238 protein-coding genes, 3 tRNA genes and 2 pseudogenes (1 of these 243 only partly in view) are annotated in these 208854 nt (G+C 64.2%); 59 read left to right on the forward strand and 184 right to left on the reverse strand.

Annotated elements, in window-relative coordinates:
- The 42 genes from A3E1_RS0136845 to A3E1_RS0137070 form a co-directional block, all read right to left on the reverse strand.
- A protein-coding gene (locus A3E1_RS0136845; RefSeq protein WP_020525851.1) for a DUF6221 family protein crosses the window boundary here: on the reverse strand, positions 1-80 show its 5' end (the start). Its footprint begins 250 nt before the window's first position; the window shows 80 of its 330 coding nt (coding positions 1-80); it begins with the start codon at positions 78-80; its stop codon lies beyond the left edge, outside the window.
- On the reverse strand, positions 77-295 hold the full coding sequence (locus A3E1_RS0136850; protein WP_157631971.1) for a hypothetical protein: 219 nt from the start codon (positions 293-295) through the stop codon (positions 77-79). The genes A3E1_RS0136845 and A3E1_RS0136850 overlap by 4 nt, the downstream gene beginning before the upstream one ends.
- Before the next feature lie 19 nt (positions 296-314).
- Positions 315-713, reverse strand: coding sequence for a hypothetical protein (locus A3E1_RS0136855; RefSeq protein ID WP_020525853.1), 399 nt, complete (start codon positions 711-713; stop codon positions 315-317).
- Complete coding sequence (locus A3E1_RS0136860) at positions 713-1408, reverse strand: hypothetical protein (RefSeq protein ID WP_157631972.1); 696 nt, start codon at positions 1406-1408, stop codon at positions 713-715. Before A3E1_RS0136860 ends, A3E1_RS0136855 begins: the two co-directional genes overlap by 1 nt.
- Positions 1405-1755 carry a hypothetical protein gene (locus tag A3E1_RS47600; protein WP_020525855.1) on the reverse strand — a complete coding sequence of 117 codons (351 nt, stop codon included), beginning with the start codon at positions 1753-1755 and terminating at the stop codon, positions 1405-1407. Before A3E1_RS47600 ends, A3E1_RS0136860 begins: the two co-directional genes overlap by 4 nt.
- Entirely contained in the window at positions 1755-2021 is a 267-nt protein-coding gene (locus A3E1_RS0136870; RefSeq protein WP_020525856.1) for a hypothetical protein, read from the reverse strand. The genes A3E1_RS47600 and A3E1_RS0136870 overlap by 1 nt, the downstream gene beginning before the upstream one ends.
- Entirely contained in the window at positions 2018-2200 is a 183-nt protein-coding gene (locus tag A3E1_RS0136875) for a hypothetical protein (protein ID WP_020525857.1), read from the reverse strand. The genes A3E1_RS0136870 and A3E1_RS0136875 overlap by 4 nt, the downstream gene beginning before the upstream one ends.
- Complete coding sequence (locus A3E1_RS0136880) at positions 2197-2571, reverse strand: hypothetical protein (protein ID WP_020525858.1); 375 nt, start codon at positions 2569-2571, stop codon at positions 2197-2199. The genes A3E1_RS0136875 and A3E1_RS0136880 overlap by 4 nt, the downstream gene beginning before the upstream one ends.
- On the reverse strand, positions 2568-2759 hold the full coding sequence (locus tag A3E1_RS0136885; protein WP_020525859.1) for a hypothetical protein: 192 nt from the start codon (positions 2757-2759) through the stop codon (positions 2568-2570). The genes A3E1_RS0136880 and A3E1_RS0136885 overlap by 4 nt, the downstream gene beginning before the upstream one ends.
- On the reverse strand, positions 2756-2977 hold the full coding sequence (locus tag A3E1_RS0136890; RefSeq protein ID WP_020525860.1) for a hypothetical protein: 222 nt from the start codon (positions 2975-2977) through the stop codon (positions 2756-2758). Before A3E1_RS0136890 ends, A3E1_RS0136885 begins: the two co-directional genes overlap by 4 nt.
- Complete coding sequence (locus A3E1_RS0136895; protein ID WP_020525861.1) at positions 2974-3180, reverse strand: hypothetical protein; 207 nt, start codon at positions 3178-3180, stop codon at positions 2974-2976. The genes A3E1_RS0136890 and A3E1_RS0136895 overlap by 4 nt, the downstream gene beginning before the upstream one ends.
- The gene (locus A3E1_RS0136900) at positions 3177-3503 is read right to left on the reverse strand and encodes a hypothetical protein (RefSeq protein ID WP_020525862.1); all 327 of its coding nucleotides are present in this window, start codon (positions 3501-3503) and stop codon (positions 3177-3179) included. The genes A3E1_RS0136895 and A3E1_RS0136900 overlap by 4 nt, the downstream gene beginning before the upstream one ends.
- Entirely contained in the window at positions 3500-3895 is a 396-nt protein-coding gene (locus A3E1_RS0136905) for a hypothetical protein (protein ID WP_020525863.1), read from the reverse strand. Before A3E1_RS0136905 ends, A3E1_RS0136900 begins: the two co-directional genes overlap by 4 nt.
- A 64-nt stretch (positions 3896-3959) precedes the next feature.
- A complete protein-coding gene (locus A3E1_RS0136910; protein ID WP_020525864.1) occupies positions 3960-4718 on the reverse strand; it encodes a M50 family metallopeptidase in 759 nt (252 codons plus the stop codon).
- On the reverse strand, positions 4718-4870 hold the full coding sequence (locus tag A3E1_RS47605) for a hypothetical protein (RefSeq protein ID WP_020525865.1): 153 nt from the start codon (positions 4868-4870) through the stop codon (positions 4718-4720). Before A3E1_RS47605 ends, A3E1_RS0136910 begins: the two co-directional genes overlap by 1 nt.
- A complete protein-coding gene (locus A3E1_RS45490; protein WP_051105260.1) occupies positions 4867-6459 on the reverse strand; it encodes an AAA family ATPase in 1593 nt (530 codons plus the stop codon). The genes A3E1_RS47605 and A3E1_RS45490 overlap by 4 nt, the downstream gene beginning before the upstream one ends.
- The gene (locus tag A3E1_RS45495) at positions 6459-7121 is read right to left on the reverse strand and encodes a hypothetical protein (RefSeq protein WP_157631973.1); all 663 of its coding nucleotides are present in this window, start codon (positions 7119-7121) and stop codon (positions 6459-6461) included. The genes A3E1_RS45490 and A3E1_RS45495 overlap by 1 nt, the downstream gene beginning before the upstream one ends.
- Before the next feature lie 80 nt (positions 7122-7201).
- Positions 7202-7735 carry a PDDEXK family nuclease gene (locus A3E1_RS0136935; RefSeq protein WP_157631974.1) on the reverse strand — a complete coding sequence of 178 codons (534 nt, stop codon included), beginning with the start codon at positions 7733-7735 and terminating at the stop codon, positions 7202-7204.
- A gap of 67 nt (positions 7736-7802) precedes the next feature.
- A complete protein-coding gene (locus A3E1_RS0136940; protein ID WP_020525868.1) occupies positions 7803-8048 on the reverse strand; it encodes a hypothetical protein in 246 nt (81 codons plus the stop codon).
- Between the two features lie 52 nt (positions 8049-8100).
- Positions 8101-8571, reverse strand: coding sequence for a hypothetical protein (locus A3E1_RS44050; protein ID WP_020525869.1), 471 nt, complete (start codon positions 8569-8571; stop codon positions 8101-8103).
- A 28-nt stretch (positions 8572-8599) separates the two neighbouring features.
- Positions 8600-8791 (reverse strand): hypothetical protein, encoded by a 192-nt coding sequence (locus A3E1_RS0136950; protein WP_020525870.1) that lies wholly within the window; start codon positions 8789-8791, stop codon positions 8600-8602.
- A complete protein-coding gene (locus tag A3E1_RS0136955) occupies positions 8788-9084 on the reverse strand; it encodes an SPFH domain-containing protein (protein WP_020525871.1) in 297 nt (98 codons plus the stop codon). Before A3E1_RS0136955 ends, A3E1_RS0136950 begins: the two co-directional genes overlap by 4 nt.
- A complete protein-coding gene (locus A3E1_RS0136960; RefSeq protein WP_020525872.1) occupies positions 9077-9259 on the reverse strand; it encodes a hypothetical protein in 183 nt (60 codons plus the stop codon). The genes A3E1_RS0136955 and A3E1_RS0136960 overlap by 8 nt, the downstream gene beginning before the upstream one ends.
- A gap of 202 nt (positions 9260-9461) precedes the next feature.
- Positions 9462-10115, reverse strand: a complete 654-nt coding sequence (locus A3E1_RS0136970) for a hypothetical protein (protein ID WP_020525874.1) — start codon at positions 10113-10115, stop codon at positions 9462-9464.
- 43 nt (positions 10116-10158) lie between these two features.
- On the reverse strand, positions 10159-10812 hold the full coding sequence (locus A3E1_RS0136975) for a DNA cytosine methyltransferase (RefSeq protein ID WP_020525875.1): 654 nt from the start codon (positions 10810-10812) through the stop codon (positions 10159-10161).
- A complete protein-coding gene (locus A3E1_RS0136980; protein WP_020525876.1) occupies positions 10809-11144 on the reverse strand; it encodes a hypothetical protein in 336 nt (111 codons plus the stop codon). The genes A3E1_RS0136975 and A3E1_RS0136980 overlap by 4 nt, the downstream gene beginning before the upstream one ends.
- The gene (locus A3E1_RS0136985; protein ID WP_020525877.1) at positions 11144-11503 is read right to left on the reverse strand and encodes a hypothetical protein; all 360 of its coding nucleotides are present in this window, start codon (positions 11501-11503) and stop codon (positions 11144-11146) included. The genes A3E1_RS0136980 and A3E1_RS0136985 overlap by 1 nt, the downstream gene beginning before the upstream one ends.
- Complete coding sequence (locus A3E1_RS45500; RefSeq protein ID WP_020525878.1) at positions 11500-11832, reverse strand: helix-turn-helix domain-containing protein; 333 nt, start codon at positions 11830-11832, stop codon at positions 11500-11502. Before A3E1_RS45500 ends, A3E1_RS0136985 begins: the two co-directional genes overlap by 4 nt.
- The gene (locus A3E1_RS0136995) at positions 11829-12110 is read right to left on the reverse strand and encodes a hypothetical protein (protein WP_020525879.1); all 282 of its coding nucleotides are present in this window, start codon (positions 12108-12110) and stop codon (positions 11829-11831) included. Before A3E1_RS0136995 ends, A3E1_RS45500 begins: the two co-directional genes overlap by 4 nt.
- A complete protein-coding gene (locus A3E1_RS0137000; RefSeq protein WP_020525880.1) occupies positions 12110-12331 on the reverse strand; it encodes a hypothetical protein in 222 nt (73 codons plus the stop codon). Before A3E1_RS0137000 ends, A3E1_RS0136995 begins: the two co-directional genes overlap by 1 nt.
- Positions 12328-12783: an HNH endonuclease gene (locus A3E1_RS44060; protein ID WP_157631975.1), complete on the reverse strand. Its 456-nt coding sequence runs from the start codon at positions 12781-12783 to the stop codon at positions 12328-12330. The genes A3E1_RS0137000 and A3E1_RS44060 overlap by 4 nt, the downstream gene beginning before the upstream one ends.
- Positions 12780-13274 (reverse strand): DUF2493 domain-containing protein, encoded by a 495-nt coding sequence (locus A3E1_RS45505; RefSeq protein ID WP_020525882.1) that lies wholly within the window; start codon positions 13272-13274, stop codon positions 12780-12782. Before A3E1_RS45505 ends, A3E1_RS44060 begins: the two co-directional genes overlap by 4 nt.
- Complete coding sequence (locus A3E1_RS0137015) at positions 13271-14032, reverse strand: hypothetical protein (protein WP_245571550.1); 762 nt, start codon at positions 14030-14032, stop codon at positions 13271-13273. Before A3E1_RS0137015 ends, A3E1_RS45505 begins: the two co-directional genes overlap by 4 nt.
- Entirely contained in the window at positions 14017-14271 is a 255-nt protein-coding gene (locus A3E1_RS0137020; RefSeq protein ID WP_020525884.1) for a hypothetical protein, read from the reverse strand. The genes A3E1_RS0137015 and A3E1_RS0137020 overlap by 16 nt, the downstream gene beginning before the upstream one ends.
- Positions 14268-14591 carry a hypothetical protein gene (locus A3E1_RS0137025; RefSeq protein ID WP_020525885.1) on the reverse strand — a complete coding sequence of 108 codons (324 nt, stop codon included), beginning with the start codon at positions 14589-14591 and terminating at the stop codon, positions 14268-14270. Before A3E1_RS0137025 ends, A3E1_RS0137020 begins: the two co-directional genes overlap by 4 nt.
- Positions 14588-14974 (reverse strand): DUF7736 domain-containing protein, encoded by a 387-nt coding sequence (locus A3E1_RS0137030; RefSeq protein WP_020525886.1) that lies wholly within the window; start codon positions 14972-14974, stop codon positions 14588-14590. The genes A3E1_RS0137025 and A3E1_RS0137030 overlap by 4 nt, the downstream gene beginning before the upstream one ends.
- Positions 14971-15108 carry a hypothetical protein gene (locus A3E1_RS47610; protein WP_020525887.1) on the reverse strand — a complete coding sequence of 46 codons (138 nt, stop codon included), beginning with the start codon at positions 15106-15108 and terminating at the stop codon, positions 14971-14973. Before A3E1_RS47610 ends, A3E1_RS0137030 begins: the two co-directional genes overlap by 4 nt.
- Complete coding sequence (locus A3E1_RS0137040; protein WP_020525888.1) at positions 15108-15593, reverse strand: hypothetical protein; 486 nt, start codon at positions 15591-15593, stop codon at positions 15108-15110. The genes A3E1_RS47610 and A3E1_RS0137040 overlap by 1 nt, the downstream gene beginning before the upstream one ends.
- A 103-nt stretch (positions 15594-15696) precedes the next feature.
- Positions 15697-15879 (reverse strand): hypothetical protein, encoded by a 183-nt coding sequence (locus A3E1_RS0137050; protein ID WP_020525890.1) that lies wholly within the window; start codon positions 15877-15879, stop codon positions 15697-15699.
- Positions 15876-16550, reverse strand: a complete 675-nt coding sequence (locus A3E1_RS44070; protein ID WP_020525891.1) for a sigma-70 family RNA polymerase sigma factor — start codon at positions 16548-16550, stop codon at positions 15876-15878. Before A3E1_RS44070 ends, A3E1_RS0137050 begins: the two co-directional genes overlap by 4 nt.
- Complete coding sequence (locus tag A3E1_RS0137060) at positions 16547-16933, reverse strand: hypothetical protein (protein WP_157631976.1); 387 nt, start codon at positions 16931-16933, stop codon at positions 16547-16549. Before A3E1_RS0137060 ends, A3E1_RS44070 begins: the two co-directional genes overlap by 4 nt.
- Positions 16934-17340: 407 nt before the next feature.
- Positions 17341-17583 (reverse strand): helix-turn-helix domain-containing protein, encoded by a 243-nt coding sequence (locus A3E1_RS0137070; RefSeq protein WP_020525894.1) that lies wholly within the window; start codon positions 17581-17583, stop codon positions 17341-17343.
- Between the two features lie 97 nt (positions 17584-17680).
- Between A3E1_RS0137070 and A3E1_RS0137075 the strand changes: the two genes are divergently transcribed.
- From A3E1_RS0137075 to A3E1_RS0137085, 3 genes are read left to right on the forward strand one after another with little or no spacing between them, the layout of a single operon-like run.
- Positions 17681-17968, forward strand: a complete 288-nt coding sequence (locus tag A3E1_RS0137075; RefSeq protein ID WP_020525895.1) for a helix-turn-helix domain-containing protein — start codon at positions 17681-17683, stop codon at positions 17966-17968.
- Between the two features lie 44 nt (positions 17969-18012).
- Complete coding sequence (locus tag A3E1_RS0137080) at positions 18013-18987, forward strand: acyl-CoA desaturase (protein WP_020525896.1); 975 nt, start codon at positions 18013-18015, stop codon at positions 18985-18987.
- Complete coding sequence (locus A3E1_RS0137085; RefSeq protein WP_020525897.1) at positions 18977-19624, forward strand: TetR/AcrR family transcriptional regulator; 648 nt, start codon at positions 18977-18979, stop codon at positions 19622-19624. Before A3E1_RS0137080 ends, A3E1_RS0137085 begins: the two co-directional genes overlap by 11 nt.
- A gap of 3 nt (positions 19625-19627) precedes the next feature.
- On the opposite strand, the gene A3E1_RS44075 is transcribed toward A3E1_RS0137085, so the two are convergent.
- The 6 genes from A3E1_RS44075 to A3E1_RS0137115 are packed head-to-tail and all read right to left on the reverse strand — an operon-like array spanning position 19628 to position 25810.
- Positions 19628-20155 (reverse strand): DUF4383 domain-containing protein, encoded by a 528-nt coding sequence (locus A3E1_RS44075; RefSeq protein ID WP_157631977.1) that lies wholly within the window; start codon positions 20153-20155, stop codon positions 19628-19630.
- Between the two features lie 24 nt (positions 20156-20179).
- Entirely contained in the window at positions 20180-20602 is a 423-nt protein-coding gene (locus tag A3E1_RS44080; RefSeq protein ID WP_020525899.1) for a DUF4383 domain-containing protein, read from the reverse strand.
- A gap of 43 nt (positions 20603-20645) precedes the next feature.
- Positions 20646-22409 carry an ABC-F family ATP-binding cassette domain-containing protein gene (locus A3E1_RS0137100; protein WP_026209203.1) on the reverse strand — a complete coding sequence of 588 codons (1764 nt, stop codon included), beginning with the start codon at positions 22407-22409 and terminating at the stop codon, positions 20646-20648.
- A complete protein-coding gene (locus A3E1_RS0137105; protein ID WP_020525901.1) occupies positions 22402-23340 on the reverse strand; it encodes a 4-(cytidine 5'-diphospho)-2-C-methyl-D-erythritol kinase in 939 nt (312 codons plus the stop codon). The genes A3E1_RS0137100 and A3E1_RS0137105 overlap by 8 nt, the downstream gene beginning before the upstream one ends.
- 55 nt (positions 23341-23395) lie before the next feature.
- Positions 23396-24241 (reverse strand): 16S rRNA (adenine(1518)-N(6)/adenine(1519)-N(6))-dimethyltransferase RsmA, encoded by an 846-nt coding sequence (gene rsmA / locus A3E1_RS0137110; RefSeq protein ID WP_020525902.1) that lies wholly within the window; start codon positions 24239-24241, stop codon positions 23396-23398.
- A gap of 15 nt (positions 24242-24256) precedes the next feature.
- Positions 24257-25810 carry a dolichyl-phosphate-mannose--protein mannosyltransferase gene (locus A3E1_RS0137115; RefSeq protein WP_083929793.1) on the reverse strand — a complete coding sequence of 518 codons (1554 nt, stop codon included), beginning with the start codon at positions 25808-25810 and terminating at the stop codon, positions 24257-24259.
- A gap of 16 nt (positions 25811-25826) precedes the next feature.
- Between A3E1_RS0137115 and rsmI the strand changes: the two genes are divergently transcribed.
- Positions 25827-26648 (forward strand): 16S rRNA (cytidine(1402)-2'-O)-methyltransferase, encoded by an 822-nt coding sequence (gene rsmI, locus A3E1_RS0137120; RefSeq protein ID WP_020525904.1) that lies wholly within the window; start codon positions 25827-25829, stop codon positions 26646-26648.
- 170 nt (positions 26649-26818) lie between these two features.
- Here rsmI and A3E1_RS44085 read toward each other — a convergent pair whose 3' ends face one another.
- Together A3E1_RS44085 and A3E1_RS0137130 are read right to left on the reverse strand one after the other, a co-directional pair.
- A complete protein-coding gene (locus A3E1_RS44085; RefSeq protein WP_020525905.1) occupies positions 26819-27460 on the reverse strand; it encodes a hypothetical protein in 642 nt (213 codons plus the stop codon).
- A gap of 51 nt (positions 27461-27511) precedes the next feature.
- A complete protein-coding gene (locus A3E1_RS0137130) occupies positions 27512-28354 on the reverse strand; it encodes a TatD family hydrolase (protein WP_020525906.1) in 843 nt (280 codons plus the stop codon).
- A gap of 62 nt (positions 28355-28416) precedes the next feature.
- Here A3E1_RS0137130 and A3E1_RS0137135 point away from each other — a divergent pair, with 62 nt between their 5' ends.
- Entirely contained in the window at positions 28417-29613 is a 1197-nt protein-coding gene (locus A3E1_RS0137135; protein ID WP_020525907.1) for a hypothetical protein, read from the forward strand.
- On the opposite strand, the gene metG is transcribed toward A3E1_RS0137135, so the two are convergent.
- Genes metG through A3E1_RS0137155 form a run of 4 tightly spaced genes read right to left on the reverse strand, consistent with a single transcriptional unit; the run spans position 29597 to position 33709 of the window.
- Positions 29597-31351: a methionine--tRNA ligase gene (gene metG, locus A3E1_RS0137140; RefSeq protein ID WP_020525908.1), complete on the reverse strand. Its 1755-nt coding sequence runs from the start codon at positions 31349-31351 to the stop codon at positions 29597-29599. The two genes, A3E1_RS0137135 and metG, sit on opposite strands and share 17 nt — an antisense overlap.
- A gap of 6 nt (positions 31352-31357) precedes the next feature.
- The gene (locus A3E1_RS46765) at positions 31358-32197 is read right to left on the reverse strand and encodes an NAD(P)H-binding protein (protein WP_020525909.1); all 840 of its coding nucleotides are present in this window, start codon (positions 32195-32197) and stop codon (positions 31358-31360) included.
- Positions 32198-32236: 39 nt separating this feature from the next.
- Positions 32237-33157 carry a helix-turn-helix domain-containing protein gene (locus tag A3E1_RS0137150; protein WP_020525910.1) on the reverse strand — a complete coding sequence of 307 codons (921 nt, stop codon included), beginning with the start codon at positions 33155-33157 and terminating at the stop codon, positions 32237-32239.
- A gap of 48 nt (positions 33158-33205) precedes the next feature.
- Positions 33206-33709, reverse strand: a complete 504-nt coding sequence (locus A3E1_RS0137155) for a hypothetical protein (RefSeq protein WP_020525911.1) — start codon at positions 33707-33709, stop codon at positions 33206-33208.
- A gap of 188 nt (positions 33710-33897) precedes the next feature.
- Here A3E1_RS0137155 and A3E1_RS0137160 point away from each other — a divergent pair, with 188 nt between their 5' ends.
- Positions 33898-35157, forward strand: coding sequence for an RICIN domain-containing protein (locus A3E1_RS0137160; RefSeq protein WP_026209204.1), 1260 nt, complete (start codon positions 33898-33900; stop codon positions 35155-35157).
- A gap of 42 nt (positions 35158-35199) precedes the next feature.
- Here A3E1_RS0137160 and A3E1_RS0137165 read toward each other — a convergent pair whose 3' ends face one another.
- From A3E1_RS0137165 to A3E1_RS44090, 3 genes are read right to left on the reverse strand one after another with little or no spacing between them, the layout of a single operon-like run.
- A complete protein-coding gene (locus A3E1_RS0137165; RefSeq protein WP_051105261.1) occupies positions 35200-35967 on the reverse strand; it encodes a hypothetical protein in 768 nt (255 codons plus the stop codon).
- Positions 35954-36226 (reverse strand): hypothetical protein, encoded by a 273-nt coding sequence (locus tag A3E1_RS0137170; RefSeq protein WP_157631978.1) that lies wholly within the window; start codon positions 36224-36226, stop codon positions 35954-35956. Before A3E1_RS0137170 ends, A3E1_RS0137165 begins: the two co-directional genes overlap by 14 nt.
- A 30-nt stretch (positions 36227-36256) precedes the next feature.
- Positions 36257-36613, reverse strand: a complete 357-nt coding sequence (locus A3E1_RS44090; protein ID WP_020525915.1) for a DUF7919 family protein — start codon at positions 36611-36613, stop codon at positions 36257-36259.
- 141 nt (positions 36614-36754) lie between these two features.
- Here A3E1_RS44090 and A3E1_RS0137180 point away from each other — a divergent pair, with 141 nt between their 5' ends.
- Positions 36755-37183 (forward strand): hypothetical protein, encoded by a 429-nt coding sequence (locus A3E1_RS0137180; RefSeq protein WP_157631979.1) that lies wholly within the window; start codon positions 36755-36757, stop codon positions 37181-37183.
- A 141-nt stretch (positions 37184-37324) separates the two neighbouring features.
- Positions 37325-37522, forward strand: a complete 198-nt coding sequence (locus tag A3E1_RS44095; RefSeq protein WP_020525917.1) for a hypothetical protein — start codon at positions 37325-37327, stop codon at positions 37520-37522.
- A 221-nt stretch (positions 37523-37743) separates the two neighbouring features.
- Here A3E1_RS44095 and A3E1_RS0137190 read toward each other — a convergent pair.
- From A3E1_RS0137190 to A3E1_RS44100, 6 genes are all read right to left on the reverse strand, one after another.
- A tRNA-Ala gene (locus tag A3E1_RS0137190) sits at positions 37744-37817 on the reverse strand.
- 29 nt (positions 37818-37846) lie between these two features.
- Entirely contained in the window at positions 37847-38554 is a 708-nt protein-coding gene (gene sepX, locus A3E1_RS0137195) for a divisome protein SepX/GlpR (protein WP_020525918.1), read from the reverse strand.
- Between the two features lie 47 nt (positions 38555-38601).
- The gene (locus A3E1_RS0137200) at positions 38602-39216 is read right to left on the reverse strand and encodes a GNAT family N-acetyltransferase (protein ID WP_020525919.1); all 615 of its coding nucleotides are present in this window, start codon (positions 39214-39216) and stop codon (positions 38602-38604) included.
- The gene (locus A3E1_RS0137205) at positions 39213-40469 is read right to left on the reverse strand and encodes a molybdopterin molybdotransferase MoeA (RefSeq protein ID WP_085952281.1); all 1257 of its coding nucleotides are present in this window, start codon (positions 40467-40469) and stop codon (positions 39213-39215) included. The genes A3E1_RS0137200 and A3E1_RS0137205 overlap by 4 nt, the downstream gene beginning before the upstream one ends.
- Before the next feature lie 48 nt (positions 40470-40517).
- A complete protein-coding gene (locus A3E1_RS0137210) occupies positions 40518-41417 on the reverse strand; it encodes a UTP--glucose-1-phosphate uridylyltransferase (RefSeq protein ID WP_020525921.1) in 900 nt (299 codons plus the stop codon).
- A 9-nt stretch (positions 41418-41426) separates the two neighbouring features.
- The gene (locus A3E1_RS44100; RefSeq protein ID WP_040393036.1) at positions 41427-43469 is read right to left on the reverse strand and encodes a GGDEF domain-containing protein; all 2043 of its coding nucleotides are present in this window, start codon (positions 43467-43469) and stop codon (positions 41427-41429) included.
- A 44-nt stretch (positions 43470-43513) separates the two neighbouring features.
- On the opposite strand from A3E1_RS44100, the gene A3E1_RS0137220 reads away from it, so the two are divergent.
- From A3E1_RS0137220 to mscL, 3 genes are all read left to right on the forward strand, one after another.
- Positions 43514-44026, forward strand: coding sequence for a 5-formyltetrahydrofolate cyclo-ligase (locus A3E1_RS0137220; RefSeq protein ID WP_026209205.1), 513 nt, complete (start codon positions 43514-43516; stop codon positions 44024-44026).
- A gap of 63 nt (positions 44027-44089) precedes the next feature.
- The gene (locus tag A3E1_RS0137225) at positions 44090-44368 is read left to right on the forward strand and encodes an FmdB family zinc ribbon protein (protein WP_020525924.1); all 279 of its coding nucleotides are present in this window, start codon (positions 44090-44092) and stop codon (positions 44366-44368) included.
- Positions 44369-44403: 35 nt separating this feature from the next.
- The gene (mscL, locus tag A3E1_RS0137230) at positions 44404-44784 is read left to right on the forward strand and encodes a large conductance mechanosensitive channel protein MscL (protein ID WP_020525925.1); all 381 of its coding nucleotides are present in this window, start codon (positions 44404-44406) and stop codon (positions 44782-44784) included.
- On the opposite strand, the gene A3E1_RS44105 is transcribed toward mscL, so the two are convergent.
- On the reverse strand, positions 44785-44937 hold the full coding sequence (locus A3E1_RS44105) for a hypothetical protein (protein ID WP_020525926.1): 153 nt from the start codon (positions 44935-44937) through the stop codon (positions 44785-44787). It lies immediately after the preceding gene.
- Between the two features lie 13 nt (positions 44938-44950).
- Between A3E1_RS44105 and A3E1_RS44110 the strand changes: the two genes are divergently transcribed.
- Positions 44951-45217, forward strand: coding sequence for a hypothetical protein (locus tag A3E1_RS44110; protein WP_020525927.1), 267 nt, complete (start codon positions 44951-44953; stop codon positions 45215-45217).
- On the opposite strand, the gene A3E1_RS0137245 is transcribed toward A3E1_RS44110, so the two are convergent.
- Positions 45214-45693 (reverse strand): hypothetical protein, encoded by a 480-nt coding sequence (locus A3E1_RS0137245; protein WP_020525928.1) that lies wholly within the window; start codon positions 45691-45693, stop codon positions 45214-45216. The genes A3E1_RS44110 and A3E1_RS0137245 overlap by 4 nt on opposite strands.
- A 140-nt stretch (positions 45694-45833) precedes the next feature.
- Between A3E1_RS0137245 and A3E1_RS0137250 the strand changes: the two genes are divergently transcribed.
- Entirely contained in the window at positions 45834-46265 is a 432-nt protein-coding gene (locus A3E1_RS0137250) for a Fur family transcriptional regulator (protein WP_020525929.1), read from the forward strand.
- Here the strand turns inward: A3E1_RS0137250 and A3E1_RS0137255 are convergent.
- From A3E1_RS0137255 to A3E1_RS44120, 9 genes are all read right to left on the reverse strand, one after another.
- Positions 46217-47116 (reverse strand): RecB family exonuclease, encoded by a 900-nt coding sequence (locus A3E1_RS0137255; protein ID WP_020525930.1) that lies wholly within the window; start codon positions 47114-47116, stop codon positions 46217-46219. The two genes, A3E1_RS0137250 and A3E1_RS0137255, sit on opposite strands and share 49 nt — an antisense overlap.
- 89 nt (positions 47117-47205) lie before the next feature.
- Positions 47206-47820 carry a MarC family protein gene (locus A3E1_RS0137260; protein WP_020525931.1) on the reverse strand — a complete coding sequence of 205 codons (615 nt, stop codon included), beginning with the start codon at positions 47818-47820 and terminating at the stop codon, positions 47206-47208.
- 18 nt (positions 47821-47838) lie between these two features.
- Positions 47839-49035, reverse strand: coding sequence for a hypothetical protein (locus A3E1_RS0137265; protein WP_020525932.1), 1197 nt, complete (start codon positions 49033-49035; stop codon positions 47839-47841).
- Positions 49032-49685, reverse strand: coding sequence for a SigE family RNA polymerase sigma factor (locus A3E1_RS44115; protein ID WP_020525933.1), 654 nt, complete (start codon positions 49683-49685; stop codon positions 49032-49034). Before A3E1_RS44115 ends, A3E1_RS0137265 begins: the two co-directional genes overlap by 4 nt.
- A gap of 115 nt (positions 49686-49800) precedes the next feature.
- A complete protein-coding gene (locus tag A3E1_RS0137275; protein WP_020525934.1) occupies positions 49801-50646 on the reverse strand; it encodes a PH domain-containing protein in 846 nt (281 codons plus the stop codon).
- Complete coding sequence (locus A3E1_RS47830) at positions 50643-50810, reverse strand: hypothetical protein (protein ID WP_020525935.1); 168 nt, start codon at positions 50808-50810, stop codon at positions 50643-50645. Before A3E1_RS47830 ends, A3E1_RS0137275 begins: the two co-directional genes overlap by 4 nt.
- Before the next feature lie 120 nt (positions 50811-50930).
- On the reverse strand, positions 50931-51587 hold the full coding sequence (locus A3E1_RS0137285; protein ID WP_020525936.1) for a DUF6758 family protein: 657 nt from the start codon (positions 51585-51587) through the stop codon (positions 50931-50933).
- A gap of 31 nt (positions 51588-51618) precedes the next feature.
- On the reverse strand, positions 51619-52335 hold the full coding sequence (locus A3E1_RS0137290; RefSeq protein WP_020525937.1) for a TrmH family RNA methyltransferase: 717 nt from the start codon (positions 52333-52335) through the stop codon (positions 51619-51621).
- A 14-nt stretch (positions 52336-52349) separates the two neighbouring features.
- Positions 52350-52871, reverse strand: coding sequence for a hypothetical protein (locus tag A3E1_RS44120; RefSeq protein ID WP_020525938.1), 522 nt, complete (start codon positions 52869-52871; stop codon positions 52350-52352).
- Between the two features lie 167 nt (positions 52872-53038).
- Here A3E1_RS44120 and A3E1_RS0137300 point away from each other — a divergent pair, with 167 nt between their 5' ends.
- Positions 53039-53503 carry a MaoC family dehydratase gene (locus A3E1_RS0137300; RefSeq protein WP_020525939.1) on the forward strand — a complete coding sequence of 155 codons (465 nt, stop codon included), beginning with the start codon at positions 53039-53041 and terminating at the stop codon, positions 53501-53503.
- Between the two features lie 93 nt (positions 53504-53596).
- Entirely contained in the window at positions 53597-53959 is a 363-nt protein-coding gene (locus tag A3E1_RS0137305) for a thioredoxin family protein (RefSeq protein ID WP_020525940.1), read from the forward strand.
- Here the strand turns inward: A3E1_RS0137305 and A3E1_RS0137310 are convergent, their stop codons facing one another.
- The 4 genes from A3E1_RS0137310 to A3E1_RS0137325 are packed head-to-tail and all read right to left on the reverse strand — an operon-like array spanning position 53960 to position 56549.
- Positions 53960-54667, reverse strand: coding sequence for a class I SAM-dependent methyltransferase (locus A3E1_RS0137310; protein ID WP_020525941.1), 708 nt, complete (start codon positions 54665-54667; stop codon positions 53960-53962).
- Positions 54668-54676: 9 nt separating this feature from the next.
- Complete coding sequence (locus tag A3E1_RS0137315; RefSeq protein ID WP_020525942.1) at positions 54677-55000, reverse strand: DUF3817 domain-containing protein; 324 nt, start codon at positions 54998-55000, stop codon at positions 54677-54679.
- Positions 55000-55344: a hypothetical protein gene (locus A3E1_RS0137320; protein ID WP_020525943.1), complete on the reverse strand. Its 345-nt coding sequence runs from the start codon at positions 55342-55344 to the stop codon at positions 55000-55002. Before A3E1_RS0137320 ends, A3E1_RS0137315 begins: the two co-directional genes overlap by 1 nt.
- Positions 55345-55349: 5 nt before the next feature.
- Positions 55350-56549, reverse strand: a complete 1200-nt coding sequence (locus tag A3E1_RS0137325) for an acyl-CoA dehydrogenase family protein (RefSeq protein ID WP_020525944.1) — start codon at positions 56547-56549, stop codon at positions 55350-55352.
- A 121-nt stretch (positions 56550-56670) separates the two neighbouring features.
- Here A3E1_RS0137325 and A3E1_RS45510 point away from each other — a divergent pair, with 121 nt between their 5' ends.
- Positions 56671-57213: a DUF4190 domain-containing protein gene (locus tag A3E1_RS45510; protein WP_020525945.1), complete on the forward strand. Its 543-nt coding sequence runs from the start codon at positions 56671-56673 to the stop codon at positions 57211-57213.
- Between the two features lie 6 nt (positions 57214-57219).
- On the opposite strand, the gene A3E1_RS0137335 is transcribed toward A3E1_RS45510, so the two are convergent.
- Positions 57220-57987: an SDR family NAD(P)-dependent oxidoreductase gene (locus tag A3E1_RS0137335; protein WP_020525946.1), complete on the reverse strand. Its 768-nt coding sequence runs from the start codon at positions 57985-57987 to the stop codon at positions 57220-57222.
- Positions 57988-58030: 43 nt separating this feature from the next.
- Between A3E1_RS0137335 and A3E1_RS0137340 the strand changes: the two genes are divergently transcribed.
- Positions 58031-58984, forward strand: coding sequence for an HpcH/HpaI aldolase/citrate lyase family protein (locus tag A3E1_RS0137340; protein ID WP_040393042.1), 954 nt, complete (start codon positions 58031-58033; stop codon positions 58982-58984).
- On the opposite strand, the gene A3E1_RS0137345 is transcribed toward A3E1_RS0137340, so the two are convergent.
- Genes A3E1_RS0137345 through A3E1_RS0137355 form a run of 3 tightly spaced genes read right to left on the reverse strand, consistent with a single transcriptional unit; the run spans position 58965 to position 60372 of the window.
- Entirely contained in the window at positions 58965-59867 is a 903-nt protein-coding gene (locus A3E1_RS0137345) for a hypothetical protein (protein ID WP_020525948.1), read from the reverse strand. The two genes, A3E1_RS0137340 and A3E1_RS0137345, sit on opposite strands and share 20 nt — an antisense overlap.
- Positions 59860-60078: a heavy-metal-associated domain-containing protein gene (locus tag A3E1_RS0137350; RefSeq protein WP_020525949.1), complete on the reverse strand. Its 219-nt coding sequence runs from the start codon at positions 60076-60078 to the stop codon at positions 59860-59862. The genes A3E1_RS0137345 and A3E1_RS0137350 overlap by 8 nt, the downstream gene beginning before the upstream one ends.
- Before the next feature lie 9 nt (positions 60079-60087).
- The gene (locus tag A3E1_RS0137355) at positions 60088-60372 is read right to left on the reverse strand and encodes a metal-sensitive transcriptional regulator (protein WP_020525950.1); all 285 of its coding nucleotides are present in this window, start codon (positions 60370-60372) and stop codon (positions 60088-60090) included.
- A 97-nt stretch (positions 60373-60469) separates the two neighbouring features.
- Between A3E1_RS0137355 and A3E1_RS0137360 the strand changes: the two genes are divergently transcribed.
- The gene (locus tag A3E1_RS0137360; protein ID WP_020525951.1) at positions 60470-60931 is read left to right on the forward strand and encodes a hypothetical protein; all 462 of its coding nucleotides are present in this window, start codon (positions 60470-60472) and stop codon (positions 60929-60931) included.
- Here the strand turns inward: A3E1_RS0137360 and A3E1_RS0137365 are convergent.
- Positions 60928-61977: a coiled-coil domain-containing protein gene (locus A3E1_RS0137365; RefSeq protein ID WP_245571555.1), complete on the reverse strand. Its 1050-nt coding sequence runs from the start codon at positions 61975-61977 to the stop codon at positions 60928-60930. The two genes, A3E1_RS0137360 and A3E1_RS0137365, sit on opposite strands and share 4 nt — an antisense overlap.
- Before the next feature lie 23 nt (positions 61978-62000).
- The gene (locus A3E1_RS0137370) at positions 62001-62801 is read right to left on the reverse strand and encodes an inositol monophosphatase family protein (protein ID WP_020525953.1); all 801 of its coding nucleotides are present in this window, start codon (positions 62799-62801) and stop codon (positions 62001-62003) included.
- A gap of 41 nt (positions 62802-62842) precedes the next feature.
- Between A3E1_RS0137370 and A3E1_RS0137375 the strand changes: the two genes are divergently transcribed.
- On the forward strand, positions 62843-63478 hold the full coding sequence (locus A3E1_RS0137375; RefSeq protein WP_051105262.1) for a Pr6Pr family membrane protein: 636 nt from the start codon (positions 62843-62845) through the stop codon (positions 63476-63478).
- A gap of 10 nt (positions 63479-63488) precedes the next feature.
- Positions 63489-63920 (forward strand): hypothetical protein, encoded by a 432-nt coding sequence (locus tag A3E1_RS0137380; protein WP_020525955.1) that lies wholly within the window; start codon positions 63489-63491, stop codon positions 63918-63920.
- Positions 63921-63926: 6 nt separating this feature from the next.
- Here the strand turns inward: A3E1_RS0137380 and A3E1_RS44130 are convergent, their stop codons facing one another.
- From A3E1_RS44130 to A3E1_RS0137405, 5 genes are read right to left on the reverse strand one after another with little or no spacing between them, the layout of a single operon-like run.
- A complete protein-coding gene (locus A3E1_RS44130; RefSeq protein WP_020525956.1) occupies positions 63927-64418 on the reverse strand; it encodes a GNAT family N-acetyltransferase in 492 nt (163 codons plus the stop codon).
- On the reverse strand, positions 64415-64852 hold the full coding sequence (locus A3E1_RS0137390; protein ID WP_020525957.1) for an NUDIX hydrolase: 438 nt from the start codon (positions 64850-64852) through the stop codon (positions 64415-64417). Before A3E1_RS0137390 ends, A3E1_RS44130 begins: the two co-directional genes overlap by 4 nt.
- Positions 64852-65010, reverse strand: a complete 159-nt coding sequence (locus A3E1_RS47615; RefSeq protein ID WP_020525958.1) for a hypothetical protein — start codon at positions 65008-65010, stop codon at positions 64852-64854. The genes A3E1_RS0137390 and A3E1_RS47615 overlap by 1 nt, the downstream gene beginning before the upstream one ends.
- A 15-nt stretch (positions 65011-65025) precedes the next feature.
- On the reverse strand, positions 65026-65364 hold the full coding sequence (locus A3E1_RS0137400) for an Imm51 family immunity protein (RefSeq protein ID WP_020525959.1): 339 nt from the start codon (positions 65362-65364) through the stop codon (positions 65026-65028).
- A complete protein-coding gene (locus A3E1_RS0137405) occupies positions 65361-65921 on the reverse strand; it encodes a hypothetical protein (protein ID WP_020525960.1) in 561 nt (186 codons plus the stop codon). The genes A3E1_RS0137400 and A3E1_RS0137405 overlap by 4 nt, the downstream gene beginning before the upstream one ends.
- Positions 65922-65954: 33 nt before the next feature.
- On the opposite strand from A3E1_RS0137405, the gene A3E1_RS0137410 reads away from it, so the two are divergent.
- The gene (locus tag A3E1_RS0137410; protein ID WP_020525961.1) at positions 65955-66374 is read left to right on the forward strand and encodes a hypothetical protein; all 420 of its coding nucleotides are present in this window, start codon (positions 65955-65957) and stop codon (positions 66372-66374) included.
- 30 nt (positions 66375-66404) lie between these two features.
- On the opposite strand, the gene A3E1_RS0137415 is transcribed toward A3E1_RS0137410, so the two are convergent.
- Positions 66405-66968 (reverse strand): hypothetical protein, encoded by a 564-nt coding sequence (locus tag A3E1_RS0137415; RefSeq protein WP_020525962.1) that lies wholly within the window; start codon positions 66966-66968, stop codon positions 66405-66407.
- A gap of 117 nt (positions 66969-67085) precedes the next feature.
- Positions 67086-67784 (reverse strand): GbsR/MarR family transcriptional regulator, encoded by a 699-nt coding sequence (locus tag A3E1_RS49275; protein ID WP_020525963.1) that lies wholly within the window; start codon positions 67782-67784, stop codon positions 67086-67088.
- 162 nt (positions 67785-67946) lie between these two features.
- Between A3E1_RS49275 and A3E1_RS0137425 the strand changes: the two genes are divergently transcribed.
- Entirely contained in the window at positions 67947-68912 is a 966-nt protein-coding gene (locus tag A3E1_RS0137425) for a hypothetical protein (protein WP_026209213.1), read from the forward strand.
- A gap of 75 nt (positions 68913-68987) precedes the next feature.
- Here the strand turns inward: A3E1_RS0137425 and A3E1_RS0137430 are convergent, their stop codons facing one another.
- Positions 68988-69347 carry a hypothetical protein gene (locus A3E1_RS0137430; RefSeq protein ID WP_157631980.1) on the reverse strand — a complete coding sequence of 120 codons (360 nt, stop codon included), beginning with the start codon at positions 69345-69347 and terminating at the stop codon, positions 68988-68990.
- Between the two features lie 464 nt (positions 69348-69811).
- On the opposite strand from A3E1_RS0137430, the gene A3E1_RS45515 reads away from it, so the two are divergent.
- Both A3E1_RS45515 and A3E1_RS0137440 read left to right on the forward strand, forming a co-directional pair.
- Positions 69812-70399, forward strand: coding sequence for a DUF1345 domain-containing protein (locus A3E1_RS45515; RefSeq protein WP_157631981.1), 588 nt, complete (start codon positions 69812-69814; stop codon positions 70397-70399).
- A gap of 44 nt (positions 70400-70443) precedes the next feature.
- Positions 70444-70929 (forward strand): HAD domain-containing protein, encoded by a 486-nt coding sequence (locus A3E1_RS0137440; protein WP_020525967.1) that lies wholly within the window; start codon positions 70444-70446, stop codon positions 70927-70929.
- Positions 70930-70993: 64 nt separating this feature from the next.
- Here the strand turns inward: A3E1_RS0137440 and A3E1_RS0137445 are convergent.
- The 5 genes from A3E1_RS0137445 to A3E1_RS0137465 all read right to left on the reverse strand — a co-directional run bounded on the left by A3E1_RS0137445 (position 70994) and on the right by A3E1_RS0137465 (position 75586).
- Positions 70994-71069 (reverse strand) — tRNA-Arg (locus A3E1_RS0137445).
- Positions 71070-71135: 66 nt separating this feature from the next.
- Complete coding sequence (locus tag A3E1_RS0137450) at positions 71136-71564, reverse strand: DUF4442 domain-containing protein (RefSeq protein WP_026209215.1); 429 nt, start codon at positions 71562-71564, stop codon at positions 71136-71138.
- A gap of 28 nt (positions 71565-71592) precedes the next feature.
- Positions 71593-72894 carry an ABC transporter ATP-binding protein gene (locus A3E1_RS0137455; RefSeq protein ID WP_026209216.1) on the reverse strand — a complete coding sequence of 434 codons (1302 nt, stop codon included), beginning with the start codon at positions 72892-72894 and terminating at the stop codon, positions 71593-71595.
- Between the two features lie 74 nt (positions 72895-72968).
- The gene (locus tag A3E1_RS0137460) at positions 72969-73649 is read right to left on the reverse strand and encodes a phosphocholine cytidylyltransferase family protein (RefSeq protein WP_020525970.1); all 681 of its coding nucleotides are present in this window, start codon (positions 73647-73649) and stop codon (positions 72969-72971) included.
- Positions 73646-75586 (reverse strand): bifunctional glycosyltransferase/CDP-glycerol:glycerophosphate glycerophosphotransferase, encoded by a 1941-nt coding sequence (locus tag A3E1_RS0137465; RefSeq protein ID WP_020525971.1) that lies wholly within the window; start codon positions 75584-75586, stop codon positions 73646-73648. Before A3E1_RS0137465 ends, A3E1_RS0137460 begins: the two co-directional genes overlap by 4 nt.
- A gap of 64 nt (positions 75587-75650) precedes the next feature.
- Between A3E1_RS0137465 and A3E1_RS44140 the strand changes: the two genes are divergently transcribed.
- Complete coding sequence (locus tag A3E1_RS44140) at positions 75651-76457, forward strand: SAM-dependent methyltransferase (protein ID WP_040393156.1); 807 nt, start codon at positions 75651-75653, stop codon at positions 76455-76457.
- A gap of 273 nt (positions 76458-76730) precedes the next feature.
- Here A3E1_RS44140 and A3E1_RS45520 read toward each other — a convergent pair whose 3' ends face one another.
- Genes A3E1_RS45520 through A3E1_RS0137495 form a run of 5 tightly spaced genes read right to left on the reverse strand, consistent with a single transcriptional unit; the run spans position 76731 to position 81682 of the window.
- A complete protein-coding gene (locus A3E1_RS45520; RefSeq protein WP_020525973.1) occupies positions 76731-78083 on the reverse strand; it encodes a glycosyltransferase family 39 protein in 1353 nt (450 codons plus the stop codon).
- Positions 78080-78817, reverse strand: a complete 738-nt coding sequence (locus tag A3E1_RS0137480) for an ABC transporter ATP-binding protein (protein ID WP_020525974.1) — start codon at positions 78815-78817, stop codon at positions 78080-78082. The genes A3E1_RS45520 and A3E1_RS0137480 overlap by 4 nt, the downstream gene beginning before the upstream one ends.
- Positions 78817-79623: an ABC transporter permease gene (locus A3E1_RS0137485; RefSeq protein WP_026209218.1), complete on the reverse strand. Its 807-nt coding sequence runs from the start codon at positions 79621-79623 to the stop codon at positions 78817-78819. Before A3E1_RS0137485 ends, A3E1_RS0137480 begins: the two co-directional genes overlap by 1 nt.
- A gap of 21 nt (positions 79624-79644) precedes the next feature.
- Entirely contained in the window at positions 79645-80967 is a 1323-nt protein-coding gene (locus A3E1_RS0137490) for an L-serine ammonia-lyase (protein ID WP_020525976.1), read from the reverse strand.
- A 10-nt stretch (positions 80968-80977) separates the two neighbouring features.
- Positions 80978-81682, reverse strand: a complete 705-nt coding sequence (locus tag A3E1_RS0137495; protein WP_020525977.1) for a DUF4230 domain-containing protein — start codon at positions 81680-81682, stop codon at positions 80978-80980.
- Positions 81683-81712: 30 nt separating this feature from the next.
- Between A3E1_RS0137495 and A3E1_RS0137500 the strand changes: the two genes are divergently transcribed.
- Positions 81713-82885, forward strand: coding sequence for an acyl-CoA dehydrogenase family protein (locus A3E1_RS0137500; RefSeq protein WP_020525978.1), 1173 nt, complete (start codon positions 81713-81715; stop codon positions 82883-82885).
- Here A3E1_RS0137500 and A3E1_RS0137505 read toward each other — a convergent pair.
- From A3E1_RS0137505 to pdxH, 4 genes are read right to left on the reverse strand one after another with little or no spacing between them, the layout of a single operon-like run.
- Complete coding sequence (locus A3E1_RS0137505; RefSeq protein WP_020525979.1) at positions 82878-83171, reverse strand: type II toxin-antitoxin system VapB family antitoxin; 294 nt, start codon at positions 83169-83171, stop codon at positions 82878-82880. The two genes, A3E1_RS0137500 and A3E1_RS0137505, sit on opposite strands and share 8 nt — an antisense overlap.
- Before the next feature lie 35 nt (positions 83172-83206).
- Complete coding sequence (locus A3E1_RS0137510; protein ID WP_026209219.1) at positions 83207-83803, reverse strand: nitroreductase family protein; 597 nt, start codon at positions 83801-83803, stop codon at positions 83207-83209.
- Entirely contained in the window at positions 83790-84701 is a 912-nt protein-coding gene (locus tag A3E1_RS0137515; RefSeq protein ID WP_020525981.1) for an aldose 1-epimerase family protein, read from the reverse strand. The genes A3E1_RS0137510 and A3E1_RS0137515 overlap by 14 nt, the downstream gene beginning before the upstream one ends.
- A 24-nt stretch (positions 84702-84725) precedes the next feature.
- Positions 84726-85370, reverse strand: coding sequence for a pyridoxamine 5'-phosphate oxidase (pdxH, locus tag A3E1_RS0137520; protein ID WP_020525982.1), 645 nt, complete (start codon positions 85368-85370; stop codon positions 84726-84728).
- Between the two features lie 171 nt (positions 85371-85541).
- Here pdxH and A3E1_RS0137525 point away from each other — a divergent pair, with 171 nt between their 5' ends.
- The 4 genes from A3E1_RS0137525 to A3E1_RS0137540 all read left to right on the forward strand — a co-directional run bounded on the left by A3E1_RS0137525 (position 85542) and on the right by A3E1_RS0137540 (position 90064).
- Positions 85542-86648: a citrate synthase 2 gene (locus A3E1_RS0137525; protein ID WP_026209221.1), complete on the forward strand. Its 1107-nt coding sequence runs from the start codon at positions 85542-85544 to the stop codon at positions 86646-86648.
- A gap of 136 nt (positions 86649-86784) precedes the next feature.
- Positions 86785-87885 carry a phosphoserine transaminase gene (gene serC / locus A3E1_RS0137530; protein ID WP_020525984.1) on the forward strand — a complete coding sequence of 367 codons (1101 nt, stop codon included), beginning with the start codon at positions 86785-86787 and terminating at the stop codon, positions 87883-87885.
- Between the two features lie 134 nt (positions 87886-88019).
- A complete protein-coding gene (sepH, locus tag A3E1_RS0137535; protein WP_020525985.1) occupies positions 88020-89021 on the forward strand; it encodes a septation protein SepH in 1002 nt (333 codons plus the stop codon).
- Between the two features lie 50 nt (positions 89022-89071).
- Complete coding sequence (locus tag A3E1_RS0137540) at positions 89072-90064, forward strand: aldo/keto reductase (protein WP_020525986.1); 993 nt, start codon at positions 89072-89074, stop codon at positions 90062-90064.
- Here the strand turns inward: A3E1_RS0137540 and thpR are convergent, their stop codons facing one another.
- From thpR to A3E1_RS0137570, 6 genes are all read right to left on the reverse strand, one after another.
- Entirely contained in the window at positions 90065-90574 is a 510-nt protein-coding gene (thpR, locus tag A3E1_RS44150; protein WP_020525987.1) for an RNA 2',3'-cyclic phosphodiesterase, read from the reverse strand.
- A 235-nt stretch (positions 90575-90809) separates the two neighbouring features.
- A complete protein-coding gene (locus A3E1_RS0137550; RefSeq protein ID WP_020525988.1) occupies positions 90810-91352 on the reverse strand; it encodes a hypothetical protein in 543 nt (180 codons plus the stop codon).
- Positions 91353-91409: 57 nt separating this feature from the next.
- The gene (locus A3E1_RS0137555; protein WP_020525989.1) at positions 91410-92141 is read right to left on the reverse strand and encodes a maleylpyruvate isomerase family mycothiol-dependent enzyme; all 732 of its coding nucleotides are present in this window, start codon (positions 92139-92141) and stop codon (positions 91410-91412) included.
- Positions 92142-92153: 12 nt separating this feature from the next.
- A complete protein-coding gene (locus A3E1_RS0137560) occupies positions 92154-93446 on the reverse strand; it encodes an MFS transporter (protein WP_026209223.1) in 1293 nt (430 codons plus the stop codon).
- Positions 93447-93472: 26 nt separating this feature from the next.
- A complete protein-coding gene (locus A3E1_RS0137565; RefSeq protein WP_040393165.1) occupies positions 93473-93916 on the reverse strand; it encodes a MarR family winged helix-turn-helix transcriptional regulator in 444 nt (147 codons plus the stop codon).
- Positions 93917-93958: 42 nt separating this feature from the next.
- Positions 93959-95404 (reverse strand): NCS2 family permease, encoded by a 1446-nt coding sequence (locus A3E1_RS0137570; RefSeq protein WP_051105263.1) that lies wholly within the window; start codon positions 95402-95404, stop codon positions 93959-93961.
- Between the two features lie 8 nt (positions 95405-95412).
- Here A3E1_RS0137570 and A3E1_RS0137575 point away from each other — a divergent pair, with 8 nt between their 5' ends.
- On the forward strand, positions 95413-96174 hold the full coding sequence (locus A3E1_RS0137575; RefSeq protein WP_020525993.1) for a DUF3027 domain-containing protein: 762 nt from the start codon (positions 95413-95415) through the stop codon (positions 96172-96174).
- Here A3E1_RS0137575 and A3E1_RS0137580 read toward each other — a convergent pair.
- The gene (locus tag A3E1_RS0137580; RefSeq protein ID WP_020525994.1) at positions 96171-96797 is read right to left on the reverse strand and encodes a futalosine hydrolase; all 627 of its coding nucleotides are present in this window, start codon (positions 96795-96797) and stop codon (positions 96171-96173) included. The two genes, A3E1_RS0137575 and A3E1_RS0137580, sit on opposite strands and share 4 nt — an antisense overlap.
- Before the next feature lie 11 nt (positions 96798-96808).
- The gene (locus tag A3E1_RS0137585; RefSeq protein ID WP_157631982.1) at positions 96809-97546 is read right to left on the reverse strand and encodes a hypothetical protein; all 738 of its coding nucleotides are present in this window, start codon (positions 97544-97546) and stop codon (positions 96809-96811) included.
- 15 nt (positions 97547-97561) lie between these two features.
- On the opposite strand from A3E1_RS0137585, the gene A3E1_RS0137590 reads away from it, so the two are divergent.
- A complete protein-coding gene (locus A3E1_RS0137590) occupies positions 97562-97777 on the forward strand; it encodes a DUF2530 domain-containing protein (protein WP_026209227.1) in 216 nt (71 codons plus the stop codon).
- Positions 97778-97853: 76 nt separating this feature from the next.
- Positions 97854-98648, forward strand: coding sequence for a 1,4-dihydroxy-6-naphthoate synthase (locus A3E1_RS0137595; protein ID WP_026209228.1), 795 nt, complete (start codon positions 97854-97856; stop codon positions 98646-98648).
- On the opposite strand, the gene A3E1_RS48965 is transcribed toward A3E1_RS0137595, so the two are convergent.
- Complete coding sequence (locus tag A3E1_RS48965; RefSeq protein WP_026209229.1) at positions 98623-99021, reverse strand: cold-shock protein; 399 nt, start codon at positions 99019-99021, stop codon at positions 98623-98625. The genes A3E1_RS0137595 and A3E1_RS48965 overlap by 26 nt on opposite strands.
- Positions 99022-99210: 189 nt before the next feature.
- Between A3E1_RS48965 and A3E1_RS48970 the strand changes: the two genes are divergently transcribed.
- From A3E1_RS48970 to A3E1_RS47620, 3 genes are read left to right on the forward strand one after another with little or no spacing between them, the layout of a single operon-like run.
- Complete coding sequence (locus A3E1_RS48970; protein ID WP_020525999.1) at positions 99211-101589, forward strand: glycosyl hydrolase family 18 protein; 2379 nt, start codon at positions 99211-99213, stop codon at positions 101587-101589.
- Positions 101590-101645: 56 nt separating this feature from the next.
- Positions 101646-103934, forward strand: coding sequence for a helicase-associated domain-containing protein (locus A3E1_RS0137610; RefSeq protein ID WP_020526000.1), 2289 nt, complete (start codon positions 101646-101648; stop codon positions 103932-103934).
- 24 nt (positions 103935-103958) lie between these two features.
- Positions 103959-104147: a hypothetical protein gene (locus A3E1_RS47620; RefSeq protein WP_040393050.1), complete on the forward strand. Its 189-nt coding sequence runs from the start codon at positions 103959-103961 to the stop codon at positions 104145-104147.
- Positions 104148-104229: 82 nt separating this feature from the next.
- Here the strand turns inward: A3E1_RS47620 and A3E1_RS0137620 are convergent, their stop codons facing one another.
- Entirely contained in the window at positions 104230-105021 is a 792-nt protein-coding gene (locus A3E1_RS0137620; RefSeq protein WP_020526002.1) for a L,D-transpeptidase, read from the reverse strand.
- A gap of 55 nt (positions 105022-105076) precedes the next feature.
- On the opposite strand from A3E1_RS0137620, the gene A3E1_RS0137625 reads away from it, so the two are divergent.
- The gene (locus A3E1_RS0137625) at positions 105077-106717 is read left to right on the forward strand and encodes a DNA repair helicase XPB (RefSeq protein WP_020526003.1); all 1641 of its coding nucleotides are present in this window, start codon (positions 105077-105079) and stop codon (positions 106715-106717) included.
- On the opposite strand, the gene ligD is transcribed toward A3E1_RS0137625, so the two are convergent.
- The 3 genes from ligD to ku form a co-directional block, all read right to left on the reverse strand.
- Positions 106710-107528, reverse strand: coding sequence for a non-homologous end-joining DNA ligase (ligD, locus tag A3E1_RS0137630; protein WP_020526004.1), 819 nt, complete (start codon positions 107526-107528; stop codon positions 106710-106712). The two genes, A3E1_RS0137625 and ligD, sit on opposite strands and share 8 nt — an antisense overlap.
- Positions 107518-108306, reverse strand: coding sequence for an ATP dependent DNA ligase (locus A3E1_RS0137635; RefSeq protein WP_020526005.1), 789 nt, complete (start codon positions 108304-108306; stop codon positions 107518-107520). Before A3E1_RS0137635 ends, ligD begins: the two co-directional genes overlap by 11 nt.
- A 129-nt stretch (positions 108307-108435) precedes the next feature.
- On the reverse strand, positions 108436-109518 hold the full coding sequence (gene ku / locus A3E1_RS0137640) for a non-homologous end joining protein Ku (RefSeq protein WP_020526006.1): 1083 nt from the start codon (positions 109516-109518) through the stop codon (positions 108436-108438).
- Between the two features lie 23 nt (positions 109519-109541).
- On the opposite strand from ku, the gene A3E1_RS0137645 reads away from it, so the two are divergent.
- Both A3E1_RS0137645 and A3E1_RS0137650 read left to right on the forward strand, forming a co-directional pair.
- On the forward strand, positions 109542-110039 hold the full coding sequence (locus tag A3E1_RS0137645) for an NUDIX domain-containing protein (protein ID WP_020526007.1): 498 nt from the start codon (positions 109542-109544) through the stop codon (positions 110037-110039).
- A gap of 11 nt (positions 110040-110050) precedes the next feature.
- A complete protein-coding gene (locus A3E1_RS0137650) occupies positions 110051-111328 on the forward strand; it encodes an MFS transporter (protein ID WP_020526008.1) in 1278 nt (425 codons plus the stop codon).
- Here A3E1_RS0137650 and A3E1_RS0137655 read toward each other — a convergent pair.
- A complete protein-coding gene (locus A3E1_RS0137655; protein ID WP_020526009.1) occupies positions 111325-112080 on the reverse strand; it encodes a hypothetical protein in 756 nt (251 codons plus the stop codon). The genes A3E1_RS0137650 and A3E1_RS0137655 overlap by 4 nt on opposite strands.
- A 264-nt stretch (positions 112081-112344) precedes the next feature.
- Here A3E1_RS0137655 and A3E1_RS0137660 point away from each other — a divergent pair, with 264 nt between their 5' ends.
- Positions 112345-112614, forward strand: coding sequence for a hypothetical protein (locus A3E1_RS0137660; protein ID WP_020526010.1), 270 nt, complete (start codon positions 112345-112347; stop codon positions 112612-112614).
- A 22-nt stretch (positions 112615-112636) separates the two neighbouring features.
- A complete protein-coding gene (locus tag A3E1_RS0137665; protein WP_020526011.1) occupies positions 112637-113533 on the forward strand; it encodes a threonine/serine dehydratase in 897 nt (298 codons plus the stop codon).
- A gap of 6 nt (positions 113534-113539) precedes the next feature.
- Here A3E1_RS0137665 and A3E1_RS0137670 read toward each other — a convergent pair.
- Positions 113540-113615 (reverse strand) — tRNA-Thr (locus A3E1_RS0137670).
- A gap of 115 nt (positions 113616-113730) precedes the next feature.
- On the opposite strand from A3E1_RS0137670, the gene A3E1_RS44165 reads away from it, so the two are divergent.
- Entirely contained in the window at positions 113731-115485 is a 1755-nt protein-coding gene (locus A3E1_RS44165) for a metallophosphoesterase family protein (protein ID WP_245571557.1), read from the forward strand.
- Here A3E1_RS44165 and A3E1_RS0137680 read toward each other — a convergent pair.
- Positions 115424-116293, reverse strand: a complete 870-nt coding sequence (locus tag A3E1_RS0137680) for a PSP1 domain-containing protein (protein ID WP_020526013.1) — start codon at positions 116291-116293, stop codon at positions 115424-115426. The two genes, A3E1_RS44165 and A3E1_RS0137680, sit on opposite strands and share 62 nt — an antisense overlap.
- Positions 116294-116374: 81 nt before the next feature.
- Between A3E1_RS0137680 and A3E1_RS0137685 the strand changes: the two genes are divergently transcribed.
- A complete protein-coding gene (locus A3E1_RS0137685) occupies positions 116375-117568 on the forward strand; it encodes a hypothetical protein (protein WP_026209232.1) in 1194 nt (397 codons plus the stop codon).
- On the opposite strand, the gene A3E1_RS0137690 is transcribed toward A3E1_RS0137685, so the two are convergent.
- From A3E1_RS0137690 to A3E1_RS0137735, 10 genes are all read right to left on the reverse strand, one after another.
- A complete protein-coding gene (locus A3E1_RS0137690) occupies positions 117565-118032 on the reverse strand; it encodes a hypothetical protein (protein WP_020526014.1) in 468 nt (155 codons plus the stop codon). The genes A3E1_RS0137685 and A3E1_RS0137690 overlap by 4 nt on opposite strands.
- Positions 118033-118052: 20 nt before the next feature.
- Positions 118053-118694 carry a hypothetical protein gene (locus A3E1_RS0137695; protein WP_020526015.1) on the reverse strand — a complete coding sequence of 214 codons (642 nt, stop codon included), beginning with the start codon at positions 118692-118694 and terminating at the stop codon, positions 118053-118055.
- A complete protein-coding gene (locus A3E1_RS0137700; RefSeq protein ID WP_020526016.1) occupies positions 118694-118936 on the reverse strand; it encodes a hypothetical protein in 243 nt (80 codons plus the stop codon). Before A3E1_RS0137700 ends, A3E1_RS0137695 begins: the two co-directional genes overlap by 1 nt.
- Position 118937: 1 nt before the next feature.
- Positions 118938-119261, reverse strand: coding sequence for a YbaB/EbfC family nucleoid-associated protein (locus A3E1_RS0137705; protein WP_020526017.1), 324 nt, complete (start codon positions 119259-119261; stop codon positions 118938-118940).
- Between the two features lie 68 nt (positions 119262-119329).
- A complete protein-coding gene (locus A3E1_RS0137710; protein WP_020526018.1) occupies positions 119330-120496 on the reverse strand; it encodes a DNA polymerase III subunit delta' in 1167 nt (388 codons plus the stop codon).
- Positions 120497-120506: 10 nt separating this feature from the next.
- Positions 120507-122450: a dTMP kinase gene (gene tmk / locus A3E1_RS44170; RefSeq protein WP_020526019.1), complete on the reverse strand. Its 1944-nt coding sequence runs from the start codon at positions 122448-122450 to the stop codon at positions 120507-120509.
- Positions 122451-122710: 260 nt separating this feature from the next.
- Positions 122711-123262, reverse strand: coding sequence for a TetR/AcrR family transcriptional regulator (locus tag A3E1_RS0137720; protein WP_063825198.1), 552 nt, complete (start codon positions 123260-123262; stop codon positions 122711-122713).
- A 121-nt stretch (positions 123263-123383) separates the two neighbouring features.
- On the reverse strand, positions 123384-126152 hold the full coding sequence (gene topA, locus A3E1_RS0137725; RefSeq protein ID WP_026209234.1) for a type I DNA topoisomerase: 2769 nt from the start codon (positions 126150-126152) through the stop codon (positions 123384-123386).
- Positions 126153-126254: 102 nt separating this feature from the next.
- Positions 126255-126638, reverse strand: coding sequence for a RidA family protein (locus tag A3E1_RS0137730; RefSeq protein ID WP_020526022.1), 384 nt, complete (start codon positions 126636-126638; stop codon positions 126255-126257).
- Positions 126622-127200 carry a helix-turn-helix domain-containing protein gene (locus tag A3E1_RS0137735; RefSeq protein ID WP_211216061.1) on the reverse strand — a complete coding sequence of 193 codons (579 nt, stop codon included), beginning with the start codon at positions 127198-127200 and terminating at the stop codon, positions 126622-126624. Before A3E1_RS0137735 ends, A3E1_RS0137730 begins: the two co-directional genes overlap by 17 nt.
- A gap of 186 nt (positions 127201-127386) precedes the next feature.
- Here A3E1_RS0137735 and A3E1_RS0137740 point away from each other — a divergent pair, with 186 nt between their 5' ends.
- Positions 127387-127608: a helix-turn-helix domain-containing protein gene (locus A3E1_RS0137740; protein WP_020526024.1), complete on the forward strand. Its 222-nt coding sequence runs from the start codon at positions 127387-127389 to the stop codon at positions 127606-127608.
- Complete coding sequence (locus tag A3E1_RS0137745; RefSeq protein ID WP_020526025.1) at positions 127605-128660, forward strand: helix-turn-helix transcriptional regulator; 1056 nt, start codon at positions 127605-127607, stop codon at positions 128658-128660. The genes A3E1_RS0137740 and A3E1_RS0137745 overlap by 4 nt, the downstream gene beginning before the upstream one ends.
- A gap of 372 nt (positions 128661-129032) precedes the next feature.
- Here A3E1_RS0137745 and A3E1_RS0137750 read toward each other — a convergent pair whose 3' ends face one another.
- The gene (locus A3E1_RS0137750) at positions 129033-132713 is read right to left on the reverse strand and encodes a S8 family peptidase (protein WP_040393054.1); all 3681 of its coding nucleotides are present in this window, start codon (positions 132711-132713) and stop codon (positions 129033-129035) included.
- A gap of 98 nt (positions 132714-132811) precedes the next feature.
- Between A3E1_RS0137750 and A3E1_RS0137755 the strand changes: the two genes are divergently transcribed.
- Positions 132812-133795, forward strand: a complete 984-nt coding sequence (locus A3E1_RS0137755) for a helix-turn-helix transcriptional regulator (protein WP_020526027.1) — start codon at positions 132812-132814, stop codon at positions 133793-133795.
- Here A3E1_RS0137755 and A3E1_RS0137760 read toward each other — a convergent pair.
- From A3E1_RS0137760 to A3E1_RS0137785, 6 genes are all read right to left on the reverse strand, one after another.
- Complete coding sequence (locus tag A3E1_RS0137760; RefSeq protein ID WP_020526028.1) at positions 133792-134199, reverse strand: RidA family protein; 408 nt, start codon at positions 134197-134199, stop codon at positions 133792-133794. The two genes, A3E1_RS0137755 and A3E1_RS0137760, sit on opposite strands and share 4 nt — an antisense overlap.
- Entirely contained in the window at positions 134186-134713 is a 528-nt protein-coding gene (locus A3E1_RS44175; RefSeq protein WP_020526029.1) for a hypothetical protein, read from the reverse strand. Before A3E1_RS44175 ends, A3E1_RS0137760 begins: the two co-directional genes overlap by 14 nt.
- The gene (locus A3E1_RS0137770) at positions 134704-135222 is read right to left on the reverse strand and encodes a hypothetical protein (RefSeq protein ID WP_026209236.1); all 519 of its coding nucleotides are present in this window, start codon (positions 135220-135222) and stop codon (positions 134704-134706) included. Before A3E1_RS0137770 ends, A3E1_RS44175 begins: the two co-directional genes overlap by 10 nt.
- A gap of 100 nt (positions 135223-135322) precedes the next feature.
- The gene (locus A3E1_RS0137775; protein ID WP_020526031.1) at positions 135323-137653 is read right to left on the reverse strand and encodes a sodium-translocating pyrophosphatase; all 2331 of its coding nucleotides are present in this window, start codon (positions 137651-137653) and stop codon (positions 135323-135325) included.
- Between the two features lie 142 nt (positions 137654-137795).
- Positions 137796-138200, reverse strand: coding sequence for an ATP-binding protein (locus A3E1_RS0137780; protein WP_020526032.1), 405 nt, complete (start codon positions 138198-138200; stop codon positions 137796-137798).
- 2 nt (positions 138201-138202) lie between these two features.
- Entirely contained in the window at positions 138203-138538 is a 336-nt protein-coding gene (locus A3E1_RS0137785; RefSeq protein ID WP_020526033.1) for an STAS domain-containing protein, read from the reverse strand.
- A gap of 23 nt (positions 138539-138561) precedes the next feature.
- Here A3E1_RS0137785 and A3E1_RS44180 point away from each other — a divergent pair, with 23 nt between their 5' ends.
- Positions 138562-141120 (forward strand): DEAD/DEAH box helicase, encoded by a 2559-nt coding sequence (locus tag A3E1_RS44180; RefSeq protein ID WP_020526034.1) that lies wholly within the window; start codon positions 138562-138564, stop codon positions 141118-141120.
- A 68-nt stretch (positions 141121-141188) separates the two neighbouring features.
- On the opposite strand, the gene A3E1_RS0137795 is transcribed toward A3E1_RS44180, so the two are convergent.
- The 6 genes from A3E1_RS0137795 to ssd all read right to left on the reverse strand — a co-directional run bounded on the left by A3E1_RS0137795 (position 141189) and on the right by ssd (position 145208).
- Positions 141189-141506 (reverse strand): Rv3654c family TadE-like protein, encoded by a 318-nt coding sequence (locus A3E1_RS0137795; RefSeq protein ID WP_020526035.1) that lies wholly within the window; start codon positions 141504-141506, stop codon positions 141189-141191.
- Positions 141503-141778, reverse strand: a complete 276-nt coding sequence (locus tag A3E1_RS0137800) for a TadE/TadG family type IV pilus assembly protein (protein ID WP_020526036.1) — start codon at positions 141776-141778, stop codon at positions 141503-141505. Before A3E1_RS0137800 ends, A3E1_RS0137795 begins: the two co-directional genes overlap by 4 nt.
- Complete coding sequence (locus A3E1_RS46770) at positions 141775-141903, reverse strand: DUF4244 domain-containing protein (RefSeq protein ID WP_085952287.1); 129 nt, start codon at positions 141901-141903, stop codon at positions 141775-141777. The genes A3E1_RS0137800 and A3E1_RS46770 overlap by 4 nt, the downstream gene beginning before the upstream one ends.
- A gap of 20 nt (positions 141904-141923) precedes the next feature.
- Complete coding sequence (locus A3E1_RS45530; RefSeq protein WP_020526038.1) at positions 141924-142997, reverse strand: type II secretion system F family protein; 1074 nt, start codon at positions 142995-142997, stop codon at positions 141924-141926.
- Positions 142998-143157: 160 nt separating this feature from the next.
- Positions 143158-144162, reverse strand: a complete 1005-nt coding sequence (locus A3E1_RS0137815) for a TadA family conjugal transfer-associated ATPase (RefSeq protein WP_020526039.1) — start codon at positions 144160-144162, stop codon at positions 143158-143160.
- Positions 144159-145208 (reverse strand): septum site-determining protein Ssd, encoded by a 1050-nt coding sequence (gene ssd / locus A3E1_RS0137820; protein WP_026209238.1) that lies wholly within the window; start codon positions 145206-145208, stop codon positions 144159-144161. The genes A3E1_RS0137815 and ssd overlap by 4 nt, the downstream gene beginning before the upstream one ends.
- Before the next feature lie 524 nt (positions 145209-145732).
- Here ssd and A3E1_RS0137825 point away from each other — a divergent pair.
- Positions 145733-146539: an HAD family hydrolase gene (locus A3E1_RS0137825; RefSeq protein ID WP_020526041.1), complete on the forward strand. Its 807-nt coding sequence runs from the start codon at positions 145733-145735 to the stop codon at positions 146537-146539.
- Positions 146540-147009: 470 nt separating this feature from the next.
- On the opposite strand, the gene A3E1_RS0137830 is transcribed toward A3E1_RS0137825, so the two are convergent.
- Positions 147010-147711, reverse strand: a complete 702-nt coding sequence (locus tag A3E1_RS0137830; protein ID WP_407637411.1) for a Fic family protein — start codon at positions 147709-147711, stop codon at positions 147010-147012.
- Between the two features lie 110 nt (positions 147712-147821).
- Between A3E1_RS0137830 and acs the strand changes: the two genes are divergently transcribed.
- On the forward strand, positions 147822-149756 hold the full coding sequence (gene acs, locus A3E1_RS0137835; protein ID WP_020526043.1) for an acetate--CoA ligase: 1935 nt from the start codon (positions 147822-147824) through the stop codon (positions 149754-149756).
- A 50-nt stretch (positions 149757-149806) separates the two neighbouring features.
- Here the strand turns inward: acs and A3E1_RS45535 are convergent, their stop codons facing one another.
- Positions 149807-150865 (reverse strand): C45 family autoproteolytic acyltransferase/hydolase, encoded by a 1059-nt coding sequence (locus A3E1_RS45535; protein ID WP_020526044.1) that lies wholly within the window; start codon positions 150863-150865, stop codon positions 149807-149809.
- A 34-nt stretch (positions 150866-150899) separates the two neighbouring features.
- On the opposite strand from A3E1_RS45535, the gene nhaA reads away from it, so the two are divergent.
- On the forward strand, positions 150900-152096 hold the full coding sequence (gene nhaA / locus A3E1_RS0137845; RefSeq protein ID WP_020526045.1) for a Na+/H+ antiporter NhaA: 1197 nt from the start codon (positions 150900-150902) through the stop codon (positions 152094-152096).
- 9 nt (positions 152097-152105) lie between these two features.
- Positions 152106-153032: an alpha/beta fold hydrolase gene (locus A3E1_RS0137850; RefSeq protein WP_026209240.1), complete on the forward strand. Its 927-nt coding sequence runs from the start codon at positions 152106-152108 to the stop codon at positions 153030-153032.
- Here A3E1_RS0137850 and A3E1_RS0137855 read toward each other — a convergent pair.
- On the reverse strand, positions 153029-153394 hold the full coding sequence (locus A3E1_RS0137855; protein WP_026209241.1) for a hypothetical protein: 366 nt from the start codon (positions 153392-153394) through the stop codon (positions 153029-153031). The two genes, A3E1_RS0137850 and A3E1_RS0137855, sit on opposite strands and share 4 nt — an antisense overlap.
- Positions 153391-155103 (reverse strand): SseB family protein, encoded by a 1713-nt coding sequence (locus A3E1_RS0137860; RefSeq protein ID WP_020526048.1) that lies wholly within the window; start codon positions 155101-155103, stop codon positions 153391-153393. Before A3E1_RS0137860 ends, A3E1_RS0137855 begins: the two co-directional genes overlap by 4 nt.
- Before the next feature lie 105 nt (positions 155104-155208).
- On the opposite strand from A3E1_RS0137860, the gene mycP reads away from it, so the two are divergent.
- Complete coding sequence (gene mycP / locus A3E1_RS0137865) at positions 155209-156399, forward strand: type VII secretion-associated serine protease mycosin (RefSeq protein WP_083929797.1); 1191 nt, start codon at positions 155209-155211, stop codon at positions 156397-156399.
- 88 nt (positions 156400-156487) lie between these two features.
- Here mycP and A3E1_RS0137870 read toward each other — a convergent pair whose 3' ends face one another.
- The 3 genes from A3E1_RS0137870 to eccB form a co-directional block, all read right to left on the reverse strand.
- Entirely contained in the window at positions 156488-156787 is a 300-nt protein-coding gene (locus tag A3E1_RS0137870) for a WXG100 family type VII secretion target (protein WP_020526050.1), read from the reverse strand.
- A gap of 21 nt (positions 156788-156808) precedes the next feature.
- Complete coding sequence (locus A3E1_RS0137875; protein ID WP_020526051.1) at positions 156809-157120, reverse strand: WXG100 family type VII secretion target; 312 nt, start codon at positions 157118-157120, stop codon at positions 156809-156811.
- 104 nt (positions 157121-157224) lie between these two features.
- On the reverse strand, positions 157225-158574 hold the full coding sequence (gene eccB / locus A3E1_RS0137880) for a type VII secretion protein EccB (RefSeq protein ID WP_020526052.1): 1350 nt from the start codon (positions 158572-158574) through the stop codon (positions 157225-157227).
- A gap of 71 nt (positions 158575-158645) precedes the next feature.
- Here eccB and A3E1_RS44195 point away from each other — a divergent pair, with 71 nt between their 5' ends.
- From A3E1_RS44195 to A3E1_RS44200, 5 genes are all read left to right on the forward strand, one after another.
- Positions 158646-160478 (forward strand): hypothetical protein, encoded by a 1833-nt coding sequence (locus A3E1_RS44195; RefSeq protein ID WP_020526053.1) that lies wholly within the window; start codon positions 158646-158648, stop codon positions 160476-160478.
- Positions 160479-160512: 34 nt separating this feature from the next.
- Positions 160513-160884 carry a phage holin family protein gene (locus tag A3E1_RS0137890; protein WP_020526054.1) on the forward strand — a complete coding sequence of 124 codons (372 nt, stop codon included), beginning with the start codon at positions 160513-160515 and terminating at the stop codon, positions 160882-160884.
- A 23-nt stretch (positions 160885-160907) separates the two neighbouring features.
- The gene (gene rarD, locus A3E1_RS0137895) at positions 160908-161828 is read left to right on the forward strand and encodes an EamA family transporter RarD (RefSeq protein WP_020526055.1); all 921 of its coding nucleotides are present in this window, start codon (positions 160908-160910) and stop codon (positions 161826-161828) included.
- A 232-nt stretch (positions 161829-162060) separates the two neighbouring features.
- Positions 162061-165501: a LamG domain-containing protein gene (locus A3E1_RS0137905; RefSeq protein WP_083929799.1), complete on the forward strand. Its 3441-nt coding sequence runs from the start codon at positions 162061-162063 to the stop codon at positions 165499-165501.
- Positions 165502-165697: 196 nt separating this feature from the next.
- Entirely contained in the window at positions 165698-172078 is a 6381-nt protein-coding gene (locus A3E1_RS44200) for an RHS repeat domain-containing protein (protein WP_020526058.1), read from the forward strand.
- Positions 172079-172140: 62 nt separating this feature from the next.
- Here A3E1_RS44200 and A3E1_RS0137915 read toward each other — a convergent pair whose 3' ends face one another.
- The 8 genes from A3E1_RS0137915 to A3E1_RS47625 form a co-directional block, all read right to left on the reverse strand.
- On the reverse strand, positions 172141-174402 hold the full coding sequence (locus tag A3E1_RS0137915) for an FtsX-like permease family protein (RefSeq protein WP_020526059.1): 2262 nt from the start codon (positions 174400-174402) through the stop codon (positions 172141-172143).
- Positions 174399-175070, reverse strand: coding sequence for an ABC transporter ATP-binding protein (locus A3E1_RS0137920; RefSeq protein ID WP_020526060.1), 672 nt, complete (start codon positions 175068-175070; stop codon positions 174399-174401). Before A3E1_RS0137920 ends, A3E1_RS0137915 begins: the two co-directional genes overlap by 4 nt.
- A 57-nt stretch (positions 175071-175127) precedes the next feature.
- Positions 175128-175535, reverse strand: a complete 408-nt coding sequence (locus tag A3E1_RS0137925) for a peptidase inhibitor family I36 protein (protein ID WP_020526061.1) — start codon at positions 175533-175535, stop codon at positions 175128-175130.
- Between the two features lie 28 nt (positions 175536-175563).
- A complete protein-coding gene (locus A3E1_RS0137930) occupies positions 175564-175965 on the reverse strand; it encodes a peptidase inhibitor family I36 protein (RefSeq protein WP_083929801.1) in 402 nt (133 codons plus the stop codon).
- Between the two features lie 95 nt (positions 175966-176060).
- A complete protein-coding gene (locus A3E1_RS0137935) occupies positions 176061-176546 on the reverse strand; it encodes a hypothetical protein (protein WP_020526063.1) in 486 nt (161 codons plus the stop codon).
- A 90-nt stretch (positions 176547-176636) separates the two neighbouring features.
- Positions 176637-177437: an AfsR/SARP family transcriptional regulator gene (locus A3E1_RS0137940; protein WP_040393191.1), complete on the reverse strand. Its 801-nt coding sequence runs from the start codon at positions 177435-177437 to the stop codon at positions 176637-176639.
- A 51-nt stretch (positions 177438-177488) separates the two neighbouring features.
- On the reverse strand, positions 177489-178142 hold the full coding sequence (locus A3E1_RS0137945; protein ID WP_020526065.1) for a hypothetical protein: 654 nt from the start codon (positions 178140-178142) through the stop codon (positions 177489-177491).
- 18 nt (positions 178143-178160) lie between these two features.
- A complete protein-coding gene (locus tag A3E1_RS47625; protein ID WP_157631985.1) occupies positions 178161-178424 on the reverse strand; it encodes a hypothetical protein in 264 nt (87 codons plus the stop codon).
- Positions 178425-178807: 383 nt separating this feature from the next.
- Here A3E1_RS47625 and A3E1_RS0137950 point away from each other — a divergent pair, with 383 nt between their 5' ends.
- Together A3E1_RS0137950 and A3E1_RS0137955 are read left to right on the forward strand one after the other, a co-directional pair.
- Positions 178808-179782 (forward strand): helix-turn-helix transcriptional regulator, encoded by a 975-nt coding sequence (locus A3E1_RS0137950; protein ID WP_020526066.1) that lies wholly within the window; start codon positions 178808-178810, stop codon positions 179780-179782.
- A gap of 78 nt (positions 179783-179860) precedes the next feature.
- Positions 179861-181945: a PhoX family protein gene (locus tag A3E1_RS0137955; protein ID WP_020526067.1), complete on the forward strand. Its 2085-nt coding sequence runs from the start codon at positions 179861-179863 to the stop codon at positions 181943-181945.
- Here the strand turns inward: A3E1_RS0137955 and A3E1_RS0137960 are convergent.
- The 24 genes and pseudogenes from A3E1_RS0137960 to A3E1_RS46585 form a co-directional block, all read right to left on the reverse strand.
- Positions 181942-182745 carry an IclR family transcriptional regulator gene (locus A3E1_RS0137960; protein WP_020526068.1) on the reverse strand — a complete coding sequence of 268 codons (804 nt, stop codon included), beginning with the start codon at positions 182743-182745 and terminating at the stop codon, positions 181942-181944. The genes A3E1_RS0137955 and A3E1_RS0137960 overlap by 4 nt on opposite strands.
- Positions 182746-182811: 66 nt before the next feature.
- On the reverse strand, positions 182812-183801 hold the full coding sequence (locus A3E1_RS0137965) for a polyprenyl synthetase family protein (RefSeq protein WP_245571561.1): 990 nt from the start codon (positions 183799-183801) through the stop codon (positions 182812-182814).
- A 31-nt stretch (positions 183802-183832) separates the two neighbouring features.
- Positions 183833-185371, reverse strand: a complete 1539-nt coding sequence (gene nuoN / locus A3E1_RS0137970) for an NADH-quinone oxidoreductase subunit NuoN (protein ID WP_020526070.1) — start codon at positions 185369-185371, stop codon at positions 183833-183835.
- Position 185372: 1 nt separating this feature from the next.
- Positions 185373-186881: an NADH-quinone oxidoreductase subunit M gene (locus A3E1_RS0137975; RefSeq protein WP_020526071.1), complete on the reverse strand. Its 1509-nt coding sequence runs from the start codon at positions 186879-186881 to the stop codon at positions 185373-185375.
- On the reverse strand, positions 186878-188755 hold the full coding sequence (gene nuoL, locus A3E1_RS0137980; protein ID WP_020526072.1) for an NADH-quinone oxidoreductase subunit L: 1878 nt from the start codon (positions 188753-188755) through the stop codon (positions 186878-186880). The genes A3E1_RS0137975 and nuoL overlap by 4 nt, the downstream gene beginning before the upstream one ends.
- Positions 188756-188762: 7 nt before the next feature.
- The gene (gene nuoK / locus A3E1_RS0137985; RefSeq protein ID WP_020526073.1) at positions 188763-189062 is read right to left on the reverse strand and encodes an NADH-quinone oxidoreductase subunit NuoK; all 300 of its coding nucleotides are present in this window, start codon (positions 189060-189062) and stop codon (positions 188763-188765) included.
- Positions 189063-189064: 2 nt separating this feature from the next.
- On the reverse strand, positions 189065-189817 hold the full coding sequence (locus A3E1_RS0137990) for an NADH-quinone oxidoreductase subunit J (protein WP_020526074.1): 753 nt from the start codon (positions 189815-189817) through the stop codon (positions 189065-189067).
- A complete protein-coding gene (gene nuoI, locus A3E1_RS0137995) occupies positions 189814-190344 on the reverse strand; it encodes an NADH-quinone oxidoreductase subunit NuoI (RefSeq protein ID WP_020526075.1) in 531 nt (176 codons plus the stop codon). The genes A3E1_RS0137990 and nuoI overlap by 4 nt, the downstream gene beginning before the upstream one ends.
- A 1-nt stretch (position 190345) precedes the next feature.
- Positions 190346-191644, reverse strand: a complete 1299-nt coding sequence (nuoH, locus tag A3E1_RS0138000; RefSeq protein ID WP_020526076.1) for an NADH-quinone oxidoreductase subunit NuoH — start codon at positions 191642-191644, stop codon at positions 190346-190348.
- Positions 191641-194052 carry an NADH-quinone oxidoreductase subunit G gene (locus tag A3E1_RS0138005; protein WP_020526077.1) on the reverse strand — a complete coding sequence of 804 codons (2412 nt, stop codon included), beginning with the start codon at positions 194050-194052 and terminating at the stop codon, positions 191641-191643. The genes nuoH and A3E1_RS0138005 overlap by 4 nt, the downstream gene beginning before the upstream one ends.
- The gene (gene nuoF, locus A3E1_RS0138010; protein ID WP_020526078.1) at positions 194052-195353 is read right to left on the reverse strand and encodes an NADH-quinone oxidoreductase subunit NuoF; all 1302 of its coding nucleotides are present in this window, start codon (positions 195351-195353) and stop codon (positions 194052-194054) included. The genes A3E1_RS0138005 and nuoF overlap by 1 nt, the downstream gene beginning before the upstream one ends.
- A gap of 105 nt (positions 195354-195458) precedes the next feature.
- Positions 195459-196130 (reverse strand): annotated as a pseudogene (nuoE, locus tag A3E1_RS0138015) (NADH-quinone oxidoreductase subunit NuoE); the annotation flags it as partial.
- Positions 196127-197443 (reverse strand): NADH-quinone oxidoreductase subunit D, encoded by a 1317-nt coding sequence (locus A3E1_RS0138020; RefSeq protein ID WP_020526080.1) that lies wholly within the window; start codon positions 197441-197443, stop codon positions 196127-196129. The gene A3E1_RS0138020 and the pseudogene nuoE, both read right to left, overlap by 4 nt.
- Complete coding sequence (locus tag A3E1_RS0138025) at positions 197440-198075, reverse strand: NADH-quinone oxidoreductase subunit C (RefSeq protein ID WP_020526081.1); 636 nt, start codon at positions 198073-198075, stop codon at positions 197440-197442. Before A3E1_RS0138025 ends, A3E1_RS0138020 begins: the two co-directional genes overlap by 4 nt.
- Positions 198072-198728 carry a NuoB/complex I 20 kDa subunit family protein gene (locus A3E1_RS0138030; protein WP_020526082.1) on the reverse strand — a complete coding sequence of 219 codons (657 nt, stop codon included), beginning with the start codon at positions 198726-198728 and terminating at the stop codon, positions 198072-198074. Before A3E1_RS0138030 ends, A3E1_RS0138025 begins: the two co-directional genes overlap by 4 nt.
- Before the next feature lie 3 nt (positions 198729-198731).
- The gene (locus A3E1_RS0138035) at positions 198732-199097 is read right to left on the reverse strand and encodes an NADH-quinone oxidoreductase subunit A (protein WP_020526083.1); all 366 of its coding nucleotides are present in this window, start codon (positions 199095-199097) and stop codon (positions 198732-198734) included.
- Between the two features lie 56 nt (positions 199098-199153).
- Positions 199154-200425: a geranylgeranyl reductase family protein gene (locus A3E1_RS0138040; RefSeq protein ID WP_026209243.1), complete on the reverse strand. Its 1272-nt coding sequence runs from the start codon at positions 200423-200425 to the stop codon at positions 199154-199156.
- A 111-nt stretch (positions 200426-200536) separates the two neighbouring features.
- Entirely contained in the window at positions 200537-201040 is a 504-nt protein-coding gene (locus A3E1_RS0138045) for a hypothetical protein (RefSeq protein ID WP_020526085.1), read from the reverse strand.
- A gap of 4 nt (positions 201041-201044) precedes the next feature.
- Positions 201045-202529: an Rv2578c family radical SAM protein gene (locus A3E1_RS0138050; RefSeq protein ID WP_157631986.1), complete on the reverse strand. Its 1485-nt coding sequence runs from the start codon at positions 202527-202529 to the stop codon at positions 201045-201047.
- Positions 202530-202601: 72 nt separating this feature from the next.
- Positions 202602-205562: a S8 family peptidase gene (locus A3E1_RS0138055; RefSeq protein ID WP_020526087.1), complete on the reverse strand. Its 2961-nt coding sequence runs from the start codon at positions 205560-205562 to the stop codon at positions 202602-202604.
- Positions 205563-205735: 173 nt separating this feature from the next.
- On the reverse strand, positions 205736-206431 hold the full coding sequence (locus tag A3E1_RS0138060; protein ID WP_020526088.1) for a demethylmenaquinone methyltransferase: 696 nt from the start codon (positions 206429-206431) through the stop codon (positions 205736-205738).
- Positions 206428-207597, reverse strand: a complete 1170-nt coding sequence (gene mqnC / locus A3E1_RS0138065) for a cyclic dehypoxanthinyl futalosine synthase (protein ID WP_020526089.1) — start codon at positions 207595-207597, stop codon at positions 206428-206430. Before mqnC ends, A3E1_RS0138060 begins: the two co-directional genes overlap by 4 nt.
- A 127-nt stretch (positions 207598-207724) precedes the next feature.
- A complete protein-coding gene (locus A3E1_RS0138070) occupies positions 207725-208291 on the reverse strand; it encodes a dihydrofolate reductase family protein (protein WP_020526090.1) in 567 nt (188 codons plus the stop codon).
- A gap of 65 nt (positions 208292-208356) precedes the next feature.
- A pseudogene (locus tag A3E1_RS46585) lies at positions 208357-208854 on the reverse strand (hypothetical protein); the annotation flags it as partial.

A 208854-nucleotide genomic window follows, 5' to 3' on the forward strand; every position in this document is an offset into this window, starting at 1 on the left:
TGTCCACTGAAGTTGATTCGTTCTGCGATCCGCTCGTCTTCGTCCAGAGCGGCATTCAGGCGATCGATGAGGTCAGTCACAGGTCGAACCCTTCGCTCATCGCGTGCGGGTGGGCGCGCCCGAAGACCTTGTCGGAGCACGACGGGTGAACCGGGACGTTCTTGCTGAACAAGCCCACTCCCTCGACCTCACCAGTGAGGTGGACCAGCTCCGTGCTGCCGGGTTCGCCGCAAACGCAGCACTTGTCGTCGCTGGCCAGGATCTCCGCCTTGGCCGCTTCCATCTTCTCGCGCATGTTCACGCTGCTCTCCCGTTCATGGTCCGGCCGGACATTTGGGCTCATCAACGATCCGGTCGTGGTAGGCCAGCATCGCGTAGCGGTCTGGCACGGGCATCGTGTTCAGCAGCGCCGCTAGCTCATCGCAGATCTGCCGTGTGTTGCGGCCGAGACCCTCAACGACTGCGGGCGCGAGCGGGTCCAGCTCAGCGATTGGCTCGCCTTGGTGGTAGAGGGCGTCAAGCTCCGCGTCAGTGAAGCAGTCGTAGTACGGCACGATCGTTTCGTGGTCGATGTTCCAGTCGTCCAAGACGGCATGCAGCGGCCCGCCAACCGAGTGGATCGCGTACAGCTCTTTGGTCAGCGCGAGCGCACGAGCGATGTCTGGTGTCCAGTTCAACGGTGATCCCGCGTTGTCCCAGCATTTGTTGCACATCAGGCAGCCCTTCCGTTCATGGTCCGGCCTAGTTTCGTCCATTGTGTGCTGTCCCAGCTGTGTGTTTCGTCAGCGTCGCAGGCGACCTCCGATGGCAGCAGGCTCGCCTCACGCCGCAGGAGCGCCCGTAGCGTCCCGGAACAGGCTTGCCCACCCTGAGACCCGGGACAGGGGCCGATCGCGATCACACGGGTGCCTGAGGCCTGCCGTAGCGTCCGTCCTTTCGCGACCAAGGCGTGCAGTTCCCCCGCACACTCCCCCGCTGCCGGATGCGCGGCGAGCCACTGGGCGTGTGAGGCGATGTAACGCCCGAGCTTTGGCGTGTAGTCGGCGGGCAACGTGATGCCACGCTCTTCTGCGATCAGCTGGCACCACGACACGAGCGTGTGGCGGATGGTGGCCCGGTGCTCAATGACGAGCGGGTTGAGGTTGAGCCCCGGCTGTGCTTGGCGTACCCGCACACCATCGGCCGCACCGGGCAGGCCCGCGAGCACGAGGGCGAGTTCGGCATACAGCTGTGGGGCTTCTGCTGCGTCGCGGGCGATGTGGTCGACGTCGCGCCAGCACAGCATCAGCCCGTCACCGGCCATGGCGGGCAGGCAGCCGCGGCACGGCTTTCCGGGTTCGGCTTTGCACGCGGGCCCGTGCCGTCCGGGTGGGCGGCAGTGTGGTGCGGCACAGAGGACAGGGGTCACCGGCTCACGCCCCGCCCGGCCTTCGTGCACGCGGGACAGATCTGTATGTGGACGCCACAGCGCATCGGTTCCGGGACGGAATCGGGTTTGCCGTAGTTGCGCAAGCCCTCATGGCCACCGTAGGGACGGTCGCACAGCACGCATGGCATCCAGTAGTAGCGGTGCTTGAGCGCGTACAAGCGGTGTGCTGCGCGGAGCCGGTAAGGCACCAGCATGGCGAACCACGGCTTCCACCACGGGCCTGACTCAAGTGCCGGCCAGTCCCACTTCGGGTGCGCGGTGGCCCTCCAGAGCCGAACCCACCATGGGGCACGGCGGAGGACGAGCGTGATTCTGTGAATAGTCATCAGTCACCGTCCGGCACGAAGGTGATCACGTCTCGGCGGAAGTACAGCGTTCCCTTGCCGCGTTTGTGCTCGAACAGCTCCTCGATCTCGGGCAGGGACATGCCACGGTCAAGCCTGATGATCTTTGTGCCGCATCCGCGACGGCACAGGTACTCGCTGTAGAGCCCAACGGTCCGGAAGGTGGTTACTTCGTCGAGTTCGCCGTGGCCTTCGCGAGCGCAGATGTCCTGAAGGAGTGCGAGGCGCTGTGTGTGGTCAATGCTCATGGCTGGATCACTCTTCCGTCTTCGATGAGGCAGGCGAACGCGGTCGGGCCGAGCTGTGCGATGTTGCCGCCCTGGCGATGGCACCAGTTGTGCGGGTCGGTGATGAGCGAGTGCAGCCACAGGAGCCCGATGCTGATGGCGGCAATGAAGGCGCATACGAGCGCACGGCGGAAGCTCATCGCAGCACCTGGCCCCACGACTCGCGCCAAGCCGTGACCCACCAATGCCATGCGCGGCGGATCCAGTGGTGGTCCTGGTGGTGCGCCTGCCGCTGCTCGCGGGTACGTCCGGCCAGGTTGGCCCCGCAGATGTCGCACGGCTTCGGGTAGCGCTCGCTAAGCCGGATGAACTCGCGGCGCACGGGCTCCATGGCCGCCTGCAGTGCTTTGCCGAAGTCGGCAAGGATGCGCTCGGCGTCGGCCTGGATCTGTGCCCGGTCTTGCGGGTTGATGCGGGGCACGATCAGTGGCGGTGTGTCGTCGCCTACCCGGACGATCCGGCCGGGTGTCACGGGGCCGCCAGTGGCGAAGGTGGGCTTGTCGTCGCTCACGTCTGCTCCTGTCCGATGTGGTCGTAGTCCCCAGCCTTGATCGCGTCGCGGAACGTGGTGAACGCCTCGACGGTGTCGACAGCCACGCCAAGCCAAGGGCTGCCAACGCCACCGCGGATGTGCACAGAGCCGCCAACGGTGTCCACGGTGAAGCAGGCGCTCGATTCGCACCGTGTCGGCTGGGTCACGACTGGCCTCCGTCCACTGTGGCCTCAGCCGGTTCGCGGATCAGCACGATCGCGACGATCTCGCTGACCTCGATCGTGTGGAGCTTGCGTTGCCAGCAGTCAACCGAGGTCCATTCCAGGCCGGTCAGCTCATTGGTGAGCCGGTTGCGGGTGGTGGTGAGGTCTTCGACTTCGGCTTCAATTTGGGCGCCTGAACGAAGTGTGATTTGGGCTTTCACGGGGTCTGCTCGCTTTCGGGTAGTGGCTGCCATTCGCCGTGGAACGTCTGTCTGGTGACGATGTGAGAGCCCCAGCCGTTATCGCGATAGACCCGGGCGATTACTTTCGCTTCCTCCAAGTCGCGCGGTTCGCTGTCAACCTCGTGAGGGCGTCCCCATTGGATGCCGTATTCGGTGGTCCACTGGCCTTTAGGGAAGGTCACCGCTGACCTGCCTTCGCGTTGATGGCGCGCACGAACGCGGCGAGCGGAGACTTCTGGAAAACCGCCACCTCGTCAGCCTTCGCAGTCCGCCAGAACAAGTTCATGCCGTCGAGCAGATCCGCGAGAAGCAGGGCGCTAGGTGGGTCGAGTAGGGCGATGTGCGTTGCGTCCGCTGCCTCATAGATCGTTTCGGCGACGGTGCCGTCATGGCCATGGATGATGTGGCTCCCCGGTGTTTCCTGGTGCCACGGGCCGGGCATGGCTTTGCCAGCCACGTCACGGAGGTGCTGTGCCGCCTGCTTGATCTCGTCAGCTGGCCTCATGGCGTCTCCTTGGGGTTGGTGTCGTGCCGGTCGCCCTCGTCGTCGTCGAAGTCGCAACCGGTCGGCACGCCGTTGCTCATGCCGCACGTGGTGTGCTGCGCCCAATAGGTCTCGAACCAGTCCCAGTCGAGGCCACAGGTTTCGTCGTTCCAGTACGCCCAGCCGCCGACGTGATGATCGGTGAGCATGATCTGTGCTTCGAACTCGTTGCGGCGCGACGGCTCTTGTGAGATCCAGTGCAGGGCGGCGCATGGCCCGCAGTTGATGACGCAACAGGCGCCCATGGGGTCGTTGTCGCCGTTGAGTGCCCATTCGGCTGGGTGCGGGAAGTGGCCGTTGATGACGCCCACCGCCATCCAGGCGAATGCTTTGTTCAGCGTGAGTTCGCCCATCAGTGATCTACCTCCGGAGTGGTGTTGTGCCGGTCAAGTCCCCCAACCGGAACAAGCAGCGTGATCACAGCGCGGCCGTCACGATCGCCCACAGGTCTGATGCGACCGCGCCAACGATCGACAGCAAGACCAGGCCGATACCGATGCCGCGATAGGCGGACATCACTCGCTTGGGCAGGCGCCCGGCAAGTGCGGCTTCGATGACGCGGCCGTTGTCCAATCCGAACAGGGGCAGCATGTTGAGCCATGCGACAGCGAACGAGATCAGCGCGACGAATGACGGAATGCCCGCTGCGGTGGCGGGCGCGATGTCGCCGAAGTCCGCGAAGCCCATACCGGTCTTGCCTTGAGTCCAAGACAGCACGAGCCCAGCCACAACGGAGGCGAGTGCAGGTATCGCGGCGAAGGGGATCACGTAGGCGGCGAGTTGGTGGCGACTGATCCAGACGCCGATGCCGAATCCAGCAGAGGCGAGCACGAGTGGCCAGTAGCCGTTGATGAGCCCGTGTGCGGCGACTGCGGCGAACCCGAGGAGCAGATTGGCCACGATGCCGGCGTTGAGGTACCAAGCACGCTGGCGGTAAGGCAGCTGGTCGAGGTATTCGGTGTCCTTTTTGGTGGCTGAGACGTATGCGCCGACGAGCCATGGGCTGAGGCTGAGTCGCCAGCCCCACCAGGTGTTGATGCGCAGGACGGGCGGGATGGGTAGCCCGATGCCTGCTTCTTCGATGTGGACGCCGAGTCTGCGCATGGCGAGCGCGTGCGCGGCCTCGTGGACTATCACGACGGTAAGCAGCGTCGCGACAATGATCAGAATGCTCATCAGTGGTCTCCTTCGCCTAGTCGGCGTTGTTCGGTGGCAGTCACATCGGCAGGAGTAGGGCAGTCTTCGCAGCCGCACTCCGGTTCGTCGGGGGTGATCCCGTGGCGCAGCAGGTAGTCGCGGCGCAACCAGACCTCGCAGTCGGTGATCACGTCTTGTCTCCCTTCTTGGCTGGCCGCGGTGCGTTCCACACCTGCCATGGGAAGTGGTTTGGTGGCCCGTACTCGAGGTGCTGGGGCCAGTTGCGTTCGTCGCGTGGCCCGCGCCAGGGCAGGACGTCGACGTGGCGGAAGTTGCCGCGCTCGTCTGGTTCGGCGAACGCGCCCGGTGCGAGGCCGTAGCCGAACTCGGGCCAGCGCAAAAGGAGGCTCGAGCCGGTTGGCCGCACGGACCGGGATTTGCCTGCCTCACCGTGCCCGGCGTGGGCTTCGGTGATCAGGGCGCAGTTGCTGACAGCGCGTGCGGCGTCGAGGACGGCGACGGTGCGGCGGGCGAACTGTTCGTCGTTCATGTTGCCGGCATGCAGGCGGTAGAACGGGCCGATGACGAGGATGTCGGGCCGGTGGGCGGTGACGCGCTCGAGGAGCCAGGCGGCGTCTTCGGGTGTGGTGAGGTCGAGTCCTTCGGGCCGGTGGATGAGTCGCATGTGGCCGGTGGGGACTTCGCTGTCCAGGTATTTGGTGACCATGGCGATGGGCCGCAGTTTGCGCCGGGATTGGACTTGGCTGTTTTCGCAGTCGATGAACAGGACGGTGCGGGCCGGGTAGCGGTTGCTGTAGCCGGTGTTGAACGGGTCGAGCCCGGCCGCCGCGGCGACGGCAAGCTGGCGGACGAGCATGGATTTTCCGAGCCCTTCGAAGCCGGTGAGGATGAGCCGGTCGCCGCGCTCGAGTAGGCCGGGGATGACCCAGTCGTGCGGTGCGTCGGCGGCGTCGAGGAACTGCCACAGGTCGGTGGCGAGTTCGGGTTTGGATGGTTGTTCGGATGTCCAGGTGATGAGCAGGTCGTCGAGGGTGTGCCCGGCGGTGAAGTGGTCGGTGGCGTCTTTGCCTGCCGCCGTTTCGGCGATGGTGATGGCCGCGGCGATTCCGGCGAGGGCGTCGCGGACTTGGCGTGCGTGTGCCTGTCCTGGTCTGTCGTTGTCGGCCCAGATGATGACGACCGCATCGCGGAGGAACTCGCTGTACTCGGGCAGCCATTTGCCCGCGCCGCCGGGGTTGCAGGTGGCGACGAGTCCTTGTGCCTCGAGGGTGTGGACGTCTTTCTCGCCCTCGACGATGTAGATCTCGCGGCATTCGGCGACGGCCTGGATCACCTTTGGCAGGCGGTAGATCACCTTGCGGATGTCGGACGTCTTCCAGATCCACTTGCCTGCTGCTGATGGGTCTGGCCGCCGCTGCCGGAAGTCTTTCTTGGCGGTGCGGCAGACCTGGAACAGCAGTTCGCCTTGCTCGTCGCGGTAGTCGTAGATGGCTACGGCTGGCCCAGCCGGTGTCCAGTCGTCGCTCGAGCGTTGTTCACGCGGCTTGCACAGGTCGGCCCAGGTGAGGCTGAGCGCGTCGAGAATGGACTTGGTGTCGCATCCTGCCTGGCATTTGAAGATGACTGGGTGTGAGGTGCCCGTGGATACGGACAGACTTGGTGCCCGGTCTTCGTGGGCGGGACAGCGTGCCATGAACCCGGCACCGGACTTCTTGACCCCTTCGAGTTTGGGGAGCACGAGCTCGCGGAGGACGTCCATCAGTTGTCCCACAGGGAGCGCCGGGCCGGTTGTTCAGGTTCGCCGTTCTCCCAGGGGCGCAGGTTGAACCAGGCTTCGCCGCCTTTGGTGAACTGTGGGTCTTTGCCGCGACGGTCGGCCGCGTAGGCGGTGGCGTGGGCGAGGATCTCTGCATGGGTGACGCCGCGTTTGATGGCTGCGTTGTAGGCGAGTTCGGTCTTGTGTCTCGAGTCGCCTCTTCGGCGCGGGAGGGCCGCCCAGATTTCAGCGAACCCCGCGTTATTGGAGTACGTAGTACTCCCTTCGGGTCGGGTCGGGTCTGGATTCGGAGTGCGATCGGACTTGCGATCGGTATCCGATCCCTTATCCGATCGGTCATCCGATGCTTGTTTCTCCTGGCAGAACTGGCATTCCGGGTTTTGCTTGCCCTTTTTCTTGTGCCAGCGAAGGTGATTTCCGAGCGCTCCACCGGAGGCTTTGCGATCGGCTATGCGATCGGCATCCGATGCCGTCGGATTTCGCTGGTCCCACTGGTGGAACCGGTACCCGCCCTTCGTCCGCTTCCACAGCCCGGCCGCCACTAACTCGCCCGCAAGCTCGCTCGCGCCGCGTGACATCTGGTTGACCGCCTGGTCGGAAACAAAGCCATCTTTTCGATGCTTGCCAGACCAGGAGCCCGCCAATGTCCATAGCCCGAGTGCCGCCAGGGACGCCTCTAGCGCTTTGGGGTGGGAGTGAAACGAGTCGTCTACCTTGAACCACATCAGGCGGCCCTCCGGTGCTGCCGCGGTGCCCGGTGGAACTCGAGATCCCCGTTTCGGAAGATGTCGCCCGGGTGGTTGAAGATTTGCTTGCCATCCATGTGGCAGAAGCGGCACTTCCAGGTGGCCGCGTAGTCCATGAACGCGAAGCGGTCGCAGTTGGCGCAGCGGATGACCACAATGTCTTGGGCGTAGGCAGTGCCCTCCCAGACGGCCATGCCGCCGCGTGATGGGCGCAGGATGACGACGAGTTGCTGTTCGAAGTCCCACTTGTGCGCGTCGGTGCGCTCGAGGAGTTTCTGGAACTCGATCGCCTTGCCAATGTTGTCGTCGCTGGGGCCTTTGACTTCCGCCCACACGCGCTGGTGTGGCAGGTGGAAGTCGGGCAGATATTTGATGCCGTCGTCCATGTTGAGGGCGAGTGGCTCGTATTCCCAGGCGATCTGGTAGTGGTCGAGCGTTGCGGCCCAGTCGGCTTCGAGGGTCGAGCGCATTTGCTCGCCCTTGTAGCGCATGGGGATCGCCTGGATTGTCACGCGTGCCTTGCCTTTCGTTGTCGTTGTTGTTGGCCCGCCCAGTCACCCAGGCGGGCCGGGGATGGGCCTAGACCTGCTGCTTGGCTTTCTCTTCGCGGTACCGCTGAGCCAGATCGAGAGCGACTGCCGGCCACATCGCCAGTCCGTGCCCGATATCGATCGCCAAATGGCAGGCCTCGTCGTGAAGGTGATCTGCGATGTGGCCGTCCTCGTTAAGGTCGTCCTCGGCGACGGACTCGATAGCGCTGTCGGCGAGGGCTACGGCATAGATCTCGATGGCCTGTCTTTCCTCGCGTGTTCGTTCGGTGGTCATGGTTCTCCTCGCTGTTGTTGTGTCTTGTCTGCCGCCCCCGAACAGCAAGGGGCTAGCCCCAGTAGCTCGCTAGAAGCCACTGCGGCTTGTCGGCGTCCGGTTTGATGCCAAGCACTTCAAGCGCCCAGGCGAGCCGCTCGTCGGCGTTGCCCGGCACGGCCAGATCGGCTGGTTCGGGATAGCCGCGAGAAGCTGACTGCGACTTGGCGGCGAGGATGAACATGGGGTATTCGCCGGAGCAGTGGCTGACGATTTCGACACCGAGCGCCTTCTTGGCTTCGTCCTCGCGGGCGTGGTATCCGTCCCCGGTGCGGGTTTCCCAGGTCTCGGTGAAGCCGTTAGCGGCGAGGAGGCGTGCCGTCGCGGCTTCCCCGAAGTCGTGCCAGCCGCTGTCCTCGTCTTCTGAGTCCTCCATGAGCCAGGCCGGTACGTCGTCATCGTGTAAGCCCCGGAAGTTCATGCCTTCGCCCGGCGTCTTGATGTCGTAGCCGTAGGCGAGGATTCCGTCAGTGCTGGTGCCCATTGGTGGTGCCTTCCTCTGGTGTGGACGGTTAGCTGGCCTGGTGTGGCATGGATTTCTGGCACCAGGCGCAGAAGTCGTGCTCGGGATTGCAGCACTGGTCGGCGATGGCTTCGTGGCCGCAGATCAGGCACGCGATCCGTGCGGCGGTGTCGCGGAGCCAGCCGGGCAGCCAGTCGGGTGTGCCGTCCCAAAGCCAGTGCATGAATCGTTTGCGGCTCACGGGTGGCCTCCTTGGGTATCTGGCTTCCCGGCAACAGACCCACGGGCAATCTCGGCGGCCCATTCCGCATGACCGCGAGCAGATAGCGCATCGGCGGGAAGGGTCGACGCGGCTCTGAGGATCTGCTGGGCGATCCGTTCGCGTTCGGCGGCGAGCAGGACCGGCGCGGCGGCGCGGTGGTAGGCCATGAGGATGCGGTCGTCGAGCACAGGAATGCCGAGCCGCTCGGCTTCAGCTCGAGCGGCGAGGATGGCGGACATCATCGTGTCGATAGCGCCGGATGCGTCAGCCATTGCTCCCCGCCTCCGCCTGTGCTGGCGCGGCAGGCTTTTGCCGCCGTTCGCGGCCCGGACAGCCGATCTGGTCGCAGTCCGTGACGCAGCAGAGGTCGCTGCCGTCGCCGGGGTACTCCTCGATGTCGTGCAGGCTCCACGAGTGGCCACAGCCGCAAAGGAATGCCGTTCCCATCACTGCGCCTCCGCCTGTGCTGACACCGAAGAGGCGCGGCGAACGCACGCAGAACAGCGATCTCTGCCGTCCACGCGATCCCATCCGCACCGCTTTGCGCGACGCCGGACATCGCCGGGCGTCTTGTCTGTGGTGACTTCGAACGGGAACATACTGAGGCACTCGTCGCCGTCGCAGAACAGGTCGTGAATGGTCGTGATGCTCATGACGGCATCACCGCCGCCTCGTCTGTCTGCTCCGGACCGTCCGCCGTGGACTCGGCCACAGTGAGGATGCCTGCATCCATCAGCGCCTTGACGCTCGCCGACGCGACGCACGCCCGGTCCTCCGGGTCAGAGCCGTCAACCGTGCCGGGACATTCGAGGTACTTGTAAAGCCCGTACAGCACCATGAACGCCGGATGCTGCTCCCAGACGGTCGGCTCGTCGTCGCCGGTGACAGCGTGGGCGACAGCCTCAGACACCACAGCCTGAGACGGCTGCTCCCAGCTTGCTCCCACTTTCTCCCAGTCCTGGGAGTTCGCGGTCGCATCGGGCTCGATGCCGTTGACGACACGCATGATCCGGCCAGCTTCAGACCTTGCCGCCTCAACTGCTGTCGTGGCGGTGATTAGCCGGTGGACCGCGTCGTAAAGCTTGTCGCGCTGCTGCTCGATCAGGTCGCGTTCAGCGCGGAGCCGGTTCCAGTCGTCTTTGCTGACGACATGCCGGGTCAGCCGCTCGTTCTCGTCGAGCAGCTTGGCCACAGCGAGCGCGACGGTATGAGCGCCAACGTCACCACCCTCTTCGCGGTGGCGTGAGCGGACACGCATTGCGATGTCGCGGAGATCCGCCGCTTCTTGTTCAGTCAAGCTCATCAGTTGTCCTTGTCTGGTTGGTGTTGAGTCCACAACGGACGGATCACGCGGGCACCGCCAAACGCGCGAGCAGCTGCCTGCCTATGTGCTCGGTGAAAGCTGGCGGGATCGCCTGGCACAGTTCGTTGCCGTCCATCCAGTCGATGCCCATCGCCTCGGGCCCGCAGTACGTGCCGACGTCGCCGGTGATGGAGATGTGCCAGCCCTCGGCCCACCGCTCACGTCGCTGCCTGGTGGCGGTGCGGGTGGTGTGCGGCAGGTGCGGTGGCGCGGTCAGGTTCAGGTGTGACTCGAAGCGGCGGTGCCGGTAGGTGCGCAGCCCGAACGTGTTCGCGCACAGGACGATCGAGTTCTCCTTGACCAGAGGTGCGGTCATGACGTTCTCGATGACCCACGGGATACCGCGGTTGAACAGGGCCTGGCGGACCGGTTCGATCAGCTCCGGGTAGGTCTTGTCCGGGTGCAGGGCGCCAAGGGGCGTCCAGGCCTGGCATGGCGGGCTGGCGTGGATGGCGTCGAACTGGCCAAGGAAGTCCCAGTCACGCAGCACGTCCATCGCGTTGGCCTGAATGAACCTGTGCGGGTTGCGGGGCATCGGGTTGATGTCCACGCCGGTCACGTCGAACCCGGCACGGGCGTAACCCTCACCGGCACCACCGGCACCGGCGAACAGGTCCAGGAGTTTGGGCTTACTCACGCCGCACTCTCCAAAGCGGACCGCCCGGCAGGCGTGAGCTCCACATGCGAGCCGACAACCCGGGCCCAGCCGCAGCGAATGAACTGCACGACCGACTTCGTGATCGTCGTGGACTGCTTCGACTTGTCGCTGTGCCACCGCCACGCGTTCGTGTACTGGCCCTGCCCGGCCTTGACTTCACCGTCGGCGATGGCTTGCAGGATCGACCGGCGGTAGGTCGTCACCTTCGGTGCCTCAGTGAGACGCTCAGGCCCCCGGTAGACGCCGAGGGCGGCGCCGTCGAACGGTGACTTCGCCTTGGCGCGCTTGCGGAGATGGGCTGGCAGAGACATCACACACCCGCCGCTTCGTCGTCTCGGCCCTGCCCGTAGCCCGCCACGTACACCGACGACAGCTCAACGGGCAGAATCCGTGACGCCGCGAGAACGTCCACGGCCTCACGCACCGACCGAACCCAACCCCTGAATCGGCAGCTGAAAACGACGCCATCCATCTCGGCATCGCCTTCCGGCTCAATGTCCACGCAGAACGTGACCCAGCCGTTGATGTGGGAATCGAGCTGCCAGCAGTAAAGGTCGTAGAGCCGGTCTTCGCTGTAGCGGTTCTGCGGCTTGTCGCGCCGCCAGCCGTTCTCCCGGGACCAGGCGAACACCTTGCGCAGCAGTCGCCGGTCCTGATCAGACAAGCTCATCCGTAGCACCCCCCAACACAGTCAGCGCTCCAGCAGAAGCTGCAAAAGTCGCTGTCGCGATCGTCCGGATCGGACTTGCCGAGGTCGTCATCGCACGGGCCCATGCCGATACAGCCCGCACAGCAGCAATGACCAGTCGCCTCAATATCGTTGAGCGGCTCAGCCTCAAGCAGGGCCATCACCTCAGCCCGGAACAGCCGCGTATGACCGCCCGGCGTCTTCACCGAGCCGATACGGCCATTGCGTGCCCAGCGGGACACCGTTCGGTGGTCCACTTTGAACAGACGGCCAACCTCGGTCGGAGTCATTAACTCGGGCGGGGTGGTCATCGCCTACCTACCTGATCGATCTCGCGCCACGCCTCGTTGTGCGGGTGGCACAGGCGCAGAGTTCCGGCACTGGACTTGCGGGAGTGGCGGGCCGAAAGTGGCGGCTCACCAACACCTTTCGCCTCGTGCAGGACGTTGACGCACTCGTCGCAGGCGACCCGCTTGACGGGCGCGTACTTGGCATAGGTGCCCCGGAAAGCACGGTGGCGCTCCAGCGAGCGCGACAGCTTCGGCTTGCCGGGCGCCTCGGGCTTGGGGAACAGCGGAACGTTGCTCATCAGTCCTCCCAGGAGTCGATCTCGATGCCCGCGACGCCGCGCGGGAAGACAACAGCGACGACCGAGCCCGCGCTGTTGCGCTCGACAATTACGCCCTCGCCGATCTCGTCCCGCTCCACGGGACAGCCAGGAACGCCGGTCTTAATGCGCAGGCATGCGTCACCGTCGGCGGGAAGGTTGAAGTCGACGATGGGTCCGAGGTGCGTAGCTCCGGGTGTCACGCCACACCGCCTTTGTTGTCGAGTAGGACATGGCCGTAAAGGCTGTGCGCCATCAACGTTTGCGCCGGGTCGTGTTCGCGGGAGACGATCCAGCCCGCCTCCATCGCCTTCGCTGGAGCGCCGTGGATGTTCGCGTGGCACCCGGCAGTCCCATGCCCACACACGGAGATCAGATTGGACAGACGGTTGTCACCGCCCTGCGACCGCAACTTGCGGTGATGCACCGAATAGTCGAACCCGCGGGTGCCGAGCAGTCCGCAGGCGCAGACGACGCACTGATAGCCGTCACGCTCCAGCACCGCGCTGACTGTGGCCGCATCCGGGTCGGTGTCCCGCGCCCGCTTCGCCGCGGGCTTACGGGACAGCAACGTCGAGGACGGGAATGCCACACCAGTAGCGGCCAAAGCTGCACGGCGCTTGGCAGACATCGCCGCCATAGGTGAACGCCTCATCGCTCACCTGCCACAGCGAACGGCAGCAGCGGATCGGCGTTCTCACGAAGAGCCTCAGCTGACGGCCGGTACGCCGGAAGGCGCACCTCAATGCCCCGGTAGTGGGCCTGCGTGATGCAGTTCCACGTGCCCGAGTTCTTGTACGGCGTGGCGATCCCAGGCTGCGGATAGCCGATCAGAAGATCGGCAGGTTTGCCGGCGGTGGTGTCCCATTCGGACTGGCCTTCAAGCATCTGCCGGTTGCGGTGCGGCCCTGCGGCCTTGCCGAGGTTGGTCCAGTCGGCGGCGTAGACGACCAGTGCGATGCCGTCCACGCCGTAGAGCCAGTCGCGGATGATGAGGTCGGCGCCGGTCGGGCAGTCGCCCACCCGGACGGTTACCGGAACCTCGCGGGTGCCTCGCAGGGCTTCGCGGGCAAGCCATCCGTCAATGTCGGCGCGGATGAACGGGGCGTCGTCCCATGCCCGCCAGCCAGTGAAAGCGACGATCATTCGGTCACCGCCGAAGCTTTCGCCTTGCCGCGGGTGACCTCAGCCAGCCGCTTACGCAGCGCCTTGATGAGCGTGTTCGCCTCCGCCTCCGCGAGGTCCGCTGTGGACTCCAGCCCCGAGATGCGCAGGATCTTCATCGCGATCGCCATGCGGGTGTCGTATTGGCTGTCGTCGGCGTAGCCGAGGTCTTTCCACAGCTGCGCGATCGTCTTCTGCTGCTCGTCGGTGATCGGGGTAGGTGTGAGCCCGGCACCGATCACGTCAGCCAGGTCGCCGTCCTCGCCCGCGCGGGGGTCGAACTTGGCGCCCCACAAGTCCAGGCCGACACCGAACCGCATAGCGGCGTTGCGGATCGCGTCACCGATGGCCTCTTTGATGGCGTCAGCGCCACGCTTACCGCCCGCATCGCCGTAGCCGAGCCGGGACACCCCTGCGACGGTGAGGCGGATCCACATGCCTCCCAGGCCGTCGACGAAGGGCTGGCCGTTGGCGTCGAACGACACCGGCTCCCACTGCCACTCGGGGTCGACCTGTAGCAGGCGGTCGGTGACCTCTGCGTGGCCCACGTAGTCCAAGTGCAGGTGCGCAGAGGTCATCTTGTTGCCGCACTTGCCGCAGACCTCAATCCTGTGGCGGTCGTCCTTGCATGCCCGGTCGCGGCAAGGCTTGCACCAGATGCGCGGCAGCTTGCCGATCTCGCTGTCCAAGAACGGCGCCCGCAACTGCGCGGCGACCGCCAGATTCATTTCGGTTGCCATCGCACGACTCCTGGCGGGGTGTCGTACAGCGGGCCGTGGTCCTGGAGCAGCAGCTCCCACTCCAGCTCGGCCGAATCGGTTACACCGTCAGCGGTCCAGATGCCCGTCTCCGGGTCGGCTGTCCACGGCTGGTCGGTTTCGTCCCACACCCGCGTGGTGCCGTAGGGCGGGTAGTCGAAGTTCCATTCGAGGTCGCCGCCGCCTTCGCGGTAGCGGGTAGCGCGGAAGCAGCCGGTCACAGGTACTCCCCCTTGGGCGTGGCAGTGACCTCGTCGTCGTCTTCGGTGTCGTCCTCGAACCCGAGGCCAAACGACGGACCGATCGCCTCACGCATCTGACTTGCCGAGGCGTCAGCCGGCAGCTCGTGTTCGAAGGTGCGCCACTGTGCGAACGGCGGCCGGATGCGGAACTTGGCCCTGCGCTTGGCGGCGTGGGCGTCTACGCGCTTCTCGCCACGATGACGCCGGTACGCCTTGCGGATCTCATCGACGCAGACGGCGATGACGAACGACATCGGCACCAGGATCACTGCGGCCACAGCGAAGTCGAGCGCGGTCACGGCGCCACCTCACCGTCGAGCACCACCGGAACGACCTCCACGCCAGGGAAGTTCATCGCGAACTCGGCCAGGGGGTCCACGCTTGTGTGGTCCTCGCGGCTAAGCGGCGAGACCTCACGCTCGGTGCCGTAGACCGCAGCGAGCGTGGCCAGGAATGCGGCACACTCCGCCCAGCTACTCAGCTCCGGAACGGTGACGTCAGCCAGATCGGGGTGCTGGCGCAGCAGCTCAGGCTTGGCCTCATTGGCGACACGGGTCAGCTGGTGTATCCACACCGGTTCACCTGCCATGAACTCGATCAGCTCATGCAGGTCGTCGAATGGGCACAGCATGATGTCCGTGGTGACGGTAAGCACCGCGCCGAGGGAGAACGTTTTGGTCACTTCGCCACCTCGTCTTCCTTGACGTTGCGGTCAAACACGAACGCCAAAATGTCCGGCGCGAAGATGTAGAGCGCGAGTCCGGCGGCGAACAGGCCAAAGCCAGGCCACGCCCAATCGCGGATGAAGTCAGCCATCAGAAGCTCCTTGTCACGCGGTAAGAAAGAGTCGGGTCGGCCAGAGCGCGCAGGCGTGCGGCGACATCAGCCGGAGTGGGAAACGCTGGGCGCTGCTTGAGCGGCCACGACCGCCGCGACGGATGAACCAGGCCGCGTGTGCGCGCTGGCAAGGGTGGGGCCAGCGTGGACGGCGGCAGGTTCAGCACCTCGCCCGGTTTCCAGTCAGGGGTTTGCTCGGCCGGTGCGAAGCGGGCGTCGATCCAGCGGGCCAGACGTGCCCACGCCGGGGGTTTGACCGTCTCGTGCAACGCGGTAGGCGTCATCAAAGCGTCAGCGCGAACCTGCGCGTACTCAGCCGTGGCGAGCATCTCGTCGGCCTGGTCCCGTACCGCTTGCGCGGTACGCAGTTTCCAGTCGGCGATCTCGATACGCCAGCCGACCGCCACCCACACCGCCAGGCCGCCAACGACGGCACCGGCGGCAAGGCAGGAAGCGACGGTCACCACGGGCTACCGCCCCAGATCGCCTGGATAGCGGCGTGCGCGTAGGCGTCAACCGGGTCCACCTTCGGGCGGCGGAACCAGGCGACAACACGGGCGAGCAGGATCATTGCGTACCTCCACTGACTCCGTTGCGGTACTTGACATCTGTGGCCTCGGCGTCGGCGGCGGTGTTGGTGCGCCTGTCCAGCACCCACTTCTCGCCAGCCGCCACCTGTGAGGTGCGCGCGGCAATGACCGCGCAGAAGATCAGGAAAGCGACGCCAAGGGCGACAAGGACCGGGGTCATGGGGTCACCGCCAAGTCAGCGGCGAACACGTCGCCTTCCACGGTCTTGCGCGGCCGCTTGCGCGCCTCATGGTCGGCACCCAGGCGCTCGGCGAGTGCGGTCGTGGCCCGGAACTGAAGCGCCTTAATCGAATCTGGCTTGTCGCCCATCAATGCGGCCGTCTCAGCGATTGACCGCTGGCACAGGAACCGCAACACGATCACCTCGCGCTGGCGCGGGTTCAGGCTCCGGATCGCCTCGTGAAGCTCGGCGTGGGCCAGTCTGTCCAATGCGGACTCCGGTTGCCGCCCGTGATAGTCGTCGGCCCGGTCTCCTGCTGCTTCCCGGATGTCGGCGGCAAGTAGCTCTTTGCGGGTGCGGTGCGACTTGAAGTAGTCGGTGATGTGGTTACGGGCGATCGTGATCAGCCAGGCGCCGATGTCGCGGCCCTGATCCTTGTAGGAATGAAGGCTGCGAAGGGCGTTGACCCATACCTCGGAGGCGAGGTCTTCGGCCAGCGCCTCGTTGAACGTCTTGGAGTAGGCGTAGCGCAGGATCGTGTCGCCGTAGCGGCCGTAAAGGTCTGCGATGGCGGCCTTGTCGCCGTTCTGGGCGCGTTCGACGGTGGCTGCGATTGCAGCCCTTAGTTCGGCGGTGGTGCGTTCGCGCATCCGCTGCTTGGGGAGGTTCATGGCAGCATCACCGCCGTGCGGCGCTGGGACATGACCTCAAGCGACGACAGGAGCGCTTCGCCAACCTCGCCCACCGAAGGGGCGTCTTCTTCGTAGCGCAGCCGCAAATGCCAGCCGTTCCAACCCTGCCACCGCGAGTAGACAACCGAACCGTCGGCATAGGTGTAGGTGTTGACGGCGGACTCGCCGAACTCCAGCGCCTCAGCCCACGCGTTCATGGCTGACATGGAGCCGAAGTCGATGGTGAAGCTGTCCTTGCCCTTACGGGCTGACATCGCTACTGGCTCGGGCAGGTGCTTCTCGTGGGCCAGGACGAGGAGGGTCGCCACCGACGCGGTGATGTGCATCGGTTCGGCGGGTGTAGCGTTAGTTTCAGTAGACATTGGCTTACCCCTCTGTCTCAGGGCTCCTGGCGGTCGCTCGCTGGAGCCCTACTTCTTTGTCTCGCTTGTGCTTGTGGGGCCGGGCCGGACATGTGTGATCAGAAAGGGGTTCGGATCCGCTTCGGCCCGGCCCTCCGGCACTTTGGGCCGGAGCTGTGTGGCTCCACCGGAGCGGGGGTTCACGGTGGAGCCGGCTTTCTCAGACGGGCGCGGATCTCGCCAGCAGAGGCTGGATAACGCACGCCCGCCCGGAGCTCTTATGTGGAGTTGTCACTTGGCGATCGCGATCAGTGCTGCGGCCAGAGCCGCTATCACGGGGATTGCGATGGTCAGACAGCCGCCGGATTTCTTGGTGGTCTTGGCTGGCCTCACCACTCGCACCGGCCTGTGAGGCCGACGCGGGAAGGTCACGCGGTATTCGCGGGCGCAGCGGGGAGGAACTTGGCCACCGGCACGTCGAGCGCCTCGGCAACGACGGCCAGTTCGGCCACATCGAACGCAGTTGCGCCAGTAAGCCGCCTACTGAGTGATTGCCGTGAACACCCGATCAGGCTCGCGAGCTTGTCCTGGGAGAGCTGCTTACGTGCAAGCTCCGCCCGGACCTCAGCTGCGACCGAGGCGATTACACTGGCCGACAAGTCGTTCGTCATGAGCTAAGGATGCACGCTGAGCGAACATCAGTCAACTCTCTGAACGACATTTACGAAACCCATTGCGTTTGCTCGCTGAGCGAGCAATGATGTCTGCATGGGTGAGCCAGCAACGCCACGCGAACAGACCTTGCGCGAAGGGGTCGCCGAAGAAATCCGCGCGCTGATGGGGCGCCGCAACGTCAGCCGTCAGACGATGGCCAGGGCGCTTGGGGTGTCACACACCACCGTCTGGCGGCGGTTGTCAGGAGATACGGCACTAGACCTCGACGAGCTTGAGCGCGTCGCACGTGTCCTCGGCGTAGAGGTCACGGACTTGTTTCCGCGTGAGGGACGCGTCGTAGTTTTCGCCGACGGCACCCGTAGGCAAACTACGGGACCGTAGGTTACGGTTGCGTAGGCCAGATTCCCCCTGCGCAATGAGGTGCCATGTCGACCACAACTCTCCCGTCCACCGACACGGGGCAGACCACTGAGCGGGGGCCAAAACCGCTCACCGAAGGCAAGCAGCCACTGGGCATTCTCATCGCTCTCTGGTCGTTTGTGGTGCTGCCGCTGATCGCGGTCGTGGTGGCCATTCCGGTCGCCTGGGGTGGCTGGCTCACGTGGACTGATGTCGCGCTGTTCCTCCCGTTGTACTTCGTGTCCGGGCTGGGGATCACCGTTGGTTTCCACCGCTACCTGACACACAGTTCGTTCAAGGCCACGCGCTGGCTGCGCGTGACGATGGCGGTCGCCGGGTCGCTCGCGATCCAGGGCAGCCCGACGCAGTGGGTGGCTGATCACCGGCGCCACCACCAATACTCCGACCTTGAGGGCGACCCACACTCGCCGTGGCGTTTCGGTGCCACGTTCTGGGGCCTGGCCAAGGGTCTGTTCCACGCTCACGTGGGCTGGCTGTTCCACCGTGAACTGTCCAATCGCGAGCGTTTCGCCCCCGACCTGATGGCGGACAAGGACATTCAGAAGGTCGACAAGCTTTTCCCGGTGCTGGTCGTGCTTTCCGCGCTTTCCCCGGCCATCATCGGTGGCCTGGTGACGATGTCGTGGAAGGGTGCGCTGACCGGGTTCTTCTGGGCTGGCCTCGTGCGCATTGGCCTGCTGCACCACGTCACGTGGTCCATCAACTCGATCTGCCACGTCTATGGTGAGCGCCCGTTTGAGATGCGCGAAGGCGACAAGGCCACCAATTTCTGGCCGCTGGCGATCCTGTCGTTTGGCGAAAGCTGGCACAACTTGCACCACTCCGACCCGACTTGCGCGCGACACGGCGTGATGCGCGGCCAGATCGATATGTCAGCCCGTCTGATCTGGATTTTTGAAAAGTTTGGCTGGGCATCGAACGTCAAGTGGCCCCGCCAGGAGCGGTTGCAGGCCAAACTGGTGAATCGTGATGGCCGATGAGGCAAGCCAGGTAAAAGCCAGCAGCCGGGTCCGGATGAGTTTCTCCCAGCGACGGGAGCAGCTCATCGCGGTTGGGCGGCAGCTATTTGCCGAACGGGGATTTGACGCGACATCGATTGAGGAGATCTCGGCGCGAGCCAAGGTCTCCAAACCCGTGGTGTATGAGCACTTCGGGGGCAAAGAAGGGCTCTACGCGGTCGTGGTCGACCGGGAAGTCACCGCTTTGCTCGACCGGATTACCAACGCTCTGACCGCGGGTCACCCTCGGGAACTTCTGGAACAGGCCGCGTTAGCCCTGCTCGATTACATCGAGCAAGAGACAAACGGCTTCCGCGTACTCGTTCGTGAGTCACCGGTCATGTCAGCCTCTGGCAACTTCTCGTCGGTCCTAAACGATGTGGCTCATCAGGTCGAGCATGTCCTGGGCAAGCAGTTCAAGACCCGGGGCTATGACCCGAAGCTCGCGGAGCTGTATTCACAGGCCCTTGTCGGCATGGTGGCGCTGACCGGGCGGTGGTGGCTTGAGGTGCGCAAGCCACGCAAGGAAGTCGTGGCCGCGCACCTGGTCAATCTCGCCTGGAATGGACTGTCTCACCTGGACCCCAAGCCAGAGCTCATCACCCGCAAGGTGAAATAGCCCCTATTCCTCGGGGTGGGCGACGCCGGGGTGGGCTGAGACAGTGTGCTCCGGCGTGGGAATCACGGCTGCCGCCCCGCGCCCACTGTGCCGGAAGATCTCTTCGTGCACGGCTTCCTCCGTGGTGCCCTTCTTGCCGTAGAGGCCGGATAGGAACAGCACGGTGCCGATGATGAACGAGACGATCGCGGTCGAAATGTTGAAGTTGAGGATGTTCGCCTCGGTCGACATGACGAGGAGGCCGATCAGTCCGGCCAGCCAGAAGATCACACCGCCCGCGAAATTGATGTAGTGGTCCCAGTTGCGCCCGATCAGCGCGCCCAGCAGGACAATCGCCCCGACGACGATGGACAGGATGGCGAAGGCCGGATTCGTGCGCAGGCCAAGGGCTTCGGTTGTGCTTCGCTCGAAAAAGTCCTGGCCCCTGGTCTTCGTCAGACCGACGATGCCGAAGGCCAGCAGATAGAGCCCAGCAAGCCCCGCCAGAAAACGGTAAAACCCGCCTAGCCGGTGATTAATCGGTAGATGCACTTCTTCAGTTTGGCGCACCCACGCCTAAGATCGCTGCACTTTGACATACATTCCGGCCGTTGCGAGCAGCGAGCCGATGACGAACGAAACGACACAGGTCACGATCGTGAAGTTCAGGTAGTTGGTCTTGGGGTCGTTCATGAGCAGCATCATGGCCAAGCCCACGATCAGGTGCCCGACGCCTATCCACAGGTAGGCGAACCGGTCCACATTGCGCCCGAGCAGCGTCGCCAGCGTGACGAGCACGCCGGTGCCGATGGAGGCGTAGGAGAAGGCCGGGTTCGTGCGCAGCCCGAGCGCGGTGGCGCCGCTGGCCTCGAAGAGCGGATCTCCCTGTGTGGCGAAGAAGCCCACGACACCCAGCACCAGCATCAGCAGCCCGGCGAAGAACGCCAGGCGGCGGTAGAGCGAGCGCAAGGGATGATTGACAGGCAGGTGCATGGCCATGGCTGAACTCCGTGGAACCGAGGGGTTGGGTGCCAGGAAGATATCAGGACAGCAGCTCAGCTAAAGCCAGCCATTCCTCTTCAAGGGCTGCCTTGTCCGCCATAAGCTCGCGCAACGAACTGTCCAGTTCGGCCACTTTGGCGTAGTCAGTGGCGTTGTCCGCCATCGCCGCGTGCAGTTTGTCCTCACGCTCAGCGAGCTTGGAAAGCTGCCGTTCGACCCGTGCGAAGTCCTTCTTGGCCTGACGCGGGTCTATTTTGGAGGTTTTCTCCACGCTATCGGTCACGGCCGCCGGTTCTGAGGCGATCAGCGAGAGGTAGGCGTCGACTCCACCGGGCAGGTGGCGCAACGTACCGTCCCCGGGCAGGGCATACATCTTGTCGCAGACCCGCTCGACCAGGTAGCGGTCGTGAGAGGCGACGACCATCGTGCCCGGCCACGTGTCCAGCAGGTCTTCCAGCGACGCCAGCGTGTCTGTGTCGAGGTCGTTGGTCGGTTCGTCGAGCAGCAGCACGTTGGGCTCAGCGGCCAGCAGGCGCAGCAGCTGGAGCCTTCGGCGCTCCCCACCGGACAGGTCGGCCACCGGTGTCCACACGCGACGATCCGTAAAGCCGAACACCTCGGCCAGTTGCGCGGCGGACAGCTCACGGTCGCCTAGCTTGACCCGGCGCGCGACCTGCTCGACGGCTTCCAGGAGCCGCAGCTCACCGGGCAGTTCGTGCAGCTCCTGGGACAGGAACGCTGGTTTGACCGTCTTGCCGGCCGTGAAACCGGCAGCGGAAGTCATGCCAGCGAGCAGTCTGAGCAAAGTGGACTTTCCGGCCCCGTTGGCGCCGAGCAGCGCGACGCGGTCGCCGGGTCCGACGTGCCACGTGACGTTGTTCAGAATCAGCTTCGGCCCAGCGTGCAACGTGACGTCGACTAGGTCGAAGACCTGCCGCCCGAGCCTCGCTGTGGCCAGTTTCGCCAAGGTCACTTGGTCCCGGGCCTCCGGTACATCAGCGATCAGGGCGTTGGCCGCATCGATGCGGAACTTGGGCTTGGACGTGCGGGCAGGCGGACCGCGGCGCAGCCACGCGATCTCCTTGCGCAGCAGGTTCTGACGTCTGGACTCGGTCACGGCTGCTACGCGCTCACGCTCGGCTCTGGCTAGTACCCACGCGGCGTAGCCACCTTCATAGGCGCGGACCTGCAGGTCGGCGACTTCCCAGATGTGATCGCAGACCGCGTCGAGAAACCAGCGATCGTGGGTGACCACGACCAGGGCGCCCTTCCACTTTTCACGCAGCCAGCTGGCCAGCCAGTTCACGCCTGCGATGTCGAGATGGTTGGTCGGCTCGTCGAGGATGAGCAGGTCAGCCTCGCGCACGAGCAGCGCAGCTAGGGCGATGCGGCGGCGTTCCCCACCCGACATCGGGCCGACCGGTGTGTCCAGCCCCAGCCCGGCCATGCCCAGGCCGTCGAGGATGCCACGGATCCCGGCGTCGCCAGCCCATTCGTGCTCGGCCCCGAAGGCGGCAGGCAGCCACGCCTCCCCGAGCACGACATCGCGCACGGTTGCGTCTTGGGCAAGGTTCAAACTTTGCGGGAGTACGGAAACACGCAGGTCACGACGTAACGTCACCCGGCCTGAGTCCGGCTCTTCCAGGCGTGCGAGCAGGCGCAGCAAAGTGGACTTGCCGGCGCCGTTGAGCCCCACGACCCCGACGCGGTCGGTGTCTTCGAGGCCGATGGACACGTCTGTCAGCAGTGGACCGGTCGGGCCGTAGCCCTTGGATGCCCGATCCAGGTTGATCAAGTTAGCCAACCCGTGCTCCCGGGACAGGGCCGTGCGCCAAGTGGACTCCACGCGCATGTGGACGGACCGCCTCAGCGATCTTCTCCCCGTGCACTTCATCGCTGGCCAGGAAAACGCAGGTCGGACCGCTCCCGGACACGAGCGAAGCATGTGCCCCAGCGGACCGTCCAGCCTCCAAAGTGGACTCCAGAGCGGGATGCAACGAGATCGCGGCGGCTTCCAGGTCGTTGCCGAGCGCGGCACCAAGCACCTCAGGGTCCTTCTGGCGCAACGCGGCGAGCAACGCATCGGTGCTGGTGAGTGGCGCGGGTGCCTGCCCGGCCTCGCGCAGCCGGTCGAGTTCGCGGAAGACCGCCGGAGTCGACAGCTCGCCCTCGGCGAAGGCGACCACCCAGTGCCACTTACTTGGCCTGGCCAGCACGGGGCTAACCGTCTCGCCCCGGCCGGTGCCGAGAGCGGTGCCGCCAAAGAGCAAGAACGGAACGTCTGAGCCCAGGGTTTCGGCGATCTTCGCTAGGTCAGCGCGGCTGAACTGGGTGCCCCACAACGCGTCGCAGGCGACCAGAGTCGCCGCGGCGTCAGCTGACCCTCCGGCCAGTCCAGCGGCCAATGGAATCGACTTACGCAAATGCAGGCGCGCCTTGGGTTCCACCTTCGCCGCCACGGCTAGCGCCTTGGCGGCACGGATCACGAGGTTGTCGTCACCGAGGTCGAGCTGACCGACCCCTTCGCCCTGCATCGTGAGCGTGAGCGCATCTCCAGTACGAGCGGTCACCTCATCGAAAAGCGAGATCGCGTGGTAGACCGTGTGCAGCTCGTGATAGCCATCACCGCGCAGCGGCCCGACCCCGAGATGTAAGTTGATCTTGGCGGGCACTTTGACACGCACCGGCCCCAGGGCCAGCTGCCCGTCGTTTTCGAGCGCCCATGCCTCGGTCACGCGCGCCAGCCTACTTGAGCGTCATGACCAGCCTCACGGCCACATCACCCGAGCGTCACGCCTGGTCCAGGGTGCGGCGGGTGGCGGCGAGGCGGGCGAAGGCGTGCACGTCGAGCTGTTCGCCACGGGTGGAGGGGTCAATGCCGGCCGCGCGCAGGAAACGTTCGGCCTCGGCGGGCGAGCCGGCCCAGCCGGCGAGGGCGGCCCGCAGCGTCTTGCGTCGCTGGGAGAAGGCCGCGTCGACAACGGCGAACACTTCTTTGCGGGACACATCGGTGCGCGGTGGGTCGCGGCGCTCGAAGTAGACCAGGCCCGAGTCGACGTTAGGCACGGGCCAGAACACGGCCGGAGAGATCTTGCCCGCTGGGCGGGAAGAGGCGTGCCAGGCGAGCTTCACACTTGGTACCCCATAAATGCGCGAACCCGGAGCGGCGGTGAGCCGGTCGGCGACCTCCTTCTGAACCATCACCAGGCCTTTGCGCAGCGATGGCAACGCGGCCAGAAAGTGAAGCAGCACCGGCACGGCGACGTTGTAGGGCAGGTTGGCCACAAAGGCGGTCGGCTCAGGGGAGAAGTCTTCCGCCGTAACGGTCAGCGCGTCCTTCAAGTGCACGGTCAGGTGCGCCGGAGCGTCCACTGTGGACGGTAAGGCGGCCGCCAGCACAGGATCGACCTCGACCACGTGCAGGTGGGACACGGCGGGCAGCAAACCGAGCGTCAGCGAACCCAAGCCCGGGCCGACTTCGACGGCAACGTCCAAAGGCGACAGATCCGCGGTCGCCACGATCCGCCGGATCGTGTTGGCGTCATGCAGAAAGTTTTGCCCGCGTCTCTTAGTGGGCTCGACTCCCAGCCGCGAAGCCAGTTCCCTGATCTCGGCTGGACCGAGCAACTTAGTCACGAGCGATTAGCCTAGTCAAATCCACCGGTTCCCCAGCAGCATCCGGCGGTTCCACGCCTCGGTCGTGAGGGCTTCGCCAGTCCAGATGGGGTAGAAGTAGACGAACGACAGGGCGACCATCAGCACGAAGAACCCGGCGAAGACGGTGCCGTAGAGCAGGCGGTTCTCGTCCTTGGGCGCTCCGGGCGGCGGGGTCATGAGGCAGCCCAGCACGTAAACGACGGCCAGGATCATGAACGGCAGCGCGGGCGCGGCGTAGAAGAAGAACGACGTGCGCTCCAGGAACGCCAGCCACGGCACCAGCGCGAAGCCGGCGAACACGAGGATCGCCCCGGCCCGCCAGTCACGTCGGGCGATGCCAAACCACACGGTGGCCGCCAAGGCGGGCAGGAAGCTCCACCACAGCACGGGGTTGCCGACGAGCAGGATCTCAGCGGAACAGTCCGCCGCGCCACACGTGACGTTCTTGGAGAAGTAGAACGCGACGGGCCGCCACAGGAACAGCCACGCCCGCACGTCTGACTCGTAGGGATGCCCTGACGTCAGCGTGGAGTGGAAGGAGTAAGCCTGCTCGTGGTAGTGGATCCAGTTATCGATAACATTCGACGTGTACTGCCGGAAGTAGCCGTCGTCGGTGAGGAACCAGCCCGACCACGAGGCGGTGTAGACGATCAAGATGAGCGCGAAGCACGCGAACACCCAGAGGATCTCGTCGAGGAACGCGTCCAGGATCGGGCGGCGCGCCCCAGCTGTGCGGCGAAGGGCGATCTCCCACCAGAACACAAGGATGAGCGCCGCGGGCAGGAACGCCAGCACGCTCCACTTGACGGAAACGCCGCATCCGAGCATGAGCGCGGCGACGATCCGCCACCAGGGCACGGCGATGGGGGGACGGCTCGCCCGGCCTCGTGCGCCGGGGTCGCCTCCGGCTTCGATGAACGCCGCCCAGCGTCTGCGGCGCTGATCTCGGTCGAGCACCAGCGCACCGAACGTGGCCAGCACGAAGAACAGCACGAAGATGTCGAGCAAGGCCGTGCGTGAGAGCACGAAGTGCATGCCGTCAAACGTCAGCAGCAGACCGGCCGCGGCGGCGAGCACCACTGAACCGAAGAGCCGGTTGGCGATGCGCACCAGCATGATGACCGCGATGCAGCCGAAGATGGCCGCGCTGATCCGCCAGCCAACGCTGTTATAACCAAAGGCTTTGATGCCGAGCGCGATCAGCCACTTGCCCAGCGGCGGGTGCACGACGTAGCCCGCGGTCTCGTTCTTGGCGTCCCACTCGACACCATGCGTCAGCATGTCGTTGGCGTCATCGGCGTAATACACCTCATCGAAGATCAGCTCTGGCGGATGCGCCAGGCCGACGATGCGCACGATGAAGGCGAGAAGCCCGATTGAGATCGCTGCGAGCCAGCCGTAAGGATTCAGCCACGTGTCCAGCGGCTGCAGACGGCGAGTCACCGCCTTCACCACTCCCGCCGAAGGCGGGTTAGCGGGCGCTTTTGCGGGAGCGGTCACCGTCTGCGTCACGGGAAGGATCGTATGCTCCCCAGTGGGGAAGTGCATATGCCACACAGGAGGGGTGTTGAGCGGGCTCATACTTTGCGGTGCGCCGCTGGGCAATCCAGGCGACGCCTCGGCCCGCCTGAAAGAGGCCCTTTCCAGCGCGGCGATCGTCGCGGCTGAGGACACGCGAAGGCTGATCCGCCTCGCCAGGGATCTGAATATTGACATTCCGGGCAGGATCACGTCGTATTTCGCAGGCAATGAGGCCAAGCGCACGCCCGAACTCGTCGAGGCGATGCTCGCCGGCCAGGAAGTCGCGCTTATCACCGACGGTGGCATGCCCAGCGTCAGCGATCCTGGGTATCAACTAGTAGTCGCGGCGCTCGACGCCGGGGTGCCGGTGCGTGCCGTTCCCGGCCCGAGCGCCGTGACCACCGCACTCGCGCTTTCTGGGCTGCCTTGCGAGCGCTTCTGTTTCGAGGGGTTCCTGCCGCGTAAAGCCGGTGAGCGCCGCGCGCGCCTGGCAGAGCTGGCTGGCGAACAGCGCACGCTTGTCTTCTTCGAGGCGACGCACCGCATCGCGGACACGTTGCAAGACCTGGCCTCCGCGCTGGGTGCCGACCGCCGGGCCGCTCTGTGCCGCGAGTTGACCAAAACCTACGAGGAGGTACGCCGAAGCTCGCTCGGTGAGCTAGCGGCAGCCGGAGAATTCCGGGGCGAAATCACCCTCGTGGTGCAGGGAGCCTCAGCCGGAGCAGAGCGTCCGGACGACGAGACGTTAAAAGCGGAGATCGCTGAGCTGGTGGCGAGCGGACAGTCCAAACGCGACGCAGCGGCGGCTGTCGCCGCCGCTTACGGCTTGTCCAAACGCGACGTCTACCAGCTATCGCTGCGGTAAGGCGCGCCGGTCGCGAAGCCCGGGTAAGGCGCCGGCGCACCGCGAAGCCTGGGTGGCGGTAAGGCGCCGGTCGCGAAAGCCCGGATGGCGGAACGGCGCGCCGCGAATCACGGTTTGCGGAACGGAGCGCCGCGAAAGCGCTGGCGGGAAGGGGCGACTTGGGACGCCGGTTAGAAGGTGGCCGCCAGGAAGCCGACGGTGACCAGGAGCGGGCCGGCGAACGCGGTTCCAGCGGCGGCCCACCGTTCACGGGAGGCTGGCTGCCGCTGCACTCCTAGCGCGAGGGCGATGCCGCAACCGCACAGCAGCACCATGAGCAGCCCGGTGAACCAGCGCATGAACACGCCGCCGCTGTAGGCACGGTGACTCGTGTCGTTGACGCGCTGCACCTCAACCCGTTCCCCGACGTGAGGGGACTCGAGCCCGAGCAGGGTGACCCTCAGACCGTCCACTTCACCCTGACAGCGCTGGGTCAGACCGTTACCCACGCACTTGGTGACCACAGCCGTGCTCGTGGAGCCGTGCCCGACGGCCAGCCACAGCGGCTCGGCCGTGACCCAGCTGAAGAACGCGCTGAACAACCCGAGCACGATGACGAGGGGAAGCGCGATGCTCATCCTGAGCGGCCGCTTGATTTTGCGGACCGTGGCCACCGGTGGCTTGGGCTCGCGGATCGTCCACAGTTCGCGCGGGACCTCCTGCGCCGGCAGCGTGAACGGCTCCGTCACCGTTTCCGGTGCGGCCTCGGACACCGGGGTCGAACTGGCTTCACCCATCCACGCGGGCGGAGCCCAGGGATTGTTTTCCCGCATACTTGGTCATTTCACAGCCAAAGCGGACTAATAACAGGCAGGCACGCCGGCTTACCAGGGGCCAAACAGACGTTCTCCGTTATCCGAGATCGCCTCACACATCTCCAGCAAGCTCACCTCTTTGACCGACGCCAATGCCCGGACCGTCAACGGGATCAAATAGGAGGCGTTCGGTTTTCCGCGATGCGGCATCGGCGTCAGATAGGGCGCGTCGGTCTCGACGAGGATCCGGTCGAGCGGGGCGAGCGCGGCCGCTTCCCGCAGATGCGGTGCGTTCTTGAACGTCACCGTGCCAGCGAACGAGAGGTGAAACCCGCGCTCAAGACACTCCTGAGCGAACGCGGCATCGCCCGAAAAGCAGTGCATGACAACGTGTTCCGGCGCACCCTCGGCGTCAAGGACGCGAAGGATATCCGCGTGCGCGTCACGATCGTGCACGACCAGTGGCTTGCTCACCTGCTTGGCCAAGGCGATGTGCGCACGGAAGCTTTCCTCCTGCGCGATAAGACCCTCGCCCGATGTCCGGAAGAAATCGAGACCGGTCTCGCCGATTCCTCGTACCCGCTGATGGTTGGCAAGCTCGGCGATCTGCGCGAGGGAGGCGGCCAGATCGGCCACCCGCGGCGCCTCGTTGGGGTGTAAAGCCACCGTGGCCACGACGGCGCTATGAGTTGAGGCACACTCGACCCCCCAGCGCGATGACTTCACATCAACGCCAACCTGGACGACCCGGTCAACGCCGACCTTGGCGGCGGCCTCCAGCTGATCTTCTGGGCTCCACGCGGATCCCTTGTCCGCCTTGCGTTCCGAGGCCACGATGTCCAAGTGGGTATGACTGTCGAACACGGGTGACGGCAACGGCTCAGGTGCTTTTGGCAGGCTCTCCGGAATCACGGTCCAATGATCCCACTTCCCGTTCAGCGAGCGTTCACTTGGCTGGAATACCGTCACGTTCTGTGACGCTCACGCACGAGATCGTTACGGGGACGGTCGTCTTAGATGGAGTGACGTACCCGGCTGAACCGGTGGCCGGAGGCGCGGCATACGAGCTGTTCAGCGAGATGCCGGCGCCGGGTTTTCTGCGCCTGATAATGCCGTCGCGCTGGAGTTACCACCGTTTTGTCGCCGCCACCGAGCTCGGGTTCGGCTCTGGAAGCGAATCCGCTCTATCCGTGCCGCTGAGCCGGGGCATGACGTGGCAGCGGGTGCATGCCTTAAGCCAGTCGCTGCCTCGCGACCCCAACACCGCCTCCCTGCTCGCACAGATCCGCACGACAGCGACGGTGCGGCGGGGCACGAAGATGGTCAAACCGCTTACCGCCCTTGGGGTTAGCGCCGTCCTCAAAGGACAGCTGCCGCACGGGTTCTGCTATCGCGAGTGCGATCTCGCCCATCTGCGTACGCCGGCGGACCTCTCCATCGTCACCGGTGAAGCAGCCGCGGGCGATGTCGCGTTCGTGCTGCGGTGGCGGGCCATCGACCCGATTGACTATCAGATCCCCTTCGGGGAAACCGTTGCCGGGCTGGCCGCCATGCCACCGCACGACCGCATCGGCGCGCACATCCTGGGCACCGGTTTCGCGCCGAGTTCGGCCGAGCTGATCCCTGAGTGGATCACGACTGACTTCGCTGATCTGCCGCTACCAGCCAATGCCGCCCTCGTCGCGTACACGCCGGATGGCACGGAAGTGGTCTTGTATACGTATCAGCCGGAACAACGCGGCTGGCTGCGGCTCGTCGGTCCACAGTGGAGGCACCTGCTCGGCCCACTGCGCGATGTCAGCGCCGATCAGGAATACGTGCCGCTCCCCCGGCTCAACCCCAGCAGCCGGCTCGTCGGCACCTTCCGCGGTGAGGAGTTCGACGCGATCGCCGACCCACCGGAAGAGTTCCGTGTGCTGGCCATGACCCGGGCCGCGCGTTATCCGGTGGAATCTTTGCTGCGGCGCACCCGCTATGCCCGCTGGCGCGGCTCGCTCGGCACCGTCTTGTCCGCCGACGCGTCGTGGCTTCGGCTACGCCTGTGCCGTCCCGATCCAGACAATGTCGCCGCGCTCGGAGCGCAGTGCTACGAACGCGGCGTCTACGAAACGTGGGCCCCGGCCGCTGAAGTGACCGAGACCCGCGAGATCGATATCAGCTTTCAAATCTAGCTAGCTCTTCGTCCACAATGGACGGGTCGAGCTTGCGGAACACCGGCGTCGGCGCCTCGATCTTCGTGCCAACGGTGATCGGGGTGGACTCCCACTTGGTGCCCTGCGTGTAGTCGCCCGTGATGATCGGGTAGCCGGGACCTCCATCGAGGTCTTCGGCTTCCTCGATCTGCGGCATGGGCGCGTGCACCCCTTGCCCGCCAAGCAATTCGAAGATCTTCTGCGACGAGTGCGGCAGGAACGGCGTCAGCAAAGTGTTGCTGTCGTTGATCGCCTGCAGCACGGTGTGCAGGATCGTGCCCAGCCGCTCAGGGTTGTCCTTGATCTTCCAGGGCGCCTGGTCGGACAGGTACTTATTCGCCTCGCCGACAACACGCATCGCCTCGTTGATCGCGAGCTTCTGCCGGTGGTTGCCGATGTGCTCGCCAACCGTCGCGAACGCTCCCCGCACGGTCGCCAAGAGGGCTTCGTCCTCTTCGGACAGTGCCGCCGGTGCTGGAATCTCGCCAAAGTTCTTCGCCGTCAAGGCAAGCGTGCGGTTGACGAGGTTGCCCCAGCCAGCCACGAGCTCATCGTTGTTGCGGCGCAAGAACTCTGCCCACGTGAAGTTGGTGTCGGTCGACTCCGGCCCAGCGACCGCGATGTAATAGCGCAGCGCGTCGGGACCATAGCGGTCAAGGAAATCGCGCACATAAATGACGACTCTCCTTGAGGAAGAGAATTTCTTCCCCTCAACGGTCAGATACTCACTGGACACCACCTCGGTGGGCAGGTTCAGCTTGCCGTATTCACCTGGGTTCGCGTTGTAGGCCAGCAGCTCAGCGGGCCAGATCTGCGAGTGGAAGGTGATGTTGTCCTTGCCCATGAAGTAGTAGGACCGCGCCTCGGGCGAGTTCCACCATTCGCTCAAATCCTTGCCGGTACGCCGGGACCACTCGACGCTGGCCGAGAAGTAACCGATGACAGCGTCGAACCACACGTAGAGCCGCTTGGCCGGGTTGTCCTCCCAGCCGGGCAACGGCACGGGAATGCCCCAGTCGATGTCACGGGTCATCGCGCGCGGCCGCACATCATCGAGCAGGTTCAGTGAGAACTTCAGCACGTTAGGGCGCCAGCCCTCGCGGCTGCGCAGCCAGTCACCCAGCTGATCGGCCAGCGCCGGCAGATCGAGGAAGTAGTGCTGCGTCTCGATGAACTCGGGCGTCTCGCCGTTGATCCGCGACTTCGGGTTGATCAGGTCCTGTGGGTCGAGCTGGTTGCCGCAGTTGTCGCACTGGTCGCCGCGGGCACTGTCGTAACCACAGATCGGGCACGTGCCTTCGATGAACCGGTCCGGCAGCGTGCGCCCGGTCGACGGTGAGATCGCTCCGTGCGTCGTCTGCTCGATCATGTACCCATTGGCATGCACGACCTTGAATAGCTCCTGCGCCACGTGGTAGTGGTTGCGGGTCGTGGTGCGGGTGAACAGGTCATAGGACAAGCCCAGCGCCGTGAGATCCTCGACGATCACCCGGTTGAAGCGGTCAGCCAGTGCCTGCGGCGTGACCCCTTCTTTCTCCGCTTCGACGAGGATCGGCGTCCCGTGCTCGTCTGTCCCGCTAACCATGAGCACGTCGTGACCGGCCATCCGCATGTAGCGGCTGAAGACGTCGGAAGGCACTCCAAATCCGGAAACATGGCCGATGTGGCGCGGGCCATTGGCATAAGGCCAGGCGACCGCGGCGAGAACGTGACTCATAGTCGCTCAGCCTAACGCAGCCGCCTGTGCGTCCCGACCGGTTATCCAGGCGCCGCGAGCGGCAGCGTCGGCGGCGAAGTCAGCGAAGCGACGCGGCTGCCGTCCCGTGACCGATCGCACCACTCCCGTCGGCTGGCTGTCCCCCGCTTCGCGCAGACTCGTGAACGCCTTGATCTCACCTTCGGTCTGTTCGGGTGGGCTGCCAAACGCGCCCATCGCCTGACGGTAGGCGTCGGGCTCGCCGTGAAAGGTGACCTCGCGCCCGGCAGCATGCGAAACGATCGCGCACGCGCCGGCGAAGGAAAGCCCCTCGGGCCCGGTCACCTCAAGCGTCTTGCCCTCATGACCACCCGAGGTGAGCACGCCAGCGGCGACCGCGGCGATATCGTTGGCGTCCACAAACGACTGCTTGATCTCACCCACGGGAACGGCCAGTTCCCCCGCCATGACGGCGTCTCGGTAGAACCCTTCATCGAAGTTCTGGTCGAACCAATCGCAACGCAGGATCGTCCAGCTCGCACCAGACTTCTTGACTGTCTCCTCCGCGGCGAGCAGCCGCTCGTCGTTCATCTCCTCGATTCCGCGGCTCGACAGCAAAGCGATCCGGTCGATGCCACGGTCCACGGCCACCTGAACGAACGCCGGGTCGATCGGCAGCTCATGCGGGGCCATGAGAAACATCGCTGTCGCGCCGTCAACGGCCGGCTCCCACGTGCGCTGATCCGCCCAGTCAAAGCGGACCTCACCATGCCTTGAGGCGGGCCGTGCCACCTCGCCCGCCTCGCGCAACTGAGCGGTCAGACGTTTTCCGATGGTGCCGGTGGCACCTAGTACCAAAATCGTCATGACCTTGATCTTTCCCTGGTTTGCGGTGATCTATGCCGCTTAGGAGGTCGCGACGAAGTGCATCGGATCACCATTGCCCAGATCTGTGACCCCTGCCTTATCCAAGGCGCACACGATCAGCCCACGCCTGAAGGCGGCGAAGGTGAGCACGTGCGAAACCATGCCGCCGTAGGTGAACACGCGAGGCGGCTCGCAGGTCGCGTCAACAAACGTCTCGTCGAATCGTCCTTGATCACTGAGGTCCCGGACGAACGTCAGAAACTTTGGGCCAGCGATAGCGTGCCGTTGCGCGATGCTGTCGAGGCTCACCGGGCGGGCCTCATGCGGCGGCAGCTCAAACGGCTCATCAGCGACCGAGGCCAGCCACATCTCCAGCTGCCAAACCAGCCGGTCCAGCAAGTGCCGGATCGTCGGTTCGGTGTCGAATCCCGCCACGGAAATCTGCATCACGTCGTCCAAAGTGGAGTCGTCGAGCTGCCGCGCCGCCTTGACCATCTCGGCGGTGAGCCAGATGTGGTGTTCCACCATCTTCACCAGAAGATCCATGCCAGAAACCTTTCCGCGAGCCGGCAGGCGCAACCCAGCCGGCGGATGAAAGTGCACCCCACTAGGTGCTTCAAGATAGAAATTGCGGGTACCTCGTCGGCGCCACTGCGCTGGAGGCTCACCGTGCTCACGGGCAAATGCCCTCGTGAACGCTTCGTGCGAGCTGTAACCGGCTTCCACAGCCACGTCCAGCACTGACAGCTCAGTGGTCATCAGCCGGTAAGCGGCGCGCTCTAACAACACCCGCCGCCGGAACCTGATCGGACTCTCCCCCGCCAGCGCCGTGAGCACCCGGCCGCAGTGATAGCGAGACAGGTAAACGCGTTGAGCGATGTGCTCCCCAGTCAACCCAGGGTCGTCAAGAGTGTCCCCGACAATCCCGACGAACTTGGCGAACACATCGCTCGACGTCATGCGCTCATTCTGCTTCGGTCCCGGTCACCCGCGCTTGACCGGATTTGCTCAGATCCCGTGCTTGGCCTCCACGTGCAGCCAGCCTGTCGCATCAGGATGGAACTTGCCGGTGATGTAGCTGTAGTTTCCGAACCGCCCGATCGGTTTCGTGAGGTAGTAGATGTACTGCACGCCGTAGCTGACCGGCCCGAATCCAGGAACATCGACGCCGAACCCGCCCCGGAACTTGCCCGTGACACCATCGGTCGCCACGACGTTGCGCTCCAGTGTGCTGGTGTTGTAGAACGGCAGCTCATCGCCACCGTTGAAGCGGTTGGTGATGGGGCTATACAACCCCACAGCACGGTTCTCGATCACGCCTTCGGTGCCAAAGGTGCACATGCTCATCGGACCGTAGGACGGGTGCACCAAGTACGGGTGCGGGCAGATGATGTTGCGGTTCCAGCCGATGGGCGATGGGCTCGTGAACGAGGCCGTGTGCGCGGCGGCCGGCGTCGCAGCCGTGGCTACCAGCACGACAGCGCACGCCACCATGGCGAAAATACGTTTCATAGCAAGGAGAATCAGGGCATCGACCCAGCCTATCCAAGCATCCAACTTTTTCTTTACCTACATTTTTAATGGTTAGGAAACTTGCCAATCTATTCGATTGATCGCTAGCCTTGGATGGCACCAGCGGATAGTCAGCGCGGTCGGCGGCGAGCCAGCTATCCGTAAAACCTCCATTTACAGGGGCTAACGTGTTCAAGCGCTTAGCAATGCTGACCGCCGCCATCACCGCCGCAGCAGGTCTGCTGATGGCGACCAACAACGCCTCGGCAGCACCAAGCTTCCGGGTGCTCGCGTTCTACAACGGCACGTGGGACGCCGCACACATCGACTTCGTGAAAGAGGCCCGGGTCTGGTTCCCGGCCACGGCCGCACAGAACGGGTTCGAGTGGGAATCCACTAGCGACTGGTCGCGGATGAACAGCCTTTCGGCGTACCAGGTGGTGATGTTCTTGGACGATCTCCCGCCGGCGGCTTACCGCGGCGCGTTCCAGAACTACATGCAAAATGGTGGAGCCTGGATGGGCTTCCACGTCTCGGCCTTCAACACCGACCCGAACCAATGGTCTTGGTATCACAACACCTTTTTGGGTACCGGGGCCTTCCGCAACAACACGTGGGGCCCTACCGCGGAGACCCTCAAGACCGAGAAACGTGATCACCCCTCGACCTTGAGACTGCCGGCGACCTTCCAAAGCTCGGTGAGCGAGTGGTACTCGTGGACAAGAGACTTGCGGCAGAACACGAGCATCGACATCCTCGCTTCGATTGACACCTCAAGCTTTCCCGTGGGCACCGACCCGAACCAGACGTGGTACAGCGGTTACTACCCCATCATCTGGACGAACCGCGCCTACAAAATGCTCTACGCCAACTTTGGCCACAACGCGATGAACTACTCGACGAACACGCGGCTGTCGTCCACTTTCGACAGTGAAGTGCAAAACCGCTGGCTCATCGACGGTCTGCTGTGGCTGGGCGGCGGCACGGCACCTTCCCCGACACCGTCACCAACAACCCCGAGCTCGTGGGTTAACGTCGTGAACAAGGGCAGCGGAAAGTGCGTCGACGCCCGGGCCGCTGGCACCGCCAACGGCACGGTCATCCAGCAGTACACGTGCAACAACGGCTACGCGCAGCAGTTCCAATTGCAGGCGACCAGCGGCGGCTACGCTCGCGTGAACAACCGCAACAACAGTTCGCGCGTCTGGGATGTCACCGGAGTGTCCACATCAGACAATGCTGGAATCCAGCTATGGACTTATGGCGGCGGCAACAACCAGCAGTGGCTCGCGGTCAGCGAAGGCGGCGGCTACTACCACTTCGTCAACCGCCACAGCGGCAAGTGCCTCGACGTTCCCGGCGCCTCAACTGCCAACAGCGTCCAGCTCGTGCAGTACACGTGCAACGGCACGGCCGCACAATCGTTCCGTTACGTCAGCCAACCCTAATGAGCGCGGCTCCCTGCAGGACAGCAGGGAGCCGTCATTGGGTTAGGGCCGGCAAAGCACCGCAGTCGCATCGTCGCTGACCTTGTATCGCGGCCACTTCACGCGATCGGGATCCGAGGCTTCCGCTTTCCTTGTGGCGCCGATGATTCCGGTCGGCCCTTCGGTGTATCCAAGATGCAGCAACTGTTCCCACGTGAGTTCGTGATAGTCCGTGACTAGCAGAGCCGCGCCATCGGAGGTGAGCAACGCACCTCGCGCATCATCGACGGTGCCCGTGATCGCGTAGTTGGCTGCCGCCGGATCGTGTTGTGCGATCCAGTAGCCCTCGGAAGTGTTGCGGTGCAACTGCTGGTGGTGGATACGCTGCATGAGATCGCCTGGCTGCTCTCTGAGGCGTGCGGAGAACACCTTCTCGGACTCATCAATCACCACCATCGGACCGTCGGCCAGATCGATGACGAGCGGCGAGTCTGACAGCACAAGGTATTCAAGCTGCCGTTCGCGCTGGCGAACCATCGTCACGGTCGCACATGGCGAGCCTTGATGCGACAGATCGCACGTGTTTCGATGCAGCTCGGCAACTTCGCTTATCGCGTGCGAAAGGCTTGCCGCCAAAGGGCTTGCATCCCGCGCGCCCGCGTGCAGCAGGAGACGTGCTCCAAGCTGGTGCACATACCACGCCGTCCCGTGCACACATCCCGTCGCCGCGCCCTCCGTCAGCCCGTCCAGCACAACCGCCACGTGATCGGTTGCTCCAGCCCAGTCAAGGTTCGGGCTGCCCGCTTTGATGGGCTCACTAGCGATGCTCACTTGCATTAGCTCTCCGATGTCTCTCGTCTTTTAGACCGCGCTGAATCTCGCTATTGAAGCTTTCGGCTCGAAACCCTGTCGCGAAGTCATAGTGGAGCAATCGGCCCAAGGAAACCCCAAGCTCCCAGACCGCGATCGCGGCTAGAAGCTCGTCCTCGGTGGTCGCCATAAGAGCTTCCCACGCACGCGGATCCGGCCAGTTTGCCAAGTCAATGACGGCCTCGCCGCGAATCTCCTCTTCGGACTCATCGAACAGCACCGCCACAAGCTTTCCGCCCGCCAGTCCCACTCAAGCGGGCGAGGCGCAGCGATAGCGTATGACGACGGCCGGCGGCCGGTAGCCGTGTTCCTCGGCGTAATGCAGAATCATCACAGGAGCGCTGTAGACGTCGCCTTCTGGCGCGTAGTAACGATATTCGCCGTTCCCTTTGGCCGCCAGCGCCCGTGGGCAAAAGTCGCAATCGTGCGTGCCAAGCATCAAGCTCGCCACGCGCTCGGACGCCTGCCTCAGCAGCGCAAGCTCGCCCTCTCGCAACGGTTGCGGTGCCTCGGTTTGCAATCCGTGCTCTGGCCCGAGCCAGCCCACATTGCGCATCGGAATCGGGAACCGGTAATAGCCATAGGGCGACAAGTCAAGCGATTCCATAACAACTCCACAGCGCCCGCGACTACCAGTTGAGCCGCAGACCCTACCAGCCTTGGGTTCCCCGGTCGCTTGCACCAGAACGGTACTTTCGTCAGCTGTACTTTGGCTCAGCTGGCATGCACATGACGGGGCTATCAGACGGTGCGATTTCGGAAATCGACGTGGGCGGGAATCGCCAGCGTGGCCTTCATCGGGGTCGGGCTGCTCTACGTCGCCGGGCGCGACACTTTATTGATCGTTGAGGGGTTCCATTATCTCGGTCCGCAAAATGCTTGGCCACCAACGGCTGCGGGCCTCCTGCTCGCCATTGCCACCGGCATGGCGTTCGTTGTGCTGTTTCGTCGCTGGAGTCGCATGACCATCGCTCGCCGACGCAAAGCGGCTGCCGTTATCGCTCTGTGGGTCGTGCTGTTTGCCCTCACATACGTCGGCACCCATGGTGCTCGCCGCCGTAGCTTCACCTTGTGGGAGGGCGTGGACCAAGTCAGCAGTGGATGGGAGATATTCCTCCTGTCCTATCAGGTCCCGGTCGCCGTGACGGCGATCTCGGGCGGCCTGTTGCTGAGCTAGCTATGGGTTCGCGACATCATCCGCACCGGCTACTAACCCGACGGCATCGTGCGCTTTCGTCTGCGGGGCAAGGGTTAAACGATCTGCCGCAGGGGTTGTATGTTGTGTTAGCCCGTCCGCCCGCGACCTGGGAGAGATGCGATGACGAACGACAAGACGCCCCGGGGCGCCGCGGGTCTCGGCATCTGGGGAAATATCGGGATCTGGATCGCCTTTGGCGCCGCCTTCGGCCTCCTCGTCGGGATGTTCTTTGACAACGTTGGTCTCGGTCTCGCGCTAGGCACTGGCCTAGGTGTTGCCGCCTGGGCCGTTTTCATCGCGCCGCGAAAGAATGCCTGAGCGTCGTGAGCCAAGGCTTATGTTCGGTGTTCGGTCAATACCGAACACCGAACAGTGCCACGCCCGCAGTCAAGGAATTCCAGGGGCGACAGTCGCGGTCGCTAGCCAGGACCGCTGGTGGCTAGGAAGCTCCCGACAGTGATGAACTGGGGCTCTGCAAGGGGTCCTGAGATAGCAGTCAGCCCCCATCTGGATCTAAGCCAAATGAGGGCTGAGCTTTGTGGAGATGAGGGGACTCGAACCCCTGACCCCCTCGATGCGAACGAGGTGCGCTACCAGACTGCGCCACATCCCCAAGGACCGGACAAGGCTAACACACCCCGGCTAGGCGACCTTACGCACCTCGTAGGGGCGGCCGCGGACTCCTGTTGGCTTGCGGTAGGAGATCGTGACGACCTCTGCCTTGCGGGAAGCTTCGGCGGCTTCGGTGGCCGCGGCGGCGGCGAGGGCTTCGAGTTCACGGGCGCGCTGGAGTTCTTCTTCCAGGATGCGGGCGGCTTCGCGGCGAGCTTCGGCGCGCTGTTCCTGGGCGAGCCGAACGCGGGCTTGCTGCTCGGCGAGCCAGGCGGCTTGGCGTGCTTCGGCGCGGCGGCGGCGGGCCATGCGCAGGGCTTGGCCGCGCAGGTGGCCGAGGTACAACACCAGCATGGCGGCCGTGACCGAGGCGCTGATCCAAAAACCGGGGCCGACCAGCGCGACCCCGATCAGCTGAACGAGGTTAAGTAACAGGAGCGAGGCGAGGACCTGACGCCGCCGGAAGACGCTGGGCCGCAGGGCGGGCTTACGCGGTACCCGCGAAGGGGGAAGCGGAACGGCAGACGGCGCGGCGGCGGCCAGCCAGGCTGGAGGATTGACCAGCCGGCGCCCGGGAATGGTGCGCTGACGGCGGCGACGGCGCGAGATTACCCGCGCGGTGGATAGTGCCCGTTCGGCGATGAGCCGCTCGGTGGCGTCGTATCGGCGCACCAACGCGGGCGCCAGGGCCAGGAGCCCGGCGGCGGCGAGGACGGCGAGGAGCACCGAGGTGGGCACGTTCGCAGGCTACTTGGATGATCACTAAAACAGTGGGACCCACACCGTTAGGAAGCCCTAAGTCGGCGCCACCGCGCGAGCATGCCACCTTCGGTGGCGATATCTTCCCAGGTCACGGCATAGCCAATGTGATCACGCCAAGCACCATCGATGTACATGTAATGCGGGTGATAGCCCTCTTCGCGGAGCCCGAGTTTTTCGACCACCCGGCGGGAGGCCTTGTTCTCGGGCCGGATGTTGACCTCGACCCGGTGCAGACGGCCCGCATGCAGGGCGTGGTCGATGACTAGCGCCAGAGCCGTGGGCATGATGCCGCGGCCGGCGACCCGGGAGTCGATCCAATAGCCGCAGTATGCCGAGGAGAACGCCCGCCGCACGATGTTGCCCAGTCCAATGTGGCCAACGAGCCGTCCCTGATACGTGATGACGAACGGCATCGATTCGCCGGAACGGGCCGCGGCTTTGAACGAGCGGCGCACCAGACGGTACGCGGCGATGGAGTTGCTGGTCGCCCAGCTGCCGTGGGGAGTGACCTCCCACGGGCGCAGCCACTGCTCGTTAAAGATCCTTACCGTTGACCAGGCCTTGGCGTCGCCGCGTTCATAGGGCCGCAAGGTGATGTCGCCGTCGGAAAGCACAGCAGGATAGCCTGGTGCGTTCATCGACGCCGGTCAAGTAGAAGAACGTCAACCGTCGTTCCCGCTGAGGCGGTGGTGACTCGTTCTCCCAGCACTAGCAGGGCATTCGCGTCGGCCATGCCGGCGAGGGTGCGTGGGCCACCGGGCAGCGGCTGCACGGTGTAGCCACCGCCACGGCGTTCGGCGGCCAGCGCTGGCCGGAACTCGCGCAACCCCGCTGGGCTCACGACGGTCTCCAGAAGGTGCCCGCGCACCGAGGGCCGGAACACCGGCTCGGCTCCCGACAGCACCTGGATCACGGGACGGGCGAGTACTTCGAAGCCGATCAACGCCGCGCCAGGCTCACCCGGCAGACACACGATCGGCACTTCCTGAGATGTGCCAACGGTTCCAAAGCCGAGGGTTCCGCATGGTGCCAGCGAAACGTCGGTGAACACGACGCTTCCAGCCCGGCTGCCGTCGCGGCGGGAAAGGATGCGGCGCACCATGTCGCCTGGCCCGGTGCCCGAGCCACCCGTCGTGATGATCAGATCAGCGCGACCGGTCTGATCCTCAAGCAGTGCCCGCAGCGCTTCGGGGTCGTCGTCGCAAATGCCGACACGGTAGGCGTGGGCGCCGGCTTCGGCTGTGGCGGCGGTCAGCGCGTGGGAGTTCACGTCGACGATCTGGCCGGGCTGAGACACCCGCCCGGCTTCAACGAGCTCGTCGCCGGTGGAAATGATGACGACGCGAGGCGACGGGCGCACGACAACGTGCCCGATGCCCGCTGCGGCAAGCACTCCCACCACCGCTGGCGTCACGGTTCCGCCGGCTTTGGCAAGGATCGATCCCTCTGGCAGCACCTCACCGATGCGGCGGACCCCGTAGCCCCGCTTCACCATGTGCTTGACCTCGACCGAGGCCATGCCCTGGTCTGTCCACTCCGGAGGGATCACCACGTCAGCCCCGACCGGCAAGGGCGCACCGGCCGCGACGGAAAAGCACGTGCCCAGGGTCAGCCGTGCCGGACGCCAGCTCGTGGCCGCGAGATCGCCCACGACACTGAGCCGGGCAGGCCGATCAGGGGCGGCACCGACGATGTCTTCTGAGCGTGCGGCGTACCCATCGATGGCTGCTTGATCGAAGGCCGGATAAGGGTGTGGGGAAAGGACGTTCTCGGCGAGAACGTTGCCGTGAGCCTGCGTCAGGTCAAGGTCAAGGGCCGGCAGCGCCCGGAGTCTGCGCAGCACACTGCCGAGATAATCGGCTAGCGGCGTCAGCTCTCCATCGGGCGGCATAGCCGGCTCAAGCGCCCCGACCGTTGCCGTCACTGTCCTAACTCCCCCTTACGCTTTCTGAGCAGCCACAAAGTCCTTGAGCCACGCCGAGAAAGCTGGCCCCAGATCATCGCGCTGACAGGCCAGCTCGACGATGGTCTGCAAGTATCCCAGCGGCATGCCCGTGTCGTAACGAACGCCGCGATAAACGATGCCGTGTACCGGTGTCCCCTCGGCCAGCATAAGCGCCATCGCATCGGTCAGCTGAATCTCGCCACCGCTGCCCGGCTTGGTGCGGCGGATCGCGTCGAAGATTCCCGCTGGCAGGACGTATCTTCCGACGACGGCGAGGTTGCTCGGTGCTTCACCGACGGGTGGCTTTTCCACCAGACCGGTGACTTGGACGACGTCCGGCGTGCCGGTATCGGACACCGAGGCGATGCCGTAGCGATCGACTTGGTCGTCGGGAATCTCAATGAAGGCGAGCACGATGCCGCCCGTTTCCGCTTGCAGGTCAATCATTTGCGGCAGCAGCGGTTTGTCTTCTTCGGTGAACTCGTCACCGAGGAGCACGACGAACGGTGAACTGCCCACATGGGACTCCGCATAGGACACCGCGTGCCCGAGCCCCAACGGTTCGCCTTGACGGCAGGTATAGATCTCAGCCAAATCTGAAGTTCTGCGGACGGCGGCTAGCCGCGTGAGATCGCCCTTGGCCTCAAGCCGTGATTCGAGATAGGGATGCGGATCAAAATGATCGACCATGCTTGTCTTGCCGCGGCCGGTAATCAGCAGCACGTCGTGGATGCCAGCTCGGGCGGCTTCCTCCACGATGTACTGCAGCACCGGACGGTCGACAACCGGCAGCAGCTCTTTGGGCACCGCCTTTGTGGCAGGCAGGAACCTGGTGGCGAGACCCGCGGCTGGGATCACCGCCTTGACAGCACGTTGGGGGGTGCGCTCCGACATGGGGCGAGACTAACGGCCCTGAGCCTGCCTTGGCGCTTGTGGGCCGCCCGACGCGCCGCCAACCTCAACAAGTGCCCCTCCAGCGAGCCGGAACGTGTCTCTTCCGGACGTCTTGGCGAGGTAAAGCGCCTCGTCGGCGGCCCGCAAGACGGCTACACCAGACATTCCATGATCCGGCAGCACGGCGATGCCTATCGATACCGTGACGGGGATGCTGAACTCATCGAGCGCCATGATGGGTGCCCGCCTTACGGCTTCACAGAGCCGTTCCGCGACCGCGATGCCACCGGCGTCATCCGTTTCTGGCAGCAGAATCACGAACTCTTCGCCACCCTGGCGGAACGCGATGTCGACCTCGCGGATCTCGTAACGAATCCGCTGGGCGAATTCTGCGAGAACAGCGTCCCCAGCCGCGTGACCAAAGCGATCGTTGATCTCCTTGAAGTGATCGAGATCCAGTGCCAGGACGGCCAGTTTCCGGCCGAAGCGGCCTGCTCTATCTGCTTCGCGGCGAAGCGTCTCGCGCAGCGAACGGTAGTTGAACAGTCCCGTCAGCGAGTCGGTGACGGACAGTCGCTGGGCTTCTTCGTGCACGCGCACGTTGTCCAACGCCACCGCGGCCTGTCCCGCGAACGTGCGCAACGTCACCAAATCCTGGTCGTTGAAGTCCGGCCCATAGAGCGCGAGCACACCGCGAGCGGCCGGCAATGCCGGGATAATCCCTGCCGCCTCAGCCAAACCGGGCGACGAGAACGGCACGACAACGTAGCTTTCGCACTCTGGCTCGGTTTCGGCCAGACGCGGGCCGTCGCGATCGACCCGGCCCATCCGCGGCACACCCGTCGCGGCAACCGAACCCACGAGCCCGTCGCCAATCGGGACGCGCACGTCAACGTCCATTTCGGACGCACACTTGCCAACGAGTACGCCCTGCTCGGCCAGCAGCACCAGACCGCTCGTGGCGCCGGTCGCGTGCCGTGCCGTCTGCAGGATCACGTGCAAAATCCGGTCCAGATCGTGGGTACTCGACAGCGTGTCGCCGAGAACGCCAAGGTGCCCGCGGAGCTGATCGCGGCTGGCCGTCAGCGCGGTGACATACGTTTCCAGTTCGCGGGTCATGTGGTTGAACGCGCTCGCCAGCCGTCCAATCTCGTCACTGCCGGTTACGGGAACCCGTGTCTGCAAGTCGCCCGCGGCGACTTTCTCAGCGGCTTGCGAGAGGCCGACAAGCGGTGCCGTCGCGGTGCGGGCGAGCCACCAGGCCGCCACGATCGCCGCCAGCCCGGTCAGCATCACCACAAAGATCAACATCAGGTGGGTACTCCGGGGAAGCCCTGCGTCAACGGAAATCGCCACCGGCAACGGTTGTCCAGCCACTGGCCCGATCCGGCGCACGAGCGCCCCACCCGCGGTCTTGCCCAAAGCGTCCTGCCCGAGGCCGTTAGCGATCTGTGCCACGGCACTGGCTTCTTCGCTCTGCAACGTCGAGAAGATCGGTTCTTCGTTCGAAACCCGTTTCAGCCCAAGCTCTTGCGTGTTACTGACCGTTGGCGCGGCGGGAAGAACCGTCAGCGCGGCACCGCTAGCCCCCGACAGACGGACCACGAACTGCACGTCCACTGTCGTGGCCGCTGAAATGATCGTGCCGTCAGACAGGGCAGCCCGGGCCGAGATCGCCTCGTATCCAGCGACAGCCTCGTGCCCGCCGCCTGAGCAGTCAGCCCACGGTGGCGGTGGTGCGGCGGGAGTGGTCTCGCCGCCAGAGCTCCGTTCAATGTGGACCCCGCTGGCCGCGCCACGAGCGACGAACTGGGCCGCGATCGCGAGCCGGTCTTCGTCCTGTGTGGACGCCACGGCTTCAGCGACCGTCTGCAGCTGGCGGCACAGGGCGCCGACCGTCGTACGCACGGCACTGCTCGCGTAGTCCAGCCGCTCAGTGGCACGGTCGGCGCTGACCTGTGTCGCTGTCACGCCGACAAACACGGCGCCCAGCAGCACGGGGCCAAGAACCATTACCAGGAAAGCTGTCGTCAGCCGCGTCCGGAGGGTCACGCCATGTCAACGAAGCGGCTACCGGATGCGATGCTTACCCCAAGATGGACACCAAGCAGGCATTACGGCGCGAGATGCTCACCCGGCGCAAAGCTATGACTCCTGCCCAGCTCAACGCGGCTAGCGTAGCGATATGCGGCTATTTGGGTGATTTTATCGAAGAGCACCTTGGCGACAAGTTGACCATCGCGGCGTACGAGCCGTTTGGCACCGAGCCCGGTGGTGATCTCCTCCTGCCATTGCTGAGCGCGTTCGGCCCGGTCCTGTTGCCCGTCCTGCGCCCCGATAACGATCTTGAGTGGAACGACAAGGGCCTCGAAGGCATCGGTGAGGCGCAACTCATAGTCGTCCCAGCCGTGGCCGTCGACGTCTCCGGATACCGGCTCGGCCGCGGTGGCGGAAGTTACGACAGGGCGCTCGCTAGGGCTTCTGCCAGCGCATTACGCGTCGCTCTCCTGCACGAAGGCGAGCTTGTCGACCGCGTCCCCACCGAGTCCCATGACGAGCGAGTGCACTTCGCGATCACTCCGGCTGGGGTCACAGAGTTAGACAGATGACCTCCGCATCATGCACTATTGGCACTCGAATACCGCGAGTGCCAGAGCGTCAGGGAGTGAACCGTGCCGACCTACCAATATGCGTGCACCGCGTGCGGCCACCAGCTCGAGGCCGTGCAGTCGTTCGCCGACGAACCGCTGACGGTCTGCCCGACCTGTGAGGGACGGCTGCGCAAGCTGTTCTCCGGGGTAGGCGTCGTCTTCAAGGGCTCGGGCTTCTACCGGACCGACTCGCGCGCGTCGTCGTCTTCTTCCACGCCCGCCTCGTCGTCTTCCAAGAGCGAATCGAGCACCAAGAGCGAGTCGAAGCCGGCCTCATCCTCGGCCACCAAGGCCGCTTAGCCTAGAAAATCGGACATCCGGGATATTCTTCGGATGTGCTGAAGGGCTTCAAAGAGTTCATCACCCGCGGAAACGTAGTCGATCTCGCCGTTGGCATCGTCATCGGCAGCGCGTTCTCCGCTGTGATCAACCAGCTCACCGAGTCGTTCCTCAAACCCCTGATCACGCTGATCACAGGCGGGCAGCAGTCGGGCGGCAAGTTCAGCGTCGACGGCGTGGACTTCACCTATGGCGCGTTCATCAACGCGGTCATCACCTTCCTGCTGACCGCGATCGCGCTCTATTTCTTCGTGGTGGTGCCGATGAACCGGCTGGCAGCGCGCCGGGCGGCCAAGGGCAAGGCCGAGCCCGAGGAACTCAGCGATGAGGCACGCCTGCTCACCGAGATCCGGGATCGCCTGCCGAGCACCCGGTGACTAATCCCAGTGCGGCGGACGGTCTTCTAGCAGCCGCTCATCGTTGGCATAGGCGGGCTCACGCCAGCCACGGTTGGTGTCATCCGTGGTCTGCACCGGCAGGATCGGAGCGTCATCGTCCAGTTCAACGAAACGTTCATCGTCGTAACTCACGCCGGGAAGCCTAATGGTTTCGGCTGACATTCCCTGGAGCAGGCCCGGCGACGGCGAAGAAACGCCGCCTGAGGCTTACCCTGGACCGCCGCAAACCGTCCCGGCCAGCCCGGATTGGCAGGTCCCGGTAACGGAAACGACGGCGCTGCCCAGGCCGCTGCCAGCTGTCGATCACGACGAGCTGGACTTGGCCGAAGACAACGCCGCCAAGGTGACCTATGCCGTCGGGTTAGCGGCCCTCGGGCTGTTGGTGATCATCGCGGTGTTCCGGTTGCTCTAGGACCAGACCATCCGGGCGCCCGAGTCACCCGTCTTGAACACGTAGTAGCCGGTGAAGCCCGCCGCGATAAGCGTGAGCACCGCAAGACCCCACCCGATCGCGCGAGACGATGGTGTCGCGGGCTTCTTCGCCGCTGACGTCGTCACGAGAACGGTGGCGATCCCCAGCACGCCCAGCACCATCGCCCAGCGCCACGCGGCATCGCCGAAGTTCTGGTGTTCGTTGAACTGCGCCACCAGCTCGCCCTGTGCCCCGTTCGCGATCTGCCGAGCCTTCAGCTCTTCGCCTGATTCCACGGCGAACCAGAGTGAGAAAGGCGCGGCCACGGACAAAAGCACCGTGACCCAGCCAACGTATCTGCGCAATGGCGGGACCAGCGAGTAAGCCACGACCGATGCCACCAGCAACGGCCCGAACACCACCGCCGCATGCACCAACAAGGGGTGGGCTGGCAGTCCCATGAACTCATCGAACATGCCAGGAGCCTATGGCACTTCCGCCCTGGGGGCACCAAACAAAGGCGACACACGAAGATCTGAACCGGCAGGCTCGTTGACCCGTGTCTTACAGCACGTATCAAGAGGTTTTCTTGAATCAATCCAGGCTGCCTGGTGAAATGGTTTACATGTCCGGTGAGAATCTTCTGCGTGCGCATGGTCTTCGCGTGACCAAGCCACGGCTCACCGTGCTTGAGATCCTCAACCGAGGCGGCCACCTCGAGGTCGACGAGATCACCCGCGAAGCCCGCACCCGCCTGGATTCCGTTTCCACCCAGGCCATCTATGACGTTCTCGGTGCTCTCGCCCGCGCTGGCCTCGCCCGGCGCATCGAGCCTGCTGGATCGGCGGCCCGCTATGAGGCCCGCACCGGCGACAACCACCACCACATCGTTTGCCGCGCCTGCGGTGTCATCGCTGACGTGGATTGCGCGGTCGGCTCCGCACCCTGCCTCGACCCCAACACCACCCACGGCTTCGAGGTCGATGAGGCCGAGGTGACCTACTGGGGTCTTTGCCCCTCCTGCAAGGCACTGTCCACTCTGGACTGAGCTAGCCCTTCCCAGGGCTGCTTCGGCGTCGCCTGATTCGCGTCCGGGCACACTCTGCGAAAATCGCACCAGCCACACATCTGGCTCGGCTGCGCCGGAAAAGCCTCATCAGCTGGTACGCCGTCAGCGAGCCGTTTTTCCGCCACCCCAATGTCACGGGCGATGGCTTCGGCCCTCTCGACCTGACGTTGCAGTGATTCGTCCGTGTGCTCGTGCGCCGCGACCGTGCCGGTTGGCAAGTGATGCAGTTCGACCCGGTGACAAGAGCGGCGGAAGGTTCGCGCCGCCGCGTAGGCGTAAATCGCCAGCGCTTGCGATCCGCGCGCGTCATCGGCGTTGACCCCGGAACGGCCCGTCTTGTAGTCGACGATGACGAGTTCGTCGCCGCGGCGGTCGATCCGGTCGACCCGCCCCGACAGCGCCAGCACCTTGGTTTTGGCCGCAACGGTCCGTTCCACCGCGACCGGCTCAAAGTCGGCGTCCAGTTCCCGCAGATAGCCTTCGAGCCAGGTCAGCGCCGTGCGATAGACCTCGCGCTCCTGAGTTTCGTCGCGGTAACCCTCGCGCACCCACGTCGCCCGCAACAGCTTGCCGAGCACGCCTGGGCCCCGCTGGGCTGGCGGCACGTCCCACCAGTTGCGCAGAGCCGTGTGCACGCTCGCCCCCACGCTGTTATGCGCCCACGGCGGACCCTTCTGCGGGGACGGACGGTCCACATAGGAGTATCGATAGCGGCGCGGGCAGTCGGCATAACTGCCCAGTTTGCTTGGCGTGCACACGAAAAGCCGTTCGGGCATCAAGTCGAAGCCGAGCTGTTCGTGCTCCTGAGATCTCGGCTTCGGCGTCGTCATACCTCATTATGCGTGGGCCACAGGTCTGTGCGCCCATTGCGTCGTCCGTGGCACGCTTTGCGGCCATGGACGACAAGAGGCAGAGAACGTTAGTGCGACTGTGAGTACTTCTCCACGAAGGCCCCGATCGCGTCAGCCATCAGTTGCACGGCGATGGCGGCGAGCAGCAGACCGGCGATCCGTGTGAGCACCTCAATGCCACTGGGCTTGAGGATGCGCACGAGCACCCCGGAATACCGCAGTACCAAGTAGACAGTCACCATGACGGCGAGGATCGCCAGCCCGATCGCGAGATACTCCGCCGGACCGCTTGAGCGCTGCACGAAAAGCATCGTGGCCACGATGGCGCCGGGGCCGGCCAGCAGCGGCGTACCCAAAGGCACGAGTGCCACATTGGAGGTCGTCTGCGCGTCGGGGTCCTCCGCCTTGCCCGTCAGCAGCTCCAGTGCCACGAGCACGAGGAGCAGACCTCCGGCTCCCTGCAACGCAGGAAGGTCAATGTGGAGGTATTCCAAGATGGTCTGGCCCGCGACCGCGAAGACCGCGATCACCCCGAGCGCCAGCACCACCGCCTTCCACGCGGCGGTGTTGCGTTCCTTCTTGGGCATAGCGCCCGTGAGCGCCAAGAAGATCGGCACCATCCCAGGCGGGTCAGTGATGACCAGCAGCGTTACAAAGACCTCGCCGAACAGCTTTAAGTCCACCTGAGGACGTATAGCAGATCAGCCCAGGTCACCAAACCGCGGTACGAGCAGCCAGCCCGCCGACACGCCGGTGGGCAACTTGACCGGAACCCGCGAACCGTCTGTGCCACAAGCGATCGCCTCACCGGAACCGGTCGTCGTGACCACCGACTCGGCGTCGATCCAGACGGCTGGGGCGTTCCCCATGGCCGCGCAGTTGAACTGAGCGGTCAGCGCCTCGGTCTTGCCCACGCTCGCCGTCGCCCGCGTCTTGGCCGCTTTCAGGTCGACGAGCTGGACCCCGGTCGCCGTGGGAATGGCGAGCCATTTGCCATCTGGCGAGCGGACCGCACCAGCGCGCACCGCCTGAGCCGGCAGCTCACCGCACCCGAGCAGCAGTCCGGCCTTCCAGCCGCTGTCGGCTGGCACCAGCTCGGCGAGGCAGGACGCGTCCTTTTCCTTCACGACGCCGACAGCCTTGTCGCGCTCGGCTCCGAAGACCGCGGTCACCTGAGCGTTCCAGGTCTCCAGATAGGTGCTCCCGCCGCCGCCACTCCAGTGGTCGTGAGCGCCAGCGGTGTTGGTCAGGATGACCTTCGACTCGCCGTCGAAGCCCTCCGGGCGCGTGCCAGCTTTGACGTTGGCCGCCGCGATCGGGCTGCCGTCGGCACGCCACGTCTCCAGCGTCGTCGCCGAGGTCATCGCCGCGACGCGCGTGCCGTCAAGGCTGACCGCCCACGCTCCCGCACCCGCCTTGAGATGGACCGTCGAGCCGTCAACGCGCAAAAGGAAGATGTCGTCCTCGTCGGAGTAGAGCCACCCAGCGGGCACTCGCACGACCTTCATCGCGCTCTGCACGCCATTGAGGGTCAGCTTGCGCCCATCGGCTGTCCACAAAAGACCTCCCGCGAACACATCCACGGGAAATTTGAGCGGTGAAGACGACTTGTCCCCTGGACGAGCCGCCGCCGGAGACTCGGGCTGCCCGTAAAGCTCGGCGAACCCCAGAACCCCATCGCGTGCCGTCGTCACGGGTGTCGTCAGCGACTGCAACACGGTCGCGGCCGTGATCAGACCCAGAAACGCCAGCACCGCGGCGATTCCGGTAACGGTCTTGCGGCGCCGAGCCTTGCCCTTGCCCTGTTTGATCGCGATCCCGGCCGGGTCGAGCGCGGCGGGCGGCGCGCTCACGCGAGTGCCGAACATCTCGCGAAGCTCGTCTTCGAGCATGGTCACCGCCCCGTCCTCCCAGCCGGCACAGCAACAGGCGCGGGCCGGACAACTTCTTCGTCCTCGCGCGGCTTCGCTCGCGGGGCTGGCACCACCGGCGGGGGCGCAGGGGCCGCCACCGGGGCCGGCACCTTTGCCGGCTCCTTGAGAGGAGTCAGTTCCACGGGTGTTCCGTTGAAGCCTTCAGCCGCCAAGCGCTGCCGCAACGTCCCTAGGGCGCGTGAAGTTTGGCTTTTCACCGTGCCGGCGGAGATGTCGAGCAGGGCCGCGGTCTGCGCCTCGGACATGTCCTCATAAAAACGCAGAACAAGCACGGCGCGTTGTCGTGCGGGGAGAGCTTTCACATGACGCCATAGCGCGTCTCGCTCCAGCTGCTCGTCGAGGCGATCCGGAGCGGCCCGTTCGGGCAGGAATTCGGTGGGGCGCTCGCCGTGCCAGCGACGCCGCCACCAGCTGGTCGCGGTGTTCACGAGCACGCGGCGCGCATAGGGCTCGATCGCTTCGATCTGGCCGAGCCGCTTCCACGCGAGATAAGTCTTGGTTAGCGCTGTCTGGAGCAAGTCCTCTGCCGTAGCCCAGTCACCGGCCAGAAGATAGGCGGTGCGCAGCAAAGCCGCAGAGCGCGCGGTAACGAATTCCCGGAATTCGTCCTCCATCGCGGAATTCACCTCGCGCACCTCCCCCTGTGCTCCTGCGTTCGCCTTGTGGACGCTGCGGAGCAGTAGGTGTCAGGGTGCCAGATCCCGGCGGCGGGATCTAGAGCTGCGAAGTCTATTCCTCTTCAGGCTCCCGGCCGAGTCTGGCCTCAACCGCGGCGGGCTCGTACATTTCCTCGACGATGCGCAAGTAGAGCTCGTTGGGGTTGGGCATGTGCTCGACCTTGCTCAGTGCCTGGTCCTGCCCGGCTGACTCCAGGACGAACGTGCCGTAGTTGAGCATGCGCCCCAGGGGCGACTGCTCGTACTTCATGTCCGTCACCTTGATCAACGGCATCATCGCGACCCGGCGGGTGATCAAGCCATTGACAAGCATCAGCCGTTTGTTGGTCAAAATGAACCGGTCGAAGTACCAGTCGGCGACCTTCCAGGCGATCCAGCCCATGATGACGGCCCAGACCACCACCGCGAAGACCCAGACGCCCTTCCACTCTGACGACGCCAGCACCCCGGAGAAATAGCCGAGGACGAAGGTCGCGACCACCCCGATAAGCAGATGGTTGGCCAGATGGATCCAATGACGTTTCCACTCACCGCGATAGCGCTCGGTGGGAAACAGGTAGCGCGCCACCATGTTGCTGGGCTCGTCTTCGAGCGGCAGCACACGGCGGGGTCCTAAGGGGACACCCGCGGCGTCGAATCGCAGCCCGGCTAACTCTTCTTCGGAAAACGAAGGCAGCTCACCGGTTGGGCCTATCGGCATGCCTCCGGGGCTTCCGGTGGCACCACCGGAAGCCGCGGCCGCACCGACCGTAGCCTTCCCGACGAAGTGACTGGCCGGCTCTTCCTCACCGTCTTCCGGTGGCGGAAAAGCTTCTGCACGCGTTCGGGGGATAGGCTCCGTATCCCGATCGCGGCGGCCAGGTTCGTCGGGCTCTGACGGCCCCAGCCCGCCAATCATGCGAGTGAGGACACCAGGCTGCTAAAGAAGTCGCCAATGCCGCCGGCGACATCGACGAGGGTGTTCCCCAGCGTCTTCACGACGTCTGCCGCCGCACTGGGCCGGAACGCCACGAAGAAGACCAGGAAGGCTATGCCTCCCCAAGTGAGGATCTTCTTAATCATGTCGGGCCTACTCCCTCTGCCGTGTTGACTCTGAGCCTAACAGTTGCGTTGTCTACGCAGAATCATTAAGACACATCTCCGCCTGCCATGTGGAATGTCCGAAGAGGAAAGTTTCATCAGTTACTCCGGAGTCGCCAAAAAAGGCGTTGGCGCACCGAAAACAATCTCTCCTGGTAACCATTCCCCAAGGTCGTGGAGGGTGGGAGTTTCTGCCAGCAGGTATCCCGCCTGGGCTGGCCAGGTCACGGCGTAGAGCCAGCGCCCCTTCGCCTCGCCGGCGTAAGCACTTCGATCCCCGGGCGCGTCGACTGACCACAATGGAGTCGGATGTCCGGCTACCCGAATCTTGGCATGCGAATTCTTCTCTGCCATGAGTCCGGCTAGGACAGGCCCGGGATCCGGGCCCGCGATGCCGGCGATTCGCGCTCCGAAGCCGAGTCCCGGTTCTTCCGCGACGAGCACGATATCGGCGGGCCCAGTGCCGAGCGGTGTGGGTCCCGTGCACGCGATCGCGGTAGCGGAAAGTCTGCCCCGGTCATCTCCCGCCCACGCCAGGCCGGTAACCATCCAGCCGGCGGGCATGGGCCAGGGGCACCACAGCGGGAGACTGTCTTCACCCGCCCTGGCCGCCACAGAGGCGAGCACTTCGGCGTTGACCTGTCGCACGGTGTGCAGCGGAACCGTGGGCCCGCAGTGGTGGCACAGCCATTGTGAAGAGCTGAGGCCAGGCGGCCGCACGCGGCCGCCACACCGCGGGCAGGTCACGGCTAGGCCCATGACCTCACTGTCCGCTCAGTTGGAGACGGCGTCAACCGGATCGGGTCATCCAGTGAAAGAGGGCCATCGCGACACTCGTGGCGAGGTTAAAACTTGACACCCCGGGACGCATCGGCACCGCGACCAGTTCGTCGGCCTGGCCGCGCACTTGCGCGGAGATGCCATGGCGTTCGGAACCAAACGCCAGCACCGCGTCGGCTGGGAAGGTCACTTCACGGATGTCCGCGCCGTCCGGATCGAGGCAGTAAAGCCGGCCCGGAGGCAGAGCTTGCGGGCTCACCCGGGCGACGGCTGTCGCGAAGTGGAGCCCGGCGCTGGCCCGAACCACGTTGGGGTGCCAGGGATCGAGCGTGCCCGTGGTCACGACACCCGTCGCGTTCATGCCGGCGGCCAGCCGAATCACGGCGCCAACATTGCCAAGGTGACGCGGATTGTCTAGCAACACCACCGGTGCCGTGCGCGGTCCGCCCCACGTGGGCTCAGCGGGCCGCGATGCCCACGCCGCAATGCTTGTGGGGTGCACGGGGATGCCGAGCTTGCTGAGATCGGTTTCGATGAGTTCAGCCGACGCGCGCTCAACGAGATCGGGAGCAAGTTTGGCGGTTAAGGCGATCGCCGCCGGTTTATCCGACGTGACCGCGAGCACGACGTCAGCGCCGAAGCGCCAAGCGTGCTTGAGGGCGTGAAAACCGTCCAGCAGCACGGCATCGCTTTGTGCCGCGATGCCGCGCCACTGTTGCTCCAGCATTCCTTCATCCTGGCTTAGACGTTGCGCAAAGCCTCAGCCAGGTCGAGGAGGAACTGCTGTTCTTTGCGGGACAAGGAAGTTCCGCCGATTCCCATGACCCCACCGGACTTCGCCGCACCGCAGACAGTCGCGGCGATTGACTCGACCCAGTCGCGGTAAGCCGTGGCGTCCGCCCGGCTGGCTCTGGCGTCCAGCACGAGTGCGGCGGCGCGGCAGCTCACCAGAACTTCGGTGATTCCGGCTTTGCGGTCACGGAACTGTTCGGCCGTCGGTGGATCCGGGTCGGCCTCGGCATAGATAGCGGAAACTGTTGCCTTAACGAGACCGGACACGGAGTCCGATCCCGCGGCGATGGCATTGATCCCAGCGAGCCCCTCGTCGACAGTCCTGCGGTCACTGTCGGATTCGGCGGAGGTTGCTGCGATCACGACGCGCGCTGGGAGTCGCGTGAGCAGCTCCCATTCATGTGGTTCGAAGGCGAGAAGCGCCGACTCCCTAGCAGAGAGGAGATTTCCGGACGCTTGCTGACTCGGCATGGCGACCTCCTATGGCCAGCATATGCCCGGTGGCGCGTCTGTGACCTGAGTCTCGTGTCATGGTCTATACATACGGTTAGCAGCTACGGCAGAATCGGCAAACACGAGAGCGTGGGCGGCGGGTGCCGGGGAGGGCCCCGCCGTTCACTGCGGGAGGGGCCAGAAAAATGCAGTTTGGTCGATACTTCGAAGAGTTTGAAGTCGGAGCGATTTACAAGCATTGGCCCGGCAAGACGGTCACTGAATACGACGACCACTTGTTCTGCCTTCTCACGATGAACCACCACCCGCTGCACCTCGACGCTCACTATGCCGAGACCCAGACGGAGTTCAAGAAGAACGTAGTGGTCGGCAATTACATCTACTCACTTCTGCTGGGCATGTCGGTGCCCGACGTCAGCGGAAAGGCCATCGCCAACCTGGAAGTCGAATCGCTGCGCCATGTCGCGCCGACCTTCCACGGCGACACGGTCTACGGCGAGACCACGGTGCTGGACAAGCGTGAGTCCGGCTCCAAACCCGACCGTGGCGTCGTCCACGTGGAGACCCGTGGCTACAAGCAGGATGGCACTTTGGTGTGCGTCTTCCGCCGCAAGGTGATGGTCCCAAAGATCCCATCAGAGACGCTATAGGGTGATTTGGCCCCTGCGGGAATGAACACCGGCGCAGGCCGGTTGTTTGACGCGGGACATCCAAACAACTCGAAGTGATTCGGAGCACACAAGATGGCAACTGTTGAGCTCACCAGCGCCAACTACGACCAAATCACCGAAGCCGATGGCATCGTTCTGGTCGACTTCTGGGCAGCCTGGTGTGGCCCATGTGTGCGGTTCGCGCCGACCTACGAAGCCTCGTCCGAGGTGCACACCGACATTACGTTCGGCAAGGTCGACACTGAGGCTCAGCCGGAGCTCGCGGCCCGCTATGACATCCGGTCGATCCCGACCATCATGGCCATTCGCGACGGCGTCATCGTTTTCGCGCAGCCGGGTGCCCTCCCAGGCGCCATGCTTGAGGAACTCATCAAGCAGGTTCGCGCGCTGAACATGGACGAGGTCAAGGCCCAGGTCGCGGCCCAGCCGAACTGACTATCGCTTGTAGGCCACGGCAAAGACCGACTGGCCAAACGGAGGCTTCCGCCCCTGCTCGGCTTTGCGCAACGCCGGAACCACGAACCGGTCGTAGATCCGAAGCAGGGGCCCGTTTTTGGGCCGCTGGCGCAGGAGCTTGCACATCACGAACCACGACATCAGCCCTACGGGGTTGACGTAGCGCACCTCGCCGGGCTCTAGCCCCGCTTCCGTTAGCGCCGAACGCATCGAAGCCGTCGTGTAGCGGCGCACGTGCCCGATCTCACGATCGAACTTGCTCATGGCGAACTCAAACGCGGGCACGATCAGCACCACGGCACCGCCGGGGCGGAGCAGATCGCGCGCTGAGCGCAGCGCCTCGACCTGTTCGTCGATGTGTTCCCAGACGTTGAGCGCCACGATCGCGCTGTGCGATCCGTGCACGGTCACGGGGAGCAGCAGTTCACGGACCGTCACGCGGGAGTCCCCGGTGAACCGCTCGTGCAGCGCCTTGAGCCGTTGCTCATCGCCTTCGGTGACGGTGATGTGTTTGACGCCGGGCAGCCAAAGCGCGGCGTAGTCACCGATGCCACTGCCGATCTCCAGCGGTTCGTCGCCGAGATGGGGACGCACGAGGTCGGCTAACCAGCGCTGGTAATTGACCGCGTCGCTCAGATCCTCAAGGACCTCTGACTGCAGAACCGTATCGCCGCCGACCTTCGCCACCGGGGCAGTTTAGCTTGCGGAAACGGTCTGCGGTTCTTTCGGGAGCTGGACCCACTGGCGGACCTGGCGTTCCATCACGAACGACAGGAAGGGCACGGTGCCAGCGATCGCGATCAGCAGGATGCGAGTGACCGTCCACTGCTGGCGCCGGGCGAGATCAGCCGTCGCGATGAGATAGAGCACATAGAGCCAGCCGTGCGCCGGAGCGACGATGGCCACGCCCAAGTCGTTGTGGGCCAAGTATTTCATCGGCATGGCGACGAGGGTGAGAGCGAGCAGCATCACGCCGACGATCCAGGCGATCACGCGATAGCGGGTCAGTGCGCCAGACATCAACGCTCCTTAATTTCTGCGAGGTAACGGTTGTAGGCAGCCAGTTGTGGATCGTCATCGTCACCCGGCACGGCCTCCTGCCGGGTAATGATCGGCCCACGCTTCTGCGGCTTCTCCACCGGTAAGGGGTTGTCATCCCGGCGCAGCGTGTTGCGGATCTCCTTGACCCACAAGATGATCAAAAAGATCGCGAACAACGGCCACTGGAACATGTAGCCCCAGCTCAGCGTATTGCCCTCGGCAGCGCGACCCGCCTGCCACCAGCCGAGGACCAAACACACGGCGACGGCCAGCCACACGAACGCATGGCCTAGCAGCCAGCGAGGGGTGAGCAGTCGTCGCACCCGGGCTACTTTACGCCGTACTCCTTGAGCAGCCCGCGCGAGATGATGGTCTTCTGAATCTCAGACGTTCCCTCGCCGATGAGCAGGAATGGCGCTTCCCGCATGAGCCGCTCGATCTCGTACTCCTTGGAGAAGCCGTAACCGCCGTGAATGCGGAACGCCTCGGTGACGATCTCGTGGCAATACTCACTGGCGAGCAGCTTGGCCATGCCGGCTTCGACATCGTTGCGCTGGCCGGAGTCCTTGAGCCGGGCCGCGTTCACCATCAACGCGTGCGCGGCTTCGATCTTCGTACCCATCTCGGCGAGCTTGAACGCGATGGCCTGGTGCTGCGCGATGGCTTTGCCGAAGGTCCGGCGCTGCTGGGCGTAGGCGATGGCGAGCTCGAAGGCACGGATGGAGATGCCGCAGGCGCGGGCAGCCACGTTCACCCGGCCGACCTCGATGCCGTCCATCATCTGGTAGAAGCCACGGCCCGCTTGAGACGCTCCGCCTAGGACAGACGTCGCCGGAACGCGGTGGCCGTCGAGCACCATCTCGGTCGTCTCGACGCCCTTGTAGCCCATCTTCTCGATCTTCCCGGGGATGGTCAGGCCCGGTGCCGTCTCGCCGAAGCCCGGGTCCTTCTCCAGCAGGAAGGTGGTCATGTTGCCGTAGACCGATTCCGCGCCCTGATCGGTCTTCACGAGCGTTGCCACGACAGAGGAGTAGGCGCCGTTCGTCAGCCACATCTTCTGTCCATTGAGGACATAGTGATCGCCGTCCACGAGGGCACGGCTCTTGATCGCGGCAACGTCGGAACCGGTCTCCGGTTCGGACATGCTGAAGGCGCCTCGGACTTCACCGGTCGCCATCTTGGGCAGCAGGCGCTGCTTCTGCTCATCACTGCCGTGCTGGCTAATGAGGTAGGCCACGATGAAGTGCGTGTTCACGATGCCCGAAATGGACATCCAGCCGCGGGACAGTTCCTCGACCACGAGCGCGTACGTAAGCAGTGACTCACCGAGCCCGCCGAACTCCTCGGGGATGGTCAGGCCAAACAGCCCCATGTCCCGCATGCCCGCGATGATCTGCTCGGGGTATTCATCCGCATGCTCGAGATGCTGCGCACGTGGGATGATCTCTTTGTCCGCGAATTCCCGTACGGTCTCCAGGATGGCGACCTGCTCCTCCGATAGACCAGGGGTACGAGCGAGACGGGCCATTGAAGCCTCCAGAGCATCTAAACGAAAGTTCAGCTTGGTAATGAAATAGCACGCCGGATGTACGCATGGATCGACGCTGTGAAAAGGTTCACCGGACGAGCAACATCTTCAAGGAGCCCTCATGACCGACCCTTACGGCCAGCCGCAGCCGCCGCAGGATCCGTTCGCGACGCCGCCGCCCACTAACCCGTATGCGCAGACGCCACCGCCGGTTCCGCCCATGCCACCGGTTCCGCCGTCGCCGCCGGGACCTCCTGCTCCGCCGGTTCCCCCGTCCTACGGTCAGCCGCCCTCGTCTGGCGGGCCCTATGGCGCACCACAGTCGACCCCGCCTTACGGCGCACCACAGTCGGCTCCGCCTTACGGCCAGCAGCCAGCCGGTCCTTACGGACAGGCCTACGGTTACGCGACCGCCCCGCCACAGAACTCGATGGCACTCGTCGCGATGATCCTGGCGATCGTGGGCATCCCGTCGTTCATCACGGCACCGATCGGCGCGATCCTCGGGCACGTCGCGATGAAGCAGATCAAGGAAAGCGGCGAGTCCGGCGAGGGCATGGCCAAGGCCGGCATCATCGTCGGCTGGATCGCCACCGGGCTGTGGGTTCTGGGGTGCTGCGGCATCATCGGCCTCCCGATCATCTTCGCCGCGGCCGGCGCCTAAGAGCGCTTAAAGCCTGAGCACCTTAGCGGTGGCCTCCCACAACCGGGCGGCCGCCGCTTCGTTTTCCCCAGCCGTGGCCACGACCTTGCGCCGCACGTAGAACGCTCCGTTGGCCAGCGCCTCGGCCGGCTCGGTAGACAGCCATACCAGCTGGTCAGCTCCCTGTTGCGGGGTCGCGAGACCGGGCGAGAGGGTGTAGAAGACGCGTGCCAGCGGTGTGCCGAAGCGTGTGCGCACGACACCCGGGTGGAACGAGAAACTGAGCAGGTCAGGCCATCGCCGGCTGGATTCCGCCGCGAAGTAGATGTTGGCCTTTTTGGACGTTCCATAAGCGATCCACGCGCTGGCGAACCCGCGATCCGGCGGTGTGGGGTCAGCGCCGGTTTGTGAAGCCATCGACGACGTGTTGAGAATCCTTGCCCCGCTTGGCAATTGCGGCCGCAGGAGCTGGGTCAGCAGGAACGGGGCCAGATGGTTGATCTGCATCGTGGCGTTGAATCCATCGACCGTCGTGCCCCTCGTCACGAGCCCGGCGTTGTTGGCCAGGACATCGATGCGCTGACCCTCCAGCTCCGAGGCGAGCCGGCGCACCTGTGAGAGGTCGGTGAAGTCGGCTAGAAGGCGCGCATCACCTGGTACCCGCGAAAGACGGTCTTTGTCGCGGCCAACGACCGTGACTCGCCAGCCTCGCTCGACCATCTCCTTGGCGGCGGCGGCACCGATTCCAGAACTGGCTCCTGTGATGACTATGTGCTTAGGGGTGAGATCTTCCACAGTCCCGTTCTCCTTTTAATCAGCGTTAGGTTACCGTCGCGTAATGAGTCTCGGTCGTCCGCGCCGCTCCTGTTTGGCGGTCCCTGGCAGCAGTCTGAAGATGCTCGACAAGGCCCAAGGCCTGCCTGCTGACCAGGTGTTTCTTGATCTCGAAGATGCGGTGGCGCCGCTGGCTAAACCGGCCGCCCGCAAGAACATCGTCTCCGTACTCAACGAGGGCGATTGGGGCAGCAAAACGCGCGTGGTCCGGGTCAACGACCTGACCACCCCATGGACGTATACCGATGTCATCGAGATCGTTGAGGGCGCTGGCGCCAATCTCGACTGCATCATGTTGCCGAAGGTACAGACGCCTTCACATATCGAGTGGCTCGACCTCACCCTGACCCAGCTGGAAAAGACGCTGGGTCTGCCCATCGGCAAGATCGGCATCGAGGCGCAGATCGAGAACGCCAAGGGCCTGGTCAACGTCGACGCGATCGCGGCGGCGAGTCCTCGCGTGGAGACCATCATCTTCGGCCCGGCCGACTTCATGGCCTCCATCAACATGAAGTCGCTCGTCGTGGGCGCCTTGCACCCGGATTACCCGGGCGACCCGTTCCACTACATCCTGATGCGGATCCTGATGGCCGCTCGCATGCACGACAAGCAGGCCATTGACGGCCCGTTCCTGCAGATCAAGGATGTCGACGCGTTCCGTGAGGTCGCGAAAAGGTCTGCGGCCCTTGGCTTTGACGGCAAGTGGGTGCTGCACCCCGGCCAGCTCGACGCGGCCAACGAGATCTACTCACCGTCGCAATCGGACTATGACCACGCCGAGCTGATCCTCGACGCCTACGACTACTACACGTCGGAAGCGGGCGGAAAGCTCGGCGCGGTCATGCTTGGCGACGAAATGATCGACGAGGCGTCCCGCAAGATGGCGCTCGTGATCTCCGCTAAGGGCCGTGCCGCAGGCATGACCCGAAGCAGCACGTTTACCCCACCTTCAGCGTGAACTCCGCTGTCCGCACCTTGCCGGCGACCTGATAGTCGAAGAACATGCGATAGGTCCCGGGGCTGGGCGCGGACAGCCAGAACTTCACTGCCCCACCAACCAGTTGCGGCTCCGGGTGCACGTGAACGTAAGCCAGGTCGCCTTCCCGGAGCACGACCAGGTGACCAAACGAGCCGAGGTATGGCTCGAGTGGCGCACTGCCAGGCACCCGGAACAGCAGCGGTGAGGTCGCCCCAACCATAGGCGTGCCTTCATAAGTGACCGTCTGACCGTCCACTTGCGACTCACGTGCCGCGGCCGCGATCGCCTTGGGCTGATAGTCACCGGGAACCGGAAGGTCGTAGCCGAGCGTCAGCGCCGTCTGCGCGCCAGCGGGGCTCAGCACGGTGAAGTCAGCGAACGCCCGCCACATGCCGGGCTGGCTGATGCTCACGGGAACCGACCACGTGCCGTCGGCTGCCATGGTCGGGTGCACGTGCTGGTAACCCGAAAGATCACGCCGCACAACGATCAGATGCAGCTCTTTTTCGTGCACGACAGCGAATTTGGTCATGGGCTTGCCGTCAGGTCCTTTGATCACAAAGGACAGCTGCCCGGCATTGAAAGGCCCAGGAATCAGCGTGTACCCCGTAGAGCTGATCGAAAGGCCGCCAACGTCAGTGCCCGCGGCCGCGGCCGGGCCGGCGTGGTTGTGCCCGTCCCCGGTCGAAGGCACACCCGAAGGCGCTGGAGCGCCCGTCTGCGCGCCCGCGGTCGGGCTGACCGGGTTGATCAGTTTGGCCAGGGCGAAACCAGCGATGAGGGCAAGCACCAGCCCACCAATGAAGAACCCGAGCTTGACGCCCGGGTCCGGCGGAGGGGTAGTGGGCGTTGGCTCAGCCATCAATGCCCGCCAGCTCGTACCCAGCCTCGTCGACCGCGTGACGCACCTCGTCGATCGGCAACACGGAGTCGCTGGTGACGAGAGCTGTTCCCGCGGCTAGGTCAACGTCAACCGCCATGACGCCGGGCAGGGCCGAGATCTCCGTGGTCACCGCCTGAACGCAGTGTCCACAGGTCATTCCGGTGATGTGGTAGGTCGTTTGAGTCGACATCGCTCTTCCTTATGACCGCACGAGGCGGCTGATGGCCTCGGTAGCTTCTTTGATCTTCGCGCTAGGGTCACCCTCACGTGCCGCCTCGACGACGCAGTGACCGAGGTGCCCTTCGAGCAGGCCGACCGCGACCGCTTGCAGCCCGCGCGTCGCCGCTGAAATCTGCGTCAGCACGTCGATGCAGTAGGTGTCCTGCTCAACCATCCGCTGAATGCCCCGGATCTGACCCTCGATCCGGCGTAGCCGGGCCAGGAGGGCCGCCTTGTCCTCGGCAGAGCTGTAACTGACGTTCATAACTCGAACGATACCCCCCTAGGGTATTAACCGGCAACGGCCAGGCGGCGGGCTCGTTGTAACGGGCGTGCTGAAGTCCATTGCCGCGGTACTTCTTATGATCACGCCCACCCCGGCGCCGACTGCCCCACCCGGAACACCGGCCGAGCAGCTCGCCCAGAATATTGCCACCTACCAGCAGCTAGCCGAAGACCTCTCGGTCACGATTTCCCAAATCGAGGTGATCCAGCGGCAAATCGACGGGCTCTCGCAACTGCTTGCCGCCCAGCGAGCCAAGACCGGGCGGATAGCCGCGGCCGCCTATCAGCAGGAACGCAGCGGAACGCTTAACGCCGTGCTCACGGCACCCTCCAACGAAGTGGCACTGCAGCGCCTGCTGCTGCTCACTGGCGTCGCCTTGATCCACCAGGAAGAGATGGACCGGCTCGGCCAGGAGACAGCGCGCTACGAAGCGGTGCAGCGCACGCTCGAGGCTTTACGCCAACAGCAGCGCAGCCAGCAACAGGCACTGATCGCCCAACGGATCAAGATCGACCAGTTGCGTCAGCCCAGGCGCTAATAGATCGAGACGTGTACGTGGTTCGTGTGGTCCGGCGCTGGCGCGTCGCCACAGTTAGAACCCGCGCTGCTGTATGCCCGCCAGCCCGTAGCCGGGTGCCAGATCTGGCAGTACCAGACGACATACATCACGCCTAGCGCACTGCCGTTCTTGACGAAGAAGGCCGCCAGGTTATTGCCATAGGTTCGGTCCCCACCACTGGCACTGGAGTCGACGAACCCGGAGGAGTTGGCGGAGAAGTCACACGCCCGCCCCTTGGGATGCTCCCAGCGGTCGCCCGGCCGATAACACGAGACATAGCGAGTGAACTCGTTTCGCTGCGCTTCCCGCATCGCGTGCAGCGTGCGTGGCGTGATGCAGCCACCCGTGGTCGGGTCGTTAATGGAGCACCACTCTGACGGCCAGCTGCCATTCGGGTTGCGGGGAGCCGGGAACGCCGCCCGCGAGTTGGGGTCCAGCCAGCCTCTAGTCGCACCGCCGCCAACGGCCAGGAGGGCCTTCTCAGCCGCCTGCTTGCGCTTGGCCATCTCATCGGCCGCGGCCGCCTGTGCCGCGATCGACGCGTCGATCTGAGCCTTGGCTTCCTTCGCCCGGTTCTGCGCGTCCATCAGGTCGGCTAGCCGCACATTGTCACGCTGCGTAACACGGTTCATCGCCATCGCCCGGTCAAGGAAGTCGTCTTGCGTGCGAGCGCTCAGCATCATGCCGAGAACGCCGACCGGGCCTGTCTTGTAAACCTCGCCGGCGTAGCGGCCGACGCCGACCTTCATGCGGGCGTAATCAAGCTCCGCGATGGTCAGCTCCTGCTGATATTTCTCCTGGCCAGCTTTTGCCGTTTGGAGCGTCGCTTCGGCGTCAAGCCAGCCGATTGCCGCAGCCTCCAAATTGGACCGCAATGTGTCCAGCGTCTGGCCACCTCCCTCGTTGGGAGGTGTCGTTGGCTCAGCTGCTGCCGGGACGGCCCAGCTCAGGAGCAAGGCAGCTAAGGCGGCGATCATGCTCAGCCTGGCCAACCGCCTTCGGGTGGGGGGCACCGTTGGGGTCACGGTCGGTCACGATACCTGAAGGTTCACCGTCCCTCCAGTAAAGTCCTGCGAACCAGGTCAAACACCTCATCACTACGGCAAGCCAGTAAACCTTGCTTGGGCTGTGCCGGATCGTATTCAGATCCATCAAAGTGTTTCACCACGCCACCTGCTTCTCTGACGAGCAGAGCCCCCGGCGCGTGGTCCCACGGCAGGCTCTTCCAGAACAAAGTGAAGTCCTGTTTTCCGCGCACGACCTCTGGATATTCGCGGCCGGCGCAGTGCTGTCCCCGCGACCATGATTTCAGCTCGCTGGCCCGCGAAAGCACCTGCTCGCGCAGGGTTTCCGGGAGGTACTTGACGGACAGCGAACCGTGCAATTCGTCCAGCGTCGGCGGACTGCTGTCCATAGTGATGCGCGTCCCATCGATAAACGCGCCACTGCCCGCCTCAGCCGTGCACACCGTGCCCGGGACCGGCTCATAGATCACGCTCAGCACCGGCTCGCCTTTGCGCAGCAGAGCCACCATCATCGCGAACGGCTCTCGCCCGGCGGCGAAGTTCCCCGTGCCATCAATCGGGTCAATCACCCATACGGGACCGGGATCGCCGATCCTTTCGAGGACGAGGTGATCGGCAGCCACCGCCTCCTCGCCGACCACGAGCGAACCGTGGAGCAGCCCGGCCAGACGCGGCGTCAATGCCGCCTCCGCCTCTTGGTCCACAATGGTCACCAGATCGCCCGGGGATTTCTCCATCACATCGCCGACCGCCAAGTTCTGAAAACGCGGCAGCACTAGTTCCTGCGCGACCTCGCGCAACGCCGAGACGACCTCGTCAATCATGAAACGCCTCCGGCCAGTTTGGTCAAGATACGATCGCGTTCATGGTTGCACGGGGGGATATCAAGGGCAGATTCGGCACTTGGTACCGGGTGGTTCTCGGGATTTTGGTGTTGCTCGCGCTAGCGAAGCTTTTCTATGACGGCACCCAGCGCCCGACGTTCAGCGCGGTCAACTTTTTCAGCTACTTCACGAACCTCAGCAACATCCTCGGCGCGTTGCTGTTCATCTACTGTGGACTGCGCGGTGACATTGACTCCCTCGTCGTCGACCTGTTGCGCGGCGCCGCGACGGTATATCTGGCGACGACCGGAATCGTCTACAACCTGCTGCTGACCGGCGAAGCCGTTGGCGTGCTTAACCCTTATGCCAACGTGATGGTGCACGCCATCATGCCGCTGGCAGCCGTGGGCGACTGGCTCATGTTCCCGCCAAAGAACCAGATTCAGATCAAGCAAGCGTTGCTGTGGCTGATATTTCCGTTCCTCTACCTCACCTACAGCTTGATCCGGGGACCGATCACCGGGTTCTATCCCTATCCGTTCCTTAACCCCGAGACATCCGGTGGGTACGGTGCTGTCGCCGTCGTCTGTATAGGAATCGCGATCGCCTTGGTGTTGCTCGTTCTCGCCGTCGTGTGGACCGGGAACCGGCAGCGGAATGTCAGAGCCCGCTCGTAGCCTGAAGGGCATGGATGACACCAAGCCAGTGCTGATGACACTGGAACGAGAAGTGATCGACTCCGGCCGGTCGTTTCGGATCAGCGCCACCACCATGCCCGACGGGCACACCTCCATCCTGCTGCGCAGCGGCTCCCTCGATGACCCGGGCACACACGAGCTCAGTGGGGTTATCGCGCGAGAAGATCTGCCCATCCTGGCCCGCATCCTCAAGCCTGAGCTAGCCAGCATCGCGGCGTGGCAAGGGATTTCGCTCGACGAGCGGGCGCACACGATGGCGCAGCGACGCCGCGATCACCCCAAGGCCTACACGCTGTGGACCACCGCGGAGCAAGAGTCACTCATGGAGATGGCCGAAGCGGGCAAGACCATCGCTCAGATCGCTAAGGCGCTCGGCCGCAGCCCGAAGGCGATCGCCTTGCGGTTAGAGGAAACGAGCTAGTCTCAGCTAGCCCTGACTCCCCTCTCCCCCAAGGGGTTTTCGCATGATCGTGAGCACCGTCTCGTACCGGAAAATGGTTCCGTCTTCTCGTTCTTGATCCCAGGCGCTGTCCTCAGTCCGGATGGCCTGATAGCCCAGCCGCTCATAAAGTGCCTGCGCACGCGGGTTGCTGATTTCGACGCCAAGCTGTGCCCACGCCAAACCCCTTGCGCTGATTCGCTTTTCGGCCTCACGCATGACATGTGCGCCAACGCCACACGACTGCAGCACGGGGTGAACCGCGACCTGCCAGATCACGCCTGCGTCTGGCGCTTCGGTGTAGGTGATGCCAGCCTTGCCCACACAACGGCCCGAGGGCAGAAACACCCCGACATATTCCGCGTCGCCGATTCTGCCGATTTCCTTGGCGACCGCGTTGAGGTGTGTCTGGCCGCCAGCCCACATGAGGCCGGGCACATCGGCGAGCGTCAGATCACGTGTCTCCAGTGTGAGGTTCACTGCTGCCAGCCCAGCGCGGCGAAGTTCGTGGTCGTGTTTAGCGCTTGGCGGATGTAGTCCACGACATCGGCCGGCAGAGCTGTTGGGTTCACCCAAACCAGCTCGCCGCACTTGTCAGGCTCACCGATCTGTGGCTCGCCCTCCCACGCGCTCACACGGAAGATGAGGTCGACATATTCATCGTCTTGCGCGCTTTCCCTGCGGCGGTGCAGCACCTTCGCGAGCTCTACGTCCTGTCTGCGGACCGTCAGGCACAGCTCTTCGTTCAGCTCACGGATCAGCCCACTGACCGCGTCTTCATCCCCGTCGAGGTGCCCCGCAGGCAGACTGAGCTGACCGTCCCGGTAGCCGGAGCCCTTGCGGCGCAGCATCAACATCTCGCCGTCGCGCTCCAGGACGCCATAAACCGCCACGCAGGCCTTGAACTTGGCCATCAGAGCGGGCTGTTACCTGTGTGGAAGTGTCCGGGGTGAACTTCCTCCGCCGTGTGCGGGCGCTCTTTGTTGACGCCGCTCTTGCGCCGCCCAGCAATCACCGCAAGCAACACGATGATCGCCACGATCGCGATTCCCGCCCAGGCCAGTCCACTCATGCCGCCACCTTAGCGCTAGTCGAACCATTCGGGTTGACCAGCGGCAATGAGCTCAGCGAGGAAGACCCGGTCATGGAACGCCTTGTGCAGCAACACCGCCAGCCGCTCGACGGCGACCCGGTCGGTGCTGGTGGCCGCGAACATGCCCGCCTCCGGGTCATAGCGCACGAGCGCGTCCAGATCCGGGGCATGATGCACGACCGCTGACTGGGCCACCCCGGCCCAGCCGTAGCCGTTGCCGGAGTACCCGTGCTCGTCGAAGACTTCCATCACGTCGAGCATGTCGATGTCGGTGAGAATGACGGAGTGGCTGCCCTCGTATTCACTGAACCTAAACGGATCCAGATCGCTCATCGGGCGACTGTATCGCGTCCACTTAGGACAGCACCGAACACCTTGGCCAACTCCTCGGCGTCCTCGCCGGCGTGATGCGTGTGCGGGATTCCGTACAGTCCGACCGCTTTGATGATGTTCGTTTTGCGCGTCTGCACCCACTCACATCCGGTCAGGCCCATCCAATAGCTCCGCAGATCGACGCCGGAACCCGTTGCCCCGAACGGGCTTTTGCCAGTGAACCGGGTGAAATACCAGTGCACGAACATCCCGTCCCAAACCGCGGGCGCCGCAAGGAACACAGGCCTGCCAACTTTGCGCAATCCGTTCACCCACACGGCGGCCGCTGTCATCGCCTCTTCCGCTGACGGCGCCTCCCGGATGAGCCTGTCCCGGTCGAGCCCGGAGACCGCGAGCGCCTCAGGCGAGTACTCATCGGAAATGGGCTTGATCTCGGTGTAGAACGTGAGGTCATGGCCGACGGCGGCCATTCCCAGCGACAGCATGCTGTAAGGCCCCGGGATCGGCCCATCGGCCTCCACATCGACCGCGACATAGATCTCGGGCAGGGTGGGCATGGAATGTCTCCCGTTGTTTGTAGGGTTTGGGGTATGGCGATTTTGGATGAGCTGATCCGCTGCATCGACACCGAAGGCGAAGACAGCCCACGAGCCTACGAGCTGGTGGGCGAGCTGACCGAGACCCAAGACAGGAGTCTGTCGCCTGACCTCGTCAACGCGCTACGCAAATACGTGATGGCCCGCAACCCCTTCGGGCGAAACATGATCGCCTCCGCTTACGCCGAGATCGAGGGCTTTGACGCCCTGACGATCCTGCTGCGCGCGTCCTCGGTGGAAATGGGCAACGAAGAAGACCACGAGACCCTGCAAAGCATCATCGTCGACATCATCTCGATCGACCCGTCCCGTGCGCTGAAGGTCATCGACGAGCTGGCAGCTGACCCCAACCCGCGCATCAAGTCCGTCGCGTCCTGGGGCCGGGAAATGGTCGCCTTCGTCGCCGAAGAATAGACGCAGCACCAGCAGTAGAGCTGGCGATTCCTAACCTGCGATCCGCCGTGCCCAACGGACCTCGCCTTCGTCGTCAGAGTAAATGAGCGCCAAGATAACGTCGCTGTCCGACGTGGGCGACAGACTCAAGTTGGCTGGGCCAGAAAACCACACCACGGCAGACCCAGTGGGTGAGACTGGAGTGGCAGATCCAGCCGCGTCACCCGTTGTCCACCCTTGCGCGGTGAGCTCGGGCGTAGCGTCGGCGAACCAGTCGTAATGCTCAGCCAGGACGGCGTATGCCGAACCCCAGAACGTGCCCTGCGTTTTGCCGTCGACCGAAATGCCTTGACCACTCATGATTCGTGGCGGAATCACTCGCTTGTCCAGCGCGGAGAACGTGAAGTCGCCCCGGTCGAGGTGGGCGCCTGTCCAGGTCACTTTCGCCATGAAGCCAGTGGCCAGGAACCCTGTCTTGCGGTCCTCAACACCGGTGAACTCTTTCAACGCGGCGTGGAAGGTCTGCTCGTCGATAGCGCGGAACTCGACCTGGACCTCAATAGCGTCACCGCCGCGGGCCCATTCGTGCTCACGCTGCTTCGCTAGCACCACCATTGTTGCCGCCACCCGCTACCACCGCAACGGCTCCGACTGCTGCGGCTACACGCACCCACCACTTCACCGCGAAATCGTCACACGCTTGGTCAAATCCGTGTGCCCCATGCGAGTTTCCTAGCCGGAGTTCTGCGGGAACAGTTTGCGCCACTTCTCGGCCGCGCGGACCATGTCGCGGCCGACGTGGCTGAGGAACTGGCTGGCTGAGTGCAGTCTTGCCCCCGCTGGAGTTTGCGTTCCGAGGACTTCGGCGCCGCGTTGGACTGCCTCAGCCAGCACCGCGTTCATTTGTGCGCTGGCAAGCCATGCCTGGTACCAGACGTCGCCGTCGATGACGTAACGGTCGCGGCGCAACTTAGGGTCGCGCTCACGGCGTACGAGCTCTTGGCGCTCCAGGTCACCAATCGCCTTCGAGACCGACGCCGGACTGACGCGCAGCTGCGCCACCAACTCGCCAGCGGTGAGACTACCACTGTCGGTCGTGTAGAGGCACGCCAGCACACGAGCGGCCATCGGCGACAGTCCTGTTTGGACGGCTATTTCGGCTAGCTCGCGCTGAAAGTCCAGTACACCCTGGGATGTTGTGGAGGCCGCGGCCTGACGGGGAGCGACTGGCTTGCGCACGGAACGGCCTTTGGTCGCCTGATGCGCCCGCCCCGCGCGGTAGTCCCGAGCCCCACCGTTGCGCGAGACCTCCCGCGTGATGGTTGATGTCGGGCGCCCCAGGAGCCGTGCGATCTCGGCGAATCCGAGCCCGTCAGCAAGCCCGGCGGCGATCTGCTGGCGGTCCGCTAAGGAAAGTCTGCCTCCCGGCATGAACCTGGCCTCCTTGTAGCTTTCGTGTCATCTCATTGCAACGAGCCATTGCATTTGCGGTCAGCTTCGTTGCAACGATTTCATTCATTCTAGCTCTAACAACACGGTTTTCAAGCGATGATGGCGTTTGCGTTTTCCTAAACGCAACGTAGCGTTTAGGACATGAGAAACATTGCGAGGGTACGCGAATGGCACCGCCCGTTGGCCATCAACACCGGCCTAATGGTGGCCTTGGTGCTCGTCTCCGGCATCGGCATTCTGCTCGACGACCGGGTGCTGCTGAACGAGTCCGTGTGGCTGAAGCCGCTAAAGTTTGGCATCGCCTTCGCGCTCTACTCTGGCGTCCTAGCTTGGCTCATCACGAAACTGCGCAAGGCCAAGCGGTTCGGCTGGTGGGCGGGCACGGTTTTCGCTATCGCCGCCACCGCTGAAGTCGCGGCCATCACGGCCCAGGCCGCTCGCGGAACGTTCAGTCACTTCAACGCCAACGTGGACGATCCGTTCACGGTGGCTATGACGCAGGTGTTTACTTACGGCGTGGCCGGGCTTTTCCTTACCCAGCTTATGATCGCGTCACTGGTGCTGTTCCAGGGAACCGGTGACCGGGCACTGAATCGTGCTGTCCGCTGGGGATTAGCGTTGGCGACAGTTGGCATGATGTTGCCGATTTACTGGATGTCCACGAACATCAATGAGCGCGTTTTGGTTGACGCTAACGGGACGCGGGTCACGATGTACCAGGGGCATGGCATTGGCGACCCCGACGGCAACGGCATGGCTCTGACTCACTGGAGCACCACCGGCGGCGACTTCAGGGTGCCGCATTTCGTTGGCCTGCACGGCATTCACGTGCTCCTGCTGCTGACCGTCGCGCTGGTCGCCTTGTCGCATCGCCTGGTGTGGCTGACATCCGTTGTCCGGTCTCGCCTGATGCTCGTCTTTGCCCTTGCCTACTCTGGCCTTCTCGCCGTGATCACCTGGCAAGCCGGCCGCGGACAGTCCCTCATCCACCCGGACCGCATGACCCTGCTCGCGTTCGCAGGAGTGGTTGCCTTCGCACTTGTCGCATCAGCAGGCGTCGTCATCGTCGCCAAGCGCCGCGTTCAGCCCTCACTTGCGATGTCGTAGTCGCTTGCCCTGGCGATAGTCAACGGTGACGGCGAAGGTTTTCTTCGCTGTCACCGTGTTGGCCGTGCAAACGTCCTACTTGAGCGTGATCGTCATGTTCACACCAGAGTCCGGATGATAGGACCACGACGCGCGAAAGCCGTCCCAGTCAGCAGACCGGCGCCCGTCGAGCGCGCGAGTCGCACCGATCTCTGACCTAACCGCGTCTGTCACCTCAAGCTCATCCAAGAAACACTCAAGCTGACTAAACGTTATCCCCGACTGCTCTTCGCCCTCTGACTTCAGGATCAGCGTCTTGCCTCCATCGCCGACCGTCGCGTATGGGGACGAGGAAGCACATTTACTTTTCGCTGTAACAAGCGGTGACTCGACAGCGGCCCTAAGCGCGTCTGGAATGGACGGCCCCAGCTTCTGATACACGAGCCACATGGTCACACCGCCGACCGTAATGACCGCGATTAGTAAGGCGGCCAACAGAAACCAGAAGCTCTTTCCTCGCCGATTTGACGCTGAGCCCTTTGCCGATGGTGGGCTGCCAATGCGGAGTATGCAGTCTCCACCGGGGCTATCCTGAGTCACGTCCGAACTCCTGTGTGATGTGGTGGCATTACCGCCGGCCGCTGTTAAGGACGGTCTTCGGCAAGCGACTCGACGTGCGTTCAGATTGCAATAGGAACTACAGGTCCCATAAGGACTACCGAGCCACGGTTGGCTACTTCACGGATGCTCAACATCGTCGATTAGATAGTCACGAGGTCCAGACGGGCTAATCCGATCGATGGATGGGATCTGCGTCCTCTGTGAACCCGGCCCGGTCGCACCTGCCACAGCATTAAGATCACGTTAGAACGGTGGGGGTTGATCTGGACGGGGCCACGATCAGTCAGAAAATGTCCTGGATGGCAGTCCGGGGCATCGAACTCGCGCTTGCCGTGAGCGGACTGTTCTACTTCATCCTCGGTCCCGAATCACCGCCACAGGTGGCGCTATTTCTGCTCTGCTGGGTCACGGTGGCGTTCTTCTATCTGACCGTCGGCGCCATCCGTGTTCGCCGCACCCGTTTTGTCGGCGGCCGTCCGCCCCCGCCAGTCATAGGACGGCGGTTCAGCTTCCTGCTAACAGCAGCCGCCAGCCTCACCGGCCTCGGGGCAGCGCTTACTGTGCTCAGCAATGACGACGCTGAGTACGGTCCCGTCATCACCGGCCTCGGCGCGATGGCCATGGTTTGCGCGTGGATGCTGCTGCACGTTGGTTACGCGCGCTTCTACGCGACGTGGGCTTCAGACCTACGCTTCCCCGGCACAGGTCCTCCTGGCCTTGTTGACTTCTTGTACTTCGCGATGACACTCGGCGTATCGTTCGCGGTATCGGATGTCGAAATCCAGAGCAGGCCGTTGCGGTGGCACGTGATGGTCCACAGTGCCCTGAGCTTCTTCTACAACGCGATCGTGCTCGCGGTCGCCATCAACATCATCACGGGTAGATAGCTGGTGCGTCGATTCCATGTGAAAGCAGGCGTTATTGTTCACCAATGCCTAGCCGTCCCTTGCTTTTCTTAGACGTAGACGGGCCGCTCATCCCTTTTGGTGCCAACGCAAGTCAGCATTACTTCAGCTTCGACAGCGACTCAAACCCGCTACTGGCGAGACTCAACCCCAAGCTCGGGCCACAGCTTCTGTCATTGCCCTGCGATCTCGTCTGGGCAACGACCTGGATGGATGAGGCAAATGAAGTGATCGCGCCACGGCTGGGTGTGCCTGAGCTCCCGGTCGTGGATTGGCCTGATGAGGACGAGGTTTACGACGGTCTGCATTGGAAGACCCGCGGTCTAGTCGGCTGGGCTGCGGGCCGCACCTTCGTTTGGGTCGATGACGAGATCACCGAAGCGGACCGCCGATGGGTAAGCACACATCATGGCGGGGAGGCGCTGGCTTACCGGGTCGAAGCTCATCTCGGCCTCGCTGACGCCGATATCGCTGCCATCAGAACTTGGCTCAAGCAGGCCGCCGCAAACTAACCGCCCAAAGAACAGCGACAGGCGCCTATATCCACAAGGTGTGGAGAATCTAGGCTGATCGAAGTGGTGGCCCTGGCAGGATTCGAACCTGCGACGCACGGTTTAGGAAACCGACGCTCTATCCCCTGAGCTACAGGGCCGGCCTGTCGAGGATACATGCCGGCCTTCGGGGCATCCGAGCGAGTTCCAGCGCAGACGATAAAGCCCTACCGGTTGGGGCGGAGCGTCCACGTGACGGTCATTTCGCCGGTGGGCTTCCCGGCGGCGTCGGACAAGGCGACGAGCACGTCGAACTCGGGGCGCGTGCCCGCTTCCAACGCCTCGATGACCGAAGCGGCAGAGCCCACAAGGGTGGCCGAGGCCGTGACGGCACCCATCGCCAGCTTCTGGTACCGAATCGAAGCCGACACGGCCAAAGGCGTCACGCGGTCCAGGTAGGCGCCGAAAGCTTCTAGGACGATCGCGCCCGTGGCGGTTTCCGCCAAGGTGAACATGGCACCGGCGTGGGGGCCACCGACGTGGTTGTGCCAACGGGCGTCGTCTGGAAGCACGGCAACTGCCGACGTAGAACTAACAGACGAGAAGACAATCCCCAGCGTACGAGCGAAGGGCACAACATCCAGCAAAGGTGTCATGCCCCCACACGTTACTAGCGAGTAACCTTTACCGCCAGCCCACGTCGATCCGGTCGCCGCGGTCGTCGAAGAAATGCAGAGCTTCCATCCGCACGGACACGGCGAGCGGGTGACCCGAGCCGACCTGTGGATAGGGAGCCAAGCGCACGGCAAGTTCGGCGGGGCGCCGGTGGTGGCGGCCGTCGGACAGGACGCTCTCGCGCTGAACGGCAGCCCGGTCGACCACGGCGGTGGTGGCAGTGGCCTTGCCCTTGAACTTGCTGACCACGTGACCGAAACGCTTGAGGCGCGATCCGTTCTCGGACGTCTCATTGGGCTGGCGGCCGATTTCGTCCACGACCACAGCGGTAGCGCCGATGTCGACGAACGCCAGCGACTCGTGCCCGTGGTGCTCGAGGTAGCGGATGCGGCCGTGGAGCACGTCTCCGGGAGCGTCAGCTGACACGGGCGTCAACGCCTCGGCGCGAACGCCGACGACGATGCGCTCACCGTGGTAGTGCGAGACGGCACGCGCACGGATGTCGTTCCACTGCAGATACAGGGATTGCTCGCCGAAGTTGAGCTGAACGTATCGGTCTAGGTGCACATAGACCGAGGCCTCCAGCAGGTTCATGCGCGGGGAGCCCAGGAACGCGGCGACGTAAAGGGTCGCTGGCTTTCCGTAGACCTGCGTCGGAGTACCGACGTCTTGAAGGATGCCTTTTCGCATGATCGCCACGCGGTCGGCCATCGTGAGGGCTTCGGCTTGGTCGTGCGTCACGTAGATGGTGGAGACGCCGAGTTCCCTTACCAAACCTGAGATTTCGGCGCGCAGCTCGGCGCGCAGACCACTGTCCAAGTTGGACAGAGGCTCGTCCATGAGGAACAAGCCGGGGCGGCGGACGATGGCGCGGCCCATGGCGACGCGCTGGCGCTGGCCACCGGACAGTTGCGAGGGACGGCGGCCGAGGACGTCGCCGATGCCGAGAGCGGAAGCGACGTCGGCGACACGTTCACTGCGCGGCTCGGGCTCAACGCCGGACAGCCGAAGCGGGAAACCGATGTTCTCACCGACGGTCATGTGCGGGTAAAGCGCGAAGTCCTGGAACACCATCGCGATACCGCGGTCGCGGGGAGGCAGATCGTTGGCCATCTTGCCGTCGAGGATGACAGCGCCACTGCTGGGATCCTCGAGACCGGCCACCATGCGTAAGACGGTCGACTTACCGCAGCCTGAAGGTCCTAAGAGGACCATGAATTCCCCATCGGCAACCTCGAGGTTGACCTTGTCAACCGCCACGGTCCCGTCAGGGAAGACCTTGGTAACGTCTTTCAGGGCTACAGTCGTCACCGTCAAACCTTGGACATCAGGACGCATTCTTGCCAATCGGGTGAACGTGCCATGTTCATGACGTGACCAGGTAATTACATGGTGAGAAGGTTGGCCCGCTCTAGATCCGGCAGAAAGTCGACCTCTACGCAGCCGAATGGCGTGATATCCAGGGCCGAAAAACGTAAACCTTCCTCACCTATTGCCAGCTCAATGCCACGCTCGAAGTAGTCGCTGTCTTCACACTGTTCCAAATAGTGGACCAGCCGAGGACGGTCCACTGACGAGACATAGTTAATTCCAACGGCTTCGCCCAGCCCGTCATCGACATGCTTGGACAGCTCTTTAACGTATCCGTCACCATCAACGGTGTATTTAACTTCTTCTTCACCGACGCGCGCGGTGTTGACGGCGACGAAGGAGCCGTCAAACGTCAGCGCTTGGATGAGGCCCGGCACGAACACCACATCACCGTTTAGCCAGAGCACCCCGCCGGGCGGCACCAGCCGCAGCGCCCGCAACAGGCTCTTGGACGTGTTGGTCTGGTCGAAAATCTCGTTGTAGACAAATGACGCCTCGCCGCCCGCGGCCTCAAGGATCATCTCCAGCTTGAAGCCGACAACCACCGTGAGGTGCAGGTCCGCGCCGAACGCGCGATGCAGGTGGTCAATTTGCTGCCGCAGGATGGTCCGGCCATCGGCCAGCTTGGTCAGTGGCTTGGGATGGGGACGGCCTAATCTGGTACCAAGTCCGGCCGCCAAAATCACCACGTTCACACCGGCTCCCCCATGACGATGTGCCGCACGACTTTCTCGGCCGCCTGGCCGGACTCAAATTCACAGAACCGTTCGCGGAAAGCCTTACGCCGGTCCTCGTGCTCCCACACTTCACCGCTGGTGAAAATGTCGCGCAGCTCGTCTAGCGTCGACGCGACCGGTCCCGGTGGCGCGGCGAGCAGGTCAAAGTAGACGCCGCGACTGGCTACATATTCGTCGTAGTCGGGCGCGTAGATGACGATCGGCCGGCCCAGCAACGCGAAGTCGAACATGACCGACGAATAGTCAGTGATGAGCACGTCGGAGCGCAGCATGAGCTCCTCGATGCGCTCATCGCTAAGCGCGTCAAAGTAATGCGGCTTGATGGTGACCGTCGCCCCTGGGAGGTCTAGTGCCCGCGGCGGGATGAATCCGTCGCGAAACGTTGGGGCGTAAAGGACACGCAGCACCGGCCCTGGCTCCCACGTCGCGTTCACGAGCACGTCGTTGCGCGGGGAACCGTATTCGAGCGCCGTGAAGTCGCACGGATATGCCCGCGCCCAGGTCTGCGTCGCGTACCGGCTCGACGAGAGGCTGTAGTCCCACCGATCACAGCGCTTGAGCAGCTTGTCGACCGCGACGTCTGGCTCGTGCACACCCATCCGCTTCAACGGTGTGCCGTGGTGGGTTTGGAGGTGCACAGTGGCGGGCCGCTTGACGATGTCGCCTTCTAGATTGTCGTTGTAGAACAACCACTTCGCCCGTGCCAGGGTGCGGTAGTACTTGAGCGAGCCAATGACGGCGTGTTCAGTGTTCTTGGGAAGCCTTGAGACGTAACGTTTATCGACTATCCAAACGCGACGGACATGTGGCGTAAGCTTCTGCATAGCCGTGTCTATGGCTGCCGGACTGCATTCGTAACCGCGACCCCAGTAGGCACTGAACACCGCCATGTCCTGCAACGGTTTCCTTCGGTGCCACCAGTGATACACGAGCCCGGGCAATCGTTTGAGCTTCCGCTTGACATCCCCTCTGGGGAAATTCTTCAGTGGGTACGCCCGCCAGCCCGCGTGATAGAGCAGAGTTTGCTTGGCGCCACGTGGTTTGAGTCCGTGCCGGGCGGCGAAGGCGCGCAGGTGCCTGACGAACGTTTTGCGGTCCGCTCGCGGGACTCTTCCCGAACCGAGAACGAGCAGTCCATGCCCGATAACCGCTTGGCGCACATGCTCTTTCACGAGGCCGTCGTCCAGCCGGGCCAGCGCCCGCTCGTATTGCCCGAACAGCTCCGCATGACGGACCGTCTTGGAACTCAGGATGCTTCCAGTGCGCCGCTGACGATAGTAGAGGCACACTTTGTCGAGCGCGCTGATCGTCTTTGCCTTGGCTAGCAACGGATACGTGAACGGAATGTCCTCATACCATCCGTCGGGGAACGGGATTTTGAGCTCACGTAAGAAGTGTGTGCAGACCACCTTGTTCCACGCGACGCCGAAGTTTTGCAGCATCGCGGAGTACCCGCTGATGTTGAAGGTTGTTGGGGCTTCGGTGAGGAGGTGGGCGAGGCGATTGCGCCGCGTGGTGCCGTCTACAAAGGCACGTGCGTAGTCGACGATGAGAACGTCAGGCTCAAGTGCCCTGAGCCGTGCCGTGATCGCGCTTAGCGCGCCGGGGGCTAGCCAGTCGTCACTGTCGACGAACCAGACGTACTCGCCTGTGGCGTGCTTGAAACCAATGTTGCGTGCGGCGCCCAGTCCGCAGTTGCGTTCCAATGCCACCAGACGCACCCGAGCGTCCCGCTCAGCGAACTCGGCAATGATCTCGCCACACCGATCGGGTGACGCGTCATTTACGGCGATCAACTCGATGTCGGCGTCAGCATCGTCCAGAATGGATTCGAGGCACTCTCTGAGGTAGGCCTCAACCCGGTAAACCGGCACGACGATGCTGATAAACGGCACTTTATGAGGCTAACTCACGTTTGATGTCCTTGACTGCGAGTTAGCGATGAATGACCATGTGCGGGTGCGAGCCGATGACTGGGGACAAGATGGCGTTGACACCGACGTGCCAAACGCCGCGCGAATGTACGACTACTACCTGGGTGGCCTGCACAACTTTCCGGCCGACCGTGAGATGGCGCAGAGGGTTGTTGGCGCTTACCCCGCGCTGCCGGGCGTTCTTCAGCTGAACCGGGCATTCCTGCGGCGTGCCGTCAGATACCTGGTGCGCCAGGGCATCCGGCAGTTCATCGACCTCGGCTCCGGCCTGCCGACCGTGGGCAACGTGCACGAAGTCGCCCAGGCGGAAGCTCCTGACGCACGCATTGTGTACGTCGACGTTGACCCGACGGCGGTCTTGCACAGCCGCCTCATGCTCGTGGGCAACCCTGGCGCGACGGTGCTGCAGCTAGACTTGCGCAACCCTGAGCAGGTGCTGAGCCATCGTGACCTGCGCTGGCAGATCGACCTCTCCCAGCCTGTCGCCCTGCTCACCGTGGCCGTCATGCACTTCATCGGCGACGCTGACGACCCCGTCGGAATCATGGGCGCTTACGGCGCCGAGGTCGCTTCCGGGAGCTACATGGTGCTGTCACACGCGAGCGGTGACAATGAACCAGAGGCAGCGGAGAAGATCACTGCGCTCTACGCCCGCACGGGCAACCCGATGTACTTCCGCCCCCGAGCCGAAATCGAAGCCATCTTCGGCGACTTCGAACTCGTTCCACCTGGCCTCGTCGTGCCCAATGAATGGCACCCCGAGCTCGCGGACGCCCCCTTAGCCGAGATCGGCAACGTCTCCGGCTATTGCGGCGTCGCCCGCAAACCCTGACCGTTCCCGCGCCCTTTCCCGCCGCTCACTCGCAGCGCCGTCCCGCCTTTCCGCGCACCTTCCCACGCCGCCCACTCGCTGCACCGTCCGTCTCCACGCGCCGCCCACTCACGGCGCCGTCCGTCTCCAGGCGCCGCCCACTCACGGCGCCGTCCGGCCTTTCCGCGCCAGCCACTCGTGATCCACATCCGTTGGAACGTGATCAAAAGGCCTGTGGATCACGTCTGGCGGGATGTGGATCTGCGTTGTGGATGTGGATCACGACGAAGTGCGTTAGCGCGAAGCAAGCTCGAGGAGGGTAATCGTGAGCCCGGAGAAAGGACGGGTGAGCGAGGCGGTAAAAGCCGGCGCGGGCGGAGCGGGAACGGCAGGGGAAGCGGGCGCGGCGGGGAGTGCAGGGGAAGCGGGAGGGGTGGTGGTGACGAGCCAGATGCGGGAGGCGGCACAGGTTTCGAGGACGGGACAGGTCGTGACGGGGGACGGGGTGCGGCGCCATTCGTAGGCGAAGCCGAAGCGTTCGCGTTGGTCGGGGAAGCCGGCGAAGACGATCCGGTCGGTGGAGCGGGCGTGGGTGTGGACGAACGATGCGGCGGCGGCGTAGTCCTGGTCGCCGGGCAACGGGGACTTGCGTAGGCCGATGTGGTCACGCGCGCCAAGGGCAAGCACGGCAAGGCATAACGCCGCTGCGGCGAGCCGCTGGCGCGGGACGGGCACGAGGCGGACAGCGGAGGCGGCCAGCAAAGCCCAAGCCGGCAACGTAAAGAGCAGATAGCGATAGTAAAAAAGCGAGTGCATGAAGACGAAGAGCACTAAGGGCGGACCGGCCGCCCATACAAGCAACGCCGTCAGCGAACGCGACCAAGGAACGCTCACGAGAGCCACTAAGCCAAGGGCGGCAAGGATTCCAGCCGTCGCGGCAGAGCGGGTCAGAGACTGCGGCAAGGTCGCAAATGACTTCAGCGAGGCGGAAATCCAAGCGACCTGGCCGGTTTGCTGAGAACCGAGCCACGCCAACGGAAGCAACGGCACGAGCCCAAGTCCTACAGCGACAAACCAGCGTTTCCACGACGATACGAGCGGCAAGTGCGCCAACAGCACTAGCAAGGCGATCAGGTGACTCAGACCCGTCAGGGCAACGAACAGTCCCAACAGGATCCAGCGGCGCGAGACTAACGCCAGCATCGACGCGACAGCGAAGCACAGGGCGAAGGCGTAAGGGCGGGCTTCTTCGGCATAGCGGCTCACACTCGGGATGACGGCCAGCAGGCAACCAGCGGCTAGCCCGATGTTGGGCGTGAACAGTTTGGCGCCCAGCGCGGCGGTCAGCGAAGCCGCGACGGCCATGGCGAGCAACGAGGGCACTCGCATAGCTATGACAGAGTCTCCGAAGACAGTTATCCACAGGCGCATCAACAGGTAGTACGGAGCGAGCACGATATCCACATGCGACACGAGCCGCAGGAAGTCGTCGAACGGGATGGTTGAGGCCCACCAGGTCGCGTGCTCGTCACGCCACGCTTGCCGCGTTATACCGATCGCGCCCAGAGCAAACGTCAGCGCGAAGGGAATCGCGACAACAGGCCGGACTCCAGGAGGGACGCCAAGGCGAGGGGCCGCGGCCGTCATGAGGAAGTGGTGACTTCTTTATAGGCGCGGATCGCCTCGGCCATCGAGCCGTCGACGGCGAGTTGGCCCTCGTGCAGGAATAGGCCGCGGGTGCAGAAGCGGGTGAGGTCACTTTCCTCGTGTGAAACCAGCACCATGGTGCGTCCCTGAGCGAGCAGTTCCTCCATGGTGTCGTAGCACTTGGCCCGAAACTCCGCGTCGCCGACCGCCATGACCTCGTCCACGAGCAGGATCGGGTGTTCGAGCTGGGCGATGACGGAAAAGCCCAGGCGCACCCGCATGCCTGAGGAGTAGTGGCGGACCGGCGAGTCGATCGAGCGGCGGACCTGTTCACCGGCGAAGTCGACGATGCGGTCGAAGCGCCGGCGCAAGTCGGCCGCGGACATGCCGTGCAGCGACCCGACTAAGTGGACGTTTTCGCGACCGGTGAGGTCACCGGAGAAGCCTGCTGACAGTTCGAGCAGGGGCGCTACCTTGCCCCCGATCCGGACCGAACCCTCGTCGGGGATGAGCACTCCGGCGATCAGGCGCAGCAGCGTGCTCTTGCCCGTCCCGTTGCGGCCGACGATGCCGACCGCCTCGCCAGGCCTGATGTCGAAGCTGACATCGCGGAACGGCCAGAAATCGCCACGGTACGGATCACGGGACGTCCCGTAAAACACGAGTTCACGAAGCCGCAAGTTGCGTTTGCGGCCCTGATGGAAGCGGATGCCCAGTCCCTCAGCTCTGATCATCAGAGCTCCTTCAGGACGGACGGTTCAAGGCGGCGAAAGAGCAGCACCCCGGCAGTCAGCACGATCAGCGTCCCGGCGACGGTGAAGGCCAGAAGGCGAAGCGACGGGAACTCGTCGGGGAACCATGCCGCATGGTGCAGCTGGAAGATGCCGACGAGCGGATCGGCGACGTAGAGGCGCTTGGCCCACTCGGGCAGCGTCTGTGATTCATAGACCTTGCTGAGCGGGTAGATGATCGGGGCGGCGTAAAACAGGATCCGCACGAACAGCCGGACGAAGCGCTCAACGTCGCGCAGCATTACCGTCGCCGCTGACAGCAATAGAGAAATACCTGCTAGCAACGCGAATTGCAGAATTACCGCGAGCGGTAAAGCGACAAGCGTCCGCCAGGTGATCTGAGCGTCGAAGACGACGGCCGCTCCAATCAGGATCGGCAAACCGGCGACGTATTCGGCGAACCGGCCGAGGACTTTGCCGAGCGGGAACATTTCGCGCGGCATGTTAATCGTGGTGACCAGCAAAGACTGCGAAGTGAGCGCCGAGGTCGATTCGTTGATCGCGCTGTTGAACCAGGCCCAGGCGAAGATCCCCGAGATGATGAACATGGGGTACGAGCCGCCGCCCGGGATCTGAGTGTCGAACAGCAGACCGAAGATGAACCAGTAAATCAGCGCCATGGTCAGCGGTTCGATTAATGACCATAGATATCCGAGCACGGATTGCTGATACTTCACGGCTAGGTCACGGCGCACTAAAACCGACAGCACGCTGCGATTACTCCACACCGCAGCCACGCTGTGACCCATAGGGCCACAGTAACTAAGCGATTAGCACTCGATGACGTTAACGGCCAATCCGCCGCGGGAGGTCTCTTTGTACTTGACCTTCATGTCCGCACCGGTTTCGCGCATCGTCTTGATGACCTTGTCGAGCGAGACGTGGTGGTTGCCGTCGCCGCGCAGGGCCATGCGCGCTGCCGTGATCGCTTTGATGGAGGCGACCGCGTTGCGCTCGATGCACGGGATCTGCACGAGACCACCGACGGGATCGCAGGTCAGGCCGAGGTTGTGCTCCATGGCGATCTCCGCGGCGTTTTCGACCTGCTCCGGAGTACCCCCCATGACTTCGGCAAGACCAGCGGCGGCCATGGAGCAGGCCGATCCGACCTCGCCCTGGCACCCGACTTCTGCCCCGGAAATGGAGGCGTTCTCCTTGAAGAGGACCCCGATAGCGGCGGCAGTCAGCAGGAAGCGGACGACGCCGTCGGGAGAGGCACCCGGCACGAAGCGGGTGTAGTAGTGCAGCACGGCCGGGATGATGCCGGCTGCACCATTGGTCGGCGCGGTGACGACGCGGCCGCCAGCGGCGTTCTCCTCGTTCACGGCCAGGGCAAACAGGGTCACCCAGTCCATGACGCGCAGCGGGTCGGTGGCGTAGACCTCCGATTCGAGCTGGCGTTTCATGGCCGCGGCACGGCGCTGGACTTTCAGCCCACCGGGCAGGACACCTTCCGTGGTCAGACCGCTGATCACACAGTCCTGCATGACTTGCCAGATCCTGAGCAGACCGTCACGCACATCAGCTGACGAGCGCCAGGACAGCTCGTTGGCCATCATGACCTCGCTGATCGGCAGCCCGTAGGTCAGCAGTTGTGCCCCGGTCTTGAAGGGATAGCGCACGACGGTGTCGTCGGTCTTGAGCTGGCCGGTGACGTCATCGACGACGAACCCGCCGCCGACGGAGTAGTAGGTGCGCTCGCGGACGCACGCGCCTTCCCGGTCGAAGGCCGTGAAGGTCATCCCGTTCGGGTGATACGGCAGCGTACGACGCCGGTGCATGGTCAGCTCGAAGCGGAATCCATCGATCTCGCCGGCTTCCTTGAACGCCGCGACGCGTGACCCAACGGTCGTCGTGTCGACCGTCTCTGGATCTTCACCGGCGAGGCCGAGCAGCACGGCGGCCTCGCTGCCGTGCCCGTGGCCGGTCGCGCCCAGCGAGCCGAACAGCTCGGCGCGGATGATGGCGGTGTCAGCGAGCTTGCCACCGGCCTTGAGCCCGCCGACGAAGCGGCGAGCAGCCCGCATCGGCCCCACAGTGTGTGAGCTGGAGGGGCCGATGCCGATCTTGAAAAGGTCAAAGACGCTGATCACTGGGTCAACACTAGCCGACGTCGAAGGTGACGATGATGCTCGTGAAGCCGAGCGAGCGCAGCAGGCTCTCCAGTGTCTTGCGGGTGTTTTCCTGTGCCCGCTGGATGAGCTGACTGTTTTGCGCCGCGGTCGCTAGCCGCTGGTTGGCGACGAGAAGGGTCTCGCGCTGGCGGTTGTTGTCCCCGTCGAAGAAGTCGCCCACCCGGTTGAACAGGCCTCGCTCCTCGGCGAAGACGTAGCTTCGGTCAAGGTTGAGCTTGGGCTCGGCCAGCACGGGCGCGGGCAGGGAAATCTCGACGGACTTTCGGTCTTCGGACTGCTTTATTTTGTCCTCGGTCAGATTGCTGAACTCGACGTAGGCCTCGACCGTGCCGGCCGCGACGAACAGGGTGCGTTCGTTGATCAGCCAGTCGGGCACATATTTGCGGTCCTTCTTGAGGTCGATGACCACCTCGAAGTTGCCCTCGGCCGCGACGAAGCGCGCGAGGTCCTTGATCGAGAGAAGAATAGGAGGCTGACTCTGGTCGGTGACCTGCTCCTGGAACGGGTTCTTTAGCCAGTCCGGAAGAAACCGGCCCGCGTTGAACCCCACCAACATCGCTCCGATCAGGGCAATGATTAGTAAAGTCCAGAAGACCCGCCGCCCGAACCGGGACTTTTCCGTCCGGATCGGCTGGGTGGGACCCTCAATCATCTTCTGAGTGGGCTCGCTCATGGAAGACACCGTAAAGCTAAGGTGCACCTTGTGAATAGCACGGTTTCTCCTTCCGGATTACTACAGCTTGACGCACTGCTGTCCGATGAGGAACGTCAGATTCAGGACGTAGTGCGCAAGCTGATGGATGCCACCGTTCGCAGTGAAGTACATCACTGGTATGAACAGGGACGTGCCCCGATCCGCGAACTAGCAAACGAATTCGGAAGACTCGGGCTTCTCGGGATGCATCTGCACGGATACGGCTGTGCTGGGGCAAGTGCCGTGGCCTACGGTGTCGCGTGCATGGAGCTCGAAGCCGCCGACTCCGGCGTTCGTTCCCTGGTCAGCGTGCAGGGATCCCTTGCCATGTACGCGATCTGGCGCTTCGGTTCCGAAGAGCAGAAGCAGCGGTGGCTGCCCGGCATGGCCCGCGGTGAGTTCATCGGCTGCTTCGGGCTGACCGAGCCCGACCACGGCTCCGACCCGGCTTCGATGTCCACGCGCGCCCGCAAGGACGGCAGCGACTGGATTCTGCATGGCAGCAAAATGTGGATCACTAACGCTCCGCTCGCGGATGTGGCCGTGATCTGGGCACGGGCAGACGAAGGCGTGCGTGGGTTCGTCGTTCCGCTCGACACCCCGGGCGTGACGGTCCGCGAGATCAAGCAGAAGATGTCGCTACGGGCTTCTTCGACCGGCGAGATCGTGCTCGATGACGTGCGGCTCCCGCAAGAAGCACAACTGCCCGAGGCGACTGGGCTCAAAGCTCCCCTGAGCTGCCTGACGGAAGCCCGGTACGGCATCGTCTGGGGTTCCCTGGGCGCCGGCCGCGACTGTCTGGAAACAGCTATTCGCTATGCACAGGAACGCATTCAGTTCGGCAAGCCGATCGCGAGCTTCCAGCTGACCCAGGCCAAAATCGCCGACATGGCGCTTGAAGTGCAGAAGGGTTTCCTGCTGGCGCTCCACTTAGGACGGATGGCCGATCAAGGAAAGCTCACGCCAGAAATGGTCAGCGTGGGCAAGCTGAACAACGTGCGTGAAGCGATCAAAATCGCGCGCGAGTGCCGCACCATCCTGGGCGCCAACGGGATCTCCGGCGAATACCCGGTCATGCGGCACGCCAACAATCTAGAAAGCGTGCTCACCTACGAGGGCACGTCAGAGATCCACCAGCTGGTGATAGCCGCCAAACTAACCGGAATCCAAGCGTTCAGTTAAGGACGAGGACCCGCACGTGAATCTGGTGACGTTGCTGCAAAGCGGCGCGTAGCGCGCGATGCAGCCCGTCTTCCAGGTAGAGCTCACCCTCCCACTCGACCACGTGCGGGAACAGGTCGCCGTAGAAGGTCGAGTCGTTCGCGAGCACCCGGTCGAGGCCAAGCTCCAGCTTTGTGGTGACGAGCTGGTCTAGGCGCACTGGACGAGGCGGAATGTCCGCCCACTGCTTCAAGGTGAAGCCGTGGTCGGGGTATGGACGCCCGTCCCGCACCGCCTTAAAGATCACGTCTCCCCCTTCGTACCATCCCGCCGCCAGACAGCCTATCGCCAGCGCCCATAGTGCACGACTTCGTCTAAGGTTCGCCGCCCGCGCTTGAGTGACTTGGACTTATGGTCCGCCCGGCGATAGCCGACGCTAATAGCGCCAATGGGGACGAACTCCGGTGGTACCCCAAAATGGTCTTTGAAGGCAGGAATGTTCTCCGGCGGAATGCCGAAGAAGCACGCCCCCAGCCCTTCATCCACCGCTGTCAGCAGCATGAGCAGCGACGCCATCCCCGTGTCGATGTGCCAGTAAGGCACCGGCCAGCGCGCCTCGTCGCGGTCGGTCCAGCCCTTGTCAGGCTCGGCATAGCGGTCGAGATAGGCGGATTTGTTCGACAGCGGAATGATGATCAGCGGCGCGTGGCGCATATTGGTGAGCCAGCTGTTCCACGATTTCGGTGTCGACACCGCCCAGAATTCCTCGAGTTCGGTGGGCGTCTGCAACACGAGAAATCCCCAGCCCTGCGAGAAACCGGCGCTGGGCGCGTGAATGGCATTGCTGAGCAGACGCTCCACAATGTCCGGTGGGATCGGACGGTCCGGGTCATAGTTGCGGACCATCCGCCGCCGCCTGACAACGTCAGAGAACTCCATGCCGAATTCCCCATTCGCCGTCCCAGGTGCCCCCCGGCGCGAGATGGATCAGATCGCGGCCGGACCGCAGGGCATCGGGAGGGCAGGTCATGGGCTCGATCGCGATCGAGCGGCGGCGGCGTTCCGGGGCCAGGGTGTCGCCGGTGAACAGCTGCCACCACTTGAACGCCTCGTCGGCCCACACGCGCACGGAGTTGCCATCGGGCGCGGTGACGACGACATCAGAGGTGCCATCGTCGTTGCGCACGACGTCGCCCAGGGCCAGATCCAGTTCCGTAGCACCGATTTTGCGGGCCACGCTGTAATCGAACTCGCCACCAGTCACGCGAGCGGCGCCAATCGGCAGGTTGCGCCCATCGAGCAGCAGCCGGTTACGCGCCTTCACGAGCAATTCACAATCATTTATGGGTACTGCCGAAGCACGCACATAAGGGTGGGTCCCGAACCCAAACGGAGCGTCTGACTGGCTCAGGTTCTCAGCGAAGTGATGTGCCTTCAGTCCGTTCGGGCCCAGCGAATACGTGGTGCGCAGGAGCAGCTTCCACGGATAGCCGGGGCGCGGATGCAAGGTCAGCTCCACCGTCACGGCGTCAGCGGAATGTTGCACCGTTTGCCAGGGCAGCCACCGCACCAGGCCATGGATCGCGTTGTGGTGCGCGGGTTCCGTGAGCGGCAACTGATAGGGGTTCCCGCCGTACTTATACGCACCGTCGCGTAACCGGTTTGGCCACGGGGCGAGCTGTTGCCCGGCGCCACCGGGGCAGATCTCGTCCGCGCTATAGCCGTCCAGCACGGCAACCCCGCCGGCCTGATACTCGCGCAAGCCCCCGCCGACCTCGGTCACCACAGCAACCTGGTCACCGTGGGCGATGGTCCATTGTGTACCGCTCGCCGTCACGATTGTGGACCTTACCGCCTCCCGTTACGGCGCGAGGCGTTCAACGGTCCATTCACCGTTAACCAGGCGGTAGACCAGACGGTCGTGCAGCCGGCTCGGGCGGCCCTGCCAGAACTCGACCGCGTCGGGTCGCACGGCGAACCCGCCCCAATGCGGTGGTGCTTTGATCTCGCCCTCGAACTCGGCGGCCATTTCCGTGAACGCGTCCTCAAGCTCAGCGCGGCCCTTGAGCACCTGCGACTGCGGACTCGCCCACGCCCCGAGCTGCGACTGACGTGGCCGTTGCGCGAAGTAGGCCTCCGTCTCGGCACGGGTCACCTTCTCCGCCCGTCCCGTGATCACGACTTGCCGGTGCAGGGCATACCACGGGAAGACCAGGCTGCAATACGGATTGGCGTCCAGTTCACGGCCCTTGCGGGAGGTGTAGTTCGTGAAGAAGGTCAGCCGTTCCTCGTCGAACGCCTTCAGCAAAACTGTCCGCGCACTGGGCCGGCCATCCGGGGTCGCGGTCGCCACAATCATCGCGTTGGGCTCGGGAAGGCCGCTGGCGACCGCGTCGGCGAACCACTTGGCCAACTGCGTGTGCCAATCAGCGGCCAGTCCCGCCTCGAGCAGGGCCGGGTGGTCATAATCCAGCCGCATTCGGGACGGATCCGGTGTGCTCATCATCACTACTTCACCTTAGTTCTGCCGTACACGGCCGCAGATTATTGCGTCAATGGGTGCATCTCGCGAAAGAATGTCGGCTGACGCACAACCCGGTTGGGTCGCCAAGGCCGGCTCTTGGGGGGAAGATGTGCACGAAATAGCTTCGAAACCCGAAGACACTTTGGAGAGATGATGTCCGACTTCAAGCCGGGCCTGGAGGGCGTGATCGCCTTCGAGACCGAGATCGCCGAGCCCGATAAAGAAGGCGGCGCTCTGCGATATAGAGGTGTCGACATCGAAGACCTCATCGGCCAGGTGTCGTTCGGCAACGTCTGGGCCCTCCTGGTCGACGGCAAGTTCGGTCCCGGCCTTCCGCCGGCCGAGCCGTTCCCGGTGCCGGTGCACTCCGGTGACATTCGCGTCGACGTGCAGTCCGCGGTCGCCATGCTGGCGCCTTACTGGGGTCTAGGCCAGCTGCTCGACATCTCTGACGAGCAGGCTCGCGAAGACTTGGCCCGCGTCTCCGTCACCGCACTGTCCTTTGTGGCGCAGTCAGCCCGCGGTCTTGGCCTGCCGGCCGTGCCGCAGAAGGAGATCGACAAGGCTTCCACGATCGTCGAGCGCTTCATGAAGCGCTGGCGCGGCGAGCCTGACCCGCGTCACGTCAAGGCGGTCGACGCCTACTTCATCTCCGCCGCCGAGCACGGCATGAACGCCTCGACGTTCACCACGCGCGTGGTCGCCTCGACCGGTGCTGACACCGCAGCCTGCATCTCCTCCGGCATCGGTGCCCTGTCCGGCCCGCTGCACGGTGGTGCTCCCTCCCGCGTGCTGCACATGATCGAGGCCGTTGAGCGTTCCGGCGACGCCGAGAGCTATGTCAAGGGAGTCCTCGACCGTGGCGAGCGCCTGATGGGCTTTGGCCACCGGGTCTACCGGGCCGAGGACCCGCGCGCCCGCGTCCTGCGGCGCACCGCCAAGGAGCTCGGTGCCCCGCGCTTCGAGGTCGCCGAGGCACTGGAGAAGGCAGCGCTGGCCGAGCTTCGCGCCCGCCGTCCCGACCGTGTGCTCGAGACCAACGTCGAGTTCTGGTCAGCCGTGGTCCTCGACTTCGCCGAGGTTCCGGCACACATGTTCACCTCGATGTTCACCTGCGCCCGAGTAGCCGGCTGGTCCGCGCACACGCTGGAGCAGAAGAAGCTCAACCGCCTCGTGCGGCCGTCGGCGATCTACGTCGGCCCCGGCCCGCGCAAGCCGTTCGATGTCGAAGGCTGGGACAGCATTCCGCACGGCCAGTAACCAACAGCAGCAATTCCTGGCGCGCGCTAAAGCAACGCGCACTCACGGTCTCCGTGAACACAAGTGACAGGGCTCACGCCCTGGGCTGAGACATCCATCGCATGGCGGTCATCTCTGCTCTGGCAGGATGGCCGCCATGCGCATTCCCGCTGAACTGCTGCCCGCAGATGGCCGCTTTTGCTGCGGCCCATCGAAGATCCGGCCTGCCGCGGTCGAGTCCCTGAGCGACGTTGCTCAGTCCTTCCTCGGCACCTCTCACCGGCAGAAGACGGTGAAGGATCAAGTCGCCAGATTGCGGCAGGGCATCTCCAGTTTCTTCGGGCTGCCAGAGGGCTACGAAGTGATCATCGGCAATGGTGGAACGACGGCCTTCTGGGAGGTCGCCACGTTTTCACTGATCCGCGACAAGGCCCAGTTCGCCACGTTTGGTGAGTTCGGCGCCAAGTTCGCCAAAGCCGTCAAGGACGCCCCGTTCCTCAGCGCCCCGACTGTCCACAAAGGAGAGCCCGGCTCGGCCTCGTTCCTCGTCGCCGAGGAAGGCGTTGACGCCTATGGCATCACGCAAAACGAGACGTCCACGGGCGTGGCGGTGCCGGTCGAGCGGGTCGCCGCCGATGGCCTGATGCTGCACGACGCCACTAGCGCCGCAGGTGGCCTGGCCGTCGATTTGACCCAGTCCGATGTGTACTACTTCGCGCCCCAGAAGTGCTTCGCTTCCGACGGCGGGCTCTGGATCGCCCTGCTCTCCCCCGCGGCGATCGCCCGTGCCGAGGAGATCAAAGCCAGTGGCCGCTACATTCCCGCGTTCCTTGACCTGGTCACCGCGATCGAAAACTCGCGGCTGGAACAGACCCTGAACACGCCCGCCCTGGCGACGATCTTCCTTGCCGCGGAGCAAACCGACTGGATGAACGCCCAAGGCGGACTGTCATGGGCGGCCAACCGCACGGCGGAAAGCGCTGGGATCATTTACCAATGGGCGGAGAAATCCGAGGTCGCGACGCCTTTTGTCACCGACCCCGCGCTGCGGTCCAATGTGGTTGCCACGATTGACTTTGCTGACAGTGTCGACGCGGCCAAGCTCGCGAAGGTCTTGCGCGAGAACGGGATCGTCGACACCGAGCCCTACCGCAAACTGGGCCGCAACCAGCTGCGCATCGCGCTCTATCCCGCGATCGAACCGTCCGATGTGCAAGCTTTGACCGCATCTATCGACTGGGTCATCGAGCACCTATAGCGCGGATTCATTTCGCGCGGCGTGGCGGGGTGTCTTAATGGGCACCCGCCACGTACGGTGTCACGTGGAACGTCATGCCGATGCCACATTTCCCCCGTGGACGCGGCACAGAACTTGGGGACGGAGGACAGCGCGTGCGGCCAGTGCGGTTCGTTGCCCTCTCCGAAGATGGTCAAGCACTCGTCCTAGCGGATGAAGTCGGCCGTCTGCTTTCACTGCCGATTGATGAACGAGTCACCACCGCAATCGATCCGGATCGCGCCCCAGCTCCCGGCACTGTGACCATCGCCACAGTCGCCTACGACGGCTCCAACACCTTGTCCCCACGGGACATTCAGGCTCGCATCCGCTCCGGCGAAAGCGCTGATGACGTCGCGCGCATCGCGGGAGTGCCCGTTGACCGCGTGCTGCGTTACGCCGGCCCGGTGCTGCAAGAGCGGGCCATGCTCGCGCAACACGCACGGCGTACCAGGCTGAAGTCCTCTGACAAAGGCGCGACGCTCGCCGATGTCGTTGATGGACGGCTCGCCCAGCACGGCATCGACACCGAGAAGATCTCTTGGGATGCCTACCGGCGCGAAGACGGCACCTGGCGCATTGTCGCGACGTGGCCGTCGGGCAAAGCGACCGCTCAAGCGGTGTGGGAGCTAGACCGCAATCGTCAGCAGGTCGCCCCACACGACGACATGGCGCAATACCTATGTGCCGAGCGGCCGACCCAAATTCTTGGCCAAGACCCGTCCGCTGGTCAGGGTCCTGTCGCGCGCACCGGCCGGGATCTTTCCGGCCACGGTTTGCCAGGCGCGGCCGCGACCGGTGGCCGTCCCAGCCGTGACCCGATCCGGGCTGGCCGCGACGCGCTCATCGCGGCGATGGACCGCCCGATCGGTGCCGGGCCAGGCCGTGGTCTTGACGTGCCCAACGAGGCTCCGCGGCAGCGTCCCGTCGCCCCTAGTGCCTTTGACGCTGATCCTGACGCGCCAAAGGAAGTTCCTGCCGTTCCCTCGCTCGCTGTGCTGCGCCCGCGCCGTCAGACGACCGAGACCAACGCGCAGAACCCCGACAAGCCACGCAAGCGTTTGCCCAGCTGGGACGACGTTTTGTTCGGTGGTGCGCCAGCGGCCCGCGAAAGCTGACGCTTTCCGCGCCTGGGCTTTCCGATGTCCAGGAGAGCTAATGTTCCGGCATGGAATTCACTTCCCTGGGCCGGACCGGCCTGACGGCCAGCAGGTTGTGCCTTGGCACGATGAACTTCGGCCCCAAAACGTCCGAGCCAGATAGCTACGCGATCATGGACCGGGCGCTGGAGCACGGCATCAACTTCTTTGACACCGCTGATGTCTACGGCTGGAAGACCGGCGAAGGGGTCACCGAGCAGATCATTGGCCGGTGGTTCGCCCAAGGCGGCGGCCGCCGCGACAAAGTCGTGCTGGCGACCAAGGTCTACGGCCGGATGGGCGACTGGCCCAACGACCGTGGACTATCGGCCCGGCACATCATCAAGGCCTGCGACGATTCGTTGCGTCGCTTGCAAACCGACTGGATCGATCTCTACCAGATGCACCACGTCGAGCGAACGACGCCGTGGGAAGAGATCTGGCAGGCGATGGAGATCCTCGTCAACTCCGGCAAGGTGCGTTACGTCGGCTCGTCTAACTTCGCTGGCTGGCACCTGGCCACGGCACAGGAATCCGCTAAGGCGCGGCACTTCCTCGGGCTCGTGTCCGAGCAGTGCATCTACAACCTCTTCGAGCGTCACGTCGAGCTGGAGGTCATCCCGGCCGCGCAGCACTACGGCATCGGCATCATCCCTTGGTCACCGCTGCACGGTGGACTTCTGAGCGGCGTGCTGAAGCGGGCCAAGGAAGGCAGCGCCGCCCGCGCCACCGAGCAAGGTGGACGCTCGCAGGACGCGCTCGCCGAAAACCGCGCCACGATCGAGGCCTACGAGAAGCTGGCTGAGTCGCTCGAAGCTGACGCGGCTAACCTCGCGCTCGGCTGGCTGCTGTCGCGGCCGGGCGTCACCGCGCCGATCATCGGCCCGAGAACCCTTGAGCAGCTTGACAATGCGCTCGGAGCACTCGATGTCAACCTGGACAGCGAGACACTGTCGCGTTTGGACGAACTGTTCCCGCCGATCGGTAAGGGCGGCCCCGGCCCCGAAGCGTGGGCTTGGTAGTCAGGACCCGAGTGGCCAGGCCCCTAGCCGGTGATAAGCCGGGTGGGGGCCTAACTCGCTGCGCACCAAGAAAAGCTCGGCCGGACGCCAGGACGGTCCGTGATAGGAGCGCATCGTCTCGATAACGGACCGCTGCAGCTCGTGCTTGGGGCGCGCCAGCGTCAAATGCGGGCGATATTTGCGGTCGTCGGGCTCAATCCTGTTGGCGCGCATGGCAATGCGAACGTGCTTGTTGAGCTTGCGCAACCCGTCGACGTCGCCCGCGACACCGGCCCAAAAGACCGCTTCGCCAAACTGTCCCGTCCCGCTAACGGACACCTCCCCGATAGGAGCCAACAGAGCCTCACCCATCGCCTTCGCCGCCGCGGCCTCATCAGCATCGCCAAGGAAGGCGATCGTGATGTGCCAGCGATCTTCCGGAATATGCTTCTCGAGTCTCAGCTGATCGACCACTTTGGACAGATGGCCGATCACTTCCGGCGGCGGAAACAAAGCGACAAACAGGCTCACACAGCCAGTTTCCCACGCCGCCCGGCGTCAAACGGCACCGCGCGAAGCGGCACGAGACGAAAGCGCGGCAAGGCGTAGGACCAAGCGGCACGGCACGAAGCGGCACCGCGCCAGGCGTGCACTGCGCAGGGCGCGCACGGGACGAAAGCGCGGCAAGGCGTAGGACCAAGCGGCACGGCACGAAGCGGCGCGGCAGGGCGCGAGGACTGACGTGGCGCTAAGGCGGTGGTGTCGGCTAGCCGAGGAAGATGCCGGCGTCGGCGAGGGCTCCTTCGACGCGCAGGCGCTCGATTTCGAGGTCGAGCCCGCCCACCTCGTCTAGATGCTCGTCGATGCCCAGGCAACGGCACGTTGCGGCCAGCGCGCGGTCGTAGTCGGCGTGACTGCGGGGCAACGCCCGAAGCTCTGCCACGACCTGTTCGAACGGGACGTCAGGGGAACCTGCTGGAACCGGGACGGGCAGCCAGGCCGGGGCGATGCCAGCCGCGTTAAGGCGCGTCGCCGCGAAGTTGGTGACCGAATCACGAGCCGAGACAAGCACATCTGACGCGACCCGGGCAGCGGTCGCCCACGGCGGCCCAGCCGGTGGAGCGGGAGCCAAGGCCCGCTCCAGCCGGTCAAGAGTGCGTTGCTCATGCCACGAGTCGCGCACGGCTTCAGCCCGGTGCTTTAGCGACTCCACAACCTCATCAGCACAAATGACAGCAGCGATAGCGGCAGGCATGCCAATGAGCGCGATCACGCCAAGAGTGAGCGGAAGTGCGCTGTCAGTGGCCACGGCAACCACCTTACCGCTCGGTCGGCGTGCTGGCCGACCGTGTATTTGGCCGTGAATTCACTGCGTCGAGATTCTCAAAAGCTCACTGAACTGAGCGACTTTGGCACGATCGCCAGTGATGTCAACCGTCTCGTCCCCGGCACGCCGCCACAGCCAACGCAAAAGCGCGTCAGGAGAACCGGTCACGGTCGCCTGCGCCTGGATGCCGTCGGGAGCTTTGTCCACCGCCATCCGGCTCTCCTTCCAGGTCACCAGAAAATCGCCCACCTGAACCGCACCGTCTGTTGTAGACAGTGGATCGCCGTAATAGTCGGGCCACTCGTTGGCACCCCAGACCAGGAAGATCCGCAGGATCTCGTCGATGCCGTCGAACGCGAGGTCTTCGGCGATGGGCAGGGAGTCAATCCCGGCGGCCAGCTCCGCGTCGATGCGGTGAATGACCGTCTCCTGAGCCATCCGCCGGATCCAGAAACCGACCGTCTGGTCGGGTGAGAACCACGTCTTGGCCGGGCTCTCCGGCGCGCGGGAGGCGAACTCGTCGTTTAGCTCGCTGTAGGCCCGGCGCAGCAGATCGGGCGCGGTCTCGTCGCCGAGGTTGGGCGGCCAGGGCTCCGGATCGGCGTTCAGGCGCATGCACTCGGCCTTATGCAGATAGACGTGCCCGAGGTGGCTGACGAGATCGTCCACCGTCCACTCCGGACACGTCGGAACCTTGACCGCCGGGCCAGCCTGTTTAGTGGCCGCGGTGAACCGGCGATAGTCCGCGTCAAGGGCACTCAGGAAATCCATGCCCGCATGACATCACGCGGCACTGACACTTTCGCTCTGGATCACCTTCACCCGCGGGATCGGCCGCACTTGCAGCGACAACTTCTCCCCCGCGTGCTTGAGCTGCCAGATCAGGGCACTCATCGCGGCCAGCAGAGAGATGCCTCCACCGATCGAGATCGCGGCCTGCGCACCGAGGGTTTCGGCGATCGCGCTGCAGATCATGGAACCCAGCGGAGCCGTACCCAGGAAGATCAGCACGAACAGTGACATGACACGGCCCCGGTACGCGGCGTCGACGCCCAGCTGTATGCGCTGGTTGGCCGCCTGACCCAGGTAGACGGTGCTGAAACCGGTCGGGATGAGCAGCAGCAGCGCGAGCCACATCGTGTTGGCGAAGCCCACCGCGATAGCGAGCACCCCGAAGGACAGCGCCGCGCCTAGGAAGAGGTAAACCGACGGACGTCCCTTGCGGCCCGTACCGGCGAGCGCACCGCCCAGTGCACCGACCGCCAGCGCGGTGTTGAACAGACCGAACGCCGCGGCACCGGTGTTGAACACTGTCTTGGCGAGCAATGCCAGCGTGATCTGAAAGTTGTAGCCGAACATCGCGATGACAGAGATCGTCACCATCGGCAAGAGCAAGTCGTGACGCTGCCGCACATAGCGGATGCCATCGGCGATCTTCGCCTCGGTTGCCGACGTGGGCACCAGCTCGGCACGGAAGAGCGCGGCGGGGTTGATCCGGATCTGCATGATGACGGGCGCGATCGCCATCACGGTGCTAGCCAGGAAGACGGGGCCTAGCCCCAGCCCGGCGATGGCCACACCGGCCAGCGCTGGCCCGGTGATCCGGGCGGTTTGAAACGTCGCCGCCGACAACGACAAAGCGTTGGGCAGCAACGGTTTTCCGACGAGTTCGGACACAAACGACTGCCGCACCGGCGTTTCGATGGCCTGCGCGATACCCATCAGCAAGGCGAACACCAGCAGCATCCACAGCTGGATGACACCGGTCGCGACAAGAACGGCCTGCGCGATGGCAAGAACAGCCCAGGCTCCGTTGGAAAAGATGAGTAGCTTGCGCTTGTCGAAACGGTCCGCGAGGGAACCGGCATAGAGCGTAAGCAGAAGGACCGGCACGAACTGTGCCGCGGTTACCACACCTAGGGCGGTCGCGGAGTTGTCGGTCAGCTCCAGGACTAACCAGTCCTGTGCGACGACCATCATCCACACGCCGATGAGTTTGATCAGCTGGCCGGTTGCGAAAAGTCTGTAGTTGCGGACCGTTAGGGAACGGAAGGTGGTGCTCAGTCGCGCCCGCACGTGTTGCACATCTCCTTATCTGTTTCCTATGCCCGGGCGAGTGCCTCCAAAATGGATGCGGCCCGGGCGACTGTGTCACGTTCACCGGGCGTCAGATTCGCTAATTTGCTGGCTAGCCATTCGTCTCGCATTTTCTGATACGAGACGAGCACGGCGGCTCCTTCTGCGGTGGCGGACAGCAATACCTGCCGTCCGTCGGTCGGGTGGGGGGTCCTCTGAACCAGATGCCGCTCTTCCAGCTTGGCCACGATCTTCGTCATGGTCGGTGGCTGCACCCGCTCGACGTCGGAGAGCTCGCGAAGCGTGAGCGCGCCGCCGAGGTGAAGGCTGGTAAGTGCGGACAGTTGGGTCACCGTGAGATCGCCAACGGGGCGTTCCTGACGCAAGCGCCGGTTTAGCCGGGTGATGGCATCACGAAGGCGCACCGTAATCTCCGCGGGCGTCTCAGTCATCGCCATCACCTGCTCCATCACGATCATTAGCCTAACTAATTAGCCTTGCTAACATCCACGCTATTTCAGGATGACGTCCGTCACGCCACGCAGGAAATAGAGGATGAACAGCGCTGCAACTACCCAAAGCAGCGGATGTACCTCGCGGGCTTTGCCGCGTACGAGCTTTATCAGTGCATAGGTGATGAATCCTGCCCCGATGCCGTTCGAGATGGAATAGGTGAACGGCATAAGGACGATGGTGAGAAAGGCCGGGATGGCGATCTCGTAGTCCGACCAATCGATGTTCTTGACACCGATCATCATAAGGAAGCCCACCACGACCAGGGCGGTCGAGGCCGCTTCGAACGGAACAACGGCCACCAACGGGGCCATGAACATCGCGACGAGGAACAGCGCACCAGTGATCAGATTGGCGAACCCGGTGCGGGCTCCTTCGGCGACACCGGCCGCACTCTCGATATAAGAGGTGTTGCTTGAGGTGCTCGCCGCACCACCGGCAGCCGCTGCGATGGAGTCCACGAGGAGGATCTCCTTGGCCCGGGGCACCGACCCATCCTTCGTGACGAGGCCACCTTCCTGGCCAACCGCGACCATGGTGCCCATGCTGTCGAAGAAGTCAGTAATGAGAAGGGTGAAGACGAACATCGCGCACACCAGCGGGCCCGCCTTGGCCCACGAGTCGAGCACATTGAACTGGCCGATCAGGGAAAGGTCGGGCACAGCGAACCAGGTTTTGGGGATCTCGGGAACGTTGAGGCTCCAGCCACGCGCGCCCGGGCCGATCTTCGCGATGGCCTGCACGACGATGGCGATGACCGTCGTCGTCACGATGCCAATCAGCAAGGCGCCCTTCACTTTGCGCACCATGAGCACGATGGTCAGCAGCAACCCGAGCACGAAAACCAGCCCGGGCCATGTGACGATTTTGCCGCCGATGCCAAGGCCAATCGGGGGTGCGCCGACGCCGGTGGACTTGACGAATCCCGCGTCCACGAAGCCAATCAGCGCGATGAATAGTCCAATCCCGACCCCGATCGCCGCCTTCAGCTGGGTGGGGACGCTGTGGAAGATGGCCGTTCGCAGGCCGGTCAGCACCAGCACGGCGATGATGAGACCTTCGATGACGACGAGGCCCATCGCGTCGGCCCAGGTCATCTTCGGCGCGATCTCATAGGCGACCATCGCATTGACGCCGAGACCGGCTGCCAGCGCCAGGGGGAACCGGCCAACGACACCCATAAGGATCGTCATCAGCCCGGCAACAAGCGCCGTCGCCGCCGCGATCTTCGGGATGCCGTCGGCACCACCGAGCTTGGCTTCGTTGCCGTCGAGGGCGCCATGCAGGATCAGGGGGTTAAGAACCACGATGTAAGCCATCGTGAAAAAGGTGGCCAAGCCACCCCGCACCTCGCGGGACATCGTCGACCCACGGGAGGAAATCTCGAAATAGCGGTCGAGGCGGTTACGCATGAGGAGAGGGTAGTGGTACACCTTCACTTCCATGAGGAAGAATGGCTGACGTGACAAGGACCGCGACTCGCCCCTCCACCGCCAAACTCGACCAGGTTTGCGCCGCTGCCGTCGACATCGCCCGCTCGGCGCTGACGGAAGACCCGGCGCACGTTGGTGCGCATTTGGGTGCGGTGGCCGAAGGCGACCGCGTCGTCACCCATTACTTCGCCTGTGATCTGCCTGGTTACAAGGGCTGGCAGTGGGCCGTGACGGTGACCCGCATTCCGCGCAGCAAGCACGTGACGGTGTGCGAAAGCGTGCTGCTTCCCGGCTCCGAGGCCTTGCTGGCGCCGGGCTGGATTCCGTGGCACGAGCGGCTGCACCCCGGTGACCTTGGCGTGGGCGACCTGCTGCCAACACCGGCCGAAGACGACCGGCTCACGCCGGGATACATGCTTTCGGGCGACCCGGCGATCGATGACGAGGTGTGGGAGCTAGGTCTTGGCCGCCCTCGCGTGCTCTCGCCAGCAGGACGCGCTGATGCTGCCGAGCGGTGGTACGAGGGCGATCACGGCCCCGACGCCCCGATCTCAGCGGCAGCGCCCAAAGCGGCCCGCTGCTTCTCGTGCGGTTTCTACCTTCAGCTCGCGGGAGCGCTCGGACGGGTGTTTGGCGTGTGTTCCAACGTCTACACGCCCGACGATGGCCGGGTCGTTTCCCGCGATCACGGCTGCGGCGGGCACTCGGAGATCCTCATTGAGGAGACCACGATCCCAGCGCCGCCGACCGTTTACGACGACTCGGAAATCGACGAAGTCTAAAGCTGTGCTTCGATGCGCGCTGCCGCTTCGGTGAGCGCGCCGAGGGCGGCCCCGATCTGCCACGAACCCCGGTCACGTGGGCCGACAATGTTGGAAACAGTGCGCAGTTCGCCAAACGCGACCCCGGCGAGGTCTGCCGCGCACGCCACGCCGTAGCCCTCCATGCCTTCGGCGACCGCCGTCGGGTAGCGCTCGATCAGCGTTTCGAGGCGTTCCTTGGTACCGGTGACGGTGGAAACCGTGAGCACGTCGCCCACGTGAGCGTCTGGCATTGCTGACCGCAGCATGGTCAGCAGTTTCTGGTCTACGACCATCATGGTGGTGCCGAACCCGAGTTCGTCGAGGCTGATGAAGCCGTCTGGCGAATCAGCACCCAAGTCGGCCGCGCAGATGCGTGCCGCGACTGCCGTTCCGCCAAGGGGCAACCCGATGCCGCCACCGATGCCCGCGTTCAGGACCGCCGTGTAACGCCCGTTGGCCAGCGTCAGCAGTTTGGCCGTGCCAGCGGCTGCCGCCGCCACCCCAACGCCAACCGGTGCGACGGTCACTGGGCTGTCAGGGGACAGTCCTTTTAGGACAGCTTCAGCTTCGGCAGCCACCGCCGTAACGATCAGAAGGCTCACGGGGTCCAGTATTACCGCTGATCATCCAGGGAGGACGGGCGGTAGGTGGTGTAGCTGTCGGTCCGCGCGGGGGGCAGCGCTTGGTTGGGCACGATCTGCCCTTGGATCACGGTCGGGTGTGCCACGGCCGAGCCCGGCGCGGCCGGGCGGGGCAGCTTCACGGTCATCACCGCGGCGGCGGTCAGCAACAGGGCCGATATCCACAGCGGGAACGAGGGGGCGAACAAGCCGACCAAGGCGGTGGCGACTCCACTGAACACGCCTAGCAGCAGACCGGCGGCGGTCGCCCGGAACCACGCGCCCCAGCTGGCACCTTGCTGCGCCCAGATAACTCCCAGCAGCACCTGCACCGTCAGCGCGAATCCCGGCAGCACGAGCAAGGCCGCCCACTCGGTTGGCAGCCATTGCGCGGTGAGCACGGTCCACGTCGCTTGCCCGGCCAGGATGAGCCCCGCGGCGAGGCGGCCTGGCCGCAGCAGCGCCGCGACCGTGGTGGTCACGAGCACCAGGAGCACGAGGAAGACGTGCCAAAGCTGTGGCTCGGTGCGGGCGACCAGCAGACCGGCGATCATGGCCAGGTCAGCGGCGATGACAACCGCCTGAACGTCAAGCAGGCCGGTCAAATGCGGCGTCGCCGCGGCACCTAAAGCTCGCTGCCGGCCCGTCTGCCGGGCCAGCCAGCCCAGCCCAGCGCCAAAGCGGCGAAAAACACGTAGCAGCAGATCGGCGAGCGCACGGAGCACGAACATGGATAGCATCTTGCCGTGTCCAAGCAACAGACGGTGGATCCGCCAATGGTTCCGTTCGCGATCGCCGGGATAGCCGCGTTCGCGATCGCCGCGCTGGCCGTCTGGATCGCCGATGGCCCGACGAGCTGGCTTCAGGTCTGCCTCGCTGGCGTGATCTGGGGAATCCCCGGCCTGCTCACGATGATCGTGCATGACCGCAACCGGAGCAGGCAGCACAGCGATGCCGGCTAACAACGACGAAGCGACCGCACGACCGCAAACGGCCAGCACATCTAGCACCAGGGCCGGCGAAAGAGGCTCTAACGCATTGAAGATCGCGTTTTCGCCGTGTCCTAACGACACGTTCGTCTTTCATGCTCTCGTCCACGGGCTTATCGAAGACACGCCCGCGTTTGACGTCACGTTCGCCGATGTCGATGTGACCAATACGGCCGCACTCGACGGGAAGTTCGACCTCGTCAAGGTCAGCTACGCCGCGCTGCCTTGGCTGCTCGATCAGTACACCCTGCTGGATTGTGGTGGGGCCCTCGGACGCGGCTGCGGCCCCCTGGTCGTGACCAATGGCAAGCCGATGCGCAAGATCGCCGTTCCCGGTGACCGCACGACGGCCTATCTGCTGTTCCGCCTGTGGGCGCAGCGTTCCGATTTAGACATCGAGGTCGTGCCGTTTCACCAGATCATGCCGGGTGTCGCGAACGGACAGTTCGACGCGGGTCTCGTGATCCACGAAGCCCGCTTCACGTACCAGAACTACGGCCTGTCCATGTTGCAGGACCTCGGCGAATGGTGGGAGTCGGACACGGGTTTGCCGATTCCGCTGGGCGCGATTCTAGCCAAGCCGGAGATCGCCGAGCAGGCCACGCGATGGATCAAGGCGAGTGTCAGGCACGCGTGGGCGCATCCCGAGGCGAGCCGTGAGTTCGTGCGGGAGCACGCGCAGGAGATGGATCCTGACGTGCAGCGTCAGCACATTGCCTTATATGTCAACGAATTCACCGAGGACCTGGGCGAGGCTGGATACGAAGCGGCCCGGGCGCTGCTGGCCCGGGCCGCCGAAGCTGGTCTGACTCCACCTGTTAGAACTCAAGCTCTTTCGCGATAACGTGCAGCACCTCGGCGATCGGCTTAGCCGTCTTCTTGTCCGGGTAGCGGCCCCGCTTGAGGTCGGGCAGGATCTTTGCTTCCAGCACCTTGATCATGTCTTCGATCAGGGTGTTGAGCTCGTCGGCCGGACGGCGTTTGCTCAGCCGTTCCGCCTCCACTAACGACGGTGGCGCTTCTAGCACCTTCACCTGCAGCGCCTGATCACCCTTGCGGCCAGCGGCTATGCCGAACTCGACCTTCTGGCCCGGCTTCAGCCCTTCGACTCCTGCCGGGAGGGCGGCCTTGTGCACGAAGACATCGTCTCCCTCATCACGGGTGAGGAAACCGAATCCCTTCTCCGTGTCGTACCACTTCACACGACCCGTTGGCACCGCTGGAACACCTGCTTCTTCTATAGAGCGTTTAGAACAGGTTAGCGATCGTGAGGCCAGGCCCCAACCGCAATCCCCGTCCACCCAACTTCATCAATATTGACTTACGAAGATCATGAGACTAAAGTCACTCTCACTTTTAAGAAAGTTAACTAATTACTCATCAGAGAGCGCTCAAAGGAGTGGCTGATGAAACGCATCCTGTTGGTATTAGCGCTGGTCATATCGGGCGCTATCGTCGCTACCCCCGCCTCGGCGGCGGAGTTCGCCGTTAATGGCGGATTCGAATCTGGATCGCTGTCGCCCTGGTCTTGTACCGGCGGAACCGGCAGCGTCGTGTCCTCCCCGGTTCGCTCTGGAACCAAAGCGCTCCAAGGCGCAGCGTCCGCATCGGACAATGCCAAGTGCAGCCAGACCGTCACCGGCTTGGTCTCAGGCACCGCTTACACCCTGACCGGCTGGTTCCGGGGGAACTACACCTACCTTGGCGTCGAAGGTGGCGCGTCCACCTGGCAGCCGAGTAGCACGTCCTTCGTGCAGCTCACCGTCAACTTCACGGCGAGCGGCAGCAGCGCGACGATCTACACCCACGGCTGGTACGGCCAAGGCACGTACCACGCCGACGACATCTCGCTGCAAGGCGCTGGTGGCTCAGGTGTTCCGGGCGCGCCCGGTGCTCCGAGCGTTACCAGCACGACTAACAGCTCGATCTCGCTGAGCTGGGGTGCCTCGTCCGGAACCGTTACGGGATACCGGGTTTACGAGGGCACCACGCAACGCGCACAGGTCACCGGCACCAGCACCATGATCTCGGGACTTGGCGCTTGCACGGCACACACGTACACGATCCGCGCGTACAACTCCAACGGTGAGTCCCCGGCCAGCGCGCCGGTCACCGGGACGACGCTGGGTTGCGTGGGCGTGCCGGGCACCCCTGGCGCACCGAGCGTCACCGGCACCACGAACACCTCGATCTCCCTGTCTTGGGGCGCCTCGTCCGGAACCGTTACCGGATACCGGGTTTACGAAGGCTCCACCCAGCGGGCTCAGGTCACCGGCACCACGGCGACGATCAGCGGCCTAGCCGTCTGCTCGGCGCACACGTACACGATCAAGGCGTACAACAGCAGTGGCGAATCGGCGAACAGCTCGCCGGTTAGCGCGACGACGACCGGTTGCACCACGGTCCCGGGCGCGCCGTCGAACCTGTCGGTCACGGGCACCACCAACACCTCGATCTCACTGAGCTGGACCGCGTCGACCGGAACCGTTACCGGATACCGGGTTTACGAGGGCACCACGCAACGCGCACAGGTCACCGGCACCTCGGCCACGATCAGCGGACTGGGCACCTGCACCAACCACACCTACACGGTGAAGGCCTACAACGCTAACGGTGAATCCCCCGCCAGCAACTCGGCCAGTGGTTCCACCACGGGCTGCACCGGTGGCGGCAACAAGCTGCTCGGCTACTTCGTGCAGTGGGGCGTTTACCAGCGTGGTTACCACGTGAAGAACATCCACACGAGCGGCTCCGCGGCGAAGCTGACGCACATCAACTACGCGTTCGGCAACGTTCAGGGTGGCGCTTGCACCATCGGTGACATGTACGCCGACTACGACCGCTTCTACAGCGCGGCCGAAAGCGTCGACGGCGTGGCCGACACGTGGGACGCGGGCGCCCTGCGCGGCAGCTTCAACCAGCTGCGCAAGCTCAAGCAGATGTACCCGCACATCAAGGTTCTGTGGTCGTTCGGCGGCTGGACCTGGTCCGGCGGCTTCGGCCAGGCCGCGGCTAACCCGACCGCGTTCGCCAACTCCTGCTACAACCTGGTTGAGGACCCCCGCTGGGCCGACGTCTTCGATGGCATCGATCTGGACTGGGAGTACCCGAACGCTTGTGGTCTCACGTGTGACACGAGTGGGTACAACTCGATCTCGACCATGATGCAGGCGGTCCGTAACCGGTTCGGTTCGGGCAACCTGGTGACGGCGGCCGTGACGGCTGACGGTAACTCCGGCGGCAAGGTCGACGCGGCCAACTACCTGGGCGCGTCGCAGTACCTCGACTGGTACAACGTCATGACGTACGACTTCTTCGGCGCGTTCGCCGCTCAGGGTCCGACGGCTCCACACTCGGCGCTGAGCTGCTACGCCGGCATGCCCACCGCGGGCTTCTGCACGGAGACAGCGATCGCCAAGTACAAGGCCATCGGGGTGCCAGCGTCGAAACTCCTTGTCGGCATTGGGTTCTACGGCCGGGGCTGGACTGGGGTAACGCAGACAGCGCCGGGCGGAAGTGCCACGGGCGCCGCTCCGGGAACCTATGAGGCAGGCATCGAGGACTACAAGGTGCTCAAGAACACGTGCCCGCCAACGGCCACCTTCGCCGGCACTTCGTATTCCAAGTGCGGCAGCAACTGGTGGAGCTACGACACGCCAAGCACCATCGGCGGCAAGATGAACTACGCCAAGGCTCAAGGGCTCGGCGGCGCCTTCTTCTGGGAACTGACTGGTGACACCACTAACGGTGAACTGATCACGGCCATGAAGAACGGTCTCAACTAGTCACCTAGTACAACGCCCGGCCGTAGGTCCTACGGCCGGGCTATTTTTATACCGCGATGACCTACGACTTTGCCGAAGCTTTGCGAGCGCTGCCCGACGACGCGTTGGGTGCGCTGCTTCGGCTGCGCCCTGACCTGCTCGTTCCGGTGCCGTCCGACACGAGCGCGCTCGCGGGACGGGCGCAGTCCCGGGTGTCGGTCGCGCGTGCCCTGGATGGGCTAGATCAGTTCACGCTGGAAATTCTCGACGGGCTCCGGCTGCTTTCGGCACCGACCATGTCCGCGCTGCTCGCTCTTACTGACAACCACGAGGGGGTACGCGGTGCGGCCGACCGCCTTAGAGCCCGTTTTCTGATCCTGGGTGATGAGGATGAGCTCTACCTAGTACCAGCGATTGAAGAGGTTTGTTCGCCGTTTATCGCTGGATTGGGGCGCCCCGCGGCCGATCTTGGTGCTGACATCGCGGATCTCATGGGTGACGCGGCGAAGATGCGCCGGACCTTGCTCAGTGCTTCCCCACAGGCCCGGGCGATGCTCGACCGGCTCGCGCAGGGGCCGCCGATCGGCACGACGTCGGCGGGCAGCGATGCCGTCGAGTGGCTGATCGAGCACAACCTGCTGGCCGAGGTGTCCGATGGTGTCGTTGAGCTGCCGCGTGAGCTGGGGCTGTTGCTACGCCGGGAAACCGGGCCGCTCGGGCACCTGCACCCCGCACCACCCGAAGCGGCTGGATCACCGAAGGATATGTCCCTTGTGGACAAAGCCGGTGCGGGCCAGACCATGAGCGCGGTGCGGCACACCGAGGAGTTGCTGGAGGCCATCGCCGCCGATCCGATTCCCGTGCTGCGTGGCGGAGGGTTTGGTGTGCTGCCGCTGCGGCGTTTGGCCAAAGCGACCGGACTGTCCGAACAGGACACCGCGGTGTTCATTGAGACCGCTTATGCGGCCGGTCTTCTCGGCGAGCTGGACACCGCGACCGATACCTTCTTCACGCCCACGACAAGCTACGACCTGTGGCGTGGTGCCCCCCTGGCGCAGCGGTGGGCCAGGCTCGCGTGGGCATGGCTCGCCATGACACGGCAGCCGTTCCTCGCGGGCAGCCGTGATGAGAAGGACCGTCCGATGACTGTCCTATCTCCACAGCTGGAGCGGGCGGGCGCGCCTGACATCAGGTTCACGGTGCTGGAAGCCCTTGATACACCTGGGTTCGCGCCGACGGCCGATGAACTGATCGCGATTCTGCGCTGGCACGCCCCACGCCGGATGCGCAACCGCGAAGGGGCTCACCGCAGTGCTTTGCGTGAAGCGGGCCTGATGGGGCTGACCGGGCACGGGGCGCTGACGGGCTATGCGACAGCGCTTTTGCGGTCGTCTCCCGACGATGATCCGCTCGGGGTGCGAGACGCTTCACCGACCGCAGCCGAGCGGCTCGACAAGCTCCTGCCACCACCCGTCGATCACCTGCTGGTGCAAGCCGATCTTTCCGTGGTGGTTCCCGGCCCGGCCGAGCCCGGTCTGGCCAGTGAACTCGACGTGATCGCTGAGCACGAGTCAGGCGGCGGGGCGAGTGTCTATCGCGTAACTCCCGCGAGCATCCGGCGTGCCCTGGACAGTGGCTACTCCGCGCACGATCTGCACAGCCTGTTCAAGCGGCGCTCCCGGACGGCGGTCCCGCAAGCGCTGACCTACATGATCGACGACATCGCCCGCACTCACGGTGGCCTGCGCACCGGCGCCTCCGGCGCCTACCTGCGCAGCGAAGACGAGGCCCTGATCGCCACCGTCCTGGCGGACCGTTCACTGGGCGACCTGAACCTGCGACGGCTCGCCCCGACCGTACTCATCACGCCGTTCCCCGGCCCTCGCCTGCTCCAGGCGCTGCGTGAAGCTGGATACACGCCCGTGCCCGAGGACGCCTCGGGAGCGACCGTCCTGTCCAAGCCCAAGGTCAAACGTGCCTCGGGCCGGTCCGGCAAGCAGCCCGTTTTCGGATCCCTCAGTGACGCGACGGTCAACGGCATCGTTGAGGACATCCGCCGGGGTGACGCACGTTTGCGTGCCGCGTTGCGTGCGCCGGCCGAAGTGCGTGCCGCGGCCGGGCACCCGATGTCCTCCCTGACCGCCGTTCAGGCGCACAGTCAGGCGCTTTCCGTGCTCCAGCAGGCGGTGCGGGAGAAGGCGCGAGTGTGGGTCGGCTACGTTGACGCGCACGGTTCCCAGGCTTCACGGCTCGTGCGGCCGGTCTCGATCGGGGCCGGCTACCTGCGCGCCGAGGATGAGCGCACGCAGATGCTGCATACTTTCGCGCTACACCGGATCACTGCGGCCGCTCCGGCCACGGAGTGACGATCTTTATGCCAATCTGAAGAGGTGAGCACACGAGCCGTGGTGGTCGCCTCAGTGGTGGGCGTCGGCCTCATCGCCTGGTTCTTCGTCGCGTGGCTGCTGCTGGGGCGCAACGTCGTCGACGCAGCAGGAGAGTCAGTCGGCAGTGGACTGGTTCTCCTGCTGGTCGTATCGATCGGCGCCATGGTGCTCAAGCGGGGCGAAAAGACCTAGCCCCACTTATCCCCGTTAGCACCACAAAATCAAGACGCATAGGACATGCTCACGGTTGATGGAAACCCGTGAATTCATCCGATCAGGTACCCGGACGGTGGCCGAACACCTTAACCGTGTCGCCCTCATCGAGGGCGTCATAGAAGGCGACCGCGTCCTGACGCAGCAGGTTGACACAGCCGTGCGATCCGTTGGCCGCGTTGTGCAAATAGGACGTCGTCTCGTGGAAGCCGATGTCGTTGTTGAACGACATCCAGTACGGCAGCCACACCTTGTAGGGCTTGGACCAGTCCTTGAGCGTCTTCCAGTCCACTGTGTACGTGCCCGTCGGGGTCGCGAAATCCTTCATCCCGGTGCGCGTCACGGTCGGCCCGAGCAGAAGCTTGCCGTCGCGCATGACCCACGTGGTCTGGTTTGTCAGGTCAACGCAGGCGACGGTTCCGTAGCGGGACGCGCCGCAGTCAGCGGTGTTGGTGTTCAGGAGGCGCTGCGCCACGTTCTTGGTGGACTCGCCAGCGATGCCATCGAAGGGGCGAATGTCGAAGCGCTCCTGGAACGCCTTGATGCCGTCACAGTCGGTGCCTTTGGGTATGCCAACCTTTTGCATCGCCAGCTCGACGGTTTCGGCATGACTTCCGCAGGTCGTCACGTTGCTAGCGGGCGGGGTGGTTTCCGACGGGGTGGGGCTGGGAGACGGACTTGGGCTCGGGCTGGGGTTCTGACCGCCGCCGACCGGCCCGGGCGCGGGCACTGGGGGTGCCGCTCCGCCGCACGCTGCCAGACCCGCCGGGATCAACACGGCGAGCACGCCGGCGGCCGCGACCTGACGCCATTTCACGCGCCGGTTCGACCCGCGCGGACGCGAACTCCGCATCTTTGTTTCCTCCCCCGTAATCTGGACTGTTGACCCTACCTATGCGAGGTTCGCGATGACCACCGGTCCATTGATCGTCCAGTCCGATAAGACCCTGTTATTAGAGGTAGATCACAGTGACGCCACCGCCTGCCGGATGGCCATCGCTCCTTTCGCCGAGCTGGAACGCTCCCCCGAGCACATCCACACCTACCGTTTGACACCGCTCGGGCTGTGGAACGCCAGGGCGGCCGGGCACGACGCGGAACAGGTGATCGACGCCCTGCTTAAATTCAGCCGGTACCCCGTGCCGCACGCGCTTTTGGTCGACGTCGCCGAGACGATGGACCGCTATGGGCGCCTTCAGCTTGTGAGCGACCCGGCACACGGTCTGGTGCTCAAAGGCCTCGATCGTGCCGTGCTGACCGAAGTGGCCAAGTCGAAGAAACTCGCCGGGATGCTCGGCGCGAAGCTCGATGACGACACGATCGCGGTGCACCCCTCCGAACGCGGCCGGCTCAAGCAAGCCCTGCTCAAGCTCGGCTGGCCCGCCGAAGATCTCGCCGGTTATGTCGACGGCGAGGCTCACGAGATCTCGCTGCGAGAGGACGGCTGGCGGCTGCGTTCCTACCAGCAGCAAGCGGTGGAGCACTTCTGGGCGGGCGGTTCCGGTGTCGTGGTGCTGCCTTGTGGCGCTGGCAAGACGCTGGTCGGCGCGGCCGCCATGGATCTGGCGAAGACGACGACCTTGATCCTCGTGACGAACACCGTGGCTGGCCGTCAGTGGAAGCGCGAGCTTCTGGCGCGTACGACGCTGACCGAAGAGGAGATTGGCGAATACTCCGGCGAACGCAAGGAGATCCGTCCCGTCACCATCGCGACCTACCAGGTGCTGACCACGAAACGGGGCGGTGTCTTCCCGCACTTGGCGGTCTTCGACGCCCGCGACTGGGGTCTGATCATTTACGACGAGGTGCACCTGTTGCCCGCGCCCATCTTCCGCTTCACCGCCGACCTGCAAGCCCGCAGGCGCCTGGGACTGACCGCCACGCTCATCCGCGAGGACGGTAAGGAAGGCGACGTGTTCAGTCTCATCGGGCCGAAACGCTTTGACGCACCGTGGCGTGACATTGAAGCTCAGGGATGGATCGCCCCGGCCGACTGCACCGAAGTGCGCGTGACGCTGACCGATGAGGAACGCATGCGTTACGCGGTCGCCGAAGCCGAAGAGCGTTACCGCGTCGCCTCCACGGCACGCTCGAAACTGCCTGTGGTGGAAGCGATTGTGGCCCGGCACGCGGGCGATCAAGTGCTCGTCATCGGCGCCTATCTCGACCAGCTGCATGAGCTGGGAGAACACCTGGGCGTGCCGGTCATTCACGGTGCCACGACAAACAAGGAACGTGAGCGGTTGTTCGACGCGTTCCGGGCCGGGGAGGTCAGCACCCTCGTGCTGTCCAAAGTGGGCAACTTCTCCATCGACCTGCCCGAAGCGACGGTCGCGATCCAGGTGTCGGGCACGTTCGGCTCACGGCAAGAGGAAGCCCAGCGGCTGGGACGGGTCTTGCGGCCCAAATCCGATGGGCGGCAAGCACACTTCTACACCGTGGTCGCCCGCGACACGATCGACACCGAGTACGCGGCGCACCGGCAACGGTTCCTCGCCGAGCAGGGCTACGCCTACACCATCATCGACGCGGCCGATCTCGTTAAGTGAGCAGGCCTTCGTGGAGATCGCCGAGTTCTTCAACGCGCTCAAGCATCGTGTGCAGCGTGAAGTCCTCGGCGGTAAACGCGCCATCGGTGACCTCGTCCCACGTCAGGGGCGCGGAAACGGTGGGGCGATAACCGGCGCGTAATGAGTACACGCAAATGGTTGTCTTATAAGGGTTGTTCTGGCTCCAGTCGATGAAGACCTTGCCTGGGCGCAGCCTCTTTTCCATCTGGTCCACGATGAGGTCAGGCGCCGCTTTGGCGAACTCGGTGGCGATGGCTTTGGCATAGTCCGAAGTGGACTGTTTGACCTTGGGGGCGAGGCAAGAAACCTGCATGCCCTTCTTGCCGGAGGTCTTGGCGAAGGCCTCAAGCCCTTCCTCGGCAAGGCGATCCCTTAGGACAAGGGCGACTGCCCGGCACTCGTCGAGGCCGGCGGGCTCGCCCGGGTCAAGGTCGAACACGAGCCGGTCGGGCTGCTTGCCCACCTTCCACTGCGGCGTATGCAACTCCAGCGCGGCGAGATTGGCCAGATAAACCAGGGTGCTGAGGTCTGGGCACATCACTAGCCCGTCAGGACTCGTTTCGACCCAGCGCGGCACTCCCGATGGTGGGTTCTTCTCGAACCAGCCCTCGTCACCAGCGTTGTGCGGGAACCGTTTGCGGGTAACCTCCCGGCCCTGCAGGTGCGGCAGGAGGTAGGGCGCGACTCGCGTGTAGTAGTCGATGATTTCGCCCTTGGTCGTGCCATCGGGATAGAGCTCTTTGTCCAGGTTGGAGATACTCAGCGTACGGCCGTCGACGTTAACTCTCATCTATGCATTCCGTGGGCAGCTTGTCGGGGCGCATGCGCAGGAACACGGGGAACCGCAGTCGTTTGTCCGGGGTGATATCGCCATATCGCACCTCCACCACGAGCAATGGTTCCACATAGTTTCCCTTTTCGGCGGGGCCCGCAAACGGCGAGTCCGGCCGGGCCAGCTCCTTGAGCACGGGCAGCAGTTGCGCTTCGGTGGCCGACGTGATCCCACCACCGACTCGCCCGCGATAGGCCAGCCCTTGCGGCGTCGGTGATCCGACGAGCAGCGCGCCTAGCTTGCGGACTCCTTCACGCCATCCGCCGATGATGAAATCGTTGGTACGAAAGAACTTTGATTTGATCCAGTCCGGTGAGCGGACGCCAGGACGGTAAAACGAGTCGAGCCTCTTGGCCATAACGCCTTCCAGGCCAAGCTCTTTCGCCGCCTCAGTCGTCGCCTCACGGTCGGTGAAACGTGGGCTTATCGTGAGGTCGAGTTCTTCGAGAAGTTCCCTGCGCCGGGCATAGGTCAGCTCGGGGAGGATGACATCGAACGCGACGAACACCGGCTTCACGCCCTGCTGCATGGCGTTGAAACTGGGCAGCCCTTTGGCGTTGAAGGCGACCAGTTCACCGTCGATCGGCACGCCGAAGTCGGGCAGCTCCGGCCCGGAAAGCTGAAGTCCCGACCGGCCGTAATAGCGCTCGTCGGTGTAGATGGCCCGGAAGCCATCCCACTTCACCTCAAAGGCCCACCCCGGCCCGCGCGGCAACTCCCCCGGCGTAGCCATCATCGGCCTCAGGCTGGTCACACTCCCCCTCGCCCTCCTACTGCTGCGGCAATGGCGCGGCCTTCGTCTCGCGGTCTTCGGGATGCGCGTTCTTATGCGGCCTTCGCCTTGCGGCCTTCGGTATGCGCGTTCTTATGCGGCCTTCTTCTTGGTCGTCTTTGCGGTGACGGTCTTCTTGGCGGGTGTCTTTGTGGCGGCTGCGGTCTTCTTCGCAGCTTTCTTGGCGGGTGTTGCTTTCTTGGCGGGTGTTGCTTTCTTGGCGGGTGTTGCTTTCTTGGCTGCCGCCTTGGTCGCCTTCTCCGGCTCGGCCTTCGCGGTTGCGGCCTTCTTAGCGGCGGTCTTCTTCGCGGGCTTTTCTTCCGGCGCCTCCGCGGCTTTGGCGGCCTTCTTGATCGGTGTAACGGTGGCGGACTTACCGCGGTCGGCTGGCTCGTCACGGGCCGCGCGGGCGCGCTCGACGCTCGCGCGCAGGGCTGCCATGAGGTCGATCGTCGGGGCGACCGGTTCCTCGGTCGTCGGCTGGATGACGGTGTCCTGCTTACCGATCTTCACGTCGATGACCTGTTGCAGGGCTTCACGATAGGAGTCACTGAACTCGTCAGGGTTGAAGTCACCGGCCATCGAGTCGATCAGGGACTCAGCCATCTTCAGCTCTTGTGGCCGCAGCTTCGTGTCGTCCTCAAGGAAGCCAAAGTCGGGTTTACGCACCTCATCGGGCCAGAGCATGGTGTTGAGGACGAGCACTCCGTCGCGTACGCGGACCGTCGCGAGCGTTTCCCGCTGACGCAACGCCACTTTCACTACGGCGACTCTGTCTACATGGGACAGTGAGTCTCTGAGCAGCAGATATGGCTTAAGTCCCGCGGCACCATCGGGCTCCAGGTAGTAAGCCTTGTGGTACAGGATGGGGTCGATCTGTTCCGTGGGGACGAACTCGAGCACTTCGATCGCCCGGGAGGAAGTCAGGGGGAGGTCTTTGAAGTCCGCGTCCGTGAGCACGACGATCTCGCCGCCGCCCACGTCATAACCTTTGGCAATCTGGTCGAAAGAGACCTGCTCGTTGCACACGGAGCAGACTCGCTGGTACTTGATCCGCCCACCGTCGGCCCGGTGGACCTGGTTAAAGCGGATGTCTTTCTCTTCGGTGGCCGAATAAAGCTTGACTGATATCGATACCAGCCCAAACGAGACAGCGCCCTTCCAAATAGCCCGCATATATGAAAGCTACTGTGGTCCGCATGGGATCGGTTGAAGATTGGCAGAACTCTTATCACGGCAAGCTCCGCACCGCCCTGCCTGACGCGACGCTCATGCTGATCGCTGGGCGCGGCATTCTCCGCGATGAGCAGGGCAGAGTTCTTTTGATCAAGCGCGCTGACAACGGCAACTGGGCCTTTCCCGTGGGCGGAATGGAAATCGGGGAAAGCCTCCCGCAATGCGCTATCCGCGAGACGCACGAGGAGACCGGCCTTCTGGCCGCCAAAGCCACGCTGATTTCCCTCATCACCGGCCCCGAATACACGCACACCGATGTGTTCGGGAACACCTATCAGCACATCTCCGCCAGCTACCTGCTTGAAGGCGTGACCGGGCTGCTCAACCCCGACCCGAGTGAGGCCACGGAGGCCGGATGGTTCGGCCAGGATTCGATGCCAGAGCCCTTGTCGCGCGTCGTGCCGCTGATCCTCGATCACCTGGCCATATTTGAGAAGACGGGTCGCCCAGTCGTCGAGTAGCCTGCGCATTCGTGTCACGACGATTCGCGCTGGACCTGTCTCCGCTGAAACTGCGGGACTTCCGCTTGCTGTTCATGGCCTCCGGGGTGTCCAGCTTCGGATCGATGTTCACCTTTGTAGCCATCCCGTTCCAGGTCAAGGAACTCACCGGCGACCCGCTCATGGTCGGCCTGCTCGGCGTCTGCGAGCTGGTGCCGTTGCTGTTCATGGCGTTCGTTGGCGGGGCGCTGGCCGACTACATCGACCGGCGCCGGCTCGTGTTCTATTCCGAGATCGCCTTCACGGTGCTGCTAACCGTGCTCCTGCTGAACTCGATGCTGGGCAAACCACAGCTCTGGTTGCTTTACGTCATCGCGGCCGTGACCGCCTCGATCGAGGGGATTCAGCGGCCCGCGATGGACGGGATCATGCCGCGACTCGCCCCGCCCGAGATGATGCCCGCGGTCGGCGCACTAAACTCGCTGCGCTGGCAGATCGCCCAGATTGGCGCTCCGGCCCTGGCCGGTGTTCTGCTCGCGAGCACCTCGCTGACCTGGGTGTTCGCGATCGACCTGGCCACCTATGTGTTCTCGCTAGCGTGCATCGCCCGGATCAAAGCCGTTGCCCCGCCAGAGAAAGCGGACCGTCCTTCGGTCAAGTCTGTTGTGGAAGGTTTGCGCTATGCGAAGAGCCGGCCCGAGTTGCTGGGCACTTATCTGATCGACATCAACGCGATGTTCTTCGCCTTCCCCATGGCGCTGTTCCCGTTCCTGGCCGACAAGCTCGGCGGGGAAGCCGTGCTCGGCTTGCTCTATGCCGCACCCGCGGTCGGTTCGCTGCTCGTCACGCTGACCTCCGGCTGGACGTCCCGCATCCATCGGCACGGCCTGGCCGTCGTGCTGGCGGCCGCCGCCTGGGGTGGCGGGATCGCGATCTTCGGTGTGGCTGACTCGCTATGGCTCGCCCTGCTCGGCCTAATGATCGCGGGCGGCTCGGACATGATCTCGGGCCTGTTCCGCAGCGTGATCTGGAACCAAACCATCCCGGACCATCTGCGCGGCCGCCTCGCCGGCATCGAGATGCTCTCCTACATGACCGGCCCCATGCTCGGCCAGACGCGCGCAGGTCTCACCGCGCGGTGGTGGGGCAACCAGGCCTCTGTCCTGTGGGGCGGCGTCATCTGCATCGCGGGCACCGTGGCCCTGGCCGCTGTTCTGCCCGCGTTCCTGCGCTACGACGGCCGCGAGGGCATCAAGCGCAAGGAAGCCGAGGAAGCCGAACGCCTGCAAGCCATCTCCGCCACCGCCTAACCCACGCTAGCCGGGGTGACGATGTAGGCGTCGCGGGCGATCGGGATGTGGCCACGCATTCCAGCACCATGGGAGGCGTGGCCCAGGCGCAGGTCGCACGGGTCGAGGACGGCGTGATCGGTTACCTGGGCCGGCGAGACGCCGGTCCGCAACAGCAGGCGCCGCATCATCGCCCGGTTATCGGGCAACCAGCGATCGGCCGCGTTCAGCGGATCGCCGGCGCGCCAGTCTGGTTTGGACAGATTGGTGAGCAGGCCAGCCTCGAACCACCCCGGGAACCGGTCGTCAGGCCGGTGCCCGGGCAAGTCGGTGAAGTGCTGCGGGTAGTTCTCCCCACGGACCGCCGCGACGAGCGTCAAGCGCACATCCTCGATCCGCCCGCCGTAGTGTGCCAGTGCGGCGTGCACGAAATCCCTTGCCGCCGTTGAGTTTTCCGCCATGTTGAGGCGGGTCAGATGCAGGAAGCCGAAAACGCCGGGGAATTCGGCGACCACGAAGCCACAGTCAGCCATATGGGTGACCAGTGAGACGCCTTCGGAGACCGGTGCGAAGAACGCCGCGTAGTCGGTCTGTGTCTCGTGTAGGCCCGTGCTCTTGAGTTCCGTGGGGGCTAGGCCGTAGAAGCCGGTGCGTGCTGATTGGGTACCAACGATAAGAACTTGATCTAAAGATAGGCCGAGGCTGGTGACGACCGCGCGCATGTTGTGGTCCGCGCAATCCTTGCGGTTATTGGCAAACTCGGCCCCAGCCACGCAACCTCCTTTCAAACATTTACGGGTACCCATGGAACGCGCGCACGTGCCACGCGATACCGACCCGGCTAAAAGTCGTTGGGAGACAGCCGGATCCGGATGACGCATGCGGCTAACCGCGATGTCGACTGTCCCGGTCTTTCGGCGCAGAACAGGTGCTGGTGCGAGCCTCGCCCTCATGCCCGAATTGTCCATGAACAGCAGTTTGTCCCGCAGGGATACTCACAGCTTCCCATTCGAACTTATGTTCGATAGGGTCATCTCATGGGCGTGCGACTGGGGAGCAATCCGAGAGCGAAGGCATTAGCGGGCGAGCTTGTTGAGTGCTGGTGGAATGGGCGGTTCGGCATCGACCACCGGCATGACTTGTGGCTCAAGCGATTTGGCGAGACGTGGTGCGTCGAGTCAAGGCATGGCGGCCAGGGCGGGCTGCGGTCGCGTGACTACTTCTCCGACGAGAGGATCGCGCGGGGCCGGCTCGCCAGTCTGAAAAGTGAGCACGGCGACACCTGGAAGTGGGTACCTTTCGGCTGACCCGCTAGGGCACAGTGGATAGGTGATCACTGCTCATGAGGTGACTGTCGCAGCCCAGCGGATCAAGGGCTGGGCGCGGCACACCCCACTGTTCGAAGTGGACCGTCAACTCGCCTTCAAGCTCGAATATCTTCAAGTCAGCGGCAGTTTCAAAGCGCGCGGAGCCTTCAACCGGCTGCTCGCCGCTAAAGAACGCGGCGAGCTCGACGCCACTGCCGGTGCGGTCAGCGCCTCGGGCGGAAACGCCGCTTTGGCCGTGGCTTACGCCGGGGTCAAACTGGGCGTTCCGGTGACGGTTTTCGTGCCCGAGACAGCGCCAGCGGTTAAGGTCGCCAAGCTGAAAGCTCTGGGCGCCAACGTAAATCAAGCAGGCAGTGAATATGCCGCCGCGTTCGAGGCGGCCCAGACCTACGTGGCAGAAACCGGTGCGTTGTTCTGTCATGCCTACGATCAGCCCGAGGTCGTCGCGGGCGCGGGCACCGTGGGCGCCGAACTCATTGGCCACGCCGACACCGTGCTGACCTCCGTTGGTGGTGGCGGCCTGATCGCGGGTGTCGCGGCAGCCCTAGAGGGGCACGCGAACGTTATCGGCGCGGAGCCGGAGAACTGCCCGACTTTGCATACGGCGCTTTCTCAGGCAGCGCCGGTCGACGTCAGTGTGAGCGGGGTAGCCGCCGATTCCCTTGGAGCACGGCGTGTCGGGCAGATCGCCTTCGAGGTCGTGACCCGCACCAAGACGCCCAGTCTGCTCGTCTCCGACGAGGAGATCATCGCCGCGCGACGGTCACTTTGGGAGGACTACCGCATCGTCGTCGAACACGGCGCCGCAGCCGCATACGCCGCTTACCGCGGCGCGAAGTTCGACGGGCGTGTCGTGGTGATTCTGTGCGGTGCCAACACGAGCTTGGCTGACTTCTAAGGAGAGTGGAGCCGCCTAACGGAATCGAACCGTTGACCTAGTAATTACGAGTTACTCGCTCTACCGACTGAGCTAAGGCGGCGTGTTGCTCGGCTAGTGTACAGGCTTGCTCCGGGAGATCCACAACAGGTATCCCAGGCGTCCTAGTGTCGGATTGCTGGCGTGACTCACACCACGCCGTTGAGTACGCTCCGGTCGTGGTGTTGCCTCGTGAGCCATTGCCCATGGAGATGCAGACGACGCTTCTGCGCCGGCCGACCAAGCTAGACCCGAACGAGCTTGGCTTCACGCCAAAGCCGCCGGTGGCTTGGCTTTCCCCGGCTCAGCTAGCGGCGACCGGCATCCGCGTCGCCTTCGCCGCTCAGTTCGGCGCCTATCTGGACAAGCGAGAACTTCAAGCTGGCCAGCCGACCAAAGTCCATGACGAACATGCCAGCGATGAGGAGCTGTGGCTGGACTACATCGCCGATCTTGGCGATGGGTTCGACGCGACTTATTCCATGGCCTATTTGCTGGCGCAGGACCAAGTTGAGCTGCCTGACCAGACCCTGCCCCGGGGACGGGTGCTCGTCCTTGGCGGCGACCAGGTCTATCCGACCGCAAGCGGAGCTGAATACGAGAACCGCTTCGAAGGTCCGTACAAGGCCGCGCTGCCGCAGCCAATCACCGAAGACAGCCCGTCGATGTATGCCTTGCCCGGCAACCACGACTGGTACGACGGGCTGACCGCGTTCCTGCGGCTATTCGCCCGGCGCGGCGGTGGTCACATCGGCGGCTGGCAAACCAAGCAGGCCCGCAGCTACTTCGCCCTGCAACTGCCACACCGCTGGTGGCTACTCGCGCTTGACGCGCAGGGCGAGGCCTACATCGACGACCCGCAATTCGAGTTCTTCAAGGGCGTCGCCGCGACTTTCAGCCCCGGGGACAACGTCATCCTGATGGTGCCCCAGCCGGCCTGGATGCAGACCGATGAACACCCGCGTTACTACGACACCATCGACTTCTTCCTGCGTAACGTGATTGAGCCAGCCAACGCCAACGTGCGGCTCATGCTCAGTGGGGATCAGCACCACTACGCGCGTTACGTACAGGAGGATGGCGAGCGGCAGCTGATCAACTGTGGCGGCGGTGGCGCTTATACCGCGGCGACCCATCACCTGCCGTCCAAGATCGCTGTGCCGCCAAGGCATTCCATCGCCCGGCGGGCCAGCATCCAGAACATCTTCAAGCTGGCGCAGACCTATCCCACCAAGATGCGGTCACAATGGCTCGGCAGTGGGGTCTTCGCCCGCCTGCCGTGGCGCAACCCTGGTTTCGCGACGCTGCTCGGCGTGCTGCATACGATGCTGCTGCTGGCCTTCCAAAACGAGGCTCAGCGGATCATCACGGTGCCGATCTTCCTCATGGTCACGCTCATCATGTCCGCGACGATGTTCTTCGCGGTCGGCTTGACCGAAGGCCAGATGAAGGCGGTGCCGTTCATCTTGGGCGGCTTACATGGCGTCGCGCACATTCTCATGGGCGTTGGCGCGTGGTCAATCTGGAAGCACCTGCCCCTGGCGAAGCTGAACTGGCCCTGGCCACCCGTGGCGGCCGCCGTGATCTATCTGCCGATCGCGGGAATCGTTGCCGCCCTGCTGGTTTCGGCCTATCTGCTCATCGCCTCACGCTTCAAGGTCAACATCAACGAGCTGTTCGCCGGGCAAGGGATCGAAGACTTCAAGAGCTTCCTACGGATGCGATTCGCCCCTGACGGCACGCTGACGATCTACGCCATCGGGGTTGACCGCATCAGCAAGCGCTGGATTCCACAGGCGACCGGTTCCTGGTTCCGCCCGGTGAACCCGCTCAAAGCCCGGCTCATTGACGACCCGGTGGTGTTCTCAGCCGCTACTGCGCGTCCTGATGGCGTTCCTCATATGCCTTCCGGCTTGAGCACACCGACGCCTTAGGACAAGCCGTCCGGGAACCGTCGGCGTTGAGCCGGATAACCACGGAGTCCTTAGGCACCGAGTGCCCGACCACGCGGCCCTCACCCTCCGGAGTGGACACTGACTCCCCGAGGGCGGGGGCCGTGGCGTGAAAGTCCTGATACATCGGGTGTTCGTATTTCAGGCAGCACATCAGGCGGCCACACGCGCCCGAGATGCGCATCGGGTTCAGCGGCAGATCCTGATCTTTAGCCATCCTGATGCTGACCGGCTCAAACTCGGTCAAGAAGGTGGAACAGCACAGGTCACGGCCGCACGAGCCAATGCCGCCCTGCACTTTCGCCGAGTCGCGTGCCGACAGCTGGCGCAACTCAACGCGGCAGTGCAACGTCGCGCCCAAATCCCTTACCAGGGAACGGAAGTCGACGCGGTGCGGCGCGGTGAAGTAGATAGTCGTACGCGGCCCGGCGCCCCACGGCTGCTCCTCGGACGGCGCGTTTTCCACACCCGGCGTGTGATCAACCGAGATGACCTTCATCGGCAACTGGTGCTCGCGGATCAGGCGGTTCGCCGCGATGCGCCCTTCGGCTTTGCGCTGGCGGATGATCTCATCCCGGCGCAGATCAGCGTCTTGTGCCAGGCCAGCCATTCGGGGGAACCCGGACGTGTCCTCATCCACCCATTGGGGTGCCCAAACACAATCCGCTACTTCGGGGCCGTCATCGGTGGCGATGAGCACCTTGTCACCGACCCGAGGGCGAAACTCGCCTGGATCAAGGTAAAACAGCCGGCCGTAGCGGTTGAAAGCGACCGCACAGAGCATGCCCATTGACACACCCTACGCGTAACTGGGCGCTCATGGCCTCGTTGGCACGACGTAGAGCTCCTCACCCCCTTATTTGGAGGCAGCATGCGACTCATCGCGGTCGCCGCTATCGTCATCGGATCCGTGCCTGTGATCACCAGTCCCGCCCAAGCGGCAGGATGTGCTCAGCCGCTGAACTACCGCTCGCAGGCCAGCGCCAATTTGCTCAAGGTGGGCGTGCTCGACCCGGGCATCCTCGGGCTGAAACTACCGAAAGTGGCCGATCTGACGCTCGCGTCCACGCAGGCCAAACTCGGTGCGGCCGACCCGGTCCGCAGCACCGCCAAGGCGGAGTACCTATCCGCTGAGGTCCTGGGGCTCTCCCTGCCACGTGGGCCGCTTGAGGCAACCGTTGCTCAGTCGGCGCCGCCGTCGCACCAGGAGCCGGTGAAAAATCAGGCCCTCTCGGTCGACCTCGGCGTGGCGAAAGCCGGCACGGGTGAACTGAACGCGCACGCGCGCTGGGCCGACGGCATGGCTTGCGGCACGCAGGCCGGCCCGGCCGGCGCCGCTAACGCGGCGCTCCTGGGCGTGAGTGTCCTGCCCGGCAGCAAGGGTGCGCTGGTTCAGGCCGACAACAACATCTCCAGCCAGTCCGCCACGGCGACGGTGCTGCGCGAGGGGAGGGCCGCCTCAGCCGCGGCGGCACAGATCTCACTGTCCTCATTGGAGTTTGCTGGCGGCAAGCTGACCATCGACGTCATTTCGCCGCCTTCGCTCGTGGTCTACGCGACCGGGCGGGCAGCCACCTCGGTCGTGGAATACAAGTCGCCCGTGCTGGAGATCTCCGGCGCAGGAGTGCCACGGCAGCAGTTGAGCGGCCTCGGCAAGACGGTTGACCTGCCGATACAGACCTCTGTTCTAGGGTCTGTCCTGAGTGGACTTCCGCTGCCGGCCGGGCTCGGCCAGACTTCGGTGCTGCGCTTGACGATTGGTGACCTCAAGCAGGACATCAAGGACGAGAAAGTCACCGCTTCTACTGCCAGCCTGCGGCTGCAGGTGCTCGTCTCAGCGGCCAGTCAGGCGTCTGTTCTCGATCTGGGCGTCGGGTTGCTCGACGTCTCGGCCGAGGCTCCTAAGTGGACAGAGCCGAACAACCCGCCGCCCGTCGACTGTGGCACCCCCGGCTGCAAACTCCCGTTGACCGGAGTCAACGTCGGGATCGCTGTCGGAGCAGGGATTCTGCTCTTCGTCGCGGGACGGTTCCTCTTCGTGCTCACCGCACGGCGCCGGGCCTAACCGCACTGCTCCTTAACCGTGGCGAAGCCGCTCACCACAAGCTCGTGCTTGATGAGCTGCTTCGCCTTTTCCATGTCACTGCCTGCCTCACGCAGGCCAAAGTGCACACCCATCAGCGCCGCGAAGGCTTGCCGCAGGTCGCGCTCATTCCCCACCGCACCAACGCCCGTGAGCTCAATGTTGGCGTCCATGTAGGCCTCGTTGAGCTTCTCAAGCCCGGCCAGCTCCGCTGAACCCGGCGCTGGCGGCGTCGCTCCCGTGCGCAGAGCCTCCACATAGGCCGTCGCTTCTGGAGACTTGGCCTTGGCCGTGCTGACGATCTCGCAGGCCTTCGCGACATAGGGCGCGACTGCCGCTTTCACCGACGGGGAAGGACTTGCCGAAGCGGGTGCCGCCGTCGGTTGTGGTGCGTTGTCGCAGGCGGAAAGGGCAAGGACCATCACGGCTAACACGGCGCGTCTCATGAAGCGCGATCTTATGGACGTTAAGCGAGCCCATCCACCTGTATTCGGCTGGAAATCCCCGCAGGAGCGATGCGGGAAACCGCAACGACCGGCGACGGCCAGGACGCGGCGAGCCTTTCGCCCTCGGCCCGGATCGCCGTTATCTCGCGCAGGACTGTGGTGCCGACGCGGGCCGCGGCGGCCACACGCTGCAGTGGGTCGACGCCGTGAACCGTCAGCGAAACGGCTTCAGCACTGCTCAGCGCGGCTGCCAGCGTTTGCGCCAACTGCCGGCGCACCACGCGCAACCACTCGGCCAAGCCGGTGAGGTGAGCGGCGAGCGTGGAGGCGGAGCCGGCCAGCTCGTGACATTGGGTGGCCGCAGTCGCGGCGCGGGAAGCGAACGCCTCAGCGGCCGGGCCTTCCCACGCGACCGGCCGGTCGAGCTGATCGGCGAGATCCCGGTATTGCCCGGCCGAGCGCGTCAGCAAAGCCGCGTGCTCGTCGAGAGCGGCTGGATCCCACGCCACCAGATCAGCCACCGCGTCGGCGGGCAACTGGCCGGCGCGGCGCAGCAACGACAGGATTTCGTGACGCTCTGGCGCCCCAGCGCGAATAAGCACACCGTCTGAACGCGACAGCAGATCGTGCGCCGCCGGATGGAGCAGACCCAAGGCGTCCATCAGAACTCCTGATCCGCGTCAACGTAACGCTGTGCCGCCAAACGGACCGCCGCGGCGAGCTCGCGCACCTCGTCAGCGAGCCGCTGGCTCTCGGCCAGCTGGGCCGCCCATGCGCCCTCGACGACCGTCGCCAGGCCACCGGCCACGGCAGGCAGCAGCACCGGCCCTGCCCGGTCAAACGCATCGTTCATGGCTCCCAGATCAGCCCCGGCCGCGGACAGCCGTGCGGAAAGATCAACCATCTCAGTCCCCCAAACTGCGGTAATCGCCGAACGTCTCGTCATGGAGCTTGCGGCGCGCCCAGGCGGCCGCCTCATGCGCGGCCGAAGCCGCCTGCTGAATGGAGCGCGAAAGATCCGCATTGGACATCGATGGCAGTGATCCGTGCACGTTGACATGCCGCACCACACCATCGCCCCCGACAATCACCTCAACGACATCGTCAGGTGAGCGAACCGAGACCTCAAGCTGGGTCAAAGCCCGGGCGAACGCCGCCTGCCGCTCCTCGATCTGGCGGTAAGCGGAGACCGCTTCCTCGATCCAGACATCGTCGATCTCGCTAGGCATGGCGGCACGCTACCGCCGCGCCGGGATCGACGAAAGGCCTGTGGATAACCGTGTGGATAACCGGTGGATCAGCCTTGCCAGAGGCGCAACAGCATCGCCTCGACCGCGATGCGCGGCTTCACGTTGGCTTCGATCGCCGCACGGCACTCCATGATGGACTCCAGCCGGCGCAACGTGCTCTCCTTGGTCCACCGCTGGGCGGCCGCGCCCGTCATCGGCAGCGCGTCTTCGTGCACCGGCGCCACCGGCGCTTTCCACTGCTGCACCAGCACATCGCGGTAGAACCCGGCCAGGTCGAGCAGTGCCCGGTCGAGCGCATCACGCTGCGCCCGGGTCGAGCGTGACTTTTGGCGCCGCTCCAGCTCCTTGAGCTGACCGGCCGCACCCCTGACCGCGCCAGCGGCACCCTTGCCCGTGCCACCCGCGCCTAGCGCCGTCTCCATAGCCGAGCGCTCGCTCGCGTCACTTTGAGCCGTTGCCGCGTCTGCTTCCACCTCGGCCGAAGCGATCAGGCCGCTCGCCAAGTCGAAACACGCGCCGATGCCGCTGAGCTGACGCGGCACGCCGAGCACGGCAGCGCGGCGCGCCCGGGCCTCGGGGTCGCGGGCGAGCCGGCGAGCCCGCCCCACGTGGCCCTGAGCCGCCGCGGCGACGAGGGTGGCGAGCGCCGGGTCGACCCCGTCGCGCGACACCAGCAACTCCGCGACCGCTTCCGCGGCGGGCTGCCGCAGATTCACCACGCGGCACCGTGAACGGATCGTCAGCGGAATGTCATCGGGATGGTCGGAGGGCGCGCACAACAGGAAGACTGTCCGCTCTGGAGGCTCCTCAACCGCCTTAAGCAGAGCGTTTCCGGCGGCCTCGGTGAGCCGGTCAGCATCTTCCACGACCAGCACCTGCCAGCGCCCGGAGGCGGGCGACGTCGCCGAACGCAGCACCAGCTCACGCATCAGGGCGACCGGGATGCTCAGGCCTTCTGGCACCACGAACCGAACGTCTGGATGGCTTCCCGTTTGGACGGTGTGGCAACCGGTGCAGACACCGCAGCCTTTGGGCTCGCTCACACACTGCAGCGCTGCCGCGAAGGCTCGCGCCGCGACGGAACGCCCCGATCCAGCAGGCCCGGTGAACAGCCACGCGTGGGTCATGCCGACACCAGCCGCGGCCGACCGCAACGTCTCGACAGCGCCTGGCTGCCCGGTCAGATGCGCGAACACGTCCACGCTGGGCAACATTACTGGACCGCTAGGACATCGCCGCTTCGCGCACGCGCCGGTTAGCGGGCTTTGGCTCGGGTAAAGGGGGCAGGATCGCCCCCACGCGGTCGGAGATCGCCTCGGCCAGTTCCTTCTCGTCCTTAGTCGCATCCAGGACCAAGTAGCGGTTGGGCTCGGCCAGCGCCAGATCGAGGAAGCCTTGGCGCACACGCTCGTGGAAGTCGATCGACTCTCGTTCCAGCCGATCGGGTGATCCGCGCAACTGGGCGCGGGCCAGGCCGACGCTCGGGTCAATGTCCAGCAGCACGACCAGGTGTGGCTTGAGGCCGCCTGTCGCCCAGGCGGACAGCCACTGCACCTCATCCACGGCCAGCGATCGCCCAGCGCCTTGATAGGCCAGGGAACTGTCGACGTAGCGGTCGGAGATGACGATCGCCCCGCGCAGGAGGGCGGGACGCACCACTGTGGACACATGGTGAGCGCGGTCTGCGGCGTAAAGCAGCGCCTCGGCTCGTGGTGCCAACGCTGGGCCGCTCTGGCCGGTGTTGGTTTCCAGCACCATGCGCCGGATGCGTGACCCGACTTCGGTGGCACCCGGCTCCCGCGTGACGATCACTTCACGGCCCTGGGCCGTCAAGACCGCGGCGAGGTGCTGGATCTGGGTTGACTTGCCCGCACCCTCACCGCCTTCGAAGACGATGAAAACGCCGCCGGTCACGGGCTCTGGAATGCCCAGCGGCCTGCCGCGCATGGAGCTGAAAAGGTCGGCGAAGACTGGTACCCCCGGCTTGTCGTCCATCTGCCGGAAGGCCCACAGGCCGGCGGCCACGCCCAGCACCCCGGCCACCCCGAGGAGAACGCGGGTCGACGAGATCGACAGTCCCGTGCCGGCGACGGCCCGGGAGCCACCCACGCCAACCAGGAGACCCGATAGCGAGATGGCGAGCATGAGGATCACCCGGGTGCCGGTCTGAACGACGGCGAAGACCCGGCCCCGCACATCGTCTTCGACTTCGCCACCGAGCAGCGTGGTGCCCGACAGGAAGGCCATTCCGGCCCCCACCCCGACGAGCAACGTGCAGGCGACGGCGACCGACAGGTGCGTGGCGAGAGCGAGCAACGCCACTGAGCCCGCCGCCAGGATGATGCTGAGGCCAAACCAGCGCCGCCGCGACAGCGCCCCGATCATGCGTGGCCCTAGGGCGATGCCGAGTCCTAGCCCGACGAAGATCGTCGCGAAGAGGATGGCGAACGTCGAGTCACCACCGTTGAGCTCGCCCGCGAAGAAGTTGGCCGTTCCAATCACGACACCACCGGCGGCGAAAGCCCCGAGAATGCCGAAGACCAGACCGCGCACGAGTGGGGTCTTGCCCACGAAGCGCCAGCCATCGACGAATTGCCGGATCATGCTGTCGCTCTTGTGGTTCTTGCCGTTGTGGCCGGAGATCTCCCGGATGCCAAAGAACACCACGAGGGCAGTGGCTAACCGGGACAGAGCGTTGAAGTAGAGCGCGAGGCTCGATGGGGTCGCCCACGCCGCCCACTGGACACCAACGTCGCTTAACGAAGCGTTCAGCTGGTTGAGCCCCGCCAGCAGTAGCGCCGCGAGGACCGGGGTGATGCCATAGGTCGTGACCAGGGTCAGCTGGTTGGAGGCCTCTAGCCGCGCCCGTGGGATCAGGTTGGGCACGGCGGCTTCCTTGGCGGGCAACCAGATCAGCGTGATGCTCTCGATGAGGAACGTCGCGATGGCCGCCCAGCCGACGCCGACCACGGGGTCGTCAGAGAACAGAACAACCGTTGGAATAGACGCAAAAAGGACAAAGCGCAGAAGGTCGCAAACGACCATCGTGTAGCGGCGGTCCCACCGGTCAGCCATCACCCCGGCCAGCGGGCCAAGCACGAGTGCTGGCAAGAGCCGGACGGCAATGACGCCGCCAAAGGCAAGGCCCTTGGCGGCGCCCGAGTCCACCTGAGCGGCGGCAAAGGTGGCCGTGGCCAGTAAGCCCAGCCAGTCACCTAGGGACGCTGCCCCGAGGACCAGCCAAAGTCTTCGGAATGGGCGAATACGGAGAATTGCGCGCAGCTCCGCAACGCCCGAGAGATCCGCCTCTGCCTGCGATGTAATGGCCGCACCTTCTTCTCGTCGTCTCTGCGGCTCACTTTAGCCGGGCGATGACAGCGTCATACCCGGATCTCTCCCTGAAGAATCCCTACAAGTTTCGCGTCAGCTCAGACGAGCGCGAAGGCCTGCAGATAACCCCGGACGAAGGTTTTGGCCTCGGTCAATACCGTGTTATCGCCATCCGGATGCCGCCGGAACGCCAATTTGATCAGCGCATCAGCCGCTTCAACTGAGATGACCAGCGCAAACCTAAACTCCGCGCTGTCGGGCGCACCGTGGTAGCGCACCAGCAGATCGGCGAGATGATCGGCGATGACCGCGTTGTTGTCCCGATCTGGATCGATCAGGTGCACGTCGACAACATCACCAAAGTGGAGCGTCCGGAAACCCGGAACGCTGCGGTGCAGCTCGATGTATTCCTCGATCGCCCCGTCGACCCCATCCCACCAGTGGGTCAGTTCCCCGGCCGGAATGCGGTCGGCGAGCTTGGCCAGGTAGGCCTCGACATTGCGCAGCGTGAGCGCTTGCACGATCGCCCGCTTGTCAGGGAAGAACTGGTAGACCGATCCAATCGCGACACCGGCACGTTCTGCGAGCAGAGTGGTGCTCAGGCCGTCGTAGCCAACTTCATCTATTAATTCGGCGCACGCGTCGAGCATGCGCTGCACCCGCGCGACACTGCGACCCTGCACCGGGACCCGGCGCAGGGGTCCAGCGCTGACAGTCTGTGTGCTCACTAAACCGCTCCTTGCTGCAGACACCTACCCAGGAACAACGAATCTAGGCTTTTTTCGGTGCCGCTTTCTTAGGTGCTGCCTTTTTGACGGCCTTTGTCGCAGTCTTTGCCGTTGCTTTTTTAGCTGTGGTCTTCTTGGCGGTAGCCGTCTTCTTAGCTGCCGCTTTCTTGGCCGGAGCGGCTTTCTTAGCGGCCGCCTTCTTCGCTGGAGCCGGGCCTTTGGCACGCTTTTCCGAAAGCATTTCGCTGGCCTGTTCCACCGTCATCGTTTCCGGTGTCTGGCCCCGGCGCAATGACGCGTTGGTTTCGCCATCGGTGACGTATGGACCGAAACGCCCATCCTTGATCACCATCTGCTTGTCGGTCAGCGGGTCAACGCCGAGCTCTCTTAGCGGCGGCGCGGCTTCCCGCCGTCCCCTTACCTTGGGAGCGGCCAGCAACGTGAGAGCTTCGTCGAGCGTGACCGTGAACAGCTTCTCTTCATCTGCTAGCGAACGTGAGTCCTTGCCGCGCTCGATGTAGGGACCGTAGCGGCCGTTCTTGGCGTAGATCGGCTCGCCCTCGTTGTCCTTGCCCACCAGTCGCGGCAGCGTCAGCAGCCGCAACGCGTCAGCCAGCGTCACGTTCTCCGGGGACTGGGTCTTCAGCAGGGACGCGTTGGTCTCGCCGCTAGAGACGTAGGGGCCGTAGCGCCCCGACTTCAGGACGACCGGTTCTCCGGTCTCCGGGTGCTCGCCGAGATTGCGCTCGCCACCGCCACCCAGGAACAGCTCGTTTACCTTCTCCGGGGTCAGCTCGTCGGGCGCGATGCCGTCCGGAATGGACACCCGGTCGCCGTCAGAGGCGGTCTCGGTGTCCGGGTCGACCTCAGACTGTGCCGAACCGCCGCGCTGCAAGTAGGGACCGTAGCGGCCCACGCGCACGACGACGTCGTCGAAAAGCGGGATCGAGTTGATGCTGCGCGCGTCGATCTCGCCGAGGTTCTCGGTGACCAGCTTCTTCAGACCGCCAGCGTGCGCGACTGAGCCTTCTGCAGCGCTCGCCGATCCAAAGTAGAAGGAAGTCAGGAACTCCAGCGCGGTGGCGTCGCCACCGGCGATCTGGTCCAATTCATCTTCCATGGCGGCCGTGAACCCGTAGTCGACCAGCCGCGGGTAGTGCTGCTCCAGCAACCCGATCACGGCGAACGCGACGAAGGTCGGGATCAGCGCTTGGCCGCGCTTTACTACGTACCCTCTGTCTTGAATGGTTTGGATCGTCGGGGTGTAGGTCGAGGGACGGCCCACGCCCAGCTCTTCCAGGGCTTTGATCAAAGACGCTTCCGTGTACCGCGCGGGCGGCTGCGTGGTGTGACCAACGGGCTCGAGGCCTTCTTCGGTCAGGTGCTGGTCCTTGACCAGTGGCGGCAGCTTGCGCTCAGCGTCCTCGGCCTCTTCGTCGGCGTCATCGGACGACTCGACGTAGGCGCGCAGGAACCCGGGGTCGGTGATGGTCTTGCCGCTGGCGGCGAAGTCGCACTGCTCCTGGGTGGCGGTCACGGCCTGGATGCGGACGCTCAGCGACTGGCCCACGGCGTCGTTCATCTGCGACGCGATCGTGCGGCGCCAGATCAGCTCGTAGAGCTTGAACTCCTCAGTGGACAGTTCTTTCGCGACCGTGCCCGGCGTGCGGAACGAGTCACCAGCGGGGCGAATCGCCTCGTGTGCCTCTTGAGCGTTCTTGACCTTGCCGGTGTACTTGCGCGGCTGCGGCGGAACGGCGGCTGGGCCGTAAAGCTCGGCGATCTGGTTGCGGGCCGCCGCGATGGCTGACTCGGAAAGGTTCACCGAGTCCGTACGCATATAGGTGATGTAGCCGTTTTCGTAGAGCCGCTGGGCCACGCGCATCGTCATCTGCGAGGAAAAGCGCAGCTTGCGGGCTGCTTCCTGCTGCAAGGTCGACGTGATGAACGGGGCGTAGGGCCGGCGCCGGTAGGGCTTCTCTTCGACCCGCGTGACGACGAAGTCACGGTCATCGAGCCGGGCGGCGAGCCCACGGGCGGCCATTTCGTCGAGGTGCACGACGTTGCTCTTGGCCGTGCCCGTGGTGGGTTCGAAGTCTTTACCGCTGGCCACGCGATCGCCGTTGAGAGCGATCAGGGTCGCCGCGAACGTCTCGCCCTTGGCCGTGGCCAGGGTCGCGAGGATGTCCCAGTACTCAGCGGACTTGAACGCCATCCGCTGCTTTTCGCGCTCGACGACGATGCGGGTCGCGATCGACTGGACGCGGCCAGCGCTCAGGCCACGCTGCACCTTCTTCCAGAGCACCGCCGACACGTCATAGCCGTAGAGGCGGTCGAGGATCCGGCGAGTCTCCTGGGCGTCGACCAGGTCACGGTCGATGTCGCGGGGGCTGGCCACCGCGGCCTGAATGGCCGACTTGGTGATCTCGTGGAAGACCATCCGCTTGACGGGCACCTTGGGCTTGAGCGTGTCGACCAGGTGCCACGCGATGGCCTCGCCCTCGCGGTCCTCATCCGTTGCGAGCAGCACTTCGTCGGCGTCCTTGACGAGTGCTTTGAGCTTCGTCACATGTTTGGCGCGGTCAGGGTTGACAATATAGACCGGTGCAAATCCGTGGTCGACGTCAACGCCCAGGTAGGCCCAGGGTTCCTTCTTGAACTTCTCGGGCATTTGCTTCGCGCCCGCTGGAAGATCACGGATGTGCCCGAAGCTCGCTTCAACGACGTAACCCGGGCCCAAGTAGCCCGAGATCGTCTTGGCCTTCGCCGGAGACTCGACGATGACCAGACGGTTCTTGGCTGCTGTCGGCAACTCAGACTCCTGTGATCTCTGCTTAATAGAAGGCAAGACGTACACGGTAACGCTCAATCCTTACGGGAAGGCACGATACCCCGAGGTCACCGGCGCAGGTCACTAATCCACTGCGATCGCTTCGATCTCCAGCAGCCATTCCTCGGCGTAGATGCCGGTAATGATGATGGTGAGCGCTGGCGTGTGGTCGCCCAGCACCTCCTGACGGATTCGCCCGTTGGTCTCCCGGTATTGGCGGTCAGACAGGTAGATCGTCACTTTTGCTAGATTCTTGACACTCATGCCCGCCTCGGCGAGCACTGCGAGCACATTGCGCCAGGTGAGCCGGCACTGGGACTCAAAGTCCGGTGGAATCTTGCCGTCCTCGTCCGCCCACGGTACCTGCCCGCTGACGAAGACCGTCCGTGTGGCTCCCGTAACGACGGTGCCGTGGGTGTAGTTGCCCGTGGCCTCGGGCAGGATCGTGGGGTTAAGCGGCTGAATCATGGATGCTCCTCGCTACGTTCATGACGGTGTAGTAGATGCATTCGATGGCACCGGCGTTGGCGAAGGCGTGCACACAATCGCCGGCGTAGTAGAGCGAGTCGCCAGGGTTAAGGACGTGATCAATACCGTCCAGCGTGACCTTGAGCGAGCCCGTCTCCACGGCTATGTACTCCCGTGAGCCGGCCGCATGGGCCGCGAACTCACCCACGACGACCCCACCCGGGATCGTCGTGCGGATGAACTCGAACTCGACACCGGGCAAAGTGGGCGACAGGATCTGGCGCATCCAGCCGGTGGCGTCCGTTATGGACGGTTGATCCTCGCGGCGAAGGCGGATCACCCGATCCGGCTGTTCCTCACCCATCAAGCGCGACACTGTCGTGCCCAGAGCGGTCGCCAGCCGGGCCAGCACGATGACCGTTGGCATCTTCGTGCCGCGCTCGATTTCAGAGATCATGCTGCGGCTCACGCCACTGGCCGCGGCCAGTGCTTCGAGGCTGAAGCTTTTGGCTGCTCTTTGGGCTTTCAGCCGCGTACCCAGCCGATCTAAAAGATCTTCCACCACGGCATCATAGCGGAAAGACGTCCGCTATAGCGGAGAGGCACTTGGCAGGCGGGGAGACTACCCGCCTGCCAACCCCCGGAAATTGCCTACAGGTGGCAATATTCGGCCTTCCCAGCGCTCTTGTCTCGCGCGAGGATTTCCTTTGCACAAAGTCGCAATCGATCCGGGACAGGAGGACCGGCTATGGAGCTGACGCCGCGGGAGAAGGAGATCATCTCCCTGCTCGCCGATGGGCATACCGACGAAGCTGTCGCTGCCCGGATGGGAATCAGCCGGCGCTCCATCGCTTACGCGATCTCTGGATTGATGCAACGGCATGACATCACCAACCGGTTTCAACTTGGGTTGCTGCTAGGCGCTCAGATCGACGAGCTGTCCAATGAGGAGGGAGAAGCACCGTTATGACCGCTGTCCCCTCGCTGGCCCGCTGGGGTGTCTCCCCGCATGCCGACCTCGTCTACCGGGCGCTGACCATCCTTGGCCCCAACCGGGTCGCCGATATCAACCGCAGTCTCGATCTGCCGCGCGAGATCGTCCGTTCCGCGTTGGACGAGCTTTACGCCGTCGGCGGAGCGACTCCCTTTCCTGGAGACGACCGCGAATGGAAGGCCGCGGCTCCCCGCGATTTCCTTGCCGCGCTTAAAGAGCGCCGCGAACGCGAAGCCCGCGCGCTGCAAGCTGTGCGCGACATCCTCGACGGCACAGGCATCCCGATTCGCGAAGAGCAGCTCATCGCGGGATCCCTCGTCGGCATGGTGCGGCCACTCAACGGCAGTCATAAAACGCGGGAGCGTATCGCCGAGCTGATCGCGCAAACCAAGCAGGAGCGGCTTTCCATGAGCCCTCAGGCCGCCTTCGGTCTGGAGTCCCGGCGCGCCGCCGCACCGGTCGCACGCTTTGCCGCCTTGCGGGGTCTAGCGAGTAAGGGCATCTTCGTGCCGACGGTTTATGCCGAGGCACCCGAGCAATACAGCGGCGAACTGCGTCATCGCAAAGACGAGAACCGCCAGCTAGCAGCACTCCCCGTAAAGGTGATGATCTACGATCGACGGACGGCGATAATACCCCTTGACCCGGGCGATTACCATAAGGGCGCTTGGGAAATAAGGAATCCGTCCATTGTCGACACTCTGGTTTCGCTGTTCCTCCAGCGCTGGGAGCGAGCGGAACCCGTGAAGCTGACTCCCACGCCGGGCCCAGCTCTCACCCAGCGGGAGACAGAAATCGTCTCCCTCATGGCCGAAGGTCTCACCGACGACACCATCGCCGCCCGCCTAAACATCAGCGGGCGCTCCATCAGCTACGCCATGGCTGGGCTTATGGAGCGATACCAAGTGCGCAACCGGTTCCAGCTTGGGCTCTTGCTGGGAGCCCAAAGCACTTGGCAGCGACACCAAACGGGGACAACGGGGATAGAAACGGGGACAAGTGAAACTTCCATTGGGGAGGCTGATTAGCCTCTTCGCGCTGCTGCTTTTCGTTGGCTTAGCCGCTGAACCGATCCAGCTGGCACACGTCATGGACCCCTGCACCGACTGCTGGATGTTCTAGCTAAACGACGGCCCGGTCCCGCTGGGGGACCGGGCCGCTTCGCACCCTGAACTACCTCGACCGCACGGGCGAGACCATCAAATTCCGCTTCTGGCCCAGGGAATATCACCTGTCTGGCCGCGTCTCCCCCAACGCTTTCGCGATGTGTGTGGCAACCGGCGACAACGTCCGGCATTCCTGCAGCCGCATCGTCCACACCATCCATGGCCCTAAGCCGAGATTAGTGATGGCCCGGTCCTGTTGGGGGCAAGACCGGGCCATCCTTTCTGGGGGGAGTGTTAGCTCAGGCCGTAAGCCCGGATGATCTCCTGACGGATGGCGTAGCCGGAATCGGTTGTGGCGGAAGCCTTAACCGACAGGAAGCCGCCGGGCGCGCCGGTGAGTTTCAGCTTGCCCTTCCAGTTTCCGTTGGCGCCCTTGAGGAGCGTCACCTTCTGCCACGTGGCACCGTCGTCATAGGACACATCGAGCGTCACGGAAGTGATATTTCCGGTACCAGATCCGCCAGGCTGCGGACCCGCCCAGATGCTGATGTCGTGGGTCTGGCCAGACTTCACGTCGCCGCGCAGATCGGTGGCGAGCGCGTAGTTCAGCTGTAGCAACGTCATCGGCACGAAATTGTCAGCGTCGTTGGACTCGGAGAAGAAGTCCCACTCCGTGTGGGTCCGCGTGGACAGACGCCATTCCGCCGGGCGTTCGCTGTCGACCACGGCACGGAAGGGCAGCTTGCCCGTCGGCACTTCGGCCCACTGCAGATCGGAGTTCCACTGGTTCTCGTCGATCAGCGTGTCGCCCTGATACAGCTTGATGGTGTTGGGAACCGAGCCCCAGCCCATGTTGCCGCCGTGCTCCATGCCGTCGTTGCCAGAGGAGCTGAACGCTTGCACGTTGAGTGTCATGAAGTCGCGGTAGCGTCCGTTCTGCACCGCGAAGGCACGGGTGAACGCGGGCCGGATAGCCGGTGCGAACCAGTTCGTCCGGGTGACCGTTCCCTTGCCGTAGGAGTCGTGGAACACGGTGTCGGTCCACTCGCCCTGTTCGTGTGACTCGTGCCAGACCTGGATCGGGGTCACGTATTCGGTGCGGATGCCCGGGTGTGACTCACGCTCACGGAAGCCGAACGATGGGCTAAACGTCATGTCCCACCGGTACCCGGCTCCTTCGCGGTCGCTGACGGCGTAGAAGTGCGAGTTGATGCGGGCGAGGTCAGCCCGGCTCGGGTGGTAGCTGAGCGCCTTGTTCGGCACCTGTCCCGGGTAGTTGCGGGTCAGGTCGTAAAGGTAAGTGGCGTAAGGAACCTGGGCGGCGGTCAGCTTCAGCTTGCCCGTCTTAGCCATGAACACGAGCAGTGCGCCCGCGTCGCGGTGAACGGTCGCGACCGGGATCGGCGATTCTCCGACCCACTCGTTCAGGATTCCCGCGCCGTCGTTGACGACCAGCAACAGCTTGGCGCCAGCGGCGACCGCGTTGGCGGTCCGGTCAGTGGGCGATACAGCGTCGCTACGGGTGACGACAACGGTCTTACCTTTAGCATCAAGGCCTTTGTAGTCGCTGGCGGCACCGTCTCCGGCGTAGACCGCTGCGAGCAGATCGGTTCCTGTGGTCACCGTGCTGCCGGGCTGCACCGTCACGTCGAAGGGAAGCAGGCCGAAAGCCTTGACGGACAACGTCTTTTCGCCCTTGCGCCAACGTGTCGATGCGGCGAACTCGCCCTTTGTCATCGATTCCGTTGGCGAGAGGTAGAGGTCGTCGTACTTGACCGGCACCTGGTATGCCGCACGAACCCGGCCCAGGTTGCCGTCGTAATCGATCTGGAAGTCAATCTTGCGCTGACGGTCCTCCGTGGACTGTGGTGCGCGTGTGTCAAGCAGACGAGCCTTGCTGGCGTCGAGCACGACCTCGGTGTTCTTGTTGAACACGGTCTCCGGGTCGACAAGTACCGCCATACCAAGCGAATCTGGCCGCTCGCCCGTCACGTCCATGGCGGTCGACAGCGTCAGCAGACCTGGCGGCAGACGGAACGTGCCTTCTCCGTCAACCGGAAGCACGTAGCTCCAGAAGTCACCGGCGATGTCCATGACGACCTGGCCCTTGGCCGGGTTTCCTTGCCGGTCCTTGAGTTTGATGGTCAGGTTGTAGCGTTCGTTTTCTTTGATCAGCGCGACCGAGGTGCGGGTAACCGCCTGACCGGTCGCGGCATCCGTGGCTACGAGATAGCCGGTGAAGCGGCCGTGGTCGGGTCCCGTCGGGTCCCCTGTCACGTTGACAGAAGCGGTGCCGCCGGCCGGAACGGTGACCGTGGAGGCGCCAAGCGTCAACGGTCCGGTGGCGTTCAACGTCAGGTTCAGCGTGACGTCTGCCGTGCCTGAGTTGGTGAACGTGACCGGTTTGCTCACGGGGGCGTCGCCTGGCTCGTGTGGCCAGTCGAAGTTGCCGAGGAACACCGAACCGGTGGCCGTTATCGTGCTGCGGATCGCCGCGGTCACGTCGAGCCGGCCCGTGCCGACCTCATAAGGCGTGTACCACTCCGCGAGTCCCTTGGCACTGCTCATCAACGCGTCCTTGATGCGCTGTCCTGTCCAGTCCGGGTGCTGCTGCATCAGGATCGCGGCGGCACCGGAGACGTGGGGAGTCGCCATCGACGTACCACTGATGGAGTTGTAAAGGCTTGGGGTTGGGGCTTGTGACGACCAGGCGGCGTTGATGTCGACGCCGGGTGCGCTCAGGTCCGGCTTGATCGCACCTGAGCCGAAAACGGGGCCGGTGCTGGAGAAGTAAGCCAGGTTGTCTTGCTTGTCAGTCGCGCCAACGGAAAGCGCGCTCGCGGCGGTCGCGGGCGAGGACAGGGTTTCCGGGCCGCTGTTGCCGGCGGCGATGACGAACAGCGAACCGTACTGGGCTGACAGCGCATCCACTGCCATCGACATCGGGTCGGTGCCGTCCGTCGGCCCGCTTCCCAGGCTCATGCTGATGACGTCGGCACCGGACTTCGCGGCCCATTCCATGCCCGCGAGCACCCAGGAGTCGTCGCCGTAGCCATCGGTGCCCCCAAGCACCTTGCCCACGATCAGATCCGCACCAGGAGCGACACCTTTGTTCTCGCCGTTGGAAGCGGCGCCCGTGCCCACGATGGTGGAGGCGACGTGCGTGCCGTGGCCGTTGATGTCAGCCACTGACTCGGTGGGCACGAAGCTGACCATCTCGTCGATCTGCCCGGCGAGGTCGGGGTGGGCCACGTCGATGCCCGTGTCGAGCACGGCGACCTTGACGCCGGCGCCGTTGAAGCCAGCGGCCCAAGCGTCGGGCGCCCCGATCATCGGGACGCTCTCCTTGAGGTTGACCTTGACCTTGCCGTCGAGCCAGAGCTTGGTGACACCGGCACCCAGGGTCAGACTGCCCGCTGGGGCGACGCTGCTCCAGAACGTGCGCGTTTGCTTCTTGTCAGCCTTCAGTGCCGCGCCCCCGATGCTTGCCAGATCGCGTACCTTCTTGCTGCCCTGCGGCGCGGATGGGGCCAGACCACGGGTCTTCGCCGGGGCGAAGGTGGCGATCAGCGGCACCCCATCAGAACGAGCGTCGTCGTAACCCATCTCGATCAGATCGGTGACGTTGAACAGACGGCGGTCGAGTTTGTCCGCGGCGAGCAAACCCATCGCCTCGTCAGGCAGCACGAGCAGATCGCCGCCAGCTTCCCGGAACTGAACACCGCCAGTGGCGTTGGCCGGGCGCGTGACGTCGACGGTCTGCTTGCCGTCGGCCAGGGTCGTGACGGTAACGCGGTCGCCGGTGATCAAGGTGACGGTGTGGGTCGCCTTGACCGCGCTGGCTGGCTTGACGGGCGAGGGCGCCGCCATCGTCGAAGTCGACGACGCGGCAAGCCCGGCTGCGGCAAGGCTCACCACGGTCACTGCGGATAGCAGTTTCCGGCGCAGGCGTGGGGGCACTGAGGGGGATGGCATGTCAACGGTCTACTCCGCTTGAAAGCCCAGGTGAATACCGTGCTGCTGGCGAAGTTCCGTCATGGCATAAACCCGCCACGACCGGGCATACTCGCCGGGTGGTTCTAGCGACACTTGGGCTAAGCACAGACGAGGAAGCCCTGTACCGGGCGCTGGTGGAATATCCCTCAGCGACCGCGGCAGTACTAAGCGCAACCTTGGAGATGCCGGTCGGCGAGGTCGAGAAACTGCTCGCCTTGCTGACCTCTCAGGGACTCGTCGCCCGCACCGGAAACCAGGGCGAAAGCCGCTTCGTCGCCACCTCTCCGGCCATCGCCCTCGGCCCCCTTGTCCGCCAGCGCCGCGAAGACCTACGCCGGGCCGAACTCGAACTCGCCGCCCTCACCGAACGCTTCTGGGTCACCGCGAGCGACCGCACGGCGGGCGACCTCGTCGAGGTCATCACCGGCATCGAACTCATCGGCAAACGGTTCGCCCACATCCACGCCCATGCCGAGAAAGAAGTCCGTGCCCTGGTAACGGCACAGACCGTCGCGGTTGGACGGCGCGACTACCCAGACGAAGACGAGAGCGTCAAGCGGGGAGTCCACTACCGCGTCGTCGTCGAGCGCGCGATCTTCGAACAAGACGGCGCCAACGAGGACCTGGGCGGTGCCATCGGCTCCGGAGAAGAGGTCAGAATCATTGAGAGGGTACCGATAAAGCTGCTCATCGCCGATCGAAACCTCGCCATGGTCCCCATGGACGCGGACGGCCGGGCACCAGCGGCTCTCTTGGTTCACCGCAGCGGTCTGCTCGACGCGCTGCTGGCGCTCTTTGACAACATCTGGGAACGAGCACGCCCGCTTCGCCTTGAGCCCCAAGGGATCGTGGAGGCTGCCGGTCCCGGCACACCACTTGCCGACCTGGACCGGCACATCCTGTCGCTCTTGCTCGCGGGCCTCACCGACGCCTCGATCGCCTCACAGCTAGGCCTGTCGATGCGGACGGTCCAAAGAAGAGTGCGCGACCTCATGGACCTGGCCGGCGTGCACACCCGGTTGCAACTCGGCTGGCACGCCGCCCGCGCCCACTGGGCCTAGGGGATAGCGACGACCGCGTCAACTTCGATCAGAATGCCGGAACGGAACAGCCCGGCGACTTGGATGAGACTGCTGGCCGGGTTGGGCTTGTCGCCCAGGGCCGGTCTAAGGAACTCGTCGCGCACCTCACGGACGATTTGGGCCTTGCCCGCGTCCATGATGTACCAAGTAAATCGCACGATGTCAGCCCAGCCCGCGCCCAGGGAATGCAGGATCGACTCCATGTTGCGCATCGCTTGCCTGGTCTGAATTTCGAGGTCCCCCGCACCGACGAGGTTGCCGTCGCGATCGAGGGGGACTTGGCCGGAGATGAAGCCTAGGGTGCCGGTGACGGTCACGGCGTGGGAGAGTCCCGAAAACGGTGCTACGTCAGCAGTTTCGGTCAGACGCTCAACGATGGCCATCCGGCCATGCTAACGGAGGCGCGCTCGTGGGGCGCTCGCCAATTAAGTCAGCTAGCCGCTTGACCTTTGATTTGCCGGGAATGCGGATCGCTGGGCCTTTCACGACTTCGCCGTCGAGCCCGAGCGGAGCCAGCGCGGGACGCGCCAGGGCGTGGTTGTTGCCCAGCCCGAGCACGATCTCGTTGCCCTCGACACGCCCGGCCGCCAGGAACCACAGCCGCAGCCGCGAACCGTCCAGAAACGACGGTGGGACCAGCGGAACCAGCGCCGACGTGTACGAAGTGCGCACCTGGAACTGTCCGTCCGAAGTGGACTCCCACGACATCGCGAGCCGGCGTGCCGCGAACTCGGCGGCCAGCCCATGCACGCGCCAGGCGGCATTAACGAGCACGCTGACGCGCGCCGTGCCTCCCATTCGGGTCACCTCGCCCGGCGCGATAAGCAGGCCGGCGAGGTCAGAGATGCGGGGGCGGGCGGAGTCCGCGGAGAAGATAACCAGCTGCCTCAATGGCACTCCGGTGCCTCGGCGAAGGCGGCTTGCAGCTCGGTTGAGTTGAGATCACTGGTGTCGAGCGCACTTGCCGCGTACTCCTGTTGCAAGGTGGCCATCGCGGCCCGGACCTGGTCGTAGAACGTGCTGGCCTCACCGGTTGGCAACGCCTTCACCGAGTCGTGTGCCCGCCCGTAGGCGTCACGCATCTTGGAAAGCGACGAGGTGAACCCTTCGGCGATTTTGTCGCCACCGTCCACTTCGGGCACTCCGGCCTTGGCTAGCCCGCCCCGTGCGCGTTCGCTCGCGTCACGGGCGCCCTGAAGCATCCGGACCAAGTTTTCCTTGGCTTGTTCCGGTGTTGTGGACTCTTGCGTTTGCCGTTGCGCCTGCTCGGTCAGCATGTTGATTTCGGCTCGCCAGGGGTTGAGCACCGAGCAGACTTCGGCGGCCCAGGCACGCGGCGGCGGACCCCCGGCACAGCCGGCTACCAACGCCAGCACCGCCACCGCTACGACAAGGGGCCCTCGCATGATGTGCAGCCTAGACACTTCCTCTGACACCTAGTAGTCCTACCGAACAGAAAGCGGGGCCGCCCACAGATGTGAGCGGCCCCGCGACTTGCGTTAAAAACTAGACCTTCGCCTTCGCGCGTTGCTTAGGCGCGCTTTCATCTTTTCCCGAGTCACCGGCGGTGATGGCGGCCGGCTTGCGCTTGCTGAACACAACCGCGGCGACCACGATCAGCGTGGCGACAACGGTGATGCCGATGCGGGCGCCGGTGTTGCTGCTCGCGCCGTAGGTCATCGTCACGATGGCCGGTGCGATGAGCAGCGAAACCAGGTTCATCACCTTGATGAGCGGGTTGATGGCCGGGCCGGCGGTGTCCTTGAACGGGTCACCAACGGTGTCACCGATAACGGTCGCGGCGTGCGCGGGCGAGCCCTTGCCACCGTGAGCGCCATCTTCAACCATCTTCTTGGCGTTGTCCCACGCACCACCGGAGTTGGCGAGGAAGACGGCCATCAGCGTGCCGGCACCGATGGCGCCAGCCAGGTAGGCCGCGAGCGGACCGACCCCGAGTCCAAAGCCGACAGCGATCGGCGCCAGCACCGCGAGCAGACCCGGCGTGATCAGCTCACGCTGGGCGTCACGGGTGCAGATGTCGACGACCTTGCCGTATTCGGGACGCTGCGAGCCGTCCATGATCCCCGGCAGTTCCTTGAACTGACGGCGAACCTCACGGACCACGGCACCGGCGGAACGCGACACGGCGTTGATCGCGAGTCCCGAGAACAGGAACACGACCGAGACACCGATGAGCAGACCGACGAGGTTGGCCGGGTTGGCGACGTTGAGCAGCGAGTCGATCGTCTTGCCGATGATCGCTGGGTCAAGCGAAGCCGTGTACGACCCGAACAGCGCGGTCGCGGCCAGCACTGCCGTGGCGATCGCGATGCCCTTGGTGATCGCCTTGGTGGTGTTACCGACGGCGTCGAGGTCGGTCAGGATGCGCGCACCCTGCTTGTCGATGTCACCTGACATCTCGGCGATGCCCTGCGCGTTGTCAGAGATCGGGCCGAAGGTGTCCATGGCGACGATGACGCCAACCGTCGTGAGCAGACCACAGCCCGCCAGAGCGATCGCGAACAGCGACACCGTCAGCGCGCCACCGCCGAGCAGGAACGCACCGTAAACGCCGGCTCCGATGAGCAGAGCGGAGTAAACGGCCGACTCCAGGCCGACGCTGATGCCGGCGAGCACGACAGTCGCCGCACCCGTCTCCGACGATTCGCCGATGTCCTTGACCGGCTTGCGGCTGGTCTCGGTGAAGTAGCCGGTCAGCGCCTGGATGGCGGCGGCCAGCACGATGCCGATGACGACGGCGCCAATGGCGATCCAGCGCGGGTTGCCACCGAACTCGGGCTTGCCCAGCTCGGCGAACGTCGCGGGCAGGTATGTGAACGATGCGACCGCGACAGCGATCGCCGCGATAACAGCCGAGGCATAGAACGCCCGGTTGATCGCGGTCATGCCGCTCTTGTCGGTCTTGCGCAGGCGGGTCATGAACACGCCAAGGATCGCGATGATCACACCGATCGAGGAGACGATCAGCGGGAAGACCAGACCGTCCTCGCCGAAGGCAAGCTTGCCGAGGATCAGCGCCGCGACCAGGGTCACCGCGTAGGACTCGAACAGGTCAGCGGCCATACCGGCACAGTCACCGACGTTGTCACCAACGTTGTCGGCGATGGTGGCGGCGTTACGCGGGTCGTCCTCAGGGATGTTCTGCTCGACCTTGCCGACGAGGTCGGCGCCGACGTCAGCGGCCTTGGTGAAGATGCCGCCACCGACACGCATGAACATCGCGAGCAGAGCGGCACCGAAACCGAAGCCCTCAAGCACGGTTGGGGCGTTGCCCTTGTAGATCAGCACCACGATCGCGGCACCGAGGAGTCCAAGACCGACGGTCAGGAAGCCAACCACACCACCGGTGCGGAAAGCGATCGCCATCGCGGTCTCACGACCGCCCTCTTTGGCCCGTGCCGCGGCTGCCACACGCAGGTTGGCACGGGTCGCGATGGCCATACCGGCCCCGCCGATGAAGGCACTGAAAGCCGCACCGACGATGAAGAAGAGCGAACGGCCGATCTTGACTGCCGTGTCACTGCCGCCCGTGTCGTGCACCGGCAACAGGAACAGCAGCACGACCGCCAGGAGCACAAAGATCCCCAGGGTCTTGAACTGCCGAATGAGATATGCCTGCGCACCTTCTTGTACCGCGCCAGCAATCTCTTGCATTTTGGCGGTGCCCTTACCAGCTGCCAGAACCGACTTTACGAAAGCGGCTGCAAAACCCAGTGCCACCAACGCAATCACGGCCGCGACCACAACAAAGGTCACGTTGGAACCAGTAACGGACACCTGGCTGCCAGTATCGGCAGCGAGGATAATCCGGGACATCCTTGTCCTCCACAAGCAAAGGTTTACGTAGTTGAAACGACCCGCGTACTCTAATCCCCCGGCGTGTCCCTGGTCACACCCAGTGCCGGCGGTTTACGCGGTGATCTTTGCCGCTGCCCTTTCGCGCTCCCATGCGATACGCTCAGCGACTTCGTCTTTTCACAGGCCACGCCATGCGGACCTCGGTGCCCTTGGCTAAGGGCGTGACCTTGAGATCCTTGACCAGACCCTGCAGCAGCGACGCACTGACGTCGATAGTTATCTGCTGCTCATCGTCATCGGCCGTGAACAACGGCTCGCTGACGGCATGATCTATCACCTTTACGAGGTACCGGTCGCCGTCACTGAAGGCGACCTCGATCGCGTCGCGGATGCCCTGGCGCTGGTGCCGCGCGACGGCACGGGCACAGGCCTCACCTATCGCGAGACGAACCTCATCGAGCTGATCATCAGCGACCCCCGCCCGCCGGGCGACAGCCACACCGACCAGGCGAACCGTGCGTACGTGAGCCGGTTCCGGGGTGAATTCGAGCCGGACGACCGCCACTCTCAGCTCGCGGTCGCTGCGGTGACGGATGGGTAGAGCGGAAGTATCTGATCGAGCGCGGTAATGCGAAAGATCTTGAGGAGCGACTCTTTGTCGCACACGACGCCAAAGCTCGCCCCACTGGCCTTAGCTTTGCGCCACCCTCCGACCAGGACACCAAGCCCGGTCGAGTCCATAAAGTCCACTTTGCCGAGATCGACTATGACCGCTTTGATGTTGCCATCTAGCAGCTCAGCGATTCTTTCCCGCAGTTTCGGCGCAGTGTAAACGTCAACCTCGCCACCGACTTCCAAGACGGTGTGCGCGGCAACGACTCTGGTAGCCAGCGACAGCTCCACGCCGACATCATAGTGTTGCGGGCGTGGATAAGCTCCCTGACTGGTTGCGGCGGGAACAAATCACACACGTCGAGGTCTTCTCCGCCCGCCCCGGGGTCACTTCAGACTGGCCGTCGTGGGCCCCACCTGCGCTTGTTTCCGCGTTCACGGCAGCTGGCATCGCCGCGCCCTGGGCCCATCAGGTCACCGCGGCCGATCTTGCTTACGCCGGCCGTGATGTCGTCATCGCGACGGGAACCGGCTCGGGCAAGTCCCTGGCCTACCTTCTGCCCGCCCTGACATCGGTGCTCACCAACGCCAAGGCCCGGATCCTCTATTTAGCCCCGACCAAAGCCCTCGCCGCCGACCAGCTGCGGGCCATCTCAACCTTAAACCTCCAGGGGGTACGCAGTGAGCTGTGCACCGGAGACACCTCGCGTGAGGATCGGGACTGGATCCGCCAGCACGCGAACGTCATCCTCACCAACCCTGACCTCCTGCACCACACCATCCTGCCGTCGCATACCCGCTGGGCCTCGCTCCTGCGGAACTTGACGCACGTCATCGTCGACGAAACGCACAGTTACCGCGGCGTGTTCGGGGCACATGTCGCCCACGTCTTACGGCGGCTCCGCCGCCTAACCGGCGACCGTCCCGTCTTCATGCTCGCCTCGGCCACGTCCGGCGATCCGTCCACATCGGCCTCACGCCTCATCGGACGGCCCGTCACCGCCATCACCGACGACGCCTCCACCCGCGGCTCCTCTACCTTCGTCCTCTACGAACCCCCATTCCTCGACGACGCCGGCCTACGCGTCCGCCAGCCACCTTCCGCTACGCCTTCGCCTGCCCTTTCGTCTTGCCTTTCGTCTGGCCGCACTTCGCGCGAACCGCTTACCGGCGGCACCCGTTCTGTTGGCGTTGCTTCGCATGACGCGCTCTCCGGCGACCCGTTTTCCGCCGGTGGTGCTTCGCCAGACGGGCTTTTGGGTTCCGCTGCCATGGCTTCCGCCGGTTCGCACGACGCGTTTCTGGATGACGTGTTTTCGGAGGGGTCTGCTTCGAGCGGCCCAAGGTGGCAGAACGTGGATGGGCAGCCCGTGCGGCGGTCGGCGCTGCGGGAGACCGGGGACATGCTCGCTGACGCGGTCGCGCGCGGCACCCGGACGCTCGCTTTCGTCCCGTCGCGCCGGGGCGCTGAAGTTGTTGCCGCCCAGGCGAAGCGGGCGCTTGACGAGGTCGAGCACGGGCTGGGGCGCCAGGTGGCGGCCTACCGGGCCGGCTATCTGCCCGAGGAGCGGCGTGCCGTCGAGCAAGCGCTCACCAACGGCGACCTGATTGGTCTGGCCACGACTAGCGCGCTGGAGCTAGGCATCGACGTCAACGGGCTCGATGCCGTGCTGCTAACCGGATTTCCCGGCACCCGCTCGGCGATGTGGCAGCGTGCCGGGCGCGCGGGCCGGGCGGGCCGCAGCGGGCTCTGTGTTTTGATCGCACGCGACGACCCGCTGGACACCTATCTTGTGCACCATCCGGCAGCGTTGTTCCACACTCCTGTCGAGGCAACGGTTTTCGACCCCGCCAACCCCTACGTGCTGGCGCCCCACCTGTGCACGGCGGCGATGGAGAAGCCGCTGACTGTCCGCGACTTGGAACTCTTCGGCGCCCCACGGTCACTTGTGGACGATCTTGTCGCTAGTGGGGCTCTCCGCGAGCGCCCCACCGGCTGGTACTGGACGCATCCCCACCGTCCCGACATTGACCTGCGTGGCACGGGCGGACCACAGGTCTCGGTGATCGAAGGCGGCACGGGACGTCTCATCGGCACTTGCGATTCCGGAGCGGCACATCATCACCTGCATCCTGGGGCGGTCTATACACATCAGGGGCGGGTTTACGTAGTACAAAATCTCGATCTTGATGACGGTGTTGCTGTTGTCACGGCTGACAACCCACCATTTTCAACGCACGCGCGCGACAACACGACCCTTGACGTGCTTGAGGTCCGGGCCCGGGTCGACGCCGGCCCCGTTTCAGTTTTCCTCGGCGATGTCGAGGTCACCAACCAGATCGTGTCCTTCCAGCGTCGCCGTCTCGACAGCGGTGAAGTCCTTGGCACGTGGCCACTTGAGCTTCCGCCTCGCGTGCTGCGGACCGTCGCCGTCTGGTTCACCCTCACTGACGAAGTTCTGTCCCATGTGGAGGACGTGCCCGGTTCACTTCACGCCGCCGAGCACGCCGCGATTGGTCTGCTCCCGCTTGTCGCCAGCTGCGACCGCTGGGACATCGGTGGCCTGTCGACCGCATGCCATGCCGACACTGAGCTTCCGACCATCTTCGTCTACGACGGGCATCCCGGTGGTGCGGGCTTTAGCGAGCGCGCCTTCCACATGGCCGCCGACTGGCTCACCGCGACCCGTGACACGGTCAGGTCTTGTGCCTGCGACCACGGATGCCCCAGCTGCGTCCAGTCCCCAAAGTGCGGCAATGGCAACAATCCCCTCGACAAGTCAGGTGCCGTCAACGTCCTGTCCATCATCCTTGGCAATCTTGCGGCCGTGGACATCCCGCGCCAGACCGTGCCCACATCCGTTGCGGCATAGGCGAAAGGGCCGCTCTGCTATCGGGTCAGAACGCGTATCCGCCTCGGGGTGGGGCTGTTCAGGTGTGACTAGCCGCGAACCGGGCCCGCCTTCGCGGTCGCTGTGATTGCTCCGATCCGGACGGTCACCGTGAGGTCCCAGCCGTGCAGCGAGCACGAAGCGACGGAAGCGCCGTTGCGGCCAGCGATGTCATTGGCGCATGCGCACGCATACGTTTCGCCGCTCGTGGCACGGGCAGCCCCGGCTAGCGCTGATAGGTCAGCTGCTGTTTGGGCCTGGGCGGCGGTGACGAGATCGCCTGCCTTGAGGGTCACGGCCAGTCCCGCAAGCATGAGAAATAGCCCGGCTCCAGCGGCGTAGATAGTCGCGGCTCCACGATCGTTCACGGCAGACCCGGCTCTCTTGCCGCGACCGCGGAGCAGCTGATCGGGCCGCGTATCACCGTCACCCGAACGTTTTCCGGCCCTCGGTCTAGCAGCACGCCTTGCGGCACTGGAGCACCGCGGGCCGCCTTAAGCACGGCGTCGTGCGCGGCGGACTGGCACGCTAGCTTTCCGGTCACAGCTGCAATAGCCGCGAGGCCGCTCACGAGCAGGATGATGATGGCTGGCAGAGCGACGGCCAGTTCAACTGTCGCACTTCCCCGGTCGCGGCTCATGAAAGGGCTCGCATGATGAGCGAAGTCAACGCAGCTTGCACCCGATCGCTAGTCAGCACCTTCAGCAGTAGTGCCGCAAACCCAACGGCAGCAAGGGTTCCGATCGCATATTCGGCGGTGTTCATTCCGGCGTCACGCTTGCTCTTCACGGCATCTCCATCCACATCACTTGCGACAGCACGGCTATGACTACGGGCACGAGTCCGGACAGAAGGAACGCGGGCAGGAAACAGAGCCCCAGCGGTAGGACGAGCAAGACAGCCGCTCGCTGCGACGCGGTCTGCCGCTCATGGGCGGCATCGTCACGCAAGTCGTCGGCGCAGCGCGACAGTGCGCCCGCGAGCGCTGCGCCGCTGTGGCTGCTGCGTTTGGCCGCCCGGCTTAGCCGCCGCTCGGCTACCGCCGCTGGCGCCTCACGCATTGTCTGGAACAGACCGGTCCTGCGAACCTTCTGCTCCTGAGCCAGGTGGTCCCACGCTCGTGTCGAGTCGACGCCCCAGCGCAGGGCGTGCGACACCGCCAAAATTCGTTGCCTGGCTGGACCTGGCAATACCTCAGCGGCGCGCAGCAACGCCTGGTCGAGCGTCGCACCTGCCACGAGTGCGGCAGCGATGAGGTCGGCGGCGAAAGCCAGCTCGCGATGAGCCTGGACATTGGCTGGCCGGGCGAGCTTGTTTGCCCACGCCAGCCCAGCAAGCTGGAGCGCGAAAGCCACCGCAGCGCATAGCGTTCCGGCGTCGGTGTGCCACAGCACCTGGAACGGGTCGGCTCCCATAGCGATCCCCGTTACCAAGGCGCCCAGAGGAAGCAGGAACAGGAGCAGCACGGTCAAGCGGATGCCCGCGGCCTGGGCGTGAGCGGAACTGTCCACCCGCGACAGTGCTCTATGTTGCGCTTCAAGGCGTTCCAACAGCGCGGCCAGCCCAGCACCGGTCTCTTCGCTGACCCGGACCGCAGCCGTCACCAGTCGCGCGAGCTCATCGTCGGGCAGCTCGATGTCGCTAACGTTCGCGCCGGCTCGAAGGTCGGCGGCCATCGCTGCAAGCGTCTCTAGCGAATCAGCCCGGCGACCGTCAGCCTCCACCCGCACACGATGCTGCCTCAGCCACAGGAGTCCCGCGACGCCGTAGCCGAGAACCATCGCACCAGCTGTTCCCGACCGCGTCAGTAGCCCGATCACCACCGACGCGATCGCAATCGCCACAACACTTATGGCCATGGCGATTCACCGCTTTCCGACGCCACGGACCCCGGGCAAGCGTGCTCACCCCGGCTGTCGTCGCAGGGCGAGACTGCCGGCCACGATGCTCTGGCACGCCCCGTGAGCGGCCGGCCGGCCCGGCAGCACGAGATGGCGGGCCGCGATGCGTTGGCGCCGTTCATGGGCGGATCCATGACGGGACGGTGATGCCGCGGTCGGTGAGGAGGCGCACGAAAGCCGTGGCGGCGGGTCCGAGGCCCGCTTGATGGTGCCAGATTGGCCAGGTAGTAACGATTCCGCCGGGGCCGGAGCGACGCAGCATGGCGACTTCTTCAAGGCGGCGGCCGGCCTGCGTGCGGCGAAGTTGCACGACCAGCTGAAAGGCGGCGGCGATCTGCGAACGCAGCGCGGCCATCGGGATGCCACCGAGCAAACCCAGTGTTTCCAGCCGAACCGGCACGTCGGCGGTGGTGTTGGCGTGAATCGTGCTCGCTCCGCCGTCGTGACCCGTGTTAAGCGCACCAAGCAATTCCACTGTCTCAGCGCCGCGACACTCGCCAACGATCAGGCGATCGGGCCGCATGCGTAACGCCTGGCGAACCAGGCTGGCGAGTCGCACTTCTCCGGCGCCTTCCACATTGGACGCTCGGGTTTGCAAGCTGACCACGTGCGGATGGTCGGGGCGCAGCTCCGCGGCATCTTCGACGATGACGATCCGTTCACGAGGCGAGACGAGGCCCAGCAACGAGTTGAGCAACGTCGTCTTTCCTGAACCGGTGCCGCCGGAGATCAGCACGGACAGCCGGGCGGCCGTGACACAGGCCAGCAGCTCGGCGACGTGCGGCGGCACGAGTTCGGTCAGCGGGCGCGATCGCAGCCGGAAGGTGCGCACCGATAGGTAGGGCCCGCTCACCGCGACGGGCGGCAGCACCGCGTGCAGACGTGAACCATCCGCCAACTGTGTGTCCACGTATGGCGTTGAATCGTCGAGGCGGCGTCCGCCTGCCGTCGCCAAGCGCTGGGCCAGCCGCCGTGTTTCCTCCGCTGAGGAGAACGTGACCGGCGCCCTGACCGGACCCGCACCACGGTCAACCCAGACTTGAACCCCGTTGACGAGAACATCTGTTACTTCTGGATCTTCCAGCAGCGCGGTCAAAGGACCCGCTCCTAACAGGACAGTCATGCCAATACCTCAGCGATCAGTTGCTGGCACATCGACGCCAACGGCCCACGAGGATTGGCACCAGGTGGTTCCCCGCGTTCCAAAGCGACAGCGAGCCGGGGTTCGGCGCGCATGCGCCCGGTGATGCGAAGCTGCAAATCCTCCGCGATCTGCCCGTCGGGGACCCGCCCTGCTGCCGTCGCCCGCACCACGACGGACAGCTGCTCACAGTGCGCCAGGACGGCACTGGCTACCCGAGCGGCAGCAGCCACTGCCCGCACTTGCGTTGGCACCACGATCAGTGCGCGGTCCGCCTGGCGCAAAGCCTGTTCGGCAGCGGCGTCTAAGCGGCGCGGCAAGTCGACGACGACGAGATCGCGAGCGGACTGTCCCGCCTCAAGCACGGCTTTCAGCACCTCTTCGGGCAGCAGGATGCCCTCGTGCCCGGATGGAACCGCTGACGGCGCCCGGTCGCACGCCAGCACGACGAGGTCACCGCGACTGGGCAGCGCGGACAGGAAAGCCTCCGGATCGAACCGGCCACCGGCTTCGGCTAGATCCGGCCAACGCAGCCCGTGTTCGCGTTCCCAGCCAAAGAGCAGATCGGCACCGCCACCAAGCGGATCGGCGTCCACTAGAAGCGCCCGAAGTCCACTGCGAGCCGCGGTGACGCTCAGAGCCGCCGCTAGGACGCTCGCGCCCGCCCCACCGCAGCCACCGATGATGGCGACGACTTTGCCATTGCGGTTATCCGCATAGGACGTCGCGAGCCGCTCGGCGAGCCACTGCCCACCCGTTGGCAACGAAACAACGTGCTCGGCGCCGATGCCTGCCGCGACTTGCATGAGATCCGGGTCGTGCTCGCCACCCTGCACCACCAGGACGGAATGTCTTGGTGGAAAAGGAAAACCCGCACCCTCGGGCAGGACATCAACGCCGAGCAGCACCAGCGGAGCGACGCCAAACCGCCGCCTGGCCGCTGGTAAATCCGGCGCCACCTCCACCTCAACGCCAACCCGGACCGCCAACCGGAGGAGTTCGTCGAGCAGGTCCGGATTTGAGGTGATGAGCAATGGCCGTAAAGGCTGAGAGCTAGGTGAGCGCCGCATAACGCGGAACTCTGCCGCCAACACCCTGCGCCCAAACACTGTCCACTTTGTTCAGTCTGTGGAAAATCAGTGCCCTGTGGATAACTGACGGCCCAGAAAGCGCGACGGCTCCGTCACATCCGACGAGGCCATCCAAAGACTCGGCTGCGTAGTGGCACTGTGGATGTGAGCCGAACCGCCCAGCAAATAGCGCGACGGCCCCGTCACATCCGACGGGGCCGTCCAAAGGCTCGGCTCCGGGGGGATGTGAGCCGAACCGCCCACGAGCGGATGCGGGGGGAGGCTATCCGCTGGGGCTGTCGTGCGACAGCATGCCTGATTCGTGGCCGTGCCGTCGAGGGGGGACCCCGAACGACACGCGTGACACGCCGGAATTTATCCGGCAAACCACGCTCCGTGGCTATTGAGTCAGTGATCAGTAACGGGTCAAAAGGCTGACGGGGGTATCCAGGATCACCCTCAGTAGAGCTAGACTCCGGCGCGTGGGGCGCAGTGCTGCGTTTTTCGACCTGGATAAGACCGTAATCGCCACGTCTAGTGCACTGGCGTTCGGCCGGCCGTTCTATCGCGACGGGCTGATCACCAAGCGTGACGTGGTGAAGACCGCCTATGCCCAATTCGTGTTCAAGCGAGCTGGGGCAGATGAGCAGACCATGGTCCGCACCAGGGACTATATGGCTGCCCTGTGCAAGGGCTGGAAGGTCGATCAGGTCAAGCAGATCGTCGGCGAGACGCTGCATGATCTGATTGATCCGTACATCTACGCCGAGGCCGCAACGCTGATCGAGGAACATCAGGCAGCGGGCCGCGACATCATTCTTGTGTCCGCGAGCGGCGAGGAGATGGTGCAGCCCATCGGTGCGCAGCTCGGTGTGAACGATGTCATCGCCACCCGCATGAAAGCCGAAGACGGCCGCTACACCGGCGAGATCGAGTTTTACGCGGCTGGCCCGGCCAAGGTCGAGGCGGTCCGCAAAATGGCGGCAGAGCGCGGTTACGACCTCGAGGACTGCTACGCCTATTCCGACTCCGTCTCCGACGTGCCGCTTCTGGCAGCGGTCGGTCACCCGAGCGCGGTGAACCCAGACAAGAGCCTGCGGCGTGAAGCCACCGACCGCGGCTGGCAGATCCTCGAGTTCCGGCACCCGATTCCGCTGGCCCGTCGCCTGCGCAATCGTCCGGCCGTTCCGGTCGCGGCCGCCGCGCTGAGTCTCGGCGTCGGTGTCGCGATCGGCATCGCCTGGTATGGCCGCCGTCGCCGGGCCCGTTCCCAGTCCGCGACCGCATAACGCCGATGTGAGGGAACCGTGTCCTGGTCTCAGCCAGGACACGCTGGGCATACCGAAATGGCTTACCGCTGAGTACGTATCAGCGTTCCCTCCTGTCACACATTCCGGGGGACCTCTGGCGATCACGGCGAAACGGGCGTAGAAAGGTGATTACGGAAGGCAGCTACCTTGAAAATTGCAACATGTAGCGAGTTTTCCAGGCACGGCCACCGGGCCACCCACGCGCGAATCCAGCCGTCGCGAAGGCAAGTCACGGCAGGTGCAAGTAGCCTGATCGAGGACATAAGACGAGGTGCACGCTTGGTAACCGGCTAGGACGTGCGAGATGGCGCCGCGAGATTGCGGCGCCATCCCCATGTGCACGCCGGCCTTCTCTTTCGACCAACAGTTGCCCGGCGGGACCTAACAGGCATACGAACCAGGGTGCTGTTGCGGATGGTAGACAAGCGGCGACCGTCCAATCCGGACGGTTAGACCGCTGAAGCTATTTGATGCGTCTCTTGCGCTGCCAGTGCCACGGCGGTGGTCACGTGCTTGAGCCAGGACCGGATGCCGTCGGGCGTGCCGGTGGCGAAAGCGTTGGACGCGCCCACATATTCCGGCGCACGGGACGCGTGCACGACCTCTACCGGGATGACGCCGCGTGGATCGAGACCGCTGGCGACATAGGTCAGCCGGGCGGCAGCCCGGGCGATAATGCCGTTGACGCCCGGGAACGCCTGCAGCGCCAGCAACTCGCCGTGGATCACGGCCGCTCTGATCAACGGGTCGCCCTGGGTCACATAGCTCACGACCTGATCGAGCGGCACGACCGGCCGGCCCAGATCGGCGGTGGGGATCACGCCTGTCCCGGCCAGGACGTGCAGCTTGGCGAGCACCTGCCGCGGCGCGGACTGCCACCGCTCAGACAGCGACGGGATGGCTTCGGCGACCCGCAAAGCGCCCTGCACCAAGGGATCGAGCACGGTGCCGGAGCGGACTTCGGCGAGCTCATACTCAGTACCCTCAAGGCTTAAAGAAGCCACGGCGGAGCGCAAGCTGACCTCGGCGGCGACCAGGCCGCCCTTTCGGCGCATCGCCGGGTGCTTGTAGGCGCCGTCTACCGCAGCGCGGGCACCGGTCGCCGCATCGGCGATGTCGGTCAGATTGAGCAGTGCCGCCAGTGGGTCCATCATGGTCACTCAGGGTATAGGCATGTAATAGTTAGGAACCCTTCCTGTTGCTCAAAGAAATGCCCACGTAACATCGCCCGGAGACAGACGTCACAGGAGGCCCTCGACTCATGAGCGAGACTTTGGAAAACCTGCTGCAGGAGACGCGGCAGTTCCCGCCGCCCGCCGAGCTAGCGGAAAACGCCAACGTGAAGGCGGACGCCTACAAAGAGGCTGAGGTTGACCGGCTGGCGTTCTGGGAGAAGCAGGCGCGGCGGCTGCACTGGTTCAAGGAGTGGGATCAGACGCTCGACTGGTCAAACCCGCCCTTCGCCAAGTGGTTCGTTGGCGGCCAGCTCAATATCTCCTACAACTGCCTCGACCGGCACGTCCTGGCCGGCCAGGGAGACCGCGTCGCGATCCACTGGGAAGGCGAGCCCGGCGACACGCGCACGCTGACCTACAACGATCTGCTGATCGAGACGAAGAAGGCCGCCAACGCGCTGACCTCGCTCGGCGTGCAGGCCGGTGACCGGGTCGCGATTTACATGCCGATGATCCCCGAAGCCGCCGTGGCCATGCTGGCCTGTGCGCGCATCGGTGCCACGCACAGCGTTGTGTTCGGCGGATTCTCGGTCGACGCCCTCAAGGGCCGGATTCAGGACGCTTCCGCGAAGGTCGTCATCACCGCCGACGGTGGGTACCGTCGCGGAGCTCCTTCAGCGTTGAAGCCAACCGTCGATGAGTCGGTGGCCGAGTGCCCGACGATCGAGAAGGTTCTCGTCGTCCGGCGCACCGGTCAGGATGTCGCCTGGACAGACAAAGACGTGTGGTGGCACGACGCCGTCGGCAACGCGAGTGAAGAGCACGAGGCGCCGGCGTTCGACGCCGAGCATCCGCTGTTCATCCTCTACACGAGCGGCACGACCGCGAAGCCGAAGGGCATTTTGCACACGACCGGCGGTTACCTGACGCAGGCGTCGTTCACGCATCACGCCGTCTTCGACCTCAAGCCCGAGTCGGACATCTACTGGTGCACCGCCGACATCGGCTGGGTCACCGGGCACTCCTACATTGTCTATGGACCACTGTCCAATGGCGCCACCCAGGTCATGTACGAAGGCACTCCCGACACCCCGCACAAGGGCCGCTTCTGGGAGCTGATCGAGAAGTACCGAGTCACGATCCTCTACACGGCACCGACGGCGATCCGCACGTTCGCCAAGTGGGGCGATGACATCCCGGCACAGTTCGATCTGTCCTCACTGCGGCTGCTTGGCAGCGTGGGCGAGCCGATCAACCCCGAGGCCTGGATGTGGTACCGCGAGCACATCGGCGGCAACCGCTGCCCCATCGTGGACACATGGTGGCAGACCGAAACCGGCGCCATCATGATCTCGCCGCTGCCGGGTGTGACCAACTGCAAGCCCGGAAGCGCGATGGGTCCCCTGCCCGGCATCTCGGCCACGATCGTCAACGACGAGGGCCAGCCGACCGACGGTGGCTACCTAACGCTGACGGAACCTTGGCCGTCAATGTTGCGGACCATCTGGGGCGACAACGACCGGTTCATCGAGACCTACTGGGCACGGTTCCGGGAGCAGGGCTACTACTTCGCCGGCGATGGTGCCAAGCGTGACTCTGACGGTGCGATCTGGCTGCTCGGCCGCGTCGATGACGTCATGCTCGTCAGTGGCCACAACATCTCGACCACCGAGGTGGAGTCGGCGCTGGTGGCGCACCCGGCCGTAGCCGAGGCCGCCGTCGTCGGTGCCACTGACGCGACGACCGGTCAGGCGATCTGTGCCTTCGTGATCCTGCGCGGCGGTGCTTCGGTTTCCGAGGCCGAGTTGCGCGACCACGTTGGCAAGACCCTGGGCCCGATCTGCAAGCCGCGCCAGGTGCAGCTCGTGGCCGAGTTGCCCAAGACGCGTTCCGGCAAGATCATGCGGCGCCTCCTGCGCAACATCGCCGAGAAGAAAGAACTCGGCGACACCACAACGCTTCAGGACGCCAACGTCATGCAGCTCATCAAGGAAGGCATGCAGACCTCGACCGAGGACTGACGCGCTTGAAATAGGCGCGCCCACCGGATTTCCGGTGGGCGCGCGTTCGTTTAGCGGAGGGAGAACTCGGCTCCGTCGCCGCCTTCGCAAGGCGGCCCGGGGATCAAGCGGATCGTCAGCGCGTCGAGATCCATCAGGACGGTCCAGATCGTCTCGGAGATGTCTTCGCCGTCGCGCGGATCCACGTGCCGGCAGATCGCCAGCGGGAAGCTGTGGTGATCCTTCAGCGCGGTCAGGATGTCGTTCTTTTCCAGCAACAGCCGCCGCGCACGCGCCGAGCGGAATAGCGACGAGCCGCCCCAGTCCTTGATGGTGTCGTAGACCGGCACGCTGGACTCGAAGTGGTTGGCGTGCACCAGAATCCCGTCTTCAGGATGCAGCCAACCCCCATCACCTGGTACTAGTTCGAGGTCGATGATTTCCCCACCGTCCTGATGGGACTGTCCGATCAGGAGATTGATCGAAGCCGAGCGCGGGGAACGGAAAGCGTTGCGGGTCGCCCAGCTGAGCGAGTCAGCTTCCAAGACGGACCGCAGCAGCACGTGATAGGGAACGCCACCGGGCGTGCCATCGTTGGCGCTGCCGAGCAAGTTGACGCAGACGCCCACGCCCTTGTTGTTGAGCCCCGCCTTGGCAAGCATGCCGGCCTCGGTAAGCGCGGCGATCTCGTGCCCGTTCTCGTCTCGCGTGACGAGCAGCAGCGTGTAGGGCCGCTGCGCCGGGTGCCAGTCCCAGTTCTGGGCGAGCAGGGTCTTTCCGTTGCGCAGATCACCGATCGATGTGCACTCCTGCGGCGTGCCACACGTCGGGCTCCCGTAGAGCAACTCTGACCGGGCATTGATGGCATAGATGAGATCCGCGTCCACTCCGGCGGCCTCGGCCATCGCGTCAAGAGTGTCCGCTAGGCGCGGCCAGTGGGCGCGGGAGGTGGCCTTGAATACCGCTCCCTGCTCTTTGACCATGGCCGGGGTGAGCTGCTTGGCCCGGGCGAAGCGCTCTAGATAGGCGGCGACGTTGTCCCTGATGAGCTGCCCGGCCTGGGCACCGTATTGAGCGCCAATCTCTTGCGGCGTGCCCGAGACATCAACTACGGGGAGGGGGAAGTTCATGCTGCCAAAGGTTACCCGCACTTAGGATGCCGTCATGACCAATAACCGGGCCAGGCGGCTCAAGCTGCGCCGGCGACGGCCTACGTCCGGTGCGGTCATCCGGTTCTTGCGGACCGAACAGATTGGCGGCTTGATCCTTTTGGGTGCCACGGCACTTGCATTGATCATTGCGAATTCGCCGCTGGCTGACACCTACATGCGGCTGTCCGACACGAAGATCGCCGGAATCACCCTGGCGAACTGGGCCAAGGACGGCCTGCTGGCCATCTTCTTCGTCGTCGCGGGCCTGGAACTCAAGCGGGAACTGGTCGTTGGGGAACTCCGCCAGCCACGGCAGGCAGCCTTGCCCATCGCCGGGGCGATCGGCGGCATGGTCGTTCCCGCACTGGTCTGCCTCGCGGTCGCCTGGGGTTCCCCGGGTGCGGCGGACGCCTGGCCGGTGCCGGTGGCCACAGACATCGCGTTCGCGCTGGCCGTGCTCGCCATTACGGCCCGCTCGCTGCCCGCCAGCCTGCGGGTGTTCCTTCTCTCCCTCGCGATCGTCGACGATCTTGGCGCCATCGTCCTGATCGCCATCCTGTTCAGCACCAAGTTCGCGATCCTGCCCCTGCTTGGGGCGGTCGCCGTCGTGGCGCTCTACTTCTTCTTACAGCAGCGCCGGGTCAACGCGTGGTGGATCTATCTTCTGCTGGGACTGGCCACGTGGGTGCTCGTGCACGAAAGCGGCATCCACGCCACCATCGCCGGAGTCGCGATCGGACTGGCCACCCGGGTCAAACCGGACAAAGGTGAGCAGGAGTCGCCCGCGGAGCAGCTTGAGCACACCCTTCAGCCGATCTCAGCCGGGATCTGCGTCCCGTTGTTCGCCTTCTTCGCCGCCGGGATTCCGTTCAGCGCCGACAAACTGGCCTCCCTGTTCACCGACCGGGCAGCGCTCGGCGTCCTGCTTGGCCTGGTCGTCGGCAAGACCGTCGGTGTCCTAGGCGGAGCGTTCATCGCGGTGCGCACGCGCCTGGCCGCCGTTCCCGAAGCCCTGGACTGGCGGGATCTGTTCGCGGTCTCCGTGCTGACAGGCTGCGGATTCACCGTCAGCTTGCTCATCGCCGAACTGGCCTTCCCGGGGAGCGAGCAACAAGATGGCATCAAAGGCGCCGTTCTTTTGGGCTCGCTGACCGCGGCACTTATCGCCGCGGCCCTCCTGCGCCGCCGCGCTCGGGCACACGCAAGTTAGCCTGCTGACATGACTTCACGTCAGCAGGCTGCTGAAGACTCCTGCGTGATGATCGAGGGCCCATGGTCCCATCGGTTCATCAGCGCTAATGGCAGCCGGTTTCACGTCGCTGAGCTGGGCACCGGGCCACTAGTACTTCTCTTGCACGGTTTTCCGGAGTTCTGGTGGGCATGGCATCAGCAGCTGCCCATGCTCGCGGACGCGGGTTTCCGCGCGGTGGCGATGGACCTACGGGGATATGGCGCCTCGGACAAGCCGCCGCGTGGCTACGACGGCTTCACTCTGTCCGCCGACGTCACGGGCGCCATTCGCGCCCTGGGCGAGCGCAGGGCGATCATTGTTGGCGCCGGCGCGGGAGGCCTCATCGGCTGGGCGACGGCCGCTTTGCACCCGAAAATGGTGCAGCGACTGGTCGTTCTCGGCGCGGCACACCCATTGCGCTTGCGGTCCGCCTTCATCACCCAGGCCGCGCAGCGACGGGCTGGTGCTGCCCTGCTGAAATTCCAGCTGCCCCGCTTCGAGCATGTGCTCACCCGCGACAACGCGGCTCTGGTCGGCGACCTCCTGGACGAGTGGACCGGGCCCGCGTTTCAGTCCACTGCGGCCTATGCCGAATATGCCGCGAAATGCCGTGAAGCCATGCGCATTCCACAGGCCGCCTTCTGCGCGCTAGAGGCTTATCGCTGGGCTTTCAGATCAACCATGAGACTTCATGGGTACCGGTTTGTGCGCGCCATGAAGCAGCCGGTGATCACGCCGACGCTCCAATTGCAGGGCTCACTGGACACCGTCATGATCCCCGCGACGGCACAGGGTTCGGGGCGCTATGTGCTCGCCGACTACGAGTGGCGGCTGCTCGACGGCATCGGCCACTTCCCGCACGTGGAGACCCCCGACCTGGTGACCGGCGAAATCATCCGCTGGGCCAAGGGTTAGACCCGGATCTCCCGCAACTCGGTCACTTCACTGCGCGGTGCCCAGCCCTGATAGACGCCAAAGTCAAACTCATCGAGGCCGAGTTCTTTCGCGACCGGAGCCTTGCCGCCGGTGTATTCGACGCGCAGCCAGGACTCGTGCTCGCCCAGCACGATGAACGGCTCGCCTTTCCACAGGCAGGTCGTGCGGCAGTAGGCCAGATCCTCTACTTCGGACACAGGAAGCACCTTGACGTAGCGTCCCGTGCGCACCTCGTCGAACCCGTCCGATGGCTCAGGCAGGTAGAGCCGCACGTTGTCGCCGTCGGGGCTGGCTTCGTATTCCACGCCCTGATAGCGGGCCACGAAACAGTCACGCATCACTGACCGTCCGTCCTGAGCCAGCGCTGCCCATCGGTGTCCAGGATGGCCACCATTTCCTCGGTGCCGTCAGCACGGACCTTGAGCAGCCTCGTGCCGTGCGGAAGGCGGGCACTGTCCACTTTGAACTCCGCGATGATCTCTTTGCTCTCACCCGGGGCGAAGCCGTTGCCGCGGAACGGAGCGCGCTCGATGACCCAGCCCTGCATGGCTTTCATCGCCGCTTCGGTCTGCCCGCCGTAGGGAATGCGGTAGAGGTTGGGCCGGTAGGCCGACCAGCGCAGCAGGTAAATCTCGTTGGCGCCCACCAGGAATGGCGAGCCGGCCCAGTCGAGGCCGAGTGCCTGGCGCATCTGTTCCGCACCGCGCAGGTGGCCGACTTCGTGCGCCCGGTGCACGAACCCGGACACGCGGTCGTAGCCACGCTCCAGGTAGTAACCGACCTGGCTGGGTGCGATCGCCTTCTGCAGGACGGTCAGCTCAGGGCTCGTTCTGCCGGGGGCGGGGTATTTGGAGGCCGACGGCGTTGCTGTCGTGGTTTCCGCCGCCTTTGGCTCTTCCTCTTCCTCTTCGCTGCCAAGGCCGAACTCGGCCGCCCAGCTAGCCAGGGCGAGCAACTGTCCACCCGGGAGGGTCGCCCCAACGGGAGTGCCCGGGTTCACCGCGAATGACCACGACGGATCAGGCCACGAGCTGATCAGCTTGATGAACTTGATCGAAACCGTTTCGAGCCCGGTCGGGATGTGCTGCGTCGAGGTGTAGGACACGATGTGCGGCTCACCGTCGATCGGCTGCGGCCGCCATTGACCATTCGTCGTGCCAGACGACTTGGGAATCAGCACCGTCGCGAGCAGCAGGGTCGACAAGAACGCGTCTGTGTTGCCCGCCTCAGCCGCTTCGAAGAGCTGTTCTTCCACCGAGTTGGCCGGCACGAAATGAGGATCGGGGGCGCCGTGGCGCGGCTTGCCGTTCTTGGACATCTCCGACGATGGCTGCGCCACCGGAGCTGGCGCGGGCTGCGTCACCGGAGCGGGCTCGGCAAAGGCCTCGGCGAAAGCGGCCTCCGCGAACGACGGCTCAGGAAACGCCGGCGGTAGCGGTGGCGGCGGTGGTGCCGCAGGCGCGACCGGTGGAATCGGCGGTGGCGGAGGCAACGGGAGTGGCTGTGGCTCGGGCCGCGGGGGAAGAGCCCGCTGGCCGACCGTCGAGGCCACCCTCACCGGCTCGGTAGAACGGGCCGCTTTGGCCCTCTCGAGCGCTCTGACGCGCTCTAGACGGTCGCGTGGCGGCGAGTTAGCGGCAGCCGCCTGACGTGGCAGGCGGGCGTCACCACGCCCCAGCTGAACGACAAACCACGAAGGCAGATATCCCTCGATCGGCAGACCCGGATTTACCGCGAGCCACCAATCGTGGTTAGGCCAATTCGAGGCGAGGTCGCCTAGCGGCATCCGGCGGGCTGCTCCCGCGTGCTCAGCCAGGCAAGTGCGCATCGACTGCTCTGACGTGAACGCCAGCAGATGCGTGTGATCGTTGGAAGTCCACGTCGCCCAGCCGAGCGGCGTGCGGCCGGCTAAAGCGTCCGCTGAGACAGGTAGCAATAGCTCGATGCGGGTCAGTGCCCGAAAATACCGCTCCTGGTCTCCAGCGACCAGGGCGTCATAAAGCGCGACCTCGCCATCCGTTGCTGGTTCCCATGCCGCCCCGCGGTTCACCGCGCTAACACCTCCGCCCCTGCTCCTGTCGCGTACAACCTACTAGTTAAGCGCCTTCAAGTAGCATCCTCACCACCGTGAGCTATCTGAGATTCTGGAGGCGTAGTGCGTACCCCCCTCTCCGTGTTTGTCACCCTCACGGTGGTAAGCGCATGCGGCCTGGTAGGCATCACGGCCGCTCCGGCTGTGGCTGTCTGCGACCGGGCACTGCCCCCGGCAGCGCCAATATCTGACACTCCGTGGCCGCAGTTGCTGTGGGACTACAGCAAGCTGCCTGCCACCGGTGCAGGCGTGAAAGTCGCCGTGATCGACTCCGGTGTCGATACCAAACATCCGCAACTCAACGGAAAGATTGTTGGTTTCCAAGACTATCTAAGATCATCTCCGGGGGCTGAGGACTGTGTCGGTCACGGCACGGCCGTAGCGGGTCTCATTGTAGGGACGCCACCGAACAGCGGGGCCACTTTCCGCGGACTCGCCCCGCAAGCGCAAATTTTGGCAGCCCGGGTGAGCGAGAAGGTGCCGGGGAACGACTCCGCGCCATCGCCGACCGAGGAGGAGATGGCCGCGGCCGTCCGCTGGGCCATCGCCAACCAAGCGAAAGTTATCAACTTGTCACTCGCCTACACCGAGCCTGACGAGAAGCTGCCCAACTTCAAGAAGTCGATTGAAGAAGCGATCGCCGCCGATATCGTCGTCATCGCGGCCGCGGGCAACAACTACAAGAAGGGCAACCCGGTCCCCTCGCCAGCCAAATGGCCTGGTGTGGTGGGTGTCGCCGCCGTCGACAAGGACGGGCAGCGCCTCGAAGAATCCGGCATGGGCAGCTACGTGGACATCGCCGCACCGGGCGTTGACGTTATCGTGCCGCGGCCGGGCGGCGGTCACGCCCTTGATCGTGGAACGAGTTTCGCTGCCCCACTGGTGGCGGCCACCGCGGCGCTCATCTATTCGCGCTATCCCAAGCTTTCGGCCGGCCAGGTGATCAAACGGCTGATGGCGACGGCGGATCCGGCTCCCGGCGGCCGCAACAGCGACGGCTGGGGTGTGGGCATCGTCAACCCGCTGCGGGCGCTGACCGAGCCTATTGACGGCCAGACTCCCGTTGAGGGCAAAGCACTTCCGGGGCCGAGCCTCGACCCGAAGACCCTCGCCGCTCAGGAACAGGCAGCACAGTCCAGGTATCGCGCGTGGTGGATCGCTGGAATCGGGGCACTAGCCGCCCTCATCGCGGTCGCTCTGATGATCGCGCTGCCGGCCGGATCGCGGCGCAGATGGCGCCCAGCGGGCCGATAGGTCCTATGGCTGAAACCGGCTATAGTCCAAAGCGGACGCCAGGCGCACTTGGTAGGCGCCTGGCGTCCGCTTTAAGGAAAGGGATTTCCTAGAACATCGCGACGTTGCCGTCTTCGGTCTGCTTGAACCGGTCGGCGGTGTCAATCACTGCGTTCTTAATGTCGCGGAGCATCACGGTGATGTCGCCAGCAGCCTGCGTCCACTTCGCCTGCCGGGCCTCATAAGCGTCTTTCGCCGCACCAGTCCACGAGTCGACCAAAGGCCGGGCCGTGTCGTTAGCGTCGTCAAGCGCCTTGTCCATCGCCTTGATGGCGTTTTCGATGTCCGTCGCCGCGTCACGCAGCTTGAACTCATCGACAATAATGCTGTCTTCGTCAGGAACACCCATGACTACCTCCCCTTATCCCCGTTACAGCGGCAGATTTGGAATGTTGATGTTGTTCATCGAGCCCGCCGTTTCCTGGTCGGACGCGGTGTAGTTCTTGCCGCTGGAACGAACGCCACTCGCTGTCTCGAGCAATGCGCTCGACAGCTTGTTCTGCTGCTGCGTGAACGCTTCCTTGACGTTGTCGAACGAGCGCGCCGACTGGCCAGCCCAAGCTCCACGGAGCCCTTCAAGCTGGTTCATCAAGTCGTTCAGCAGTTTCTTAAGATCGCCTTCGACCTGCTCAAACTTTGACGCTGACGTCTCCATCAACGCCGCTTGTGCCGCAGTCGCCATGTCCTAGGTCACCCCACTCCCTGGATACTTCGCTTTCGCGCTGACGGTAGCTGTATAAGACAAATGTCGCCACCCCGGCACCGCCAGCTTGTGGATAACTTTACCTACGCCGGGTTGACCCCGACCGATGCGCGTTGCGGGTCAAGGCCTGGGCCTTCAGGGATTAGCGACACCATCGACGAGGGCAGCCGGACGCGTTTGGCACCTTCGTAACCAAATCGCTCAAGGACGCCAGGAACGGTTGCCGCATAACGGACACCGTTTTCTGTGATGAGGCTAACTGTCTGTCCAGAAGAGACGATCGCGCCCTTGCCACCAGGCACCAGAACGAAATCGGCGTACGTCGCGCCGGTCGTGCTGCGCGAGGCGGTCTGCGGACGGCTAGCGACATCGACCTGCACGTCAGCGAAAAGCTCGGCGTTGCCCAGGTCATCGGTGACCACTGAGCACAAGCTGCCCCCATAGGGCGTCAACTTCGGCGTGTTCAGCGGCGGGTCGTTGGGCCCGGTTGGCTTGGGCAGCAACGTGTCCCCGATTTTGAAGGCTGACAGGCCGCTCACGGTCACTTCGTGTTGCTTGGACCCCAGCAGGTAGGCCTGGAATTCACTGACCCAGAACAGCCCGTCCTGCCGGACCAAGATGTAGCGCAGCTCAGGGCCACCCGTTACCTTGAGCACCTCGCCCACGTTCCAGGACTTGTTGCCGGAGAACTGCTGGTTCGCACCAGGAACGCTGAGTTTGCGGACCACATCGCCCCGGGTCACGCCGACGAGGAATGCCTGCGAAACGATGGTGGGCCGGATTCCGGCCTTCATCACGTCGGCCGATCCATCCACGAGTTCGTAGGCTCGGCCGCGCCACAGCAAGTAGGTCTGTGTGCCACTGGTTTGCTTGGACGCCGACTCGAGCACGAATGCTTCGTCGCCCGCGACAAGGCGGCCGGGTGGCCGCTGGCCGACCAGGACCGCTGAGGCGGCGCCAGTTGGCAGGGCGAGCGAACACACCGTCCAGGGCAGTCCGACCATGTCCTTCGCGGCAGGCAGGGAGGCCGGCAACAGCGGAATGCCAATCGTTTGGCCACGCGGGACGTCAGCTAGCGACTTCGATGACACCTCGAATTTCGTTGGCTTGCCCGACGTCGAGGCCAAGTAGGCGGAGGCCAAGTTCAACGCGGGGTGCAGCCGGTTGTCCCGCCAGACATAGACCGCGCCCGTGCCCTTTTCGATGATCACAGCGCCGTCGGTCTTCCACGATCTGTCGCCGCTCTTGGTGAACACTCCGTAAATGCCGAAGCCCGCCGCGACAATCACAGCGATGAGCACGCTTGCCATCGTGGCGCCGGCCGCTCGCCGGAACGGAGACTGTGCTGGATCGGTCTCCCGCTGCACCAGCGCGGAAACCACACGCTGCACCATGAATTGATAAGAGTGCAGCTCATCCCGCCTCGAAGGCATACGCACCTCCCCGGTTGTTGTCGTTTGCCCTAACATGTGCTCTGCACACGTTCAGGGGGGAGGTTATCGCGATGACAGTGGAAACGGTGAGCCCATCCCCTGACACCGCCGTATCAGGCATGTTCTATCCGAGAAAACCGAAGCGGGTTTTCGGGCTGAGCGCTGGCCAGATCGTGATCGTGCAGGTCGCTGTCCTCGGCATCGCCTTGGCAGCGAAATTCCACGTGGCGGCCTTGGCCGCGGTGGTGCCGATCGCGGCCGGTCTGGTGATCCTCGGCTGGGGCAGGATGCGTGGACGGTGGCTGTCCGAGTGGTTCAGTGTCTGGCTGCGTTATCGCTCTCGCGAGCGGCGCATTGAAGCGGGCACCGACGCGATGGCTCTGCTCGCACTGGCGCATCCCGGCAGCCGTGTGTCCACAGTGGACATTGAGGGCACCTCCGCCGCTTTGATCGCCGATGGCGAAGGTTTGGTCGCGTTGCTTGAGCTCGGTGAGGCGGGCGTCATCCCCTCCCGCGCCTGGCACCCGTTGCCTTCTCCGGCTTCCCTGCTGCCTGCCCCCGCCGCGGACACTCCGCCGGTGCGCATCCAGCTCCTGCTGCACTCGGTGGCGGCCACCAGCATCGCCCCGGTCGCCGCGTCCTACCGTCAGCTCACGGGTGGGCGGCTGCTCGCCTCTGAGCGGGCCGTGGTGGCCGTGCGCGTGCAGCGGGCCGAGGGCTGGCCTGAGGAAGACCTGGCCCGTGCGCTCAGCGGAGCGGTCCGCAAGGTGCGCGCCAAGCTTGGTGACGTGCCGCACCGCGCGCTCGGCGAGGTCGCCGCGCTCCGGGTGCTGACCGAATTCGCCGGCCACGACGGAACGCATGTCGCCCAAGAGGGCTGGGCCGCGCTGCACCTGGGCGGGCTACTGCACAGCGTGCACGTCGCCGAGCGTTTCCCGCAGCCACACCCCGACCCGGCCCACGCTTTGCTGCCCCGTCTGCTGCGGTTGCCCGCGACCACGACGACGGTCTCGCTGACCGCCGGCCCGTGGCCCGGTCAGGAAGGCCAGGAGGTTCCGGCTCAGCTGGCGATCCGCCTCGCGACACCAGACCAGGCGAGCCTGGCATCCGCCGCGACGGCCCTAAAGCAGGTCCTGGCTTCCGATCAGGCCCAGGCCCGGCGCTTGGAGGGAGAGCAGATGGACGGTTTGCTCGCCACCTTGCCGCTGGCCGGTCCTACGCCGCCTGGGCTGCCGCCCGAGAGTTACTTCGGGCCAGCTCGCCGCACCGGTGCCGTCATGTCCTTGACCAGCCCCTACGGTGGCAGCGGTCTGATGATCGGCGTGAACCGTCACCAGGAGCCACTGACGTTCAAGATTTTCCGTCCTGAGGCGACCCGCATTGTCGTGATTGGAGGCGTGCCGATCGCTCAGACGGTCGCCGTTCGCGCGATGGCCTTGGGTGCTCACATCCTGGTGCAAACGACCCGCCCGTGGGCGTGGGAGGCCTTTAGCCGTGGCCTGGGCGCTGGCGCCCCACTGACGGTGATGGCACCCGGTCCGGTGACAGTTCCACCGGGGCACCCGCTGCATCCGTTGCTCACCATCGTCGACGCGGGCCCGGTCGCCGCCGACCGTTCGCAGGGCACACCGTGGCACAGCACGCTGGTTCTGCGCGACGATCTGTCCCCTGTGGACGTTGACGTGCTCGGGCGGGCCGATCTCGCCCTGTTGCAGCCACTGCACCCGGCGGAAGCCGCGGTCGCCGTGTCTGTGCTGGGGCTTAGCCGCGATCAGGAGTCGTGGCTGGCCCGGGCGCAGCCCGGCATGATCGGCGTCATTCACCGCCGCTCGGTACGGTGGGCCGCGCTGTCACAGACGCCTTACGAACAGCAGCTGATCGGTTCACTGAACCGCGTGCGGTAGTAACCCAAGCGGTGGTGTGGCACGATGCCTCACCATGGGCATCCTCCTCCGTTTGGCCGCAAGTGTCGCCGCCGTTTGGGTAACGACGCTTCTGCTCCCCGGCATCACGGTGACGGCTGAATCGACTCTCGGCAAAATCGGCACCTTCGTCGTGGTCGCGATTCTCATCGGCCTCGTTAACGCCATCCTGCGTCCCATCATCAAGACCGTCGGATGTGGGTTTTATCTCTTCACGCTCGGCCTGATCGCGCTCGTCGTGAACGGCGCCCTGCTGATGCTCAGCAGCTGGATCGCTCAGCAACTGGAGCTCGGCTTCAAGGTCGCTAGCTTCTGGCCTGACGCGATCCTTGGCGCGCTGATCATCGGTGTCGTGAGCACCGTGCTGAACTGGTTCGTCAAAGACTAAGTAAGGACCGTACTGTTGCTCCGGTGAGTCAGCTTCGCCTTGGCTATCTGTTCGGATTCGGCGCCTACGTGCTGTGGGGCTTCTTCCCCGCGTACTTCAAATTGCTGATTCCGTCGTCGGCCTTGGAGATCTTGGCTCACCGGATTCTTTGGTCTCTGGCCTTCATGGTTGTCGTGCTGACATTCATGCGGCGCTGGCGCAACATCAAGCAGTTAACCGGTCAGCCCGCGCGACTCGCGGGGATCAGTGTGGCCGCCGTGCTCATTGGCGTGAACTGGGCGACCTACATCTACGCCGTCAACATCGGCCAGATCGTCGAGACAGCGCTGGGCTATTTCATCAATCCACTGGTCGTCATCGTGCTCGGCGTCATCTTCTTCGCTGAGCGTCTGCGTCCCGTGCAGTGGGCCGCGGTGGGTCTGGGCACCGTCGCGGTCATCGTGCTGACTGTCGATTATGGACGTCCACCGTGGATCGCCCTGATCTTGGCGATTACGTTTGGGCTCTACGGCTTTAGCAAGAAGCGGCTCGGCTTGCCNCCCGCCGATGGGCTGTTGCTTGAGTCAGCCGCTTTGGCCCTGCCCGCCGCGATCACCCTCGGGTTCCTCACGACGGCAGGCAAAACCACCTTCGGTGAGGTGAGCACCGGTCACACCTTGCTGCTCATGGCCGCTGGTGCCATCACGGCCGTGCCGCTGTTGCTCTTCGCCGGTGCGGCAAACCGCATACCCATGACGGCGATCGGCATGCTGCAATACGTGGGGCCGACAATCCAGCTAATCATCGGGGTGTTCGTTTTCCACGAGCCGATGCCGCCGGTCCGGCTTGCCGGGTTCTGCTTGGTCTGGCTCGCCCTGATCGTCTTTAGCTGGGACGCGATCGCCAACGCCCGGCGCTCGTCCCGGCTCGCTCTTGCCGTCACGAGTGCGGCTTCCGTGCGCTAAATGTGCCTGTCGAGGCGACGCTCGAACCTTCCAGTGGGGGGACGAGTTGTGAATTGTGATGGCCTGCGCCCTTACCGAAGTCCACGATGGCGGGTGACACCGCGGCCCAGCCGCAGGTTCTGCCTGGCGTGGACTTGGCGGTACAAGCGCCGACGACTGTGCTGAATTTCGTTGTGCGCCTCGTGTGCGCGGCCGGAGGCGAATCTATGCCGGAGGGCGAAATCCTCGCCACATGAGACGAAGCAGAATTGCTTTCGCCGCGACAGCGGCCTTAATAGGTTCCTTCTTCATAACGGTCGCTGGCGCCCCGGTCTCGGCGGCGCCAGCATGTAGCCCTGCGGCACAAGACGAATACCAGGCTCTCAGGCTGGCCGCGACGTGCAAGACCCGCGTCGAGGTGCAGTCCGCGACCACGGAACTGACCCAGGTTTTCGCCAACCCGGATGGCACGCAGACGCTGGAGTCCTATGCCACACCGCAGCGGGTGCGCAAGGACGGTGGCTGGATGCAGATCGACACCAAACTCAAGCGGGGCAAGGACGGGCGGCTGCACCCGGAGACGACCGGCCACGAGGTCAGCTTCTCCAATGGTGGAGACACTCCGTTTGCCGTGTCCATTGTGGACGGTAAGCGATTTGAACTCTCATGGCCGCTGGGCGCACTTCCGGCGCCAAAGGTCGAGGGCGACTCCGCCACCTATGCCGAGGTGCTCCCAGGCGCAGACCTGGTGGTGCGTGCCACGCGCGGCGGATTCACTCACGTGCTCGTGGTGAAAACCGCTGAGGCGGCAGCGAATCCGGCCGTCGCTAAGGTGCACTACCGCGTGTCTGGGGAACTGTCGGCTCGCAACGCCGCCGACGGCAGCCTGGAACTCGTTGACACCACTGGCAAAGCGCTGCCAGTCGGTTCACACGCCTCGGAAATGTGGGACTCCGCGACGGATGTGGCGCTTGCCGGTGAGCTTCTGGCCGGCGTGACTATCGACGCCAAGAAGGCGCCGAAGTCGACTGCCGTTGAGCCCAGTGAACTCGCGCATGTGCGGCCTGTCCAGGTGAAGGCCGAGGGCAGCGACCTTTACGTCTTGGCGGACAAGGACTTGCTCAAGACGGGCACCCTGCCGATCTACATCGACCCGCCATGGGAGACATGGAAGTCCACGTGGGTATATGCCACGAACAACAACACCAACCGGACGCCTGGAGATGTCGCTCGCGTCGGTGATGACCCCGAAGGATCGGTCGTCTTCCGCTCGTTCTTCACGTTCCCGGTCGGCGCTCTCTACGGCAAGCAGGTCCTGTCGGCCTACATGTACATCACGCTCGACCACAACGGTGCATGCGCTGGCAACACCGCCTACGCCTACCGCACGGCCGACCAAACGGCTGGGGCAGGATCACGGGTCACGTGGTCTCCCGCGCTGAGCCTGTTGCTGGGATCGGCTTTTGGTGACTCGAACGAGACCGGTTCTTGTGGCTCAGACCAGGGCGATGACAACCTGATCTTCGGTAACAACGTGACGACGCGCAACGACGTGGCCTCCAATGCCAACGCCAGCAACGCTGCGTACACCATCGGGCTTTGCATGTGTTCTTCCTCTGGTGGCAGTGGCGAAACCGGCACCTACCAGTGGATGAAGTTCTTCCACGCCAGCGCCAAGCTCGTGACGACCTATAACACCCACCCTGGTACGCCGACGAACCTCACCACCTCAGCAGCCGCGTGTGGCTCGTCCATCGCGACGCTGTCTCCCCTTCTTAAGGGGCAGTACATCGACGCTGACGGCAGTGACACGCTCACGGCGACCTTTGAGTGGCAAGAGCTTCCGTCCGGCGCGGTCAACAGCATCACCGGCCCCTCCAAGCCCGCCAACAACTATGGTGAAGTGACGCTGACCTTGCCAGCTTCGGCGGAAGGCAAGTCGTTCCAGTGGCGCCTGCTCACCCGGGACGCGAACTCCCCCAACACCGGAACCTCAAGCTGGTGCGGATTCACCGTGAACACCGGCCCACCACCGGCGCCGGGCGTCTCGTCACTCGTCTACCCCGCTGATGGCGTCGCTCACGGCGGACCGGGCGTCGCCGCCGACTTCACCTTCACCAACGGTGGCACCGCTGGCACTGACATCACCAGTTATGTCTGGGGCTGGAGCAGCCCACCGTCCAATGTGGTCACGGTTTCGCCTGGCGCGTCGCACACGCTCAAGCTGACCCCGCCGCGCTTTGGCAACAACACCCTTTACGTCATGTCCCGCGAGCCGTCGCTCATCGCTGGGCCGATCAAGAGCTACCAGTTCCTTGTTGGCGCACCGTCGGCACCTATCGCGCACTGGCCGTTGGACCAAATCAACGCGCCCAACTACGACCCGATCACCGGCCCCGCGCTGACAGTCGAGTCTGGCCGTGGCGATCTGACGTGGAGCCCAGACGTGCGCTACATCGGATCGAACTCGCTGGGCCTCGACATCGTGGGAGAAACGCCGACTAACATTCCGGCGGCCATGAACGCTCCACTGTCCACGTTGGACACATCGCAGGCGTTCACCGTCGCGGCTTGGGTGCGGCCGTCTGTCGTACCAACGGTGAATTCAAGTTTCGCCGGCAAGGATGGCACGGACTCGGGCGGCTTCTACCTCGGTCTCATGCACAGCGGAGCTCCCTACGGTCCCCGATGGGCCTTCGGCTTGAAGGACACCTCGTCGACCGCAAGCCCCACCCGGTTCGCCTACGCTCCCAACCTCTTTACCGCCGCCGACACCCGTAAGTGGGTGCACGTCGCTGGAAGCTACGACCCGGCGGAGAAGAAGCTGCGCCTGTTCCTCGACGGTCAGCTCGTCCACGAAGCCGACAGCGGCACCACGCCATGGAACGCGACAGGCAACTTCACGATCGGCCGGTCGTACCACGCTGGCGCGGCTGACATGTTCAAGGGCCACATCGCCGACGTGCGGGTGTGGAACCGGGTCATCGTGAAGGACGACCTTCAGGGCACCGACGCCGACGTGGCCGCGGGCACCCAGGCTGTCCCCGGCATCCTGCAGCCGACCGAGGTCGGCACATGGAACTTCGCCGACTACGACGCCCTCGACGGCTCCTACTGGTCTCGCCACATGACGCCTGGCGCCAACGCCAGCTTCACTGACCCGGGCTACGACGGCGACACAGCGCTCTCGCTCACCGGTGTGGCGGACAGCATCGCTTCCACGAGCGGGCCGGTCCTGCGCACAGACAACTCGCACACGATCTCGGCCTGGATCCGCCCAACGGTCATTCCGGCCGCGGCCACCACGGTCTTGAGGCAAGCAGGCACGGTCTCCTCCGCGACCAAGCTCATGCTTCAGCCGGATGGAAAGTGGGCCTTCAGCATCGCCAACGACAACGGCGATGGCACGTCGACCTGGAAGACCGCGACGTCGAATATCGCGGCCACGACGGGCGCCTGGGTCCACGTCACCGGGGTCTTCGACTACGGCACCAAGGAAGTCCGCCTCTACGTCAATGGCGTGCTTCAGACGACGAAGGCAACCGGGGCCATCGGCCAGTACGCGGCGCACCCATTGGTGCTCGGCAGTGACGGCGGAACCACCTATTTCGCCGGTGACGTGGATGTGCTGAAGATGTTCGCTGGTGCGATGAACGATCGCGAGGCGAAGAACTTGTACAACAGCGTTCTCTAATCACGACAGTCCGCTCAAGGCGCCCTCTCCCCCGAGAGGGCGCCTTTCTTTGTACGCCGATCAATATGCGTTTTGTATGCGTTTGCTGTGCTTTGTCTATGCGTCTGTTGGCCACGATCTGTGCACCACATATGCGGGGGCAGCGCTTTGGTGATGCGTCCGCAGTGCCTAACTCCTCAAACAGAAAGCGGATGACATGTCCAGCGACGAAAAACGCCGCCCTGATCGCTTCGCGATCAAAAAGCGGCTTCCACAGTGGCTGCGAAGGGGGTTGCCTTTAGCACTCATCGCGTCGGTGCTCACACCGATCGCGGCAGTGCCAACGGTGACTACCCTTTCGGCCGCACCGACCACGTCGGCCAACACGTTCAAGGTGCAAGGCAAGGTCAGGCCCCTGGATCTCTCGCAGGGTTCCAAGCGGGACAAGCTCGCCCCTGCCGCGTGGCCCGCTCCCTCGGTGGCTGACATTGACCTATCCAAGGCGACCGGAAAGCAAAAGGCCGGCCAGGCACCACTTTGGATCGAACCAGCCGCTTCGGCCAAGGATTCAGGGGCGTCGGTGCGGGTCGCCATTCTGGACCGGGCGAAGCTTCCCGCCGCGTGGCAAAACGGCGTGGTCGTGCAACTGTCCCGAACAGATGGTGCGAAGGCCAACTCCGACTTCGAGATGTCGATGGACTACTCCGGCTTCGCCAGCGCGTTCGGCGGTGACTGGTCGGGACGGCTCCAATACTGGGCCCTTCCGGAATGTGCCCTGACAACTCCTGAAGTTGCCGGATGCCAGGCCACGCCAATCGAATCGGCGAAGGACCGCACACAAAACAAGGTGAGCGTTGACCTGAGCCTCGCCGGCACCAAGGCCGCGGATAGCTTCTCGCTATCAGGCGCGGCTGCCGGTGGCGCGATGATGGTGGCGCTGGCCGCAGGCCCCTCAGGTGACACCGGAGACTTCGGTGCCACCGCTTTGCAGGCGTCGTCTTCGTGGACGGCAGGCGGTTCTTCGGGTGACTTCTCTTGGAGCTACCCGATTACGCTTCCACCGACCCTGGCCGGGCCAGCCCCAGAACTAACGCTGGGCTATTCCTCCTCGGCCGTGGACGGGCGCACCCTCGCCACGAACAACCAGCCTTCCTTTGTCGGGCAAGGCTTTGACTACAACCCGGGCTCGATCGAGCGCCGTTACAAGAGCTGTGCCGAGGACATGGGCGGCACCGCTAACAACACCGTCAAGACCGGTGACCTCTGCTGGGGCACCGACAACGCGGTGCTCTCCCTCAACGGCATCGGTGGCGAACTCGTCAAGGACGCCACGACCGGGGTATGGAAAGTCAAGAGCGACACCGGCGCCAAGGTGGAACGCCTTGAGGGCACGGTCAACGGGGCCTGGAACAACGAGTACTGGAAGGTCACCACACCGGACGGTGTGCAGTACTTCTTCGGGCTCAACCGGCTTCCTGGCTACACCGGAACCGCACCCGCCAACACGGAAACCAACTCAGCGCTTCTGGTTCCCGTGGCTGGCAACAACACCGGCGAGCGCTGCCGGCAGACCGCGTTCAAGGACAGCTTCTGTAACCAGGCTTGGCGGTGGAACCTGGACTACATCGTTGACCCGAACGGAAACACGGTGTCGTTCTGGTACAACAAGCACACCAACAAGTACGCCAAGAACATCGTGGCCGCGGATGACACCGTCTACGACCGCGACAGCGTCATCTCCCGGATCGCCTACGGCACCGACAAGCGCTCTGGCACCGACACGGTCTACACCAGCGCCAAGGCTCCGATGCAGGTGCTGTTCGAGACCGGCGACCGTTGCCTCACCACGTCTTGCGGCACACACGACGCGGTGAACTGGCCCGACACGCCTTGGGACCAGGAGTGCACCGGCACTTCGTGTGACGGTAAGTACACGCCGGTCTTCTTCTCCACGGTGCGGCTGAAGAAGATCACCACCCAGGTGGTGAAGGCTGGCAGCTACTCCAATGTGGACTCATGGGAGTTCACGCACGATTTCCCGCCGACGGGATCTGGTACACCCAAGGGTCTTTGGCTTGAGTCCATCAAGCGGACCGGTCACGTGGGCACACCGATCGTGATGCCAGAGGTCAACTTTGACTGGGTGGCGCTGGAGAACCGGGTCGACACCTACAACGGCACTAAGCCCACGATGAACTGGCACCGGATGAGCACCATCTGGACCGAAACCGGTGGCAAGATTAGCGTTCGCTACTCCGACAAGCAATGTGTCCCGGGGTCGAACATGCCATCAGCGCCGCACGCCAACACCTTGCGGTGTTACCCGGTGCTCTTCGAGGAAGACGACGTCACCAAAACTGAGTACTACCACAAGTATCTGGTGACCGAGGTCTACGAAGCCGACCTCACGGGCGGCGGCACGGACAAGGTGACGAAGTACGAGTACCCGGGCACGCCAGCGTGGCGTTTCGCCGACGACGACGGCATGTCGAAGGACAAGTTCCGCACGTGGTCGGTGTTCCGTGGCTACGACACGGTGCTCACCCGCATCGGCGCGGCCGGCCAGGAAACCCTGTCGGAGACTAAGTATCTGCGGGGTATGCACGGCAGCAAGGACACGCCGGCTGGCGGGCTCAAGGACATCACTGTCAACGCCAGCCTGGGTAACGAGGTCGTCAAGGACCTGGACGCTGTCGCCGGTTCGAAGCGGGAAGAGACGGTCTACAACGGCGCGCTCACCGCTCCGGTGTCCAAGACCGTTTACGTGCCTTGGGTTTCGGCCGCCACCGCCAGCCGCAACATGGGCACGACAACGGTGACCGCGGCGCACGAAGGAACGCAGGCGACGTACTCCTCGGTGAAGCTTGAGGATGGAACCTGGCGCACTACGAAGACGACGACCGTCTTCGACTCCTACGGCATGGAAGACACCGTCACCGACTGGGGTCTCGTTAGCCCCGACGGTGTCACGGACGCCTCAGGTGACGAGACGTGTGTCGACAACACCTACAACCGCAACGTTGGCGCCAACATTCTCGCCTCGATCAGCCGGGTGCAGAAGTTCGCGGTTAAGTGCGGCGGCGCGGTGCTGTCTAAGGACGACGTCATCGACGACGTACGCACCAGCTACGACAACCAGGCCTACGGTGCCGCGCCCACCAAGGGCATCGCCACCATGGTGGAGAAGCTGGAATCCTGGACGCCCGGTGGTGGCACGCAGTTCATGGTCGCCAGCCGGTACGAGCAAGACGTCTACGGTCGTGAGATCAAGAGCTGGGACATCCGCAACAACGTCCAGACAATCGAATTCACGCCCACGACCGGCGGCCCCGTCACCAAGGTGACGACCACTAACCACAAGGGCTGGTTCTTTGTCGACGAGCTCGAGCCCGCCTGGGGCAAGCCGACGGGGAAGGTGGACGTCAACAACAAGCGGACCGACATGGTTTATGACGCACTCGGCCGCTTGGTAAAGGTCTGGCTGCCCAACCGCCCGATCGCGAGCAACCCGGCGTCGCCCAGCATTGAGCACATCTACACCATCCGGAACGCGGGTGGCGTCAACGCTGTCACGACAAAGAAGCTCAACGCCAGCGGCAATTACGTCGAGTCCGTCGCGCTTTACGACGGCCTCCTGCGCGAACGGCAGACGCAATCTCCTGCCGCGACAACAGGAACCGTGTTCACCGAGAACATCTACGACGCCGCAGGGCGCAAGAAGATTGTCAACAACTACTACTACGACGCGAATGTCTCGCCAAGCACCACCTTGCGCGGCATCCTCGACTGGGAAAACAAGTCGCAGAGCGTCACCGAGTACGACCGGGCCGGCCGCGCTGTGGCAACCGTTTTCAAGGTGTCGGGTCAAGAGAAGTGGCGCACCACCATCAGCTTTGGTGGCGACCGCATCTACACCAACCCGCCAGCGGGCGGTTCTCCGACAACCACGATCAGCGATGCCCGTGGCAACACGGTCGCGCTGCGCCAGCACTCGGGCGGCTCAACGGCAGGCCCGTTCGACGAGACGGTCTACACCTACAACCGGAAGGGGCAGCTGGAGAAGGTTACTGACTCGGCTAACAACGTGTGGAAGTACACCTTCGACGTTCAGGGCCGCGCGGAAACCATCGACGACCCGGACAAGGGCTTGAACACCAAGACCTTCTACCCCACCGGCGATGTCAAGGAGACCATCGACGCTCGCGGCGAGAAGCTGATGTTCGAGTACGACGACCTTGGCCGCAAGGTCGCGGTCTACGACGACGCCATCTCCGCCACGAACAAGCGGGCCACGTGGGCCTACGACCCCACGGGCGCCAAGGGGCACGTCGCCTCTTACAGCCGCTGGACCGGCACGAACCGTGATGTCGAGTACAAGACCCGCATCCGCGGCTACACCCCGCTCTACAAGTCGACCGGTGAGGACTACATCATCCCGACCCAGGAAGCAGGTCTGGCGGGCACCTACACGTTCACGCGTACGTACAAAGTGGACGGTAGCCCGGCGACTGTCACCTACCCGAACGCGGGTGGCCTGGGCGGCGAGACCGTGACTTACACCTACGACAGTGTCACTGGCCGCGCCAAGCAGGTTCAGACCAACTGGCCGGGCGCTGGGCAATACGTCACGAACACGGACTACACCGCCTATGGTGAGGTCTCCTTCGTGCAGTACCAGATGACAGCCGGCAACTGGATTCAGCGCTCGCGGATCTTTGAGGACAGCACGCGCAATCTGATCCAGGACACCGCTATCCGCCAGATCGCACCACAGACCCTGGCTGATGTTCACTACACCTTCGACGCCACCAACAACATCAAGAAGATCGCTGACACCCCGGCGGGCGGCACCGCTGACGTCCAGTGCTTCACGCAGGATCATCTGCGTCGCCTCGTAGCGGCGTGGACTCCTTCGTCGGGCAACTGTGACCAGGCGGCAGACGCCAACGCCCTCGGCGGCCCCGCGCCTTACTACCAGAGCTGGGTCATAAACAAGCTGGGCAACCGGATCACGCAGACCGACCACGCCGCCGGTGGCAACACCGTCGCCACCAGCACCTACCCCAACCCGGGCACGGGTGTTGACCGGCCACACGCCGCGACAACGGTAACCACGACCGGAACCGGGGCTGGCACGAAGCAGTACGCGTACGACGCCAACGGCAACATGGTGTGCCGTCCGAACGCGACCGCGACCAGCAACAACTGCACCACCGAAGCCAGCAGCCAGATCCTTGGCTGGGACGCCGAGGACAAGCTGTCCACTGTGGAGGATGGCAGTGTCACGCACGAGTACCTTTACGACGCGGAGGGCACTCGCCTGATCGCCCGTGATGGCACTGGCAAGACGCTGTTCCTGCCCCAGACCGACCTCCGTTACACGACGTCGGGCGGGCTCGCGGCGACCCGCTACTACAACGACGGGCTCGGCGTGTGTGCGGTGCGCACGGCGGCTGGCATCAACTGGATGATCAGCGATCACCACAACACGCAATCGCTCACGGTGGCGGCCGGCAACCAGGCCGTGACCCAGCGGCGGGAGAAGCCCTTCGGCGGAACCCGTGGCACACCAGCGGGTTCGTGGCCAACCACAAAGGGATTCGTGGGCGGCGAGAAGGACGCGACCGGACTGACCTACATCGGTGCCCGCGCCTACGATCCGGCTGGCGGAAGGTTCATCAGCGTGGACCCGGTCATCGACTACAACGATCCACAACAGATGAACGGGTACGCGTACAGCAACAACAGCCCGATCACGATGACCGACCCCACGGGCAAGCGTCACGATGATGGTGGCGGCGGCGGTGGCGGCTCCTCTAACCCGTGCGCCAACCCCGGCTCCTTCAGGATGGCGGAAAGGTGCGCGGACGAAGCCGCGGCAGCACGGGCACGGGCGGCAGCGCTCGCACTCGGGGCCAAACACCGGGGCATGCTCCGCATGGAGTTCTTCGAGGACACTTCGGAGTTCGACGCGCGGAAGGTCTACAAGACCAATGCCATCGCCCCGGGGCAAGGCGTCATCATGTTCCGGTTCTTCATCTCCGACCACACCGCCGCCGGCGGGATGCTCGAAGGTGACGGCCGAGGGTTCACCAGCGATGTCCACACGAAGTACCGCGTGGCTGTCGTCTGGGACACCGAAACCGGTGAAGTCAGCTTCACCTCGACCGGTAGCTGCGTCAACCTCATCGGGGCCTGCCCCGATCAGGATCCGGTGAACCAAGGTGGGTCAAACTACCTGGAGACCATCAGCATGGGCACCGGCGAGAACGAGCTATTCGCGAAATACACCGGTCTCAACAGTGTGCTGCCTTGCTGCTCGGTCGACGGAACTATCAGCATCAAGTTCGATTCGCGTGGTGTGACGCTGCAACTGAAGGGGGACAACTACCCCGACTTTGAGGCGTACCAATACCACCCGGACGGCACCATCTCGACCCTCGCCCAGAACAAGGTGACCTGGCCTGGAACCACAGGCGAAATGGCCACCGCGGTCTACAACTCCACGCGACTTTCGCCACAGCGGAACATGACGTGGACCAACGGCGAAAGGACGGGGTGCGTCAACGAAGCGACAACGGCCAACCTATGCAGCTGATAGGTAGGCGCCCATAAGCAGTGCCGCCCTTGCCCGCCGCATCGGGCAAGGGCGGCACGTTCTCAGTCCCGGCGTAGAAGATCAGGCCTCAACCGGGAGGACATCACCGCGGCGATCGCCACCACCGGGGTACACCACAGAACTCCCGCGCCCGCCGCGACGATGGAAGGCATCGCTGGGGCGAGCAGATCGCGGAAGTTGGCTCCGGTAAGGGAAGTCCAGCTCCAAGCGGTCAGCACCAAGAGCCCGGCGGCAAGCAACAGTCCAATGAGGAGCGAAGCGAGCGACTGCGCGGCTTCGGCCGCGATCAGCAGCCGGCGGGGCGCTCCTATCACCAGAAGGCTCGCGTTATGCCGGCGCGACTCCACTGAGCGGTCGATCGCCGCCACGGTGAACCCCGACATCCCCATGCCGATGGCCACCAGCAACCCGGCGGCAACGAGCGTCAGCACCGCGCCGGTATCGAAGCCCTCGTTGATGTGCCGTGGCCCGGTGATGCGTGACGCCGGTCCAGCACCACTGATCGCGGCGAACAAGGTCTCACTGCCAACGGGACGTGCTTGGAACACCACAGTGGCGTCCACCGCTGGAATCGCGACGACGATATCGGCGGTCTCGTTGTATCGCGGAGCTCCCAAAACCACTTCCGTGCTCGGGACGGTGATATCCGGCCGGGGCTGACCCGTGTTCAGGTCGGTGACAGTCAGCACTGTCCCCGCCGGCACCGCCGTTCCCTGAACGCGCATCAGCGTTCCGTCAACGCAACCTTCGACGCTCGTGAACAAGGCGTTCAAGTTGGCGCAGTCTCCAAAGAGGACATTCACTATCTCGTCGCCATCGTGGCCGAGGTGACGTTCATACGAACCAACGGACATCACGCCGGGTTGTGCGCGCAGGGTCGCGATAAAGCTGGCAGGAGCTCCGTCAAGCTCGTAGCGCGCAATGGTTTCCGCGTCACGGCTGGGGTCATTTCCCAGTACATAGCCGGAGGCGGCAAGCATTCCCGCCCCGGCGACAAAGAACGACACGACAAGCGTGGCCACGAGGCGTGGCGCCACCCCAGGTGAGTGCCGGATTCGCTGCGCCACAAGCGTTATCCATAAGGGTGCCCGCGACATCCGGGCCAACGGAACGGCCAGTAGACGCAGCAGCACCGGCAGGACCACGGGCAGCAGCGCCGCCCCGCCGACCACACCCGCGGCGAAGAGCACCAGATGCAGGAAGCCCACCGGCTGCGGAGCTAGAGCGGCGGCCGCGAGCATCAGAGCTGTCACCCCGAACAGGGGGAGCCGCCACCAGCCGACCGCCTTCGCGGCACCGTTGCGCCGCAAATGCAACGGGTGGGTGACGGAGGACGCGATTCCCAGCGAACTCACCAGGACCGCGAAAACGACGAGTGCTACGCCAATCGCGATCGCTGCCGATAGCGAGATGTGCAGATCCGCGGCGTACCACTGAAATCTGCCGATAGACCAGCCCTGCGAGCCTGCCGCCAAACCTTCAAATAGGGGGTACCCGATAACGGTGCCGACGGCGGTAACGAGTCCAATCTCGACCGCGTTGGCGAGCTGCGCCTGCTGGCGAGTCGCGCCCAATAGCCGCAGCGAGGCAAGCCGTTGATCGCGGACACGCGCCGCCAGGCGTGAGCAGATACCCAGCATGACTCCCAGGGGCGCCAGCATGAACAACGCGAAGGCGAATGTCACGACGACGCCGGGCGTGAGCAGTTGCTCGATAGGTGAACGGCCCAGTGCCGCACCCAGCTGACCGCCAGCGGCACGGCTCGCGTCGGTGCCGAAGCCAGAGATGTAGGCGCCCTGGGGCAGGTCGCTATCTGTGGCGCCAACGTAGGCGACCAGTTCGTCCGGTGCCACCAGTCCGCTGGGCTCGACGTGGCCGACGATGGATTGGGTAAACCTCTTCTTTACCAAGGGATCCGACGCGATCTTGGCGGCCAGTTCCGGCGACACGATGACTTCCCCGGGCCCGGGCAGCCGGGCGACGCCAGGTGGGAGCGGGAAGGCGGGATCCGTCCCGGCAAGGACGACCCGCAATAGTGGCCGGTCGCCGATCGCGTCATAGATCTCCATGCCCCGCAGGCTTCGCACTCCCGGTGCCGGAGGTTCGTCTGACACCACCGGGTGCCGCAAAGCCTGCCTGAGCTCTTGTGCCTCAACCACTCCGGGAACGGCGAGGGCACCGAGCATCAGGGTGCAGCCGACAGCGGCGGCTGCCGCCAGCAGCAGCGACCGGACGATAGCCGCTCGCCCAGCCCCGAGCGTCATGCGCAAGCCGAGCCACAGCCAGGGTGTCAGCCGTTTCATCGCGCACCGCTAATCCGGCCGTCGCGCATGGCGACGACACGATCCGCTTGTGCCGCAACCTCTTCGGCGTGAGTGACGAGTATGACGGTCGCGCCACGCCGGCGAACCGCGTCTGTAAAGGCGGCTAGCACAGCGGATCCAGCCGCCGTGTCCAAGGCCCCGGTGGGCTCGTCAGCGAAGATGATGGCCGGATCGTGGACGAGCGCTCGCGCCACAGCGGCCCGCTGCGCCTGCCCGCCAGAAACCTCGCTCGGACGGCGCCCCGCATGCTTGGTGATGTCAAACTCATCGAGCAGGCTAGCCGCGCGGGACCGGGCTTCCTTTGCCCGGACTCCCTGGAGCCTTAGCGGCAGCTCGACGTTCTCGCGCAGGGTCAGTTCTGGCACCAGGTCTCCGAACTGAAACACGAACCCACAGGACTTCAGTCGCAGACGGCTGCGGCCAGCGTCTGACAGGCTGGTCAGCTCAGTGCCGGCGATCTGGGCGTTGCCCGTGTCCGGCCGGATGATCCCCGCGAGCACATGAAGCAAAGTGGACTTTCCGCAACCGGACGGTCCCGTGACCGCAACGAGTTCCCCTTGCGAAATATCGACATCCACCCCACGTAGAGCGGGTGTCTCGCCAAAGGTCACGGCAAGGCCGATTCCACTTAGGACGCTTGCGGTCATCATCGGCTCCTTTCAGCGAAGTTAGCTGGCGCGGGCTGATGCCCGCGCCAGCTTCGGCTAGCAAACTGATGGCTTGGAAGAATGGAGGCTAAAGCTTTCCGCGTCGTCGTTGGCTCCCCAGCCGAAGGTCGCGCTGATGTCTGAGACATCCGCCTCGGGCCCCAGGCAGAACAGCCGGTTGGTCCAGTCATCGTTTTCCCAGACCACGACCCATTTTCCGGTCTCGTTCTTGACCGAGCTGATCTCGTTGTCGCCGTTCCAGCCGTCGATGTCCATCCGGTTGTTGGACAGGCTCCCGTCGGCGTAGTTGACCCAACGGTCGCCGCTGTAGCCGGAGTCCTCCCACATGCAAACGCGGTTGTCCGCACAGTCACCGGCCGCATAAGCGGGAACACCTGGCAGGAGCACGGCGCCCATTCCGGCGAGGAGCACTGCCAGACGGAACTTCTTCGAATTCGTGTTCATCGTCAATCCTTTGGCGTCTCGTCGGAATTTAGGGGCAGAAGCTTGGCTTGCTGGCGTACAGGCGGAAGCTTTCAGCCTGGTCGTTGAAGCCGTACTGGGCACCGAGGCTGTAGCTGGAGCCGTAAGGCTTGATGCAGACGGTGCCGCCGCTGTAACCGTCATTCGCGTACAGCACGGCCCACTTGTTCGTGGCGTTCTTCAGCGAACTGAACTCGTTGTCGCCGTTCCATCCGCCGATTTCGTAGTTCTGCTGTGAGGAGTTGTTGTCGTACCAGGTGTACCTGTCCTCGGTGTAGTCGACGCTTTCCCAGAAGCAGATGTTGTCCATCGGGCACACGCCATCGGTGTCGGCCGCGTAGGCAGGGCTCGCCACGGCGAGCGGAGCCAATCCCAGCACTGCGGCAGCAATAACAAGGCGAAGTCTTGACATTCCAGTCCTTTCGGTTTGGTCTTTCGGAATGTCAAGAGCTTCGGTCCCGTTCGCATAAGATCAGCGCGGAAGCGGCATAAGGGCCGCACACCCGCCTAGGGCTGGCATAGGTCATCGATCTGGCGCAGGTTGATGGTGTTGAGCACGCCGAGCGCCTTCGCCTGATCCCCGCCCGTTGCCGGAAGATCGGTTTCTGCCTTCTTGATAAGAGACACCACGTCTGTCAGCCCGGCTTTCAGCTGAGCGTCGGTCGTGCTGGCCGCGACCGACTCGATTCCGGCGCGCATGTCCTGCAGCGCCACCACCATTTCCGTCACTGCCGCGGTGACCTTCGTCTTGTCCTTGCCAGCCTCGACAATCTTGGTGAAGGCCTTCATGAACGGTTCGTCTGGCTTGCCATTCGTGCGCACCTTGGCGAACTCCGCGCAGGTCTCCTTCTTAGCCAGCGGCGGCAAGGGAACCCGGCTTGAGGCCACCACGGCAGGTGACGACGAGGTGGCTGACGGATCGCCTGTCCTGCCGCATCCACCGAGGAGCAGTGCGGCGGCAGCACCCAGACCAGCGATAGCCATGAGACGCATGAGTTATCTCCACTTCGTATGAGAAACCTCCATAGCCCAGCTCGCCTGCTGCGGACTCGGCTATGGAGGTTTGGTCAATATAGACGTGCTTCACGCGGCCTGATAGACGAGAACCCCGGGCCGGCGAAAACTGGCTGGCTGCAAGGCCACCTCATCCCGGGCCAAGATGGCGCGCTGTAGTGCCCGGAGCTGGTTACCTGGTTCGATTCCCAGCTGTCCAATGAGGAGTTCCCGCGCCTGGCTAAAGGCCCGCAGCGCCGCGGCGACATCACCGGCGTAGTAGGCGGCCCGCATCAGCTGGCCCCAGGCGTGCTCGCGGGTGGGATTATCCGCGAGGTGTGCGTGGACGGTGCCGACCAGCGTGCTCGCTTCACCGAGCTGCAAGCGGACATCGATCCATTCTTCGAACACGTGCAAGCGTTCCGAATCCACGGCCGCCAGCTGATCCGCCAGCCGCCCTTGAGCGTTAAGGCAACTGCCCGTCGAGGATTTTCCTAACGCGACGGCTTGGCCAAGGGCATCCACGGCCGCTTCGGGTTCACCCGAGGCGAGCAGAGCACGTCCTTTTGCCGCGAGCCGCCGGAACTCATCGATATCGAGTTCCCCCGCCTCGGCCCGAAGGCGATATCCGCCAACGTGCCGTGCGAGTCGTTCTACCCCATCGTGTTGCAGGATTCGGCGCAGCGCACTGACGTGGGTGCGCAGGTTGGCCTGAAACGATGCCGGCGGGTTGTCCCAGAGCACATCGGCGAGCTTGCCGATCGTGACGACGCGGTTCGCTTGCAACATAAGGACCGCCAGGAGCATCCGCTGAATCCGGGAAGTCGGGGTTAGGGGTTCTCCCGCAACGGTTAGCTGGACAGGACCAAGGAGCCTGAGTTCTATACCCATTTGATTTGCCTCCCTCCGTGAGCGCAGTGCAAGGCAAGAGCTTCTATATGGTTAAGCGAGGTAAGTTACGGACAGAGTTATGTTGGTGTGGCGAAACTTCTTCCACTCCATGCTGTTTGCCTCGTTGGGTGCCCGTAGCCCAACGGTGAACTGGGGATGGGTTTGCTGCACGGCCTGGCCTAGAGCGGTGGTGAGGCTGGTGCCCGTGAAGGAGACGACGTAGTCCGGCTGAAGCGTGCCGCAGCCACCGGTTCCGTTGGCGTTGGCATATCTGACGTCAAGCAGCGGCCCAAACTTCGCGGCCGAATTGCCCCATGTCACGGAGTCTTCCGTGCTTATCGCGGTCGAGAAGCTATGCAGCGCAACCGGTGTCGCGTTACAGGAAGCGGAGTGATCGAGCGTGATGATCAGCCTCGCGTCCACGATGTCCCGGCCCTGAAGGGACGAGATTTCCGCCTGCAGAATGCCCCGCCAAACCGAGTTATCGCTGGGGTTCTTACCCACCCGAATGGAGTCTCGGTAACCGCCGGTCCAGTACGAAGTGCCAGGTTGTGCGCTGTTGATAACCGTCCACGTCGTGACGGGAATGTCTACCGTGACCACGGCCACCGGCTGCGGAGAAGACGGCGCGACGCCGGTCATCGCGATTGCCGCTAGCCCCATCGCTAGCGTCAGAGGCGTGAGCCGGGTGAGTAGTCGTGTCATTGAAGGCTCCACTTCGGATTAAAGGATTTGCCAGTCAGAAAGGGCGGGATTCGCTCTGATGGCGCGCTCGACTAAAGCGCGCAATCGATCGCCTGAGTTTTCTGAATCGCTTAACCGGGTAAAGGCTGAGATATCAATTCCGATAGCGCCCGGCGCTACCCGAATATGTTCAAATCCTTCTTCCGGCTTGGAATGCGCCCAAAGCATGTCGGCCACTACCTCAGTTGAGGCACTAAGTGGACGATCAACGGGCGCAACCAGAGTGACGGTGGTCAGCTTCATTGGCTGCGCCCCCTCATCGGCTATGGCGTTGGAGTAGGCGATGGAATGACCCGGTCCCAGTAGTAGCCATCGCCCACGTTGAGCGGGGCGTCGCCGGTCGAAAGGGCCATCGCAAAAGCGGCAATTGTGACCGCGATAAATGTAAATGCAATGATGTATTGAGCTAAGGAAATCCTGGTTCCCATGGCTTTACCCCCGGTTTATTGGTTGTGTTTTTCGTTCTGACTACAGCATGCAAGCCGGGGAAGCGGCTGTCAGTAGTTTCGGGCTGGCACCAAATTGCCTGGCACCTTGATGCCATCTGCGAATTCGTGATCCCCAATTCCCGATGTCTTGCTGCACAATGTGCTCGGCAGGAAACGGGGTTTAACGGGGAGGCAGGAATGCTGGAGTCTTTAGGGCTTTCAGCACAGGCTGAGGTGGTTTACCGAGCCATGCTGGCGAATCCTCGCTGGGGTGTGGCCGAACTCAGCGAGCACATGGCTATTGGCGAGTCCGAGTTACGTTCGATCCTGGATATGCTGGTCGATCTCGCTCTGCTCCGGCCCTCATGGCAAGCAGACGGAACGCTGCGGCTGGTGAGCCCGCAAGCGGGACTGGCTGGACTGTTAGCGCAGGCAGAGGCAGATGTCGCCGAACGTCAGCGCCAGATTGAGGCCACGCGATTAGCTATCGCGGACCTAGCCGCGGCCCACCAGGAAACGCGGGAGCGCATCGATGTCATCAGGCATAGCGACGTTGAATCGGTCCGCACCAGGCTAGAAGAGCTAGCGCACTCGACTAAGTTTGAGTGCCTGTCCTTCAGCCGTGGCGGCGCCAAACGTCCAGAGGGCATCAATGCCGCGAAACCCTTGAACCAGCTCGCCTTAGAGCGGGGGGTGTCCTGTCGCAACATCTACCAGGAAAGCTTTCGCAACGACCCAGCCACGCTGGCGTTCGCTCGCTGGATGGCGGAGTTGGGCAGCAAGAGCCGGATTGTTCCGGTTGTTCCCATGCACATGGTCATTGTCGACCGGGAAGTAGCACTGGTCCCCATCAACCCGGCCGACACAAGCCAGGGTGCACTCGAGATCCACAGCCCGGGAATGGTTGCGGCACTTCATCTCTTGTTCGAGCAGGTGTGGGAATCCGCCACGCCGTTCGGCGAAGCACCGAAAGCGGGCGCCGATGGGCTCGAACCAATAGAGCGCGAACTGATGCGTTTACTCGCGGCAGGGCATACCGACGAGACGGTCGGCAGGAAACTCGGGCTGTCAGTGCGGACGGTCCGCCGTCTCATGGCGGAGCTGACACAGCAGCTCGGGGCCAACAGCCGCTTTCAGGCCGGGGTGGAGGCCGCCCGTCGCGGGTGGCTTTGACCTGCCGCATTCCGTGTGTTCACACGGCGTTCACCCCATGGCCGGACCGGGCTTATTTGAGCTGCCTACGGTCCGGCCATGGACAACAACCACCCCAAACTCCTGCCTCTGTTAGGTGGGCACAGCGGCGGCAGCAGGTCGGCTATGACCTGCATTTACCGCTGTGGCAACGCTTGCAGCCACCCCGCGCCGAACACCACGAGCAACGAATATTTTGGTGATCTCGTCAAGACGGAAATGTCGAGGCGAGGCGTCATCGCCTCCGGCGCGGGTGCGGTCGCGCTCGGCGTCGTGGGTGGTGGCTTGCTGGCGACCCCGGCCGCCGCGCACGGTGGCGGCAACGGTCACGGTCACGGCCGTCCGCGTGGGCTTGGCTTCACGGCGATTCCGTCGTCAACGGCAGACGCGATCGTCGTGCCGCAGGGTTACGAGCACAGCGTTCTGATCAAGTGGGGTGACCCGGTCGTCCCGGGCGCTCCCGCTTTCAACGCCGCCGCGCAAACCGGCGAGGCGCAGTCGAAGCAGTTCGGCTACAACGCCGACTTCGTCGCCGTGCTGCCACTCGACCACAACAGCGCCTTGCTCGTGGTGAACCACGAATACACCAACGAAGAGCTGATGTTCCCCGGCTTCACGAGCCTGGATGCCCTTACCCCAGACCAGTTGCGGGCCGCGATCGCCGCGCACGGGCTGGCCGTCGTCGAGCTTGAGCGCCACCGGCACAACGGTGAGTGGCGGGTCGTCAAGTCGGGCCGCCGCCCTTACAACCGGCGGATTACCGCACTTTCCACCAAGTTCGCGATGACCGGCCCGGCCGCTGGTTCAGCTTTGCTGCGCACGGCCGCCGACCCCTCGGGCAAGGTCGTCATCGGCACCCTGAACAACTGTGCCGGTGGCGTGACCCCGTGGGGCACCATCCTTTCCGGCGAGGAGAACTTCAACCAGTATTTCATCGGTGGCGACGGCGTCCCCGCCGAAACCAAGCCGGCCCTCAACCGCTACGGCATCTCGACGACCACGCGGTACCCGGCTGACAGCCGCAAGTGGGACCGGGTGGACACCCGGTTCGATCTGACCGCCAACCCCAATGAGGCCAACAGGTTCGGCTGGATCGTCGAGGTCGACCCGTTTGATCCGTCGTCCACGCCCCGCAAGCACACCGCGCTGGGCCGGTTCAAGCACGAGGGCGCCAACGTCACGGTCGCCCGCAACGGCAAGGTTGTCGCTTACATGGGCGACGACGAGCGGTTCGACTACATGTACAAATTCGTGTCGCACAAGCGAATGATCCCGGGCAACTCGTGGTGGGCGCGCAAGCACAACTTGACCCTGCTGGAGTCGGGTGACCTTTACGTCGCCAAGCTCGAGTTCACCAGCGCCGGCGAGATCGATGGCAGCGGCAAGCTGCCTACCGACGGTGCGTTCAACGGGCGCGGGGTATGGCTGCCGCTCGTCAAGGACGGCAAGTCCATGGTGGACGGTATGACGGTCGACCAGGTGCTCGTGCACACGCGTCTGGCTGCCGACAAGCTGTCACCGACCAAAATGGACCGCCCCGAGGACGTGGAACCCAACCCGGTCAACGGAAAGATCTACGTCGCGCTGACGAACAACACCCAGCGCGGCACGGCTGGCCGTGCACCGGCCGACGAAGCCAACCCGCGCAACGGAAACAAGCACGGGCACATCTTCGAAATCACTGAGGATGGCGACAACTACGCGGGCACCACGTTCAGCTGGACGGTCCCAATCGTTTGTGGCGACCCGGCTTCTCCGGACACCTACTTCATGGGCTACGACAAGACCAAGGTCTCTAAGATTTCGTGCCCGGACAATGTGGCGTTCGACCTCGCCGGAAACCTTTGGATCGCGACTGACGGTGCCCCCAGCGCGGCGCAGATCAACGATGGCCTCTTCGCCACCGAGCTCACCGGCCCGGAAGCGGGTCACGTCAAGCAGTTCCTCAGTGTGCCCAAGGGTGCCGAGTGCTGCGGCCCGTTCATTTACGAGGACGGTAAGTCGGTCTTCATCGCCGTGCAGCACCCGGGCGAGATCTCGGGTGCTACCTACGACAACCCCGCCAGCTTCTGGCCCGACGGCGGCCCGGCCAAACCCGGCGTTGTCGTGACCTGGAAGCGTGACGGCGGGTTGATCGGCTCTTAAGCCGCCGTGACATTAGGGGCTGGCGCGGGCGTTAACGCCCGGGCCAGCCCCTGTGCCGTTTTCATCAGGTTCTCGCGGAGGACCGGTGCCTTTTTCATCAGATCAGCGGCGGGAAGCGCACAAGCCACGACATAGCGCTGATGCAGTTCGCCACTGCCGATAACGGTCACTCCGGCACAGGCTAAGCCGGGCCGGAACTGTCCAATCTCGACCTGCATGCCGCGCCGCAGGCCCGCGGCCAGATCCGCCTCTAGCGCCTGTGGGGAACGCAAAGTCGCCTGTGTGTACGCCCGCATGCCTTGCTCCCGCAGATATTGCGCCCGCTGGCGCGGGTCGAGCGTGGCAAGCAGGCTCTTTCCCAGCGCGGTGGCGTGTGCCCCGTCGTCGAACCCGGGCAGTAAGTCTTCAACGTAAGGCGAGTGTGGGCCTTCGGCGGCAGCGGCGATGGCGACGCGTCCATTCACGAACGTCGCGATGTAGTGGCTGTATCCGGTGTCCGCCGCGGCGCGCCGCAGAACCTCGCCCACCTCAGCGGGACCACGCATAGCGACGACAAGCTCACGGAAACGATCGGCGACGGCGAGGCCGAGCATGTAACCGCCGTCTTCACGGCGCAGCACGTAGCCGGTGTGTGCCAAGGTCCGGAGCATGCGGTAGGCGGCGGCGACGGTGATGTCACACCGGCGCGCGATCTGCTTTGTGGTCAGCCCATAGGGCGATTCACCCACCACCTCGAGGACCCGCAGCGCACGTGCGACGCTGCCGACGAGATCCGATGGCGGTACAGCGGATTCCCTCACCGCACACCTCCCCACTCGCCACTCACCATAGGCAAGTGAGAGCCGAACGTGAAGGGGCTATTACGTTTAGCTGGTTCGGTCCGCAATTACATCGCAGAGCGATTCAAGTGCCCTTCGCGCCGCAACATCAGGTAAGGGCTGCAGCTGGCGACGTGCCAGCTCGGCGTAACCACGCACGGTCTCGCGGGCTTGTTTCAACGCGGAACTGTCACGCAGCAGCTCAAGGGCTTCGGCATGCAAATCGTCGTCGATGAGCGGCCCGCTGGTAAGCAGTTCCCGCAACCGAAGCGCGGCCGGATCACCGTCCTGACTGGACAGTGCGTAAAGCACCGGAAGTGTGGCAATGCCTTCTCGCAGGTCTGTTCCCGGAGTCTTTCCGGAATCAGTGGAATCGCTGGAGATATCAAGCAAATCGTCAGATAGCTGGAAGGCGAGCCCCAGCGTTTCGCCATAGGCCGTTACCGCTTCGACCACGGAAGAAGGCGAGCCCGAGAACATCGCACCGAAGCGGGCGCACGTCGCGATCAGCGATCCCGTCTTGTCGGCCAGCACCCGCAAGTGGTGGTGAACCGGGTCAGCCTCGCGTGGGCCGACCGTTTCGGCGATCTGACCCTGCACGAGCCGGGCGAACGTTTGCGCCTGAATGCGCACGGCGTCGGTGCCCAGGCCCGCTGAGATCTCGGCTGCCCGGGCGAACAGATAGTCGCCGACAAGAATCGCGAGCGAGTTGCCCCAGCGCGCGTTGGCGCTCACCGCACCACGGCGCAGGCTCGCCTCGTCCATGACGTCGTCGTGATAGAGCGTGGCCAGGTGCGTCAGCTCAAGGACCGTCGCGGCGTCGATGAGCTCACGCCGGTTGGGATCGCCGAAGTGGGAGGTGACGGCGACGAGCATCGGCCGGAAGCGCTTGCCTCCGGCGGCGAGCAAATGCTGCGCCGCCTCCGTGACGTAAGGATCGGCGGTCTCTGCCGCTTCCCGCAGTCGTGCCTCGACCTGTTCGAGGCTGCTGGCAACAGCAGCCTCGAGAACAGGGTCGGTGTAGGAGACCCCGGCTATGCGCGCTGTCCGGCCATTCACGCTGTTCACCCTACCGAATGAACGCCGCGGCCTTGTCGGCGAGATCTAGCAGCAGCCCCGGTGCCACCCCGAGCACGAGCGTGGCGATCGTGCCGACGCCGAGCGCGGTGCTGGTGAGAACGCCCGGCAGCGAAACGCTGGGCGTGCTCTCTCCCGGCTCCGAGAGCCACATCATCACGACAACCCGCAGGTAAGGGAAGGCAAGAATGATGCTGCTAATCACACCGAAAATCACGAGCCAGGTCTGGCCACCGTCCACGGCAGCCCCGAAGACGCTCAGTTTCGCCATGAATCCACTGGTCAGCGGAATGCCGGCGAAGGCGAGCAGCAGGAAGGTGAAGATCCCGGCGAACAGCGGCGACCGGGCGCCCAGGCCAGCCCAGCGCGACAGGTGCGTGGCCTCACCATCGGCGTCGCGAACCAGCGTGATCAGGGCGAACGCCGCGATCACGGTCAGGCCATAGGCGACGAGATAGAACAGCACGCTCTGCAAGCCAAGCTGACCGCCCGCGAGCACCCCGATGAGCAGGTAACCCGCGTTGGCCACCGAGGAGTAGGCGAGCAGCCGCTTGAGGTCGGTCTGGGTAACCGCGAGCACGGCACCCACCATGACGGTCAGCGCCGCGATGGCGCCGAGCACGGGAGTGAACTGCCAGCCGAGTCCGTCGAAACCAACGTAGAGAACGCGGATCAAGCCACCGAAAGCGGCGGCCTTGGTGCACGCCGCCATGAACGCGGTGACGGGGGTCGGCGCCCCTTGGTACACATCGGGGGTCCAAACATGGAACGGTGCGGCCGCGACCTTGAACAGGAGCCCGATGGCCAGCAGACCCAAGCCCGTGATGAGCAGTGTGATGTTGCCCGCGCCGACGGCGGCGGCCGTGTGAATCGACGCGAAGTCGACCGCCTTGGCATAGCCGTAGACCAGGGCGACGCCGAACAGGAAGAAGGCCGAGGCGTAGGCGCCGAGCAAGAAGTACTTGAGCGCGGCTTCCTGTGACAGCAGCCGCTTGCGGCGCGCGAGGGCGCACAGCAGGTAAAGCGGCAGCGAGAACACTTCCAGCGCCACGAACATCGTCAGCAGATCGTTGGCCGCGACGAAAAGCAGCATGCCCGCCAAGGAGAACAGCGCTAGCGGGTACACCTCGGTGGAACCAAGGCTCTTCGCGGCCTGCTCTTTGTCCTTTTCGGACCCCACGGTTACCGCGGCCTGGGCCACGAACGCGCCACCCTGTTCGAGGGTCCGCTCACCGAAGATGAGCAGCGACACGAAGGCGAGCACCAACAGTGAGCCCTGCAGGAACAGCGCCGCCTTGTCGATCGTGATGGCACCGCCGGCCGTGATCGCGTTGGCCGCGGTCACGTTGCCGGCCCGCTTGACCACGAACACCATCGCGGCGATCACGGCGGCCAGGCTGAACAGCAGCTGCGTGATGTTGCGAGCGCGCCGCGGCACGAACGCCTCGATGAGCACACCCAAACATGCCGCGCCGAAAAGGATCAGCAGCGGCATGATGGCCGCGTAATCCATCGGGGGAAGCTTCACCATGTCATTTACCTGCCTGTACCGGGTTGATGTCGGCGATAGTCGCTTCCACCGCTGGGTTAATCACGTCAAGCACTGGCTGCGGATAGAACCCGAGCACCAGCAGGAAGGCGATCAGCGGGGCTACCACGATCATTTCCCGCTTCGTGAGGTCGCGCTTCATGGCGTCCACTGTGGACAGTGCCGGATTGAGCGTGCCCTGCGTTGTCCGCTGCACCATCCACAGCACGTAGGCCGCGGCGAGGATGATGCCGATGGTCGCGATGACAGCGACCGTCTTGTTCACCTTGAACGTTCCGGCGAGAACCAGGAACTCGCTGACGAACGGGGCCAGACCAGGAAGCGCGAGCGATGCCATGCCAGCGAAGAAGAAGATGCCCGCTAGCAATGGCAGGAGTTTGCCCGCCCCGCCGAAGTCGTTGACGTGCGTGCTGCCGCGCCGGGCTACGAACATGCCGACCACGAGGAACAGCAGCCCGGTCGCCAGACCGTGGTTGATCATGTAAAGGACGGCACCGCTGCCGGCCTGAATGCTGAACACGAAGATCCCGATGCCGATGAAGCCGAAGTGGGCGATCGACGTGTAGCTGACGAGCCGCTTCAAGTCGTTCTGGCCAACGGCTAGCAGCGCGGCGTAGATGATGCCGACCAACGCGAGCGCGATCGCCAGTGGCGCGAAGTATTTCGACGCTTCAGGGAACAGCGGCAAGCAGTAGCGCAGGATGCCAAACGTGCCGACCTTGTCCATGACACCGACGAGGAGCGCGGCGATGCCGGCCGGTGCCGCACCACCCGCGTCAGGAAGCCAGGTGTGGAACGGGAAGAACGGCGCCTTGATGGCGAAGGCCAGGAAGAAGCCGAGGAACAGCCAGCGCCCGACACCGGAATCGATGTCGGCGTTCACCAGCTGCTGCCAGTCAAACGTGTGTCCACCCACGACCCACAGGCCAACGACGGCCGCCAGCATGAACAGACCGCCGACGAGCGAGTAGAGGAAGAACTTCACCGCGGCGTAGTGGCGCTGCTTGGTCGGGACGTCCTTGCTGAACGAGCCGATGAGGAAATACATCGGGACCAGCATGACTTCGAAGAAGAGGTAGAACAGCAGCACGTCAGCCGAGGCGAACGCGCCAATCATCGTGCCTTCCAGCGCGAGGATGAGCGCGAAGTAGGCCGGAACGCTGCGCTTGCCACTGTTGTCGAGGTCGTGCCAGCTCGCCAGGATCACGATCGGCACCAGCAAAGCGGTCAGCGCCAGCATCACCAGCCCGATGCCGTCAGCGGCGAAGCTGAACTTGGCGTCCCAGGCGGGAATCCAGGTGTAGGACTCCTCCAGCCGCATCCGGCCGCTGTCACTGCGGTAGGCGATCCAAGCCGCGACAGCCAGTCCAAACACGATCAGCGAGATGACCAGCGCCAGCTGCTTTGCCAGCTGTGGTTTCGTGCGCGGCACGAATGCCACCAGCAGTGCCCCGATCAGGGGCACCACGGTCAAGAGCGACAAGTATTTCATCCGAGCCTCACTGCGAGGAGAGCGCCGAGCACGAGCACGCCGCCCGCGAGCATGGATAGGGCGTAGGAGCGCACGAAGCCGGTTTGCAGCCGCCGCAGCCGGCCCGACCCACCGCCGACGAGCGCCGCGAGTCCATTCACGACACCGTCGATGCCCTTGTTGTCGACGTAGACCAGAGCCCGGGTCAGCCAGCTGCCCGGCTTCTCGAACACCGCTTCGTTGAACGCGTCGGTGTAGAGGTTGGCCCGCGCCGCCCGCACCACCGGGCCAGCGGGCTGCGGCTCCAAAGCGGTGCCGCGCCGGAACAACGCCCAGGCGAGCCCGGCACCTAGCACGGTCAGCACCAGCGAAAGCACCGTGATCGCGGTGTGGCCAAGAACGCCGTGGACCTCTTCTGCCGGAGCGGCCGGCAAGGGCGGCTCCAGCCACTTCGCGACCGGGGAGGCCATCAGGCCACCGGCCACAACCGAGCCAATTGCCAACAGCACCAAGGGAATCCACATGACAGCCGGGGACTCGTGCGGGTGCTGTCCGTCGGTCCACCGCTTCGGGCCGTGGAACGTCAAGACAAACAACCGGGTCATGTAGAAGGCCGTCAAGCCCGCGCCCAGGAGCGCGGCTCCACCGAACACCCAGGACTTCCACGCGTCGTGCTGCTCGAAAGCGGCCGCGATGATGGGTTCCTTGGTGAAGAAGCCGCTCAGCGGCGGCAAACCGATGATGGCCAGCCAGCCCATCATGAAGGTCAGCCAGGTGATCTTCATGTACTTGGCGAGCCCACCGAACCGTCTAATGTCGACTTGATCCTGCATCCCGTGCATGACCGAGCCGGCCCCGAGGAACATGTTGGCCTTGAAGAAGCCGTGCGCCAGCAGGTGGATGATCGCCAGTGCGTAGGCGCCACCGCCCAGGCCAACGCCGAGGAACATGTAGCCGATCTGTGAAACCGTCGACCAGGCGAGCACGCGCTTGATGTCGTCCTTGGCCGCGCCGATGATGCAGCCCATCAGCAGCGTGAGCGCACCGACGCTGACGACGATCAGCTGCAGCGTGCTGTTGGCCGAGAAGATCGGGTTGGACCGGGCGATGAGGTAAACACCGGCGGTCACCATCGTCGCGGCGTGGATGAGCGCCGAAACCGGTGTGGGGCCTTCCATCGCGTCGGGCAACCATGCCTGAAGCGGGAACTGGCCCGACTTTCCGCACGCACCGAGGAGCAGCAGCAGACCGAGCACGAGAACCGTGCCGGTGGTCAGGGCACCAACTTGCGAGAACACCTGGTTGTAGTTCACCGTGCCGAGCTGAGCCAGCATGAGGAAGATGGCGATCGCGAAACCTGCGTCACCGACGCGGTTCATGAGGAACGCCTTCTTGCCCGCGGTCGCGGCCGAAGGACGGTTGTACCAGAAGGAAATCAGCAAGTACGACGCCAGACCGACGCCTTCCCAGCCGAGGTAGAGCATCACGTAGTTGTTGCCTAGCACCAGCAACAGCATCGCCGCGACGAAGAGGTTGAAGTAGCCGAAGAACCGGCGGCGGCCCTCATCGTGTGCCATGTAGCCGACGGCGTACAGGTGGATCAGCGAGCCGACGCCCGTGATCAGCAGCACGAAGACCGCGGTGAGCGGGTCAAACAACAGTCCAAAGTCGATAGTCATATCGCCGGACTTGAAGAAGGTCCACAGTGTCTGCTCGGCGGCCCGGCCCGGCAAATCACGCAGCCCAAAGAAGGCGATCAATCCAAGCACAAAGCTGGCGGCAGGCGCGAGGACGCCGAGCCAGTGACCCCAGCGATCGGCCTTGCGCCCGGCCAGGAGCAGCACGGCTGCCGAAGCCGCTGGAATCGCGATCAGCAGCCAAAGATTAGAAAGCATGTCGTCCTCAGTACTTCAGCAGGTTCGCGTCATCGACGCTGGCGGAGCGCCGAGTCCGGAAGATCAACATGATGATGGCGAGCCCGATCACGACCTCGGCCGCGGCGACCACCATGGCGAAGAACGCCATGATCTGCCCGTCCAGCGTGCCGTTGATCCGGCTGAAGGTCACCAGCGCGAGGTTCGCGGCGTTGAGCATGAGCTCGACACACATGAACAGCACGATGGCGTTGCGCCGGACCAGTACGCCGACAGCGCCAATGCTGAACAGCACCGCGGCCAGCACGATGTACCACATCGGAGTCATGATTAGGCTCCTCCAGTGAGCGTGGGCTTGTCAGCCTTCTCCGCCGCCGTGAGTTCCCGCGTGGGCAGGATCGGCGAAATGCTGCGCTGCGACGGGTTTCCGTCGGGAAGCTTGGCCGGAGTCGCCACCGAGTTGGACGTGGCGAAGACGCCCGGTCCCGGCTTCGGCCCGGGGTAGTTGCCCGGCAGGAACCGCTCGCGCATCTTGGCGACCTGACCCACGGCCTTCACACCGCTCTTCTCCTGGTGCGCCAGGATCATGGCACCGACCGCTGCCGTGATGAGCAGGGCGCTGGTGACTTCGAAGGCGAAAACGTAGTTGGTGAAGATCAGCTTGGCGAGGCCCTGGACGTTGCCGTCCTTGTTAGCCGCCTCCAGCCCGACCACCGTGTAGTCGCGGGTGGCTTGGTAGATCCCGGTTGCCATCAGGCCGGCCAGACCGACGCCGAGCAGCGTGCCCACGACTTTCTGTCCCCGCAATGTTTCGATGACCGAGTCGGAGGCATCCCTGCCGACCAGCATGAGCACGAAGAGGAACAGCATCATGATGGCGCCGGTGTAGACGATGATCTGCACCATGCCGATGAACGGTCCGGCTTGGACGATGTAGAACACCCCGAGGCTCAGCATGGTCAGGATCAGCCACAGCGCCGAGTGCACCGCGTTTCGGGCCAGGACCATGCCCAGCGCGCCGATCACCGCCAGCGGCGCCAGGATGAAGAAGGTGATGATCTCACCCGTTTGCACTGCGCTCATGAACGCTTCTCCGCTCCCGCTGACACGCCTGGGTTCGTCAGCGCGCCCAGGTAGTAGTCCTTTTCGGAGTCTCCGAGGCGCATCGCGTGCGGCGGCTGCTCCATGCCGGGCAGCAGCGGCGCGAGCAGCTGCTCCTTCGTGAAGATCAGATCCTTGCGGTTGTCGCGCGCCAACTCGTATTCGTTGCTCATCGTCAGCGATCGCGTCGGGCACGCCTCGATGCACAGCCCGCAGAAGATGCAGCGCGCGTAGTTGATCTGATAGACGCTGGCGTAACGCTCACCCGGGGAGTAACGCTGATCCTCGGTGTTGTCACCGCCCTCGACATAGATCGCGTCCGCCGGGCAGGCCCACGCGCACAGTTCGCAGCCGATGCACTTCTCCAGGCCGTCAGGGTGACGGTTGAGGATGTGGCGGCCGTGGTAACGCGGCGCCGTCGCGTCCGGCTTTTCTGGGTATTTAGTGGTGACGGTCTTCTTGAACATGTGCGAGAACGTGACACCAAAACCCTTAACCGCATCAAGCATTTCAGACCACCTCCCTCTCTGCCGTGATCCGCCGGGCACGCGGGGAAACAGGAACTTCAAGATCAATTGGGGGTACCGGGTAACTGCCGGCCGGGCGCTTGGCGACCTGCTTCTCCATGGGCACTTCGACGGCCTTCTTCTTGCTGGGCCAGAAAAGTGCGCCGAGCAGGAGCAGGGCCACCGGGATGATCGCCCACAGCAGGTTATCGGTGTTCTGCGAGGTCTTGATGCCTGCCAGCACCACGATCCACACCAGGTTGGCCGGGATGAGCACCTTCCAGCCGAACCGCATGAACTGGTCGTAACGCAGCCGTGGCAACGTTCCGCGCAGCCACACGAAGATGAACAGCGCGATCAGCAGCTTGATGGTGAACCACAGCACCGGAAGCCAGCCTTGGTTGATCGCGTGTTCGGGGCCAAAGCCCGGGAAGCGCCAGCCGCCAAAGAACAACGTCACGGCCAGACCGGAGACGGTCACCATGTTGATGTATTCGGCGAGGAAGAACAGCGCGAACTTCAGCGAGGAGTATTCGGTGTGGAAACCACCGACGAGCTCCGACTCGGCCTCGGGAAGGTCGAACGGGGCACGGTTGGTCTCACCGACCGCCGAGATGGCGTAGATGATGAAGCTTGGCAGCAGCAAGACGACGTACCAGTTGGGGGTGGTGAAGCTCCAGCCACCCAGCACGTCCGGCACCGTGGTCTGTGACGATTCCGCTTGCGCCTTAACGATTTCAGACGTGCTCATCGTGCCGGACATCATGAAGACCGCCACAATGGACAGTCCCATCGCGACTTCGTAAGAAATCATCTGCGCGCTGGAGCGCAGACCACCCAGCAGTGGGTACGTCGAGCCCGACGCCCAGCCACTGAGCACGATGCCATAGATACCAAGGCCCGAGCACGCGAGCACGAGGAGCACCGCGACCGGGATGTCCGTCAGCTGCAACGGCGTCTTCTGGCCAAACAGCGAGACGATCGGCCCGAACGGCATGATCGCGAAAGCGGTGAACGCACAGATCGTCGAGATCACCGGTGCGATGAAGAAGACCACCTTGTCCGCCTTGAGCGGCATGATGTCTTCCTTGAACGCCAGCTTGAGACCGTCGGCGAGCGACTGCAGCAAACCGAAGGGACCGTTACGGTTCGGTCCGGGACGCACCTGCATCCGCGCGACGACGCGCCGCTCGTACCAAATCGTGAACAGGGTCATGACGACCAGGAACACGAAGACCGCGAGCACCTTGATCAGGACGATCCACCAGACGTCCTTGCCAAAGTCCGCAAGGGTCGGCATCATTTCGCGCCTCCAACCGTGACCACCGCGGCGGGGCCAAGCGTGCGGCGCACCGTGGAGCCGGGTGAGTTCGTCGGGAGCCAGACCACGTCATCTGGCATGTCTGTGATCTGCGCGGGCAGCGTGATCGTTCCGCGTTCGGTGCTGACGCTCACCGCGTCACCGTCGTTGAGGCCAAGCGTGTTAGCCCGGGCCTTCGACAGCAGCACCACCGCTGGACGCGCGGTGCCCATGAGGATGTCGTCGCCGTCGGTCATCGCCCCGAGGTCGAGCAGCATCGGCCAGGTCGCCAGCAGCGCCTGCCCGTCGGCGAGCGCCGGAAGCGTTTGCGCGGCAGCGACTGGCGCGTGCGGCCGGGCCGACTTCGTCGCCGGGAGGCTGCCGAGTTCCCGCTGCACCGAGTGCACGTCAGCGGTGCCAAGCTTCACGTTCAGCTGCGCCGCGATGGCGTCGAGCACCCGGCCGTCGCTCAGGTGAGCGCCGGTGTTGGGCGTGGCTAGTGCTTGCTCGAAGGTGCGCAGGCGGCCTTCCCAGTTCACATAGGAGCCAGCCTTTTCGGCCATTGCTGCCACAGGGAAGACCACGTCGGCGCGACGCGACACCGCCGACATTCGCAGTTCGAGGCTGACCAGGAACCCGACCTTGTCGAGAGCCTGCTCGGCCAGCTGCGGGTCGCTGAAGTCGCCCGGGTCGACGCCCGCGACGACCAGTGCGCCCATGCGTCCCTCCGCCGCGGCCTTCAGCTGAGCGTTGGCGTCGCGGCCAGCTCCGCTGGGCAGGTGCCCGGTGTTGAGGCCCCAGGCCTCGCTCAGCTCCACCCGCGCGGCCGCGTCGGTGACGGCCCGTCCGCCGGGAAGCAGGTTTGGCAGACAGCCCGCGTCAACCGCGCCCCGGTCGCCCGCGCGGCGTGGCATCCACACCAGCCGTGCGCCGCTGCGCGAAGCCAGCGCGGCAGCACCGGACAGTCCACCTGGGACAGTCGCGAGCCGCTCGCCGGCGATGATGATCGTGTCGCCGTCGGCACCCTCAAAGTCGGTCAGGGCGAAGGGTTCCCGGCCCGGCACCGCCTCAAGGAGCGTGGCGTTGAGCTTGGCCAGGCCGCGCGACAGGAACGCGCCAACCGCGGTCACCTTGAGCTTGCGCGCGCGAACAGCCTTACGCAGGCGCAGGAAGACGATCGGTGACTCCTCCTCGGGCTCAAAGCCCACGAGGACAACGTGTTTTGCCTTCTCCAAGTCGGCGTAGGTGACGCCGGGCTCATAGGCGGCAAGGAAGTCAGCTTCCTCACCGGACAGTGGACGCGACCGGAAGTCGATGTCGTTGGTCTGCAACACGACCCGGGCGAACTTGGCGTAGGCGTAAGCGTCTTCGACCGTCAGCCGGCCACCCGTCAACACCCCGACGCCATAGGCGCCATCACGGGCCGCCCGCAGACCTTCGGCCGCTTTCGCGAGCGCTTCGGTCCAGCTCGCCGGAACGAGCTCGCCTGTTGCCGAATCGCGGATCAGCGGAGAGGTCAGGCGGTCAAAAGCGTTGGCGTACTGGAAACCCCAGCGGCCCTTGTCACAGTTCCACTCTTCGTTGACCTGTGGGTCCTCACCGGCCAGGCGGCGCATGACCTTGCCACGGCGGTGGTCGGTGCGCTGCGCGCAACCGGCCGCGCAGTGCTCACACGAGCTTTCCGAGGACACCAGGTCGAATGGGCGGGCGCGGAAGCGGTACTGCGCACCGGTCAGGGCGCCCACTGGGCAGATCTGCACGGTGTTGCCGGAGAAGTAGGAGTTGAACGGGACGTCGCCTTCGTCGCCCGGCTCGCCGCCGTAAACCTCGTCGCGGTAGATGTTGATGGACTCGGCGGAGGAGCGATCCATCAGATCGATGAACTTGTCGCCCGCGATCTCATCGGAGAACCGGGTGCAGCGCTGGCAGAGCACGCAACGCTCACGGTCCAGCAGCACCTGCGAGGAGATGTTGATCGGCTTCTCGTACTCGCGCTTGTGCTCGTGGAAGCGGCTGTCCGTGCGGCCAGACTTCATGGCCTGGTTCTGCAGCGGGCACTCACCGCCCTTGTCGCACATGGGGCAGTCGAGCGGGTGGTTGATCAGCAGGAGTTCCATGATCCCCTCCTGCGCCTTCTTGGCCACAGGTGAGGTGCGGTGCGTGTTGACCACCATGCCGTCGGCGACGGTCTGGGTGCAGGAGGCCACCGGCTTGCGCTGACCCTCCACTTCGACCAGACACTGCCGGCAGGCACCGGCGGGCGCCAGCAACGGGTGATCACAGAACCGCGGGATCTCGATGCCCATCCGCTCCGCGGTGCGGATGACGAGCTCACCCTTCGGCGCGGTGACTTCGATCCCGTCGATGGTCAGCGTCACCTCATCGGTGCTCTTTACTACTTCCTGAGTCATCAGTGCGCTCCTGCCAAAGCCTTGGCGCTCAACTTCGGCGCGGTGCGCCCTTCGATGTAGTCCAGGTAGTCCTGCTTGAACCACTGCAGCGAGGACGTCACCGGGCTCGTCGCGCCGTCACCGAGGCCGCAGAAGGAGCGGCCCATGATGTTGTCGGCGGTGTCGAGCAGGGTGTCGAGGTCCTCGTGGGTGCCCTCGCCGGAAAGGATGCGCCGGTAAACCCGGACCATCCAGTAGTTGCCCTCACGGCACGGAGTGCACTTGCCGCAGGACTCGTGGTGGTAGAACTCCAGCCACCGGTAGGTCGCGTAGACCACACAGTCCTGATCGGAGAAGATCTGGGTCGCCGTGGTGCCGAGAATCGAACCCGCCGCGGCGACACCTTCGAAGTCCATCGGGGTGTCAATGTGTTGCGCGGCAAGCAAAGGCGTAGACGAGCCACCAGGCGTCCAGAACTTGAGCTCGTGCCCGTCCTGCATTCCGCCCGCGAGTTCGATGAGTTCCCGCAACGTAATGCCGAGACCACACTCGTATTGGCCCGGGTTCTTGATCCGCCCGGAGAGGCTGTAAATCATTGGCCCGCTTGACTTCTCGGTGCCCATCGACTTCCACCACGCCGCGCCACCGAGCACGATGTAGGGCACGCTCGCGATGGTGCCAACGTTGTTGACGACCGTGGGGCTCGCGTAGAGACCGTGCGTCGCTGGGAACGGGGGACGCAGGCGAGGCTGTCCCCGGAATCCTTCGAGGGAGTCCAGCAGCGCGGTTTCCTCACCGCAGATGTAGGCGCCCGCTCCACTGTGGACGACCAGGTCGAGGTCGAACCCGGTACCCAGAATGTTCTTGCCTAGGTAGCCAGCCTTGTAGGCCTCCTGAACAGCGTTGCGCAACCGGCGCGCGGCGTGAACCGCCTCGCCCCGGATGTAGATGTAAGCGCGGTTGGCGCGAATGGCATACGACGCGATGATGCAGCCCTCGATCAGCGAGTGCGGATCGTGCGTCATCAGCGGGAGGTCCTTGCACGTTCCCGGCTCGCCTTCGTCGGCGTTGACCACCAGGTAGTGCGGCTTGCCATCGTTTTGCGGGATGAAGCCCCACTTGAGCCCGGTCGGGAAGCCAGCGCCACCGCGGCCGCGCAGACCCGAGTCCTTGATCAGGGCGATGAGGTCATCGGGGTGGGCCTGCAGGGCTTTCTTGGCCGCGGCATAGCCATCGAGACGCTCGTAAACGTCGATGCGCCACGCATCGGGGGACAGCCAGCGCTTCGTGAGCACCGGCGTCAGCTTTTCGTAGACGCTCATGCTATGCCCTCCTACGTCGGCCATGCTGCCGCAACGCATTGAGCGGGCCCAGCCTCATGATTCGCTCGTGCAAGCACTCGCTCATGCCTTCTTCTCCGCCGTTGGGATCGGAGTGTTTATGTCAAAGCCCTTCGGGCTGACACCGTGCTTCTGCGCCAGCTTGAGACCGGCGAGGGTGGGATCACCCGCGACCCCATCGGCGACCGCACCGTCGCGGTCGTCGGCGAAACCGGCGAGCTGAATCGACATCTCCTTGAGCGTGCAAAGACGGGCACCGCGGCTGGGCTGCGGGCGCTCGCCCTGGCGCAGCTTGTCGACCAGCTCGACCGCACCATCGGGGTTGACCCCGTCGAAGAAGTCGTAGTTGACCGTCATGACCGGGCCATAGTCACAGGCCGCCAGACACTCGGCGTGCTCAAGCGTGATGGTCCCGTCAGCGGTGGTCTCGTCGTGCCCCACACCGAGGTGCTCGGTCAGCGCGTCGTAAACCGCTTGCCCGCCAAGGACATTGCACATGGTGTTGGTGCACACGCTGACGAGGAAGTCACCGGTCGGGCGGCGCTTGTACATCGTGTAGAAGCTCGCCACCGCACCAACGTTGGCCTTTTGCAGGCCCAGCTGGTCGGCGCAGAACTCGATGCCATCCGGGGAAACGTAACCCTCGACCGACTGCACCAGGTGCAGCATCGGCAGCAACGCTGAGCGCTGCTTGCCTTCGGGGTAGCGGGCGATGATTTCCTTTGCCCGGTCTTGGATCTCTTGGCTAAAGACAGTCATCGGTCACATCCACCCATCACGGGGTCAAGCGAGGCGCCGCCCGCGATCACATCGGCGAGCAAGCCACCCTCGGCCATGGCCGGAATCGCTTGCAGGTTCACAAAACTGGGCTCGCGGTAGTGCACCCGGTAAGGCCGTGTGCCACCGTCGGAAATCGCGTGTATACCAAGCTCGCCGCGCGGTGCCTCGATCTGCACATAGACCTGGCCCGGGGGCACCCGGAATCCTTCGGTCACCAGCTTGAAGTGGTGGATGAGGGATTCCATCGACTCGCCCATGATCTTCGCGACGTGCTCAAGCGAGTTGCCCATGCCGTCCACACCAACAGCGAGCTGGGCCGGCCAGGCGATCTTCTTGTCTTCCACCATGACCGGGCCCGGCCGCAGCCGGTCCAGGCATTGCTGAACGATTTTCAGCGACTCGCGCATCTCGCCGAGCCGCACTTGGTAGCGGCCCCACACGTCAGCGTCGTTAGACGTCGGAACGTCGAATTCGTATGTCTCGTAACCGCAGTAGGGCATCGTCTTACGCAGATCCCAGCCGAGGCCAGCGCTGCGCAGCACCGGACCGGTGATGCCGAGCGCCATGCAGCCGGTGACGTCCAGGACAGCGACGCCCTTGGTGCGCGCCTCCCAGATCGGCTGGCCGCTGAGTAGGTCCTCGTATTCCTTGATGCGCTTGGGCATGAAGCCGAGGAACTCTTTGATCTTCTTGATCGCCTCGGGCGGAACGTCTTGGCTGACGCCACCGGGGCGCACGTAAGCCATGTTCATCCGCAGGCCGGTAATCATCTCGAAGATGTCGAGGATGAACTCACGCTCACGGAACCCGTAGATCATCATGGACAGCGCGCCGAGCTCCATACCCGTGGTGGCAAGCCACACCAGGTGCGAGGAGATGCGGTTCAGCTCCATCATCATGACCCGGATAACCGTTGCCCGGTCAGGGATCTGCTCCTCGATGCCGAGCAGCTTCTCCACCGCGAGGCAGTAGCCCGTCTCGTTGAAGATCGGTGCGAGGTAGTCCATGCGGGTCACGAACGTGGTGCCCTGGGTCCAGTTGCGGAACTCCAGGTTCTTCTCGATGCCCGTGTGCAGATAACCCACGACCAGGCGGCAGTCGGTGACGGTCTCGCCTTCGAGTTCGAGCACCAGCCGCAGCACGCCGTGGGTCGACGGGTGCTGTGGGCCCATGTTGACGACGATTTTCTCGTCATGCAACGGATCGTGTCCGCTGATGATGTCGTCCCAGTCGCCACCGGTGACGGTGAAGACCTTGCCCTCGGTGGTTTCGCGTTCCGGTGCGTAGCTCATCGGTAGGACCGCCTCTGATCAGGTGGGGGGATCTCCACGCCCTTGTACTCGACCGGCACACCACCGAGCGGGTAATCCTTGCGCTGCGGGTATCCCTCCCAGTCATCCGGCATCAGGATCCGGGTCAGACCCGGGTGACCGTCGAAGATGATGCCGAACATGTCGTAGGTTTCCCGCTCCTGCCAGTCGGCGGTGGGGTAAATGCTCGTCACACTCGGCAGGTGGGGATCGTCCACAGTGACCGCGCACTCCAGACGGATCCGGCGGCGGTAGGTCATGGACGTGAGGTGATAGACCGCGTGCAGGCGGCGCTCGTCGGAGCCGAAGTAGTCGGCACCCGACACTGAGGAGCAAAGCTCGTAACGCAACGACGGATCGTCACGCATGATGGCGCACACTTCAGCGATCTTCGACGGGACAATGTGGAGCGTCAGCTCACCACGGTCAACGACGACCCGCTCGATCGCGTCATTGAACCCCGGGTAGGCCTCTTCGAGGGCGTCGACAACTTCGTCGAAATCGCCGCCGAACGGCCGCTGGGACTCCAGCACCGGGGACTTGCGGGTGACGAGGCCACCGAAGCCAGACGTGTCACCGGACCCGCCGACTCCGAACATGCCGTGCTCGGTCATACGTGCGTCCCCCGTTCCATCCACTTCTGAATGCGCAGCTGCTCTTCTTTGCCTTCAGCCGCGGCCTTTTCCCACTCCGCGCGCAGCTTCTTGTTGTGGCTGTAGCTCGACGGCATCGACCCAGGAGCGACGACCGGCTTGCCGTAGCGCGCTTCCTTCTCGGCCTTCATCTTTTCGCCGTTCTTGCCGAGCGGCTCCGCCATGATCTTCTCGTGCAGTTTGAGGATCGCGTCGAGGAGCATCTCGGGGCGCGGCGGGCAACCCGGCAGGTACATGTCGACCGGCACGATGTGGTCGACGCCCTGAACGATCGCGTAGTTGTTGAACATGCCGCCCGACGAGGCACAGACACCCATCGACAGCACCCACTTCGGGTCGGGCATCTGGTCGTAGATCTGGCGCAGCACCGGGGCCATCTTCTGGCTCACGCGGCCGGCCACGATCATCAGGTCGGCCTGACGCGGCGAGGCCCGGAAGACCTCCATGCCCCAGCGCGCGGTGTCATAACGGGCCGCACCGGTCGCCATCATCTCGATCGCGCAGCAGGCCAAACCGAAGGTGGCAGGCCAGAACGAGGCCTTACGCGTCCAGTTGACCAGGCCCTGCACCGTGGTGAGGAGAACCCCTGAGGGAAGTTTCTCTTCGAGTCCCATGCTTTAGTCCCAATCCAAGCCGCCGCGCCGCCACACGTACGTATAGGCGATGAACACGGTGATGATGAAGATGACCATCTCAACGAAACCGAAGACGCCCAGCATGTTGAAGCTGACAGCCCAGGGATAAAGGAAGATGATCTCAATGTCGAAGACGATGAAGAGCATCGCGGTCAAGTAGAACTTGACCGGGAACCGGCCGCCACCAATGGGTTGCGGTGTCGGTTCGATGCCACACTCATAGGCATCAAGCTTGGCCCGGTTAAACCGGCGTGGCCCGATGAAGGGTGCCGCCGCCACGGAGAACAGCCCAAAGGCTCCGGCGAGCGCGAACAGGCCCACGATGGGCACATATGCGGAAAGTGACATCAGGCTTACCTAGTCTCGATCACTAGTCATCATGGCGATCCTCACCTGTTGTGCCTCTATACAGCGGGCGCCACGCGGGACATGGCGTTGATGATCCGGTCCATGGCATCGCCGCCACGGGGGTCGGTCAGGTTCGCCAGAAGCTTCAGCACAAACCGCATCAACGTCGGGTGCGGCATGCCGTGCTTCGTCGCGATCTTCATGACCTGTGGGTTGCCGATGAGCTTTACGAAGACCCCACCGAGCCGGTAATACCCACCGAAGCGGCTCTTGAGTTCTTGTGGATAGGCGTGCAACGCGAGTTCGCGTGCCTGACCCGCCGGGCGGGCCAGTGCCTGCAGGGCGATCTCCGCGGCCAGCTGGCCTGATTCCATCGCGTAGGCGATGCCCTCACCGTTGAAGGGATTGACCATGCCACCGCTATCGCCAACAAGCATCATTCCACGGGCGTAGTGCGGCGTACGGTTAAAGCCCATAGGTAGTGCGGCACCAAGAATCTTGCCGTCGGCGTTGGCCTCGTCCGTCAGGCCCCACTCGGGCGGCGTCGCGGCCATCCAGTCGCTGAGCATCTGGCGGTAGTTGGTCTGCTGATAGGCCTTGGAGGAGTTCAGCACCCCGAGCCCAACGTTGATCCGGCCGTCGCCGAGCCCGAAGATCCAGCCATAGCCGGGCAGCAGGTTGTCGCCTGCTTCCTTGCTCCGCAGCTCGAGCCACGACTCCAGATAATCGTCGTCAGCTTTGACCGCGCAGCGGTAGTAGCGGCGGACCGCCACGCCCATCGGCCGGTCGTCACGCTTGTTGTAGCCGAGTGCTTGCGGGAACTTGCCCGACACACCATCAGCCGCGATCACCAGAGGAGCCCGGAAGACCTTGTCACCAGCGGGGGTGCTGACCTCAACGCCGGTAACTCGCGCTTGCGCGTCGAGCAGGGGTGCCGTCACCTTGTGACCCGTCAGGAGCGTGGCTCCGGCTTTGACCGCCTGCTTGGCGAGCATGTCGTCAAAGTCCAGCCGCGTGCGCACCAGCCCGAAATCCGGGTAGGCGGCCAGCTCTGGCCACTTCAGCTCAAGCCGCAGGCCACCGCCGATCACACGCAGCCCCTTGTTTTGCAGCCAGCCAGCTTCTGGGGACACGTCAATCCCCATGTCGATGAGCTGCTTGACCGCCCGTGGGGTCAGCCCGTCGCCGCAGACCTTCTCCCGCGGGAACTCGGTCTTTTCCAGCAACAGCACCTTCGCACCGTGCTTGGCCAGGTGGTATGCGGTAGCCGACCCACCGGGCCCGGCCCCAACGACAATCACGTCGGCATCGACATCGGTCTGAGTCATGGTCACCTCCACCGGCCCGAGCTTTGATCCTTAACGCTCGTGAAAGTCTTCACAAGCGCGTCCGTCGGGCAGTCTAGGCCTGTATCAGGACCCTAGATAAGTTAGGCGACCCTAAGTTGCTGTTTGCCCCGCGAGAGCCAGTGCGGCGAGGGTGGAATCAACCAAAGAGGCATCACCTTTGGCGCGGCGCAACCGCAGCGCTTCCCAGAAACAGGTGATGGCAGCCGACCGCTGTCCGGCCTCAAGGTAGTGCTTGCCAAGGTGCTGCAAGGCGAAATCAAGCAACAGCTGATTCTCCGCGCGGGCTTGCTTCACGGCCCGCTGATATTCGGTGTACGCCGCGCGCAGGTCACCGTGATAACGGAACGCGTCGCCAAGGTTGATGCGTGCTTTGATCTCCGTATCACTGTCCCTATTGGAGACCGCATCGGTGACGACGCCGTCGAGGATCACGACCGCCTCGCTGTAGTTCCCCAGGGCGATCAGCCCGAGCCCGAGCCGGCGACGGCTGGCCGCATCCGTAGCGCCACGAAGTTCCTCCACGGACCGCTGCAAAGCGACCGCGTCGGCAGGCACCATCCGAAGGCGATCATCGAGCGTGATCAGATCGTCCATCGCCTCACCATAGGGGTGTAGCGGCTATTTTCTCAGTCGTTGCAACGGGATTGATAGGTAGCTCACGCGCGGGCTCGTCATTGTTACCCACACCATAACGTCGGCAGGCACGGCGCACCCGTGCTGTCACCAGACGCTGATAGTCAGCGCTCGCATAGGCGCGCTCTCGATAGAGCCGAGCGTAAAGCGGCATCAGATCCGGGTAGTTCTGCTGGATCCAGCCGAGGTACCACTCGCGGGCGCCAGGGCGCAGATGCAGCACGATCGGTGTGATGCTGACCGCACCCGAGGCTGCGATGGCCGCCACAGTGCGGTCGATCACGTCCTCGGTGTCGGTGAGACCCGGCAGGATCGGCGCCATCAGCACGGGAATCCGCAACCCGGCATCGGTTAACTCGCGCACCGCCTGAAGCCGCCGCATCGGCGATGGCGTGCCTGATTCGACGAGACGCCATAGTTCCTCATCGATCAGCCCCACCGAGAAGGCGACCGACACGCGTGCCCGCTCCCCAAGCTTCAGCAGCAGCGGCAGATCGCGCAGGACCAGCGTGCCCTTGGTGAGAATGGACAGTGGATTACGGAAGTCGATCAGCGCTTGGATGATGCCAGGCATCAGCTGATAGCGGCCCTCGGCACGCTGGTAACAATCCACATTGGTGCCCATCGCGATGCTGTGCCCGCCCCACCGCGCGGAAGACAACTCGCGCCGCAGCACTTCGACCGCGTTCACCTTGACGACGATCTTCGAGTCGAAGTCGTGCCCAGCATCGAGATCGAGATAGGTGTGTGTCTTGCGGGCGAAGCAGTTGTGGCTGATCACTCCGTCGGCGATGAAGTCACCGGTGCCCGTGGTGATGTCCCACATCGGCATCTCGTGCCCGATCGCTTCGATCGACAGCACTTCCCTTGGCGCAGGACGCTCCTCCTGCAGCACGGACAGCGGCCCGTCGTTGGCCAGGCCCAGCACCCGGGACCCTGGCGTCAAGAAGGGGCGCAGTCCGGGCCCGCCCACGGAAGCGGTCACGTGCTTCCATCCGCTGTCAGTCAGGAAGCGATGATCGCTGCTCGCCAACAGAACGGTGCCGTCATCAAGGACAAGACGGTAGGCGGCTTTCACCGTCGGCCATTTAGCCAGCACCGTGGTGATCGTGTAGCGCCGCGACTGTCCTTCCGGGACGGTGCCGACGATCGCGTCACCAATCTCAATGTCTTGCAACAGCCGCCACGTGCCGTCGGGCAACAGGATCGGCGTATCGCCCGCCAGGCAATAGGTGCACGCGTGCGAACAGCCCCGGTAGGGATTGATGGTGTATTCGAACCCCATGCGGCTCTGCCCGAGTTTGTTGATCAGAGACTTGGCATTGACTTCATAGAACGTCATGCCCGCGAACCCAGGCGTGTTGAAGGTGCGCCGCACCATGCCGGGCAGCAGATGGTCAGGTTCTTCCTCGGTCAAGCCAGTCCAGCGCACCAGCTCATTCAAACACACGTTCGAAAACATCTACAAGGGCGGCGCCCGGTTGCCGTGACCGTCGGCAACCGGGCGCCTGAGGAAAGACCGTTATCCGGTAACGGAAACGACCGTTGACGCGATCTCTGACGTGCCATTTCCGTAACTGACAACGCCGAGATAGCGAACCCCTGCCGTCAGACCGGACCAGCCGATCGTGACGGTCGCACTGGCACCGAGCGTCACAGCCTGCGACGCCGGGGTGGCCGTGAAGTTTCCAGCCGATCCCGGTGCCACGACCCAGTGGTTGTGCTTGGCGGTAACCCCGGTTTCACCGGGCGCCAAGGCGAACGCCACGACGTAAATGTCGTAACTGCCCGCACCGAGGGTGACTGATTCTTCTGACGTGCCACCGGCACTCAGGCCGACCTGGCTGGCGGTGCCCGCCTGGTACACGAACATATCCAGGTCTGTTCCGGACAGATAGTCCGATTCAAACGTGGAGAACCGTCCGAGCTTGCTGCCCGCTGGCACCGTGACCGTCACCTTGCCCACGCCGGGACCCACAGCGGGGGCGGCCTGGTTGAAGTTGGGCTGAGTGCCAGTGATCGCGAGGTTGGTCACCGTGGCGGCGACCAATCCGTTGGGGGCAGCCGTCAGCGTTCCGGTGTATCCAGCCTTGGCTGAGACAGCGACCGATCCGCTGGCGCCAGTTCCGCTAATAGCGGTGGGAACGCCAAGCTGCACCGGGCGAACCGCGATCGGGCTGCGCACGACGTGGTCGCGCTTACCGAGCGGTCCGTTGGTGCCCGGGAACTCTTTCCACGTCAAGGATCCGAACGTATACGCCCCAAACGCGGCCGAAGTACGTGTGATCTTGACGGTGAACGAGGCGGTCTGGCCCTTGGGAATGATGAGTGCCTCAGGCGAAACCTTGACCGTGGTACCAGGTGGGGCCTGAACCTGAGCCTGGTAGATCACCGCGTGGTTGCTGGTGTTCGTGACCTTGCGGGTAATGGTTTGCGTCCCGGGCAGGTCACCGACGGCGATCGACGGGTAGTTCAGGTCGCTGGGGTCGATGGAGCCCGTGATGTCACAGGTCCCATCCGTGAGCTGACCGGTGCCGCAGATGAAGCGAATCCAGTCAGTGTAAGAAGAGTCGTAGACCAGACCCGGGTCAAACGAGCGACCCGAATTCACGTGACCGGAACCGAAGTCCAGCGGGGTGGCGTTAACGGCACCACGCTGAATCGGCGCACCGGTGTTGTCGGTCTGCGACGCGGTCGTCATGAGGGCCGACTTGACCCAGATCGGCGACCAGGTGGGGTGCTTGCTCCGGACTAGGGCGGCCAAACCAGCGATGTGCGGGCTGGACATCGAAGTGCCAGAGAGCGCGTTGTAAAGGTTGCCGTTGTTACCGGTCGGTGAAACCGCCGCGATAACGTCGACACCCGGTGCGGTGATGTCCGGCTTAAGCAGGTCACCATCGCCTGACAGGGCAGGACCGGCCGACGAGAAGGAAGCCACGTTGGGCGCCCGCCCGATCGACGGTGTCCCGGCGGAAAGCGACGCGGTCGCACCAGCGGTCGCGGCGTATGCCTTGATAGCCAAGCCATTCGCGCTTTGCAGGTGAACCGTTGGCACATAGTGGAAGTCAGCGTTCAGCGAGCTGTCAGGGCTGTTGTACAACACCATCCCGACGCCGCCCGTGTTCTTGACTTCCAGGCTCTTGTCAACGCGAGCGTTGACGCCGCGCTTGCACAGCACGATCTTTCCGGCCACGAGCGCCGGGTCAAGCGTGCCGAGGAAGCAAAGTTCCGCTTCAGCCGGGTTGGCGCCCGCCTTCGCCGCCGCGACCGAGTCGATGAGACCCGTCGAAGCGACAGCCGGTCCGGCACCAACACCCGTGTAGGTCGCGCCGTTTCCGAGCGTGACCGACTTGGTGAAGTTGCGGTCGTGAGTGGACGCCGCAACCGTGGTCAGCCAGGGCGAGTTGTGCGCGACGGTGGTCGCGCCCGGGCCGGAGTTACCGGCTGAGGCGGCCACAAACACGCCAGCGGCGGCGGCGTTGAAGAACGCCACCTCCACCGGGTCCAAAACGGACGTACGCGAACCGGAAATGGAGTAGTTGAGCACATCCACACCGTCGGCGATAGCGTCCTCGATAGCGTTGACACTGTCGAACGTGCCACAGCCACCGGCCCAGCAGACCTTGTAAACACCAATGCGCGCGGCTGGAGCCATACCGGAGGCGGTGCCTACGGAAACCCCATTGATGACCGCGTTGACGCCGTGGTTGCCCGCGGCGGTCGAAGCGGTGTGCGAGCCGTGCGAGTCGTCATCGCGAGGCGAGAGCGACTCCCAGCTTTCCGAAAGCCCGGCATCGTTGTAATACCGGGCGCCGATCACCTTGTTGTTGCACGACACCGTATTCGTGGCACCTTCATCACAGGTGCCCGACCACTTGCCGTCGATGATCGCCTGGTCCGGGCGCGGTTCTGACAGCGGGGCGAAACTGGGGCTCTCGGGCCAGAAGCCGGTGTCGATGACACCGACAATCACGCCGAGGCCAGCGTTCGCGTCGCCGCCGAACTGCTTCTGCCACACCCCTGAACTTCCCTCCAGGCCGAGGAAGGCTGGGGTGGAGATGGTGTCCAGCTTGCGGACCTCATCTTTGATAACGGCTAGCACGCCTTCCGTGCGCGCAAGCTTGGTCGCCTGCGTCCCGGAAAGCTTTGCCGCGAAACCATTGAAGACGACATCGAGGTCGCCTGCCTTCTGCTTCGCGTCAACACCGGCCGCTTTGAGCGCCCGGTCGTGCTGTGCCTTCAGATGTTGGCGGTATGCCTTGGCTTGGGCGGACTTGAGGTCCACTTTGGACCCAGCGGCTGGCTTGGTCGCTGCCAAACCCGCCACCCCACCGGTGTATGACGCCAGAGGCGCACCAGCCATCTGAACGATGTAGAGCTGGGTGGACTTTGGTGCAGCAGGCGCTGCCGCCTGTGCACTGCCGGCAATCGTCACCACGGATGCGGTCATCACCGCGGCGACGATGGTGCCTTTGAATGACACTGACAAACCTCCCTAGGCTCCTGCACGCACAACTCATGCTGTGCAGCCATCCGCCGAGCCTAAAGGACGTCGCTAATCCTTGTCGATTTATTGATTTTCTGCGGTGGGCGCTTCCGCCCATTCCAGATATGCCGGGCTAACGAGTTTCGGTGACAGTTTTGTCATCCGCGCGGTTATGCGGCGCGGCGGGTGGCCCGGTGCAACGCGACGATGCCGCCAGAGAGATTGCGCCAGCCCACTTTTTCCCATTCGTTCTCGCCGATAATCGAGGCGAACTCCTGCTGATTGGGCCACGACCGGATCGACTCGGCCAGATAGACGTAGGCCTCCGGGTTCGACGACACCCGGCGCGCGACGGCTGGCAATGACCGCATCAGGTATTGCAGATAGACCTTGCGGAACGGTCCGTTGGTGGGATGGGAGAACTCGCAGATGACTAGCCGTCCGCCGGGCTTGGTCACGCGCGCCAGCTCGCGCAGGGCGGCGGGGGTGTTAGCCACGTTGCGGATGACGAATGATGTCGTGACGGCGTCAAAAGTCTTGTCCGGGAACGGAAGCGCGAGCGCGTCGGCCGCGACGAGCGGGACATGCGGGCGCACGCGCCGCCCGACTTTCAGCATGCCGAGCGAAATGTCCACGCCGACAACGAAAGCACCAGACTTGGCCAGTTCTTCAGTGGACACTCCCGTGCCCGCGCCGAGATCGAGAACCTTCTCGCCCGGCTTGAGCTGAAGTGCCGCTCGTGTTGACTTGCGCCACGACTTGTCCTGGCCGAAGGAAAGAACCGTATTCGTGGTGTCGTATTTCTCCGCGACACCGTCGAACATCGCCGCGATCTCGTGCGGCTCCTTGTCCAGATCGGCCCTCATGACTTGGCCGAAACGAGCGGGAGCTGACGGTTGACAATCGACGAGAAGTGCGAGGTGACCCGATCATCGGTCGGATCGTCCTCGGGTGTCCAATGCACCGCCAAGTGACGGTAAAGCGTGTCGCGCTGCGCCGGAATGCGGCCGGCGGTCCGGATGAGCTGGATCAAGTCGTGCAGATTCGAGCGGTGCTTGGCACCGGCCGAGGAGATGACGTTTTCCTCCAGCATGATCGAGCCAAGGTCGTCGACGCCCATGTGCAACGCGAGCTGGCCGACATCCTTGCCTGTCGTCAGCCAGGACGCCTGCAAGTGGTTGACGTTGTGGAAGAACAGCCGGGCCACCGCGATAAGCCTCAGGTATTCCAGCGACGTGGCCTGAGTACGCCCCTTGAGGTGGTTGTTTTCTGGCTGATAGGTCCACGGAATGAAGGCGCGGAACCCGCCGGTCTTGTCCTGAACATCGCGGATCATGCGCATGTGCTCGATGCGTTCGGCGTTGGTCTCGCCGGTGCCCATCATCATGGTCGCGGTCGACTCGATGCCGACCCCGTGCGCGACTTCCATGACTTCGAGCCAGCGTGCGCCTGATTCCTTCAGCGGGGCGATCGCCTTGCGTGGCCGGTCGGGCAGCATCTCCGCACCGGCTCCGGCGATGGAGTCGAGCCCGGCCGCCTTGATCGCGACCACCGCGTCCTCAATGGACACTCCGCTGACCTTGGCCATGTGCAGGATCTCCGACGGCCCGATCGAGTGGATCACGAGCTGTGGATAAGCCTTCTTCACCGAGCTGAACAGATTCACGTAGTAATCGACGCCGTAGTCGGGGTGGTGCCCACCTTGCAGCATCACCTGCGTCGCGCCGAGATCAACCGCCTCGCCGCAGCGGCGCAGGATCTCTTCGGTGTCGTGGCTCCAGCCCTCAGCGTGCTTGGGCGCCCGGTAGAAGGCGCAGAACTTGCACGCGGTGACGCAAACATTCGTGTAGTTGATGTTGCGGTCGATGAGGTAGGTGACGATGCCTTCGGGGTAGCGGGTGCGCCTGACGTTGTCAGCGGCCTCCCCTAGCGCATGAAACGGCGCCTCGGTGTAGAGCAGCAGCGCCTCCTCCTCCGAGATGCGCCCACCATCAGCCGCCCGCTGGAGAATCTCTGAAATCACCACACTCATCGGGAAACTCCAAAACCGGGAGTTTCCCGATGAGGCACTAGGCACCCTGCAACATTGGTTCGCTCCGCAAGCTCGCTCACAAGTCCGAGCTTACGTGAGGCGTCACGAGGCGGTCAGGTGCCCATCCTCACGTTGCGTTGGCGGTGACCTGATACTTCAGCATCATGATGCCCGTGTCGGCGAAGGTCTCCGACGCGGAAAGCCGCAGATCGAGCCGCTCCGGAAACAGCGGCCGCCCTTGCCCCAAGGCGACCGGCGCCACCCCGAGCCAGATCTCGTCGACGACACCCGCTTTGACGAGCGACTGGGCCAGCGAGATGCTTCCCCAAACGACAATCGCCTGGCCGGGCTCCTGCTTAAGCTGGGCGATCCGCTCCGCCGGACGTCCACTCGCATCGAGCTCGGCCGCTGGCCAGTCACCCCAAGGCGCGGCGGCGAGCGTCGTCGAGAACACCACTTTCCGCAGACCGTTCAGCTTGTCGGCAATCAGCTCGCTCTTCGACTCGGGAGTCGGCCAGAAGCCCGCGAATATCTCGTAGGTCCGCGCTCCCAGCACCATCGTGTCGATGCCGTCGAGCTCCTGCAGCATCCGCCGGTCGACGTCACCACCCACGGCCGCCCAGTCAAGGCCACCCTCCGCGTCCGCCGCGAATCCATCGACCGAAACATATTCGTGCACGATGACTATGCGCATAAGCCTCAGTCTTGCACCAATGAAAGTGGCCCACGCGGCAAAGCGTGGGCCACTTTCAGTCTTGGTCAGCTCAGGAAATAGCCCGCCACGTCAGCGATCAGATGAGCGCCGCCAGAGTTGTTCTGCAAGGTCACCTTCCCATCCGTACCAAGCTTCACCGTCACCAAGTTCGGAATCGTCTGCCCCGCAACAAAGTTGAGGTTCGACGCAACAGGTGCAGCCGTCCCCGTCGGGTAGACAATCACGTGCCCAGCGGTCGTCGGTTCGGTGACCGTCACGTTGAGGACGACGGCCGCGGCTCCCGATGCCGGAACACCGCCCCGGCCAGCGCACTGGAGCACGACCGCCGCAAATCCCGCGATCGGCCCCGTGGGCGCGCCGTTGCCCGACCGGGTGTCGAGCACGCGCGACGGTGCCAGGGCGACAAACGTACCGGGCAAAGTGGGTGTTCCGGCGACGTAATAGCCCGCCACGTCAGCGATCAGATGAGCGCCGCCAGAGTTGTTCTGCAACGTCACCTTCCCATCCGTACCAAGCTTCACCGTCACCAAGTTCGGAATCGT

Source organism: Catelliglobosispora koreensis DSM 44566, assembly GCF_000379685.1.
In the GTDB taxonomy this organism is placed as follows: Bacteria; Actinomycetota; Actinomycetes; order Mycobacteriales; family Micromonosporaceae; genus Catelliglobosispora; species Catelliglobosispora koreensis.

Bases quoted from the DNA above. Each gene is read 5' to 3' on its own strand.
- A3E1_RS0136850 (WP_157631971.1), bottom strand. From the start codon at position 295: ATGCGCGAGAAGATGGAAGCGGCCAAGGCGGAGATCCTGGCCAGCGAC.
- A3E1_RS0136855 (WP_020525853.1), bottom strand. From the start codon at position 713: ATGTGCAACAAATGCTGGGACAACGCGGGATCACCGTTGAACTGGACA.
- A3E1_RS47600 (WP_020525855.1), bottom strand. From the start codon at position 1,755: ATGACTATTCACAGAATCACGCTCGTCCTCCGCCGTGCCCCATGGTGG.
- A3E1_RS0136870 (WP_020525856.1), bottom strand. From the start codon at position 2,021: ATGAGCATTGACCACACACAGCGCCTCGCACTCCTTCAGGACATCTGC.
- A3E1_RS0136875 (WP_020525857.1), bottom strand. From the start codon at position 2,200: ATGAGCTTCCGCCGTGCGCTCGTATGCGCCTTCATTGCCGCCATCAGC.
- A3E1_RS0136900 (WP_020525862.1), bottom strand. From the start codon at position 3,503: ATGAGGCCAGCTGACGAGATCAAGCAGGCGGCACAGCACCTCCGTGAC.
- A3E1_RS0136905 (WP_020525863.1), bottom strand. From the start codon at position 3,895: ATGGGCGAACTCACGCTGAACAAAGCATTCGCCTGGATGGCGGTGGGC.
- A3E1_RS0136910 (WP_020525864.1), bottom strand. From the start codon at position 4,718: ATGAGCATTCTGATCATTGTCGCGACGCTGCTTACCGTCGTGATAGTC.
- A3E1_RS45490 (WP_051105260.1), bottom strand. From the start codon at position 6,459: ATGGACGTCCTCCGCGAGCTCGTGCTCCCCAAACTCGAAGGGGTCAAG.
- A3E1_RS0136940 (WP_020525868.1), bottom strand. From the start codon at position 8,048: ATGACCACCGAACGAACACGCGAGGAAAGACAGGCCATCGAGATCTAT.
- A3E1_RS44050 (WP_020525869.1), bottom strand. From the start codon at position 8,571: ATGGGCACCAGCACTGACGGAATCCTCGCCTACGGCTACGACATCAAG.
- A3E1_RS0136955 (WP_020525871.1), bottom strand. From the start codon at position 9,084: ATGGCTGACGCATCCGGCGCTATCGACACGATGATGTCCGCCATCCTC.
- A3E1_RS0136960 (WP_020525872.1), bottom strand. From the start codon at position 9,259: ATGGGAACGGCATTCCTTTGCGGCTGTGGCCACTCGTGGAGCCTGCAC.
- A3E1_RS0136970 (WP_020525874.1), bottom strand. From the start codon at position 10,115: ATGAGCTTGACTGAACAAGAAGCGGCGGATCTCCGCGACATCGCAATG.
- A3E1_RS0136980 (WP_020525876.1), bottom strand. From the start codon at position 11,144: ATGTCTCTGCCAGCCCATCTCCGCAAGCGCGCCAAGGCGAAGTCACCG.
- A3E1_RS0136985 (WP_020525877.1), bottom strand. From the start codon at position 11,503: ATGAGCTTGTCTGATCAGGACCGGCGACTGCTGCGCAAGGTGTTCGCC.
- A3E1_RS45500 (WP_020525878.1), bottom strand. From the start codon at position 11,832: ATGACCACCCCGCCCGAGTTAATGACTCCGACCGAGGTTGGCCGTCTG.
- A3E1_RS0136995 (WP_020525879.1), bottom strand. From the start codon at position 12,110: ATGAGCAACGTTCCGCTGTTCCCCAAGCCCGAGGCGCCCGGCAAGCCG.
- A3E1_RS44060 (WP_157631975.1), bottom strand. From the start codon at position 12,783: ATGAGGCGTTCACCTATGGCGGCGATGTCTGCCAAGCGCCGTGCAGCT.
- A3E1_RS45505 (WP_020525882.1), bottom strand. From the start codon at position 13,274: ATGATCGTCGCTTTCACTGGCTGGCGGGCATGGGACGACGCCCCGTTC.
- A3E1_RS0137015 (WP_245571550.1), bottom strand. From the start codon at position 14,032: ATGGCAACCGAAATGAATCTGGCGGTCGCCGCGCAGTTGCGGGCGCCG.
- A3E1_RS47610 (WP_020525887.1), bottom strand. From the start codon at position 15,108: ATGGCTGACTTCATCCGCGATTGGGCGTGGCCTGGCTTTGGCCTGTTC.
- A3E1_RS0137050 (WP_020525890.1), bottom strand. From the start codon at position 15,879: ATGACCCCGGTCCTTGTCGCCCTTGGCGTCGCTTTCCTGATCTTCTGC.
- A3E1_RS44070 (WP_020525891.1), bottom strand. From the start codon at position 16,550: ATGAACCTCCCCAAGCAGCGGATGCGCGAACGCACCACCGCCGAACTA.
- A3E1_RS0137060 (WP_157631976.1), bottom strand. From the start codon at position 16,933: ATGTCTACTGAAACTAACGCTACACCCGCCGAACCGATGCACATCACC.
- A3E1_RS0137070 (WP_020525894.1), bottom strand. From the start codon at position 17,583: ATGACGAACGACTTGTCGGCCAGTGTAATCGCCTCGGTCGCAGCTGAG.
- A3E1_RS0137075 (WP_020525895.1), top strand. From the start codon at position 17,681: ATGGGTGAGCCAGCAACGCCACGCGAACAGACCTTGCGCGAAGGGGTC.
- A3E1_RS0137080 (WP_020525896.1), top strand. From the start codon at position 18,013: ATGTCGACCACAACTCTCCCGTCCACCGACACGGGGCAGACCACTGAG.
- A3E1_RS0137085 (WP_020525897.1), top strand. From the start codon at position 18,977: ATGGCCGATGAGGCAAGCCAGGTAAAAGCCAGCAGCCGGGTCCGGATG.
- A3E1_RS44080 (WP_020525899.1), bottom strand. From the start codon at position 20,602: ATGGCCATGCACCTGCCTGTCAATCATCCCTTGCGCTCGCTCTACCGC.
- A3E1_RS0137115 (WP_083929793.1), bottom strand. From the start codon at position 25,810: ATGCACTTCCCCACTGGGGAGCATACGATCCTTCCCGTGACGCAGACG.
- A3E1_RS44085 (WP_020525905.1), bottom strand. From the start codon at position 27,460: ATGCGGGAAAACAATCCCTGGGCTCCGCCCGCGTGGATGGGTGAAGCC.
- metG (WP_020525908.1), bottom strand. From the start codon at position 31,351: ATGAGTCACGTTCTCGCCGCGGTCGCCTGGCCTTATGCCAATGGCCCG.
- A3E1_RS46765 (WP_020525909.1), bottom strand. From the start codon at position 32,197: ATGACGATTTTGGTACTAGGTGCCACCGGCACCATCGGAAAACGTCTG.
- A3E1_RS0137150 (WP_020525910.1), bottom strand. From the start codon at position 33,157: ATGACGTCGAGCGATGTGTTCGCCAAGTTCGTCGGGATTGTCGGGGAC.
- A3E1_RS0137155 (WP_020525911.1), bottom strand. From the start codon at position 33,709: ATGAAACGTATTTTCGCCATGGTGGCGTGCGCTGTCGTGCTGGTAGCC.
- A3E1_RS44090 (WP_020525915.1), bottom strand. From the start codon at position 36,613: ATGGAATCGCTTGACTTGTCGCCCTATGGCTATTACCGGTTCCCGATT.
- A3E1_RS44095 (WP_020525917.1), top strand. From the start codon at position 37,325: ATGACGAACGACAAGACGCCCCGGGGCGCCGCGGGTCTCGGCATCTGG.
- A3E1_RS0137200 (WP_020525919.1), bottom strand. From the start codon at position 39,216: ATGAACGCACCAGGCTATCCTGCTGTGCTTTCCGACGGCGACATCACC.
- A3E1_RS0137205 (WP_085952281.1), bottom strand. From the start codon at position 40,469: ATGCCGCCCGATGGAGAGCTGACGCCGCTAGCCGATTATCTCGGCAGT.
- A3E1_RS0137210 (WP_020525921.1), bottom strand. From the start codon at position 41,417: ATGTCGGAGCGCACCCCCCAACGTGCTGTCAAGGCGGTGATCCCAGCC.
- A3E1_RS0137220 (WP_026209205.1), top strand. From the start codon at position 43,514: ATGGACACCAAGCAGGCATTACGGCGCGAGATGCTCACCCGGCGCAAA.
- A3E1_RS44110 (WP_020525927.1), top strand. From the start codon at position 44,951: ATGGTTTCGGCTGACATTCCCTGGAGCAGGCCCGGCGACGGCGAAGAA.
- A3E1_RS0137245 (WP_020525928.1), bottom strand. From the start codon at position 45,693: ATGTTCGATGAGTTCATGGGACTGCCAGCCCACCCCTTGTTGGTGCAT.
- A3E1_RS0137250 (WP_020525929.1), top strand. From the start codon at position 45,834: ATGGTTTACATGTCCGGTGAGAATCTTCTGCGTGCGCATGGTCTTCGC.
- A3E1_RS0137255 (WP_020525930.1), bottom strand. From the start codon at position 47,116: ATGACGACGCCGAAGCCGAGATCTCAGGAGCACGAACAGCTCGGCTTC.
- A3E1_RS44115 (WP_020525933.1), bottom strand. From the start codon at position 49,685: ATGGAGGACGAATTCCGGGAATTCGTTACCGCGCGCTCTGCGGCTTTG.
- A3E1_RS0137275 (WP_020525934.1), bottom strand. From the start codon at position 50,646: ATGATTGGCGGGCTGGGGCCGTCAGAGCCCGACGAACCTGGCCGCCGC.
- A3E1_RS47830 (WP_020525935.1), bottom strand. From the start codon at position 50,810: ATGATTAAGAAGATCCTCACTTGGGGAGGCATAGCCTTCCTGGTCTTC.
- A3E1_RS0137285 (WP_020525936.1), bottom strand. From the start codon at position 51,587: ATGGGCCTAGCCGTGACCTGCCCGCGGTGTGGCGGCCGCGTGCGGCCG.
- A3E1_RS0137290 (WP_020525937.1), bottom strand. From the start codon at position 52,335: ATGCTGGAGCAACAGTGGCGCGGCATCGCGGCACAAAGCGATGCCGTG.
- A3E1_RS44120 (WP_020525938.1), bottom strand. From the start codon at position 52,871: ATGCCGAGTCAGCAAGCGTCCGGAAATCTCCTCTCTGCTAGGGAGTCG.
- A3E1_RS0137300 (WP_020525939.1), top strand. From the start codon at position 53,039: ATGCAGTTTGGTCGATACTTCGAAGAGTTTGAAGTCGGAGCGATTTAC.
- A3E1_RS0137305 (WP_020525940.1), top strand. From the start codon at position 53,597: ATGGCAACTGTTGAGCTCACCAGCGCCAACTACGACCAAATCACCGAA.
- A3E1_RS0137315 (WP_020525942.1), bottom strand. From the start codon at position 55,000: ATGTCTGGCGCACTGACCCGCTATCGCGTGATCGCCTGGATCGTCGGC.
- A3E1_RS0137325 (WP_020525944.1), bottom strand. From the start codon at position 56,549: ATGGCCCGTCTCGCTCGTACCCCTGGTCTATCGGAGGAGCAGGTCGCC.
- A3E1_RS45510 (WP_020525945.1), top strand. From the start codon at position 56,671: ATGACCGACCCTTACGGCCAGCCGCAGCCGCCGCAGGATCCGTTCGCG.
- A3E1_RS0137340 (WP_040393042.1), top strand. From the start codon at position 58,031: ATGAGTCTCGGTCGTCCGCGCCGCTCCTGTTTGGCGGTCCCTGGCAGC.
- A3E1_RS0137345 (WP_020525948.1), bottom strand. From the start codon at position 59,867: ATGGCTGAGCCAACGCCCACTACCCCTCCGCCGGACCCGGGCGTCAAG.
- A3E1_RS0137350 (WP_020525949.1), bottom strand. From the start codon at position 60,078: ATGTCGACTCAAACGACCTACCACATCACCGGAATGACCTGTGGACAC.
- A3E1_RS0137355 (WP_020525950.1), bottom strand. From the start codon at position 60,372: ATGAACGTCAGTTACAGCTCTGCCGAGGACAAGGCGGCCCTCCTGGCC.
- A3E1_RS0137360 (WP_020525951.1), top strand. From the start codon at position 60,470: ATGATCACGCCCACCCCGGCGCCGACTGCCCCACCCGGAACACCGGCC.
- A3E1_RS0137370 (WP_020525953.1), bottom strand. From the start codon at position 62,801: ATGATTGACGAGGTCGTCTCGGCGTTGCGCGAGGTCGCGCAGGAACTA.
- A3E1_RS0137375 (WP_051105262.1), top strand. From the start codon at position 62,843: ATGGTTGCACGGGGGGATATCAAGGGCAGATTCGGCACTTGGTACCGG.
- A3E1_RS0137380 (WP_020525955.1), top strand. From the start codon at position 63,489: ATGGATGACACCAAGCCAGTGCTGATGACACTGGAACGAGAAGTGATC.
- A3E1_RS0137390 (WP_020525957.1), bottom strand. From the start codon at position 64,852: ATGGCCAAGTTCAAGGCCTGCGTGGCGGTTTATGGCGTCCTGGAGCGC.
- A3E1_RS47615 (WP_020525958.1), bottom strand. From the start codon at position 65,010: ATGAGTGGACTGGCCTGGGCGGGAATCGCGATCGTGGCGATCATCGTG.
- A3E1_RS0137400 (WP_020525959.1), bottom strand. From the start codon at position 65,364: ATGAGCGATCTGGATCCGTTTAGGTTCAGTGAATACGAGGGCAGCCAC.
- A3E1_RS0137405 (WP_020525960.1), bottom strand. From the start codon at position 65,921: ATGCCCACCCTGCCCGAGATCTATGTCGCGGTCGATGTGGAGGCCGAT.
- A3E1_RS0137410 (WP_020525961.1), top strand. From the start codon at position 65,955: ATGGCGATTTTGGATGAGCTGATCCGCTGCATCGACACCGAAGGCGAA.
- A3E1_RS0137415 (WP_020525962.1), bottom strand. From the start codon at position 66,968: ATGGTGGTGCTAGCGAAGCAGCGTGAGCACGAATGGGCCCGCGGCGGT.
- A3E1_RS49275 (WP_020525963.1), bottom strand. From the start codon at position 67,784: ATGCCGGGAGGCAGACTTTCCTTAGCGGACCGCCAGCAGATCGCCGCC.
- A3E1_RS0137425 (WP_026209213.1), top strand. From the start codon at position 67,947: ATGAGAAACATTGCGAGGGTACGCGAATGGCACCGCCCGTTGGCCATC.
- A3E1_RS45515 (WP_157631981.1), top strand. From the start codon at position 69,812: ATGGCAGTCCGGGGCATCGAACTCGCGCTTGCCGTGAGCGGACTGTTC.
- A3E1_RS0137440 (WP_020525967.1), top strand. From the start codon at position 70,444: ATGCCTAGCCGTCCCTTGCTTTTCTTAGACGTAGACGGGCCGCTCATC.
- A3E1_RS0137450 (WP_026209215.1), bottom strand. From the start codon at position 71,564: ATGACACCTTTGCTGGATGTTGTGCCCTTCGCTCGTACGCTGGGGATT.
- A3E1_RS45520 (WP_020525973.1), bottom strand. From the start codon at position 78,083: ATGACGGCCGCGGCCCCTCGCCTTGGCGTCCCTCCTGGAGTCCGGCCT.
- A3E1_RS0137480 (WP_020525974.1), bottom strand. From the start codon at position 78,817: ATGATCAGAGCTGAGGGACTGGGCATCCGCTTCCATCAGGGCCGCAAA.
- A3E1_RS0137485 (WP_026209218.1), bottom strand. From the start codon at position 79,623: ATGGGTCACAGCGTGGCTGCGGTGTGGAGTAATCGCAGCGTGCTGTCG.
- A3E1_RS0137495 (WP_020525977.1), bottom strand. From the start codon at position 81,682: ATGAGCGAGCCCACTCAGAAGATGATTGAGGGTCCCACCCAGCCGATC.
- A3E1_RS0137510 (WP_026209219.1), bottom strand. From the start codon at position 83,803: ATGGAGTTCTCTGACGTTGTCAGGCGGCGGCGGATGGTCCGCAACTAT.
- pdxH (WP_020525982.1), bottom strand. From the start codon at position 85,370: ATGATGAGCACACCGGATCCGTCCCGAATGCGGCTGGATTATGACCAC.
- A3E1_RS0137525 (WP_026209221.1), top strand. From the start codon at position 85,542: ATGTCCGACTTCAAGCCGGGCCTGGAGGGCGTGATCGCCTTCGAGACC.
- serC (WP_020525984.1), top strand. From the start codon at position 86,785: ATGCGCATTCCCGCTGAACTGCTGCCCGCAGATGGCCGCTTTTGCTGC.
- A3E1_RS0137540 (WP_020525986.1), top strand. From the start codon at position 89,072: ATGGAATTCACTTCCCTGGGCCGGACCGGCCTGACGGCCAGCAGGTTG.
- A3E1_RS0137555 (WP_020525989.1), bottom strand. From the start codon at position 92,141: ATGGATTTCCTGAGTGCCCTTGACGCGGACTATCGCCGGTTCACCGCG.
- A3E1_RS0137565 (WP_040393165.1), bottom strand. From the start codon at position 93,916: ATGGAGCAGGTGATGGCGATGACTGAGACGCCCGCGGAGATTACGGTG.
- A3E1_RS0137570 (WP_051105263.1), bottom strand. From the start codon at position 95,404: ATGGAAGTGAAGGTGTACCACTACCCTCTCCTCATGCGTAACCGCCTC.
- A3E1_RS0137575 (WP_020525993.1), top strand. From the start codon at position 95,413: ATGGCTGACGTGACAAGGACCGCGACTCGCCCCTCCACCGCCAAACTC.
- A3E1_RS0137585 (WP_157631982.1), bottom strand. From the start codon at position 97,546: ATGTTCGTGCTCCGTGCGCTCGCCGATCTGCTGCTACGTGTTTTTCGC.
- A3E1_RS48970 (WP_020525999.1), top strand. From the start codon at position 99,211: ATGAAACGCATCCTGTTGGTATTAGCGCTGGTCATATCGGGCGCTATC.
- A3E1_RS0137610 (WP_020526000.1), top strand. From the start codon at position 101,646: ATGACCTACGACTTTGCCGAAGCTTTGCGAGCGCTGCCCGACGACGCG.
- A3E1_RS0137620 (WP_020526002.1), bottom strand. From the start codon at position 105,021: ATGCGGAGTTCGCGTCCGCGCGGGTCGAACCGGCGCGTGAAATGGCGT.
- A3E1_RS0137625 (WP_020526003.1), top strand. From the start codon at position 105,077: ATGACCACCGGTCCATTGATCGTCCAGTCCGATAAGACCCTGTTATTA.
- ligD (WP_020526004.1), bottom strand. From the start codon at position 107,528: ATGAGAGTTAACGTCGACGGCCGTACGCTGAGTATCTCCAACCTGGAC.
- A3E1_RS0137635 (WP_020526005.1), bottom strand. From the start codon at position 108,306: ATGATGGCTACGCCGGGGGAGTTGCCGCGCGGGCCGGGGTGGGCCTTT.
- ku (WP_020526006.1), bottom strand. From the start codon at position 109,518: ATGCGGGCTATTTGGAAGGGCGCTGTCTCGTTTGGGCTGGTATCGATA.
- A3E1_RS0137645 (WP_020526007.1), top strand. From the start codon at position 109,542: ATGGGATCGGTTGAAGATTGGCAGAACTCTTATCACGGCAAGCTCCGC.
- A3E1_RS0137660 (WP_020526010.1), top strand. From the start codon at position 112,345: ATGGGCGTGCGACTGGGGAGCAATCCGAGAGCGAAGGCATTAGCGGGC.
- A3E1_RS0137680 (WP_020526013.1), bottom strand. From the start codon at position 116,293: ATGGGCATGCTCTGTGCGGTCGCTTTCAACCGCTACGGCCGGCTGTTT.
- A3E1_RS0137685 (WP_026209232.1), top strand. From the start codon at position 116,375: ATGCGACTCATCGCGGTCGCCGCTATCGTCATCGGATCCGTGCCTGTG.
- A3E1_RS0137690 (WP_020526014.1), bottom strand. From the start codon at position 118,032: ATGAGACGCGCCGTGTTAGCCGTGATGGTCCTTGCCCTTTCCGCCTGC.
- A3E1_RS0137695 (WP_020526015.1), bottom strand. From the start codon at position 118,694: ATGGACGCCTTGGGTCTGCTCCATCCGGCGGCGCACGATCTGCTGTCG.
- A3E1_RS0137700 (WP_020526016.1), bottom strand. From the start codon at position 118,936: ATGGTTGATCTTTCCGCACGGCTGTCCGCGGCCGGGGCTGATCTGGGA.
- A3E1_RS0137705 (WP_020526017.1), bottom strand. From the start codon at position 119,261: ATGCCTAGCGAGATCGACGATGTCTGGATCGAGGAAGCGGTCTCCGCT.
- A3E1_RS0137710 (WP_020526018.1), bottom strand. From the start codon at position 120,496: ATGTTGCCCAGCGTGGACGTGTTCGCGCATCTGACCGGGCAGCCAGGC.
- A3E1_RS0137720 (WP_063825198.1), bottom strand. From the start codon at position 123,262: ATGCTCGACGCGTGCGCCGAATTAATAGATGAAGTTGGCTACGACGGC.
- A3E1_RS0137730 (WP_020526022.1), bottom strand. From the start codon at position 126,638: ATGATTCAGCCGCTTAACCCCACGATCCTGCCCGAGGCCACGGGCAAC.
- A3E1_RS0137740 (WP_020526024.1), top strand. From the start codon at position 127,387: ATGGAGCTGACGCCGCGGGAGAAGGAGATCATCTCCCTGCTCGCCGAT.
- A3E1_RS0137745 (WP_020526025.1), top strand. From the start codon at position 127,605: ATGACCGCTGTCCCCTCGCTGGCCCGCTGGGGTGTCTCCCCGCATGCC.
- A3E1_RS0137750 (WP_040393054.1), bottom strand. From the start codon at position 132,713: ATGCCATCCCCCTCAGTGCCCCCACGCCTGCGCCGGAAACTGCTATCC.
- A3E1_RS0137760 (WP_020526028.1), bottom strand. From the start codon at position 134,199: ATGGCCATCGTTGAGCGTCTGACCGAAACTGCTGACGTAGCACCGTTT.
- A3E1_RS0137770 (WP_026209236.1), bottom strand. From the start codon at position 135,222: ATGCGAGGGCCCCTTGTCGTAGCGGTGGCGGTGCTGGCGTTGGTAGCC.
- A3E1_RS0137775 (WP_020526031.1), bottom strand. From the start codon at position 137,653: ATGTCCCGGATTATCCTCGCTGCCGATACTGGCAGCCAGGTGTCCGTT.
- A3E1_RS0137800 (WP_020526036.1), bottom strand. From the start codon at position 141,778: ATGAGCCGCGACCGGGGAAGTGCGACAGTTGAACTGGCCGTCGCTCTG.
- A3E1_RS46770 (WP_085952287.1), bottom strand. From the start codon at position 141,903: ATGAACACCGCCGAATATGCGATCGGAACCCTTGCTGCCGTTGGGTTT.
- A3E1_RS45530 (WP_020526038.1), bottom strand. From the start codon at position 142,997: ATGGCCATAAGTGTTGTGGCGATTGCGATCGCGTCGGTGGTGATCGGG.
- A3E1_RS0137815 (WP_020526039.1), bottom strand. From the start codon at position 144,162: ATGACTGTCCTGTTAGGAGCGGGTCCTTTGACCGCGCTGCTGGAAGAT.
- A3E1_RS0137830 (WP_407637411.1), bottom strand. From the start codon at position 147,711: ATGGACCCACTGGCGGCACTGCTCAATCTGACCGACATCGCCGATGCG.
- acs (WP_020526043.1), top strand. From the start codon at position 147,822: ATGAGCGAGACTTTGGAAAACCTGCTGCAGGAGACGCGGCAGTTCCCG.
- A3E1_RS45535 (WP_020526044.1), bottom strand. From the start codon at position 150,865: ATGAACTTCCCCCTCCCCGTAGTTGATGTCTCGGGCACGCCGCAAGAG.
- nhaA (WP_020526045.1), top strand. From the start codon at position 150,900: ATGACCAATAACCGGGCCAGGCGGCTCAAGCTGCGCCGGCGACGGCCT.
- A3E1_RS0137850 (WP_026209240.1), top strand. From the start codon at position 152,106: ATGACTTCACGTCAGCAGGCTGCTGAAGACTCCTGCGTGATGATCGAG.
- A3E1_RS0137870 (WP_020526050.1), bottom strand. From the start codon at position 156,787: ATGGGTGTTCCTGACGAAGACAGCATTATTGTCGATGAGTTCAAGCTG.
- A3E1_RS0137875 (WP_020526051.1), bottom strand. From the start codon at position 157,120: ATGGCGACTGCGGCACAAGCGGCGTTGATGGAGACGTCAGCGTCAAAG.
- eccB (WP_020526052.1), bottom strand. From the start codon at position 158,574: ATGCCTTCGAGGCGGGATGAGCTGCACTCTTATCAATTCATGGTGCAG.
- A3E1_RS44195 (WP_020526053.1), top strand. From the start codon at position 158,646: ATGACAGTGGAAACGGTGAGCCCATCCCCTGACACCGCCGTATCAGGC.
- A3E1_RS0137890 (WP_020526054.1), top strand. From the start codon at position 160,513: ATGGGCATCCTCCTCCGTTTGGCCGCAAGTGTCGCCGCCGTTTGGGTA.
- A3E1_RS0137905 (WP_083929799.1), top strand. From the start codon at position 162,061: ATGAGACGAAGCAGAATTGCTTTCGCCGCGACAGCGGCCTTAATAGGT.
- A3E1_RS44200 (WP_020526058.1), top strand. From the start codon at position 165,698: ATGTCCAGCGACGAAAAACGCCGCCCTGATCGCTTCGCGATCAAAAAG.
- A3E1_RS0137915 (WP_020526059.1), bottom strand. From the start codon at position 174,402: ATGAAACGGCTGACACCCTGGCTGTGGCTCGGCTTGCGCATGACGCTC.
- A3E1_RS0137920 (WP_020526060.1), bottom strand. From the start codon at position 175,070: ATGACCGCAAGCGTCCTAAGTGGAATCGGCCTTGCCGTGACCTTTGGC.
- A3E1_RS0137925 (WP_020526061.1), bottom strand. From the start codon at position 175,535: ATGAACACGAATTCGAAGAAGTTCCGTCTGGCAGTGCTCCTCGCCGGA.
- A3E1_RS0137930 (WP_083929801.1), bottom strand. From the start codon at position 175,965: ATGTCAAGACTTCGCCTTGTTATTGCTGCCGCAGTGCTGGGATTGGCT.
- A3E1_RS0137935 (WP_020526063.1), bottom strand. From the start codon at position 176,546: ATGCGTCTCATGGCTATCGCTGGTCTGGGTGCTGCCGCCGCACTGCTC.
- A3E1_RS0137940 (WP_040393191.1), bottom strand. From the start codon at position 177,437: ATGGGTATAGAACTCAGGCTCCTTGGTCCTGTCCAGCTAACCGTTGCG.
- A3E1_RS0137945 (WP_020526065.1), bottom strand. From the start codon at position 178,142: ATGACACGACTACTCACCCGGCTCACGCCTCTGACGCTAGCGATGGGG.
- A3E1_RS47625 (WP_157631985.1), bottom strand. From the start codon at position 178,424: ATGAAGCTGACCACCGTCACTCTGGTTGCGCCCGTTGATCGTCCACTT.
- A3E1_RS0137950 (WP_020526066.1), top strand. From the start codon at position 178,808: ATGCTGGAGTCTTTAGGGCTTTCAGCACAGGCTGAGGTGGTTTACCGA.
- A3E1_RS0137955 (WP_020526067.1), top strand. From the start codon at position 179,861: ATGGACAACAACCACCCCAAACTCCTGCCTCTGTTAGGTGGGCACAGC.
- nuoN (WP_020526070.1), bottom strand. From the start codon at position 185,371: ATGGTGAAGCTTCCCCCGATGGATTACGCGGCCATCATGCCGCTGCTG.
- A3E1_RS0137975 (WP_020526071.1), bottom strand. From the start codon at position 186,881: ATGAAATACTTGTCGCTCTTGACCGTGGTGCCCCTGATCGGGGCACTG.
- nuoL (WP_020526072.1), bottom strand. From the start codon at position 188,755: ATGCTTTCTAATCTTTGGCTGCTGATCGCGATTCCAGCGGCTTCGGCA.
- nuoK (WP_020526073.1), bottom strand. From the start codon at position 189,062: ATGACTCCGATGTGGTACATCGTGCTGGCCGCGGTGCTGTTCAGCATT.
- A3E1_RS0137990 (WP_020526074.1), bottom strand. From the start codon at position 189,817: ATGAGCGCAGTGCAAACGGGTGAGATCATCACCTTCTTCATCCTGGCG.
- nuoI (WP_020526075.1), bottom strand. From the start codon at position 190,344: ATGCTTGATGCGGTTAAGGGTTTTGGTGTCACGTTCTCGCACATGTTC.
- nuoH (WP_020526076.1), bottom strand. From the start codon at position 191,644: ATGATGCCGACCCTTGCGGACTTTGGCAAGGACGTCTGGTGGATCGTC.
- A3E1_RS0138005 (WP_020526077.1), bottom strand. From the start codon at position 194,052: ATGACTCAGGAAGTAGTAAAGAGCACCGATGAGGTGACGCTGACCATC.
- nuoF (WP_020526078.1), bottom strand. From the start codon at position 195,353: ATGAGCGTCTACGAAAAGCTGACGCCGGTGCTCACGAAGCGCTGGCTG.
- A3E1_RS0138020 (WP_020526080.1), bottom strand. From the start codon at position 197,443: ATGAGCTACGCACCGGAACGCGAAACCACCGAGGGCAAGGTCTTCACC.
- A3E1_RS0138025 (WP_020526081.1), bottom strand. From the start codon at position 198,075: ATGACCGAGCACGGCATGTTCGGAGTCGGCGGGTCCGGTGACACGTCT.
- A3E1_RS0138030 (WP_020526082.1), bottom strand. From the start codon at position 198,728: ATGGGACTCGAAGAGAAACTTCCCTCAGGGGTTCTCCTCACCACGGTG.
- A3E1_RS0138035 (WP_020526083.1), bottom strand. From the start codon at position 199,097: ATGTCACTTTCCGCATATGTGCCCATCGTGGGCCTGTTCGCGCTCGCC.
- A3E1_RS0138040 (WP_026209243.1), bottom strand. From the start codon at position 200,425: ATGACTCAGACCGATGTCGATGCCGACGTGATTGTCGTTGGGGCCGGG.
- A3E1_RS0138045 (WP_020526085.1), bottom strand. From the start codon at position 201,040: ATGGACGATCTGATCACGCTCGATGATCGCCTTCGGATGGTGCCTGCC.
- A3E1_RS0138060 (WP_020526088.1), bottom strand. From the start codon at position 206,431: ATGAGGGCCGATCTGGACAAGGAGCCGCACGAGATCGCGGCGATGTTC.
- mqnC (WP_020526089.1), bottom strand. From the start codon at position 207,597: ATGAGTGTGGTGATTTCAGAGATTCTCCAGCGGGCGGCTGATGGTGGG.
- A3E1_RS0138070 (WP_020526090.1), bottom strand. From the start codon at position 208,291: ATGCGCATAGTCATCGTGCACGAATATGTTTCGGTCGATGGATTCGCG.